A 221,409-nucleotide genomic window follows, 5' to 3' on the forward strand; every position below is an offset into this window, starting at 1 on the left:
AGCGCTTCCCACCGTTTCCGCTACATTAAAATACATACTTGCACGAACTATGAATGGGTATATGTGTTGAGTCACCGAAACGGAGACACGCCATGTCCTCGCACACCCCCGATCCCGCCCGCGACCACGCCGCCGACATCGTGCGCACCGCGCTGGGCGATCCTCGCCAGCGCCCTGTCGTCAGGTCATTCTTCGACGAAGCCACCTTCACCGTCAGCCATGTCGTGCGCGATCCGGGCTCCGACGTCTGCGCCATCATCGACAGCGTCCTGGACTACGATCCGGCGTCCGGCCGCACCGCGCACGCTTCTGCCGACGCCCTCATTGATTACGTGAAATCCGAAGGTCTCACGGTCCAGTGGCTGTTGGAGACCCACGCCCACGCCGATCACCTGTCGGCGGCACCCTATCTCCAGGAAAAGCTCGGCGGTCAGCTGGCCATCGGCCATGAGATCCTCACCGTCCAGGCGGTCTTCGGCAAGATATTCAACGAAGGGACCGACTTCCGCCGCGACGGCAGCCAGTTCGACCATCTGTTCAACGACGGCGACCGGTTCGAGATCGGCGGGCTGAAGGCCACGGTGCTGCATGTGCCCGGCCACACCCCGGCCTGTCTGGCCTATGTCATCGGCGACGCTGTCTTTCCCGGCGACACCATGTTCATGCCCGACTACGGCACGGCGCGCTGCGACTTCCCCGGCGGCGACGCCGGGACCCTGTATCGCTCGATCCATCGCCTGACCTCCCTGCCGGACGAGGCGCGGGTCTTCCTGTGCCACGACTACAAGGCGCCGCCGGGCCGGACCGAGTTCGCTTGGGAGACCACCATCGGCGCCCAGCGCACCGGCAACATCCATATCCGCGACGGCGTCAGCGAGGACGAGTTCGTGGCCATGCGCACCCAGCGCGACGCGACCCTGCCGATGCCCAAGCTGATCCTGCCGTCGGTCCAGGTGAACATGAACGGCGGCCGCCCGCCCGAGCCCGAGGACAATGGGGTGCGCTACCTCAAGGTCCCGCTGAACGCGCTGTGAGGCGAGCCCCCATGCTTGAACCCATTTCCTTCGTCTGGCCGCTGGCCGGCGGCCTGCTGGTCGGCCTGTCGGCCGGTCTCTACCTGTTGCTGAACGGGCGCGTGGCCGGGATCTCCGGCCTGACCGCTGCGGCGACCGGCCTGTCGAAAGGCGCGCCGCGTACCCTGGCCCTGCTTTTCATCGCCGGCCTGCTGGGCGGCGCGGCCCTGGCCTCGGCGCTGATCCGCAGGCCCGAGGTGCAGATTACCTCGGACATCTGGCTGCTGGTGCTCGGCGGCCTGATCGTCGGCTTCGGCACCCGCTGGGGCTCGGGCTGCACCAGCGGCCACGGCGTCTGCGGCCTGGCCCGCCTGTCGCCCCGCTCCATCGTCGCCACCGGCACCTTCATGGCCGTCGCAGCCCTGACCGTCTTCGTCACCCGCCACCTGTTGGGAAGCCTGGCATGAACCGGCTGATCGTCGCCGTCCTGTGCGGCCTGCTGTTCGGCGCCGGCATGGTGGTGTCCGACATGATCAACCCGGCCCGCGTCCTGGCCTTCCTGGATGTGACGGGCGCCTGGGACCCCTCGCTGGCCTTCGTCATGGGCGGGGCGCTGATCCCCTCCGCCATCGCCTATCTGATCCGCCGGCGCATGGAGACGCCGGTCGCGGCCGAGACCTTCCATGTGCCTGAGAGCCGCACCATCGACACCCCTCTGGTCGGCGGGGCCGTCCTGTTCGGCCTGGGGTGGGGGCTGGTCGGTCTGTGCCCCGGCCCGGCGCTGGCGGCCCTGACGACCGGCGCCTGGCAGGCCTTCGTCTTCGTCGGCGCCCTCGTGGCCGGCATGGCGCTGTTCCGCCTGACGCTCGACCGAAATGCCTGAACCAGAAAAGACCCTAGGGAGACAAAGCCATGGATATCCGCCCCCTGGACGAGGCCCTTTCCGCCTCGCCCCAGATCGCCCCGGAAGACCTGCCCGCCATCGCGGCCCAGGGTTTCCGGTCGGTGATCTCCAGCCGACCCGACTGCGAGGAGCCCGGCCAGCCCAGCGCCGAGGCTCTGCGCCAGGCCGCCGAGGCCGCCGGTCTGGCCTTCGCTCATGTTCCCGTGGTCGGCGGCGCCATCTCCGACCAGGACGTGGCGGATTTCCGCGAGGCTCTGGCTGACCTGCCCCAGCCCGTGTTCGGTTTCTGCCGCACCGGCACGCGCACGACCACCCTGTGGGCGCTCACGAACGCCGGCTCGGAGAGCCCCGATCATCTGATCGCCCGCGCCAAGAGCGCCGGCTACGACCTCGGCGCCCTGCGTCCCCGTCTTGAAGGAGCCGCGTCATGAGCGCCCAATACGCCCTCCTGGATTCCTGCGATGTCCTGATCGTCGGCGGCGGATCCGCCGGCATCGCCACGGCCGCCAGCCTCCTGCGCCGCCGCCCAGGCCTCGATGTTCGCATCGTGGAGCCGTCCGAACATCACTACTATCAGCCCGGCTGGACCATGGTCGGCGCCGGCGTCTTCACGCCCGAGCGGACCCAGCGCCGCACCGAGGACCTGATCCCCCAAGGCGCCCAGTGGGTGCGTGGCGCGGTCGCGGCCTTCGACCCCATCCATGATCGCGTCGAACTGACCGACGGCCGCTGGATCGGCTATCGGATGCTGGTCGCGGCGCCGGGGCTGAAGCTGGACTGGGCGGCCATCCCTGGCCTGGCCGAAACCCTGGGACGCAACAACGTCACCTCCAACTACGGCTACGAGACTGCGCCCTACACCTGGAAGCTGGTGCAGGCAATGCGCAGCGGCCGGGCGATCTTCACCCAGCCGCCCATGCCGATCAAATGCGCCGGCGCCCCGCAAAAGGCCATGTATCTGTCAGCCGACCACTGGCGCGACAACGGCCGCAACGACATCGAGATCGAATTCCACAACGCCGGCCCGGTGTTGTTCGGGGTCAAGGACTACGTCCCGGCGCTGATGGAATATGTCCGCAAATACCGCATCGACCTGAACTTCGGGTCGAAACTCGTCGCGGTGGACGGCCCGGCGCGGATCGCGACCTTCGCCGTGACGGGTGCGGACGGCGAAGTGCGCCAGGCGCGGCGCGAGTTCGACTTCCTGCACGTCTGCCCGCCGCAGACCGCGCCGGACTTCATTCGCGAAAGCCCGCTGGCCGCCGAAAGCGGCTGGATCGAGGTGGACGACGCCACCTTGCGCCACAAGCGGTTCGAAAACGTCTTCGGCCTGGGCGACGCCTGCTCGGCGCCCAACGCCAAGACCGCTGCGGCCGCCCGCAAACAGGCGCCCGTCGTGGCCGAGAACATCCTGTCGCTGCTGGACGGCCAGCCGATGCGGGCGGTCTATGACGGCTATGGCTCATGCCCGCTCACGGTCGAGCGCGGCAAGATCGTCCTGGCCGAGTTCGGCTATGGCGGCAAACTTCTGCCAAGCTTCCCGAAATGGATGCTCGACGGCACGAAGCCGACCCGTCTGGCTTGGCACCTGAAGGCTCAGGCCCTGCCCGAGATTTATTGGCTGGGCATGCTGAAGGGCCGCGAATGGCTGGCCAGTCCCGAGCACGTCGAGCCCGCGATCCAACCTCGTCCCGCCGTCGCCTGAGCCGGATCATGGACCTGTCCCCGCTGCAGTACGGCCTCGGCGCCGGCGCCGGCTCGCTGGTCGGCTTCACCCTCGGCCTGGTCGGCGGTGGCGGGTCCATCCTGGCCGTGCCGCTGATCGTCTATCTTGTGGGGGTCAAGGATCCGCATCTGGCGATCGGCACCAGCGCCTTCGCCGTCGCGGCCAACGCCTTCGCCAATCTGCTCAACCACGCGCGCCACGGCACGGTGAAATGGAAGATCGCCGGCCTGTTCGCCTTGGCCGGCGTCTTCGGCGCCTTTCTCGGCTCCAGCCTGGGCAAGGCGGTTGACGGTCAGAAGCTGCTGGCTCTGTTCGCCGCGCTGATGCTGGTGGTCGGGGTGCTGATGCTGAGAGGCCGCTCGGCCTCGGGGGACCCCGACGTGGTGCTAACGCCGGGCAATGCGCCGAAGCTCGTGGGAGCCGGCGCCCTGACAGGGATCATGTCCGGCTTCTTCGGCATCGGCGGCGGCTTCCTGATCGTCCCTGGCCTGATGGTCTCGACCCGCATGCCCATCTACTATGCGGTCGGCTCGTCGCTGGTCGGCGTGACGGCCTTCGGCCTGACGACGGCCTTCAACTACGCCCTGGACGGCTGGGTCGACTGGCCACTGGCGGCCGTCTTCATCGGCGGCGGGGTGTTGGGCGGTCTGGTCGGCGCACGGCTGGCCAAGGCCCTGTCAGGACAAAAAGGCCTATTGAACACAGTGTTCGCCGGGCTGATCTTCGTCGTCGCCTTCTATATGCTTTACCGCAGCGCCGGCGCGCTCGGCCTGATCGGGTGAGACCACACCATGGAACTTGACGCCCTGATCCTGGCGCGGATGCAGTTCGCCTTCACCGTCGCCTTCCATATCGTCTTCCCCGCCTTCTCCATTGGCCTCGCCAGCTATCTGGCCGTGCTGGAGGCCCTGTGGCTGAAGACGGGGCGAGACCTCTATCTGAACCTGTTCAAATACTGGCTGAAGATCTTCGCCGTGGCCTTCGGCATGGGCGTCGTTTCGGGTTTGGTCATGTCCTACCAGTTCGGCACCAACTGGTCGGTCTTCTCCGACAAGGCCGGACCGGTCATCGGCCCCTTGATGGCCTATGAGGTGCTCAGCGCCTTCTTCCTGGAGGCGGGTTTCCTGGGCGTCATGCTGTTCGGCCTGAACCGCGTCGGCAAGAAGCTGCACTTCCTGGCCACCCTGATGGTCGCGATCGGCACCTTCGCCTCGGCCTTCTGGATCCTGTCGGTCAACAGCTGGATGCAGACCCCGCAAGGCTACGCCATCAACGAGGTCGGCCAGTTCGTACCGGCCGACTGGTTCAAGATCGTCTTCAATCCCTCCTTCCCCTATCGCCTCGCCCACATGCTGCTGGCGGCCTATCTGACCACCGGCCTGGTGGTCGGCGCGGTCGGGGCCTGGCACCTGATGAAGGAGCGGACGAACAAGGGGGCGCGCAAGATGTTCGCCATGGCCATGGGCATGATCCTGGTCGCCGCCCCGGTCCAGATCTTCATCGGCGACATGCACGGGTTGAACACCCTGGAGCATCAGCCCGCCAAGGTCATGGCGATGGAAGGCCATTTCGAAAGCCACCCGGACGGGGCGCCGCTGATCCTGTTCGGCATTCCTGACCGCGAGGCGGCCACCGTCCACGGCGCGGTCGAGATCCCCAAGCTGTCGTCCCTGATCCTGAAGCACGATCCGAACGCGCCCCTGGCCGGTCTGGACACCATCGCCCGCGCCGACTGGCCGCCGGTCGAGATCGTCTTCTGGTCCTTCCGCGTCATGGTCGGCCTGGGCATGGCCATGCTGCTGCTGGGGCTCTGGGGGCTTTATGCTCGCCTGCGCAAACGCCTCTACGATGCGCCCTGGCTGCACCGCTTCGCCCTGATCATGGGGCCGATGGGCTTCGTCGCCGTGCTGGCGGGCTGGATCACCACCGAGGTCGGCCGTCAGCCCTGGACCGTCTATGGGCTGCTCCGCACCGCCGACAGCGCGGCGCCCCTGGCGGCGCCCGCCGTCGCAACCTCCCTGGCCGCCTTCGCTGTGGTCTATTTCACCGTCTTTGGCGCCGGGGTCTTCTACATCCTGCGTCTGATGAGCCATGCGCCGCACCGGGACGAGCCGGGCGTGGCGGAAACCCCGATCCGCACGGCGGGCATCACCCCCGCCCCCGCCATCGACCCGGACCGCCCCATCCCGACCGGCGAGGAGACCGATCATGAGCGTTGATCTGACCCTGGTCTGGGCCGGCCTGCTGGCCTTCGCCGTCTTCGCCTATATCGTCATGGACGGGTTCGACCTGGGCGTCGGCATCCTGTTCCCGACGCTGAAGGCCGGGGACCAGCGCGACAAGGCGATGAACTCGATCGCCCCGGTGTGGGACGGCAATGAGACCTGGCTGATCCTGGGCGGCGGCGGCCTGTTCGCCGCCTTTCCCCTCGCCTACGCCGTGTTGATGCCGGCGGTCTATACGCCGATCATCGCCATGCTGCTGGGGCTGGTTTTCCGGGGCGTCGCCTTCGAATACCGCTGGCGCACGGTACGGGCCAAGCCGGTCTGGGACATCGCCTTCTTTGGCGGCTCCCTGCTCGCCGCCTTCTCCCAGGGCGTGACCCTGGGGGCGATCCTGCAGGGGGTCGAGGTATCGGGCCGCGCCTATGGCGGCGGCTGGTGGGACTGGCTCAGCCCCTTCAGCCTGCTGACCGGCGCCGCCGTCGTCGTCGGCTACGCCCTTCTGGGGGCCACCTGGCTGAACATGAAGACGGAAGGCGCGCTCCAGACCCACGCCCGCGCGCAAGCCTGGAAACTGGGTCCGGCGACCCTGCTGATGATCGGCGCGGTCAGCCTGGCCACCCCCTTCCTCGACGGCGAATACGCCCGGCGCTGGTTCGACTGGCCCGGCGTGCTTCTGACGGCCCAGGTGCCGTTGCTCGTTCTGATCGTCGCGGCCGCCTTCTTCTGGACCATGCGTCAGAAGCGCGAAGTCTGGCCCTTCCTGCTGTCGCTGGGCCTGTTCGCCGTCACCTTCGCGGGTCTGGGCGTCAGCGTCTTCCCCTACGCCGTGCCCGACGAGATCACCCTCTGGCAGGCCGCCGCCCCGGCCTCCAGCCAGCTGTTCATGCTGGTCGGCGCCCTGATCCTGATCCCGATCATCCTGGCCTACACCGCCTATGCCTACTGGGTGTTCCGGGGCAAGGTCGGCGACGACGGTTACCACTGATGCGTCGCGACTCCAGAAACGGGCTCCGGCAGGGCCTTTGGTTCGTCGCCCTCTGGGTGCTGGGCGTGGGTGTCCTGGGCGTGATCGCCTATCTGCTGCGCGGCGTTCTCAAGCTGGCCGGCGGGTGACGCCGCAGGCGCCGAACCGCTGGCCCTGGCCGCCGCTCATCACGGGCGGCGCCGTCCTTGTCGCGCTCCTCATGGCGCGTCTATGGGCCCCGCCCGCCCTCTTCCCCGGCGCCTTCGCCGCCGGCGGCCTCTTGGTCGGGCTCGCCCTTGGTCTGGACCTGTGGGCCATGGTGGAGATGCGGCGGCGGCACGCAAACATCCTGCCGCACCGGGCGGCGACCGCTCTGGTCACGACCGGTCCGTTCGCCTGGAGCCGCAACCCGATCTATCTCGCGAACGGGCTGCTTCTGCTCGGCCTCGGGGGCCTGTTCGACAACGCCTGGTTCTTCGTGGCCGCCCCCGTCGCCGCCTTCGCCACCGACCGTCTCGCCATCCGGCGCGAGGAACGACACCTGGCGGCCCTCTTCGGCGCGGCGTGGTCCGTGTACGTGGGCCGGGTGCGCCGCTGGCTGGGCCGGCGGATGACGTCGTGATCCCCTTTCGCCCGGCCCACAGACGCCTCCCTATCCCGTCGCTTCGTCACTACCGTGAGGTTACGGGGCGCGGCATGTGAACCAAGCAGCTATGCTCCGCTCATTACTCCGCAATCATCTCGTCAGGGGGCGCCTTATGACTGCCCCTCACTCCCACTCGATTACACAAATTACCCCAAGCCGCTGATCGGCTTGGGGTTTTTTCTCGCATATCGGTCGCCGGACCGATTGAATAACCGACAAACGGGAAGTATTCTGAAAACATTCAGAAAATTCTAAGCAATAACATTTGCGTGAATTCGTCATCTTTTGCGGTCTATCGGACTTTCTGAGCACCGAGATGCAATGCAACGAGTTCGATTCGCCTTGCCACTTTGCACCATCACTCGGACGTACACTGTATCTCATGCGCATGTTCGTCGTCGAGCTTACCGGCTCGATCGTATGGCGATAGCGACAAGCGTCGTCGATGCCTGTCATGCCGCGCTCGACGACCGGAATGCAAACGCCGCACTGGCTTTGCGGCCGACGGCGTCCTGATTTTCGACGACGGCGGGACTGGCCGATCGGTCTTTCGCCACGAGGACGACAGATGGCGGATTACGCACATCCGTTGGTCCTCGGACGCGGTGCCCTGATCTCGCGATCAGGCGGCGGGAGTCGCTGACGCTCCCTTCTGGGCGAGCCAGGCGTCGATCAGGGTGATTTCGCGCTCCTGAGCCGAGATCACCGCCTGGGCCAGGTTCCGCGCTTGGGCGTCCTTGCCTTGCGCGAGCTCCACACGGGCCATCGAGACGGCTGCGACGTGGTGACCTCGCATCTGCGTCATGAAGTCGATGTCCGCGTCCCCGGTGAAGGGAGGCATCGCCTCCATCATCGTGTTCATCGATGCCTTGTAGCCTTGGGTGGCGACGGAGTCGCCGGGCGCAGGCGCAGCCATGCCGCCCTCCATTCCGCCATGGGCGTCCGCCGCTGCGGCGGCCTCAGGCGCGGCTACGGCGGGCTCTTCGGCTTGCGGGGAACAGGCCGTAGCCAAGGCGCAGGCGGCGAGGACGAGGCTGATGCGTTTCATGACGGCTCCTTGGGATCCGACGTTAGCGACCAGGAGGGCCCATTCGTTCCGCCAACTCTACCGTCCGGCCCGCGCCAAGAGCTCGATCAGCTCGCCGGCCTTGGCCTTGCGATCCTCGGGATCGTCGCCGGTCATGGCGCCCATGACGCAGTGGTCGAGGTGATCCCGTAGCACTTCGGTCTCCACGCGATGGAGCGCGGCTCGAACGGCCTGAAGTTGGGTCAGCAAGTCGACGCAATACCGGTCATCTTCAACCATGCGGGAGATTCCCCGCACCTGGCCTTCGATCCGGCTGAGCCTGTTGAGGACTTTGGGTTTCGTGTCGGTTTGCATGCGGCCTGTCCTCCTGAGCGCCCCCATATACCCCAGACGGGTATCTTGCGATATACCCCCCATGGGTATATGTGAGCCCTTCGGTCAGCCGGAGAGAGCGACATGTCCACGCATCCTCACAATCATGCCTCGGGTCACGCCTGCTGCGGGGCGAAGGCCTTGGATGGCGCGGCTACGGTCAAGGATCCCGTCTGCGGCAAGTCGGTCGATCTCACGACTACCGCTCACCGAGCCAGTCATGGCGGTCAGGACTATTTCTTCTGCTCGGCGGGGTGCCGGACCAAATTCATCGGCGATCCGATGCGTTACCTGAACCCTCGCGTGGAGGCCGAGCCGGCCGTTCCCGGCGCCATCTACACCTGCCCGATGCACCCCGAGATCCGGCAGGAAGGCCCAGGCTCCTGCCCGATCTGCGGCATGGCGCTTGAGCCGGAGACGGTCACGGCGGAAGCCCCGCCCAACCACGAGCTGATCGACTTCACCAGACGCTTTTGGGTTGGTCTGGTCCTGACCCTGCCGGTCTTCGCCCTGGAAATGGGCGGACACCTGGCCAATCTCCACATGTTCATCCCGGGCCAGATGTCGAACTGGATCCAGTTCGCTTTGGCGACCCCCGTGGTTCTCTGGTGCGGCTGGCCCTTCTTCGAGCGCGGCTGGACATCGCTGCGCACCCGGCGGCTGAATATGTTCACCCTGATCGCCATGGGGGTCGGCGTGGCATGGCTTTACAGCGTCGTGGCCGTCGTCGCGCCAACCCTGTTCCCGCCCGCCTTCCTGAAGGCCGACGGAAGCGCGCCGGTGTATTTCGAGGCGGCGGCGGTCATCACCGTGCTGGTCCTCGTCGGGCAGATTCTGGAACTGCGCGCCCGCGAACAGACGTCGGGCGCGATCCGAGCCCTGCTGGACCTCACGCCCAAGACCGCGCGCCGAATCCGGGCGGACGGCGTCGATGAAGATGTCTCGCTTGACCAGATCGCCGTCGGCGACCGCCTGCGGGTAAGGCCCGGAGAGAAGATCCCGGTCGATGGCGAACTCCTGGAGGGTCGGGTCGCTGTCGACGAATCCATGGTGACCGGCGAGTCCATGCCGGTGACCAAGGATGTCGGCGACCGCGTCGTGGCCGGCGCGCTCAACAAGACCGGATCCTTCATCATGCGCGCCGACAAGGTGGGCGCCGACACCCTGCTGTCGCAGATCGTCCAGATGGTGGCCCAGGCCCAGCGCAGTCGCGCCCCGATCCAGCGGCTGGCCGATACGGTCTCCGGATGGTTCGTTCCCACGGTGATCGCGATCGCCCTGCTCGCCGCCGTCGTCTGGGGCCTGGTCGGTCCCGAGCCCCGTTTGTCCTACGCCCTGGTCGCCGCCGTTTCGGTGCTCATCATCGCCTGTCCCTGTGCGTTGGGTCTGGCGACGCCGATCTCGATCATGGTCGGGGTGGGACGTGGCGCCCACGCCGGCGTCCTGATCAAAAACGCCGAGGCGCTCGAACGCTTCGAGAAGGTCGACACTCTCGTTCTGGACAAGACCGGCACCCTGACGGAGGGCCGTCCGTCGGTAACGGCGATCCTGCCCGCCCTCGGCTTCGTTGAAGCCGACATCTTGCGTCTTTCGGCCAGCCTCGAGCGGGGCAGCGAACATCCGTTGGCCGACGCGATTGTCCGGGCAGCCAAGGACCGGGACATCCCCCTTACCGAGGCCGTGGACTTCGACAGCCCGGTCGGTCGCGGCGTTCGCGGGACGATTGAGGGCCGCCAGGTCGCCCTGGGCAACACCCGTTTTCTCGGCGAGCTTTCGATCGACGTCTCCGCGCTGGAGCCGAAGGCGGAGGCCCTTCGCCACGACGGCGCCACCGCCATATTCGTGGCGATCGACGGAAAGGCGGCCGGGGTCATCGGCATCGCCGATCCCATCAAGGCCACCACGCCGGCTGCGATCCTCGCGCTGAAAGCGGCCGGTCTGCGGCTGGTGATGATGACCGGGGACAACCGGACGACGGCCGAAGCGGTCGCGCGTCGCCTCGGCATCGACGAAGTCCAGGCGGAGGTTCTGCCGCAGGACAAGGCGTCTGTCGTTCAACAGCTTCGTTCGCAGGGTCGGATCGTCGCCATGGCGGGGGATGGCGTCAACGATGCCCCTGCCCTCGCCGCAGCCGATGTCGGCGTCGCCATGGGGGCGGGTTCGGACGTCGCCATCGAGAGCGCCGGCGTCACGCTGCTGGGCGGTGATCTGCAAGGCATCGTGCGCGCACGGCATCTGTCCCGTGCGGTGATGGGCAACATCCGCCAGAACCTCGTTTTCGCCTTCGGCTACAACGCCCTTGGCATCCCCGTGGCGGCTGGCCTGCTTTATCCCGTCTTCGGCTGGCTTCTCTCGCCTGCCCTTGCGGCGCTCGCAATGGCGCTCTCCTCGGTCAGCGTCATCGGCAATGCGCTGAGACTGCGCGCGGTGAGGCTTTAGCCAAGATAGGCAATCAACAGTCCGCCCACCCACCCAAGGGAGGAACCGGCTGTGACGGGCCGGATTGATTCAGACGCTGACCGCAGTCTCCAAGCATTCGCAGCGGCAGGCGATGACGAACTGAAATTTCTGAAGAGGATACGGACGATGTCTCATCAACAGATGGACCACGGCGGTCAAGGCAACGCTCGTGGACTTGGCCCTTACCGAAGCCTGTACCTGGAGTTGGCGCTCGACTTCGTCATCATGTACCTGGTCATGTACACGATGATCGCCACGCTCGGTCACTTCTATCTCAACCTGAACAACGTCTACATGACCCTGATGATGGTCGCGCCGATGGCGGTCCTCATGCTCGTCTTCATGCGGTCCATGTACCCGTCGCGCAAAACAAACCTGGCCATTGGCGCGGTCGCGGCCGTGATCTTCGTCGGCAGCTTCATCGGCATGCGCACCCAGGCGTTCGTTGGCGACGACGAATTCCTGCGATCGATGATCCCGCACCATTCCGGGGCCGTGTTGATGTGCGAGCAAGCCTCCCTGACAGATCCGGAGATCATCGCTTTGTGCGACGGCATCGTGCGTGGTCAACAGGCGGAGATCGCCCAGATGCAGGCGCTCCTCGAGAAGCGTCGCCGCTGACCCCGGCGTGCGGGGGAAGGCCTCAGCCGCCGCCCGCTTCCTCTTCATGAGGGACGCGGTCGTGTGGCGCGTAGAGAAGCAGAAGGCCGGGACCGGCCAAACGTCTGGAGACTGAGTATGCGTTACTTCCACCCCGCGCCCTTCATCGCCGTCGCGGCGGTCGTGGCCTTCGCCGCCGGACCGGCGGCGGCCCACGCTCGCCTGGTCAGCGCCACCCCGGCGCCCGACTCCACCGTGGCCGCGACCCGGACGCTGACCCTGACCTTCAGCGAACGCAGCGTTCCCGCCTTTTCCGGCTTCGACGTCGTCAATGCGGCGGGGGAGAAGATCGCGATCCGCACCTCGGTGGCCGAGGACGGCAGGACCCTCACGGGCGCGCTGGCTCGCCCGCTGGCCGCCGGCGCCTACCGTGTCGACTGGCGTATCGCGTCGAGCGACGGCCACCGCATGACGGGATCCTACGCCTTCACGGTGCGCTGACGCCGTGCTGGAAGTCGCGGTCATCGCGCTTCGCTGGCTTCAATACGGCGGCGGCGTCGTCCTTCTCGGCGCGCCGCTGTTCCTTCTCTACAGCTTCAAAGACGCCGACGCGCCGAACCTGGAATGGTCGCGACCGACATTGCGCCTCGCCGCGATCATCGTCGCGCTCGGCTCGCTCGCCGCCCTGGTGGCACAGACGGCCGTCATGGCGGGGTCGCTGGGCGAAGCCGTCAAACCCGCGTCCCTGTCCTTCATGGTCACCGGCACGGCCCTGGGCATGGCGATGGTCGTGCGGGCCGCCGCCGCCTTGCTTGGGCTCGTCGCCTTGGTCGCCCTGAAACCCGGTCGCGCGCTCTGGAGCGTGACGGCCGCCTTGGGTCTGATGGTGGCCGCCAGCTTCGCGTGGACGGGTCACGGCGCGGCCACCGAGGGCCCTGGCGGGCCCCTCCATCTTGTCGCCAACATCATTCACGCGGTGGCAGCGGCCTTGTGGCTGGGCGCCCTGGCGGCGTTGACGGCCCTGCTTCTGCGCCGAGCCGGTCCGGACGACCTTGCAATCCATCGCGCCCTGCATGGCTTCGCCGGCCTTGGAACGCTCGCGGTCCTGTTGCTGGTGCTGACCGGTCTCGTGAACAGCTGGTTCCTGATCGGTCCCGAGCGCGTGGCGTCGATCGCGGGCAACCTCTACGGCCAGCTTCTGGTCGCCAAGCTCGTCCTCTTCGGTTTGATGCTTGCGCTGGCGGCGAGCAACCGGTTCCGGCTGACGCCGACACTGGGCTCTGCGCTGGAGACGGGCCAACCCTCCGTCGCCGCCATGAGCGCGCTCCGGCGCAGCCTGTTGATCGAAACGGGTCTGGGACTCGCCCTGATCGGCGTCGTGGCGGTCATGGGAACCCTGCCGCCCCCGGCGTCTCTGTAGGCTCGATTGCAATGATCAAAATGAGATCGTCGCTCCGCCGACCGTTGAAGTATGATCAGACAATGCCGTTCCTGCGTCATGACCTCGTCCGACTGACGACCGCGCTGCTCGCGGCGTTTGCCATGCTGTTCGTGTCCACCGCTTCGATCGCCTGCGAAGCTCCGGTCGATCCGGATATGGCGTCCATGTCGATGAGCGGCGACGGCGTCCCGTGCGAGCCGAAGACCGTCAGGATCTCATGCCATAAGGCGTGTCTGGCCATCTGCCAGGGCCTTGTCCCCCAGGGCGGTGAATCCACCCCCGCACGGGTCTATGCGTCTGTCCTCTATCCATCCCTTGATGCGCGGCATGCCGATTTCACCGTGGAGGCGGACGACCCGCCCCCACGACGCTGATCCTGTTGAAGATGACCGAACTCATTCAATCAAACAGAGATCAAAACCATGAAACGCACTCTCACCCTCGCAGCCCTGGTGCTGCTGGCTTCCGGTTCAGCCGCCTTCGCGGCCGCGCCGGACGCCGTGGCGCAGGCCGTATGCGCTTGCTGCGACGCTATCGCAGCCTGCGCGGAAGCCTGCACCTGCTGCTGATCGTATGATCGGGGACGCCCGCCCGCGAGGGCGGGCGTCTTCTCGATGTTCCTCACCGACGTCGCAGGGCCGGCGACCCGCTGGCGCGGGCCTGAGCGTCAGCCGGGCGCGCGCGACGACCAGTGAATGTGGTGGATGCGCCAGCCGTCGGCATGGCGTTTGAGGACCATGGTTTCGGTCGTCAGGCGGTCCACGGCACGGCCGTTGAATTGGCCCGTGGTGCGGCCTTCGCTGGCGATCCAGGCGATGTCCCCATCGGCCCATCCCGATCTGCGCGTCACCGTCGCTTCAGAGGCGGCGGCGAAGGCGGCGTCCGAGCCCAGGTGATGGGACGCATACTCGTCGCGCGATCGCTCCGCGCCACCCTCCTCGAAGATCATCACATCCGGCGCCATAATTGCCAGGGCGACGGCCGTGTCGCCGGCCTTCAGGGCGACGTGAAAGGCGTCGACGGCCGCCGCCGCGTCCGCAGCTTCCGCGGCGACCGAGCCGGCGGCCTGGGCATGCCCGTGGGCGTGGTCCTGGGCGAAGGCGGGTGTCGCCGAAAGAACGGCGAGCGACAGGACGAGGGCGAGAGAGGTGCGGGACATGGCGAACTCCGGATTGTGGGTGATCTGAACGGGCTGAGCGCGATCTGCGTCAGGCCGGCGGGTTGTGGCGGGCGAACACGCGGGTCGCGCCCGAGCGAAGCACCAGCAGGGTGTCGTAGGGCTCCTTGCGCCCCTGCGGCGTCTCCATGCCGGGCGAACCGAGCGGCATGCCCGGGACCGCGACGCCCACCGCCGCCGGTCTCTCGGTCAGCAGTCGAATGACGTCCGGGGCCGGCACATGACCCTCGACCAGATAGCCCTCGATCAGACCGGTATGACAGGAGGCGAGCGCGTCCGGCATGCCCCGGCTGCTCCGGACCGATTGAAGGCTTGGAAGGACGGTGATGGTGGTGGTGAAGCCCGCCTGGCGCATGTGCGCGATCCAAGCATCGCAGCAGGCGCAGGTGGGCGTCTTGAAGACCGTGAGGTTTCTGGACGGACGGGTCTGGGCGCAGGCGGACCCGCCCATGCCGATGAAGACGGCCGCGCCCATGAGTAGACGACGGTTCAGATTGGCGGGATTCAAAAGGGTTCTCCCTGATCGCTGTGGACGGATCGCTGCGCCTCGACAGGGTCGGCGCGCTGCGGCGCCAGCCGCGCCCGCAACCACCGTCGGCCAGGCTGCTCGACGAAGACATGGATGGCGGCCGCGGCGGCGAGCGTCAACACAAGCATGGCGGCCAGTTCGACCAGGCCCATTCGATAGTCCGCACCCCAGCCGGAGAACGCCTGCGCCGCATTGCGCCACACCATCAGGATGGGGATGTGGACGAGATAGAGGGCGAACGACGCTTCGCCGGCGAACAGAAGGACGGGGTGAGACAGGAAGGTCCGGACCGGAGCCTTGGCCAGCAGGCCGAGCGACAGGATGAAGGGACCGGCCGCCGCCACGATGACCCGGTCGTCGGCGCCGATCTGCATGAGCGTCAGCAGCAGGGTCGTGGCGACCAGGGCGCCCATGAGGGACATTCGCGGCGAAGGCGTCCAGCGCTGACCGAGATAGTAGAGGCCAATGCCGTAGAGGAATTCGGGAATGATGCGCAGGATCCCGAGGCTGTCCTCAGCCCGAGGCAACATCCGGCCGAACCAGGCGCGGTAGAAGGCGTCAAGGGCAACGAACAACAGCATGGCGAGGGCGATCAGGACCCACGGCCTGGCCCGCAGCCGGAGCGCGAGGGCGGCATAGGCGGGGAAGGCCAGATAGGCGAACCACTCCGCCGACAGCGACCAGGCCGGTCCGTTCCAGAGCGCCATGCTCTCTCGCGGGAACCACGCCTGGACGAGCAGAAGGGTGCCCGCGAAGTCGACGGGATTGAACCGGCCAGGCTCCAGCCCGACACCGAACACAGGCGCGATCAGCACCAGCCCAAGCATGGCCAGGAGGATGAACAGGTGAGCCGGATATATCCGGGCGAGGCGCGCCGCCAGGAATCGACCGTAGTTCGGGGCCCGGTCTCCCTGCAGGTAGACGTGGGTCAGGATGAAGCCCGACAGGATGAAGAAGACATCCACGCCCAGGCGCGCGCGGTTCAGCAAGCCCGCGCTCTCCGCCGGGAGCGTCCAGTAGAGCTGGAAGTGGAACAGCACGACGCCGAGGGCGAGAAAGAACCTCACGCCCGTGAGTTGATCGAGCACGTCGGGGAATGGAACCCGCGTGGGCCCTGATCTGTCGCTCACGTCTTTTCCCCGGACGACAGGGCGCGTCCCGGTCGTTCTCTGGTATCTACGCGGGCGACGGCTCGTCCCCTCGTGAGGGGACCGGAAGGCCGGCGCGTATGGCAGATGGGGCGTGACGCAGGTGCGCAATGACTGACGACATGAATGAACTGATCGCAGCGGTCGGGCCGGGCGACGCCGGCCGGCTGGTCGGCATGGAAGACGCGGTCTGGGTGCGGATCGGCGAACGCAGGGAGCGCGCCCGCATGGGTCAGGTCCGGGTCGCCGCCGTTGCGCTCGCTCTGGTGATCGGCGTCGCGAACGGAGGGCTGATGCTCATGGCTCCACGGCCGGAGCCGTCCGAGATGCGGATTTTCACCGTCTCGGCGGGCTTGTCGCCTCTCTCCGGCCTGGACGTTCGGGGATGAGAGCCTCCTGGAAGTCGATCGTCATCACGGCCATCCTGGCCGCGCTGGCCAGCGGCGCGGCGACCTGGGCGAGCGCGACCTGGGTCATGCGGGAGCGGCAGCCGCCAAGCCTGCACAGCGTCGTCCATGAGAAACTCGACCTGAGCCCTGAGCAGGATCGACGGCTCGACGTGGTCGAAGCCCGGTTCGCCGCTCTGCGGCCGGCGCTCGAAGCGGAAGTGCGCGCGGCCAATCGCGAACTGGCGGCCGCCATCGCCGCCAGTGACGGCGACACGCCCCAGGTCCAGGCCGCGGTCGATCATTTCCACGCCGCCATGGGCGATCTGCAGAAGGCGACAATCACCCATGTGTTCGAGATGCGATCCGTCCTGACCCCGGCGCAGGCCGAGGTGTTCGACGCCGCGGTCGTCGAGGCCCTGCACGACGACGCCGGCTAAGCGGCGCGCGTGTGTGCCGAGCAGAGCATCGAGGCCCGTGCGGCGACCGGAGACCGGGCCGCCTTCACCGCCTTGATGGCCGCCACAAAGGCCGATCTCTACCGGTTCGTGCGCCGCTATGTCGGCGACGAGTCCGAAGCGCATGACGTGCTTCAGGAAAGCTATGCGTCCGCCTGGCTCGCCCTGCGGCGGTATGATCCGGCGCGGCCGTTCGACGTCTGGCTTCGCTCCATCGCCCTCAACAAATGTCGAGACTGGGGCCGGCGGCGCGCGGTCCGCCGGGTTGTGCGCGGCGTCATGGGCCTGGAGGCGCCCGAGGCGGCGGCGGTGGGCGACGATGCGCCGTCACCCGAGACACGGCTGGACGATCAGCGCAGGGCCGAAGCTCTGCAACGCGCCTTGCGGGACCTTCCCGACGCCCTGAAGGGGCCGCTTCTGCTCGCCACGCTCGAGGGACGGTCTCACGCCGAGATCGCCTCGATCCTCGGTATTACGCCCAAGGCGGTCGAGACCCGCGTCGCCCGCGCCCGCAAGACCTTGACGGCGGCTTTGGCCCAAGCTTCCGGCGGAAACGCTTGACCTTGCCCTGATGGGAAGATGCACAAGCTGCAATCCCGACGTCTGCGGCATCCTGACGCGAGGGATACGCCGCCCGGCCGCGTATCTGAACGAACGGCTGAATAGCCCGACCAAGGAATTTCTCGCCTATGTCCACGCCCCGCCTCGATCGCCGAACGCTTCTCCGTGGCGCAGCCGCCGGCGGCGGGCTGCTGGGCCTGCAGGGTCTGCTCCCCGCCTGGGCGCAAACCGGATCGGCGGGACTGCGGGCGGATCTTCCGACGCTGACGGGACCGAACATCGACCTGACCGTCGGACACACGCCCTTCACCGTGGGCGGCCGCACCGGCCATGCGGTGACCATCAACGGCGTTCTGCCGGCGCCGCTGCTACGCCTTAGAGAAGGCCAGAACGTCCGGCTAGCGGTGACCAATACGCTGGACGAGGACACCTCAATCCACTGGCACGGCCTGCTCGTCCCGTTCCAGATGGATGGTGTGCCCGGCATCAGCTTCCCCGGCATCAAGGCCCGTGAGACCTTCGTCTACGAGTTCCCGATCAAGCAGTCGGGCACCTTCTGGTATCACAGTCACTCTGGCCTACAGGAGGCGATGGGTCACTACGGCCCAATCGTGATCGACCCGGCGGGCGCCGATCCGGTCGCCTACGACCGCGAGCATGTGCTGGTCCTGTCGGACTGGAGTTTCATGCATCCGCACGAAATCCTGGCCAAGCTGAAGAAGAGCCCGGGTTACTTCAACCAGCAGCGCACCACGCTGGCGGGGCTCATGGACGGCAGCGACCGCATGAGCCTGGAGGAACGGCGCATGTGGGGCCAGATGCGGATGGACCCGCGCGACATCCTCGACGTCAGCGGGTCGACCTACACCTATCTGATCAACGGCCATGGACCGCAGGAGAACTGGACCGGCCTGTTCCGGCCCGGCGAGCGGGTGCGGCTGCGCATCATCAACGCGTCGGCCATGTCCATCTTCAACGTTCGCATCCCGGGCTTGCCGATGACCGTGGTGCAGGCCGACGGCGAGAACGTGCGCCCGGTCGAGACGGACGAGTTCCAGATTTCGGTCGCCGAGACCTACGACGTCATCGTCCAGCCGACCGAGGACCGCGCCTACACCATCGTCTCCGAAGCCATCGACCGGTCCGGCATGGGCCGGGCGACCCTGGCGCCGCGCCTGGGCATGACCGCCGAGGTCCCTCCCCTGCGAGAGGTCCCGAACCTCACCATGCGCGACATGGGCATGGGCGGAATGGATCACGGCGCGATGGCCGACATGTCCGGTATGGATCATGGCGCGATGGCCGGCATGGACCACGCGGCTCCGGCCCAGAACGCGCCCGCGGCCGGCGAGATGGCCGGGATGTCCATGTCGGGCATGAACATGCGCGATCCCGAGAACGCTCCGCCCGACATGGCGGTGGGCGTCGGCGTCGATGCGATCGCCATGGACCCCGCCAACCGTCTGGGTGAGCGTCCGATCGGTCTCACTACAGTCGATCATCGCGTCCTCGTCTACACCGACCTGGTGTCGCTCCAGCCGAACAAGGACCCGCGCCCCCCGTCTCGGACGATGGAGATCCACCTGACAGGCAACATGGAGCGGTTCATGTGGGGCTTCGACGGCCGAAAGTTCAGCGAACTGGTCGAACCGATCCGCTTCGAGCGCAACGAGCGGGTGCGGGTGACCCTGGTCAACGACACCATGATGGCCCACCCGATCCATCTGCATGGTCATTTCTTTGAACTGGTGACCGGCGGACCCACCGGTCACCAGCCCCTCAAGCATACGGTCAACGTCGCGCCCGGCGGCAAGGTGACCTTCGATCTGACCGCCGACGCGCCCGGCGACTGGGCCTTCCACTGCCACATGCTGATGCACATGCACGCCGGCATGTTCAATGTTGTGACGGTGCGGCCCATGGACGGAGCCGCGTCATGAGCCGCCTCGCCGTCGCCCTCGCCCCGCTGGTGCTCGCCGTCAGCGCCTTCAGCGCCCAGGCCCAGGACACTCACACGGGCCACACTATGCCGGCGACCGCGGCGCCGACACGCCCCGCGCCAGCACCGCGGCCCACGCCACAGGCGCCGGCCCGACCGGCGCAGGATCCGCACGCCGGTCACGTCATGCCGCCCGCGCAGACGCCGCCCGCCGCGGATCCGCATGCAGGCCACCAGATGCCGGCGCAGCCCGCGCCCGTAGACCCGCACGCGGGACACCAGATGCCGGCGGCGACGCCCGGCCAGGCTGATCCGCACGCGGGCCACGACATGTCGGCCATGTCGCCCGCGCAGACCGACCCTCACGCCGGGCATGACATGTCGACCATGAGCATGGGGCCGCCCGATGTGGCGACCAGCGCCGACAATCCCGGCCGTCCTCCGGAGGACCCGCTCCCGGCCGCCGCCCTGGCCGGCCCTGCCCACGCCGCCGATCTCGTCTTCGGCGCCGAGGCCATGGCCGCCTCTCGCCGGACCCTGATTCACGAAAACGGCGACGTCCGCACCACGGCCGTCATTCTCGATCGCCTCGAAGCCGGCTTCGGCGACGACGGCGAGACCTACCTCTGGGACGTCCAGGGCTGGACGGGCGGCGACATCAATCGCTTCTGGTGGAAGTCCGAGGGCGAAGGCGACTTCGGCGGCGCGCTCGAGGAGGCTGAAGTCCAGGCGCTCTACAGCCGCGCGGTCACGCCCTTCTGGGACGTTCAGGCCGGCGTGCGTCAGGACTTCCGGCCCGACGGCGAGGACACCACGCATCTGGTCCTCGGCCTGCAGGGCCTGGCGCCCCATTGGTGGGAAGTCGACGCCGCCGCCTTCCTGTCGACCGACGGCGACCTGACCGCCCGCGTCGAGGCCGAATACGACCAGCGCATCACCCAGCGCCTGATCCTTCAGCCCCGCCTCGAAATCGACGCTTCAGCCAGCGACATTCCGGAACTGGAGATCGGTTCGGGCCTGTCCTCGATCGAGGCGGGCCTGCGACTGCGCTACGAATTCCGCAAGGAGTTCGCCCCCTATGTCGGCATCGAGTGGAGCCGCGCGTTCGGCGATACCGCCGACTACATCGAGGCCCGAGGCGGCGAGACCGACGACACCCGCTTCGTCGTCGGCCTCAAGGCCTGGTTCTAACCGAAGGAGACCACCCCATGATGATCCGCACTCTCGTTGTCACCGCCGCCCTCGCGTTCGCTGGCGCCGCCGCCGCCCAGGACCCGCATGCGGGTCACGCTATGCCGGCCCAGGCCGCTGTGCCCCAATCTGGCATCACGACCGTCCCTGCGAATGGCGCGATGACCCAGGGGTCGCCCGAGCGGTTCAGCGTCACCTTCCCCCACGCCATGGTCCTCAAGACCGTCGCCCTCTCCGCCGAGGGGCAGGCTCCGGTCGACGTCACTGTCCCCGCCGCACCGGCCGCCGCCACCGTCGGCGTGGCTCTTCCGCGCCTCGCGCCGGGCACCTACACTGCCGCCTGGACCGCCGAAGGCCCGGACGGTCACAAGATGTCCGGCTCCGTCAGCTTCATGATTCACTAGGAGAACGACGATGAAAGTTTCCAACCTGCTGGCCGCCGCCGGCGCGATCGTGACCCTGAGCGCCGGCGCGGCCCTCGCCGCCGAGGGCTGCGAGTGCTGCAAGGACATGGCCGCGGACGCCGCCATGAGCTGCTGCGACGAGATGAAGACCGAGCCCGCCCCGCCCGAGCCGACGCCGCCCGCCCCGGCGCCGTCGGATACGCCCGCGCCTCAGGGCCACGCCGACCACAACTGATCGTCGCATCGATGGTTTCCGGCGGTTTCCCGTGGGGGAGCCGCCGGACGCCTCAGTTCTGGATAAGGCGGATCAAGTTTCCGTCCGGGTCGATGAGCGCGCCGATCCGCAGTCCCGACTCCTCAAGCTTCGGCGCGTGCAGGCGGGGGTGGCCCCAGCTGGTTTCCGGCAATCCTGAAACGACGCACCCTGCGTAAAACCCGTCCAGGTCGTCCAGCCGCAGGCAGCAGCCGAAGTTGCTGGTCAGCGGATCCACGTCCGGATGCGGGAAGAACTCCAGCGTCAAACCGCCTCTTTTCAGGATCATCCAGCCTTTGTCGCGCCAGTCCTGGTCGAAGCCCAGTCGAGTGTAGAACTGGGACGTAACTTCGAAATCCCGCGACGGTAGGTTGGGCGTGGCGTGGTCGGTCACGGCGAACTCCGGGAATGCAGCAATGCCGCCGTAGCCTAGCTGCAACACCCCTTGCCATCTACCTGGATCGGCGGACACGGCACGTCGGCATAGGAGCAGAACACGCAGCAGTCGCCGGGTAGGGGCTTCAGCTTCACGCCGCAGCCGAGACAATCGTAAAACCAGATGCAGGCGTCGGTGGGCATGGTCTCCGTCGCAACATGACCGCAATCCGGGCAGGTCAGCGTCGAATCCAGAACGATGGCCCGGGTCATCGCATGGCCGCCAGTCGCGGCATGACCCACGGCTCGATGTACGGCTGCCAGGCCATGGAAAGGACGATCAGCAGACTGGCGATCACCAGCAGCCAGAAGGCGAGCCGCGAAGGGTGGCGGCAGGCCCCGTCTTTCCGACACATCCGCAGGCGACGCCAATGCAGCAGCCAGCCCGCGGCCAGGATGACGGCGGCCAGAAGCGTCAGCCAGTTCCGCGCACCCGCGATGACCGCGGCGCCGGCGAAGGATACGCCCGCCACGGACAGAGCCAGAGGCAACACGCAGCACGCGGCCCAGGCGAACACCGAGGCGACACCGCCGAGGGCGGCCGAGGCGCTGATGGCGACCTCGGGCATGCGGGGCCGGTCGTAATCGATGGCCATAGGACCTCCCGTTCGATTTCTGCTACAGGCTACAACCCGTAGCCGCTACGGGATCAAGAGCCATGTCCGCACGAAGTTTGACGATCGGGCGCCTCGCTGACAGCGCCGGGGTGAACCTGGAAACGGTGCGCTACTACGAACGTATCGGGCTGATGCCCGCGCCGGCCCGGACCGAGGGCGGCCACCGCAGCTATGAGCCGGAACACGCCCAGCGTCTGCGCTTCATCCGCCGGTCGCGCGAACTGGGCTTCGGCATCGACGCCATTCGGCGCCTGATCGCGCTGAGCGAGCCGGGCGTTCAGGCGTGCTGCGAAGTCCGCGACATGGCCCAAGACCACATCGCCAGCGTGGACGCCAAGATCGAGGATCTGCAGAGGCTACGGAAAGTGCTGAGGCAGGCTGTGGCCGACTGCAGTGAAGGCGGACGGGTTAGGTGCCCGGTGATTGATGAGCTGGGCTCGAGCTAGCGTCGAAGCTACGACCCTGTGCCGATGACAGCGGTCAGCCTCAGTGCCGTGAAGGCCTGATCGACGCGGCCGCCTCGCGGCAAGCATCTTCGCAACGCCGGCATTCTTCGGCGCAGATACGGCAATGCTCGTGCATCTCGGCGTGCTTCTCGCACTCGATGGCGCAGTCGGCGCAAGCCTCGGCGCAGGTCTCGAGCATGCGCTTGATCAAGGCCTCGTTGCTGCCGGCGCGCCGCACGGCGAGCCCGGCCGTAGCCAGACAGACATCGGCGCAGTCGAGATCGAGCCGGATGCACTGGGTCAGGTCCCTGACCATCTCCTCGGCCAGGCAGGCGTCAGCGCAGATGCGGCATACGGCGGCGCAGCCGTAGCCCGCTTCGATCGCGCGAATGAGGCTGTCGTTCACGCTGCCGCGTACGTCGGGGTGGGTGCTGATCATTGGTTGGATTTGCATCGGAGGCTCCCTCGGGTGATCGGGATCCAACCCCGGCGCCGGGACGATGTTCCGAACGGCGACGCCTCCCGACCTCGTCAAACCCGTACTTCGCCGAGCCGAGATCATGTGGAAATGCGGTGGACCGGACATCAGGGGCCGGCCGGCGACCTCAAGCTCACATGCATTCGACCACGGATCACTGAACCGCTTGCGATTTGGATCTCCGCACTTGCCCGCGAGTTCATCTACAATCGGCGGCGCAACCGAGATTGTGGGGTCGGCGGGCTCCGGAACAGAGAGGCGCTGGTCTTGAGCCAGGGACGTAATGCGTCGGCCCGGGCGCGCCGGGCCGGCCTCGTCCTCGCTGCCCTCGAGGGCCGAAGGCTCGTCTTCGCGAGCGGGCCCGCGCGAAAAGTCAGCCTGTTGGTCGCGCGCGCCGTGTTGCGCCTTATACGGCCGGGCGGAGGCCGTTGCCGCTCACATGCAGTTTTTGGCGCCTTCGGGGCCCCGCAAGCGTCGGCGGGCTAGCTCTCGACGCCACGGTTCGCCGCAGCGGACGCTTCGCCTCCGGCTTCCGCCGGCTCCTCAATCCCGTCGCCCATGACCATTCCACGGGGATCAGCGCTTGCGTGACCGGCCTCGTACGGTCGCGATACGTCAGCGAAGGCATGGTTGCGAGACCCCGGGCGCCTCAGGCGAACGGATTCGCTTGGCCGGGCCGGCCGAGCAGGGGGCTGTGTCCTGCCCGGGCGGGTGCGGGCCTTCTACCAGAGGTTCCGCTGCGATATGGGCGGACTTAGCCGGCGCTCAACGCCTGGGCGACGTCAGGTCAGGGCGCGACAACTGCGCCCGTCGCCAAACCGGCCCGCGCCCGCCATGGTGGGATTTGGACTCCCAAGGAGCGCTCACTTTGGTTCAAACTCGCCCGCGCTTGTCCCGCCGGACCCTCGTGTTCGGCCTGCCCCTGGTCGCCGTGGCCGGCCCGGCCCTCGCCGCGCCCCCGAAACGGATGATCGCCTACAAGACGCCATGGTGCGGCTGCTGCGGCGGCTGGATCGCCCACATGCGCCAGGCGGGCTGGAACGTCGAGGTCGTCGAGCGCGAGGATCTCGCCCCGATCCGGGCCCGGCATGGCATTCCGGACCGCCTCGCCTCGTGCCACACAGCGGTGGTCGGCGCCTACGCCATCGAGGGCCATGTTCCGTCGAGCGATGTCGAGCGGCTGCTCGGCGAACGCCCCGCCGCCCGCGCACTAAGCGCGCCCGGCATGCCGGCGGGCTCGCCGGGCATGGAGGCCGCCGGGCGCGAACCCTATGCGACCGTCCTGATCCTCAACGACGGTTCGACCCGCGTGTTCGGTCGCCACAACGGGGCCTGAGAAGGCGCACCGCCGGCAGTCACGACGGTTGACGACGCGGCGTCCAGCGCAGCAGGCGCATGGCGTTGGCGGTGACCAGGACCGTGGCTCCGGTGTCAGCGAGGATGGCGGGCCACAGGCCCGTCACCCCGATCACGGTGGTGACCAGGAACACCGCCTTCAAGCCCAAGGCGATGGTGATGTTCTGCCGGATATTGCCCATCACTCCGCGGGACAAGGCGATCATGTCGGGAATGTCCCTGACCCGGCCGTGCAGGACGGCGGCGTCCGCCGTCTCCAGGGCCACGTCGGTGCCGCCGCCCATGGCGATGCCGACATCCGCCTGGGCCAGGGCCGGGGCGTCGTTGATGCCGTCCCCAACCTTGGCGACCACCAGACCCTCGGCCTGAAGCGCCTTGACGATCACCAGCTTGTCCTGCGGCAGCAGCTCGGCCCGGGGCTCGAGGCCCAGCGCGGCTGCGACCGCCTCCGCCGTGCGGCGGTTGTCGCCCGTCAGCATGACGGTGCGGATGCCCCGCCCCTTGAGGTCAGCCAGCCCCTGAACCGCGTCGGGCCGCGCCTCGTCGCGCATGGCGAGGAAGCCGGCGACGCCCTCCTCGACGACAAGGACGGAAACCGTCTTGCCCTCGGCGTTCAGAGCGGCGATGGTCGCGTCCTGCGCCGGCGTGATCGGCGCGCGTCGGGCCGCGGCCAGCGGCGAGCCGAGGAAGATGCGTTCGCCGCCGACCTCGCCTTCTACGCCCTCCCCCGCAATGGCCTGGGTGGCCGACGACGGTGGCGCCGTGATCTTATCCGCCTCGGCTCGGGCGAGGATGGCGAGGGCGAGCGGATGGCTCGATCCCGTTTCCAGCGCGGCCGCCAGCGTCAGCAGGAGGGAGGCGTCCCGCGTTCCGGCGACGACGTCGGTGACGACGGGCTTGCCGGCGGTCAGGGTCCCCGTCTTGTCGAAGGCGATCGCCGTGATCTTGCCCAGCGTTTCCAGCACGGCCCCGCCCTTCATGAGCAGGCCGCGCCGGGCGCCCGCCGACAGGCCGGCGGCGATGGCGGCCGGGGTGGAGATGACGAGGGCGCAGGGGCAGCCGATCAGCAGCACGGCGAGACCCTTGTAGATCCATTCGCTCCACGTCCCGCCGAACAGCAGCGGCGGCGTGACCGCGACGAGGGCGGCGAACACGAGCACGCCCGGCGTGTAGATTTTCGAGAAGCGGTCGATGAAGCGTTCGGTCGGCGATTTCGATTCCTGCGCCTCCTCGACGAGACGCACCACCCGGGCGATGGTGTTGTCCGAGGCCGAGGCCGTCACGCGCACCCGCAGGACGCTGCCGCCGTTAATCGTGCCGGCGAACACAGGATCGCCCACGACCTTGCGCCTGGGCACGCTCTCGCCCGTCACCGGGGCCTCGTCGAGGTCTCCCGCGCCCTCGATGATCTCGCCGTCCGCCGGAACGCGGTCTCCGGGCCGGACCAGGATGATCGCGCCCACCGCCACGGTCTCGGCGGCGACCTCCGTGGTCACCCCGTCCGCCTCGACGAAGGCGGTCTTGGGCACGAGGGCGGCGAGCCCCTGGATGCTCTTGCGCGCGCGTCCGGCCGCCACCCCTTCGAGCATCTCGCCGACCAGGAACAACAGGACGACGGCGGCGGCCTCTTCCGCGGCCCCGATGAAGACGGCGCCGACGGCGGCGATGGTCATCAGCATTTCGATGGAGAAGGGCGTGCCGTGGCGCGCCGCCGAAAAGGCGCGCGACGCGATCGGAATCAGCCCCACGGCCAGGGCGGCGAGGAAGGCGTATCGTTCGAGGGAGGGGAACAGCGTGCCCAGTCCATAGGCGGACAACAGCGCCAGGCCGCAGAGCGCGGTGAGGCGGGCCTTGCCGGTCCACCACCACGGGGCGCCCCCGGCCCGGGCGGCCGCCGGAGGTGGGCCCGCCGCCGCAGCGACGGCTCCGGACGTCGGCGCGGCCGCTTCTCCGATGTAGCCGAGGTTGCGCAGTTGCTGCAGGACCGCCTCGTCGGCGAGGTCTCCGCCATGCCGGATCTTGAGCACGCCGGTCTGCACCGCCACCGAGACGTCCTCGACGCCCGGCAGCCTGCGGATCGCCGTGTCGATCTTGCGGCCGCAGCTGGCGCAATCCATCCCGGTGACCCGGTATCGGCTTTCGAGGGGTTGCGCCGTCATGTCTGTTCCTTGTGATCTCTATAGGGCAAGGCTACCTCCTCCAGCGACTGTAGGTGCAAGCTAAAAAATGAGCCCGCCGTTCCCTTGGAGTGGAGAGCGCCGTCCGACGAACCCTGGAGGCGGGCCCAGCCCCTCGATGACCTCGCCTTGTCCGCACGACCGTGAGACCGCGCCGCCAACGGCCGCACAGGTGGAACGCGCCCTGGACGCTGCCGCCGCCAGCGTCGCCGCCACCGGGGATAAGCTGACGCGCCCCCGGCGCAGGGTGCTGGAGCTCCTGCTCGTCGCGGGCGCTCCGGCCAAGGCCTATGATCTCGTGGCGACGTATCACCAGGATGCTCGCGTCGCGAAGCCGGCTACGGTCTATCGGGCGCTGCAGTTCCTCGAAACTCACGGTCTGATCCATCGTCTTTCCAGCCTCAAGGCCTATGTGGCCTGCGATCCCGAACGCCTCGGTTCGCCTGCGGTTTTTCTTCTGTGCGACTGTTGCGGCTTCTGTCGCCAGATCCCTTCGTCCGGCATGGCGTCGCTGGGCGCGGCCGCGACAGCGGCGGGCTACGAGATCGAACGGATCACGCTCGAAGGCCAGGGTCTGTGTCCGGCCTGCCGCCCGCAGCGCCCCGGCGCGGCCCGGGATCTGGCCCCCCAGACAGAGCCGGAGGCGGCCGCGGGGGTCCGGGCCCACAAGCACTGAGCCGCGCCCCTGATCAAGCCCGGGGCGGGTCGATGGCGGCCTGCCCCGGGCGCCCGGGCGCGGCGACGCCGGGGCCGCCCAATTCCACGGCCCGTTCCGTGGCGGCGGCCGACCTTCGGGTCGACCCCGGTCGTCGGGACGGACTAAGCCAGGTCTGGACCGGTCGGTCGAAGCCGTAGCGAAACACGGCGGCGGCCACGAACGCCCCGACCAAGCCGATGGCCCACAGGACCCAGCGAACGTCGGACGACCAGGCCTCCTGTCCCAAGGCGTCGAGCAAGCCGAACCAGACGATGCGGCTCACCTCATTGGTGAGGAACATCGAGAAAGACATAAGGGCCAAATGCTCGATCATCCGTGAAGGACTGCGCACCGGCACGGCGCCGGCGGCCCAGATGATCACGGTCATCAGGCCCAGCGACAGCAGGCTGAAGGCGCCGAAGGCCTGCAGCCCCACGAGCGCGAAGGCGGCGGCGAGGCCGATCGCCCTGGCCCGGTGTGGCGCGACACAGACCCGCGAACCGTAGAAGGCCGCCGCGACCCCGAGCAGGAAGAGCGGCAGGGCGCGCAGGATGCCGTAGCGCATCGGCAGGCGGTAGATCGGATCGCCGAGCCACAGCGAAGCGGCGATATCGGCGGCGACGACGAGGAGCGTCGCGCCGATCACCACTGCGACCGGCGGCCAGCGCCACAGAGCGCGGCAGATCCAGGGCAGCAGGAGATAGCAGCCGATCAGGGCCGAGAGGGTCCAGGTCGGGGCGTTCCACCCCTGCCCGCCCGGCACGCCATAGGCCTGGACCAGTAGCACCTGCGCGGGCAGTTGCGACCAGTCGAACCAGCGCGGATTGCTGGGCGCGATCCCGGCCAGGGCGGCGCCGCCGACGAGCAGCACCAGAACGAGGCTGACCGCCAGGTGGGCCGGAATGACCCGCAGCAGGCGCTGGCGCGCATAGGCGCGCAGCGAGGCCTGTCCGGACGCGAGGCGATCACCGTAGATGCGGGCCAGGACATAGCCGGAGTCGATGATGAAGAAGTCGGTGAGCAGATAGCCGCGCTCGAAGACTGGATGCAGTTGTCCGAGAGGCACAGGCGCGGCCTCGCGGAAATGGTAGAGGATGATCAGCGCCCCTACGATAAAACGCAGCGCGTCCAGCCAGCCGCCGCGCGCGATCCGGATGGGGCGAGGCGACGGCTCGGTCAGCGCGGCTTCGGGCATTCAGTCAGCCTTCCGTGGCGCAGACCCGGCGGCGGCGCTGCGGTGCTCATGTGGACGCAGGACGATCTGGTCTCGCGAAGCGTAGAGAACGGCCGTTCCCAAAACCCAAACGACGACCAAGCCTCCGACGACCATCAGTCCTGGCCTATCGCGGGGTCCAAACACAAACGAGCAGCCGATCACGCCGCCCAGAATGGCCCCGTACCCAAAATGCAGCGGCACCTTGTGTGCGCCCAGCAGCAGAAGGGCCATGCAGAAGACCAGGCCTCCTGCGAACAGGCTGACCCCGATGGCGACGAGCGTATCGAGCACGGGCCGTGGCTTCAGCGGGCGCGCCTGGAGCCGCCGCCTACCTCGTTGGCGATAGCGGCCTTCCCGCCAACGAATGCTCCGGCCGCGCACGGTGAAGCGTTTGCCGGCCATGCGTCAGGGCCTTGCGTTGGGCGCGGGCGTGTCCTCATGGCGCGCAAGAAGGATTCTCATCCGGACAATTTCGGATTCCTGGGCCGCGATGATCTCATCGGCCAGACTGCGCACGTCGCGGGCTTCGCCATGCTCGACGGCGACCTGGGCCATTGCGAGCGCACCCTCGTGGTGGGCGATCATTCCGCGCAGGAAGTCGATGTCGGCGTCGCCCGTGTAGTTGATGCTCATGGCCTGGTGCATCTTCGCGCTGGCCTCGCGATAGGCGCGAGTCGATGGGCTGTCCGTGGTCTCGCCAGCGTGGCTTGCCTCGGTGTCGCTCGGGCGAGAGTCAGCCGCCGACGGCGCCGCAGGGACCTCGCGGGTTTGCCGCGAGATCATCCCGAAGGCGAAGGCCGACAGGGCGAGAAAGACGGCGATGACGGAAATCCATCCGAAACGCTTCATGACGATGTCCTCGAGAGAGCCGGCGGGGCCACGGGGGCGGCCGGGATTGCACTGGGAAGGATGGGCGCCGTTCGGTCGTGGTAGCCGAGCAGGCGCAGAGCGTTGAACACCACCAGCAGGGTCGACCCCTCGTGGAGCGCCACGGCAGGGCCGATGCCAAGGCCGAGGATCGTCGCCGGCACAAGGAAGGCGACGATTCCGAGACTGACGTAGAGATTCTGGAGAATGATGCGCCGCGTCTGTCGGCTGAGACCGACGGTGAAGGGCAGCTGCGACAGGTCGTCCGACATCAGGGCGACGTCGGCGGTCTCAAGCGCAACATCGGAGCCAGCCGCGCCCATCGCGATACCGACGGTCGCCGTGGCCATGGCCGGGGCGTCGTTCACCCCGTCGCCGACCATGGCGATCTTGCCGTCAGCGCGAAGGCGTTTGATGGCGTCAACCTTGTCCTCGGGCATGAGGTCGCCCCAAGCCTCTGTCAGGCCGACCTGTCCGGCGATCGCCTGTGCGGCCTTCTGGTGATCGCCCGAGATCATGATCATTCGCCCGATGCCGAGGGCGCGAAGAGCGGTCAGCGTCGGCCGCGCCGCTGGGCGAGGCGTATCAAGAAGCCCAATGACACCGAGATCGCGCGTGCCGCGTCGCACCACCATCAGGGTTCGACCCTGCAGTCGCAATTGAGCGACGACAGAGGTTGTTTCGTCGCCGAGCGGCGCTACGCCATCGACGCCGAACATCTCCGGCTTCCCTATCCAGATCGTCTCGCCGTGCAGCTGGGCGGTCACGCCCTTGCCCGTCAGGCTCTTGAGGTCGATCGCGGCCGGGATGATCGTATCGCGCAAGCGTGCGCCACCGTCGCGCGCGATGGCCTCCGCCAACGGGTGGTCGCTGAGCCGTTCGACCGCCACAGCGACCGCCAGAAGATCGCCCTCCTTCGTCCCGCGCACCGTCATGACGTCGGTGATCCGCGGCCGTCCCTCGGTCAGGGTGCCGGTCTTGTCGAAGGCGATGGCGTTGAGCGAGCCGAGGTTCTCCAACGGCGCGCCGCCCTTGATCAGGACACCGGCGCGCGCCGCACGGGCGACGCCCGATAGGACGGCGCTCGGGGTGGCGATGGCGAGCGCGCAAGGACTCGCGGCGACCAGCACGGCCATGGCGCGATAGAAGCTGTCGCGGAACGGCTCATCGACGACGACCCAGGCGAACAGCAGGACAAAGGCGAGCGCCAGCACCACAGGCACGAAGATGCGTTCGAACCTGTCCGTGAAGCGCTGGGTCGGCGACTTCTGCGTCTCGGCCTCACTCACCATCCGAACCACCTTGGCCAGGGTGGTGTCGCTCGATGTGCGGGTCGTCTCAATCTCGATGGCGCCTGAGCCATTGATGGTGCCCGCGAAGACGAGAGACGGCGATCCGACCTGGGCCGGTCTCGCCCGCGCCGCCTCGGGATCCGCGACGGGCTGCTTGTCGACAGGCATGCTTTCGCCGGTCACGGGGGCCTGGTTGATGCTTGTGGTGCCGACCACGACAAAGCCATCAGCGGGCAGTCGTTCGTTTGGACGCACCACCACGGTGTCGCCGACGACCAGATCTTCGACAGGCAATTCGACGACCTGTCCGTCGCGTCGCACATGGGCTGTCCGGGGGGCAAGCTCGGCCAGGGCCTCGATCGCGCGTTTGGCGCGGCCCATGGCGTAGTGTTCGAGCGCGTGGCCGATGCTGAACAGAAACAGCAGGAGAGCGCCTTCGGCCCAGGCCCCGAGCGCCGCCGCACCTGCGGCTGCGACGAGCATCAAGGTATCGATCTCGAAGCGCTTCTGGCGGAGGTTCTCGAACGCTTCTCGCACCGTAAAAAAGCCGCCGAAGATGTAGGCGATCAGGAAGAGGGCGAGGGGAATCCAAGCGGGAAGGCCCGTTGCGAGTTTCTCGAGGGCGAATCCAAGGCCCAGAGCAAGGCCACTTGTCAGGGCGAAGATCAGCTCCGTATTGGAGCCTAGAACGCCACCGTGATCGTGCTCCTCGGACTCGGTGTGGGGATGGTCCGGCAGTGTTGTGCTGGTCATAAATAGGGTCCCGTTGCGGGTTGGGAATCGCGGCTGCTTGCGGCGACCGCCGCGATCGAGGGGGCGGGATAGCGACACGGGCGAAGGCGCGCCGGGCCAGCGGGTTCCAGCGCGATCCGCTCGCAGGTGGTCATCCCGGTTCTCCCGACCTCAGGGCACGGGCACGACGGCATTAAAGCCCCCGAGCCGCTGGAGCTGCTCAATCGCTTCGAAAAGCGGAAGCGCTAGGAGAAAGACGAAGCCGTCGCGCACCGTGCGGACGAAGAATACCGGCCGGATCATGATTTCCGCCTCGTCGCGCCATAGGGAGAGCTTGGGCAGGAACCGAGGGGTGCGCTCACGGTAAGCTTGGTAGTCGTGTCCAAAGGCGTCGGAGAGGAAGCGTTCTTCGCGGCCGACCACGATGCGAAACACCACCCAGCAGGCTAATCCGAAGACCAAACCGACGCTAAGGCTGCCGGACTGGGCGCCGATGCCAAACGCGCCGATGAAGCTGAAGACGTACAGCGGATTGCGGCTGACCGAATACGGTCCTGCGGATATGATCTCCTGTTTCTTCCGGCCACCGATGTAAAGGGAACACCAAGCCCGACCGATGATGCAAACCATGATGGCGATCAGGCCCAGATGCTCGACAGGATGTTCGAGCAAGGGCCAGGATGTGACGAGCGCCGCGCAGACGACAAGAAGCAGGCCCCCGACGAGAATGCCCGCCTTGCGCCATCGTTGAACGGATTGGATATCGACCGCTGATCGACAGGCGTCATCAGGAAGTGATGAGCCGGACGAAGCAGGGCTTGCGGGTTTGGAGACGCTCGAGACGTCGTCGGAGGGATCGAGCGGCATCATTGCGCCTCCCCCTCATCCGGACGATCCTTAGCCGCATCGCGCAGGATGTCCACGCCGCCCTTCAACGCGATGGCGGCCACGAGGACGCCGACGACGAGGTCCGGCCACGCCTGGCCGAGCCAGAGCACCAACGCCCCGGCGACGAGGATGCCTCCGTTGGAGGCGAAGTCGTTGAAGCTGAACGTCTCAGCAGCCTTCATGTTGACGTCGGCGCTGTGCTGGCGGCGGATCAACTGCAGGCAGATCAGGTTGATGATCGCCGCAACGACCGCGAGCCCCATCATGGTCGGGCCGATCGGTTCGGTCCCGATGAGGAACCGACGACCCGCGTCGAGAAGGACGCCAGCGCCGAAGATGAGGAGCATGACGCCCGAAAGGCGCGCCGCCCCCCGCTTCCACGAAACGGGCCGACCGATCGCGAGAAAGCTGATCAGATAGACAGCAGCGTCCGAGGCGTTGTCCACCGCGTTGGCCAGCAAAGCGCTGGAATCGGCGGACAGGCCGCCGATCCCAAGAGCTAATGCCAGGCCCGCGTTGAGCGCGAGAACCGTCAGCAACGTGCGTCGCTGCTGACGGTCATCCTGAGTGCGAGCAATCAATCCTCCACCCCCTCGTCCTTGCGGTGACGCACCGCCTTGGCCGCGAAGGTCGGCAGGACCAGCAAGGTCAGGGCTGTCGCGGTCAGGAGGCCGCCGATGACGACAGTCGCCAGAGGCTTCTGCACCTCGGCCCCCGCGCCGTGGGCGAGGGCCATCGGGATGAAGCCGACGATGGCGACCAAGGCTGTCGTCAACACCGCACGCAATCGGCTGGACGCCCCTTCGATCGCCGCGTCCCGGGGCGCGAGCCCCGCCTGCAATCGCTCGCGAATGGCCTGCATCAGAACAAGTCCATTCAGGGTCGCCACACCCGAGACGGCGATGAAGCCAACGGCCGCAGACACCGAGAACGGCATCCCTCGCAGGAGAAGCGCCAAGGCTCCACCGATCAGGGCCAAGGGCACGCAGGCGAAGACCAGCCCAGCCTCGGAGAACGACCCCAGGGCCATGAACAGCAGCACCCCGATCAAAACGAAGACGATCGGAATAACCAGGCCCAGGCGTTGTTCGGCGCGTTTGAGGTTCTCAAACTGACCGCCCCAGGTCAGGCGGACGCCTGGCGGGAGCTGGATCTGATCGACCTTCGCTTGCGCGTCGGTGACGAAGCCGCCCAGATCCCGGCCGCGGACGTTGGCCTGGACCACCATCCGTCGGCTGCCGTCGTTGCGGCTGATCTGGTTCGGCCCCTCGGCGCTCTGGATGCGAGCCACCGAGGACAGAGGCACGGTCACGCCCGTCGCAGAGACGATGGGCAGGGCCGCGAGCGCCGCCGGATCGTTGCGTGCATCGTCCGGTAGGCGGACGACGACGTCGAAGCGACGATCGCCCTCGAAGATCCGGCCGGCCTCCGCGCCGCCGATGGCGGCCGAGACCGCTTCGGAGACGTCGGCTGCGGACAGGCCGTAGCTGGCCGCCGCGAACCGATCGACGCTGACCGTCAGGGTGGGCAAGCCGGACGCCTGTTCGACGCGAACGTCGGCGGAGCCCGTGGTCTGGCGCAGCGCGCCGGCCACCTGATCCGCGACCCGCTGCATGGTGTCGAAGTCGTCGCCATAGACCATGACCGCGAGGTCGGTCCGCACGCCTGAGATCAGTTCGTTGAAGCGAAGTTCGATGGGTTGGCTAAACTCGAAGTTGTTGCCGATCTGCTGATTGGCCAGATCTTCGAAGCGCTCGAGAAGGGCTTCCTTCTCGAGACCGGAATCAGGCCAGTCCTTGCGGTCTTTCAGAACGATGACGCTGTCCGAAATGTTGGGCGGCATCGGGTCGACGGCCGCCTCGGCGGTGCCGGTCCTGGAGAACATGGTCTCGACTTCCGGCTGGGCGGTGATGACCCGTTCCAACGCCATCTGCATGGCGAGGGACTGTTCCAGCGACGCCGAGGGAACCCGCAGCGCCTGCATGGCGATGTCGCCTTCGTCCAGGGTGGGGATGAACTCCCTCCCCAGGGACGAGAAAGCCAGACCACCGACAACGACCGCGCCGAGCGCCGAGATCAAAACGATCTTCGGACGATCGACGGCGGCGCGGATGGCCGGCTGGATCCAACGCCGCGCGTGGCGGAGCAGGAAGGTTTCGTGTTCGTGGGCCTGGCCGTGTTCGTCGGTCTCGACCTTCTTGGGATCCCGCACCAGCAGGGCCGTCATCGCCGGCACGAAGGTGAAGGAGAAGATGAAGGCGCCGACGAGCGCCAGCATGACCGTCGCGCCCATGGGGACGAACGTCTTGCCCTCGACGCCCTCAAGCATCAGCAGGGGAGTGAAGACGAGCAGGATAATCAGCTGACCGAAGGCGGCCGGCTTGACCATCTTGCGAGCTGCGGCCACGGCGACATCAAGGCGTTCCCGACGGGTCAGGGCCCGTCCCAGATCGATCCGCCGTTGCGATAGCATCAGGAGGGTGCTTTCCACGACGATGACCGCGCCATCGACCAGAAGGCCGAAGTCCAGCGCGCCCAGGCTCATCAGGTTTCCACTGATGCCGAACCGGTTCATGCCGATGACGGCGAACAGGAAGCTGATCGGGATCATCAGCGCTGTGATGCTGGCCGCACGAATGTTGCCGAGCAGCAGGAACAGAACGACGATGACCAAAAGCGCGCCCTCGGTGAGGTTGCGCGCCACCGTCGAAATTGTCGAGTTGACCAGGGCGCTACGGTCGAGAACCGTTACCGCCTCGATCCCCGCGGGCAGCGTCTTGCGAACTTCCTCAAGACGCTCCCCGGCCGCCTGGGCCACGGTGCGGCTGTTGCCGCCCGCGATCATCAGCGCCGTACCGAGCACGGCCTCGTGGCCGTCACGGCTGGCGCCGCCCAGGCGCGGAGCCTGGCCGATCTCGACCGTGGCGACATCGGCGACCCGCACGATCAGGCCGTTCCGGTTGACGACCGGCGCCTGAGCCAGGTCCTCCACGGTTGAGGCCAGGGCGTCGGTGCGGACCGTCAGAGCTTCGCCAGCGCGCTGGATATAGCCCGCGCCGGCCTGGGTGTTGGCGCGATCAAGAGCCTGGATAAGGTCGCCCATGCCCAGGCCGTAGGCGGAAAGGCGCGCCGCGTCCGGACGGACCGCATACTCCTTCACATAGCCGCCGACGGTGTCGACGCCCGCGAGACCGGGGGCGGTCCGCATTTGCGGCGCGACGATCCAGTCCTGTACGGTACGCAGATAGGTGGCGCGCTGCTGCGGGGTCGAGAGCAGATCGCCTTCGGGCGTCAGATAGGCTCCGCCGGCCTGCCAGCCCGGCTCGCCAGGCTTGGCGAGGTTCTGACTGTTGAACGGCTTGTAGTCGATCGTCCACATCAGCACTTCACCGAGGCCCGTGGTGATCGGGGCCATGGTCGGCTCCACCCCGTCAGGCATGGCCTCCCGGGCGCCCGCGAGCCGTTCGGCGACCTGCTGGCGCGCGAAATAGATGTCGGTCTGGTCGGTAAAGATGACCGTGACCTGGCTGAAGCCGTTTCGGCTGAGGGATCGGGTCGTGGTCAGGCCGGGAATGCCGGCCATGGCGGTTTCAATCGGGTAGGTGACCTGTCGTTCGATCTGTTCAGGCGCGAGCGCCGGAGCGACCGTGGTCACCTGGACCTGGCGATTGGTGATATCCGGCACGGCGTCGATGGGAAGCCGTGTCAGCTCGAGGAGTCCGTAGGCCGCGACAAGCGCCGTGGCGAGAACCACGAACCATCGGAATTTGACCGAGAGTTCGATGATGAATTTGAACATTCGGTGCGCCCCTAGTGACCGTGCTCGGCCTCGCCCTTGGCGAGCTCGGCTTTGAGGAGGAAGGCGTTCGTGCCGGCGACCCGTTCAGCCCCGGTGAGGCCACGCAGGATTTCAGTCCGCCCCCCGGCCTGACGACCGGCGAGCACCGGACGGGCCTGGAAGCCGTTCGGGACCTGAACGAAGACGACGGTGTTGCCGTCGACGGTCTGGACGGACTCGGTCGGCACGGTGAGACCGCCCGTCGTCTCGCCCGTCACGATCGCCCCCGTGACGGCGGAACCGGCCGGCGGGAGGACAGAGCCCGTCGGCCGGGCCCGAATGACCGTGGCGCCGCTTTCGCCGCCCGCGCCTGCGGCCACGCCGGTGACGATGGCGTCGAAGTCGCCGCTGGGGCTGCTGACCCGCAGAGGCGCCCCGGCCCTTACATTGGCGGCCAAAGCAGGCGGCGCGTTGAAGACGAGCTCAACCCTGGCCGGGTTGGTGACCTCGGCGACAACGCCGCCAGGGGCGACGAAGCCGCCCGGTCCGACCTGGACGCTGGTCACGACTCCGGTGATGGGGCTGGTGACGCTGAGGCGGCCCGAAGCGTTGGGCGAGCCCGCCGCGCTGGACCGCGCGCGAGCCGCGCGGGCGCCGGCTTCGGCGCTGAGCAGTTGCGCGCGGGACGCCTCGACCTCCTGTCGGGCGACAACGCCCTGGTCCGCCAGATTGCGGTTGCGTTGATAAGCCTGGCGCGCCACTTCAGTTTCGGCGGCCGCCGCGTCTGCGTCCGCGCGGAACGTCGCCGCTTCACCGCTGACGACGCTCGCCAGGGGCTGACCGATCCGGACCGACTGGCCCGGAGCTACGAGAACCCGCTCGACCCGCCCGCCGACGGACGCCGCCACAGCGGCGCGCGCGTCGACCATGGGCTCGACCCGCCCGGAGAGCCGGGTTTCGGCGCCCCCTCCCCGACCGACGCCGACCACGATCAGGTTGGCGGCCTGGGCCTGGGCCGCGCTCAGAGCGACGAAGCCTTCCGGCGCTTCGGCCTCGCCTTCGTGGCCGGCTTCGCCCTCGGCATGGGCGCCCTCTTCTTCAGCGTGACCCGCCTCACCCTCGGCGGCGGCTGGAGCGGCGTCCGGCCCGCGCGTGAGCAGGAACAGCCCGCCTCCGCCAAGCAGAACGACGGCGGCGGCGCCGCCGATCAGCAACGTCTTGTTGGATGTGCGCTTGCGCATCATTGGGCTCCTTGGAAGGGGGCGCGGCCGTCCTGGCGCGCAAGTTCAATCTCGGCCTGGACGCGTGCAAGGCGCGCATCGACGGCCGAAGTTCGGGCAGAGATCAGGGCTGCACGGGTGACCCGCAGCTCGAGTTGGGAGATGCGCCCCGCTTCGGATCCGATCCGCGACAGACGGTAGGCCTCCTCGGCAGACGCCACCCCTGCATCGGCGGCGGAGACCCGGCTCACAGAGGCCGCGAGGCGCGCCCGCGCCGCGGCGCGATCGGCCTGGGCCTCCTGGCGGGCGCCCAGGAGCCGCGCATCCGCAGCCCGGAAGTCGGCCTGCGCCGCGTCGATGTTCCCGCGGTTGCGGTCGAACAGGGGCAGCGGCATGCTGACGCCGAAAGTCAGCGCCGTCGCGTCCTCCATCTCGTAGCGACGGACACCGACGCTGGCGTTGATGTCAGGACGCGAGCGGATCCGCTCGACGTCGATCCGGCGTTCGGCGGCCGCGCGCTGAGCCTCGGCGACGCGAACGGCCGGCGCCTCCGCCGGGGGAGCGAAGGTCGCGGCAGGTGCGAGGTCCAGCAGGCTGGTGTCGATCGTCGTGACCGGAGCCGCCAACATGGCGACTGCGGTCAGCCGCGCGAAGGCCGCGTCGCGCTCCGCGACGGCCTCATCGCGAGAGGCACGCGCCGCAGCCGCTTCGCTTTCCCCCTGGATGCCGCGCAGCAGCGGCTCACGGCCTTCCTCGACAAGAACAAGGGCGGCCCTCGCATCGGCGATGGTCAGGGTGAGGCTTTCCTCCGCGAGAGCAGCCCGCCTTTGGGCGGCTTCCGCATCGGCATAGACCTGAGCGAGCCTTCCGGCGGCGTCGATGATGGCGAGATCCCGCTGCAGCGCCGCGGTTCCGGCTTCCGCGCGGGCGACATTGACCCGCGCGGTCCGACGTCCCCACAGCTCGAGGTCCTGGCTGATCGACAAGGTGGTTTCGGCATTGGCGTAGCCCGAGAAGGGCCCCGTGCCGAAAGCGTTCTCGGCGTCGAGAGCGATCGTCGGATTAGGCCTCGCACGGGCCTGGCGGACACGTGCTTCGGCGGCGTCCGACAGGGCGCCGGCTTCAAGGGTGGCCGGGGTTTGACCCAGCTGGGCGAGCAGCTCGGCGAAGGACGGCGCGGGGTCAGCCCAAGCGGGACTGGCCAGCACGGCCGCGAATGCGGCCAACGCGCAGCCGACCGCGAAACGCGGCGGCCTGCGATATGAGGGAGGCATGATTCATCTTCCAGAAATTTGACACGAGTTCGCGCGCACGGCGGCGCAGACGTCCGGTCAGACTCTGGGAGGGCGCTTCAGGCCGTCGGGAGAGATCGACGACGGAAAATCACTCGAGGGGAAGGCGTGAACAGGCCGCGCGTGGATCTGCATCGCGATGTGGTCGGCGACATCCGCACGGGCAGTTCCGTTGTGGTGGCAGTGGCCGTGGGTGCAGACTCCGTGCCCAGCGCCAAGGTCGACCTGGTCGCCATCGCCCGCATCTTCAACGACCATGGCGTGAGCCGATGCCGTCTCCGGGACGCAGGTCGCGGCGTCAGCGATCGGGGCGACGAAAAACACGGCGGAGACCAGGGTCACCGCCAGTATCAGTCTTGCCCATGTCGCAATTGGCCACGCCATCGCTTGGTGGATACTTTCATTCGGGCGATCAAGCAATCTGTTACAGTGTTCGGGGGCTGCGACTGTTTCGAGTGACCACCAATCCGCGGTGAGGGAGAGGGAAAGTCGACATGCAAGGCCGAGAGTGGCGCATCGTCGGCCATCTCGACCTATTCAGCAACGTCGAGCGATCTTTAAGCGAGCGCACGCTGATCGCGTCCGATTCTTTCGCTGCGTCTGCAGGTGGATCGAGATTGCAGAATGCGCAATCTTCACCTGAGTAGCGCTGCCGCTATCAGGTCGGGCCATCGTGAACCGGTCAGCCAGACCGCTCCGCCGGTCGCCGCGACGCCAGGCTCTGGATAAGGTCGTTGCGCGCGCATAGCCAGAGCGAGCGGACGTTGGAGTCGCCTGCGCAGTGGCGGACCAGCAGTAAGCCGGCCAGGGCGTTGGCGAAGAAGCCCAGAGCGCCCAGTCCGGTGATGCCACGGGACGGCGCCCCGGAGGTGGCTCGCGAGATCGCGTAGCTGAGGAATAACAGCACCAACGCAACGAGGCTGGCGCCTTGGCCATTGGCCGCCCCGGACTGCACGGCGACCGAACGTCCGATCACGGCCAGGCTGATGCCGTAGGTGGCGCGTCGGCCAGGAAGTCGAGCACATTGGCGCCCAGGGGGCGCCGAGCCTTGCAGGGAGGCGCCGCTGGCTATGGCCATAAAGGCGGCGCCGTTGACGGCGATCACCGCCATCAGGATGCGCCGGTAGGCGGGGTGGCGCCGTCGAACCTGGAGGCCACGCCGCAACTGCAGCCGGGCGAGGAAGTGCACAGGACGAGAGGGGGTTCAGTCATCGGATTACCCTTTCGCGAGAAGCATGCATTTCCCATTGGCTAGACGATCATGCCGAGAATGCATGGCTTCCATGAAAGAAACGCCCGTCAGATAAAACCCGCTTGATCCTCTAGTAACTAGAGGGCCCAAAATCAGTTGAAATCCATTGGAGGCTTCATGATCACCATGCACCCGACCCGACGCGTTCCCCGCCGCCTGCAGACGATCGCCTTCGCGCTCGCGGCGGTGGTCGCCGTCGTGGATCAGGCCGCCAAGGCCGCAGCGCGCGCTCAGCTGGACGCTCCGATCGACCTCACGCCGTTTCTCGCGCTGCGTCTCGGGTTCAACCCCGGCGTCACCTTCGGCCTGTTCGCCGGCTCGGGCGACGTGGGACGATGGGCGCTGAGCGCCGTGGCCTTCGTGATCATCGGCGCCCTGCTCGCCTGGATCTGGCGCACGCGCAGCGCCCTAACGGCGACCGCCGCGGGCCTCATCGCCGGCGGAGCGATCGGCAACCTGCTCGACCGGCTGCGCTTCGGCGCGGTCACTGACTTCATCGACCTGCATTGGGGCGAGGCGCACTGGCCGACCTTCAACCTCGCCGATGCGGCCATTGTCTGCGGCGTCGCGCTGCTCCTCCTGACCGTCCGGGGCTCGGACAGCCGCGCGGCGTCCCCGACCCTGGGACGGGCGGCGCGATGAGGTTTTCCGCCGAACAGAAGGCGATCGCCGTCCGCTCGGCGCCGGCGATCGTCATCACGGTCGCAGCGTTGGCCTCGGCCTGGCTCTGGCTCCCGCCGCCGCTTCTGGGCGCGGCGCGGGACATGGCGACGGCCGATCGCCTGGCCTATGCCCTGAAGGCGGATCTCCCGGTCTTCCTCTGGCTCGCGGGGTGTTTGAGGGTGGTGGCCAGCCTCCGGTTCCGGTCCGATGCCGACCGGCCCGGCTCCGCCTACGCGGCGCCCAGCGCCAGGCTCGCGGTGCCCGCCGCCGTGCTGCAGAACTCGCTCGAACAGACGGTCCTGGCGGTCGGCGCCCACCTGGTCCTCGCCACCGTGCTGCGCGGCGAGGAGATGGTACTGCTGCCGGTGCTGGTGGCCCTCTATCTGGTCGGACGGGTGTTCTTCGCCCTGGGTTACGCGCGGGGCGCGGCGGCCCGCGCCTTCGGCATGGCGCTCACCGGCGCCTCCACGATCGCCGCCTTCGGCATCGCCCTCGCGCTGATGGGGCTGGGCCGATGACCCCTCCTCGCCCCGCCGACTTCTGCCTTTCACCCGCCGTTGCGAGCTGACGCGATGCCCCTCCCCTCTCCCGCCTCGTCCGGGTTGCGCCCCATCGGCAAGCTGGCCGCCGCCACGGGCGTCAAGGTTCCGACCATCCGCTTCTATGAAGAGATCGGCCTGCTCCCGGCGCCGCCGCGCACCGCCAGCGACCGGCGCATGTATGACGACGCGGCGGAGCGCCGCCTGTCATTCATCCGGCATGCCCGCCAGCTGGGCTTCGATCTGGATTCGATCCGCTCCTTGCTTGATCTGTCGGATCACCCCGATCGGCCCTGCGCCGAGGCCAGCACCCTGGCCGAACGTCATCTCGCCGATGTGAAACAGAAGATCGCCCGGCTCCGCGCCCTCCAGCGCGAACTCTCACGGATGACGACGGAATGCGCCGGGGGCCGGGTCTCCGCCTGCAAGGTGATCGAGGCGTTGCACGATCCGTCCGCGCCGCCTTGACCCTGTGGAAGATCGGAAGGCGCAAAGACCCCGGAGCCATTGGCCCACCGTGACGTTTTGAGGCGATTGACGGCTCCCGTCGCGGACCACCCGTCCTTCTGGAGGATTTGATGACGCATCGGCCGACCTCGCGACACAGCGACCAGACCCTGGCCCTGCTGATGGACCCTTATCGGCGCCTTTCCCACTTGTTCGGGCAGGCCGGCGCCGACGTCGTCGAGACCCGCCTGGCGTTGAAGGAGACGACCTGTCTGAGAGGCCGCGAGGCGGCGCGGATCTTCTATGACGAGACCCGCATCGTGCGGGCGGGCGCCATGCCGGCGCCGGTCCGCCGCACGCTGCTCGGCGAGGGCGGCGTTCAGGGACTGGACGGCGAGGCCCACCGCGCCCGCAAGGGCGTGTTCATCTCCCTGATGTCGCCAGCCCGTGTCGCGCGGCTGGGCGAACTGTTCGAAGCGGAGTGGCGGCGCGCGACCGTCGAATGGGCCGGCGAGGAGGACATCGTGCTCTATGACGCCCTGCAGCCGGTGCTGACGCGGGCTGTCTGCGGCTGGGCCGGCGTGCCGCTCGAGCCGCACGACGAAGCGAAGCGGGTCCGTCACCTGAGGGCGCTGTTCGACGCGGCGGGATCGCGGGGCCCCCGGCATCTGTGGTCGAGGCACGCGCGTCGCCGCGTCGACGCCTGGCTGGGCTCGATCATTGAAGACATTCGCGCCGGCCGTCTGTCGCCGGATCCGGACACGGCCGCCCACGCCTGGGCCTGGACCCGCGCCGAAGACGGCGAACCGTTGCCGATCCACACGGCGGCGGTCGAACTGGCCAATGTATTGCGGCCGACTGTCGCGACCTCGGTCTACATCGTGTTTGTGGCGCACGCGATGCAGGCTCACCCGGATGCGGCCCGTCTGGCCGTCGCCGACCCCGGACGTCGCCGCGCCTTCGTCCAGGAAGTCCGACGCTTCTATCCGTTCTTCCCGGCAGTGATCGGGCGTGTGCGCGCGCCGTTTCGCTGGCGCGACCTGGTCTTCCCGGAGGGCCGTCAGGTGGTCCTCGACCTCTATGGCTCCAATCACGATCCCGCACACTGGACTGATCCCGAGGCGTTCCGGCCGGAGCGGTTCAGCGACGGCTCCGGAGATCCGTTCGGTCTCATCCCCCAGGGCGGTGGGGATGCGGCGACCGGTCACCGTTGCCCTGGCGAAGGGATCGTCGTGGAGTTGATGGAGCGCGCCGTCGGCCTGCTCGCCGACCTGAACTACCGGCTGCCGGATCAGGATCTGGAGATCGACTTCCGCCGCCTGCCGGCCCTCCCCGGAAGCGGGTTCCGAATGGAGACGCGCGACGCGGCCCTCAATGAGGGGGGCGCCTGATGCCGGTTCCTCGGGCTGGCCGGGGCCCTTCTCTCCCATCCACTCGCAGCAAAGGCTGACGCCATGAGCCGTTCGACGACCTCCTACGACCTGGTGATCATCGGCGGCGGGCCGGGCGGATACCCGTGTGCGATCCGGGCGAGCCAACTCGGCCTGTCGGTGGCGGTCATCGACGACCGCGAACTGCTCGGGGGGACCTGCCTGAACATCGGCTGCATTCCGTCCAAGGCGCTGCTCCAGGCCACCGAGCGGCTGGAGATGGCGCGCAGTCTCGAAGCGTTCGGCGTCATGGTCGACAATGTGCGGGCCGATCTTGACGGTGTCATGCGGCACAAGGGCAAGGTGGTGACCGAGCTTGGCGAAGGGGTCGCCTACCTCCTGCGCAAGCACAAGGTCGCCCGCTTCCAGGGCCGCGGCCGGCTGCTGGCGCGCGACCGGGTGGAGGTGCGCGCCGCGGACGGCGCTTTCGAGGTGCAGGCCCGCAAGGCGGTGGTCATCGCCAGCGGATCGGAAGCGGCGACCTTGCCCGACCTGCCCATCGACGAGCGGCGGATCGTCACCTCCGCCGGCGCCCTGAGCCTGACGGCGGCGCCGCGCCATCTGGCGGTGATCGGCGGCGGCTACGTCGGACTGGAGCTGGGGTCGGTCTGGCGTCGGCTCGGCAGCGAGGTCACGGTCATCGAAGTGCTCGACCGGATCGCCTCCGGCGTCGACTCGGAGATGTCGGCGGCGCTGCACAAGGTGCTCGAGGCCCAGGGCTTCCAGTTCTGCCTTGGGCACAAGGTGGTCGGATCGCGGATGGAGGGCGACGACGTCGTCCTCGACGTCGAGCCCGTGGGCGATGGCGCGCGAGGAACCATCAAGGCCGATGTCGTGCTGGTCTCCATCGGCCGACGGCCCGCCACCGCCGGGCTCGATCTGGAAACGGTCGGCATTGCGCCCGACCGCAGGGGCTTTATTCCGGTGGACGAAGGGTTCCGGACCAGCGCCGACGGGGTCTACGCCATCGGCGACGTCATCGGCGGCGCCATGCTGGCCCACAAGGCGGAGGAGGAAGGGATCGCCCTGGCCGAACGCCTGGCGGGGGGCGCGGGCCATGTGGACTACGGAACGATTCCGGCGGTCGTCTATACCTGGCCGGAACTGGCTTCGGTCGGCCGCACGGAGGACGACCTCAAGGCGGCCGGCGTGGCCTACCGTGTGGGGCGCTTCCCCTTCTCCGCCAACGCCATGGCCAAGGCGCGTCTGGAGAAGAACGGTCTGGTCAAGGTTCTGGCCGACGCCGCGACGGACAAGATCCTCGGCGTGCACATCCTGGGCCCCGAAGCCGGCGGGTTGATCCATGAAGCGGTCGCCGCCATGCAGTTCGGCGCGGCAGCCGAGGATCTGGCGCGGACAAGCCACGCCCATCCGACCCTGCCGGAAGCCCTGCGCGAAGCCTGCCTGGCGGTAGCCGAGCGCACGATCCACCTCTGACGGCCGCGCGTTACGAGGTCTGACCCGCCGGAAGCCGCGATCGCGGCCGCCTCTGCGGGCCCGGGCGCGTCCGCGGTTTAGACGCGACAGCGGCGTCGCTTGAATGCTATTGCGAGCCGCTCACAACTAGGTCTCCCATGCGTCCTCTGCTCCGTCTGCTCACCCTGCTGTTCGCCCTAGGGCTGGCCGCCCCGGCCCTCGCCCAGGCGCCGTCCGCCTCGGAGGCCCAGGTCGCCTGGCGGCTGCTGGATTATGTGGCGGTCGACTACGCCGGCGCAGTGGCCGACGGCGAGGTCGTCAACCCGGCCGAATACGGCGAGATGATCGAGTTCAGCACCCAGATCCGGACGCGTCTGGACGCCCTGCCGGCCAACCCGGCCAAGGCCGCCCTGATGCGCGACGCCGAGGGCCTGCAGGCGGCCATCCGGGACAAGGCGGATCCGGCCGTCGTCGGCGCCCGGGCCAAGGCCCTGGCCGGCGCGGTGCTGGCGGCCTATCCGAGCCCGCTTGCGCCTTCGTTCCCGCCCGACCTGGCCCGCGGCGCCGCCCTCTACGCCGAGCAGTGCGCGGTCTGCCACGGCGTGACCGGGCGCGCCGACGGCCCCGGCGCCGAAGGGCTCGATCCGCCGGCGATCGCCTTCGCCGACGTGGAGCGCGCGCGCCAGCGCAGCGTCTTCGGGCTCTACCAGGTGATCGACCAGGGGCTGGAGGGCACGGCGATGGCCAGCTTCTCGCACCTGCCGGCCGAGGACCGCTGGGCGCTGGCCTTCTATGTCGGCCGCTTCGCCTTCACCGACGCCGAAGCCGCCGAGGGCAAGCGCCTGTGGGACGGCGATCCGGCGGTCCGCGCGGCCTTCCCCGACCTGGCAGCCCTCACCCAGACCACGCCGGCCGAGCTGGCCACCCGCCTCGGCGAACCCCGGGCGCGGGCCCTGACCGCCTATCTGCGACGTCATCCCGAGGCCGCGGCGCGCCCGGCCGGATCGACGCTGACCCTGGCGCGGACGCGCCTGGCGGAGAGCGAGGCCGCCTATCGACGGGGCGATCGCAAGGCCGCCACCGACGCGGCGCTGTCCGCCTACCTCGACGGCGTCGAGCCGATCGAGCCGGCCCTCGGCGCCCGGGACGGCGCCCTGCTGCGCCGGGTCGAGACCGCCATGACCGAGCTGCGCGTCTCGATCAGCCGGGGTGCGCCCGCCGAGGAGGTCGCCGGTCGGGTCGCGCGTGCGAACGCCCTGCTGGACACGGCCGAGCGGGCCCTCGCGCCCCAGGAGGCGGACAATGTCGCCAGCTTCCTCGGCGCCTTCACCATCCTCCTGCGCGAAGGCCTAGAGGCCCTTCTCATCGTGGTGGCGATGATCGCCTTCCTCAGGAAGGCCGAACGGCCCGAGGTGCTGCGCTACGTCCACGGCGGCTGGGTCGCCGCGCTGGTCGCCGGCGGGGCCACCTGGGCGGCCGCGACCTTCTTCATCTCCATCAGCGGCGCCAGCCGGGAACTGACCGAAGGGTTCGGTTCGCTTCTGGCCGCCGTCGTGCTCGTCTCGGTGGGCATCTGGATGCACGGCAAGTCGCACGCCGACGCCTGGCAGACCTATATCCGCGACAAGCTCTCCCACGCGCTGTCGAAACGGTCAGCCTGGTTCCTGTTCCTGCTGTCTTTCGTCGTGGTCTACCGGGAGGTGTTCGAGACCATCCTCTTCTATGCGGCGATCTGGAGCCAAGGCGGCCACCTCGGCATGCTGGCCGGCGCCCTGACGGCGGTGGTCATCCTGGCCGTAGTGGCCTGGGCCCTGCTGGCCTACAGCAAGCGCCTGCCGATCGGCCGGTTCTTCTCCCTGAGCTCGATCCTCATGGCCATCCTGTCGGTCGTCCTCGTCGGGAAGGGGGTGGCGGCGTTGCAGGAGGCAGGCTGGCTCGATGTCCACCCGCTGGCCTGGATCCCCCGGATCGAAATCCTCGGCCTCTACCCGACGGTCGAAGGCGTCGCCGTTCAGCTGCTGACGATCGCCATCCTCGTGGTCGGCTTCTCCCGGCATGCGGCGCCGAAGGGCGCGCGGCCGGCGGACATCGGCTAGGGTCGCCAGCCCTTCACCTAATCTTCCGCCCCGCCGGGCGCCGGATGGGCAGGCGCCGGCTTCCGGTTCCTGAACCGCCCCTCCGACCCCGGAGTTCGCAGCCGGGCGACGGCCTTATCGGACGATGGGTTTGCCCCCGGCGGGCGGCGCCTTGGGTTCTTTCGCAGGAAGATCGTCGCTTGCGGGATCAAGAACCTCCGGCACGTTGCGCTGCAGCTCGTCGATCCAGACCTGGCCATGAGCGTCCGAGGGCATGCGCCAGTCGCCCCGCGGCGACAGTGAACCGCCTGTTGTGACCTTGGGTCCGTTCGGCATGGCCGAGCGCTTGAACTGATTGGCGAAGAAGCGCTGCAGGAACACCTCCAGCCAGCTGCGAATGGCCCCGATGGGGTAGGCCCGCTTTTGCTCGTCCGGAAAGCGCGGCGGCCAGTGCCCGGCGGCGGCGTCCTGCCAGGCGTGCAAGGCCAGGAAGGCGATCTTGGAGGGCCGCAGCCCGAACCGGGTGAGATAGTAGATCCAGAAGTCGTGGAGCTCGTAGGGGCCGATCTTGCCTTCGGTGCTCTGCGACTCGCCCTCGGCCGTCTGCGGGATGAGCTCCGGTGAAATCGTTGTCGCCAGGATGTCGAGCAGGACGTCGGACACCGCGGGGTCGAACAGGCGGTTCGCCGCTGTCCAACGGACGAGGTGTTGAATGAGGGTTTTCGGGAGCGAGCCGTTGACGTTGTAGTGGCTCATCTGGTCGCCGACGCCGTAGGTGCACCAGCCGAGCGCGAGCTCGGACATGTTGCCGGTGCCGAGCACCATGCCGTTCCGCTGATTGGCGGCCCTGAACAGGAGGTCTGTCCGGAGCCCGGCCTGCACATTCTCGAACGTCGTGTCGTACACAGGTTCGCCCCTCGCGAACGGATGGCGCAGGTCCTGCAGCATCTGCTGGGCGAGCGGCTTGATGTCGATTTCCTCGACGGTCACGCCGAGCCCGTTCATCAAGGCGTAGGCGTTAGACTTGGTCCTCGCGCTCGTGCCGAAGCCGGGCATTGTGATCCCGAGAATGTCCGTGCGCGGACGTCCAAGCAGATCGAAGACCTTGGCCGCGACGATCAAGGCGTGCGCGGAATCCAGCCCTCCGGACACGCCGATGCAGATCTTGGCTGTTCCGGTCGCCTCAAGCCTCTTGGCCAGCCCGCTCAACTGTATGTTGAACGCCTCGTAGCAGTCCTGGTCGAGGCGGGAGGGATCGTTGGGCACAAAGGGAAAACGGTCGATGCGTCGTTGCAGGCCGAGGTTGTGAACTGGCGGATCAAGATGGAAGGTCACCCGGCGAAAGCGCCGGTCGGGCATCCCGTTGGCGATCGCGGCCTCGTTAAAGGTGCCGGTACGCATACGTTCCAGCTGCAGCCGTTCCACGTCTATGTCCGCGACGGCCATCTGGGACCCCAGGCTGAAGCGCTCGGTCTCCGCGAGCTGCGCCCCCAGCTCGTAGATACAGGCCTGTCCGTCCCAGGCCAGGTCGGTCGTCGATTCTCCATACCCGGCCGCGGAGTAGATGTAGGCCGCCCAACAGCGGCCGGACTGCAGTTCGCAAAGTCTTCGCCGCGTGTCGGCTTTTCCCACCACGATGTTGCTTGCCGACAGGTTCGTCAGAATCAGCGCGCCGGCGAGCGCGGCGAAGTCGCTGGGCGGCGCGGGCGCCCAAACATCCTCGCAAATTTCGACATGAAAGATCAGGCCATCGACGTCGTCGGCCTGGAACAGCAGATCCATTCCGAATGGAACGGTCTCGCCCCCGATCGTAATCTCGCCTTCCACATCCCGCCCGGAGGCGAACCATCGCTTTTCATAGAACTCGCGGTAGTTGGGCAGATGGCCCTTTGGCACCACGCCAAGGATCCGCCCCCGGTGGATAGCCACCGCACAATTGTACAGCCGTCCCTCACGACGGAGGGGCGCGCCGACCAGTATGACCGGGTGGAGATCGCGGCTTTCGGCCACGAGGTTCACGAGTTGCCGCTCGACCTCGTCCAGCAACGCCCGCTGCAGAAACAGGTCGTCGATGGAATAGCCCGACAGGCCGAGCTCCGGGAAAACCATCAACGCGGTCCCGGCCTCGTTCCCCTCACGGGCGAGCCTCAGGGTCTGCTCCAGATTGAACGCCGGATCCGCGATCCTGCAAACGGGACGGCACGCAGCGACCCTCGCGAAGCCTTGCTGGTAAATCGACAGGAAATCGGCTGCGTTGCGAGGCACGTCCTGCTCCTATTCCGCTTCGGGCATTACTGTTCTCGGCCGGACGGCCCGCGCCTGGTCCCCCTTGCTAAGCGCGGCAAGGGCCTGGAGGTTCGTCAGGATGAGAACGTCACCCGGAGAATAGCCTTTCGCCACTTCTGGCGAGTTACGGCCATCGCGATGCTCGGCGGCCGCCGCGGCCATGGCGTCAAGGTCCGTATTAAGGCGGGAGGAATGCGAGGCGTGTTCGCGTGGTCGAGGGGAGGTCACGCCTGGCGCGCGATGACGATCCCCGACAGATCGGAGGCGGCGTCGAGGGGAATCGGCTCATCGTCCGACATACAAAAGGCCGCCACTTTTCGAAAGCTGGCTGCACTGGCCATCCACTTCTCAAAGTGCCGCTCAGCCTCCTCCAGCGCGACCCGTGCCTTGAGGTCCGCCGGCTTCTGCAACTTGGCGCCCGGCGTGTCGTAGAGCAGCACGCCCTCGCGCACGATGTCGGCGAAGAAGTAGCGCCCGCGATCCAGTTGCTCGTTCACGTCGTCGAGCGAATGGACGATGAGGCTGACTGGAGTGCGGATGTCAGGCCCGATAGGCATGGTCCGGTTTTCGGCCTCGTGCCAGAATTCCCCGTCGGTCAGGTCTTCATGATCGACCACGATCAATAGGTCGAAATCCGAGAAGTAGCGCCCGACGGGATCGTGCACCCAGTCGCCGCGCGCATAGCTGCCGTAGAGGATGACCTTGAGAATCTTGCCGTCTTTGAGCCGCGCGGCACGGCGGGTTGAGATCGCCTCCTCGAACGCCGCGCGCACGGTCTCGACCACCTGACGGAGTTCGGCCTGTTTGCGCACCGGCAGATGATCGAGGCTTTTCTTCATGGCTGGAGTCTCCGCGATACGGGCGCACACGGCAAGGCTGAATACGCCGTCTTCGACCTGTCCGCCTCCCGAGAGAGCGTTGTCCCGTGCCCAACGGTGGTCTTCACCGCCGCACGGCGGCCCCCATGAAAAAGCCGCGCGCCCCCAAAGGGCGCGCGGCAAGTTTTCAGTGTCTCAACAACGGCTATTCCGCCGCGAACGCATATGCATCATGTTCTCGTCAAGGCTAATCTCGTGGGCGTCGTTCTCGGCGTCCACGATGACCCGAACCGGATGGGTCCGCTTGATGGCCTTGCGCTTGGCCAGCAGCCGAAGTCCCTGACGACGCCCCTCGCCGATCGTCACTAGGTAGTTTCCCGTCGGAACGCCCTCCCCGTCCCGCTCGATCTCGACCACGGGCGGCTGCAACACCCCCTTGGCCTTGATCGAGGCCGCGAAGGCCTCGATGGTCGCCGGGCTGTGGGGCGTCTTCCTCGCATTCTTCGGTGAAGCCTTGAGCCGGTTCAGCGGCACGATGAGTTCCGCGCCGTGTTGCGGCGCGGTCGCGACGGTTTCGATGGATTGAGCAGTCATGTCTCTGCCTCCTTTGGGCATGGGTTGCAGGCACGCGAACTGCGCGCCTGAAACCCTGCCCGTCGGCGAGACCGGGGTAGCAAGGGCCAGGGCGGACCGGCCGGAGGGGGATCGCCCGACCTGCACAAGCCTGACCTTGATGATGATCATGATGACGATCGCCGGCGCGGAAGGTCGGGGAGACCGGCCGGTCCGGCGGCGCAGCCGCTTCACCTTGGCCCGCGCGAGGGCGGAGCCCTTAGCGCTTCAGGGGCATCGTCGTATTTCGATGGAGCGTGGGAAGACTGCGACCCGACATTCGGCGCGCTTGCCGACCTTCCGACGTTGAGCCATTCGGACTTTATGACCGACGTCGCCCAGCCCGAACCTGCTCCTCACCCCGACCCCTTCTTCGAGAAGATCCCCGATGGACTCTGGAACGCCTGTATCGGCGTGCAGGGCAGCGAGGAGGCCTATGTCGACGGCTACATTGAGGCTGCGCGCGAACTCGTTGTGGCCGTCATCGACAAGAAGATGTTCGGCAGTCGAGACTCTCTCGCCATGCCGATCCTGTACAACTGCCGACATGCGATCGAACTGTCCCTGAAGTTCGCGATAAACCGGCTGCATGACGCCGGAATGGTCGCCGAAGGGTTCGAGCGGGAGATCACCCTTTCCGGCCTTCTCAGCGATCGCACTGGTGACGCGGTTGAAGGTCGCCCGCGACATCGGCGCATCGGCATCGTAGCGCGACGGCAGGATGTATTTCGAGTTGCCGGCGCAGGTCTTCAGGGCGACCAGGATGTCAAGCATCTGGGTGGAGAGATAGACGTTGTGAGGACGCGAGCGTTTCATGCGTGCGGCCGGGATCGACCAGACCGCATTCCCGAAATCCACCTCGGTCCATACCCCGTCCTGAAGTTCGCTCTTTCGAACCATGCTGAGCAGGATGAACTTCAAGCCGAGCCTGATGGTCGGCAGTGTCGCCACCTCACCCAAGAGCATAAGCATGATCCGGATTTCGGCGGGGGTGAGCGATCGGTCGCGCGGTCGGAAGGTCGCTATGGACGCCGGGCCCACGTCATCCGCAGGGTTGTCGATCTTCTCGCCGTGGAGGATCGCCCAGCCGTAGATCTGCTTGACGATATCCCGGACGTGGATCGCTGTCGCGGGCGCCCCGCGGTCCACGATCGCCTTGCAGTGCGCCCGCAGGTCGTCGGGGGTGATCTCGCTCAGCAGGCGGTTCTTCCACTTCGGAAGGATGTCGCGATTGAAAATCGCCCGGCGCATGTCGCGGGTGCTGTCCGCCATCGGCGCGCGGTCCATCCAACCCTGGGCGACCTGTGCGAAATCGCGAGCCTCCTTGAGGCGACGTTTGGCGCGCTGCTTTTCAACGGCGGGGGATACCCCGTCGGCGATCGCCTTCTTCACCTCGATCAGCCGCTCGCGGGCCTGCGCCAGCGTCAGCCCGGCCCGGCCATAACGGCCAAGCGTCACAGTCTCCCGACGGCCGTTGAACCGATAGTCGTAGCGGAATGAGACTGCGCCGCCCGTCGAGACGTAGACATACATGCCGTCCCTGTCGGTACTCTTGTAAGCTCTTGCTTTTGGACGCAAATTCTTCAGTGCGGTGTCGGTTAGCACGGTATAATCGCCTTCGGCTGTCGGCCCTCGAAATCGACCGCGCCATCAAGAACTTTCTCTCAAATCTTCAATGACTTGCCGAGAAATAATACCGTCAGGGCGTGGCCGGCTGTCAGGACGGTATGAGCCCGAGTCCGCCAGATCAATGCAGCGGCATACCGTCGGCCAGTCCGACAAAACGAAGAAAGACCCTCCGAATGGCTTCGAAGGGTCTCGACAGAATTCACAATGTTGTCAGCCGCTTAGTGGACGTTTCGGAAGCGATGCCGAATGCTGCCGAAAGGTCCGAACTATTCCCACTCGATGGTGCCGGGTGGCTTTGAGGTCACGTCGTAGACGACGCGGTTCACGCCCCTGACTTCGTTGACGATTCTCGTCGCGCATTTGCCCAGTACGTCCCAGGGGAACTCGAAGAAGTCCGCCGTCATGCCGTCGGTCGAAGTCACCGCACGCAGGGCGAGGACCTTCTCGTAGGTCCGCGCGTCACCCATCACGCCCACCGTCTTGACCGGCAGCAGGACGGCAAAGGCCTGCCAGATCTTGTCGTAGAGGCCAGCCTTGCGGATTTCGTCCAGATAGATGGCGTCGGCCTGTTGCAGGGTCTCGACGGCGTCCGGCGTGATCTCTCCGGGAATGCGGATGGCCAGGCCTGGCCCAGGGAAGGGATGCCGCCCCACAAAGGCGTCGGTCAGGCCCAGTTCGCGACCCAGGGCCCGCACCTCGTCCTTGAACAGTTCACGCAACGGCTCGACCAGCTTCAGCTTCATATAGTCGGGCAGGCCACCAACGTTGTGGTGACTCTTGATGACGTGCGCCTTGCCGCTGGACGACGACACGCTCTCGATCACGTCGGGATACAGCGTCCCCTGGGCCAGGAATTCGGCACCGTCGATCTTCGACGCCTCGCGGTCGAAGATCTCGATGAAGACCCGGCCGATGATCTTGCGCTTGGTCTCGGGGTCCGACTGGCCGGCCAGCGCGCCGAGAAATTCCTTCGAGGCATCAACGTGTATGAGCGGGATGTTGTAGTGCTCGCGGAAGAGCGTCGTGACCTGCGTTGCCTCGTCCTTGCGCAGCAGGCCGGTGTCCACGAAGACGCAGGTCAGCTGATCGCCGATCGCCTCGTGGATCAGCACGGCCGCAACAGACGAATCGACGCCGCCCGACAGGCCGCAGATCACCTTGGCGTCACCGACCTGTTCGCGGATCTGGGCGATCTTCTCGTCGCGATAGGCGGCCATGGTCCAGTCGCCCTTCAACCCCGCGATGCCGTGGGTGAAGTTCTTCAGCATCTGGTGGCCACGCGGGGTGTGCATGACCTCGGGGTGGAACTGTACCCCGTAGAAGCGACGGGTCTCGTCAGCGATAACGGCATAAGGCGAGCCATCTGACGTGGCGACCACGTCAAAGCCCTGCGGGATGGCGACGATCTTGTCGCCGTGGCTCATCCAGACCGTCTCGTCCTCGCCGACCGGGGCCAGATCGGCCAGCAGGGGTGACGTCTTCTGGACAGTGATCTCGGCCCGCCCGAACTCGCGGGTGTGGCCGCCCTCGACCTTGCCGCCCAATTGCTCGCACATGGTCATCTCGCCGTAGCAGATGCCCAGGACCGGCACGCCGGCTTCAAAGACGCCCTGAGGCGCGCGGGGGCTGCCCTCTTCGTGGACGCTCTCGGGACCGCCCGACAGGATGATGGCGGCGGGCTTCATGCCTGCCAGCGCCGCCTCGGCCTTCTGGAAGGGATGGATTTCGCAATAGACACTGGCCTCGCGCAGGCGCCGCGCGATCAGCTGGGTCACCTGGCTGCCGAAATCGACGATCAGGACTTTCTGGTGGTCGGTCATCAGGTCCTCTCGTAGAGCGCAATGAAGAAGCCGTCGGTGTCGGTCGAGGCGGGCGACAGGCGCAGAGCGTGGCCGTTCGCAGCCTTTGCCAGCGCGGCGCGGGCGGCGTCGGTCAGGGTGGGTGTGGCGACCAGATCGGCGACGGCCACCGGACGGAAGCCGGGGTTCGCCGTCTCGAAGGCCTCCGCCGTCGCTTCATTCTCGGCCCGCAGGACCGAACAGGTCACATAAGCCAGACGCCCGCCGCGCTTCACCAGCTGCGCCGCCTGGGTCAGGATACGCAGTTGCAGGGCATGCAGCCGCTCGACCTCATCGGCCTTCAGCCGCCAGGCCTCCTCGGGGTGACGACGCCAGGCTCCGGAGCCGGTGCAGGGCGCATCAACGAAGACCAGATCGGCCTTGCCGTTGAACTCCTCCACCCCGCCGCCATTCTGACCGATCAGGCGCAGGTCGGCGGCGACCCCGGCACGGGCCAGGCGCGGCTGGATGTTGTCGAGACGCTTCTGCACGACGTCGCAGGCGATCAGCTGGACGCCGGAGGCTGGCTTGGGCGCGGACACCGCTTCAGCATCGCCCGTCGGAGACCAGCCCGAAGGCTTGGGCGCGGGGGTCGGGCCAGACGATGCGACGGGCAAGGCCAGCATGGCCAGGGCCAGGGTCTTGCCACCGCCGCCTGCGCAATAGTCGACCACGACGCTGTCCGGCGTCAGGGATAGTCCCGCTCCGGCCAGCCAGGTCACAAGCTGGCTCCCCTCGTCCTGAATCTCGACACGACCGCCGTTGAAGGCCTCAAGCGCCTGGACGTTCGGGGCCGGTTCCGACGGCAGGCGCAGGCCCACAGCCGACCAGGGCATGGCCTCTGGCTTCAGACCGGCCGCCGTCAGTTCGGCTTTCGCCGCCTGCGCCGTCGTCCGCGCCGTATTGACCCGCAGATCGACCGGGGCCCGCGCCATCAACCCCTGCGCCTGCGTGGTCCAATCGTCGCCGAAGGTCGCCTTCAGGTCCTCGACCAAAAAGGCGGGCAGACCGGCGATGGCAGCATCGGCGTCATCACCCTCCCCGGCCTCGATCCGCGCACGTTCCTGTTTGGACAGCGGACGCGGGCCGTAGCCATCGCCGGAGTGCAGTGTCTCGATTTCTTCCAGCGACAGCTGATCGAGAAAAGCCAGCGAGCCGATCACCAGGGCGCGCCCATCCTCGCGTCCGCCCATGGCGCGAACCAGACGACCGCGCGAGCGCAGCACCAGATAGACCCGCTCGGCGATGGCGCGGCGGTCCTTGGACCCGGCATAGCGGTTGGCCGTGCCCCAGGCCTTGATGACGACATCGGCGGGCGCGCGCCCTTGTGTGATGCTGTCCAGAATGGAGGCGGCGGCGACGAGGCGGGCAGCTGGGGTCAAGACGATCCGATCAGGGTCAACAGAGGAGCCGCGATCACCATCAACAGCCCGACCAGCGAGACCATGAAGACGACCGTGCGAAGATAGGGCACGCCAAAAGCGTACAGGGGCACATAGACGACGCGGGCCCAGAAATAGAGCGCCGCGCCCCACAGGGTCAGGCCATCCTGAACCCCGATGATATGCGCGATCAGAACCGCGCCGATAAACAGCGGCAGCGTCTCGTAGAGGTTGGCCTGGGCCCGTTCCAGACGCCCTGTGACTGGCGAGACCGGCGGCATATCGCCGTCGCGGGCCCCGGCATTCCACTTGGCACCATACTGGGCCGTGCGACCGGCGGCAGGCAGGAAGATCTGCACCACCGCCAGGATCAGGGTCGCCGACAGATAGATCAGTTCGGTCGTCATGAACCTGTCCCTCAGCCCTGCCGGTAGTTCGGCGCTTCGCGGGTGATCATCACATCGTGGACGTGGCTTTCACGCAGACCCGCGCCGGTGATCCGCACGAAGCGGGCGCGTTCCTGAAGCTCGGGGATCGTCCCGGCACCGACATAGCCCATGGCGGCGCGCAGGCCGCCGACCATCTGATGCAGCACGGGTGCGATCGGCCCCTTGTAGGGCGTCTGGCCCTCAATGCCTTCGGGCACCAGCTTCTGGCTGTCCTCGACTTCCTTCTGGAAATAGCGGTCGGCCGAGCCGGCCCCCATGGCCCCGACCGAGCCCATGCCGCGGTACGACTTGTAGGATCGGCCCTGGTACAGGAAGACCTCGCCGGGGCTCTCGTCCGTGCCGGCGAACATCGAGCCCATCATGGCCACGCTGGCGCCCGCCGCGATGGCCTTGGCCAGATCGCCCGAATATTTGATGCCGCCGTCGGCGATGACAGGAGCACCGGATGCCTTGGCGGCCCGCACCGCTTCCATGATGGCCGTCAGCTGCGGGACGCCGACGCCCGCGACGATGCGGGTGGTGCAGATGCTGCCCGGGCCGATGCCGACCTTCACGGCGTCTGCCCCCGCGTCGATCAGGGCGCGGGCGGCGTCATAGGTGGCGACATTGCCGGCGATGATCTGGATGCGATTGCTCTCGCGCTTGATCCGCTCGACCACGCGGCTGACCTGGATCGAATGGCCGTGGGCGGTGTCGATGACGACGACGTCTACGCCCGCTTCCGCCAGCGCCATGGCCCGCTCATATCCCGCGTCGCCGACGGTCGAGGCGGCCCCGACAAGCAGCCGCCCCTGATCGTCCTTGGCAGCATGAGGATGAGCCTGGGCCTTCTCGATATCCTTCATCGTGATCAGGCCGGTGGCGCGATAATCCTCGTCCACCACGATGACCCGCTCGATCTTGCGATCGCGCAGCAGGGCTCGCGCCTCGTCGCGTCCGGCCCCCTCGCGCACCGTGACCAGATCGCCCGTGGTCATCAGCTCGATGGCCTTGCGATTGGGGTCCGTGTCGAAGCGCATGTCGCGGTTGGTCAGGATGCCGACAAGACGTCCCGTCCGGGGGTCGACCACCGGGAAACCCGAAATCTTCTTCTTGGCCACGATGGCGCGGATTTCGCCCAGCGTCGTCTGGGGCGTGATGGTCACGGGATTGATGACCATGCCGCTTTCATAGCGCTTCACCTCCCGCACCTGATCGGCCTGTTCCTCGACCGTCATGTTGCGGTGAAGAATGCCCAGACCGCCGGCCTGGGCCATGGCGATGGCCAGCCGGCTTTCGGTGACCGTGTCCATCGCCGACGAGGTCAGCGGGATGTTCAGACTGATGTCGCGGGTCAGCTTCGTCGAGACGTCCGCATCTGCGGGCATGATCTCTGACGGGCCGGGTTCCAGCAAAACATCGTCGAAGGTAAGCCCTTCGCGTATCTCCATGAGGAGTCTCCGTTTTGCGGGCCGCGTATAACGCCCGACAGGCAGGAACCGCAAGGCCTGCCGCGACCTATAGTGACGATAACGACAATTGGCTTGCGCCGCGTGGCCCCGCCCCCACATTCTGAGCACCTATGGTCCGCGCCATCCTCACCACCGCCCGTCGCCTTGCGCTGAAGATCGCCAGCTATGGCGTGATGCACCTGGCCGTCGCGATTCTGGTGGCGTTCGCGATCACGCGCGACTGGCGACTGGCCCTCGCGGTCGGGGTCATCGAGCCCTTCTTCCAGACCATCGCCTATTCGATCCACGACCGCGTCTGGCACCGGCTCGAGCGTCGCGGCATGCTGACCGGAGTCGAGGAGGCGTCCGAGGCCTTCACCGCCCGCCTGGGCATGATGACGCCGGAGGAGCAGACCCGCGCTCACGGCCATGGTCTCGGCTTCGGCTCTCATGCGGGTCACAGCCACGCCCTGCCCCGCTCGTTCAAGCAAATCGCGGCCAAGACAGTGACCTATGGCGTGATGCACTTTGCCGTCGCCGTCGCCGTCGCCTTCGCCTTGACCCGCAACTGGCAACTGGCCCTGGCCATCGGCACGATCGAGCCTCTGGTTCAGACCCTGTTCTTCACGGTGCATGACCGGATCTGGACGCGGATCGAGGCCAGAAAGGCGCGGCGGGCAGCGGAACTGGCCGAGGTCTGAGACCTACTTCCTGTTCATGGCCACCAGAAACACTTCGGCGCTGTCCTTCCGGCTCGACGAGGGCTTGACGTATTTGACCGTCTCGAATTCGGCCCGCAGCCGCGCCAGAACGCCCCCCGCATCGCCGCCCTGGAAGTTCTTGGACACGAAATGCCCGCCCGGCTTCAGCGTGCGGATGGCAAAGTCGGCGGCGATCTCGATCAGGGCGATGATCTTCAGGTGGTCGGTCTGGCGATGACCGACGGTGTTGTGGGCCATGTCGGACAGGACCACATCGGGCCGGCCGCCCAGCAGGTCGATCATCTGCTGATCCACCCCCGGATGGGTGAAATCGGCCTGGACCAGTTCGGCCCCGGGTATGGGCTCGATCATCAGCAGGTCGACCCCGACCACCGACTTGGCCCCCTTCTTCAGCGCCACCTGCACCCAGCCGCCCGGCGCGGCCCCCAGGTCGATGACCCGGCTGCCCGTCTTGATCAGGTGAAACCGCTCGTCGATCTCCAGCAGTTTGAAGGCCGCACGGCTGCGCCAGCCCTCGGCCCGGGCGCGCTCGGACCATTTGTCGGACAGCTGGCGCTTGATCCATTGCTGGCTGGACATCGACTTGGTGTCCGCCGTCTTCATCTTGGTGCCCATGCCCCGGCCAGAGGCCGTGCCGCCCGACGGAGGGCGGACCATGCGGCGGCGCTCTGGCGCAGGAGGGGTCTTTTCGTCGTCACTCATCCTTCCCACATAGCCGGGACGGCCTTCACGGGCTATGACCCCCGCCAGATTCAACACATGGAGCGCGCCGATGGCCGACGAAACCCTGACTTTCAAACTCGACACCGGTGACGGCGAAGACCGCAACGTGGTGATCAAGCTGCGCCCCGACCTGGCCCCCGGCCACGTTGCGCGCATCACCGAACTGGCGCGTGAAGGCTTCTATGACGGCGTGGTCTTCCACCGCGTCATCGCCGGCTTCATGGCCCAGGGCGGCGATCCGACCGGCACCGGGACCTCCGGCTCCAAGAAGCCGAACCTGAAGCAGGAGTTCTCGAAACAGCGCCACGCTCGCGGCGTCTGCTCCATGGCCCGCACCAGCGATCCGAACAGCGCCAACAGCCAGTTCTTCATCTGCCTGGACGACGCCTCCTTCCTGGACGGTCAGTACACCGTCTGGGGCGAAGTGATCGAAGGCATGGACCACGTCGATGCCCTGCCCAAGGGCGAACCGCCCCGCAATCCAGGCAAGATCGTCACCGCCACGGTGGCCTGAAGACTATGATCTCCGGTGCGGTTCGCAACGAACTGATCGCGCGCTACGGCGAGCCGCACCGGCGCTATCATACGATGACACATATCGAGGACTGTCTGGCTCAGGTTACGGCATCGACGGATTTTTCCGACGCACAACGCCGCCTGATGGAGGTCGCCATCTGGTTCCACGACGCGGTCTATGACTCGACACTTCATGACAACGAGGCCGCGAGCGCAAGGCTAGCTGTTGAGCGGCTGAGGGCTGAAGGCGCGAACCAGACTTTCATCGATGAAGTCAGCCGCCTGATTATGCTGACAGCCGGGCATTCCGTTGAGCCCGACGATGCCATCGGAGCCCGACTTGTCTCGATCGACCTGTCGATCCTCGGTGCTGAACCCGAGCGATATGACACCTACGCCGCGGCTATCCGACACGAGTACGGGCACGTGCCTGAGCCTATATACCGAGCCGGACGCGCAGCGATCCTCAGTCGATTTCTGGAAAGTGAGGCGCTGTTCGCTGACCCGATTTTTGCCAAGCGACACGAGACACTGGCACGGGCCAACCTGGCACGCGAAATCGCCAGTCTGACCGCCTGACTATTCGATCTCGACGACTTCGACCCTCGGCCCGTTCAGTACCAAGGCGATTTCGCCACGTTTCAGCTTCAGCGCATCCTCGCCGAACAGCTGACGACGCCAGCCCTTGAGCGCATCCACGTCCGCCTCGTCGTCCAGGGCGATCTTTTCCAGGTCCGCGACATTGGCCAGCAGCTTGGTCGCCACGCCGGCATTGTCGCTCTTGGCCTTCAGCAGCACCTTCAGCAGTTCGACCACCGAGGGCGGCGCGGGCTGGTTGTGGCCGGGACGCTCCAGCTTGGGCGCATGGGCCTCCGGATCGGCCAGCACCCGCTTCAGCTCGGCGCACAGTTCCAGACCCAGACGTGAGGCCCCGAACCCCTTGGGCACGGAACGCAGGCGGTTGAAGGCTTCGGGGTCCGTGGGACCTTGTGCCGCGATCTCGTCGATCGCCTCGTCCTTCAGGATGCGGCCACGCGGCTGGTCACGCTCCTGCGCGGCCCGCTCGCGCCAGACGGCGGTGGCGACGAAGGCGGCCAGGTATTTGGCACTGAACTTCTTGGGCTTCAGCCGCTTCCAGGCCTTCTCGGGCGTGGTGTCGTAGAGGTCCGGATCGGTCAGATCCTCCATCTCGGCCATGACCCAGTCCAGCCGCCCTTCCTTGACCAGCCGGTCGCGCAGCTTGGGATAGAGCGCCGCGAGGTGGGTGACGTCGCCCAGGGCATAGGTCAGCTGGGCGTCCGAGAGCGGGCGCCGGGCCCAGTCGGTGAAGCGGCTGCCCTTGTCCACGTCCTGTCGCAGCATCTGGCGGACAAGCGCCTCATAGGAGACCTGATCGCCGAACCCGGCCGCCATGCCCGCCACCTGGGTGTCGAACATCGGCTTGGGCATGGCCCCCAGCTTGACGAAGATTTCCGTGTCCTGACGCGCGGCATGGAAGACCTTCAGGATGTTCGGATCGCGCAGCAGATCGAGGAACGGCTCCAGATCGATGCCCTCGGCCAGCGGATCGATGATGCCGGCGTCGGTGCTGGATGCGGCCTGGATCAGGCACAGCTTGGGCCAATAGGTCGTTTCCCGCATGAACTCGGTATCGACCGTGATGAAGGGGGCTGTGGCCAGCTTCGCACAGAAGTCGCGCAAAGCCTCGGTGGTGGTGATTGGCGTCATTCCGATGCTATAGCCCCGCGCCATACGGTTGTGGCAAGAGCCGTGACACATTTCCGCCTCTCTGATTCAGGCCCGTGACCCATGAGCGACACCCCCGACCAGCTGAAAAACGGTCTGACCTATGCCGATGCGGGCGTGGATATCGATGCGGGCGAGCGACTGGTCGACGCGATCAAGCCCTTGGCCAAATCGACACGCAGGCCAGGCGCGGAAGCCTCCCTGGGCGGTTTCGGGGCTCTGTTCGACCTTAAGGCGGCGGGGTTCGAAGACCCGCTGATCGTCGCCACCACCGACGGCGTCGGCACCAAGCTGAAGATCGCCATCGAGACTGGCCGTCATGACGGCGTCGGCATCGACCTGGTCGCCATGTGCGTCAACGACCTGCTGGCCCAGGGGGCCGAGCCCCTGCTGTTCCTCGACTACTATGCGACGGGCCGGCTCGACATCGACGCCGCCCGCCGGGTCGTCACCGGGATCGCCGAAGGGTGCCGCCAGGCCGGATGCGCCCTCGTTGGCGGCGAGACGGCCGAAATGCCGGGCATGTATTCGGGTGGCGACTACGATCTGGCGGGCTTCTCGCTGGGCGCCGTCGAGCGCGGGCATGCCCTGCCTTATCTGGATCGTCAGGCCGCCGGCGACATCATCATCGGCCTGGCCTCGTCCGGCCCGCACTCCAACGGCTATTCCCTGATCCGCAAGGTGGTCGAGAAGTCCGGCCTGTCGTGGGGTGACGACGCCCCCTTCGCCAAGGACCGCACCCTGGCCCAGGCCCTGATGGAGCCGACCCGCATCTATGTGAAGCCGGTCCTGCCGCTGATGAAGGCGGGCCTGATCAAGGGTGCGGCACACATCACCGGCGGCGGCTTGATCGAGAACCCGCCCCGCTGTATCGCCGAGGGTCTGGAAGCGTCGTTCGATTGGGACGCCTGGCCCATGCCACAGGTCTTCCAGTGGATGGGCGAGGTCGGCGGCATCTCCGATCACGAACTGCGCCGGACCTTCAACTGCGGCGTCGGCTTCATGCTGGTCGTCGCGCCCGAGAATGCCGAGCCGGTGCTGGAGGCCCTGCTGAACGCAGGCGAAGTCGCCTTCGTCTGCGGCCAGCTTCAGGCGGTCTGACAGGCGTTGACCGCTTGTCACGTGCACGGCAGGGTCTGCCTCCGCTTTCAGTGAGATCGCCTATGCGCACCTTGACCATCGGCCTGGCCCTGGCGGCCGTTTTCGCCGCCATTCCTGCTGCGGCGCAGACAGTCGATGAACAGGCGCTGGTGAATCGCCTGGCCAGCCAGGTCAGCACAGAGCGTCTGCGGGCCGATGTGGAATCGATGGTCGGTTTCGGGACGCGGCACACCCTGTCCGAGACTGAATCGGACACGCGCGGCGTGGGCGCGGCACGACGGTGGGTCGAGCGCGAGTTTCAGACCATCGGACGGGACTGTGGCGGATGCCTTGAGGTCGTCATGCCCGGCGAGACCGTCACTGCCCTGCCGCGCATTCCTGTCCCGACCGAGGTGGTCAATGTCGTGGCGATCCAGCGCGGCACCACCGATCCCGACCGGGTCATCGTCATCACCGGCCATCTCGATTCGCGCGTCACAGACGTGATGAACGCGACCGACGATGCCCCCGGTGCCAATGACGACGCCTCGGGCGTGGCCGCCCTGATCGAGGCGGCCCGCATCCTGTCCAGGGAGCGCTTCCCCGCCACCCTCGTCTATGCCGCCCTGACGGGCGAGGAACAGGGGCTGCACGGCGCCCGCATCCTGGCCGAATACGCCAGGGCCAACGGCTGGCAGGTGATGGCCAATCTGAACAACGACATGGTCGGCAACATCGAGGGTCAGAGCGGGGTGATCGACAACACCCGCATCCGCGTCTTCGCCGAAGGCACCCGCACGCTCGAGACCCAGGCCGAGGCAGACAGCCGCCGCTACAACGGCGGCGAGGTCGATTCGCCGTCCCGGAACCTGGCGCGTTTCATCGACGGCATCGCCGACCGTCATCTGACCAATCTGGATGTCGAAATGGTCTACCGCACCGACCGCTACGGCCGCGGTGGCGATCAGGTCGCCTTCCTGCGCCTCGGCTTTCCCGCCGTGCGCATCACGGAAGGGTCCGAGAACTATGATCGCCAGCATCAGGACCTGCGCACGGAAGAGGGCGTGGTCTATGGCGACACACTGGACGGCGTTGATTTCGATTATCTGGCCCAGGCCACACGCCTGAATATCGCGACGATGGCGGTCATGGCACGCGCTCCGGCACCCCCCACCAATGTCACCATCGCCGGTGCTGTCCTGCCGGACACAACCCTGCGCTGGGCCGCCGTGCCGGGTGCCGCCAGCTATCGGGTGTGGTGGAGATCGACGACATCGCCGCAATGGACCCACAGCCGGTCGGCGGGCAGTGCGACGGAACTGACCCTGCCGGGCGTCGTCATCGACGACTTCTTCTTCGGCGTCTCGTCCGTGTCTGAGGATGGCTACGAAAGCCCGGTGGTCTTCCCCGGACCCGCCGGAGCCTTCGTCCCGGCACCGCCGCGCCCCGCCCGCTGATGCCCGACAGCCGTCCCGGCCGTATCCGCGTCGCCGTCCTGATCTCAGGCGCCGGTTCCAACATGGCCGCGCTGATCGATGCGGGTCAGAAGGCGGATGCGCCGTTCGAGGTCGTGCTGGTGGTCGCCAACCGACCCCACGCCAGAGGGCTGGCGGTTGCCCAGACCAAGGGCATAGCCGCCCACGCCGTCGATCATCAGCCTTTCGGACCGGACCGCGCGGCTCACGAGCGCGAAATCCGGACTCTTCTGGATCAGCATGCGATCCAGCTGGTCGCCCTGGCCGGCTACATGCGCGTCCTGACCCCCGGCTTCGTCCAGGCCTGGCGCGGCCGGATGATCAATATCCATCCCAGCCTGCTGCCGCTCTATCCCGGTCTGGACACCCACGCCCGCGCCATCGCAGCGGGTGACACCCAAGGCGGCTGCACCGTGCATCAGGTGAGCGAAGGCGTCGATGAAGGCGAAATCCTGGGCCAGTCCGCCGTGCCCATCCTGCCGGACGACACTGCCGACAGCCTGGCCCAGCGCGTACTGGAGGCAGAACACCGTCTCTATCCGCAGGTCCTGACTGATTTCTGTCGAACGCTGGCCTAGTCGTCCTGACGCACTAGCGCCCGACGCTCATCGACAAGGCTTAGCAGAGCCAGTCCGGCCACGACGGCGGCTGCGAACCACAGAGCCGCGACGCCCAGCTTCAGAAACATCAGTGCGCCCAGCGCCCCACCTGCCGCCAGCCCGATCCACAGCAGCAGGAAGGGCACCCAGTCCCAGCGCGCGCCTCCATGCAGGGCCGTAGCGATCCTCTGGCCCACCCGCACCAGTGTGCCGGTCATATAGGTCAGGCCGACCCGCACATCCCCGCCCTTCTGGAACACCGTATTCTCCACCCCCATGGCCAGCACCACCGGGACCATGCCCAGCAGGGGCCGACCGGACGACAATAAGGCGGCACCCATCGCCAGCAGCAGGGCCTCCAGCCCCAGAACGACGGCCTTGCGCCCCTCCCCCGCCCGGCGTGCCGCCGTCGAGCCCAGCACCACCCCGACCACAAACAGGCCGATCAGTCCCAGTGCCGTCGCAGCCAGGTGCCACTCCCCGGTCGCCACCGCCACGCCGAACCGGGTGGAGTTGCCGCTCATGAAGGAGACGAAGAAGCCGCCCAGCGTCAGGAAACCGATCGCATCGACATAGCCGGCCAGCGCCGAAAGCCCGGCGGCCAGCGCGACATCCCGATGCCGATACTCCTTCATGGGCGTGGCCTTCCGCAGTGCAGGGTCCAGTTACGACAACGGCCGGATCGTTTCCGATCCGGCCGCAGCAGGTCCAGCGCTTTCGCGTTGGATCAGCCGACGATCTGATCGTCGGTGAAGAACTGGGCGATCTCGATCTTGGCGTTCTCGGCTGAGTCCGAACCGTGGACCGAGTTTTCACCGATCGACAGGGCGAACTGCTTGCGGATGGTGCCGTCGGCCGCATCCTTGGGGTTGGTCGCGCCCATGACTTCGCGGTAGGCGGCGATGGCGTTGTCGCCTTCCAGCACCTGAACCACAACCGGCTCGGCGGTCATCTGCTCGACCAGCTCGCCGTAGAAGGGGCGCTCGGCGTGGACTTCGTAGAATTTCTTGGCCTGGGCCTCGGTCAGGTGCACGCGGCGCTGGGCGACGATGCGCAGGCCTGCGGCTTCGATCACGGCATTGACGGCGCCGGTCAGGTTGCGGCGCGTGGCATCGGGCTTGATGATCGAGAAGGTGCGTTCGGTCATGAGAAGTGACTTCTTGTTTGGGAGATTGAAGGTGGGGGCTTATAGACGCGCCCTCAGTCATTTCCAAGGCGTCCCTAACGCTCTCGGCGCGGCCCCTCGCTGCATGAGGGACGGACCCGATTCAAGCGCTCCTTATCCATGCTCCAGATCACCGACCTGACCTTCAACGCCTGGGGCCGCAAATTCCTCGAGGACGCGTCCGTCTCCCTGCCCCCCGGCTCCAAGGTCGGCCTCGTGGGCCGCAACGGCATCGGCAAGTCGACCCTGTTCAAGCTGATCCTGGGCGAACTGGCCGCGGGCGGCGACGAGATCAGCCTGCCCAAGACCGCCCGCATCGGCTCGGTGGATCAGGAACACCCCGCCACCCCCGTCAGCGTGCTGGAGACCATCCTGGAGGCCGACGTCGAGCGCCACACCCTGCTGGGCCGTCTCGAAACCGCAGAGCCGGAGGAGATGGGCGAGATCTGGACCCGGCTGATCGAGATCGACGCCGACGCCGCCCCCGCCCGTGCCGCCGAAATCCTGGTCGGCCTGGGTTTCAGCCAGGAGAACCAGCAGCGGCCGATGTCGGAATATTCAGGCGGCTGGCGCATGCGCGTCGCCCTCGCCGCCGCCCTGTTCGCCGAGCCGGACATGCTGCTGCTCGACGAACCGACCAACTACCTCGACCTGGAAGGGGCGCTGTGGCTGGAGGCGCGGCTCAAGAAATACCCGCACACCGCCCTGATCATCTCCCACGACCGCGAGATGCTGAACGAGGTCTGCACCCACATCCTGCACCTCGCGAACCGCAATCTGACGCTTTACACGGGCAACTACGACCAGTTTGAACAGGCCCGCGCCGAAAAGGCCCGTCGGCAACTCTCGGCGAAGGCCAAGCAGGACGCCGAGCGCGCCCACCTGCAATCCTTCGTCGACCGCTTCAAGGCCAAGGCCTCCAAGGCCGCCCAGGCCCAGTCCCGCATGAAGCGGCTGGCCAAGATGCAGCCGGTCGCGACCACCATCGAGGAGCGCGTCGCCCCCTTCATCCTTCCCTCGCCGCCCCGCCCCCTGGCCCCGCCGTTGATCCGGCTGGAGCGCGCCAACGTCGGGTACGAGACCGGCAAGCCGATCCTGCGCAATCTCAACCTGCGCATGGACCTGGATGACCGCATCGGCCTGCTGGGCGTGAACGGTGCCGGCAAGTCGACCTTTGCCAAGATGATCGCCGGCGCCCTCAACGTCTCCGAGGGCGAACTGCACCGCGATCGCAAGATGCGGGTCGGCTGGTTCCACCAGCACCAGATCGAGGCCATGGACCCGACCGACACGCCGCTGGAGATCGTCCGCCGGTCCATGCCGGACGCCTCCGAAAGCGCCCGTCGCTCCAAGCTGGCGCAGTGGGGGCTGGGCTATGAGAAGCAGGAAACCACCGTCGCCAGCCTGTCCGGCGGCGAGCGCGCGCGCCTGCTGCTCAATCAGGTGGCCATGGACGCGCCCCACGTCCTGATCCTCGACGAACCGACAAACCACCTGGATATCGACAGCCGCCGGGCCCTGCTCGACGCCCTCAACGAGTATTCGGGCGCGGTCATCCTGATCACCCACGATCGCTCGCTGATGGAGATGGTCGCAGACCGCCTCTGGCTGGCCGCCGACGGCACGGTGAAGCCCTATGAGGGCGACATGGACGATTATGCCAAGTTCGTCCTCGACCGCGCGAAACAGGCTGCGGTCAAGCCGACCCAGATCAAGGACGAGACGGCTGCCACAGCCGCGCCTGCCTCGAACAACAAGGGCAAGAAGAACGACAAGAAATCAGGGCCTTCACCCTCGACTCTGCGTCACGGCGTGAAGAAGGCCGAGGAGCGGATGACGCAGCTGACCGCCGAGATCGCCCGCATCGACGACGACATGGCCAATGCCTCGGTCAACAATCCAAAGGCCCTGGAAGGCCTGACCCGCGCCCGCGCCAAGACCCAAGCCGACCTCGACGCCGCCGAAGCCGCCTGGATGGCGGCGGAAGAAGCCCTGGCCGAGGTGTCCTGACGTGAAGCCCATCGACTTCAGCCGCGAGGAGACCGCCGCCATCACCGGCAAGCTGCGGGCCTATTTCCGCGATGAGCTGGAGATCGATCTGGCCACCTTGCCGGCCGAAATGCTGCTGGATTTCCTGGGACGCGAGATTGGACCCTTCTTCTACAACCGCGGCCTCTACGACGCCCAGGCCGTGGTCACCAAAAAGGCCGAAGACATCACCGAGGCCATCGCCGGTCTGGAGCGCGGCTGACACAAACCGGCGCCTCTACTTTCCCTCGGCGGAAACCGGCATACTTCCCGACTCAATGCCCATCCGTCGCCTCCCCCCCGAAACCGTCAACCGCATCGCCGCCGGCGAGGTGGTCGAACGCCCGGCCAGCGCCATCAAGGAGCTGGTCGAGAACGCGCTCGACGCGGGCGCGACACGGGTGGAGATTCAGGCTGACGGCGGGGGCCTGAGCCGCATCCTGATCGCCGACGACGGGCACGGCATGGCGGCGGATCAGCTGGCCCTGGCCATCGAGCGGCATGCGACGTCCAAGCTGGAGCCCGACGATGCGGGCGATGTCGACCTGCTGCGCATCTCCACGCTCGGTTTTCGGGGCGAGGCCCTGCCCTCCATCGGCTCGGTCGCGCGCCTGACGATCACCAGCCGCCCCAAATCCGGCGGCGACGCCCACAGCATCACGGTGGACGGCGGCGATCAGAAGCCCGTAGCCCCCGCCGCCTTCCCCGGCCCGCACGGCGCGCGGGTCGAGGTGCGCGACCTGTTCTACGCCACGCCTGCCCGGCTGAAGTTCATGAAGTCCGAGCGGTCCGAGGCCATGGCCATTTCGGAAGAGATCAAACGCCAGGCCATGGCCCATGAAGCCGTCGCCTTCACCCTCGACCTGGACGGCCGCACCACCCTGCGCCTGCCTGCCGAACATCCGGGCGATCAGGGCCGCCTGAAGCGCCTCGCCGCCCTGCTGGGCCGGGATTTCGAGGCCAATGCCCTGCTGATCGATCAGGAGAGGGACGGCGTGCGCCTGTCCGGCTATGCGGGCCTGCCGACCTACAGCCGGGGCAATGCGGCGCATCAGTATCTGTTCGTCAACGGTCGCCCCGTGCGCGACCGCTTGCTGCAGGGGGCCCTGCGCGGGGCCTATGCGGACTTCCTGGCCCGCGACAGACACCCGGCCGCCGTCCTGTTTCTCGACATCGACCCGCTCTATGTCGATGTGAACGTCCACCCAGCCAAGGCCGAGGTCAGGTTCCGCGACCCGGCCCTGGTGCGCGGTCTGATCGTCGGCGGCCTGCGCCACGCCCTCGCCGCCGCCGGCCACAGGGCATCCACCACGGTCGCCGACAATGTGCTGGCGGGGTTCCAGGCCCATGCCGGAGCTCCTGCCTACAGCCCGTCGCAACCCTCCGCCGCCGGCTGGTCCGGCTGGCAGGGCTGGGCCGCCCCCGCCACCCAGACGGCCCAGGTTCTGCCGGGCCTGAACGAGCGCTCGGCGCGGGTCGAAGGCTGGGACCAGCCTCACGGCACCTCAATAGACCCTAGCCCCTATCCCCTAGAACCTAACCCCGTCGACTTCCCGCTGGGCGCCGCCCGCGCGCAGCTGCACGGCACCTATATAGTGGCCCAGACCCGCGACGGCCTGGTCGTGGTGGACCAGCACGCGGCGCACGAGCGGCTGGTCTATGAGCGGATGAAGGTCCAGATGGCCAGGGGCTCCGTCACCCGCCAGGCCCTGCTGACGCCCGAGGTGGTCGAGCTGGACCCGTCAGAAGCCATGCGTGTGGTCGCCCGTGCCGAGGAACTGGCCGAGCTGGGCCTGATTGTAGAGGCCTTCGGCGGCGGGGCCGTCCTGGTGCGCGAAACCCCCGCCCTGCTGGGCGACACGGACGTCCAGGGCCTGATCCGCGACATCGCCGACGACCTCAGCGAACACGGCACCGCCCTGGCCCTGACCGAGCGCCTGGGCGAGGTCTGCGGCACCATGGCCTGCCACGGCAGCGTCCGCGCCGGCCGCGTGCTGAGTGCGCCGGAGATGAACGCCCTCCTCCGCGAAATGGAAGCCACCCCGCACAGCGGGCAATGCAACCACGGGCGGCCCACCTATGTGGAGCTCAAGCTAGCGGATCTGGAACGGTTGTTTGGGCGGCGGTGACCGAGGGCCTTTTGCGATAGCGCGCATTGAAACTCGGCTCTCACGCATATCTGCCCTATCTTCTTCGGATAACCGGGAGACAAGCCGACATGACCACACCACACGACGAATTCATCGATTGGTGCACCCGAGAGCGGGACGAAGCCCTCAAGAGCATCGAGTTCTGGTCGCAGCCCAACACCATGATCCAGCAGGGTGAGATCGGGAAGGCGGTGGTGGACGTCACGCCGCAGCACATCGCCGACCTCAAACGCATCGTCGAGAATATGAACAAGATCATCGACGCAGAGAAAGCGGACGCAACGCCGTAGCGTTAGATCGAAGTCATTAAAAACTTCATCGAAGTCCTTATCGAAACGACCTTCGCAACGCTTGACGAAAGTCACTCAATAAGTGAAAGTCAAAACGTGATCGAAATTACGATCACACGCGATATCGTTCCGAAGGCTCTTTCGAACCCTCGGAGCGTCCACGCGGAGCCAGTCGTTGGCGGCGGATCATCTTGCAGGAGGACCGCCGCCTTCGACCCCCACCTTAAACATCCTGTCGGCACCGGCCGTCAACCCACCCGAGCAGGTTTCGGGGCACTTTTTCGCGTCTTCTACTGGATAAAACGCCCCCGGCTCAACCGGAGTGACGGTTTTCGTCAAAGATTGTCTGAACGACTTTCAACTTCATTCTGAAAGTCAAGAATAAAGCCATGTATGACTTGTTTCAGGTGTTAGCGTAGTTCTTCATTCAATCGCTTCGTTAGTGCGGTCAAATATGCGTCTAAATGCGGCTATTGTCGTAGTTCAATGTGTAAGTGCGTTGGTAGTTCGGGTTCTAAGTGCGTCGTTGATCGTGTCAGTGATCACAGTTCGACGCTTCGTTCGTATGTCCGACGTTAGAATGGAATGTCGTCGTTCAAATCGTAGGTCTCTTTGGGACCAGTCGGCTTTGGCTTGGTCGTGAAGCCACTCTCATAGCTATCCTCGCTGTGATCCTCGATCAGCTTCTGCGGCTTGTGCTCCAGAGCCTTCTGATCGGCGTCCTCTTGGGCATGCCCGAAGATTTCGGCGATGGCACTGATGGTCTCGGGCAGCTTAATGATCGCGGCTTGCCCTTGATTGATCGCGGTGAAGATCGACGCGATCACGACCATTGTCGCCTGTAGTGTCGGCTTGCCGCCCTTCATGATTGCCAGAAGCTCGTCCAGCTTCTTGCAGACCTTCTGCTTGGTCCGCTCGTCCATGTCGGTGCTATCGGTCACCCGCTGACGAAGCTGGGACACCAGATGTTCGATCTTGGCGACCTGCGGCGGCTCGATGACGGCAGTGCCCTTGCGGTCGCGGATCGTCTGGAGCCGGAGCTTGGTGACCTCTCGGTCGATTGTCTGGAACAGGCGCCGCATCGACATATCGTCGTGGTTGCCGTTGATCTCGAACTCGATCCCGTCGAGCACGGGCACGCCGTAGTGCTCGGCGGCCGAGAACACCTTGGTCAGGTAGGAGTTCCGAGGCTCGGTGTCGTCGTCGTCGTTGTGGCTGTAGTTCTTGAGAGCTTCCCTCAGCTTCTCACGGCACAACGCCTCATAGCCCACGAACCCAGCGAGACCCGGAGGGAGGGCGTCCAGTTCAGAATCGGTGATGTGGATGTAGTCGAACATCCCAAGATATTGTGGGCGGCTATCACGTTCGGCAACTGCTGTGTTCTATGACGTTTGCACCCATGCCCTCCATCCTTTTCGTCTGCCTCGGCAACATCTGTCGCTCACCCCTCGCGGAGGCGGCGCTGCGGGAGGAGGCGCGGCGGCGCGGGGTGAATCTGGTCGTCGATTCCGCGGGCACGGGCGACTGGCATGCGGGCGAGCCGCCGGATGAGCGGGCCATAGCGGTGGCGGCACGGCACGGGGTGGATATCGGGGCCTTGCGGGCGCGGCAGGTGACGCGGGCCGACTTCACCCGCTTCGACCACATCGTGGCCCTGGACCACGAGAACCTGAAGAACCTGCGTAGGCTCGCGCCTGCAAACGCCACGGCCCGGCTCAGCCTGCTGCTGGACCACGTGCCCGGCCGAGAGGGTCAGGGCGTGACCGACCCCTGGTTCGGCGACGCCGCCGGCTTCGACGTCACCTGGGCCGAGGTCACGGCGGCGGCGCGGGGGTTGGTGGAGAGGTTTGAGGGACGAGGTTCGAGGGGTAGCTGCTGACGGGTGATCCCTCATCCTTCATCCCTCGAACCCTAACGCCTCCACCGTCCCCACGGCCCCGCCGCCCGAGACCACCGCCCCGCCCGCGATGGCATAGACGGTGTCGCCGATGGCCGCCGCCGCCAGACCGTGGCGCGGCGTCCGCATGGCAGGCCCGGCCTCCCAGCGGTCGCGCGCGGGGTCATAGATCCAGGTCTCGGCGAACACCCCGCCTCCGCCCGCAGAGCGCGGCGCGAACCACTCCCCGCCAAACGCCACCAGCCGCTCCCCCACGGCCACCATCGCCAGGCCGCCCCCGACCTGACTGTTCGACGCATAGGAGCGCGGGATGGGGGCCAGGGTGTCCCAGCGGTCGGCGACGGGGTCATACCGGTCCAGCCGCCCGGTGCCCCCGCCCGACACCGTCCGCCCGCCCGCGACCCACAGGGCCCCGTCCAGCACGGCCCCGGCGGCACTGTTTCTGGCCATCGGCGCGGGCCTTGCGGTCTCCCACCCCGGCCCGCCGGGCACCAGTACGCGATGCTGGTCGGTATCGACCTGATCGTTCCACTGGCCGTTGGCACTGCCCGCCGGGACCCGTCCGGTGACCAGGTGGAAGTTGTCGCCCAGCTGGGCACCCACGGCCTCGGCCTGAGGCGACGGCAGGGGGTGGATCGGTTCCCAGCCACTGCCGGTCAGCAGCCAGCCGTCGGTCATATTGGTCCAGTCGCCCGCCGCGCTGCGCCCATAGCCGCCCACGACATAGCCGACCCAGGGCCCGGTGAAGACCATCGGATGGTGCCGCGGCGACGGCAGACGCGCCTCCTCGGTCCAGACATCGCGCGCGGGGTTATAGCTCCCGACGCGATCCTCGATGATCAGGCTGTTGCCCGTGCCGCGACGCAGGCCCCCGGCGACCAGGATGTGCCCATCGGTGACCGCGCAATAAATCTCCTGCACCGGCCAGGGCAGAGGGCTCAGCGTCGTCCATTGCGGACCCGTCGCCGCCTGGGCTCGGGCGACGGCGGGGGTCAGGCCCAGGGCCGTAGCGGAGGCGATGAAGGCGCGGCGGTCGATCTGGGTCATGCCAGAAGGCTAGCCCTACTCTGCCCGCAGGAACAGCACCCGCGCCGCGCCATAGTCCCGCGTGTCCAGCCGCCGGTAGCCGGGCGTGTCGATCTCCGGCTCGTCCGACCCGCGTTCATAGACCACCAGCGCCCCGGGCCTCAGCCAGCCGTCTCCCACCAGCCGCGTCAGCGCCTGTTCCCCCAGTCCCTTTCCGTACGGCGGATCCAGGAAGGCCAAGTCGAAAGCGTCGCCCACCGACCCCGGCCGCGGCCCCAAGTCGATCGCGCTGCGCCGATGCACCCGGGTAGAGCCAAACAGGCCGAAGGCTTCCGCATTCTCGCGGATCACCCCGCGCGCGCCCTCATCGGTCTCCACGAACAGGCAGAACCCTGTCCCCCGGCTCATGGCCTCAAAGCCCAGGGCCCCCGAACCGGCGAACAGGTCGATGACCCGCATCCCCTCCAGCGGCTCGGCCCAGGCGGCGTGTTCCAGCACATTGAACAGGGCCTGACGCGCCCGGTCCGACGTCGGCCGCGTGGCCTGCCCCTGGGGCGCGACCAGGCTGCGCCCGCGAAACTGTCCCGATACGATTCTCATGGCCTCAGCCTCTGGACCGGAAAGCGGGCGCGATGCAACGGTGCGCGATGTCATCACCCAGATTCGCCCTGCCCGACCTGCGCCACAGCTGGGCCGCGGCGCACAACAGCCCCTATCTGATGCGGGCCGCCACAGACCATCCGTGGCTGCGGCTGGCGGCGCTGATCGCCCTGTCCATCGTCTTCATGATCGTGGGCGTGCTGGGCCTGGGGGCCGTGCTGTCGTTCAGTGGCTATCAGGTGCCCGATCTCAGCGGTGCCCTGCCCGACAGCCCGTTCCGCCTGAACGGCGAGATCACCTTCATGGCCTTTCTGGCCGCCTCGCTGATGCTGCTGGCCGTGGCCATCCTGTTCGCGGCCATGATCGTCTATCGCCGCGCCGGACCCGAGTTCCTGTGGCCGGGCCGAAGGTTCTCGCCGCGCCTTCTGCTGGCGGGCTTTGCCATCATGGCGGCGGTGTCGGTCGTGCTTCTAGGGGTTAATCTGCTGTTCGAGCCCGCGCCGATGCCTGCGCCGATCCTGAACCCGGCCTATCTGCTGGAGACCCGCCTGGCCTATGTGGGCTGGGCCGTCGTCCTGCTCCTAATCGCGGCCCTGGCCGAGGAGATCGTGTTCCGGGCGGTCCTGCTGAAGGTCACCGCCGGGCTGACGCGCAAACTCTGGCTGATCTGTGTGCTCAACGCCGTGCTGTTCTCGGCCATCCATCTGGACCCCGACCCCACCGCCTTTGTGGCCCGGGCCCTGTCCGGCTTCGTCTGGACCTGGGCGGCGCTGCGCCTGGGCGGCATCGAGTTCGCGGTCGGGGCCCATCTGGCCAACAACCTGCTGATCGCCTTGCTGATCGAGCCGATGTCATCGGCCGCCCTGCCGGGACAGGCCATCCCGCCGATCTATCTGATCTTCGAGGTGGTGACTGCGGTGGCGGTGCTGGTGGCGGTGGAATGGATGGCGCGGCGCAAGCCTCAGCAGACTAGACGCTAAGAGCGAGACCCCCTCGGCCCACCCTTGCCGCCACCGGGGCCGCTCCTGGAGCCACCACCCGAGAAACCGCCCGGCCGCGATCCACCCGGCTTGCTGAAGCCACCGCCTGCAGGACGACCGCCGGGCCGATCCCCGCCCTTTCCTGCATAGCCGCCCTTGGCGGGTGCAGGTCGTGCCCCTGTGCGCGGATGGCCACGCGGCCGGTCAATGAACTGATCCTCGCGCGGCTTGAATGCCCGCTTGGGTCGCTCGCCATCGGCAGAGGAGGTCCCATCTGGACGCGCACGCGGGGTAAAGCTCTTCTTCGGATGGTCGAACTTGGGCGCGGCCTTGGCCCACCCGGCCTTCTTCTGCGGGCGGGAGGCGCGGTCGGTGCCTTCCTCGGCAGCGGCCCCGGCGGCGCGAACGCGGCTGGGCTTGCGCGAGGGGTCGGACAGGGCCGAGCCGGAGTTGCCCTTGACGATCGGGGCCGAGGTCCGGCGCCCCGGAATGGGCGCAGGCGTCGAGACGGCGTTGCCGGTCGGCAGGTTCTCTGGACGAATATGCTGGGCCAGCAGTTCTCGGATCACGCGCGGCCCTACCTCCTCGACCGAGCCGATGGGCAGGGTGCCCAGCTGGAACGGGCCATAGGCCAGGCGGATCAGGCGGTTCACCGTCAGGCCCAGATGCTCCAGCACCTTGCGGACCTCGCGGTTCTTGCCCTCGGTGATGGAGACGCTGAGCCACAGATTGGCCGACTGCTTCTCCGCATCGCCGCCCGTGGCCTTGTCCAGCGTCGCCTCGATCGGGCCATAGCGGATGCCGTCGACGGTGACGCCGTCCTTGAGCGAATCGAGCTGAAGCTGGCTGACACGTCCCCGTGCCCGGGCCCGGTACTGACGCACCAGTTCCGTCTGCGGCAGCTCCAGCGCCCGGCTGAGTTCGCCGTCATTTGTCAGCAGCAGCAGGCCTTCGGTATTCAGATCCAGTCGCCCGACGGAGATCACGCGTGGCAGGCCGCTGGGCAGGGCGTCGAACACAGTGGGGCGACCGCCCGGATCATTGTGCGAGGTCACCAGGCCGGCGGGCTTGTGATAGCGCCAGACACGGGTCTTTTCGGCCGAGCCGATGGGCTTGCCGTCCACGGTGATGACGTCGTCGCGGGTCACCAGGGTGGCGGGCGTGTCCAGGATCTTGCCGTTGACAGCCACCTTGCCCAGACCGATCAGCCGCTCGACCTCGCGACGCGAGGCGATACCGGCGCGGGCCATGGCCTTGGCGATTCGCTCGCTGCGCTTCGGCCCTTCCGGCTCGGCACCGGGCTTGCCCTTGGCGAACGGCTTTGCACCTGCCTTCGGCGGACCGCCGAAGCCGGGTTTTCCGCCCGGCTTGGCGAAGGATTTGCGGGGGCCGTCGCGGTCGGAGTCTTGACGCGGGCGCGGCTTCTTGTCGTTGTCTTTGGAATGGCTGACCATGATGAGCGGTTCATGCACATGGCCTTGGCCTTGGCGCAAGCGGCGGCAGACGTCGGAGAGACGCCTGTTGGCTGCGTGGTCGTCGACGAAACGACCGGCGAAGTGATCGGACGGGGCCGAAACAGCCCTATCGGCGCACACGATCCGACCGCCCATGCGGAGATCGTGGCCCTGCGCGACGCGGCCCAAAAGATGCAGAATTACAGGCTCACCGGCCTGACACTGTATGTGACGCTGGAACCCTGCGCCATGTGCGCGGGTGCCATCAGCCATGCCCGCATCGGCCGTGTCGTCTGGGGTGCAGATGACGCCAAGGGCGGCGCGGTCGCCCACGGCCCCCGCTTTTTCGATCAGCCGACGTGTCATTGGAAACCCACTGTGACCGGCGGGGTGCTGGCCGATCCGGGTGCCGAGATGCTGCGCGCCTTCTTCCGCGCACGGCGCAAAGGAACGCGGATCGACCCCACACGTTAGGGCACGACGCCAAAGTGGCGCTTGGGGAAGCTGTTGATGCGAGTTGCTGCCGCCGCCGTCCTGGCCTGCGCCACCATGCTGTCTGCCTGTGGACCCCAGCCTTCCGAAGCTCCGGACGATGGCGACGCGGTACGCGAGCGTGCCCAGACCGCGCAGACGGCCCGGCGGCGAACCGGTGCCGAAATCCAGGAACGCGCCGCCACCCGCGTGATCCGCACCGTCTATCTGTGTCAGGACAGTGAACGCCTGACTGTCGACTTCGACAATCCCCGCCAAATGGCCACCGTCCGCACCTCGGGCGGCATGGCCCATGACCTGTTCAGGGAACAGACGGGCGACGGTCTGTGGTACAAGTCGTCAGGCTACGAACTGCGCGGCAAGGGCATCATGGCGACATGGTCTGCGAGTGACCGCCCTGTCACCGAATGCCGCGCGGTGGACTGAGCGAATAATTTTCACGCACCCGGTTAGACCGGCGGCCAAAATGGTCTAAGCATCCGACGCGCATGGATGGGCGGCTAGCTCAGCTGGTCAGAGCATCTCGTTTACACCGAGAGGGTCGGCGGTTCGAACCCGTCGCCGCCTACCATTCGCGCCGTCAGTCGCCGTTCCTCGCTGAGAGGTCATGAACGGTGCACCGGAGAACAGTCATGCGAACCGTCGCCTCACGCAGCGCCTTGGTCGTCATGCTTCTGGGCGGTGCCTGGATGCTTCAAGGCTGCGTCGTCGGAGCCGTGGTGGGTGCAGGTGCCGCCGTCGTCGGCGGCACAGCCAAGGCGACCGGCGCGGTCGTCGGAGCCGGTTTCGACGCCTTCACCACCTCGGACGAAGAAACCCGCGCCAAGCGGGAGCGCGAGCAGCGCGAATACGAACGCGAACAACGCCGGTGCCAGCAGCGCCAGCAGCGCGGACAGGACTGCTGATCTAGAGCGTCAGCACGCACCGCTCATGGATCGTCGGACGCGACACAGCGATCCGGCTCAGCCCCGGCCATTCCGGCTTCAGCCGCCGCACGAACCACAGGCACAGGTTCTCCAGCGTCGGCAGCTCCAGCCCGTCGTGGTCGTTCAGCAGGCCGTGATCCAGCTCTTCAGCCGCTGCCTTCAGCGCCCGGTCCAGCGCCCCCAGGTCCGCCACCCAGCCATGCGCATCCAGCGCCTCTCCCCGCACCGTCGCCTCGACCGAGAACGAATGGCCGTGCATCCGGCGATACGGGCTGCCGTCCGGTTCGTTGGGGAAGTGATGGGCCGCGTCGAAGGTGGCCGCCTTGGTGATTTCGAAAACGCTCATCTTACGCCGATGTATTTGTGGGTCTGGACGCTGAGCCGCCATTTGGGGTGGGTCAGGCAATAGTCGAGGGCGGCGGCGGTATTGGCCGCCTGATCCGGGCCGTCCATCGGCTGCAACCAGAACCGCTCGAACGCCAGATGCTCGAAACGGTGCGGCATGGCGGCGGCCTGGGGAAAGACCAGCTTCAGCTCCTGTCCCGTCGTTTGCACCACCGGCGCATCGGCTTTGGGACTGACGCAAACCCAGTCGATACCGTCGGGTGCCGCCAGCGTGCCGTTGGTCTCCACCGCGATGTCGAACCCGCGCGCATGCAGAGCCTCGATCAACGGCGGATCCAGTTGCAGCAGTGGCTCGCCGCCCGTGCACACCACCAGCTTGGGATCGTCCGCCCTGCCCCGCCACATCAAGGCGACATGGTCGGCCAGCGCCTCGGCCGTGACGAACTTGCCGCCGCCATCCCCGTCGGTTCCGACGAATTCCGTGTCGCAGAAGGTGCAGACGGCGGTGGCCCGGTCACGCTCCAGACCGTTCCACAGATTGCAGCCGGCAAAACGCAGGAAGACGGCCGGTCGCCCGGCCTGCCCGCCTTCGCCCTGAACCGTCAGGAATACTTCCTTGGCGGCATAGGTCATGCGGCCACCCACTCGGCATGGCCCGCCGCCCGCAGTTCGCACGCCGGGCACGCCCCGCAGCCATGGCCCCAGCCATGACGCTCGCCCCGCTCGCCGCGATAGCAGGTGTGACTCTCCTCGACGATCAGATCGACCAGGGCCTGCCCCCCGATCCGGTCCGCCAGGGCCCAGGTCTGTGCCTTGGTCAGCGCCATCAGCGGCGTCTCGATCGGAACCGGCTTGTCCAGCCCCAGGCTCAGCGCCGACTGCATCGCGTCGATCGTGTCCCGGCGGCAGTCGGGATAGCCCGAGAAGTCCGTCTCGCACATCCCGCCGACCAGGACGTCCAGCCCCCGTCGGTCTGCCAGCGCCGCCCCCACCGTCAGGAAAACCAGATTGCGCCCCGGCACAAAGGTCGTCGGCAGGCCGCGCTCGTCGATCTCGATTGCCCGGTCCGTGGTCATGGCCGTCTCGCCGATGGCACCGAAGCCCGTCAGGTCGATGACGTGATCCGGCCCAAGCCGCTCCGCCAGCGCGGGCAATACGCGGAACATGCCGTCACGAACCTTGATCCGTGCCGTCATCTCCACCGCATGACGTTGGCCGTAGTCGAACCCCACGGTCTCGACCCGCCCATAGCGCTCCAGCGCCCAGGCAAGACAGGTCGCGCTGTCCTGCCCGCCCGAAAACAGGACGAGGGCGGACGTTTCGGCGGTGTCGATCTGGATGGCGCTCATGACAAACCTGCGGTCGGCCGAAACTGGCCGCGCGCATGCAAAGGGGGTTCAAGGTTAGGACGTCCGTATTGCCGCCCTCCTACACCAGCCCCTGCCCTGGAGCAAAGCAGGCAAAAACGTGGCAAGCACAATCAGACTTAACCGTTCCGCAACCGATTGAGCGTAGCCGTACAGAGGCTTTCTGTGGAGTACCGGCCAGTATGCCGACGATCGAAGCCTTGACCGCGCGCATCGCGCCGGTATCGCCCGACACCCTGGGCCGCGAAATCTTCGCGCGCTTCGAGAGCGAACCCGAAACTCTCGTCCTGCCGGTCGTAGAGAATGACCGCCCCGTTGGCCTGATCGAGCGAGATGCCTTTCTGATCAAGTTCGGCGCCCCCTTCGGCCACGCTGGCTACGCTCATCGCACCGCCGCCCACGTCATGGACGCCGAGCCTGCTGTGATAGAGGCCGGTGTCGCATTCGACAGTTTTAGCGACGTCTTTCTGTCCAGCCGTAGCCGCGACCTGATGCGTGGCTTCATCGTGACGCGCAGCGGACTCTACCACGGCGTCGGGACGGCCCTGTCCTTGCTTCAGGTCGTCAATGACCGCCAGCGCCAGCAGAATGCCAATCTGAAAAACCAGATGGAAGCCCTGACCAGCGACCGCGCCCAGGTTCAGGCGGCCGGTCGCACTCGGACCCGGCTGCTGACGGCGCTGAGTGGCCAGATGCGTGGGCCCTTGACCAACCTGAACGCCGTCGGCGATCTGCTGCAACGCCAACCGCTGAACGCACAGGTGCGCGCCCATGTGGCGACCATGGTCGAGGCCTCCGGCGATCTGGAACGCGCTCTGGACAAGGCGCTGGACTTCTCTCGCGCCCATGTTGGCGAACTTTTGCTGGAGCCGGCACCAACGCCTCTGCGGGCTTTGATGGATGACGTTCAGACGCGCTGGGCCACCAAGGCGACCGAGGACAGGGTCAGCCTGATGGTCAGCTATGAAGGCGACACCGATCTGGTCGCCGATCTTGATGCGGCACGCCTGAATGCGGTGTTCGACACCCTGATCGGCAATGCCTTGGTACAGGCTCGCGATGGTTTGGTGGAAGCCAGCCTGAAAGCCTCGGCCAGAGCCGGTCGTGTGACGATGGAGGCCTGGGTACGCGACGATGGCCCGGGTATCGCTCCAGAGCGGCTCGACGCTCTGTTCGACCCTCTGCTGCACCGCGATGACATCGGGGGCTTCGACCTGGCCCTGTCGCGGCTGGTTGTGAACCAGATGGGCGGAACCCTTGCTGCGGCCAATAACCCGGGACGCGGGGCCCTCTTCACCCTGGCACTCTCCGCACCGCAGAGCGCCGCCGAGACGGCCGTGGCCGAGACGCCAGCGGTCGCAGAAACGACCTCCCAGAATGTGCCGCACATTCTGATTGTCGACGACAACGCCACCAACCGCGTTGTGGCCCAAGCCCTGTGCGAAATGTTCGGCTGTACATCGGAGACGGTCGAAGACGGCCTCGAGGCCTTGGCGACCGTGCAGGAGCGACCGTTCGACCTGGTCCTGATGGATATCAAGATGCCACGCATGGACGGGGTGCAGGCGACGCAGGCCATCCGCGCCTTGGACGGCCCCATCAGCGCCATCCCGATCGTCGCCCTGACGGCCAACGCCGATCCAGACGATGCCAAGCGTTATGTCGCCAGCGGCATGGCCTGTGTGGTCGAGAAGCCTATCAAGCCCGAGCGGCTACGCTTTGCCATCAATACGGCGCTTGAGCAGAAGCTGGCATCGGTCACGGACCTCAGCCCGGCGCGCTCTGCGGCGTGACGCTGTCGTCGATCCCCGCCTCAGCAAGGTCGAGTTCCAGATCGTCTTCGTCATAGCCTACCAGACGCAAAGCCCGTGCTTTCTGATCGTTCAGGGCTGCCCAGCGCAGCAGCCCCTCCTCTCGCCCATGCGTAATCCAGATTTCCTCAGGCTTCAGCTCGGTGAATGTGGCGATCAGCTCAGGCCAGTCGGCATGGTCCGACAGTACCAAGGGCAGTTCCACCCCCCTTTGACGCGCCCGCGCCCTGACACCCATCCAGCCTGATGCAAAGGCGAGAACCGGGTCGGCAAACCGGCGCGCCCAGCGGTCCTGCGTGGCCGACGGGGGAGCGATTACCACCTCCCCCCCCAGAGCATTGGGCTTCAGCCCTGTCGCGGGCAACAAGGCACCCAATGCCACACCCTCGGCCTCATAAAGCCGGTTGAGCCGCTCCAGTGCCCCGTGCACATAGATGGGCCGCTCCCATCCCGCCTCACGCAACAGACGGATCACCCGTTGAGCCTTGCCAAGGGCATAGGCCCCGACCAGATGCGCCCGCTCAGGAAACTGTTCCAGGCTATGCACAAGCCGTCTGATTTCTTCGGCGTCTGGCGGGTGCACGAAGACCGGCAGGCCGAAGGTCGCCTCGGATATGAAGACGTCGCAGGGCACCGGCTCGAAGGCCGCGCATGTCGGGTCGCGGCGGCGCTTATAGTCGCCAGAGACGACCATCCGCAGGCCCTTGTGCTGGACAAGCACTTGGGCCGATCCAAGCACATGACCGGCAGGATGCAGGGTGATCGAAACGCCTTGGTGCGTGACCGTCTCACCATAGATTAGCGGCTGCCTTAGGCCCGTAAAGTCAGCACCATAGCGCTCGCCCATGATGGTCAGGGTCTGGGGCGTGGCCAGGACTGTGCCGTGGCCCGATCGCGCGTGATCCGCATGGCCGTGAGTGATTACAGCGCGAGCCACAGGCGCCACAGGATCGACGTAGAAGTCTCCCGGTGGGCAGTACAGTCCCGACGGCGTCGGGTGCAGCAGGTCCTCGAAACGGATCATGGGTGGACTATGGCAGTGCGCATGAAGGGAGCAACGCGCCAAACGCGCTTGCGTCTCCCGAAAGTCCGCGCCACATCGGGCGCATGGCGTTGATCGACATTTTGCCCCAACTGGCCAGCGGTTCGGCCCACACCCATGCCTTGGGCTTTCAGTTTGAGGGCCTGGAAGGCGACACGGTTCGCCTGCGCGTGCCATGGCGCGACGATCTGGTCGGCGATCCGCAGACAGGGGTGATTGCAGGCGGCCTGGTAACGACCCTGCTGGACCACGTCGGCGGGTTGGCCGTCTGGGTGAAGTCAGGTCAGTTCGTGCCAATCGCCACCCTGGACCTGCGCGTTGACTACATGCGACCTGCGTTGACCGGGCGCGACGTTATCGCCGAAGCCCGGTGCTATCGTCTAACCCATTCCATCGCGTTCGTCCGGGCCTGGGCCTTCGAAGACGACCCCGCAGATCCCGTCGCTGCGGCCCAGAGCGCCTATGTCGTCGATTCCCGTGCTGGTCGAGGGATCGGGGCCAATCTGGGTCCTTCGAAGAGCGCGGGCGTATGAGCGACATCCTTTCGAACCTGCCCTATGCGCGCTTCCTTGGCCTCACGTCGGTCATTGACGGCGATCGCTTGATCGTCACCATGCCCTTCGATGGAAAATTGATCGGCGACCCCATCCTGCCCGCCCTGCATGGCGGCTCGACGGCGGCGCTTCTGGAGTTCGCCGCCATCGCAGAGATCGCCCGGGTCCATCCGGGTGCCAGACTGCCACGCCCCATCAATGTTTCCATCGCCTATCTGAGATCCGGCAAGCCTCTGGAGGTTCGGGCCAGCGCCCGGATCGTCAAGGCAGGTCGGCGCGTGGCTCATGTTCATGCCATGGCCTGGCAGGCCGAGCCCGACCAACCTATCGCGACCCTGACCGCGCATTTCCTGATGGATCACGACGCGGCCTAGGCCAACGACCACCCAGCCCACCCCATCAACTGACCGGCGAAGCCTGCGCATACGCTTGCCGGGTTGTGTCTGCACGCCACCGTCAAGGTAAACAAAACCTTCAAAGGCGTGGTAAACAAAACACTATTGCGTGGACGGTCTTCATGTTAAGGTCTCGCTTACCATAGTTGGTTTGGAGGGTTTAAGATGGATAAGGCTGCTGTTGTCGCCAGCATCGCTGGTGAACTGAACGAAACCGAGCGCGCAGTTGATGCGGCCCTGACCCACGCCACGGGCATGGTGCAGGCTATGATCGCCGGTCGCACGACCCTGGGCATTTCGCCTGTCGCCGCAGCCGAGTCGCAGGCCAAGATTATGGCCACCATCGCTGCCCTTGCCGCAGCCCGCGAAGCCGTCGTGGCCTGCCATGAGGAAATGACCAAGGATCACCGCCGCATGGGCTGGGGTACCTACGCTATCGGTACGCTCGACAAGCCTTCCGAGACCGAATCCCGTCCGCCGGTCCGCAACGTGCTGCGCGCTGTTTAATTCGGCGTAATGTCGGCTTCGGGTCATTCCGGAATACGACGATTGAGTGCATTATCACCCCCATGCTTCCGGGCATGGGGGTGTCTTTATGTTTGAAACGCTTGCATCGCAGATCGGAGCCGTCTTCGCGGTCTGCGTGACAGCATTCGCCTTTCTGAAAGGCGACGAGCCTGAACGCATCGGTGCAGGTGCTTACATTCTAGGGTTTTTGGCCTCCCTGCTGATGCAGGACTCAGGGCAACTCTATGGCACCAACTGGGCGCTTATGGGCATCGATACAGTAATGCTCTGCGTTTATGCTGGCTTAGCATGGAAGACCAATCGTGCATGGCCTGTATGGGTATGTGCGCTTCAGTCCATAATCGTGCTTAGTCATGTCCTGACTATCGTCGACGTGCGCCCTCCACTCGCTGCCTTCTACGCAGTGATCAATCTTGCCAGCTACGGAATCCTCGTCGCTATCAGCGTAGGCACCTTCTGGGCTTGGCAGGATCGGCGTGCGCAGGGGCTGGAGTAGGCCTGTTCCCTAGGTGATTATTCCTATATTTTTGAGAGCGGCGAATCACCCGGCGTTCCGCAGATCATCGTGCCCCTGTCCCATAACCAGCTCTGGTCTGCGATCGACGGCCTGGCCCGGCGTGAGGGTCTGAGTGTTTCGGGTCTGGCCAAACGCGCGGGCCTGGATGCCACCAGCTTCAACCCATCCAAACGGTTTGGTCCAGGCACGCCGCCACGCCCTCGCTGGCCTTCGACGGAGAGCCTAACCCGGATTCTTCAGGCCACGGGTATGTCCCTGGGCGACTTCGCGACGCTGGCCCGTGACGCGATGGAACGTCCGGCCACCGTGCCCATGCTGGGCATGGCCCAAGCGGGCCTTGACGGATTCTTCGACGATGCGGGCCTGCCAACCGGCGAAGGTTGGGATGAAACCGAACTGCCTCGTCCGACCGACACCATGTTGAGCCTGAAAGTCGCGGGCGACTCCATGGCTCCATTATACCGGACGGGCGACCGTATAGTGGTCGATCGCGCTGCCACGGACGTGCGCAAGGGCGACCGCGTTGTTGTTCGCACAGCTGGCGGTGAGACAATCGCCAAGGAAGTGGCAGGGCTGTCTTCACGCAGCGTGACGCTGGCTTCGATCAATCCGGCATACCCGCCCCGTATCCTGCCCCGCCGCGACATCGTCTGGATGGGCCGTATCGTCTGGGTCAGTCAGTAGGCATCAAAAAGGCCGCCTCCTTTCGGAGACGGCCCTTCTGTTTTCATAAGGCTATCGCGTTAGTTCGGCACGACGTAGCGGGCGTTCACCCAGCCACCGCCGGCGATCTGGACCCACTCGCCTTCCGAGCCGATCACACTGAACGGCTGACCGGCCTGCAACATGCCAGCCTGTCGATACCCAGTACCGGGACCCGAACGAATGCGCAGGTTGGAGGTCGTGCGGTATTCGCCGCCCTGCGACGAGACGCGGGCACGTTGTTGATTGCAGCCGATGTAGGAACCGGCGGCGGCACCCGCACCAGCACCGACTACAGCACCCAAGGCGCGTTCGTTGTCGGATACCTGGCTGCCGATCAAACCGCCGGCCACGGCACCGATCAGGGCACCGGCACGTTGACGGCCACCGGGGGCGTCGCAGTTGGTGATGCCGTTCGCCTGCTGGGCCATCGAGACCGAGGGGACGGCGGTGACCAGCGCGGCCAGGGCGGCGGCGGTGGCCAGTGTAGTGTTCATGATCTTCGACATGGCTCTCTCCATTCATCGAGGTTGGTCGATGGATGCAGAATGCGCCGGGCCACATGAAGGCTCCCGGAGCTTCGCCGTTATTTTCGGTTCATCTTGCAGGGCGTCTGCTTCGCCGTTGTTTTACCAGCAGGTGAGCGCTGTCGAGGTTGTGCGCGATCAGATGTTGCCGGCGCACGAACTGGAAGTCCATCACCCGGGCCCACAGGTACAGCAAGCGATCCCGGGTAACGAAGACAGTAACCGCCTCCACTTCCGGCGGCGGGCCCCAGGCCTCGGCCAGTTTCGCCAGATGATCGACCGTCGCATCGTCGGTCATCGGCTCGCATTCAACGATCCAGTCCCAGCTGCACAACTCTGGTCGCCCGGCGATCAGACTGACTGTCGCCTCGAGCACCTTGTCAGCTGCCCCCGCAGAGACCAGGTCCAATTGCAGTATCCGGGCCTGTTCGTCGATTTCGTATCGCAACGTCGCCTCCCCCGACCACGCCGCCATCCAAGCCAATCCCGGTTAATAATTCTGCCTCGGGGGTCAAGCTTGCGTCAGTTCGCCCCGTGCTCCCGCCTCGATCAGTTCGATCGTCTGCGGCAGGCCATAAATCGCGGCAAACGACCCGAAGCGCGGCCCCTGGCTTGCGCCCAGCAGCACCTCGTACAGCGCCCCGAACCAGGCTCGCAGCGGCTCGAACTCATGCGCCTTGCCCACGGCATAGACCTCGTTCTGGATCAGCTCGCCGTCCGTCGTGTCCGCGGGCAAGGACTTAAGCCGCTCCGCCAGATCCAGAAGGGCCGCCTTTTCCTTGTCGCCCGGCAAGCGGTACGACTTCGACGGCTTCACGAAGTCCTCGTAATAGTTCAGCGCCCGGTCCATCAGCTGGTCCAGCAGCGGCTCGGTTTCCGGCGTCGCCTCCGGCAAATATTTGGCAAAGTAGGCCCACAGCTGATCCTTGGTGGAGGCGTTGGCCACGCCCACCAGGTTCAGCAACAGCGCAAACGACACCGGCGACGTATGGGTCGGCGGCTCGCCCGCATGGATCGACCAGACTGCGTTGTCGATCCGCTTGGCCGGTTCCTGGGTCTTGTAGCTCTCGATAAAGGCCAGATAGTCGTCGATGGCTCGCGGAATGACGTTGAAGTGCAGGCTCTTGGCCGACTTCGGCGACTGGAACATGTACCAGCTCAGGCTCTCCGGCGTGCCGTACCGCAGCCATTCGTCCATCGTCAGGCCATTGCCCTTGGACTTGGAGATCTTCTTTCCTTCGATATCCAGGAACAGTTCATAGTTGAACCCTTCCGGCGGCGTGCCGCCCAGGGCGCGACAGATCTTGCCGCTCTCGCGCACGCTCTCGATCAGGTCCTTGCCCGACATCTCGTAGTCGACATCCAGCGCGACCCAGCGCATGGCCCAATCCGGCTTCCATTGCAGCTTCACATGGCCGCCGGTGACCGGCAGCTCGGTGCGTCCGCCGGCTGGGTCGTCAAAGACGATGGTCCCCTTCTCGACGTTCCGCTCCAGGGTCGGAACCTGCAGCACATGGCCCGTGATCGGGCTGACCGGCAGGAAGGGCGAATAGGTCGCCCGCCGCTCTTCCCCCAGGGTCGGCAGCATGATGGCCATAACCGCGTCGAACCGCTCCAGCAGGGTCAGAAGCGTCGCGTCGAAGGCGCCGGACTTGTAGGCCTCGGTCGAGCTCATGAACTCGTAGTCGAAGCCGAACCCGTCCAGAAACGCCCGCAGCCGCGCATTATTGTGGGCCCCGAAACTGTCGTGCGTGCCGAACGGATCGCGCACCCGCGTCAGCGACAGGTGCAGATCCTCGCGCAGCATCTCCGGGTTCGGCACGCCTTCCGGCACTTTCCTCAACCCGTCCATATCGTCCGAAAACGCCACCAGCCGCGTCGCCCAGTGGTCGCCGGTCAGGGCCCGAAAGGCGTTCCTCACCATGGTGGTCCGCGCCACCTCGCCGAAGGTGCCCATGTGCGGCAGGCCCGACGGCCCGTATCCGGTCTCCAGCAACACCGGCCGGCGCAGAGCCTCGAACTTGCCCAAGGCCTGGTCGGCCTTGCCCGCGTCGATCAACGCCCGGGCCTCAGCGCGTTCGGCCTCGGGCAACCGCTTCTTCAACACGTGCGACAGCAGATTGCGAGCCTGTTCGAAAGGCCACGACTTGGCTTCGCGGGCGAGGGGTTCAAGGTTCTGGAGCATGGGCGAGCGTTTGACCCGCCCAGATGCTCCGGTCAACTCACGCGGCTGCGACGTATGTCTGAGCCCACTCTTCCCGCCAGGGCCGATTGGCCTGAAGGTACAGCTTGTCGAACAACTCGGCAGCATTCAGTGGCTTGGCGACACAATCGTCCATACCCACGGCGAAATAGAGTTCCAGCTGTTCGGCAAGGGTGTTGGCGGTCAGCGCGATGATCGGTGTCGACGCTACTTGTGTGTCCAGGGCGCGGATGCGGCGTGTGGCCTCGACGCCGTCCATGACCGGCATCTGGATATCCATCAGGATCACGTCCCAGCCCCCGCGCCGGGCTGCTTCGACTCCTTGGCTTCCGTCATCTGCAGTTTCGCAGATCACGCCCTGCGCCCTCAGCAAGGTTGAGATCAGCACCCGGTTGCTTTCGTGGTCATCGACATAAAGGACAGCCATGGCCCGAGCCTCGTCCTCGTCCAGAGAGGGTTCGTCCACAGCCATAGGACGCGCCGTTGAGTCCTGAGCTGGCAACAAAGCCTGTTCGCTCATGCTGTTCAGATCAAGGGAGCGACCCAATCATTGCGTTGAGACATGTCGATCATCTGCTCGACAACTGCGTGCAGGGTCATACCCGCTGCTGCGATCCGGTCCACATGCGCCGCTTGTTCGGGAGCCAGTCTGGCCCGACCCAGAATATCGGCAAATCCCATTACGGCATTCAGTGGCGTGCGTAATTCGTGAGACATTTCGCTGAGGAACCTCTGACGTGCCTCGGCCATCGCCGCCTTTTGTTCGGCGGCGGCACGCGCAGCCTCTGCCTCGACCCGATCGGTCACATCCCGTTCGTTCAGCAAGACGCTGACCCCGCCCGTCACCGGATCAAGAATGGGGCGGCAATCGATATGGTGCCAACGCAATCCCTTCTGCGTCACCATCCGGTGCACCTCTGCAATCGTCAGCTCGCCCAGCGCCGCATTCAGAAGCCTCTTTCCGGCATCCGGGTCATGGAAACGCTCGATCAGGCCCATGCCTTCGCCGTAGGTCGAGAATGTACCCGGATTGGCAAACATCACTGCGCCGATGGCATCAAACAGGCCGACCGGGCCGGCAGAGTGACGCAGTGCCTCGACGGCGCGGCGCTCCTCGACCCCTACATCGGCCTCGGTCGCCTCAAACAGCAGCACATCACGGCCGTCATCGAGAGCCACGGTTGAGATCAACGCCTGTACCGTTAGCGGCTCTCCGTTAGGGTAGAAGGTCCAGCGTTCCTCGACGGCTTCGTTAGCAGCAGTGATGGCCTTCAACCGGTCCGTCCGGGCGCGCACGGCAGGCGACAGCTTTGAAAAATCTCGCGACAGCAATTCGTCCAGATCGGCCGCGCCCCAAAGTGCCAGCGCCGTACGGTTGGCATAGACACCGAAACAGCTGTCCGGATCAAACAGCCAGACAGCACGCCGCAAGCTATCCCAGGCGGTAAGCGGGGCACCATCGGCCAGTTTAGGAAGAGTGATGCCCATGGCATCCACCCTGCCTGTAACGCCTGAAGCAAGACTTAAAGACAGCCCTGCTCCCCCGCTTGACCCAGCCCCACCAGCATGACCAAACCGCCGCTTATGAAGACCGCCGATTTCGACTTCGACCTGCCCGAGGACCGCATCGCCCTGCGGCCCGCCGATCCTCGCGATTCCGCCCGAATGCTGGCGGTGAAGGACGGCACGCTGGACGACCGCATCATCCGCGACCTGCCTGACTTCCTGCGACCTGGCGATGCCCTGGTCTTCAATGACACCCGCGTCATCCCTGCCCGCCTGTCTGGCGTGCGCACCCGCCCCAACCCCGGGCCTGCCGGAGAGACCCTGACCGTTGCGGTCGAGGCCACGCTCCATCACCGCGATGGCCCCGACGTCTGGTCCGCCTTCATGAAACCCGGCAAGCGGATCAAGCCGGGAGACCGAATTGCTTTTCACTCGCTGGAAGCCACAGTGGCCGACAAGGGCGACGACGGCCTGATCACCCTCAAATTCGACCTGTCCGGACCTGCGCTGGACGATGCCATCCGCGACGTCGGGGTCATGCCCCTTCCCCCCTATATCGCCGCCAAAAGGCCCGAGGACGACCGCGACCGATCGGATTATCAGACCGTCTTCGCCGAACACGACGGCTCGGTTGCCGCCCCTACGGCAGGCCTGCATTTCACCCCTGCCCTGCTCGACGCCATCCGCGCCAGAGGCGTCTCGACCCATGCCGTTACCCTGCACGTCGGTGCCGGTACCTTTCTGCCCGTCAAGGCCGACGACCTGGCCGACCACAAGATGCACAGCGAGTGGGGCGAGGTGTCAGCGAGCACCGCTGCCGCGCTGAATGGTATCCACGCCAGAGGTGGCCGCATCGTCTGCGTCGGCACCACCTCCCTGCGCCTGCTGGAGTCCGCCACGACCGAAGACGGTCAGGTTCAGGCCTTCCATGGCGACACGGCTATCTTCATCACCCCCGGCTACCGCTTTCGTGCCGTCGACGTGCTGATGACCAACTTCCACCTGCCGAAATCGACCCTGTTCATGCTGGTCAGCGCCTTTGCCGGAATTGACGCCATGAAAGCGGCCTATGCCCATGCCGTCGCCACCGGCTATCGCTTCTACTCCTACGGCGATGGCTCATTGCTGTTTCGCCATCAGGCGTGACGAGACACGGCAAACGCGCTAACGCGTCCGGTCCATGCTGGACCTGCCCACGCCCCTGACCCTGTCGCTGGAGACGATCGCCTCCGCCACTCCTGCCATGCGCGATCCGTGGTGGGTGTTCGGTGGCACGGCGATGGCGCTGGCCGGGCTGGAAGGACTGCATGTGCCCGACATCGATATTCTGGCCAGTCCGCGCGATGCCCGCGTTCTGCTGGAGACGCTGGGCGGGGAAGCCGTGCCCGATCCCGGCGAAGGCGTCTTTCGCTCGCGCGTCTTCGGCCGCATTCTGACCACGCCCGTGCCGCTGGAGATCATGGCGGACATGGACATTCGAGATGGCGGCGACTGGGTGCCAGTGCGCTTCCACACACGCCTGCCTGTCACTGTGGGCGACATCACCGTCTTCATTCCCACCGTCCAGGAACAGATCGACATGGCCCGCCTGTTCGGACGCCCCAAAGACCTGCAGCGCGCCGAGGCGCTGGAAAGACTGATCAGCTAGATGCCCTTCCCATTCGAGATCGCCGGCACCGAGGGCCGCGCCCGTACAGGCGTGCTCAAGACCGCCCGGGGCGACATTCGCACCCCCGCCTTCATGCCCGTCGGCACCGCCGCCACGGTCAAGGCCATGACGGTGGATCAGGTCAAACAGACCGGGGCCGACATTCTGCTGGGCAACACCTATCATCTGATGCTGCGCCCCGGGCCGGAGCGGATGGAGCGCCTCGGCGGCCTTCACAAATTCATGGGCTGGAACAAGTCGATCCTGACCGACAGCGGCGGTTTTCAGGTCATGTCCCTGGCAGGGATTTCCAAGGTGAAGGAGGAGGCGGTCACCTTTTCCAGCCATATCGACGGCTCCAAACACGTCCTGACCCCGGAACGCTCTATCGAGATTCAGGCCGACCGCATCGGGGCCGACATCTCGATGCAGCTGGACCAGTGCGTCGCCTATCCCGCCGAGAAGGACGCGGCCCGCAAGGCCATGGAACTATCGATCCGCTGGGGCGCGCGGTCCAAGGCCCGCTTTGGCACGCGCGAGACGCAGGGCCTGTTCGGCATCCAGCAGGGCTCCACTTTCGAGGACCTGCGTCGTCAGTCGTCCGAACAACTTCAGGAGATCGGCTTCGACGGCTATGCCATCGGCGGCCTGGCCGTCGGCGAGGGCCATCAGGCGATGTGCGAGGTGCTGGACTATGCGCCCGAGATGCTGCCTGCCGATCGTCCCCGCTATCTGATGGGCGTGGGCAAGCCCATTGATCTGGTCGAGGCCGTATATCGTGGCGTCGACATGTTTGACTGTGTCCTGCCCACACGTGCCGGTCGCCACGGCCAGGCCTGGACCTGGGATGGCCCGCTGAACCTCAAGAATGCGCGCTTTGCCGAGGATCAGGATCCGCTGGACCCCGACATCGCCTGCCCGGCGTCCAGCCAGTATTCAAAGGCCTATCTGCACCACCTGATCCGCGCGGACGAAATCCTCGGCAAGGTCCTGCTCAGCTGGCACAATATCGCCTTCTATCAGGCCCTGACGGCGGCGATGCGCGAGGCCATCCTGCACGGTCGGTTTAAAGCCTTCCGACGCGACTTCCACGCTCGCCACGTCAGCAACTGATAAGGGCTAAAGCTCTGCGAGACGTTGAAACCTGCGTTCTCAGGCCCTGATATAATGTGGAAGGAAGCGTGAGGTGTTGCGCGTCACCCGCGTATCGTCCTCGCGCAGGCCGATGCCGGCGGCCTCGTCACCGACGACCCAGGAGCCGATGATGACATGGTTGTCGTCGAACCGGGCGGGCGGGCGCAGGGCCTGGCGGATGTGAATACCGTCGCCATAGCCGCCGTCCAGGACGGGATCAGCCACGCCCCTCTCGACCAGCTCGACATTGGCACCCTCGCGCGAGAACAGAGGCTTGCGGACGTAGGAGTTGCCCAGCCGTTCGTGGGCCGGGTCGCTCTCGAAATAGGCTTCCAGCAGATTGGGATGGCCGGGGTGGCGTTCCCACAGCAGGGGCAGGATGCCCTTGTTGGAGATCAGGCTCTTCCAGGCCGGTTCCAGCACCGTCACCTCCGCTGTCGGCAGAGGCCGCGCGTAGTCGTCACGCAGCATCTGCTCCCACGGATAGAGCTTGAACAGGGCACCGATCAGCCAGTTTTCGTGATCGACGAACCGGCCGTCGGCATTCAGCCCGATGTCGCCCAGGGCCACGAACTGCGGCTCCAGCCCCGCCTGTTTGGCCAGATCCTCCAGGAAAAGCACGGTCTGGCGATCCTCGACGAAGTCCGGCTCCGACGAGAAATGCATGAAACCGCCGTCCGGGAAGATCGTCCGGAACCGTGCGACCAGCTTTTCATGCAGGCTGTTGAACTGGTCGGTTTCTGCCGGCAGCACGCCGGACGCGATCTGGTCTTCCAGCCACAGCCACTGGAACACCGCCGTCTCGTAGATCGAGGTCGGGGTGTCGGCATTGTATTCGTAGAGCTTGGCCGGCCCCTTGCCATCGTAGAAGAAGTCAAACCGGCCATACAGCGACGGTTCCTGCCGTTTCCAGCTGTCGGCGACATAGTCCCGCATGGCCTCGGGGATATCCAGATCGGCCATCAGCCGCTCGGACTTGACCACCTCGTCGACCAGATCCAGGCACATGGCGTGCAGAACCTCGGTCGGTGTCTCCAGGTCCTCCTCGATCTGCTGCATCGAGAAGGCGTAGGCGGCGGTTTCGTCCCAGTACTGTTCGCCTGACACATGGTGCCAAGTGAAGCCCAGGCTGTCGGCGCGGGTCTGCCAGTCCGGGCGCGGATCGAATTTAAGGCGTTCCAAGGGGTCAGGCCTTGTCGCGGTCCACGGTCTCGCCCTGCTGGATCAGTGGCGTCACGACCTGAACTTCCTTGGGCGCGGACAGGCGGGCCAGGACGTCGTCGGCGGACGAATGGCCCGGCAGGATGCCTGCCTCCTTCAGCTTGGCGTCCAGATCGGCACCCGTGCGTTTGTCCTCGAGTTCCTGACCGGCGCGCAGCTTCTCTTCGTTGACGGCCTGGCGCTGCTTGATGCGTGCCAGGCTGTCGGCGGCCGAGCCGATCCGGGAATGAGCCCCCGCCGATTGCAGGGCCACAGACGTCTGGGCTTTCTGGACCGAGTCATTGACCTTCACGATGTCGATCTCGCGTCGCAGGGTCTCGATCTTTTGATCCGTCTGGGCGATGGCGGTGCGCAGTCGGGTCTCGGCCTCCTTCATGCCGCCGATCATCGGCTCGCGCTCGCCGATCTGCTGCTCCAGCTCGGCAATACGGACCGCAACCTCGCGTGCCAGATCCTCTTTGCCCTGCGCCAGGGCGGCGCGGACGGAGTTCTCATATTTGGCGATCTGCTCGCCGAAGCTCTTGAGCTCGTTCTCGGCCATGCGGCGGCGCGCGACCAGACCGGCCAGGTCGTCACGGGCCTTGCCCTGAGCATTGTCGGCGTCGCGGATCTCCTGGTCGAGGATCTTCAGAGCGTTGGCATCGACGACCTGCTGGCCCGCCTCATGGGCGGTGCCGCGGAACAGGGCCGAAAGTTTGGCGAGCATGGACATGGGTCGGTCTCCGGATCAGGCAGCGGCGGCGTCAGCGCCGAACGTTTCGCGCAGTTCGGTGGCGTCGATCGCGTTCTCGGCCAAGGTGCGCAGTTCGATCAATATGGTCTGAAGCGTCGTCTTGCACGACAGTTCGCCCATCAGTTCATAGACGTCCTGGCCATCCACCGTGGTGATGGCGAAGTTGGACAGCGGCACCACCCGCTGGGCCTTCAGCAGGAAGGAGTTGAACTGATCGGCGTCCTTCTGCTCGGACACCGGCCACAGGAGTACCGAACAGACGATCTGGGCTCCGCCCACCGACAGATAGATGGGCAGGTCACCGTACTCATTCATCGTGGCCAGCAGCACGGGCTCGGCTCCCTCCAGCACTCGCAGGGTCATTTCGCCCTCGCGGACCAGGTCAGAACTTTCCAGCGCAGTCTTGATGGCCGGTACGGTCCAGGACGTTTCGATCACGGCATCCATGGGATGGTTCACTCCAAAGGGAACGGTGGAAGGGTTGCGACGCGGGCGACGAACGATCTCAGGTCCGCGTGTCGACTCGGTGACGATGGCGTGGACCGCCGCCTTCACATCCTCTCGCGCGGGTTCCGGCACCCAGAACTCCAGCTTGACCATGCCCGCCTCACGCCGGGCCTTGCGCCAAGCACGTATACGATCGTTCGCCGAGGGCAAGGGTTTCGAGGATTGATTACGCATGTTTCATGTAACGCGTAACAGGAACGGTTGACATTGGCCAGCCGTCTGCGATGACTTCACGCATTCCGGGCATGGGGCCCGACCGGGGTCAAGGGCGAATGCTGCTGCCGAGACTGAAGCTGGCGCGCATATTCGACAAGGCCTTCCACGCGATGGCCGATCTGCACTGGACTATGCTCGCGGCACTGATCGGGCTTCATGCCGGATCGACATGGCTACTGTTCGATATCGCAGGCGAGACGGAACTGACGTCGCCTGTGACCTTCTTCTACTGGTACGCCACGACAGCCTACACCGTCGGCTATGGCGACCTCAGCCCTGGAACAGACCTCGGCCGATTGATCACGGCGATCTGGGTGTTTCCCGGTGCCATCGCCGCCTTCACAACCGTCGTGGCCAAGGTCCTGGGTGCCATCGGCGACATCTGGCGCCTGCGCCGCGCTGGCAAGGGAGACTATTCTCGCATGACCGACACCATCGTCCTCATCGGCTACCACCCGGCGCGGACCGCCAAGATGATCGAAGAGCTGTGTTCGGACCTCAATCCCGACCAGACCCTGGTGTTGCTGACGCGGCAGGCCGTCACCGATCTCGACAGCCGCATTCGCTACGTCCAGACCGAAAGTCTGACCTCGGTCGCCGCCCTGACGCGCGCGGGCGTGGCCCAGGCCTCGCGTGTTCTGGTGTTCACCAACTCCGATTCCGACACTTTGGCGGCGACACTGGCGGCGACGGCCCTGGTACCTGCCCAGGCCCATGTGGTCTGCTATTTCGAGAACGAAGACCATGCCCGGCTGGTGGATCAGCACTGCCCCCAGGTCGAGGTCGTGCTGTCGGCCGGACCCGAGATGGTAGCGCGCGCCTGCAAGGACCCCGGCGCGAGCCAGGTCATCAGCGCCCTGACGAGCCATCTGGACAAGGAGGCGACCCTGTTCAGCCTGCAATGGCCGGACCGGGCCGCACGTCCATTCGGCGATCTGGCCCGTGCCCTGCTGGATCGCAGCGCGACCTTGCTGGCCATCCAGCCGGCCGAGGCGACGACCCCGACCTTCAATCCCGCGCCCGATCGACCCGTTCAGCCCGGCGACCGGCTGTTCTATGTCGCGTCAAACAGGGTCGATGCGGCGGCCCTGGCGGGGTAAGAGGGGTCATGTTCAAGCGTCTGTTCGGTTCCGGCGACAAGACCCCGCCCGCGATCACCCTGGCCGAGGTGCGCAACATCACGGTGGGCCGGACCGTCTCTCTTGACCCGCTGGCCTGGGAGCGGCTGGGCGACGAGACCCATTTCACCCTGGACCGCGACGCGCTGGAGATCACGGCTCAGGGGCGTGTGGTGCTGGACGGCGGCCAGCATGTGCACCGCTTCTACACCGACGACCATGTGATGCTTCAGGCCATGAGCGACAGCCCCGATGGTCAGGGGGCCTATGACTTCACCCTGTTCATCCCGTGGACCTCGGCCTATCCGCCCGGCGCGCGCGAGCGCCGGATGTGGCGCGACCGCCTGTCGGCCCCTGTGTTCGACGGCGCGGCCGAGGAGCTGCCGGCCTATCCCCGCTTCTGGTTCGCCGAAAGCGACGCGATCCAGCAGCCGGTAGAGCTGTGGGAATCCCTGTTCGACGATCGGGCCGCGACGGTGCCCTACAGCCGCATCTTCCAGACCTGCATGCTGTATGCGCGCGACCTGTCGGGCGGGCGTGAGCTGATGATGGCACTGGAAATGGAACCGCACGACCAGGACGACATCGTCGGCGACGTCACACACGAAATCATGATCGGCATTCCACTGGAAATGGCCGAGTTCCGCGCCTGACCGCGCAACACTGACTGGGGGTAACATGTTCGACTGGTTCGCATTTCAGACGGGGGCCACCGCCTTCATCATCGCCTTTGCCGCTGCGGTGGCCTTCTTCGTGGCGTTCAAATTTATCTACCAGCTGGTCACGCCGTACCATGAGAGCAGCCTGATCCGGCAGGGTAACACCGCCGCCGCCGTGTCGCTGGGCGGGGCGCTGATCGGCTTCGTTCTGCCGCTGGCCTCCGCCCTGTCCCAGACCGTCAGCCTGATGGAGTTTGCGGCCTGGGCTGTGCTGGCTGGGGTGATCCAGATCGTGGCCTTCATCGTGGTCAGCCGACTGGTCTATCGCGGACTGGCTGCGCGGATCGAGGCGGGCGAGATGGCGGCGGGCATCTATCTGGGATCCATCTCCATCGGCGTGGGCCTGCTCAACGCCGCCTGCATGACGGCGTGAGGCCATGATGACCGACGACATCCAGACTCCAGCCCCCGCCTCCACCATGCGCCGCCTGAAGCGGTCGAAGACGCTGCATGTCTCCAGCCTGATGGCGACGGTCAGCTTTTCCATGGCTGCCTGCGGCTCGCCCCAGCGGTCAGTACCGCAGCCCGAGCCTGTGCCAGCTCTGGCCTACACCTCGGTCGCGGAGTGCCAGGCGGCCAACGACATCCCCGATGCCGAGTGCGACACCGCCTATGCCGAGGCACAGCGCGTGGCTGCCGAAACCTCGCCCCGCTATGCGACCCAGGCCGAGTGCGAGGGGGCATGGGGACCCGAGCAGTGCCGCCCGCTGAACAGCGGCGGTGGCTCATTCTTCGGTCCGTTGGCCACAGGCTTCATCATCGGCCAGTTGCTGAACGGTGGCGGCTATCGCGGCGGCGGACCGCTGTACCGTGACCGGGACGGCCAGTATTCCAACGGTTACGGCGGGGGTTACCTCAGCCGCGACTACAGGACCGGCCGGACGATCACCAATGCGCGGGACCATACACCCGAGGCCCGTCAGGCCCCGAGCCGCGTGCAGAACCGCACGACGGTGGTCTCACGCGGCGGTTTCGGGGGCGGCGGGCGGGGCTATGGCGGATAGCATCCGCTACACTGACGAGACACGGTCCCGGCCATGCCAGCCCTGGATGGTCGGTTATCGATGACTGCCCAGATCATTCCCCTGCAACCGCTGGAGCGCGGCTATCTGAATGTGTTGCGTGTGCGATCGGCGATCGGCTGGCTGACGCTTGTTGCGATCGCAGCGATTGCGGATGGCGTACTGCAATGGCGCGTTGATACGGTGTTCGGGCTTGTCACCGGTCCGGTAGTTGTCTTCGGAGCCTTGTCCACGATTTTTCTTGTTCCGGGACGCTGGCGGCGCTGGGGTTATGCCTTCACCGACCGGGAACTGCACGTGGCCCAGGGATGGCTCACCCAGATGCACACCATCGTGCCCGTGTCGCGTGTCCAGCACATCGACGTCAGCCAGGGGCCGATCGAGCGCAGCGCCGGTGTAGCAACGCTCATACTCCACACGGCCGGCACCGAAGGCAGCCGGGTCATACTGCCTGGCATAAGCCGCCAGCGCGCCGAAGAAATCCGTGATGCCATTCGCGGCCGGATCAGCGACGCGCCCTGGTAATGGAGCCCCGGCAGCCTATCGAACCCGGTATCCTGCCGCCGCGACGGCTTGATCCGCGGACCATCCTCGTTCGCGCCCTTCCCGGTTTGCCGTCGGCCATTTTCGCCGTGCCGTTCATCCTGACCGCCGTGCAAGGCGAGGGACTGGCTCTCATTTTCGCGCTCGTCGGGCTTGCGCTGGTGATGGCTGTCACGGGCTTGATCAGCTGGCTTCACTGGCGCGGCTTCACCTATGAGGTCTTGCCAGACCAGCTTGTGATTTCGCGCGGCATCCTCAATCGCACACGCCGCTCGATACCGGCCGAGCGCATCCAGGATGTGTCTATCAAACGCAGCCCGGTCGCACGGGTGCTGGGTCTGGCCGAGGTGCGCATCGAGACGGGTGGCGGCGAGGCAGACGAAGGCAGACTGGACAGCGTCAGCCTGGACGAAGCCTACCGCCTTCGCGCCCTGCTCAGGGGGCTCAAAACGCGCCAGGCTGTGGCCGAGACGGCAGTCAAAGCCGAAGCCGAAGCCGACGTCAGTAGCGGAGACAAAGAGACCCCCTTGTATCGAATGGCGCTTCCTCGCCTGCTCTATTTCGGCCTGTTCAACTTCTCGCTGGTCTGGATCGCGGCCATTTTCGGTGCGGTCCAGTATCTCGACCAGACCCAGGTCTTTGACTGGGGCCGCTGGCTGGACCTGCTGGATGTGGCCGAACGGGAGTTGCAGGCGCGGCTGAATGTGATGCTGGCGATCGGCTTCGTTGGACTGGCCGTAGTGCTCGGGATCGTCGTCGGGATTGTCCGAACCGTTCTGCGATACCATGACTTCAAGCTGGCCTTTGCCGAAGGTCGTTTTCGCTACAGCTGCGGATTGCTGACCAGGACCGAAGTCGTGGTCGCGCAACGCCAAATTCAGCTTGGCCTGATCGAGCGCGGCGCTGTCAGCGGACGTCTGGGGTGGGGCGCTTTCAAGGTGCAGACCCTGGGCAGCAGCGACCATGTGTCAGGCCGTCAGGAGCTGGCTCCCTTCGCACGACCTACCGAGATCGAACCGCTGGTCGTCCACGCCGGACTGCCTCCCTTCGATCAATCCCTGCTTCGATCGGTATCGCGCTGGCATGCCGCCGGGGCCTGCCTCGGGTCGGTGGTACTGCCGGCAGTCATCGTTCTGGTGGCCAGTCTTTACTTTCCTCTGGCCGCCGGCCTGCTGCTGGTTCTCCCGATCCCGCTGGGGGTGTCGCTGCTGCGGCCTCGCTTTCATGGCTATGCCTTGGCTGAGACCTGCCTGAACGTCAGGCGGGGTGTGCTGAAGCAACGCGACTGGACGGTGCCATACGGCAATATTCAATCCGTCACGGTAAGGCGGGGACTGCTTCAAAGGTGGCTCGGTCTCGCCACCATCAGGATCGATACCGCAGGTGGGAGGGGTATCAATGGCCCACATATTCATGACCTTAGCGACGATAAAGCAGCCGAGCTAGCGCTGAGCCTGGTCCATAGGATCGATGCGTCCGGGACAGCTGAAAACAAGATCCGTTTCGACAACACCCCTGGTCTCGGGGACATCTCCTGAGAACCGCCCGATCGTCGGGACGTGCGCGATCTCTCAGACGTGGCGAGGCAGTCAGCAAGGCACAGCCGCAGAAACAGATAAGATGGTACGTCCTCTCGGGCTCGAACCGAGGACCCTCTGATTAAAAGCCGCCCTAAAGGGGGTTTCAACAGGTTTCAGAGATGTTCAGAAACGGCTACAACCTACTGATATAAAAGAGTAAAACTTTTCACTGGGTTTCAGGTCGTTTCAGGAGATTTCGACGATTTGTGTCCCCTGTGTGCCCCCGTTTGGTGTGAACCGGTCTGGATTTCAGGGTCATTCTGAGGGATCATCGGTGCGTGCCGAAGGTCAGATTGACAGATAAATCCGTCGCCGCCGCCATCGCTCTCGCGGGAGAACGCATGGAGCTTAGTGACGACCATCCGCATGCCGCCGGGCTGATCCTGAGAGTGAACGCCACCGGGCGCAAGTCCTGGTTCGTCCGCTACCGAACGGATGATGGAGTGCAGCGCCGCTTTCACCTTGGATATTACCCTGAGGTGGGGCTGGCCTCAGCCCGCCAGCGCGCCGCCGCTGCGCGCAGCAAGGCCTTTGATGGTGGAGACCCCAGTGGCCAGCGCCGGATCGAGAAGGCCACGGCCGCAGCCCTGCCTCTCAAGACGTTCGACGACCTCACTGAAGCCTATTTCGCCGCCTGCGCCTCCGGCGAATGGCGTCCTCGCAGCAAGACAAAACGACCGGACACCCTCAAGCGCGAGCGATGGCTGCTCGAACGATATGTCACGCCGAAGATCGGCCCGCTGCGCCTGGAAGAAATCCGCAAGCCGCAGATCAAGGCCCTGATCCGCGCGCCCATGGAAAAAGGTCTGAACACGACCTCCAACCACGTCCGCGCCCAGCTCCGGCAGATGTTCAACTTCGCGATCTCCGAGGACCGCATCGAGTTCAACCCGGTCACCGGCGTGAAGGCCATGGGCCAGGAGAAGCCGCGCGAGCGCGTGCTGAAGGATTCCGAGATCCTCGCCATCTGGCGCGGCATCGACAGGCCGGAGACCCTGCGCAAGCCCGACACCGCCTACAGGGACGGCAGGGTCTATGTGACACCGCGCGTTGCGATCGCCATCAAGCTGCTTCTGGTCCTGGCCCAGCGGCGGTCCGAAGTGACCGGCATGGCCCTGTCGGAGCTGGACTTCGACCAGCGGATCTGGACCATCCCCGGCGAGCGCACCAAGAACGGTCGGACCCACAAGGTGCCCCTGACCGATCTGGCGATCCAACTCATACAGCAGGCGCTTGCGCTACAGGCCAGCGAAGGCCTTGCCCCCTCCCCCTACGTTTTCCCGTCCCAGTGGGACGTCGACGAGCCCATGGGGGCCAACGCCGTCAGCCACGACTTGCGCAACATCCGGATCGCCTTGGCCCTGGAGCGGCTCACGCCGCACGACCTCAGACGGACGGCGGCTACCAATATGGCCAGCGAGCGCCTGCGGGTGCAGCCCTTCATCATCGGCCGGGTACTGAACCACACCAGCGAGACAGGGGGGGCGGCGATGATCACACTGTCGACCTATGCCCTTTACGACTACATGGCCGAGAAGCGTGATGCCCTGACCAGATGGAGCGCACTCCTCGCCACGATGGTGGCGGTCCAGCCATCCGCTAGGGCCATCTGTCCTGAGTTAACATTGCCGCCAGACCATTGGGTGGCCGCCGTACCGATATCTGATGCGGACCACTATCTGGCGATGGCTGGTGCCGGCTAAATGGATGGACCTGCCTAGGCCTGAACTGATTGCACGCTGGAGAGGCTTGCAGACACTTTGCGGGCAAGTTCGGCCTGGCTGAAGGGTTTGTGGACGATCAGGTCGACCCCCACGTCTGTCAGAGCGTCGGCGTCGGCGTAGCCGGTCGCGAAAACGATCGGGATGGTTGGGCGGCGGGAGCGTATCTCGCGCGCCAGCTCGGCACCGTTCATGCCGGGCATGGCGAAGTCCAGGACCATGGCGTCGATGCGATTGTGCTGTCGCTCGATATCCAGGGCCGCATCGCCACTGTCAGCCTCGATCACACGATAGCCGAGGTCGCTGAGGAAGCCGACCGTGACCTGGCGCACGGCATCGTCGTCATCGACGACCAGCACCACGCGGTCTGAGCTGTCCGCCAGCTGCAGGGCCTCGACCGTATCATCATCTGCCACCGGCATGGCATCGGCTCGGGGCAAATAGACCTTGATCGTCGTTCCTATGCCCACCTCTGTTTCGATGCTGACACCGCCGCCGGACTGTTTGGCCAGGCCGAAGACCTGGCTCAGTCCCAGGCCTGAGCCCTTGCCGACTTCCTTGGTGGTGAAGAAGGGCTCAAAGGCCCGGCCGAGGACTTCAGACGTCATACCCGAGCCGGTGTCAGAGACAGCGACCATGACGTACTCCCCGGCCGGGGGTTCTTCCGGCTGCCTTGGAGCACCCAGGGCGACATTGGCCGTCGAGACCGTGAGGGAGCCGCCCACATCCATGGCGTCACGCGCATTGATCGCCAGGTTCAGGATGACCAGCTCGATCTGGGTCGGATCGATCATCGCGGGCCAGAGATCATCGGCCAGTATAGGCGGATTGATCTGGACACTGCCCCCGATAGCACTCTGCAGCATATCGCGCATGCTGCCGACAGTATCGTTCAGATCGACAGGACGGGGTTCAAGCTTCTGGCGGCGCGAGAAGGCGAGCAGTTGGGCGGTCAGCTTGGCCCCTCGCTGAGACGCCTCCCCCATCATGGCCAGGCGTTTGAGCAGGGCCGGGTCCTGCACCCGCTTCTTCATCTGCTCGACATTGCCGAGCACGACGGTGAGCAGATTGTTAAAGTCGTGAGCCACGCCGGATGTCAGCTGGCCGACGGCCTCCAGCCTTTGGGCCTGACGCAGGGCGATCTCGACGCGCTCCCGCTCCTCGTCTGGGACGCGAGTTGGCGATTGGCGGTCTCAAGCTCGGCGGTGCGTTCCGCGACCCGTTGCTCGAGCAGCGCCTCGGCCTTGCGGATGTCCTCCATCCGCTCGCGCGCCTCATACTGACGATGGCGACCGCGCAAAGCCGTCCTGACCGCACTGATCAGTGTAGTGGGATGGAAGGGCCTCTCCAGAAAGCTCACATTGCCCGGAGTTTCGGACAGGCGTTGTGCGGCCGGGTTGCGCTCCACACTCCCGCCCCGCTGGGTCAGGATCAGAAACGGAAAGTCCGACCAGGGCGGCTGGTCTTCGATCCAGCGTGACAAGGCCGACAGATCACTGTGACGCACGGCCTCCTCGACGATCAGCGCCATCTAGCGCGTGTGGCGTGGGAGGTGGGCCCTACAGGCGATCGTCCGCCAAGCGCGCGATCGAGATAGGGCGCCGTTCGGCTGGACCGGGATTTGGCGACCTTGGCCGGCGGGCCACTGGCGACGATCCGCCCGCCCTCGTCGCCGGCGCCCGGGCCGATATCGATCACCCAGTCGCTCGCCGCTGCGACCTTCATGTCATGATCGACCAGAATGACGCTGTTGCCGGCGTCGACCAGAGCATTGAGCTGGCCCAGCAGGCGTTCGACGTCGGTCGGGTGAAGGCCGGTAGTCGGCTCGTCTAGCACATAGAGAGCGCCGCCGCGCTGGGCACGCTGCAGTTCCGTCGCCAGCTTCACCCTTTGAGCTTCGCCGCCCGAGAACTCGGTCGCGGGCTGTCCGAGGCGGAGATAGTTCAGCCCGACCTCGCGCAGCACCTTGAGGGACCGGCAGACATTGGGGGCGTCGCCGAAGAAGTCCCAGGCCTGCTCGACGGTCAGCGCCAGCACCTCGGCGATGGTCTTGCCCTTGTAGGTAATCTCAAGCGTCTTGGGATTGTAGCGGGCGCCATGACAGGCGGGACACGGCGCGTAGACGCTCGGCAGGAACAGAAGTTCGACCATGACGAACCCCTCTCCCTCGCAGCGCGGACACCGGCCTTTTGCGACGTTGAAGGAGAACCGGCCGGCGTCGTAGCGACGCTTTCGGGCTTCAGGCGTCGCCGCGAACAATGCGCGGACATGGTCGAACAGGCCGGTGTAGGTGGCGAGGTTGGAGCGCGGGGTGCGGCCGATCGGCTTTTGATCGACCTCGATTAGCCGCCGGACGCCTTCGAGCCCGCCGACGATGCGGCCCTCGGTTGCTACGGTCGGTGCGTCCTCGAATGCGCCTTCGACATCCGCGTCGTCCTTTCCCGCAGGTGTGGCGCCAAGCGCTCCGGCGACCAGCTCAACCAGCGCCTGGCTGATCAGGCTGGATTTCCCTGAGCCGGAGATGCCGGTGACCGTAGTCATGACGCCGAGCGGTATTTCGCAATCGACCTGCTTGAGATTGTTGCGCGACACGCCCTCCAGCCGCAGCCAGGCGGCGGGCTCGCGCATCCGGCTCGTGACGCCGACGCCCTCGTCGAACAGGTGTCGCCGTGTCTCCGACGCGGCGACCTCCGTGAGACCTTCGATGGCACCGCTGTAGAGGATCTGGCCGCCATGCTCGCCGGCGGCGGGGCCGACGTCGACGATCCAGTCGGCGCGGCGGATCACGTCCATCTCGTGCTCGACCACGAACAGGGAGTTGCCGACCGCCTTGAGGCCGTCGAGCGCCCGGAGCAGCGCCTCGGTATCGGCGGGATGGAGGCCGGCGGACGGCTCGTCCATGACGTAGACCACCCCGAACAGGTTGGAGACGACCTGTGTGGCGAGCCGCAGGCGCTGCAGCTCGCCGGGCGACAGAGTCGGCGTGCTGCGCTCCAGCGTCAGGTAGCCGAGGCCGAGGTCCAATAGGACCGAGAGCCGGCGGCACAGATCGCCGGCGATGCGCTCGACCACCAGTGCCTTCTCCGGATGCGTCTTGCGCAGCGGCTTCAGCTTGACCGCCTTCGCCTCGGCATAGGGCGCGAAGATTTTCGAGAAGCGGGCCATCGGCAGGCGGCTCATCTCGGCGAGATCGAGGCCCTCGAACAGAACGGACAGGGACTCCTGACGCAACCTCTTGCCGTCGCAGACCGGGCAAGGCCCGCCGATCATGAAGCGCGCGGCGCGGGCCTTCATCATCGCGCTCTGGGTGGTGGCGAAGCTGTGAGTCACATGGCGCTTGGCGCTCGAGAAGGTGCCCATATAGGCGGGCTCGGACTTGCGCCTGATCGCCCGCTGGATCTCCTCATGGGTCCATCCTGGATAGACGGGGACCTGGGGCTGTTCCTCGGTGAACAGGATCCAGTCGCGCGTCTTTTTCGGCAGGTTGCGCCAGGGCTTGTCGACGTCGACGCCGAGGCTGATGAGGATGTCGCGCAGGTTCTGGCCGCCCCAGGCCAGGGGCCAGGCGGCGACGGCGCGCTCTCGGATGGTCTTCGAAGGATCGGGCACCATCGAGGCTTCGGTCACCTCGTGGATCCGGCCGAGGCCATGGCAGCGCGGACAGGCACCTTCGGGCGTATTGGGCGAGAATGATTCGGCTTCGAGATGCGGCTGTCCCTGCGGGTAGTCGCCGGCGCGCGAATAGAGCATCCGCAGAAGGTTGGAGAGGGTTGTGACGCTGCCGACCGACGATCGGGTGGTCGGCGAGCCCCTCTGCTGCTGCAGAGCCACCGCGGGCGGCAGACCCTCGATCAGATCGACCTCCGGCGTCTCCATCTGGTGGAACAGGCGACGGGCATAGGGCGAGACCGATTCCAGATAGCGGCGCTGCGCCTCGGCATAGAGGGTGGAGAAGGCGAGCGAAGACTTGCCGGATCCCGACACGCCGGTGAACACGACAAGAGCGTCCCGCGGTATATCGACGTCGACGTTCTTGAGATTGTGCTCGCGCGCACCCCTGACGCGGACGAAACCGGGGGCCGTGTTGTCTCGCATGTGCAAATCCTGACCCTCTGTAGCCCCGTCGGTGCGGTTCGGTTGCATTGGCGCGACCGAACTCCAATCCGCTGCTTGCCTCGCGGGGCGTCAGTTTCGCTTCCGACGCACTCTCGTCCTTGGAGGCTTGCCCAGCAAGAACGCGCCGATGTCGCGCAAGGCCGTCGCCCACCGGAAGTCGGCGATGCCTAGGTTACGCCAGTCCGGATCGTCAGGCCGGGCATGATGTGTCGCCATGGCAGTCTCCTTCTTCCGATGGGCGATAGGCACTGATCGGGCAGTTACGGCACGACGATCGTGATCCGGTTGTCGACACGGGACACGCCGGGCGCACGCCAGGCCGCGCGTTCAGCGTCCTGGCGTTCAGCCCAGGAGCGCACGGTTCCGCGCAGGATGACTTCGCCACCGTTCGCCTCGACCGTGATCCGCTGCGCATCGAGTGCGGCGGAGCGCTTCAATGCGTCCTCGATCCTGGACTTGACCTCGGCGGGCGAGGTGCGGGGCTTGATCTGGATGAGATTGATCACGCCCCTCAGGCCCTCGATCCGGCGCACGGCCGCTGCGGCGCGCTCGCTCTGGAACTTCCATTCGACGTCGCCCTCGAGCGTGATCAGGCCGTTACGGACGGTGACCTTGATGTGCTCCGAGGAATAGGGAAGCTCACGCTTGAGCGCCTCGGCGGCGTGACGCGCGATCTCGGGGTCGGCATGCTCCTTGAGCGAAGGCAGCTTGACCTCGATGTCGTTGGCGAGGCCGCGGACGCCCCGGACCTTCTTGGCCTCGCGTTCGGCTTCATATTTCTGGCCGTAACTGCGGACGAAGCCCGTCAGGGCGACGACGCCGTCCTTCACGGCCACGCCGATGTCGGTCGCGTCAATGTCCGGGTTCCAGCGCAGCGCCGCTTCCACGTCGCGCTTGATGTCAGTATCGGTCTGCATGGCGTTTCTCCTTTTTAAGTGGAGCGCCAAAGGTAGAGCCGGGTCCAAGCATCGACGCTGACGACCGTCAACATCGTGGGCGGATTGCAAGAAAAAGGGCTCTCCGGCCGAGACCTGAGAGCCCAGATGGGCGGCAGGCTGTCGGGAAGCTCTACTTCGCCGCGAGCAGCGTCAGCTTGTGGATTTGCGGCGGTTCCGAGAACAGGTCGCTCGCCTTTTCCATCAGAGCTGCGGCGACACTGCCGTCGAGATGGGCCTGGCGGTCGGCTTCGGTCTCGAAGGTGTCGAAAATGGCGTACTGCCCCGCACCTTCCTCAATCGCATACCAGGTCAGCGTCCCTGGCTCCTCTTGAACCAGCGGAAGCGCCGATCGCAGGAAGTCGGCGACGTCGCCTTCCCTGCCGGGCTTGGCCTTCAACGGCACGTAAAGAGCGAGCTTGGTCATCGTTGCCTCCTGCTATGAAAAATGGGCACCGGTCACAGGACCGGCAGCCTTACAACGCGCCCCGGCCTTTAGGGTCGCTGTTTCGATGGCGGCCGACAGCGACATCGCGTCGTGCGCGCCACTGTGCCTCTGCCCATTGATGAAGAAGCACGGCGTGCCGTTCACGCCGCTGCGCGCTCCGCCGATCAGGTCGGCGTCGACCCTGGCCGTGTAGACTCCCTGTTCCAGGGCGGTCTGAAGTGCGACCGGATCGAGCCCGAGCGCCCGCGCAAGCGTGACCAGCATGGCGCCGGACAGATGGTGGCCATTGACGAAGATCGCCGCGTGCATGTCCCAGAAATGCCCGTGCGCGCCAGCGAACTCCGCGGCCTCCGCGGCGGGCTTGGCCATGGGGTGCACGGTCCAGAGGGGGAAATGCCGGTAGACGTACCTGAGCCCATCTCCGAAATGACGTATCACCCGCTCGACCTCTGGCCACGCGGCTTGGCAGTGCGGGCACTGGTAATCGCCATATTCGACGAGCGTCACCGGGGCGTCGGCGGGACCGAAGACATGGTCCTGATCGTTGATGGGGACGCGCAGGTCAGACATCGGCCGTCTCCGGCTTCGGCATCCGTTCGAGCGCATCCAGAATGCCCTCGGCGCCGGGATTGACGGCGATTGGCGACAGATGGCTCCAGACAATATGCCCGGTCTCGTCGAGGACGAACAGGGCGCGCTCCGCGACGCCTTCGTTGTCGCGAAAGGCGCCGTACGAACGGGCGATGTCCCCCTTGGGGTGAAAGTCGGCGATCAGCGGAAAGTGAAGCTGGTTTGCCTTGGCATAGGCCTGATGACACCAGACGCCATCGACCGAGAGGCCTAGCAGCTCGGCGCCGTGCTTTCGGAACTCCGGGAGGACCACATTGTACAGGCTCATCTGGTCGCCGCAGACCGGGCTCCAGTCGGCCGGGTAGAAGGCCAGGACCACCGGTCGCCCCCTGAGGTCGCGCAGGGAGAGCGTCTGGTCGGCGGTGACGGCGCCGGTGAAGTCGGGCGCCAGGGTTCCGGGTTTCAGGATGTTACTCACGATGCGCCTCCACCGGGTGGGCCCGAACGGCCCTGCCATGTTTCCGACTGCTCGCACGTTCGGGGCCGGCGACGCCCTGACGACCGTCAATGTTTCGTCCCGGAAAGAGGGGCGGCGCTCTCCGGGGTTGGGGGGCGAAGAGAGCGCCGCCGGCCGCAGCTGACCAAGGTATCAGAGCGGCCATCTCATCTGTGGCAGAGGCAGCGGCAGCCCTCACCGCCCGGCGTCCGAGAGCATCGCTGCGTCGCGGATTTCGACGTCGCGCGGAGTCTTCAGCGTGATCGATCCACGGCGGCACAGAACGGTCATGGCGCGGCTGACGGTCTCGACCGCAATGCCGAGGTGATCGGCGATGTCGTAGCGCGTGATCGGCAGAACGATCGTGGTGGCGCCGCCTGGCGCCACCCTGCGCGCCAATTCCGCCAGGTAGGCCCCGACCTTTTCCCGAGCCGAGATGCGGCTCTGCACGAGGAGGTGATGCTCGAGCCGGCGAATGACCTCGCCTGCGCACTCGTGCATCACTGCGGCCACGCCGGGAAAACGGGCGACGAGACCATCGATCTCCTCGCGAGCGAACGACACGATCCGCGTGTCGTCCAACACGGCCTCGAGGAAGAAGGCCGGGTCGACGGGCGCGAAGCCCACAGGATCCCCGATGATCATCAGATCGATGATCTGCCGTTGACCGTTGGGCCGCAGCGCGAACTTGCGGACCGCTCCGGACAAAACGCAGGCGACCGCGCCCCGTGCGACGACCGAGTCGCAAGCCTGGTTTTTCCGCCACCGGGTTTCGCGCCCTGCCCCAACGACGGCGGCGCTGACATCGGATCCACCGAGCAACGTTGCCGGCCCCGGTTCGGCTCCGAGAAACCCAGCGTAGTCGCCTCTTTCTTGCATGACGCCCTCCGGTTTGCTCGCTTGGGTCAACCTGCACGGGCGGCGACGAGCGGACCATCTGTGGATTCCACTACAGGGCGCGTCCGTAACCAGGGCGGTTGACTGCATTCGTTAGGCGGCGTTGACGGGCGTCAATGCGCAGCCGAGCGTCAGTAGCCATGGTCGCCGCAGATGCGATGGAAGCGGCCCGAACTAAGGGACCGGGCTTCGCGCGCACAGAGGCCACCAGCAATGAAAACCGACCGACTGATGGCGTTCACCGACGGTGTGTTGGCGATCGCCATCACCATCATGGTCATCGATCTTCACGTGCCCAACGCCAGCCATTGGGAGGCGGTCCAGCCCGCAGTTCCGGTGCTGGCCGCCTATGCGTTGGCCTTCATCAACATCGGCATCTTCTGGACCAATCACCACCACATGGTCGCGACAGCGCGCAAGGTGAACGGACGGGCGCTGTGGGCGAACCTGTTCCTTCTGTTCTGGCTGACCCTGATGCCGTTCGTGATCCGATGGATCGGCCTTGCTGGCGTCACGTCGCAGCCCGTGGCCGCGTATGGGGCAGTCACCGTAATGGCGGCCTTTGGGTATATGTGGCTCGAGCGCGAGTTGATTCTGGCCGAAGGCACGGAGTCTCGGATTCGAGCCGCGGTTGGTTCGCGCGAGAAGGAGTGGGTCAGCTTCGCCCTCTACGGCCTCGGCATTCCGGCCGCTTTCCTTTCGCCCTGGATCGCCATCGCGCTCTACATCGCCGTGTCATGCATGTGGTTGACCCCGGACCGTCGTTTCGAACGCTGGCACAGCCTGCAGCAAGCTGAAGCTCACCTTCGACAAGGTCAGAAGATCGATTCTCACTGACGCCGACCTTGGAGCGGCAGTTCGACCCGACCGCTCGCCTCGATGACTTGTCGACAAAAACCCAAGGTTTTAAGGCCGAACTGTGTTAGGGCAGTTCCGTCGCTGCACTGGCGACTCCCGCCTGAAGGATGGGAACGTCGATGCCACAGAGCCACGATCGACAGCCCGTCGGGGCCGAACCACCGTACGATGCGGTGCTGGGGGCCATACGCCACGGCGCCCATATCTGCGCATTCTACGAGACCGATGAGGACCTCCTGGACCTCGTCACTCAGTTCTGCGCGGCCGGCGCGCGCAGGGGCGATCTCTGTCTCTGGATGATGCCCGATGGCGCGGACGCCGACGCCCTGGCAAAGGCCGGGGTCGAACTCCATTGCGCCGACGATGCCTATCAGCAGGGGGGAGCGTTCGCAGGCGGGCCCATGGTGGCGTTCTGGCACGAAAAGCTCGCCCAAGCCCTCGCCCACGATCAATGCGGCCTGTCCGCCACGGGCCACACCTGCTGGCTGCAACAGCGGGACTGGCAGGCTTTCATGGACTACGAGAATTATCTCAACGAGGTGATTGCGAACAGACCGATCTCGCTGCTTTGCACCTATCCGCTTTCGGCCTGCAAGGCGGGCGATGTCTTCGACGTCGTTCGCGCCCATGAGGTCGCGCTCGCCAAGCAGCACAATCATTGGTCGGTGATCGAGAGCCATCTGACAGACCGCAACGCCGACGCGCTGGAGGCAGCCAGCCGGGTCGCTTCTATGTCGCCGCGCGAGCGCCAGGTCCTTCTGCTCGTCGCTGATGGGATCACCACAAAAGCGATTGCGTTCGAGCTTGATCTCAGCGTCCGGACGATCGAGGTCCATCGCGAGCGCGCCATCAAGCGACTGGGCGTACGCACGATGATCGAAGCCGTCAGGCTCCTGACTCTGGGGGCTCTATCGGCCCCCTTGATGGACGTCAGGCGTCATGTGCCTCGCGGCGATCGATAACGTCGACCGCCGCCATCAGCCTAGCGCGTAAAGATCGCGCGCGCCAAACCGCTGCGGGACGATCGGCTCACCAAAAGTGCGCGAGATCAGATCTCCCGACAGGTGGGAAAAGCCCGCCGCCCAAGCCTGCATGAACTGGCTGTGCGTACCGACGTCATAGTAGGCAGCTGCCATCCCGGCGTCCCGTGCAGCCGTCGCGAAGCGCTTGAACAGATCCTCTGCTTGCCGTGCCTCGCCCGACAGGTGGACGACGCCGCAGAGGCCCGTGTCGCGCCATCGCCCGATTTCCCCCGACTCGTCACTGTGAGCCAGCAGGCCGCGACAGAATGGCTTTAGGTGGGTGACCAGTCTGCTGAGGATCAGCGCCGGCAGGCCAGGCTTGCCTCAGCCTCAGGGAGCGTCAAGTCGTCCGCAATCTCGCGACCGGAGCGCCCAGCAAGTTAATCGCATATCGGCCCGGTATCAGTCTGCTCAACGTCGGAATGCATCGGGCTCACATCTCCGAAAAGCTCGGCGTGCCGACGGCCGCAGCAATCGCGCTCGGCTGCGCGGCGGGTCTCATCTGACTGCCAGCCCTTTAACAGCGCGCGACTGGACCGACATCCGATGGCCGGGCTTCCCTAGCGGCGCGCCGAAACCGGACCTTCCCAAGGTCGCCTAAGAGTCAAAAGCCGAAGTCGATCTGATCCGGTGAAACCGGCTTCGGCCGCACGCGACGCCGCGCCGAAGCTGTCGTAAGGCTGGACACGGCTACTGTGGGGGCAGCGCCACCTGTGTTGACTGCGACGTCGGCAGGCCTCGCAGCGGGCTTCTGCGCACACTGCCGGCTGGGCTTGGTCGGAAGACACGGCGTCGGCCGTTTACCACTAGCCAGCCGGCGATGGGCCTTCCAGGCTGTGAGCTCACTCTCCCACCACCCAACCCGTTTGGCGGACACCGGCACCGGATGGGGAAAATCGCCTGTCTGCTGCATGCGCCAGGCCGTGGTCCGGCTGATGCCCGTAATGTCCCTGACGCTTCGCCAGGGCAGCAGCCGGTCCTCCCGGTCATCAATATTGCCGGCCTTACTAGCACCGGACCGCGGTCCTCCATGCGTCGGCTGTCCCAGCTCAGCCATGGCGTCGCGCCCGGGCCGCAGGTGATGCGCCTGCCCTCACCTCACTGATCTGGCTCTTTGCCCAGACTTCCAGAAGGTCGAGCGGATAGTAGGGGCGCGACCGGATATGCAGACACGGGGGTCCGCCTGTTCCCACCGGCCGTCCAGCGCTGTGATCCGCTGGGTCTCGCCCCAGTCGGAGACCTCCACCACGAACGGTTTGACCACGGCGCGTTCGGCCTGGACCCACCAGCCGGCACCGAGAAAGCCCGCGAGAACCAGGTTGGCCATAGGTCTCCACGATGTCGTTCAGGGACTGGGCGACGAACATGGTCTTTATGCCGAACCCCGACATCAGCCGCAGCGACTTCTCGAAGAAGGCGAGACGACCGAGCAACGGAAACTCGTCCATCAGCATCAGGAGATGGTGGGTCTTCTTCTGTCCGGTGGCATCCTCGGTCTCATGGGCTGTCAGAGCCTGGGCCGCCGCATAGAACAGCAGCCGGACCAGCGGACGCAGGGCCGCCGCGTCGGCCGGAGCCACCTGGACGAAAAGAGACACCGGCGCGTCGGCGCACATCAGGTCGCCCATGGCGAAGTCCGAAGCCGACAGCACGCGTTCGAGGTCTTCGCCTGCCAACCATTTCAGATACGAACGGGCCGTCCCCTGGACCGAGGTGCGGAACCGGTCGTGCATGGCCGCATAACCCTTGACGGCGGTCCGGATGAAGGGATGGACGGCCGGCTCGCCGTTTGGCCCGAGACTATGCAGCGTCTTGAGCATGACGTCGGCCGTGCCATCCAGATCGGCCAACAGATCGCGGACGGTCAGGAGCGTCTTTTGGGCGTCCCCGGCGGAGTAGAGGACGTGCAAAATGACCGCCTCGAGGATTTCGGAGGCGGCCTTGTCCCAGATGGCCTCGTCATCCCGCACACCGCCCGGGTCGGACAGTATGGCGACCAACCTCTGGATGGGAGCCAGCTCCCCGGGACCGGGCTGGATCTCGGCGAGCGGGTTCCAGCGTGCGGAGGCCGGGTCGCGGGGGCTGAAGTAGAGCGCGTGTGAAAAACCAGACCGCCACCCCGCCGTGGTTCGCCACAGCTCTCCCTTCGGATCATGCGCCATGACGCTTCCGCCCCACGACAGCAGGGTCGGCACGACGTGTCCCCGGCCCTTGCCGCTGCGGGTGCCCCCGGTGACGAGGGTCGGGCGAAGATCCGTCGTCGCAAGCACCCTGCCGTCGAGAAGCCCGAGCACCGCCCCGCCGTCGGCCAGCAAACCGGCGGCGCGCGCGTCCTTCATCCCGCCCCATCCGCGAACACGCGCCTGGGGCCCGCCCGACGCGAGGGTCGCCAATCCAAGCCCCGAGACCATGCCGATCAGGATCAGGGGCGAAGTCCTCGACATGACGCCCTGCACCTCCTCGCCGAACTTCAGTCGCCAGCCCAGGATCGCCCAGGGCGGATATTCCCGCACGCGCCGGCATCCCTCACCGCCCTTCCTCCTTCCTCCGCTCCGCCACGGCCACATCATTCCAGTCGCCGTAACCCGGTGGCGGAAGGGCAACCTCTGCGCTGACGCCCTGCGACAGCAATCGGTCCTGCAGCACGCCCGCCGCTGTTTCTCCGGCCGCTCCCCGGTCCGCTGCGATTACGACGTGCCGTACCATGGTCGGGGCGGACCACGTCGCCAGGTTGTTCGCGGACAGGAGCGCCCAGCCCGGCAGTCGGAACCGTCGCGATGCCGAAAGGGTCGTCATCACCCCTTCGCCGACGAGAAGACGATGTCCGGCTTGATGGAGCCGTACGGCGGACGCTGCCGTCAGCAGGCCCACGGTCTTGCGAGGGAGCCGAAGATCCATGGCCACCTGGCCGTTGGGGTGCAGGTAGACGATCTCGACGGCCGTCAGCTCACCACGCGCGTCACAGACACGGGCGACGAGCGCCGGTCGACGTCGCCTCGAGTCTCCGAAGATGGATACGGGCGCTCCCCGATGATGGCGCAAAGCGTCCGACGTCATCCCGCCCACGCACCCGACCCTCGAGACCAGATGCCGGAAAGATGCGCTGGCCGGCGTCAGTGGGCCGGCTTCATCCCAGAGCGCCCGCGCCGCCGACAGGCGTCGTGACCCATCGGGCCGCGGCGACGACGTCCGCGTCGCCAGCGTGCCTGATCCGGAACCGATGACCCTGCCCGAGCGGTCGATGAGGCCTAGGTCGCGAAGATGCAGGCTGATTTCGCGCCAGTCCGTCGAGCCGAAGGCGTGAATGATGAGCCTGTCGCCCGACAGCAGCAGGGAGACCGACCGGTCGTGCTCGCTGTGGCCGGGCGTGCGAACCATCGCCCGCTGCCCGGCCGCCCATATCTCGCCGCCCAGGGCGTCCACGATCGCACTCAGGTTCGCCATGGCTCAAATGAGTCCCAGCGACCTGAAGCTGGCCGTGCCCTGCCGTCCGACGATGACATGGTCATGGACCTGGATGTCGAAGACGCGGGCGGCGTCCATGACCTTTCGGGTCATCGCGATGTCGGCGGTGGAGGGGGACGGATCGCCCGACGGATGGTTGTGGACCAAAATCATCGAAGACGCGTTCAGCTCCAGCGCCCTGCGAACCACCTCGCGGGGATAAACGGGTGCATGATCGATCGTGCCTGTTGCCTGGATTTCCTCGAGCATGAGCACGTTTTTCTTGTCGAGAAACAGAACGCGGAACTGCTCCCGTGGCTGATGGGCGAGTGCGGTTCGCACATAGGCGATGAGCTGGCTCCATGATGAGATCACGGGACGCCGGGAGGCGTCCTCCCGGGCGGCGCGCAAGAACAGGACACGCAGGCGATCCAGTTGCAGGATAATCTCCCGCGAGACGCCCATCCGCCGCAGTTCGCCGGCCTCGGCATTCAGGATCGAGCCCAGGTCGCCGAATCGGTCGGCAAGCAGGGTGGCGGTCCGGTCATCGCCGGAGCCAGTACCCGCCAGGACGAGCGAGAGAAGCGCGGCGTCCGGGGCGAGCGCGACTGATGTGTCCATCGGGTGGTTCGACAGCTCGGTCTGCAATTCGGGTCGGGGTTCGGACAGCATGGCGGGTCTCCAGCGCTCCCGATCGGAGCCCCCCTTCCCGCCCTTCCTCCTCCTCCGGCAGTTGCGACGCCTGCCCTCCCCCGGCCAGACGTGTGATGGCGCCGTCGAGTCCCCGAACCGAACACAAAAGGCCGATCCGCCCCCGATCGCTGGATGAGTGGGACAATCCGGACGTGCGCATACACCCGCTCAAAGGGCGATCCGGGGCCATACCGTGCCAACGGACACGGCCGGGGAGAACTGTCCGGCCCCGGTAGAAAAGCCTAGGCGTTTCAAACACCAAGCTCCACCATATCCACGTTTGATGAATGGTTGTTCATAGTTAATTATTTGCTTGCCATACCCGCGTGCGGTGTGGGAGTGGCGTCCCAAAATGGGATGGCACTGGTCTTGAAGTGTCGTCTTCGAACCCGGCGTTTGGCGGGATGCGAGGGGATTGATGGCTTTCAAAGCGACATATCGGGGCCGGTACAGCCTGGGTGGGGTCACGTTCCTCGCCCTGCTGTCATGCGCTTCGTTCGCCGCGGCCCAGTCCCCAGAAAGCGTCGATGTGGTGGTTACCGCCGAGGTGCCCGCACGGTGCGGGTTCACAACGGCGGCAACGACCCGGGACGCGACCGGCGATCTGGAGAACGCCGGGCGTGAGACCATCCGTCTGGGTATGGACTGCAACGCTCCCTATGCCATCACCGCCCGTGCCGTGAACGGCAGGATGGTGCGGTCCGGTTCGGGCCCGGATGGCTCGGACTTCGCCTTCGAGAAAAGCTATGGCGTGACACTGTCCCTCGACACGGACACCGGTCTGGTCACCGGCAAGCGTTGCGTCTCTGAAGACCTGGTCCAGGCCTCCAGCGCATGCGCCCTGTCGAGCCCGACCGGTCTCGAGTCCGGCGACGGCATCTCGATCGAACGCGACGCCTCGCTGGTCATCGACTGGCCCGACCAGAGGGATGTTGGCCGACGTCTGGCCGAAGGCTCTTACAGCGACACCATCATCCTCGAGATTGGAGCGCGCGCCTGATGTCGCGGCTTCTGTCTCAACTCCCCCATTCGGATGTGTCTCGGCACGCCGAACCCTTCGACCCGATCATCGGGATCGAGCCACCCGTCGGCCCTGAGCTGACATCCAACCCAAGGAAACACCCATGAACCGCGCAATCTTCGCGGCCGCTTCGGCTGCCGCCCTTCTCGTCGCCGGCTCCGCCTCGGCTCAGGTCGCCCAACAGACCGTGACCATCAACGGCAACGTTGAAGCCAAGTGCGGCGTGACCGCCCAGACCTCGACCATCAACCTGGCCGGCGACCTGACCGACAGCCGCGCCCTGGTCCGCACCGCCGTGACCCAGGAAATCGCAACGGCCCTGAACGCCGCCCAGATCATCCCGTTCTGCAACGGCACGACCAACCAGGTCGAAATCAAGCGCGCCGTCCTGGCCCGCTCGGGCGCCACCGGCGGTGGCCTGCTGGGCGACTTCGCCCAATACGTCCGCTACAACCTGGACGCCTCGCTGGGCGGTACCGTGCTGGACACCACCACCGTTGACGGCGCAACGTCCAACGTGGGTCGTTTCGGCGGTCACTTCAGCGCTGGCAGCACCACCACCCACCTGAACTTCGCCCCTTCGGCCGCCAACGGCAACGCCGTTGCCGCCTCGGGTGGTTCGGACACGAGCATGGGTACCTGGAACGCCCGTACCGACCGTAGACTGGCCGCGGGTGCCTACCAGGGCTCGGTTCAGGTCGTTCTGACGCCCGGCGCCTAAGACACCGGCGTTTGGTTAAGGCCGGGTTCAAACTTGGCCGCTAGAGATTGGGCCGGTCTTCCGCGTGAAGGCCGGCCCGGTTTTTTGTGTGTATCGAGGCGACAGCATGTTCGGACTACCTCCCTTGAAGCTGCACGCGGCCGTGGCCGCCATCGTCATGGTCGTGGCAAGCGCCGTTCCGGCTTCAGCGATCAATGTGGCACCGGTCATCGTCGACCTGCTGGCGTCCGGGCGCCGCAGCTCGGCCATCGTCACCATGCAGAACACCTTCTCCACTACGGTCCCGGTGGAGCTGACCGCCAGCGTGGTCGAACTGGTCGACAATGAGTTCAGGGCCGTCGACGGCGAGGTCGAGGACCTGCTGGTCTTCCCGTCCCAGGCGGTTGTCGAGCCCGGCCAGTCCCAGGCCTTCCGCATCCAGTGGGTCGGCGACCAGGAGCCGGACCAGAGCCGCCACTTCTATGTCTCGGTCAACCAGCTGCCCATCGATCTGCCGGAGAACGAGAACGCCCTGCAGGTCCTCTACAGTTTCCGCGTCCTGGTCAATGTCGCGGCAGCCTCTGCCAGCGAGAGCCTCCAGGTCCGGTCGGCGACGATCCAGACCACGGAAGGCCGCAGTGTTCCCGTCATCGAGGTCGAGAATACCGGACAGGCTTATGGCTATGTCGGCAAGGGGCGCATGACTGTCGTCCAGACCAACGACGCCGGTCAGGAAGTCTTCCGGGAAAGCTATGAGCCGGACGTGATCCAGCGGGTCATGGGTCTGGGCCTTGTGCCTTCAGGCAAGACCCGCCGGCTGCCGATGAACATCGAGCTCCCGCAATCCACGGGCACCCTCACGGTGACCCTGGCCCCTGTCGAGGGTCGATGAGCGCGCGGTCACGCCCTCTCGCTGCCGCGATGATCGCGGCGGCCTGTGCGCTCGGGGCCACGCTGCCCGGTACCGCTGCTGCGCAGTCCGCGCCCCCGCTCAACCCGTCCGGCCGCGACATCGCCCTGGGCGGCCCGCTCAAGGACGGCGACTTCGTCCTGGGCGAGATCGACTATGTCCTCAGGGCCGACGATACCATCCTCATCGACGGCGAAGGACTGGTCCGCCTCCTGGCCCGGACCCTGTCGCCGGCGGACCTGGACCAGCTGCGCGGCGTGATTGCCGGTCGGGAGCGCGTTCCCGCAGCGGATCTCATCCCGCTGGGGCTGGGTGTCCGATATGATCCCGCCACCTTCGGCCTTATCCTCGACGTGGCGACGGCGGCCCGCCCAACCCAGGTCATCAGCGTGGCGGGTGCACCCGTCGGCGTCACCGGTCCCGTCGAACGACCGGCAGGCGTGAGCGGATACATCACCGCCTATGCGGTGGGCGACTATGTCCACCGCACGACCGGCGGCGGAGAAGGCTTTTCGACGCCGTCTGTCCTTCTGGACAGCGCCCTGCGGGTGGGCGGCTTCGTCCTCGAGAACGAAGCGACGATCGATGAACAGTTCAGCCGCGAGGGCACGCGCGTCGTCTATGACGATCTGGCCCGGACGGCCCGCTACACGGTCGGTGACCTGCAGCCCATCGCCCGCGGATTCTCGGGCGCGACGCCCCTGGCCGGGCTTTCGATCGTGCGCAGCTACGCGGACCTCGAACCGCAGAGGAACGTCCAGCCCCGGGGGCAGCGCTCCTTCACCCTGGATCGCGCCGCGACCGTGGAGACCTTCGTGAATGGTCGCTCGGTGCAGCAGACGCGCCTGGGCCCCGGCAACTACGACATCCGCGACTTTCCCTTTGCCCAGGGCGGCAATGACGTTCGCCTCGTCATCCGGGACGATACGGGCCGGGTGACCGACCTGTCCTTCTCCATCAACTTCGACCGCACCCTGCTGGCACCGGGCCTGACCGAGTTCGGCGTGTTCGCCGGGGCGCAGTCGCGGTTCGGGCCGGACGGCATCGAATATCAGGACGAGTTGGGCGCGTCCGGCTTCTATCGCCGGGGCCTGTCCGAAAGCCTCACCGCAGGCGCCAACTTCCAGGCCAGCAGCCAGGGAGCCGTCGTCGGCGGCGAGATCGCGGCGGCGACCGGGATCGGCGCCTTCGGCGCGGACCTGGCGTTTTCGTCCCTTGAGGGCATCGGCGAGGGATACGCCCTGAACGTCGGCTATGAGCGGGTGTTCGAGGGCGTGCGAGGCAACCTGTCTTCGGTGGCGGCGACCGTGCAGACCACCAGCGCCAACTTCGCCACGCCCGGCTCGCTGACCGCAAACAACCGCTTCGCCGTCGAAGTGGGCCTCAGCTGGTCGCAGTCCCTCAGCGAGACCAGCTTCATCAGCACGGATGCCTTCCACTCGGTGGGGCGTGACGCGGAACCCGACCAGAGCACCCTGCGCGCCACCTATGGCAAGCGGGTCAATCCGAGACTGCTCTGGACCGCGGAGGCCGTCTATGAAGACCGCCAGAACATCCAGGACTATGGCGTCCGGCTGGGACTGACCTACCGCTTCAGCCCCTTCTCGAGCGGCTCTGCCGAAATCGACACGCGCCGCGAGCGCGCCCGCGTCGGCTACCAGACCTCGCGAGGCCGGGGCGTCGGGGCATGGAGCGCGTCCGCCGACCTGGAATCGACCGAAGGCAACACCGGGCTCAACGCCACCGTGACGTCGGTCCGCAACCGCGCCGAGGTCGGGGCAAGCCACCAGACCTTCTTCAGCGCAGACGGCGGCGAGATTTCCGACCAGCGCACCTCGCTGCGGGTCGGTACCTCGCTGGCCTTCGCGGACGGGCGGTTCGCGGTCTCCCGGCCGATCTACGACAGCTTCGCCCTGGTCGCGCCGCACGCCTCCCTGCGTCAGGCCGAGGTCTATGTCGATCCGCAGGACCAGTTCTACAGCGCCCGCTCGGGACTCCTTGGACCGGCGGTCGTCCCGGACCTCAGTGCCTATTCCCCCCGCCTCATCCTCTATGATGCGCCCGAGTCGCCCGCCGGCTACGATCTCGGTCCGGGTGCCGCCCAGGTCCTGCCGCCCTACCGGTCCGGCTATGTCATCGAGGTCGGTTCGGACTACTTCCTTTCGGCGACCGGCCAGCTTCTGCAGCGGGACGGGACGCCGCTGGCGCTCTGGGTCGGGGAGGCCGAGGAGATCGATGGACCGGACAGGCCGGCCATCCGCCTATTCACCAACCAGACGGGACGGTTCGCCATCCAGGGGCTGCGCCCCGGACGCTGGCGCGTGTCCTCGTCCTCGCCGAACGGCCCTGTCTATATCCTCACCGTGCCCGCAGACGCCGAAGGCTTCGTGCGTGTCGGTGCCCTCAATCCGGAAACCCAGCCATGAAAACGCTCGCCGCAGGTCTCGTCGGTGCCCTGGTTCTGGTTCTGGTCCTGCCGCAGGCCGCCAGTGCGGCTGGCTGTGCCAGCTTCCAGGTGTCCGGATCGGATCTCAACCTGACCTATGATCCGTTCGGTGTGGCTCCCATCGAGCGTATATTCACCCTGCGCATCCAGCGGCAGGACCCGGCCGCCTCTGCGGTCCGCTTCATCCTGGTGGACCCGGATGCCTCGGGCGGAGTGACCCGCATCGGTCAGGGCCCCGAGGGCTATGGCATCGAGTCCGTCCGCGATCCTTCGCGTCCCCTGCTGTTTCGCGGAGCCGAGCAGCCCAATGCCACGAACGGACTGCTGACAAGCTTCAGCCAGGGTGCCGGTGGCGATATCGCGACAGAGACGCTCCGCCTGTCGGTCCCGGCCGGCCGCCAGGCACCAGCCGGGGACTTCTACGAACCCATCGAGGTCCGGTTCGCCTGCGAGACGGCGGACGGATCGGTCTCCACGCCCGACTATCAACAGGGCTCGCAGGTCGCCGTGGACCTTCGGGTCCCGGAGAAGATCTCCACCTTCATCGGCGCGCCCGGCGGGCGTCGCGGGCAGATCAGCTTCGGACAGCTGACGGCAGGCGGTGGAATGATCCAGCGCGACATCGTGGTGACCGCACAGTCGACCGTGCCCTATTCGGTCGAGCTTGAGGCCCAGCGCGGGCGGCTGCAGCGCCGGGACGAGGACGATTATGGCCTGGATTATCAGCTGAGGCTCTCGGGCCTGCCGATCGCGCCGGGCGGCGAACTGGTCTGCCAGCGCACCCCGGCTCCGGCGGGACGGTCGCATAATCTGGAAGTCCAGCTGAGCCAGGCGCAGGTCGGACGGGTGCCGGCAGGCAGCTACAGCGACACCATCACCATGAGCTTCACTCCGCGCCTGGGCCTGTCCGGCACGGACGGCTGTGCAGCCGGCTTCTAGGGCGAAGCCCTAGTAGATCACGCCCTTGGGCTGGGCCGAAAAGCTGAGGCCGGCGACGTCGAGATCCGAAGCGAGGGCAATGGAAATCGACCGCTGGCGGTAGCCTGGCAGGTCGCTGTCGAACAGCACGGTCTCGCTGGCGTCCGAGAGTGCGATCCGCTGGCCGTCTATGACAAGCCAGGCGTCGGTCAGTCCGGTGGGATGGAGCATGACCAGGCGATAGCCGTCGGCGCTGTTGCACAGCTCCGTCATGCTCCCGAGGGCGGTCTCGCCTGCGGGGAGGGTCGCCGGGGTCGCGCCGGCGAAATCGATGCGGCAGATGGTCGAGGCGCGCGCCGAGATCATGATGGTGTCGGCGGACACGGGGCCCGCCGCCAGACCAGAGATCACTGCGGCCACGGCTGCCAGGGTTCGGATGGTTCTCATAGCGACACCTTCGTCATGACCCCGGTGTAACGGCAGTCATCTCAAGGCCGGCTTAAACAGCGTGGTGAACAGCTGTGAACCATGCTGGGCCTGCGAGCCGCGGCACCGCCATCTGGCCCGGTTGGAGACGGGTCACCTGGTCACCGGCCACCTGCTGTCCGAGCCAGCCTGTCGTACAGCTTCGCAACGTCGGTCGCTCAGCAAGATAATGCGAAGCAGTTGCAATTATGGCGCTGATTGTTTAGCCGGTCCCTCATTCAGGGGATCAACGATGTCTCGAACCTATCTATTGCTGGCCACCACGATGTTCACCGTTTGCGCGGCAGGCGAAACTCACGCGCAGGACCCAGGTGCCGAGCGCCTGCCGACCGTGACCGTCGAGGACGAACGCCCGGCGGCGAGCCGCTATCGCTTCGGCGATCCCGTCGATTCCGGCACCTCGGTCATCGATGAAGCGGCCATCGCGGCAGACACACCCGGATCGGGTGACGTCAATCAACTGCTCAAGGCCCTGCCCACGGCGCAATTCTCGCTGGATGAGCGTTCGGCCACGCGCGAGGACCTTCAGGACATCCGCCCGGAACAGATCTCCATTTCTGGCGGGCGACCTTACGAAAATCTGTTCCTGATCGACGGGATCGGGGTCAATTCCCAGCTGGATACCACCGATACGACGCCGTTCGACTTCAACGAGGTCGCGGGCGCGACGCCCCAGACGATATGGCTGGACTCCGGCCTGATCGGTGCCATCTCGGTCAGGGACTCCAATGTCTCTGCCCGGTTCGGCGGCTTTACCGGCGGTGTCGTCGAGATCGAGACGCGCGATCCTTCCCGCGCCTTTGGAATGACGGCGACCTATTCGGCGACATCAACCGATCTGACGTCCTTCAAGCTGTCCGATGCCTCGTCCGATCGGCTGGCGGGAGACCTGCCGCCGGAGCCCGATTACGACAAGCAGAGATGGGGCTTGAGCCTTGATCTACCGGTTAACAACCGACTGCGCCTGCTGGCTGGTTACAATCACTCGTCGTCCGAAGTCGTCTATCAGCGCAGCGCCAACTACGGCAGCGGCCTGTTTGGTCAATCGAGCACGAGCGAAAACTATCTGCTTAAAGCCACTGCCGATCTTCCCGCCGGCGTGACGCTGGGCGCCCAGATTGCCTACAGCCCCTATGAGAGCGCGGCGTCCAATGCCAACGGGATCAACAACCTGATCGTGTCGAATGGCGGTGGCCTGGTGGGATCGGTCAGGCTTGAGGGGGACATCGGCGAGGCCGAGTGGTCGTTGAAGGCCGGTTATGCCTCGTCCCGGACCGACAGGGACTCTCCAGAGAACAACTTCAGCCGCCCGTCAGCGGCACCGAGCGTGGATTACTGCGCATCCACCAACTGCACCGAAGGTGGATTTGGCTCCATCCGTCAGAGGCAGGACAGCTTCACCCTGTCCGGTGACTATGAAGCGCCGTTGTGGAACGGAGACATGAGCTTTGGTTTTGATTTCCAGCGCGTAGAGGCGCAGAAGCGCCGGCTCCAGACGAACCGCGCCTACCAGACCTCTTCGGTCGCCACTGGCTCTCTGGGGCCGAATGTGGTGTGCGAAAGCGCCAGCGATCCAGCCTGCGTAACAGGCGAATATGCCCTGACCCGCTATCAGGAATACCGAGCCTATGACGCCCGCGCCGATGTGACCGATATCGGTCTGTGGGGCGAGTATCGCATGCTGGCAGGCGGGTTCGACGTCAGGGCCGGCCTGAGATACGGCTATGAGAGCTTCCTGGGCAACTCGACCTGGTCGCCCAGGATATCGGTCGCGCATGATCTGCCGTTCGGCATGACAGGGACGGTCGGCCTGAACCGCTACTACGGCCGCAGTTTCCTGGGCTATGCCATCCGCGAACAGTATCCCGACAACTACACCTATCAGCGCACAGCTCGTGTCTCGGGAGCCCAGCGAATCTTCTCCGAGAACTGGACGCTGTCCAGCACGTCCAGAGGCACTCGCTATTCCGACGCGGATCTGAAGACACCCTATTCCGACGAAGTGACCCTAGCGCTTTCAGGCCAGCTGTTTGGCGGCGAATGGCGGGCCAGGGGCATACTGCGAGAAGGGCGAGACGAGTTCGCGCGTTCGTCCTCGGAGCGCCTGGTCTACAATCCTGAAACGGGCGGTACTTCGACCTTCACCAGCTATACGGTTACCAACGAAGGCGAGACCTCGTATCAGGGCCTGTCCCTGGAGTATCTGAAGGACTTCGGTCGGCACACCCTGTCGCTCAGCACCAACCTGTCGAAGACGACGTCGAACGCCGAGAACTATTTCGAAACCAGCGACGACGACCTCTTCGACAGCGAGCAGGTCTTCTATCAAGGTCAGGTGGTCAGCCTGCTGGACGTCCTGCGTGAGAACCAGAGGCTGGATTTCGCCTCGCCCTTCATCGTCAACGCCAGCCTGTCCTCATCCTGGTGGGGCGGGCGACTGCAGACGACGCTGAACGGACGCTTCCGCGACGGGTTCGAGCAGATCGGGGACACGGGCGTGACCCAGCTGGTCGAGGGTGTCCGCTACGATGTCTGGGATGTCCTGGAGTACGATCCGTCCGTCACCTTCAACCTGAACGCCTCGCTGGACATCGCCCGAGCCGGTCTGGGGTCTGCCACCCTGGACCTGCGCGTGGACAATGTCTTCGACACCATCCCGAACAACAACTCGGTTTCGGTGTCTCAGCCCTATCAGCTGGGTCGCGTGATGTGGGTCGGGCTGAAAGTCCGCTACTGAGGCGTCCATGTTCAGGGATCTGATCACCATCGTGACGGCCACGGTGCTGCTGTTCGGAGCGGCGGCACTGATGATCTCGCCGGTAGAAGCGCGCGCGCCGAGCCTGCGGGATTTGTACGCCGGCACGCCGGAGACCTGGCCGCGTCCCGTCCTGGCCGAGGGGGCGGACTTTGCGGAGTTCGGCCTGCTGCCGCCCGTGGTGCATCCGTCTGACAATCCGACCTCGCCCGCCAAGGTGGCGCTGGGTAAGCGGCTGTTCAACGAGCGCAGGCTGTCGGGGTCCGGCCAGCTGACCTGTGCTAGCTGCCACTCGCCGGAGCTGGGGTTCGGCGACGGCTTGCAGACCTCCTTCGGGCACGACCGGCAACGCGGCACGCGCAACGCCCAGCCCTTGTTTGTCGTGGGCTGGATGACCCCCCTGTTCTGGGATGGTCGATCATCGACGCTGGAGGAGCAGGCGGCGGCCCCGCTGGCCCATCCCATGGAAATGGCGGGGAGCCCGGACCAGATCGAGGCTCGGCTGAACGCCGACCCGGACTATCGTCAGGCCTTCGAAGAGGTGTTCGGTCCCGGGCGCATCACCATCGCCCGCGTCCAGCAGGCGCTGGCGACCTTCGAGCGCAGCCTGAAGCCGCGTCAGACGAAGTATGATCGAGCCCTGCGCGAAGGGACTCAGCTCCTGACCGACGAGGAACTTCTGGGGCTGCACCTGTTCCGCACCAAGGCCGGGTGCGCCAGCTGTCACAGCGGCCCCTTGCTTTCCGACCGCAGGTTCCACAATCTGGGCCTGACCTTCTATGGCCGCGAGCGTCAGGACCTCGGCCGCTATGAGATCACGCGCGATCCGGCCGATGTGGGGGCGTTCCGGACGCCGTCGCTACGCAACATCCGGCGGACGGGCCCCTATATGCACAACGGCCTGCTGCCCCATCTGCAAGGCGTCGTGAACTTCTACAACGGCGGCGCGGCCCAGCCGCGGCCGCGCCCGGACCAGATCGACGATCCGCTATTCCCGAAGACGTCCCCGATGCTCAAGCCGCTCGACCTCGAGCCGGGTGAGCGAGAGGCCATCATCGCGTTTCTCGAAACGCTGTGACGCCGCCCGCATGATGTGCTCGGGTACCGCCGATCAGGGCTGTGCCGGTCTGAAGCGCAACGGCACCTCGAATCGACGTCGCGTCCAGTTGCCTGTTTCCGGGCGTGGAAACGGGTCTGCACGCTGCACGGCATCGATGGCGGCCTCGTCCAGCAGGGGGTGACCACTGCTCTGGATCAGTTCGACGCGACGCAAACGACCGCGGCGATCCAGGGTCAGGGCCACGACCGCTTCGCCTTCCAGCCGCCGATCCGAAGCTCTTGGCGGATAGCGCTTGTTGCGCTCGATCCATGCCAGCACCCGGTCCGGATAGCGGTCGGCATTCGCGGGCGCGGGCGTGCCGCGCGCTGGCGACGACGGCGACGAGGTGGCGGGGGAGATGCGACTGGACTTCGTGCTGCCCCCCGTCGTGCTGGCAGATGAACGACTGCTCAGGGCCGAGGCGGTCTGGGGTTGCGGTGCTGTCGATTGGGGCTGTGGCTCTGGTGTGTGCTGCAGGGCATCGACCGCGTCCGTCGACCTCGCCGGCCGGATAGGCTGTGCAAGGGAGCGGACTTCGGAGGGTGAGGCGGGAGCTTCAGCCTCCGGCGCTGCGGCGGGTGTTGGCGCGGCTGTTCTGGCATCGAGCAGCTCTATCGAAATGACCGGATCAGACGTTCCTGAAGGCGCAGCAAATTCCGGCGAATTTGTTACCAGCAGCCAGGCCGCCATCCCGTGCGCCATGAGCACCGGGCCCAGCGCCAGAGCCTTGTCACGACGGGAAGCGAGCGGGATCATCGAGCGCCGTAGCACCTTGGCTCATGGGGAGAGACCGGCAGCCTCTACAAAATGCAGAGTGGGTTTACCCTTTTGCGAGCGACTTGCAAGAACATCCACGTGATGTGGCTGGATCGGCGGCCGGAGAGATTCAGCGTTCACGCTGAACAGCGGTGAAACCCGGTGAACAGCGGTGAAACCCGGTGAACAGGTCTAAAACATGCTCACAGGGTGCCGGCCGGGGCTGGACGCCCTTGCCCTGGCTGGTCCGTCCAGGATCAGCGCGGCAGGGGCTCCGTGCCCCGATCCAGGACGGCCAGATAGTCGTTGTAGACAAACAGCCGGTTCCGCCTGCGCCCCGTGGCCTCTCGGACGATCCCGACCGACGCCATCAGGTCGAGCGCCTTGCCCACCGTTGGGATGGACATAAGCAAGTCCGTCGATGCGCCCTGGATGGTGGTGATGGGTCGTTTCTGAAGAAGCTCGTGGACCCGCAGGACGGATGCGGCCGACCGCCCGAAGCTGGAGATAAGCTGGCGGTCCCGCTCGAACATGGCCGTGAGGTCGCGGGCGGTCGCCGTGGCCTGTTCCGCAGTCTCTGCCACGCCCTCAAGGAAGAACTCCATCCAGGGTTCCCACCGGCCTGTCGTCCGGACTTCCTGAAGGAGGCGGTAATAGTCGTCGCGACGCGCCTTGAGATACAGGCTCAGATACAGGATCGGCTCGCGCAGCACGCCCGCCTCGCAGAGCAGCAGCGTCACGAGCAGGCGGCCCAGCCGTCCATTCCCGTCAAGAAAGGGATGGATAGTCTCGAACTGGACGTGGGCCAGTCCGGCCCTGAGCAAAGGAGGCATGGCGCGGTCGTCGAGGTGAAGGAACTTTTCGAAGGGATCGAGGCAGTCCATCAGCCTTTCCGGAGGCGGAGGCACGAACAGGGCGTTGCCGGGACGGGTGCCACCGATCCAGTTCTGTGACCGTCTGAACTCGCCCGGCTGTTTGCCGGCGCCCCGGCCCGACCGCAGGAGAATGTCGTGCATCTCGCGCAGCAGGCGCAGCGATAGTGGGAAGCCGGCGCGCATGCGGCGCATGCCGTAATCAAGGGCCGCCACGTAGTTGGAGACTTCTGTCACGTCGTCGTTCGGCACCGACGGGGTCTCATCGTTCTCGAACAGCAAAAGGTCCGAAAGCGAGGACTGGGTGCCTTCGATCTGGGATGACAGGAGCGCTTCCTTGCGGACGTACATGAGCAGGAACAGCGGCGTGGAGGGCAGCAGGCTGGTAACGCCGTCCAGCTCTCCGACCGCACCACGCGCCCGGTCGTAGACGGTCAGGAACTGACTGGTGTCGAGCGCCGGCTCCGGAGGCAGGGGGGCTGGAACATAGGCGCGGACGCGCTCGCCGCTGACCGACGTCTCCACGTAGTGGCCGGCGATCCGCTCGACAGGAGGGCTAGGGTTCGATCTTTTCATTACGGGCACGACTAATAAAACATTGTGGACTTTCGTTTAATAACGAGGTCGAGAGACTAAAGCCAGACGGTTGCGGCTCATGGCCAACTGCAGGCTTCGTGTGGAAGATGGACCGCGAAGCCGTGTTCGAACTCAGCCCAGAAGCGATAGGGAAGCAGCGTCACGTGCGCGGGGAACAGCTCGGAATTGGGCCCGGAACCGCCGTGGCGGCTGCAAACCGGGCGCCTGCAATATTTAAATCGTTAGTCGGGGTGTCGCCCATGGGAGCATCCTTCCGAAGAGAGGAAGTTCAATGATTACACCCGAACACATCACGGCGTTCGCGCTGGTCGTCACGGCCCTGTCAGGGCTGGTCTGGAACCTGAGACGGAAGGGCTAGGAAGTCTGCGTATGTTTTTCCGCACTCGTGTCGCCTCCATCACCGAGCCTTTCAGTCGGTCCCGGTCGAGCGCTGCGGGCACAGCTGACCTTTGGCTAAGGCCGGATTGAGCTCAGAGCCTCGATGAAGGAATGACCTGGGCTTGGCCGAACCGGGGAACGACAAGGCCCCCGCCGGGGGGAACGGCGGGGGCCAGAACTCTCAAGAGAGAGGTACGCTTACTGATCAGAGCGGCTTCCGGAGCGGGGCTATCCCGTCCATTGCCGACCCTGGAGAGGTAACCGTGGACATGGAGGCGGGTTCCTCGCGACAAGGCAAAAACCTCTCCGGACCTGTCGCGCGCATGACGTGTTCTTGTGAAGGAAGCGGAGCCGTTACCAGCTTCAGCGACCCTCCGCAGCCTTAGGCAGCGCTGGGCGGGGCCGTACGAATGCGAGCCGCGCGGCGGAACAGGGCCGCAGACGCCAGCCAGATCAGACCAAAGACGATGCTGAGCACGATGACCGGCTGAGGCCAGTTTTCCGAGCCCTCACCCCATCCCCGCAGGACCGCAACGACGCCGATGACGACCTGGATCACGGCAGCGATGATCATGGACAGGGACAGGCCGTCTGCACGGAACCGGCTGACCACCCCGCCGACGAATGCCGCGAGGATCACGCCGAGATAGAGGAGGTTTGCCGGATGATCCTCCGATCCGATGATGCCCACGGCACCGTTGATCCAGAGCAGGAGCACCGAAGCGAGGACCGCAAGACCGGCCCCGATCCGGTACGACCATGTGCCCGAGGCATGCACTGCCAGTTCCGCGATTACGCCCGCGCCGATCAGGACGATCCCCACGAAGAGGAAGTCGGATGTCGTCCACAGGACCTCCTCAGTGAACCGCATGGCAACGGCGGGTGTGATCAGCAGGCCCGCGACGAGCGTCCAGCCGATAAGGCGCAGGGTCGAGGTCAGCCGGTCATTGTGTTGGATAGGGAGTTTGTTCGTCATTGCCTTCGTGTCCGGGTTGGATGAGGCTTGAACGATGACCGTGCGCACGGTGAACGTCCTGAGCGCCGCGTGAGGAAGCCGTGAAAACCGTGGCCAGCATCTATAGTTTCGACCGCTTCGTGCTGGACCCGGCGGAACGCCGTCTGTCGCAAGACGGGCATATGGTGGAGCTGTCCGGACGCTATCTGGATGCGCTGGTCCTGCTGGTGGTCGAAGAGGGCCGGCTCGTGACCAAGGCCCGGTTCCTCGACGAGGTGTGGAAGGGCGTTCCCGTCACCGAGGAAGCGCTGACGCAGTGTGTAAGGTCGCTGCGCAAGGCGCTTGGCGATCAGGCAGGGCGTCCGAGATTTATCGAGACGGTCCCCGGTCATGGGTATCGCTTCATCGCGTCCGCGACGCGGCAGGCCGTCAGCCCCCCAGCGCATGCCGCAGCGTCCGGGCATCGCCAGAAGCCTGGCCGGCACGAAGCCATGGCACACTTCCTGGGAATGGGCCGGGCCGGACTGATCGGTGGCGGTCTGGCCGGACTTGTCGGGGGGCTCGCCTACGGGTTCGCAGGCGTTTCAGACGGTGGCGCGGGCGGTGCCGCGTCGGGGCTTCTTGTCCTTGCCACGCTCACCGCCGTGGTCGGCATGCTCGGGGGATCAGGTGTCGGGTTCGGGGTGGGCGCGGCAGTGTTCGCGGTGCCTCATCGCGGATGGTTACGCGTGGTCGGCGGGGCGTGCGGCGGAGTGGCCGTGGGGGGCCTGGTGCGACTTGTAGGGCTGGACGCGTTCGTGCTGCTGTTCGGATCGGCACCGAGTACAATCACAGGTGCCGGTGAAGGCCTGCTGCTGGGCGCATCGATCGGTGCAGCTGTCTGGATCAGCCAGTTCGTTGGGCGGCGCCGGCATGGAATTCTGGCCGGTGCCAGCCTCACCGGATTGGCCGGGGCGGGAGCCTCCCTGGGTGGCGGCCAGCTCATGGGGGGCAGCCTTGCCGCCCTGGCGGCACAGTTCCCTGAGGCAAGGCTGAGGCTGGATCACATCGGTGCATTGTTGGGCGAGGCCACGTTCGGGACGGTGAGCCAGGCAACCACGGCCGGGCTCGAGGGTGCCCTGTTCGGAGCGGCGATGGTGTGGGCGCTCACGACGGCCAGACCTGATTGAGGATTTGTGCGGCCAGCGCCGCCTTGTCCTAAGGCAGGAAACGGCCGTAGTGGGCGGCGACCGTGTCGGGCGTATCCTGGATCGCATAGCTGGCCTGTTCGTAGCTGCCGGTCTTCTTGAGAATGTGAGTGGCAAGCACATCCCTGACGCTGTGCGGACCATGGGGAAGAAGGCCCGGAATCGCACCCCGGCCGGTCCAGGGGTTGTAGATGCCATAGCGTTGGATGGTCAGCCTCCAGGCCTCGTAGAGCGTCTGCTGGCTGTATGCCGCGTCCCGGCTGCTGGCGTTGACGGTCTTGATGAAGAACACACCAAGGTCCGGCGCGCCGGCCAGAAGGAGTGGCCGACATCGGGCGATATAGTCGGCAATCCAGCGATACAGGTCGCCCAGATCAGGGAGTACAAGCCGGAAAGGACGCCTAGAGAAGTAGGCCGAGTTGGCGTTCTTGAATGCCGCGCAGGGGATGAACACCTCCCAGCCTGCATCACGCTCCACCGCAGTTCGCCAGCCCTGAGGCGTTCGAGTTCACGTTCGCTGGTGGGCGATTGACCCCTTGGCCGCAACAGGAGCTGGCGGAGATTCTTCTGGCGCAGGTCCAGATGGAGGCCCAGGCGAAACATCAGGAAGCTGCGAATACCTTCTGCGAACGCGCGGGGATGACGGTGCCTGCTCGGCAGGCGTCGAAGGATTTCGTCGGATACCCACCGAGCCTGAGGGCTCGAACATGCGACAGCGCATCGAAGCGGGTCGATACTCAAGCCGCCAATTCGGCGAGAACCGATGCCAGAAACGCATTGTCGTGCACGACGCCGTCCTGCGTCTCGAGGACCAGGCGGTTGTCCACCCATCTGCGGTTCTCGTTGGCCGGTACCCTCATTGTCGCTGCCTCAAGCCAGGCACTACCGAGCGTGAGCGCCGTGGCCTTCGGTCCATTGACGATCCTGGTGACGCCTGACTCCGCTGCCAATGCCGACACGCGCGTCTCGTCCAGGAGCGCGACCACCTCGTCAGGAAGCGGGCCAAAGCGGTCGGCGATTTCGTCCTCGATCGCGTCCGCCTCCGCTGCCGAGGCCACACGTGCCAGTCTCGCATAGAGATTGATGCGGATGATGGGGTCGGGGATGTAGCCTTCGGGAAAGCCTGCGGCCGGATCGACGCGCGGCGCAGGGCACGGGTCCATGACCGGCTCGCCGCGCGCTACTCTGACAGCGCGCTCGAGCAGCGACTGATAGAGCGCAGAGCCGATGAGCTTCATGTGCCCCGCCTGTTCATCGCCCAGGAGATCCCCACTCCCCCTCAGGTCGAGGTCGCGCGCGCTGATGGCAAATCCTGCGCCGAGACGATCAAAGGCCTCAAGCGTCCCGAGACGCGCGCGTGTCGCGTCCGAGATTTCAGTCGCTGGATCGGTCAGCAGATAGGCAAAGCCCTGTACGCGGCTGCGACCGACACGGCCGCGAAGCTGATGAAGCTGGGCAAGACCAAAGCGCTCTGGTTTGGAGATGATCATCGTGTTCGCGCGCGGCACGTCCAGGCCGGTCTCAATGATATTGGTCGCAAGCAAGACATCGCCCGCGCCGTCCGCGAATCCCACCATCACGTCGTCGATCTCGGCCGCTCCCATCTTTCCGTGCGCAGACCTCACGCTGAGCTCGGGAAGAAGGCGTGCGAGATCATCGGCCATCGCTGGCATGTCTTCGATCCGGGGTACGACGACGAAACTCTGACCGCCGCGTTGTTTTTCGCGCAGAAGCGCAGTGCGAACGGTACCTCCATCAAACCCGGTCAGGAAGGTGCGGACTGGCCGGCGCCGTGACGGCGGGCTCGCAATAACGCTGACGTCCTGGATGCCGATGAGCGCACTCTGTAGCGTGCGCGGGATCGGGGTCGCCGTCATCACCAGGCGGTGGGGCGCGCGTTGCTGCAGCGCCTCCTTCATCCTGGCCCCGAACCGATGCTCTTCGTCGACGATCGTGAGCGCAAGGCTGGCGAACTCAAGCGTTTCGGAGGCCAGCGTGTGAGTGCCAATCACGATGCTGATCTCGCCACGCTTCAACCCCGCCTTCACCGCCTTTGCCTCAGCCGGGGAGACCAGACGCGACAGATGGCCGATCTGAACACCCGTACCTTCAAACCGTCGTCTGAACGTCTCGAGGTGCTGCCTCGCCAGCACCGTGGTTGGAGCGGCCAGCATGACCTGCCGACCGCTGAAAGCCACCGCAGCGGCGGCACGCAGCGCGACCTCGGTCTTTCCAAAACCCACATCGCCACACACCAACCTGTCCATCGGTCTGCCGCCAGCCAGATCCGAAAGCACCGACTCAATGGCTGCTGCCTGGTCGGGCGACTCCGGGAACGGGAAGCGCGCGGCAAACTCGGCAAGGGCGGATTTCGGCGAAACCACGGGCTCGCACCTCGCTGCCGCGCGCGCGCGCGAGAGCTCCACGAGATGAGCTGCCGTCGCGTCGATTTGTGCGCTGACCTCGATGCGACGCCGCTGCCACGCGTCGGTGTTCAGACGATCAAGCGTGACCGCCGAAGGCTCCGATCCATACCGCCACAATCGCCCAAACTCTTCAACCGGAGCCAGAACTGTCGATCCCTGGTAGTATTCGAGCCTGATCACGTCACGCGGGTGACCCGCGACGTCCACTGTCTCGAGACCCTGCAAAATGCCGAGGCCATGATCCTCATGGATCACGACATCGCCAATGCGCAGCTCCGGTTCGCCAATCACGCTGCGCGTGTCGGTCGAGGCCTGGGCTACCCTCCCGCCGAGGATGTCGCTCGCCGTGACCAGGGCCAGATGAAGCGTCTCGTCCTCGAACCCTCGATCAAAATCAGCGCTCAGAGACAGAAGTGAACCACTGGGTGCGTCCAGGACACTCGCCAGGTCCGGGACGGACACGGGCGCATCGATGCCCAGCCGCTTGAGCATGCGAGCGATCGGTTGGAGTTCATGCTCGACCCTCGCGATGACCACGCGCCGCCCCTTGGCGCGGTGCGCGTCGATCAGTGCCCTCAGGCTCGCCCCGGGCCTCCGGTCCGCGGCCAGGTTCGCGATCGGTCGGGCGTCATTCAGCTCAAGCGTAACGGCTGGGCTGAGTTCGTCTTTTGCCTGTTGAACCGTGAGGTAAAGGCTCGCCGGCCCTGGCGGTGGTGTGTCATCGGTTTCGCCAAATGTCTTGCGCGACGCGTGCGCTTCGGCGACGCGGCGCAAGACCTTCAAGCACCGATCGGCCGCCGTCGGCTCAGCGATCAGCCTATCAGGCGCAATCCGCTCCAGCGCCGTCAAGAGTGGTCCGTGCAAGACGCCAAGGCGATGCTCGGCACCCATTGACCTTTCGGTCTCATCATCAAGATGCAGTTCCGAAGCTCCGGTCAGCACGACCGCGTTGAGACGGTCCAGCGTCCGCTGTGAAAGCGCATCGAAGCTCTGGATATCCCTGACGACGTCTTCGGCCACGGTGATACGAACAGGGCCGTCGGCTGCGGCAGGGAAAACGTCGATGACCTCGCCGAGAAATGCGATCTCCCCAGGTTCATCAATGCGGTCATCCTCTGCGTAGCCCGTGCACCGGGCAAAGGCGGCGAGTGCCTCTCGGTCGATGGGGCGACCGACAGCGATCTCGAAGGTGGACTCGATTGCAGACGTGGGCGGAGACCGCTGCACCATCGCTTCAGGTGAGAGAACCACAATCCGCCCCCGACCATCGGGCTTCGCCGCCAGGCGAGCGAAGACGGCAAGTCGGCGCCCTTGCACGTCACGGGACGGAGACGCGCGGTCAAACGGCAGGCAATCCCATGGCGGGAGCAGCAAGACCTCCGTTGCGACTGGATTGACGAGAGCCGTCAATGCCCTGGCGATTTCCTCGGCCCGCCTCTCGCTGGTGGTCAGTAGCGCAGTCACTTGATGGTCATCGTCAAGCGATGTCAGAAACCGTACAGCCGAAAGGGACGCAGACGGCTTGGCAGGCGGTGTGCCGAGCGGCGTGGCGGCTTCAACGGGCCCCTCCACCAAAGGCGTGTCGCCGATCGCTACCCGTGGGGCCTTGGTCACATTCCGTCTCCTGAGCGGAGTCAGAACTCAACCGCCCATCAACGGCTCCGTGCCCAGGATAACAAATTCACTCTGTTGATCGAACTCTTGCTCCAAGCCCTGGAGAGCGGGATCGACGCCGACCGCTTCCTGGGGCCCGTGCCTGCGCCGAACGTCCAGGTCGGTCCGATCCGCCGCGCGCGCTCAGTGCACTTTCCGCATATACAACAAGGGGCAGTGACCGGCCGTCGGTGAAGTATCGAGCCAGCATCCCAAACATCAGGTCGCTGATTAGAGGACGACTGGTTTGTATGGCTCCTGTCGCAGCCCGACATTGAGCGGAGCACCACGCAGATGATGCCAGACGTATGCCCGTATCAGACCCCGGCCCAACGACCCCAAACGATCTATGCTGCCACGCTTCGAGTTGGCTCTCGACACAGCCCTTGTCCTGAGTGGTTAGCCTCCGGCCTCGACGCGACTTGTGCCCCAGCCCTCGACTGCCCGCTCTGTTGGCCTAAACCGAACGCCGCTATGCAAGCCCCACCAATTGTGGTCGTGTGATCGTCCGCGCGTCAGCCTTCGATCATGTCATGGACCTTGGCGGCCAGGTCGCCCATGACGAATGGTTTTGTCAGGACCTGCATACCGGGAGCCAAGAGGCCGTTTCCGACCGCCGCGTTCTCAGCGTAGCCGGTAATGAACAGGACCTTCAGGTCTGGCCTTGATACGCGCGCAGCGTCCGCCACCTGGCGTCCGTTCATCCCGCCGGGCAGACCCACGTCAGACACCAGAAGGTCGATGCGCCGGTCGGAACGCAGGATTTCCAGCCCCGAGGGACCATCCGGTGCCTCGATGACGTTGTATCCGGCATCTCCCAGGACCTCGGCGACCAGCATCCGCACCGTCTCCTCGTCATCGATGATCAGGACAGTCTCGCCGTGCCCGCCCTCGGTCACGGCGGTGACGCCGGTATCCTCATCGCCGTCGATGTCGCCTTGGTAGCGCGGCAGATACAGGCACATCGTCGTGCCCTTGCCGACCTCGGAATAGATCCGCACCTGGCCGCCCGACTGGCGTACGAAGCCGTGGATCATGGAGAGACCGAGGCCCGTTCCCTGACCCATCGGCTTGGTTGTGAAGAAGGGGTCAAACGCCTGGGCCTGAACGTCGGGCGGCATGCCGCTGCCCGTATCGGTGACACATAGGGAGACGTACTGACCGGGCGGCAGGTCGCGCGCCTTCGCCGACCGTTCATCCAGCCACTTGTTCGAGGTCTCGATCGTCAGCCGACCGCTGTCCGGTGCCATGGCGTCCCGCGCATTGATGCAGAGGTTCAACAGGGCATTCTCAAGCTGCGACTGGTCGATCCTGGTGGCCCAAAGCCCGCCTGCGCCGACGACCTCGACTTCGACATTCGGACCGACACTGCGCCGGATCAGATCTTCCATCCCGTTGATCAGGCGGTTGGTGTCGGTGGCCTTGGGATCCAGCGTCTGACGCCGCGAGAAGGCCAGCAGGCGCTGGGTAAGCGCCGCAGCGCGCTGCGCGGAGCCCTGGGCCGCGTCGATATACCGGTCCATGCCATTGAGACGGCCTTCCCTCAGCCTCTTCGACAACAGTTCCAGCGCGCCGGAGATGCCCGCCAGCAGATTGTTGAAGTCGTGGGCGATGCCGCCGGTCAGCTGGCCCACCGCTTCCATCTTCTGGGACTGGCGTAGCGCTTCCTGGGCGACCTGCAGCTGCTGTTCGCGTGCCTTGTCCTCGGTCAGGTCCCGGCCGACAGCGATGAAGTTCACCCCACCCGGCTCGGGCGCGACGGTCCAGCCGATCGGGGTCCAGACCCTGTCCTTCGTCAGGATGCGGTTTTCGAACCGCGTCGGGAGGCCTGTGCGCTGCATCTCCGCGAGCGCCGAAGCCGTGGCCGGGAGATCCTCCGGGTCGATGATGTCGGCGTATGGGCTGGCAAGCAGTTCCGGTTCCGACCAGCCGAGTATCCGCGTCCAGGCGGGATTTACCGCCGACAACCCTCCTCCATAGTCGGCGCGCGCCAGCATGTCCTGCGACAGGAGCCACAGACGGTCGCGTTCGGCCTGGGTGCCCTCCAGCAACACTTCCAGCCGGCTGTTCAGGGTTTCCAGCTGCTCACCCTGGCGGCGAATGTCGTCGATGTCGCTGTTGGCACCGACCCAGCCCGTCAGGTTTCCGGCGTCATCATGGACCGGCTCGGCACCGACTCTGAACCAGCGCCAGGCCCCGTCACTGCGACGGATGCGAAACTCTGTACGATAGACCTGGCCGGACGCCAGCGCTTCGGCCCACACGGCCGCTGCCCCGGGCAAATCCTCTGGATGAACGATTTTCCCCCAACCATCCGGGCCGTTCAGTTCGCCCTGGGACAGGCCGGTGTAGGCATAGACCTGACTGTTGAACCAGTACAGTTCACCATCGGGACGGCTGGCCCAGACCTGATTGGGTACGGCCTCGGCGAAGGCGCGGAACTGCGCCTCGCTGTCCCGAAGGGCCCGTTCCGTTCGGTTGCGCTCGGTCAAATCCTTGAACAGGACGGCGACCTGGTTCCGGTCAGCCGGTTCAATGCGGAAGGCGGACAGTTCGAGCCAACGACCGGTGGACTTGAAGGCCTTTTCGAACCGGATCGGCTGCCCAGACTCCAGCACAGCCCGGTACAGTTCGATCCACTCGTCGGCCTCCTCAGGCGCGAGGTCGCGAATACGATGCCCCACGACCCCGGCCAGTCCAACCTGTTGGGCCGCCGCCGGGTTGGCTTCGATATGGATATAGTCGTCCAGAGGTCCCGACGGCCCGTCGACGAGTTCGATGATGCAGAAGCCCTCGTCCATGCTGTCGAAAAGGGTACGATAGCGGGCCTCGCTTGTTTCGAGATCGGCTGCGGCCCGCGCCCGTTCGCTGGCGGAGCGGACGCGTTCGGCGACCTCGCGGACAAGGGCAAGATCCTGGTCGGACCAGGTGCGTGGCGTGGCGTTATTGACAAAGAGCAGGGCCACGACCTGGCCGCGTTCGATGAGCGGCATGTTGATCAGGGCGGACGCGCGAATGTCGGCGAGCGCCGCACCGCCGTCGCTGACGCGCCGATCGTTCGCCGCATCGGCGATAATCACCGTCTCACCCCGCGTGAGATCCTCGATATAGGATCCGAAGTCGCGGAAATGGATGACGCCCGCAAGACTCGGGACACCCGGGGCATTGTAGTCCCGCGCGATCGTTACGGTCTCGGCGGCCGTGTCCATGACGCCGTATCCAACGCGGCTGACGCCAAGCGCCTCCCCGAGGATCTTCGAGGATACATGCGCAATCTCGGCGGGATCGGTCAGATCCCTGATGGCGTCGTTCAGGTCGAGCAATGCCTGCTGGCGTGCCTCCGCCCGTTTCCGCTCGGTGATGTTGGTGAAAAGGATGGCGACGCGGTGCGTCTCGGGGTCCCCGATGCGCAGCGCCTCGACGGCATACCAGCGTCCGAAGATATCAGCAGGCTGTTCAAACCGGACGGTTTCGCCTGTGAGGGCCACCTGCCCGTAGAGATCGAACCAGTGCTGCTCCAGGCCGGGTGCGATCTCGGAGACCCATTTTCCGTCGGCATCCTGAAGGCCCGTCATGTCCTCGAATGCCGGGTTCCCCTCTACGATCATATAGTCCACCGGACGCATGTCGCGATCGAACTTCATCTGCACGATGCAGAAGCCGGTAAAGGTCGAGTTGAACAGCGCGTCGTAGCGGCTCTCGGTTTCCGCGAGGACCGCGTCCGCTACGCGCCGCTCGGTGATGTCGAAGGTCACGCCCGGGAAGCGGAGCCGGCCACCGGCATCCGCGACGACCCTCCCCTCCGCCGCGACCCACCGGATTTCCCCGTCAGACTGGATCAGGCGATATTCCGACCGGAACGGCGCGCGTGTCTCCAGGGTCCGCTGAATGTCACCCCCGACACGCGCGGCATCGTCCGGATGCATGGCGCGGAAGAACTCGGACAGCGGCGCACCATTGCGAGCCATGGCCGGATCGACACCATAGATTTCGGCAAACCGTTCATCCGCGACCACGCGGTTGGCTGCCACGTCGAAATCCCAGGTCCCGACACCACGCCCGGCCGACAGCGCCAGCTTCAGACGTTCATCGGTTTCGGCCTGCAGCCGCTCGGCCTCAACGCGCGCCGTGGTCTCCACCACGGTCGCGATGACCCCTCCAGGCCGGCCGCTTTCGTCAAGCACAGGCCAGTAGTCCAGATTCATCCAGACCTGCTCGGGCCTTCCTTCACGGTGAAGGGTCAATTCCTGATCCCTGTAGGCCAGCGTCCCGCCAGCCAGGCACACCTTCATGACATTGTCATTGAAGTCGGCGATCTCCGCCCAGCCCTCGCGTACATTGGAGCCCAGCAGCTGGGGATGGCGTCCGCCGGCGAAGACGGAATAGGCGTCGTTGTAGATCATCACCCCGTGCTCGCCCCAGAGCAGGACTATCGGCACCGGTGCCGCAATGACCAGCGAGACCGTCGTGCGCAGGCTCTGCGGCCAGGCGTCAATCGGGCCCAATGGCGTAGACGCCCAGTCGTGCAGCCGCACACGGCGCGCCATGTCTCCGGCACCGCCTGGAAATACAGAGGCAAGGCTGAGGTCTGAAATTACGTCTGGCAGTGTTCGTCCCCCCCGAGCCCCGAGTTCCCCATCGGGAGCAGCCTTGTCAAACGCCGAAGGCCCTACAAGGGTTCACGCCCGGCCCGGTGGAAATTGCACAGGGACCTGCGGACCCCCAAGCCCCCGGTGACCTGTTTCGGTCCCGGTCGTCACGCCGCAAAGCATCTCGGCCCGGCGAACCGACGGGCCGACAAACGCGACGCTCAGCCCGCACTCCAGGAAGACCGCTGACTCCTGCCTTTCAAGGAACTCGCACATGTCTGTCATCGTTGGCTAGGCTTCCTTCATCCGAGCCTTGCATGTCCGACACCGCCGTCCCTGACCCCGGATTTCATCCACCCCGGGAAGCCGTTGCATTCTACGAGGACAGCCTCCGGCTGCTGAAGGAAAGCGGCATTCCCTTCCTGCTGTCGGGCACCTATGCCGTCACGGCCTACACCGGCATCCGGCGTCCAACAAAGGACCTGGACGTTTTCTGCAAGCCGGGCGACTACCCGCGGATCCTGGCCTTTTTCCAGGCCCGGGGCTACCGCACAGACGTCGAGGACGAACGCTGGATCGCCAAGGTCTGGAAAGACGAGAAGCATTTCTTCGATGTGATCTTCGCCATGTCCAACGGGACAATCGCCGTATCCGACAGCTGGTTTGGTACGGATACGATCCAGGTCTACGGCCACGACGTCACCATCACGCCGCCGACGGCACTGATCCTGTCCAAGGTCTTCATTCAGGACCGGTACCGCTACGACGGGGCTGACGTGAACCACGTCATCCTCAAACAGGCCGCGGCCATCGACTGGAAGTCGCTGCTGGATCAGATGGACCTCTACTGGGAGGTTCTGATGGCCCATCTTCTAAACTTCCGCTTCGCCTATCCCACCGAGCGGGACAATATTCCTGCCTGGCTGATGACCGAACTGGCAGAGAGGCTGGAAGCTCAGGTGACCCTTCCCGCCCCCCGCGTGCGGGTCTGTCGGGGCAGGCTGTTCAGTCCCAGGGACTATATCGCGGACATCACGGAGTGGGGTTTCGGCGATGTCGTCGGCAAGGGACTGGAGGAACGCCATGACCCCGTCGACTGAAGTCCAGACACCTCAGCCGGGCATGGAACCCGGGCCTTCTGGAAAGCTACGCGTGGCCGCCGTTGGCGACCTGCATGTCGGCGAAGGGCCGTCACCCTATCGCGACCTTTTCGAGCGTGTCGGCGACGAAGCCGATGTGCTCTGCCTCTGCGGAGACATGGTCAACTTTGGCAAGACCGCTGAAGTCGAGGCCCTGCTCAAGGACCTGAAGCTCTGCAAGATCCCGATGGTCGGCGTGATGGGCAATCATGAGCACGAATGCGGCCAGCCTGACGCCATCATGGACATGTTCTGCGAGGCGGGCGTCACCATGCTGTCCGGCGGCCGAAATCACGAGATCGGGGGCGTGGGTTTTGCCGGAGCCAAAGGATTTGTCGGTGGCTTCGGTCGCTACATGCTGAGTTCATTCGGCGAGGCCTCGATCAAGACCTTCGTGCAGGAAGCTGTCGAGGACGCCAACCAGCTCGAGACCTCGATCCGGAGCCTGCGAACGGAGCGCTCCGTGGTCCTGCTGCACTACGCTCCGGTCGCGGACACCGTGATCGGAGAACCGCCGGAAATCCATTGTTTCCTGGGGTCTTCCCGGCTCGCGGAAACCATCGACCGGTACGACAATGTCAGCCTGGTCGTCCACGGGCATGCCCATCGCGGCGCTCCGGAAGGCCGTACAAACAAAGGTGTGCCGGTCTACAATGTCGCCCTGCCCGTTCTGCGAACCCTGGGCGAACTGCCTTACCGCGTTTTTGAAGTGTGATGGCCATGTGACCCGGGGCACCCGTCGGCGAGCCATTGGCGGTTCAAGTTGATCGTGCGGGGCAGCCCCCCATCCTGTGGGATACGGCGACCATACCTGACCCACCCCCAGTCGCGGGGCGAACGCCGGCCACCCAGCGGCCGCCGGCCATAGACAGCAGGCACCACTCCCGGTTCGATTTACGTGACCGTGGAACAGCATCTGGCGGTCTGGTGTTTTCCAATGACAAGGAGACAGCCATGGCCGAGCAGAACACCGACGAAGATGACCTGGCAGGGCGCATCGACGACCTGGACCGGAAGGTTGCCGATCTTGACCGGCCCGACAGGGTCATTCCCCTACCCGACGAGACCGAGGACGACGGCGTCGGTGAGGTGTCAGGTGCCGTGCCCTGAAAGCACAGCACCCATCACTGTGTCGCCCCTCATCCTATCCCGACTGATCGACAGGCTCGGTTCGCGGCTGATCGTGAGTTGAGAGGCGGTCTTTTTCCAAGCCACGTCGTGCCATCCGATCCGCCACAATCGGCATGACCCAAAAATCATCCAGGCCCTTGATCAAGACCGCAGGCCTGAACCCGGCAAATGCCTCATCCCAATTGACCCCGTTCCGACCTTCGTCTGGAGACGCTGCGCAGAAACATATCTGACGAGGTCTGCGTCAGCTCGACATGGTTTCGGGTCGGCCTATTCGTAGTCGACACTCACCGGAATGGCGGCGGTAACATCCGTAAGGATGATGCCGTTCGAATGTCGCAACGATCCGCCGATGCGTAGCCGGTCCTGGCCTGTCGCGTCGATGCGGCGGCATCTTAGAAGCCGACGCTATCCTGACGACTAGAGCGGCCAGAACAGAAGGATCAGCGGCGGCCCGACGATCAGGACCAGCAGGCTGAGCGGAGCCCCCAACCTGGGGTAGTCCGAAAACCTATAGCCGCCCGGGCCCATGACCAGCGTGTTGCACTGGTGACCGATAGGCGTCAGGAAATCGCACGCCGCCCCGACCGCGACCGCCATCAGGAAGGGGTCCGGGTTGAAGCCCAGTTGTCGGGCCAGGGTCGCGCCGATGGGCGCGACGATCAGGACGGTGGCGGCATTGTTCAGAAACGGCGTGACCGCCATGGAGGCCAGCATGACGCCGGCGATCGCCACCATGCCCGGCAGGCCGGCAAAGATATTCCGCAACAGCCCTGCGATCAGCTCCGAGCCGCCGGTGGACTGGATGGCGTCCGATACGGGTATCAGGGCCGCGATCAGCACCAGAAGCGGCCCGTCCAGGGCAGCATAGGCCTCCCTCATCTTCAGGCCGCCGAGTGCGACGATGGCCACCGCAGCCCCGAAGAAGGCAATGGCGACCGGGACAAGTCCGGATCCGACCAGGGTCATGGCGACCGCAAGGATCACCGCCGGCATGAAGCGTTTTCGGGCGCTGCCCAGCCGCACCTCGCGTTCCGCCAGGGGCAGGAGGTCCAGCGCCTTCAGGGCCGCCGGGAGGCTCTGTTCGGCTCCCTGCAACAGGATGATGTCGCCCGGTGCCAGCCGGGCTGTCCGCAGATGCTGAGTCAGTTCGTAGCCGCTGCGGGACACGCCCAGCAGATTGATGCCGTGCTGACCGTAAAGATCGGACTGCCGGACGGACTGGCCCTGCAGGGGAGAGCTGCGGCCCACGACGGCCTCGATGACCGCGACCTCCTCCGACGCCGTCGTCATGGCAATCGGACGATCGTTGCGCACGAGCCTGAGCTGCGAGAGATCGACGAAGGCCTTGAGGGCTTCCTGCTCCCCTTCGACAAGGAGGACATCGCCGGGCTTGACCACGACATTGCCGCGCGGGGCCGGCCGCCGCTTGCCCTGGCGGATCAGCGCCATGATCCGGACCTCGCCCTCACCGAGCGCCGCCAGGGCCGAGACCGTCATCGCGACCGGCCCCCAGTCCGCGGGCGCGCTGACCTCGGTGGCATAGGCATTGGAGGCCAGGGCTGCGCTCATCCCGGCCGCGCCCTGCCGGTCCTTCGGGAGCATCCTGTACCCGAAGGCCAGAAACACCAGGGCCATGGCTGTCAGCGCCAGGCCGACCGGGGCATAGTCGAACATGGCAAAGGGCTCGCCGACGATCCCCTGGCGAACCTCCGCCACGATGATGTTGGGGGCCGTCCCCACCAGGGTGACCATACCGCCGGCCATCGCACCGAAGGCCATGGGCATCAGCAGGCGCGACGGTGCCGATCCTGTCCGGCGTGCCACCTGCAGGGCGACCGGCATCATGATCGCCAACGCCCCCACATTCTTCGTCGCCATGGACAGCAGGGTCACCGCGCCGGTCAGGACCGGCACCTGGGAGCGTTCCGTCTTCAGGAGCGGCAGGATGCGTCGCATCGCCAGCTCGATGATGCCAGACCGTGCGAAGGCGGCCGAGACGATCAGGGCGCAGGCGATGATGACGGTAACGTCGTTCCTGAACCCGTCGAAGGCGGCTTCGGCAGGTATAATGCCCACCGCCAGGCCCAGGACGAGGGCCACGACCGCCACGAGGTCATACCGGAACCGGCCCCAGATGAAGGCTCCGATGGTCAGCGTGATCAGCCCGAAGGCCAGTCCCTGTTGGAGTGTCACGCGCGGCCAGCCCCTTGAATCCGGTCAGCGTAACGTTGCCTTCGCCACTTGGATGCAGTCCGGGCCGTCGCCGATAGAACTATAGAGGGCCTGACCCGGACGGTCGTCGCTACAGACGCAGGTCTGGACGGAAGCGGTCTGTCTTGGACAACAGTCAGCTGGACCGAACAAATTCCGGATTTGCGGGGTCGGATAGTGCCGCATCCAGTTCGAACACTTCAAGACCGCCCGGTGCCTTGACGGTCGTTGGCCCTTTGAGCCGAGCCAGCAGATAGTCGACGGCTTTCACCATATCCTCTGCTTCGTATGGCTTTGGCATAGACGCGATGGCGACAGTGGCGGCTGAACGCGCGCGGCAGGTCTGGCCGCTGATGAACACCACGGGGATGGCGAGACCGTGGAGCTGTTCCGCGAGCGCGATGCCGTCGTCGCCATCCGCAAGGTGGATGTTCACCAGCGCAAGATCGGGACTGGACGCTTTCGCCACGGCGACGGCCTCGCCGTGGCGTGTCGTCAGGTCGAGCACAAGATAGCCCGCATCCGTCAGCGCGTCCCTGAGCACAAGCGCCACCAGGGCTTCATCCTCGGCGATCAACAGGGTGGCGGGGGAGGAAATATGACCAATCGTCATCAATGAGACTCCGACATCGGGTGTGAGCCGCAAGACAGTTGCGCAAAAGGTGCCACGACAACGGCTTCTGACCGCTTCCGTTGCGCGGGTTCGAACCTCCTCGCCGAGAGGCTGGAGGCAAAGCCGAAGGCGAACGGCACTTCCCGGCGATCCAGCCGTTGAGCGCTGATGCATACACTCCCGGAAGCGACACCCTGCGACGCGACGCTGATCCTTCTGGGCTCACGCTCACAGACGGCCACCGTCTGTCCCAGTGAAGTCGCTCGCGCCCTCGCAAGATCGCGCGATGGCGACGATGCAGACTGGCGCAGCTTCATGCCCGAGGTTCACGCCGCCGTCGAAGCGATGGTCAAGGACGGTCGCGTCCGTCTGAGCTGGAAGGGACAGGCCTGCCCGGTGCGAGCCGGCCCCTATCGTCTGCACAGGGGCCGGACCTTCCCGTCGGCTTTCGAAGGTTCTGAACCTATCTCTACCAGAACCGTCACGGGGCCGGCAGCGAGCCTATCGGTAACCAGAGTCAAAGCACGCGCGCCCCATTCGGAGCGGCTCGGTACGAACGCGAATTTGGGCGTGTCGCCGCGCCCGGCCCTGTCGAAGGGGAGCGCAGGATATGGAAACAGGGTGCCGTGATCGACGACAGACATAGGGACATTGACGGGATTGAGCGGCCTCCGGGATTCGAAATCGTACGGGTCATCGATCTCGGGACAGCCGGCAACGGCCCCACCGATGTCTGCGAAATCGGCTGGCAGGATGTCGTCCACCGTTCGGATGGGATCTGGGAGGTATCCGAAGCGTCGCGAGGGTCGATGTTCGTCAATCCGGGACGACCGATCTCACCCGATACCATGGCTGTCCATCACATCCTCGACGCGCGGGTCGCCGAGGCCGGCTTCTGGAAGGAGGTTGCCCCGGACATTTTACGGCCCCAGCCTCCTGTGCTGGCCCTGGCAGCGCATCGCGCTGCCTTCGAACAGCGCTTCTGCACCCCTTCTCTGAGCGGCGGTGCCGCCTGGGTCTGAACCTGGAAATGCGCGCTCCGGCTCTGGCCGGAGTTGCCGCGCTTTTCGAACCAGATGCTTCGGTACCAGCGCCGGCCGGAAGGGCTTGACCATTCGCTTGGCCTGCCCGCGCACCGTGCCCTGCCCGATGCCTATGTGACGGCCCATCATTTGCGCGACATGCTCAATACGGTGTCTCTGGAGACCCTCCTGGCGTGGAGTCGCGAGCCTGGCCTCCTGCCCCGCGTTCCGGCCGGACCGGATCGCGGTAGAGCCTAGTCGGTTCTCACCGATGCAGGTCTCGACGCTCTCATTCGGGATCGCGACCAGGACATCCGGTTCTCTGCGGGAAAGGAGCGTGAACGCCGGTCCGGCATGCCGCTCCGCCAGGACACCCCCGCTCCCCAGCCGACACTCTTCTAGGGCCCCGGTCTGCACGTCTACGGATGGACCTGTCTCCCGTCCGTGACGGCTTGACAGAAGCCTTGCCCGTTTCGGCAGGTTATCGCGGGATCTAAAACGTGCAACCCGACCCACGTCACGGACACGAAGGCTTGGCTCTTTCCAGCCCGGTGGGAACGTCACGGCGACATTAGGGGCCCTTCACAGCCTGACGCTCCAGCGGGTGTTTGCTGTCCGCCGATGCCGAGATGTGCACCGGTCCCGCATACTCCGGCGAGCAAGGTCGAACTCGACGCCCCAGCGGGCGCACCATCGCCAAGGCCCGAACACCTTAGTTGAGAGGCCCGCTGGCGGACGTGTCCGCAGCTTGAAGCCGACCGGCGGTTGCAACCTCGGTGAGCGCCTCGATGGCGGCATCCACACTCAGCAACGCGATGTCGATCAAATCATCGGCTGCCGGGTGCGTAGCGTCCGGCGCGTCATCGCATACAGGCCGGTGACACATGTGCTCAAGCAGGTGCGCCAGTTCGCCTCGCACGACCGTGAGGCGTGCACAGATATCGACCAGTTCTACATCGCGAGTTCGGCTCATAGCCGGCCAACGCGACGATGGCTCTTCGGATGCGAGTGCCCGACAGGCCACATAAGACTGCAGCTATGCGTGGCCTGCATCAGCCGCGCTCTTGATCACAGGTCTTCCGGGAGCATCGAACCACTGCCGGCCAACCAATAATGCCGACGAAAAAAGGAATGCCGGCCGCCGCAGATGTCGGGTCCACATGTGGACAGGTCCATGGGTGCCCTCTCAGGGGCTGGCCTCTTTATCGTGATGGGCTAGTCAGGAGTGCCGAGGACAGCTGTGTCGCGCTCGATCAACTGATCGACGTCATCCGCGCCCGTCCGCTCTTCGCTATCGCGCTCGGGCCGGTTGTCGGTGTCGTGTTCGGGCCAGACTGTATCGTCGTCCTGGGTGGCGGGCGGGTTGGGAGAAACCTCGGTCATGACATGCACCTTTCGGGTTGAGGACCCTTGTGCAACGGAGGTGTCACAAGACCGTTCCGACCTCACGGCCCAGACGCCCGGCATTCCGTGTCCTGTGCCGTCGGATCCGCATACCGCCCACACCGTGTCGCCTATCCAACTTGAGCAACACCTCATCGCTGAACGCGTTGCGCCAGCCTGAAACTGGAGAATGTCTCATGAACACTGCCCCCATTTCACCTGAGGCGGCACTGTTGCTCGGACAGGACACCACGACGGTGGCCCCAGGACTCAAACCCCGCCTGCTCATGGTTGGGACTATCGAGGCTGCGCCCTAGCCGAACGCCGTGGCGGCCCTGGCTGCCACGCCCATACCCTGTCCCGCGTGTTCGCAATCCGTCTTCCGCCGTCCACCAGGAGCGCCCATGCCCAGAAACCCCACACCGCACCGCATCCCACCGTGTCATCCTGCCAGAACAACGGCCGAGACTGTCACGAACATGGCAACCGGGCTGATCCAGGGCGGTCGCGGCGGTCCCGAGGACGAACTGCTGGACGACGGTCAGGAGGAGGTCTTCTCCCGGTTCGAAGTGGAACAGGGACGAATAGAGCACCATAGTGGAGAGGAGCCGGGTGCCCTCTCACAACCTCCACCCCTCCCCGCTACTTCCGAGGGTCGGTCAAGACGCCAAGGGCTCGTATGATGCCCGCAGGTCTTGTTCGCGAGGTCCCTCACAATGCCGTCCATCTGTGCGTGGACATGCAACGCATGTTCGTCGAGGAGACCGCGTGGCGAACGCCCTGGGCGGACCGCATCATGCCTCAGGTGGTGCGGCTATGCGCCCACCGCCCCGATCGCCTGTGCTTCACCCGCTTCATACCGGCCAGCCGTCCCGGTGATGGCCGGGGGACCTGGAAGGGTTACTGGGAACGCTGGCCCTCGATGACGCTGGATGGGCTGGGCCCGGAGATGGTCGAGATCGCCAGGCCCCTTCAGGTCTTCGTGCCGCCCGCCCGGCTCCTCGACAAGAGCATCTATTCGCCATGGCTCGGCACGGACCTGGACCACGCTTTGCGAGACGGAGGGGTGGATACGCTGATCGTTACCGGTGCCGAAACTGATGTCTGCGTCCTGGCGACCGTCCTGGGCGCGGTAGACCTGGGCTACCGGATCATCGTGGCCACAGACGCCGTCTGCGGTTCCGCCGACGAGAGCCACGATCACATCCTTGGCCTCTATACGAGCCGGTTCACCCAGCAGGTCGAAACGGCTTCAACCGATGACATCTGCCATGCATGGTCCTGAACCCGGCAGGACCGACTGGCGGCCGATCAGCCCGCCCGCCTGCACCGGTGCCCGCGACGGTGCCCTGCCGGCCTATGTATCCAACGGCCTGATCGGCCTGAGGGTCCGGGAGATGGCCTTTGCGCCGGGCATGGCCGTGGTCAACGGCGTCGTCGGCCTGGACCCGTCACGCCGCATCGAGGCGGCCGTGCCTGTGCCCTATCCCCTGGCTGTCGATATCCGGGTCAATGGTGTGTGGCTGTCCGACCAGCCCTGGTCGGTGTCGGATCTGGAACAGACCTATGATTTCTCGACCGCCGAGCTGACGACGCGCTGGCAGGTCCGCCTGGCCGGCATTGCCGTGGGCATTGAGGCCGTGACCCTGGCCAGCCGAACCGCTCCTTCGGTCGTGCAGCAGTCGGTCACCCTGGTGCCGGAGGTAGCCTGTGACCTCGGCGTCAGGGCGCAGGTCGCAACCGACGGAGTGCGCGGCACAGTCGTCCGGCGGAGGACCCAGACGCCGGGCGACCCCGAACCGGCCTGCGACGGCTCCCTTCTGTGGGCGACCGAGGGCGACCTGTCGAGGTGCGGGATCGCCATCGCCTGCGAGACACGTCCTCCAGCAGAGCCCCGGACTTCTTCCTGGGACCGGCACGGGCCGTTGCAGGTGACCTTCGATCTGGGCTGGATCGGTCGCAAGGGCGCGCATCTCCATCAGATGGCTGCCCTGGTTCCGTCTGTCGCTCACGACCGTCCCGATGAGGAGGCGGTCCGTCGTCTGGCCCGGGCGCGGGAAACCGGGTTCGAGGTGCTGCGCGATCGCAACCGCGAGGCCTGGCGCGACCTCTGGCGAGGACGCATCAGGATCGAAGGGGCCGAACCGCGTCATCAGGCCCTGGTCGACGCCGCCTACTTCTACCTCAATGCCTCGGTGCATGCCGCTTCTCCGGCGGCGACCTCCATCTTCGGTCTCGCGACCTGGCACGACTACCACTACTACTATGGCCATGTGATGTGGGACATCGACGCCTTCTGTGTCCCGCCTCTACTCTTCAGCCAGCCCGACGCCGCACGCGCCCTGCTGGATTTTCGCTGGCGGGGACGGTCGGCCGCCGCGGCCAATGCCCGCCTGTCGACGCGGCAGGGCCTGCAATTCCCCTGGGAGGCGGCCCCCCTGTCCGGTCAGGAGGCCACGCCGGGCGCAGGCTCGGCCGCGGCGCACGAGGATCACGGGTCCCTCCACATTGCCCGGGCCTTCGACCAGGACGCAATGGCGACGGGCGACGCACGCTTCGCCCGCGACCGCGCCTGGCCGATCCTGAGCGGGGTTGCCGACTGGGCCGTCAGCCGGGTCACCCTGACCGGGCGGGGCTATGAACTGCTGCGCGCCACCGGTCCGGCCGAGGTTCCCGACCCGCCCGACAATGACGCCTTCACCCTCATGCTGATGAGAGACGTCCTGGAGCGCGCGATCCGGGCTGGGGAGCGGCTGGGCGAGCCGGTGCCCTCGGTCTGGCACGCCGTGCGGGACGGGCTCTATCTGCCACTCCGGCAAGACGGGGCGATCGCGGCGCATGACGATTTCCGGATCACCGAGCCCAAGGGCGCGACGCCCTCTCCCCTCGCCGGCCTGTTCCCGGGCAACTACACGATCGCGTCGCCGAACCGCCAGGCCACGCTGGACCTCTACCTGGCGCACTGGAAGGCCTATGTGGGTTCGCCGATGTTTTCGGCCCTCTATCCGGTATGGGCCGCCATGGCGGGCGACCGGGCGCTGGCCTTGGACCTGTTCGAAGCGGGCTACGCGGCCTATGACGCCGGCCGCTTCCACCAATGCCTGGAATATCGGCCGGACCATCCCGACAGCGAGACTGCCGCCGGACCCTTCTTCGCCAATCTGGGCGGCATGCTGCTCGGACTTGTGCTGGGCCTGCCCGGACTGGAGGTGAAGGGCTCTCCGGAGGACTGGGCCTCGCGCCCTGTGGTCCTGCCGTCCGGCTGGGATGCCATCATTGTGGACCGGCTGTGGATCGAGGGGCAACCCTGGTCCCTGCGGGCCGAGCAGGGGGCGGAGCGGGCGCGGCTGCAGCGGGCCTAGTCCGGTTCGTTTGGTTCCGGGCCCCGAAGTGATCCTCGACCAGATTCGCCGCCCTGTTCTGCAAACCATCCTGACCGCCTGCCAGCCCCTGCGTTGGAAAGTCCGGGGTATCATGCGATCCTTCCTGGCCGTTGATGTCCGCAGGAGGTCCATAACGTGCCGACCCAGGCTCTCATCACCAAAATGGTTCACCGCGCTCCGCTGGCTGCGGACGAGCAGGCTGTGATCGAAGCCATGTTGTCAGGACCGCGCACATACGCTTCAGGAACGGAACTCGTCCGCCAGGGCGACCAGCCGGGCTTCAGCACCCTGCTGGTGACGGGTCTGTGCGGACGCGCCTCTACACTTTCGGACGGCCGCCGCCAGATCACCCAGCTGAGCGTCGCGGGCGACTTTCTCGACCTCCACAGTTTTACGCTGAGGACGCTGGATCACAGCGTCGTCGCACTCAATCAGACGACAGTGGTGACCGTGCCGCATGACAGCCTGCGCCGCCTGACCGAGACCCATCCCCATCTCGCCCGCCTCCTATGGCTGGAAACGACGGTCGATGCCGCCATTCACCGGCAGTGGATCGTGTCCTTGGGGCGCCGCTCGGGCCTGGCCCAGATGGCGCACCTGTTTTGCGAGACCCACGCCCGGCTGTTGGCCGCAGGGCAGGCGACGCTCGACAGATTTGCTCTGGCCATCACCCAGGCCGACCTGGCCGATGTGCTGGGCATGAGCGCAGTCCACGCCAACCGGCTACTCCAGCAGCTTCGCCAGGACGGTCTCATCCACTGGTCGGGACACGAGGTAACTCTCCTTGATCCGGAGAGGCTGCGGACGGTGGCGGAGTTCGATCCGACCTATCTGCGCCTGCACAGGCAGGACATCTAGCCCGAACGGCGGCTCATGCGGTCGCCGCCGCGAACGTCCAAAGTCCGATAGGCGGCTTGGTCCGGCTTGCCGGGAAACCGTCCGCGTCAGGCGGGTTGCATTCTCACCCCAATGAAGGATGCGACCCATGTTCATGCACAACAAGAAGCTTATGTATACCGTCCGGGTGGCCGAGCCGAACCCCGGCCTCGCCACGCTCATGCTTGAGCAGTTCGGCGGTCCCCAGGGTGAGCTGGCCGCCGCCATGCGCTATTTCACCCAGGCCCTTGCGGATGAGGACCCCGGGCGCAAGGACATGCTCATCGACATCGCCACAGAGGAGCTCAGCCACCTGGAGGTTATAGGATCGATCGTGTCGATGCTGAACAGGGGCATGAAGGGACGGCTGGCGGAGGCTGCCGAGGAAGAGGCGGACCTCTATATGAGCCTCAACGCCGGAGGCGAGAGCCACACCACCTCCATCCTCTATGGAGGGGCACCCGCCCTGGTGAACTCGGCCGGTGTGCCCTGGACTGCCGCCTATATCGACTCGATCGGCGATCCCACGTGCGATCTGCGATCGAACATCGCGGCCGAGTCCCGGGCCAAGATTGTCTATGAGCGGCTGATCAATGTGACGGATGATCCGGGGATCAAGGACGCCCTGTCCTTTCTGATGACGCGGGAAATCGCCCACCAGAAGTCGTTCGAGAAGGCGCTCTACGCCATCCAGCCGAACTTCCCGACCGGCAAGCTGCCCGGGGTCCCGGAGTTTACCGACAAATACTACAATCTCTCCCAGGGAGAAGGTGACGCCAGGGGACCCTGGAACAGCGGCGACCTCTGGCAACCCGTGGACGACCGGGATTCCCAGATGGCGGTCGATGGTGGCGACGGCACCGCTTCGGTCGAGCTTGGCGACCTCGAGCAGTCTGCCATCACCGCCATGGCCAGGCGGACGCAGTCGGACCCTGATATCGACGCCGTGACCGGAGCGGACCTGGGCGCAGGCCCCGGTGCAGGAAGCACCACGGCCCTTGCTGATTGAAGACCGGAGCGGCGGCAGGGCCGCCGCTCCACTCCCGCCCCGGCGCACAGGGAGCGGCTACCCATTTCAGACGGGACAGCCGCAGCTCGCGCGGGCCAGCTGGTCCAGGTCCTCTATGCAGATGCGCCCCCTGGTGCTCTTGAGGATTCCGGCGTCCTGGAGCTGTCTGAGCGAGCCGTTCACGGCCGTGCGCTGTACACCCATGAGTGTCGCAATCTCGGCCTGGGTCAGCCGGATATCCTTGCCCCGATTAGCGCGATGCAGTCGCTCCAGCCACTTGGCCAGGCGCTGGGGAATGAGATGGATCGCATTGCAGACGGCCTCCGCGTGAAGCTGATCGAGCCTGGCAAGGGCGTGGCGCATGCACAGGTCGGTGACCCTCGCGCGCCCCAGTCCGTCGACCAGCAGGGTTGCGGGTGCCTCGAAAATGCGGGTTTCGGCCAGGGCAACCGCATGAAGGCCCGGACGCATGCCCAGCGCTGATTCGAGACCGATCACGCCCCCCGCCCCGGACAGGGCCACGCAGACCCTCTGGTCAGTTACAAAGCCGCCTACCATGCCCTCCAGGACGAAGACGACCTGCTGCTCGCCCACCAGGGCTTCGCCAATATCCAGCGCACGAGGACGCCCCTCGGACAGAAGTCTTTCGCGCGTATCCTCGAACAGGGCCGCGAACACGGGATGGTCTTCGACCCTGGCCGTCGAAATCAATTCATGTCTCAGGACAGCCGTCGGGGCCGCCGTCCGTCCGAACGACAGACTACAGCCGGGCGAATCCGCCGTTTGAACGTCACCGTGAGTCATGGGCCCACCTCCACATCCCATCAACCACAGCGGGCGCGGTTCGCCATTCACATGGGTTAGTGTATCGTCGGCCTCGCTACGGTCATCCCCAGCGCTTCCGGCTGTCCCGATAGTTATCGGACGCTCAATCGTGGCCCGTCATGCCACGCGATGGATCGTCTGCCGGCGTTTCGGGGTCAGCCCGCTTCTCGGCCTTACGGCTGCGCGCCATGGCCCAGAACAGGATCACACCCAACAGTATGGGACCTCCCACAATGACCCATGCCCAGGGCAGGGACTGAAGTGTCTCGCTCATGATGAGATCGCCTCTCGTCCAGGAGACCGCGTAGCGGCGGGCTGTCCTTTCACACGCCGGCGGACAGGCCACCCTCGTGACAGGACGATCGCTACGGTGATGGCGGTAGCGGCGATGATCCAGCTGGGGTCAATCATGATGCAAACGTCCGATCTTTTATTCTTACCGGTCCAACGTCCCGCCCCGCCGTCGGCATCACCATGTCCACTACCGGACATAACGATCGTTCCCGTCGCGTTTAGCCGCCTCTTCCCGGCGCCAAGTGACCACTGGCACTGCCACGCCAAGGCCTGGGTTCGGTTGACGACATTCACTTCGTTCAGGGAAGAGCCCGCTTAGCTTGGCCGTTTGGAGCGTCGACATGGAGGCGCCTTTGAACGTCACATGCTTGATATGTTTTATCGAAGCCGAGGGGCGGGCCGTCACCCATATGCACCCCTCGAGGCCCGCAATGCCGATGAGGCGCGCGCTGAGACCCTGACCCCTCACGCGCGACCACAGTCACGCCGCGCGGGCCCAGATCTACTGGGGAAGCCAGGCGATCGACACGGTCGCCCCCGGCGAAACGGGAAGATAATGAGGACGATCACACCCGCGATCAGCGGCAGGGCGACCGACATCCGCCCTGTCGGCCTGGTCGCCCGAAGAGTTGAAGACCATTCGATCCATATCGATTGCGACCAAAATGCCCCGCTACTATTTCGACACCCTCGACGGTGAAGCCATCATTGATGATGAGGGCGAGACGGCCGCCGATCAGGCTTCCGCGCGCGACATCGCCATCCGCATCGTTTCCGAGATGACCCGGTCGGCTTCCCGCTCCCGAGCGGAGGAACCCGTCTTCGCTGTCCTGCGGGATGAGGCCAAAGCGTCAATCCGCAGGCTGACCGTAACGGCCACGCGGAGCCCCGACGCCCGCGCAGGCTGCAGGGAGCCATACGGGAAGCGCTGAAGAGGACATCTGCCCGCACAGCGCGCAACTTGCCGGCCCGCCTGCCGGGCGAAGTGACGCCGGGACTGGGCAATCACCTTTCTGCAGATCCTGATGCCCATGGCGCGAAGGTGGGGAATGCACACCGGACGGAGGTCGCGTTCGGATCCACGACGTTCCAAAAGTCGCACTTGCGACTCTCAGAGTTCCCGAGGTCTGTCATCGGAACAGCCATCCCCCGACAACATTGCCTCTCCAGCGCCAATCCCGGCCGCCCCTTCAAGGAGACCCGCCATGAACATTGCATCCGCTGTATTCGATACGCGTACGGAGGCCGATCAGGCTGTCGCAGAGCTTCGGTCCGCCGGTGTGCAGGATCGGTCCATTTCCCTCATCGCGCGGGATGAGGACGGCAATCGTGCAAAGGAAACCGACGGGGCGGGCGAAAAGGTGCGCGACGTCGTCGGCAAAGGGGCACTGGGCGCTGGGGTAGGCGCTGCCCTGGGTGTTGCAGCCCTGGCCATCCCGGGCGTGGGCCCCTTTGTCGCCGCAGGCGCGATCGCCGAGTTTGCCATCGGCGGGGCGGCCGTGACCGGCACAGCCCTGGGCGCAGCGGCGGGCGGGCTTGCAGGCCTGCTCTCAAAACACGGGGTCAGCGAGGAGGATGCCCGCTATTATGAGACTCGTGTGAACGACGGGGGAATTTTCGTTTCGGTGGACGCTGCGGCCTCGAGCATCACCCCGGATGTGGTCAGCGACATTCTTTACCGGAATGGTGGGCACAGCTCGGGCCGAAACCGCATCGCCACCTGACCGGGATACATTTCAGGATGATAGGGCCCGGCTGCGACTTTCCCGCAGCCGGGCCTTTCCTGTGACGACCGCACGAGGACGGCCAGCGTCTGCGCCAGCTCCCCGCAGATGCCGAGACCCTTCGCGCCCTTTCAGCGCGGCTGCTTGTCGAGATAGAGATAGCCGTCATCGAACTGTGCAATACGGCGAATCCTTTCGAGATCCAGGATCGCCAGCCGGTTGGCCCGAAGCTCGATCAGCCCGCCCGACCTCAGCTGCATCAATGTCCGGTTCACATGGACATTGGACAGACCCAGACATTCGGCCATCTCGGCCTGGGTAAGCGGGAGATCAAACGCGGCATCCGCAACCAGATCGACCAGGCCAAGTCGGACATGAAGCTCACAGAACAAATGGGCCATGCGCGACAGCGCATCGCGACGGCCCAGGGACATGACCCATTCACGATGGATGGAGGCGTCCAGGTTCGTGGCGAACCAGTAGAGGCGGGTCAGGTGGGGGTTCTGCTCTGTGATGTCGCGCATCGCCCCGTGGGAGACGATGGCCAGCTCGCACTCGGTCAGCGCGAGAATGTCATGTTCCAGATGTTTGAGGGTGAAGCTGTGCAGGTCAGCAAAATCACCGGGCGTATGGATTTCGCAGATCTGACGCCGCCCACCCTCCCCTCGCCTGTGGCGTGGCGCAGAATGCCGACTACATCGGATCCGGCTTTCGATCACGCTAGCCTGAGGGAGCGCTCGCAGGTGGTAGGCAGGCCCCTCTCGCCGCAAAGGACGACCGAGGGGCCCGCGCTGTGGTGTAGAGAAGCCGAAAGCCGATTTCCTCCGCGTGGACGTTTGCGGACTTAGAATTTCCGTGCGAGCCCCACCGACAGGATCCAGGGATCCAGATTGACCTGGCTTTGCAGGGCTCCGGAGTTGATCGACGCATCGGTCTTAAACCAGACCTTCTTGGCGTCCAGATTGACCGACCACGGCCCGACGACAGCGACGTCCACCCCGGCCTGAACCGCGTAACCGAATCCATCCTCCAGACCGACCTGGAAGCCGTTCTGATCCTTGCCGTCGAAGAAGAGCATATAGTTGACGCCCGCCCCCACATAGGGGCTGACACGCGCCTCCGGCATCGGACGATACTGAAGAGTCACCACCGGGGGCAGCACCCAGGTTTCGTGCACGGCGACATCGGTGGCACCACCCCGGGCGCGGATCTGATGCCGGGTGGCACCAAGGATGGCCTCCACCGAGATATGATCGGTCAGAAAGTAGGTGAAGCCCAGGGTGGGCATGACGTCGTGCTTGACATCGACCTTGAGCCCGGTGTCCGCACCCGCCGACGTCAGGATCGCGTCATCCGCGCTCGACGACACGTCCGTCATCCGCGCGGTGACGATCCAGTCACCCTTGCGAGCGACCTGCCAGTCCTGCGCGTCGGCAGGGACGGCCGTCACGGCCAGCAGGGTCAGGCCAGCGCCGAGCGCTGCACAGCGGGAGGAGGTCTTGAAGCACATCTTGAGGGTCCACGACGTGGCCCGGGTTCACGATGAAACCGGTTGGAGACGTCGGAACAGGTCTGGACGTGCCTGTGCCGGTCAGCCTTGATCCATCGCAAACTAGATCAATCGTCCATGACGAACGGCCGATGGAGCCAGGGATGTGTCGAAGGCGGCACAGATGGCTCGCACGAACGGCTTCCCCTGCTCGGTGACGGCTAGTGCACCGCTCTCGTAAGAGACGAGACCGTCCTCGATCATCGGCTGTAGACGCTGGAGGGCGCCGACGAACCGATCGGCGGCCGGGCCGTGGCGACGGTCCACGCCCGGCAGGAAGACCGCGAAATCACACATCAGCCGCTCGATGATCTCGGCCCGCCGACGGTCGTCCGCCGTGATCTCCAGCCCGCGCGCCACTGGCAATTCGCCTGCCCGAACCGCGGCTCGCCAGGCGACCTCCTGGCTCTGGTTCTGGACGTAGCCGCGGGGAGAGCGACTGATCGACGAGGCACCCAGGCCTATCAGGGTGTCCGCATCATCAACCGTGTAGCCCTGGAAGTTTCGGTGCAGTCGCCCGGCGCGCGCAGCGATGGTTAGATCGTCGTCAGGCAGGGCGAAATGGTCCAGCCCGATCGGTTCATAGCCCTGGTCGGCAAGATAGTCCGATGCCGCCTGGCTCTGGGCGAAGCGCTCGCCAGGGCCGGGCAGATCGGTCAGGTTGATCAGCCTCTGATGGGGCTTCAGCCAGGGGACATGCGCATAGCCGAACAGGGACAGGCGCTCAGGCCTGAGCGTCATCACCTGAGACAATGTCCTCAGCAGATCGTCCTGCGTCTGGAGGGGCAGGCCGTACATCAGATCCAGGTTGAGAGAGGCGACCCCTGCATCCCGCAGCCAGCCAGCCGCCCTGTCCACGATCTCGAAGGGTTCGATGCGATTGATCGCCCGCTGAACGCGTGGCGACAGATCCTGTACCCCCAGGCTGGCGCGGTTGAGGCCCTCGCATGCCGCTTGATCGACCCAGGCTTTCGTCAGACTGGCCGGATCCAGCTCGGCGGCGACCTCGGTGACCGCGCGGAGGTCGAAGGCCTCGCGCAGCCCACGGAACAGTCGGCCAAGGGTCCCCGGCGACAGCATGTTCGGTGTCCCGCCGCCAAGATGCAGCCGACGGACGGCCTGTCTTCGCCCCAGCCGGGCAGCCACTTCCCCGGCTTCGGCGACCAGCAGATCGACATAGGTGTCGATGGTGTGAGTGCGGTTCACGGCGCGGGTGTTGCAGGCGCAGTACCAGCAGAGCGTCCTGCAGAAGGGGATGTGGACATAGATCGAGACCGCGTCCTGGGCGGGCACCTCGCCCAGCCATTTCGCCCATTCCCCCGGTCCGATTTCCCGTGTGAACTGTGCGGCGGTCGGATAGCTGGTGTATCGCGGCACATTGGCGTCGTAGCGGGCGATCAGGCCTGCCGTCCTGATCTGACGGCGTGTTTCAGCGCAGCTCTGCATCGACCGGATCCGGATCGGATTCCGACAGGCCGTGGTCCCCGTCGTCAAACAGGTGAAACTCGTGCCAGACCCCGTTCAAGACACCGAAGGCGACAGCAAGGCCGAGGCCGAGTATCCAGGCGAAATACCACATGATGAAACGTCCTAGGGTTCAGTACAGATCGGGATTGGTCTTGAGGGCGACCGTCGACGTCCTGCCCCACAGGACCTTGTAGACCCAGGCCGTGTAGACCAGGACCAGAGGCAGGAAGATCGCGGTCACAATCAGCATGATGAACAGCGTCAGATGGCTGGACGAGGCATTCCAGACCGTCAGGCTGGACTGGGGATCGATCGAACTGGGCAGGATGAAGGGGAACATCGAAAGACCGGCAGTCGAGATGATGCCGACGGTGGCCAGTGACGATCCGCCAAAGGCCATCGGAGCTGATCTGCGCCATAGGCCCACAAGAGCGGCGAGCGTCCCGATGAACCCCAAGGCGGGCGCCAATAGCATCCAGGGATAGAGGCCGTAGTTGTCCAGCCAGGCTCCAGGGGCGGCGACGACCGTGGTCCGCAAGGGGTTTGAGAAGCCCTGGATGTCCAGCACGCCGGTGATCCGATAGCCAAGACCGCCATAGGCCACATAGAGCCCGCCTACGGCGAACAGGACCAGACTGAGGACAGCAGCGATCGTCCCGAACCGTCGTGCGCGGACCAGGACGGGACCCTGCTCGGCCTTGACGGACAGCCAGGCCGCCCCGTGCAGCACCAGCATGCAGACCGACAACAGGCCCGCGATCAGGCTGAAGGGCGTAAACAGCCCCAGCAGGGTCCCGTCGTAAAACGATCGCAGGTCACTATCGAGGCGGAAGGGGGCTCCCAAAAGAACGTTGCCGACCGCCACGCCGAACACCAGGGCCGGTACGAAGCCGCCGACAAACAGACCCCAGTCCCAGAAGGACCGCCAGGCCGGTGAAGCCCGCTTGGACCGGTATTTGAATGAGACCGGTCGCATGATCAGGGCGGCCAGCACCAGAAACATGGCCAGGTAAAAGCCCGAGAAACTGACAGCATAGACGAACGGCCAGGCCGCGAAGATGGCCCCTCCCCCCAGGATGAACCAGACCTGATTACCCTCCCATGTCGCCCCGACCGTATTGATCACCATGCGGCGCTCCTCGTCGGTTCTGGCGACGAAAGGCAGGAGGGCCCCCACCCCCAGGTCGAAGCCATCGGTCAGGGCAAAGGCAATCAGAAGCACGCCGAGCAGGCCCCACCAGATCAGGCGGAGGGTGGCGAAGTCGATCGGGAATTCCATGATCATATGTCCTGAAGGTTCGAGGTCAGGCGACGGCGGGCGCGATTGCAGGTGCCGCAGCGGCGGCTTCGGGAGCGGGCGCACCGAAGGTATCCTGTTCGTGGAATGGCCCCTTCTTGATCGCGAACAGCAGCAGCCGAACCTCGACGACAGCCAGGGCGCCATACAGAACGGTGAAGCCGATGATGGTCGCCCAGAGCTGGGCCACCGTGAGGGATGAGGCACCCAGGAAGGTCGGGAGCACGCCCTCTACAGCCCAGGGCTGGCGACCAAATTCGGCCAGGATCCAGCCGAGCTCGATCGCGACCCACGGCAGGGGAATGGCCAGCAGTGCGACCCAGAGGAACCAGCGGGTATCGTGCTTGCGCAGGGAGCAGAGCACGAAGGCGGTGCCGAACAGCGCGATCATGAACAGGCCGATCCCGGCCATGACCCTGAAGGTCCAGAACAGGACCGGGACATTCGGCACCGTGTCCCAGGCCGTCTGGCGGATCAGTTCGGGCGTCGCCTGACGGGGATCGGCGACATGGCGCTTGAGCAGCAATCCGTAGCCCAGATCGCGGCGGTGGGTCTCGAACACGCCGCGCGCCACGGGATCGGCCGGATTGGCCTTGATTCCCTCGAGGGCGTCATAGGCGATGATCCCCGATTCAATACGGGTTTCAGCCGTCGCGACCAGTTCGAATATGCCTTCGACCGGCTTGTCGATGGTCCGGGTGGCGATCAGGCCCATGACCCAGGGCACTTGCACACCGTAATGGGTCTCGCGGTCCTTCATGCTGGGGATGCCGATGAGGGTCAGGCCCGCCGGCGCAGGCTCGGTGTGCCACATGGCCTCGAGGGCGGCGAGCTTCATCTTCTGGTTATCCGTCAGCGCATAGCCGGACTGATCTCCCAGGACGACGACCGAAAGGGAGGCGGCGAGACCGAAGGCTGCGGCGACCGTCATCGAGCGCTTGGCGAAACCCACATGTTTGCCCCGCAGCAGATAGAAGGCCGATACGCCCAGAACGAAAACCGCAGCACAGACATATCCGGCACTGACCGTATGCACGAACTTGGCCTGGGCGACCGGATTGAACAGCACCGCCATGAAGTCGGAGACCTCCATGCGCATGGTGTCCGGGTTGAAGGTCGAACCCACCGGATTCTGCATCCAGCCATTGGCGATCAGGATCCACAATGCCGACAGATTGGTGCCCAGCGCGACCATGAAGGTCACAAAGAGGTGCCCCACGCGGCTCAACTTGTCCCAGCCGAAGAACATCAGTCCCACGAAGGTGGCTTCCAGGAAGAAGGCCATGAGACCCTCGATCGCCAGAGGCGCGCCGAAGATGTCGCCAACATAGTGGCTGTAGTAGCTCCAGTTCATGCCGAACTGGAACTCCATGGTGATCCCGGTCGCGACCCCCAGAACGAAGTTGATGCCGAACAGCGTCCCCCAGAACCGGGTGATGGTCCGCCAGATCGGACGACGCGTCATGACATAGGTCGACTCCATGATGACCAGCATGAAGGACAGGCCCAACGTCAGGGGGACGAAGAGAAAGTGGTAGAGGGCCGTCAGCGCGAATTGCAGACGGGAAAGATCGACGACCGCCGGGTCCATGGGAAAGCTCCGAATCGCCGATCCCCAAGACCGGCGAGAGCTTTCGCCTAGAGGGGCGACCCGTCCGGAGCTTTGATCTTGATCAAAGCCCTGCCGTCCCACCTTTCTTACGGACGGGTGATGCATATGGCCACTTCCCCAAGCGCGTGCGCGACCCCCCCCGCAGACCTGACGCCGTCGCAGCAGCTGACGGCCTGGTCCAGGCTCCATGGAGGCGGCTTGAGGACAGCGGCGATCCTGACCACGATGGACGCTCTGCCCGCCATCGGCTTTGCCGCCGGCCTGGCTGGTGCGATAGGTGTCATGGCGAGCCGCGACGGCAGCCTTTGGCCCTGGCTTCTGCTGGCTCTTGTCAGCCTGATCGTGAGGGCGGCTCTGGGCCAGGCCGCAATGGTGGCCGCCGTTAAGACTGCCGGATCGTTGAAAGCGGATATCCGAGGCCGGGTTCTGTCGAGGATATTCTCATCTGGGAACCGGGACCCCGCCGATATGACCGCAGCGGTGGAGGGCATCGAGGCCCTGGATGGCTATGTCTCGCGCTTCACGCCGCTGCGTCAGGCCGCAAGGATTGCACCGCTCATCATCATCGCAGCCTGTGCCTTCGCCAGCCCTGTTGCGGCAGGCATCCTCCTGTTCACCCTGCTCCCCTTTGCTGTCGGCATGGCCCTCGTCGGGATGGCCGCTGCGGGCGAAAGCCGCCGTCAGTTTCAGGCCATGGAAGCGCTGGCCCATCTGTACCTGGACCGGATCCGCGCCCTCCCCCTGCTGATATCCTTTCAGGCCGAGGCGCGTGCGACCGCAGAGGTCGCCCTATCGGCTCGAGAGCTGGCGAGCCGTACGGGCCGCGTGCTCAAGATCGCCTTCCTGTCCTCTGCCGTACTGGAGTTCTTCGCTGCCCTCTCTGTCGCGCTTGTCGCCGTCTATTGCGGTTTCAACCTGCTGCGCCTGCTGCCCTTCCCTGTCCCCGAGACCCTGACGCTATCGCGCGCCTTCTTCGTCCTGACGCTGGCCCCGGAAGTCTACGCCCCCATTCGCCGCCTGGCGGCCGCCTATCACGACCGTCAGGCTGCAGAGGCCGCCGTACCGGCTCTGGCGGGACGCGCCAGCGAAGCACGATCCGAGCGTTCCAACCTTGTCGTGGGCTCGTCGGCACCAACCGTGGACTTCAGCAACGTCCAGGTTCGTTACGGAGATAGTGCAGCGGTCCTGACGGGGTTTAACCTGCATGTTCCGGCCTGCGGTGTCGTCGCTCTGACCGGGGCCAGTGGATCGGGCAAGAGCAGTCTGCTCCATCTTTTGCTAGGCCTCGCCCCCCTCACATCGGGGGAGGTCCGGGTCGGAACCCAGCGCCTGACCAAAGCCAGCGATTTCGCAGGGGCCGTCGCGTGGGCGAGCCAGACGCCGATCGTCATCCCCGGCAGCCTTCGCGACAACATCGCTCTCGCCCATCGAGAGGCCACAACGGTGGACATCCTGCGCGCCGCCGCTGCGGCTGGCCTGTCCGGCGATCTGGACCGTAGCCTCGACGAACGCGGCGGAGGCCTTTCGGGCGGCGAGCGGCGACGCCTGGGACTGGCGCGGGCTCTGCTTTCGAACGCTCCCCTGCTGTTGCTGGATGAGCCGACCGCCAATCTGGATGCAACCACGGAGAGGGACATCATCGAGGCGCTGCGCCAGGCCATGCAAGGGCGCACCACCATCATCGCCACCCACTCCCCCGCTGTCATGACCCTTGCCGATCAGGTGGTGTGCCTGTGACCTCCCGCCTGGAACCCCTTGAGACCCTTCTAGCGGAGCAGCGGCGTCTTCAGCGGACGCGCCTTGGCACAGCGGCCTTTGCTGCGGTCGGCGTGGCGGCGGCGACGGTCTGCCTTCTGGGCTTGTCGGGTTGGTTCATCACGGGGGCGGCCCTGGCCGGTTTGGCCGGTGCCGGGGCCGCCCATAGCTTCAACGTCCTGCTACCGGGGGCGGCCATCCGCCTGCTCGCCATCCTGAGGACGGGTTCCAGATACATCGAGCGCCTGAGTGGCCACGAGGCTGCGCTCAAGGCCCTTGCGGCATTGCGACCCGCGCTCTTCGCGGGCCTCGCCGCCGGGCCGCCGGAACGCGCCTTCGCCCTGGCCAGCGGTGAGGCTTCGGCCCGCCTGGGGCAGGATGTGGATGCGATCCAGACACTCTTCGTACGGCGCAGCGGACCTTGGGGTGCCGGCGCGGGAGCCGCAGCGGCGGTCGTGCTCGTTTCCCTCTCAGGCCTTGGCCCGGCGTCGGCCCTTGTGCTGGGACTCGCGGGGTCCGTGTTGGGCGCTCTTGTGATCGGACGGACTTGTACGGATGCCGCAGGCCGCGACATCCAGAGAGCTATGGGACGCTTCAAGGACCGGCTGTCGTCCCTCGAAGCCTGCGCACCGGAACTGCGAGCCTATGGATTGGAAGACTGGGCCATCCAGCAGGTCGCGGCCTCCGCCGGCCCGCTGGACCTCGCCACCGCACGCGCTGGACGCGGCTCTGGCTGGATCGCAGCATGGCAGGTTTTCACCATGGGGGTGACCGTGGTCGCTGTGATGGCGCTGTCCCGTAGCCAGCCGGCCCCGATGGTCGCTCTCGCAGCGCTTGCGACCGTTGCGTCGATTGAGGCGGCGACCGCCCTGACCAGTCATTTTCGCTCGTCTGGAGCGGCAAACGAGGCCATGACCCGCCTTGCCGATGTCCTTTCGTCAGGCGCACGCGTCGCTGCAGAACACCACCTCTCGGGCCAGGACACGCAGCTGGGGTTCGGCCCCGCAGAACCAGATGTCGCCTGGCCCAGCCGTATCGCCATCGTCGGCCGAACCGGGTCTGGCAAGACGACTCTGGTCGAGCGCTTGATGGGGCTCAGGCCGGACCCCTCGGCCAGCCTGCACATTGGGGAGAGATCACCGAGACAGAGTACCGATGCCTCTGTGCGCCAGCTGTTCGCCTACGCCAGCCAGGACATGAGGTTCCTGAGCGGTACGGTGCGGACCAATCTGGCCGTGGCAGACCCCGGTGCCGACGACCCGGCGATGTGGTCGGTTCTGGAGGACGCCGGCCTGGCTGCCCGTATCCGCACGTCGGCGTCAGGCCTCGACATGCCGCTCGGTGACAACGGGTCTGCCCTGAGTGGGGGTGAACGCCGTCGTCTCGGCCTGGCACGCGCCTACCTTCGGTCGGCCCCGTGGCTCGTTCTCGATGAGCCGACGGAGGGTCTGGACGCGATCCAGGAAAAACAGGTCCTGCTGGCCCTGTCCGAACGCCTTTCGCGAACCGGCCAAGGCCTTCTGCTGATCAGCCATCGCCCCGCACCGATCGGGCTTTGCGACACCGTCCTCACCGTCTCGGGCATGGGACCGCAGGGAGACATCGCGCTGTCCTCGTCGGGCCGGCTCTGCCAGGCGGCCTAGCCTTCGCCTCCCGCGAGGACGGTCAGACGTGCGGGTTGAAGGATATGGACTTCAGACAGGCTCAGTAGCTGGATCACGCCCTGGGTCTTGAGCTTGGTAAGGGCGCGGCTGACCGTCTCGATCGTCAGGCCGAGATAGTCGGCGATTTCGGCCCGCGTCATCGGAAGATGCACCCGGCCTGCCGGACCAGGCCGTGCTGGATCGTGTCCTGGAAGCTCCAGCAGAAAGGTGCAGACGCGTTCCAGTGCGGTCTTTCGCCCGAGCAGAAGGATCTGATTCTGGGCAGCGGCGAGTTCGTGGTGAGCCCGGTCCAGCAGGGCGGTCTCAAGGGCCGGCGTCTCTTGAATCAGCGCACGGTACTCGCTCTTGCGAAAACGGCAGGCGGATGCCGGTTCGAGGGCTTCCGCCGAGAAATCATAGGTCTGACCGGCAGCCAGGCCCAGGAAATCGCCTGCAAACAGGAACCCTGTAATCTGACGTCGTCCGTCCGGGAGCAACTTATAGATTCTCACCGACCCCGAGGTGACATTGAACACATGCCGGGCGTCGTCGCCCTGGCGGAAGAGGACTTCTCCAGCCTCCAGCGCGATGTGATGGGCGAGCGCATCCAGCCGGCTCAGATCGGCGTCGTCTATGCTGGCGCAGACGCTCAGGGCTCTGGCGCCGCAATGGTCACACGCATTGGCACGGCGACGGTCGGAGCAGCCGCTTGGAAGGGACCTGAGTTCAAGCATGATAAGACGCAGGCTTCGGCCAATCGGGCCGCGATGTCCAGTTCGCGCATGGCGCTTTGCGTCAGATCAGGCCCGATGACGCTGGTCCAGGCAATCCATGGCCGAATTCGGGGCAACAACCATCTCGGCCCGACATCTGACCGAAAGCCCTTCAACAGCTGGCTGAGGGCTGGTTGCACCCACGCCCAGGGTGGAGATGTGATACGCGCCGACGGGTCGTGACGCGATGCAGTCGGCCTGCGCGGACAGCCAGCACTGGGCGGGGAAGGTGTCCGCCCAAGATCGCCAGGCTGACCACGGCGTGCAACCGAACAAGTCATAAAATCCGGCATCGCAGAACGGCACGGCGTGTTCTAGTCAATCCTCCTTGCGCCACCGCCGATCTCAATGGACGACCGTTGCTTTCTCATATCGACCTGTCGACCCGGATCCTTACCCTGCACCTCCCGCAGGGCCAATCGGCCCAGCGGGCACTTGAAGCCGCCATCGAGCTACTGACCGAACGGCCCGATCTATGGGATTGGGACTGGATCGTGGAGGCCGCAAGCGTCCCCGATGACGTGTGCGTCCATCATATCGACAGCCTTGCCCGTATCCAGGCCAACACAGGTCGGCGCGCGAGGACCGTGCTGGTGTCAGAGGACCGGTACCTCCATCTCTGGGCCCGGGTCATGGATTTCCAGTTCCCGAATCGCGCCCATTCGGTCGTCAGGTCGATGGTTGAGGCCCGAGCCCTGATCCATCCGACTCTTCGCCCTGCAGGCGGTCAGGTCCCGGAGGGCTGAACAGTCCCGTCGAGGCACCTCATTTCAGACGCTGCGCCGCCGTATGCAACGGCCTTGGCGCAAAACCGTCGGCTTCAGATTCCCCCAAATCGGGAAGTTTCGGGCTGCGGGGGTGATCAGCCTAAGGTCCGGTCCGTTGAGGTATAGGCCACTCTTGAGGTCGAACGGCGCAATCTTTGACCTCGATCAAAGCCATGCCTAGGCCCGGCGGGCACCTTGGCCCCTCATCCCAAGGAGCCGGCCATGCCTCACGAAGCCATTCCGATCGTCGTCGCCATCGTCGCGATTTTTCTCACCTTTATTGTCGGTGTGGGCGGTGTATCCATCTGGTCAAACTGGCCGAGCCGGACCTGACGCAGCTATGAGCCAACGGATCTGGGCATACGGCAACCAATGAGATCGATGTCTTGGTGACGCGAGCTAGTGACTTCTCCATCGTCCGCTATGCGAAAACCGACGAAGGACTTCAGGCGACGCCTCTGGCGCGCTCGGGGGTCAGTGTGGCGGCGACGCCTTCGACTACTGGATCATCGACCAGCTGGTCTCACCCGAGCTGGGCAAAGGCAGCGCCTACCGCTCCCTCCGCAAGACCCTTCCCGTCCCCCAGTATGCGGCCTTCGCGCGGTGGGACCAGCTCGCCCTACTTGGGGCTTCGCGGGCCATGCGGGACATCCAGGCCCTAGCGCGCACCGCTACCGAGCCGGAAAAGCTGGAACGCCTGATCGAGATCCTCGACGACAATCACGGCTATGCCCTCTACCAATCCGTCTCTGCGCTAAAGATCGCGCTTTCGGAGGCCGGAAGCACCACCTTCGCCTTCTCGGCGGGCTCGGTTCGCATCCAAAGGCCGGTGAGCCGAGCCCAGTTCGAGACGTGGATCGCGCCCGAACTCCAGGCGATCGAAACCGCCGTCGACGCCGCCCTCCTCCAGTTCGGGCTCGGCCCTGACCAGATCGACCGGGTCTTCCTCACCGGCGGCACCTCCCTCGTCCCCGCCGCACGGCGGATCTTTCAGTCCCGGTTCGGATCGAATCGCATCGAAACGGGGGGCGAGTTCGAACCCATCGCCTCCGGCCTGGCCCTGATCGGCCGGGAGCCCGATCTCGACGTCTGGAGCCATCGCCTGCACCCCGAAGCCTGGGCGGCGAACGACCGCCTGACATCCCCGACTTCCATCACCCCAAAGGAAAAAGACCCCGCCCTTTCGGACGGGGTCTCTGTTCTGGGAGATATCTTGAAGGCCGGCTCTAGCTGCCGGTTCCAAAACCGTCGGATCCGCCGGCTCCGGCGGCACCCTCTCCGCCTGTCGCGGGACCGGTCTCGGTCTTACCGGGCTGGGGCGCGTTCGTCCGGCCTGCGTCCGGCAGCGGGTTGGAGGTTTCCGGATTGGGCTCCTGATCGCGTTCGGGTGTCACATCGGTCATGTCGCTGCTCCTGTGTTTGACGATACAGAACCAAGGCTTGAGGTCGCAGGAGCGTTCCACGAAAACGCACTCTGCACCCGTCAGGAGATCTTCCCGTGGGTCAGCTCATCCCTGCGTCCTCCGAAGGACCAGCCCATCGCAGGCGCGTGACGCCCCAACGCTGGCAGTCCCGTCTACAGCAAGCTCCCTGTGCCCGGACGCTCCGGTTCAGAGGTCGGAAAAATCTTTAGCGCCCCGTCTGGCAACGCCCGCTGCAGCGCCTTCGCTTCACTCCACGGCGCGCGCATCCAGGTTTCGCGTTCTTCAGCCGTGGTCAGAATCACCGGCATGGCCTTGGAGTGGACGGACTTCACCGGCTCGCTGGGCTCGGTCGTCAGAAAGGCGAACAGGTCGACCGTTTCAATCCCCTTCCTGATCTTGCGCACCGACGTCCAGGCGCGCGCGTGAACACCGGCGAAGAAGGCCAACGGCTCTGGGTCTTCGCCAGCCAGCCGAAACCAGACCGGGCAGTATCTGCCCTCGGCATCGCGGCCCGGCTCGCTGAAGGCCGTGAAGGGGACCAGGCAGCGGTTGGCCGGATCCAGCCACGGCTTCCAATGCGAGGACGTGGTGTTGCGCACATTGGTGGTGCCGCCATCGGGCTCCATCTCCAGCAGGCGGGGGAAGTCGACCTCCTTGCCCTTGGCCCTCATCTTGTCGGCGCGCTTTGTCGCCGCATCGAACAGCGCCTTCTTCGACGACGGCATGCCCCAGCGCGCCATCGCCAGCTCCCGCTCCCCTTCCAGCCCATGTCGGACGATAGGAGCGGGATAGTCAGGATAGACGTCGCCGGGCGCGAGGTTGCCGACGTCGGACTGCATGGCGTTGGCCAGATCCATGATCGCCTGCGGGCCTGACCGCTGTCGGTAGAGGTTGCACATTTCACGAGCCTGTCACGGCGCTTGCGCAATGTGGAGTCGCCGGAAAGCAGACGTGCCGAATGTCCGCCAAGGGTGGGAAGCGGACATTCACGTAGTCGATGCGCTCGCTCCCCTCCGATTAAAGTATGCCACGAGAACGGGCAGCACGATCAGGGTGAGGAGGGTCGCGGTCGTCAGCCCGCCGATCACCACTGTGGCCAAGGGCTTCTGCACCTCAGCCCCGGCACCGGATGCGAAAGCCATGGGCACGAAGCCCAAGACGGCGACCAAGGCGGTGGTCATGACCGCCCTCATCCGGTCCACTGCACCTTCCAAGGCCGCGACGGCCGGGGCCGCGCCTTGCGCCAAGCGCTCCTGAATGGCCTGCATCAGCACCAGACCGTTCAGGGTCGCCACGCCGGACACGGCAATGAACCCCACCGCCGCGCTGATCGAGAATGGCATGCCTCGCAACGCCAGCGTCAGGGCTCCTCCCACCAGAGCCAGCGGCACGCCCGCGAACACCAGCGCTGCGTCCTTGGCCGACCTCAAGGCCCAGAACAGCAGCCCGCCGATGGTCAGAAACACGATCGGCACAATAAGGCCCAGCCGGGCGGAGGCCCGCTGCAGGTTCTCGAACTGACCACCCCAGTCTAGCCAGCCCCCCGCCGGAGGGGTCACCTCGTCGGCGACGCGGGACTGGGCCTCTGCGACGAAACTGCCCAAGTCACGACCGCGCACATTGGCCTGGACGATCATGCGCCGCTTGCCGTTCGAACGGCTGATCTGGTTCGGACCGTCCGCGATGTCGAACCGGGCGACCGACGATAGAGGCACAGTCATTGCTCCGGTCGAGGCATCCTCCGGCATGACCGGAAGCTGCTCCATCACCGTGGGATCGTTGCGCAGGGCATCGCCCAGCCGCACGACCACATCGAACCGCCTGTCTCCCTCCAGCACCTGTCCGGCGGATCGGCCGGCGAAGGCGATGGCCAGGGCGTCCGCGGCATCGGATGCATGAACCCCCTGGGCCGCCGCCACGGTGCGGTCCACGCTGGCCGTGATCGTGGGCTGGCCCGACACCTGCTCGACCCGCACATCGGCGGCTCCGTCGATGTCGCGCAGGACGCCCGCCACCTGTTCGGCGCTTCGGGTCATGGCCTCGAAATCGTCGCCATAGACCATGACCGCCACGTCGGAACGAACCCCCGCAATCAGTTCGTTGAACCGCATCTCGATCGGCTGGGTGAACTCGTAGTTATTGCCGAGCTGGGTCGACAGATCCTGCTCCATCCGTTCGACCAGAATCGCCTTGTCCAGGCCGGGGTCGGGCCAATCGCTGCGATCCTTCAGGATCACGAAGGTGTCGGAGATCGACGGCGGCATCGGGTCGGACGCCACCTCGGCCGTGCCGGTGCGGGTAAAGACGCGCTTCACCTCAGGCATGGCCATCAAGGTCCGCTCGACCCCGAACTGCATCGCCTGGCTCTGTTCCAGCGAGGTCGAGGGCACGCGCAGCGCCTGGACCAGCACATCGCCCTCGTCGAGCTGGGGCACGAACTCGCGCCCCAGGGTCATGAAGGTGAAGGCCCCCAGCATCAGGGCGATCCCAGCCCCCACCATCACCGCACGTGGCCGCGCCATGGCGGCTTCCAGCAGGGGCCGATAGCGGGCCTTTGCCGCACGGGTAAGGCGGGTTTCCTGATGCGCCGCCTTAGGTTCCCGCACCAGCAGCGCCGCCATCGCTGGAACGAAGGTGAAGCTGAGGACAAAGGCCGCCAGCAAGGCCAGCATGACCGTCGCCGCCATGGGGCCGAACATCTTGCCCTCGACGCCTTCGAACATCAGCAGCGGCGCATAGACCAGCAGGATGATGGCTTGGCCGAAGGCGGCGGGTCGTGCCATCTCACGGGCCGCCCCCGCCGCGACCGAAAGCCGCTCGGCGAGGGTCAGCGGCCGTCCGGCCTCGTCCCGCTTCAGGCCCAGGCACCGCAGGGTGTTCTCGACCACCACCACGGCCCCATCCACTATCAGGCCAAAATCCAGTGCTCCAAGGCTCAACAGATTGGCGCTGATGCCGAACCGGTTCATGGCCGAGGCCGCAAACAGGAAGCTGAGCGGGATCACCAAGGCCGTGATCAGCGCCGCCCGCACATTGCCCAGCGCAAAGAACAGCACCGCGACCACCAGCAGCGCCCCCAGCGCCAGATTGTGCTCGACGGTCCTGATCGTGGCCTCGACCAGTTCAGTCCGGTCCAGTGCCGGTCGGATGACCACCCCAGGCGGCAGGCTGGCGGCCAGTTCATCGATCCGCTGGCCCACCCTCTGCGCCACGGCCCGCGAATTCTCGCCCTGGAGCATCAAGGCCGTACCGACCACGGTCTCGCGTCCGTCGGCGCTGGCTGATCCCAGGCGCGGGGCGCGGCCGATCTCCACCGTCGCCACGTCGGCGACCCGGATGACCCGGCCGCCCTGGTTCAGGATCGGCGTCTGGGCCAGATCGTCCAGGCTCTTCAGCCGCGCATCAGCGCGGACGATATAGGCCTCTCCCGCCCGGTTGACGTAGCCGGCCCCCGCGATCCGGTTGGCGTGCTCCAGCGCCTCGACCAACTGCACCAGCCCGACGCCGTAAGCCGCCAGCAGCGCCGGATCGGGATGCACGGCGTATTCCTTGACGTAGCCGCCCAGCACATCGATCCCGGCCACGCCCGGCACAGTGCGAAGCTGAGGCGCGACGATCCAGTCCTGCACGGTCCGCAGATAGGTTGCCTTCTCCTCGTCGGTCGTCAGCCGCTCGCCCTCGGGCGTGACATAGACCGCACCGGGGCGCGCCGGGGTGCCTTCGAACTCCAGCGTCCAGATGAAGACTTCGCCCAACCCCGTGACCACCGGCCCCATCGAGGGTGACAGGCCCTGGGGCAGATCCGCGGTGGCGGCCTGGATCCGCTCGTTCACCAGGTTGCGCGCGAAATAGATGTCGGTAGCGTCGGTGAAGACGGCCGTGATCTGTGAAAAGCCATGGCGCGACAGGGACCGCGTCTCGACCAGGCCCGGCAGACCGGCCAGGGTGGTCTCCAGCGGAAAGGTCACCTGACGCTCGACCTCTTCAGGCCCCAGCGCTGGGGCGACGGTGGTGATCTGGACCTGCCGGTTGGTGATATCCGGCACGGCGTCGATCGGTAGCTGCAGCAGCTCGCGTGTGCCGAACAGGGCCAGCACCACGGCCAGGGCCACCACACCCCAACGGAAGCGAACGGAGATGTCGATGATGCGGTTCAACATGATCAGTGCCCATGCTCCGCATCGCCCTTGGCCAGTTCGGCCTTGAGCAGAAACGCCCCCTGACCCGCGATCCGCTCGGCCCCCGTCAAACCCGAGACGATCTCGATCCGCCCGGCGGCCGTCCGGCCCGTGACGACCGGCCGGGCCCGAAACCCGGCCCCCTCCACGACGAAGACCGAGGCCTGACCTGCCACCGTCTGGACCGCGTCGGCAGGCACCGTCAGGCCTGCGCCCGCCCCGGACGACAGGATGCGCGCGGACAGGACGGTACCCGCCGGTGGCAGGCTGCCCGTCGGCGTGGCGCGAACGATGACCACGCCCTGGGCATTGACCGGCGCTATGGCGCTGATGACGCCCGTCGCGGGCTCGGCCCCCGGCACGGCGATCTGCAGCCGGTCGCCGATGCGCAGGACCGCTGCCGCCGACGGCGGGGCGTCGAACACCAGCTCCACCCGGCGTCCGTCCGCCACCGCCGCGATCTGCGGTGCCTCTTCGTGCAGGAACTGGCCCGGGGCCGCGCTGATACGGGTGACGATGCCGGCCAGCGGACTGCGAACCACGACGCTACCATCCGTGCCGGGTGCGCCATAAGCCCCGACGCGAGCGCGCGCCGCTCGCAGTTCGGCTTCCGCCCGGCGCGCTTCGGCGGCGGTGATGTCCAGCCGCGCTTGCGCGATCCAGCCCTGTTCGAAGAGCTGCCGGTCGCGCCGCTCGGCCGCGACGGCGGTCTGGGCCGAGGCGGCGGCGGCATCGACTGTGGCGCGCGAACCGGCCCCCTCGGCACTTCTCAGCGTGGCGATGGGAGAGCCGACCGAGACGTGATCGCCGGGTCCGACATGAACCCGCACGACGCTGCCTGCCAGCGGCGCATCAATGCTGGCCTCGGCCCCCGGCGCAAAGGCGACCCGGCCTGGCAGCTTCAGCTCCGAGCCCCCGCCGCGTTCGACCCCGACCAGGGTGACGCCCGCGCGTTCAGCCGCCTGGGGGCTCAGGGCGACGACTGCACCGCCCCCCTCGTCCTCATGATTGTCCTCGGCATGCTCCGCCTCGGTCGCCGCCGTAGGGCGGTCGATGTACTGCGCCCCGGCGAAGCCGATACCCAGGGCGGCCACGACAGCGGCTACCGTCATCAGCCCGTGCTTATTGATATGCATGATCGTTCCTCGCCCGACGTCTGTCGGGGCTGCGCTCGGCCGCACGCGTTGGCGCACGACGGTTCAGGGGCAGCCGGGCTCACGCCCGGTCGAGGTCAGGGTCTCGGTGGACGCTCAGGCCCGGCCGGACGATCCATCGGCGCGCGCAGGGCATGCGCCCACGTGGAGGGTCGCTGGAATGTGACCAGCGTCTGCCGATCCATCAAATCCGCTGCCATGCCGGGATGCGGCGCGTGACAGCACCCGCCCGCGCAAGCCGGCCCACAGTCCGGGCAACCTGCACAATCGTCAGCAAGATCAGAAGACGCAACGTCGGCGGAGATTGTGAGGTCGAGGGTCGGAGAGGCGCAAACGTGGCTCGCCGCAGCAGGCACGGCGAAGGCTACCGCCATCAACAGGATGGCGAATACTGCAAACCTTCGGGTGGTGACCGAAAACCACTTCAGCATAGGGTGCGCATAGCACTCGTTTTGATCGAAAGCGATGCGGCAATCGCCCGGCCGCGCTTCTGCGGGAACACGCTCCGGGCAACGCTGCCAGTCCTGCACTGGTGCTGCGAGAGGTCTGATGCGCCCTAAGGTCCGCTATGGGTCGATTGCGGACAGCTGGCTCTAGACCCGACTATCGCCGCTATGAAAATGACACCGCACGACAAGTTTGTTGCCGGAATGGGCATCGTGGTCGCCATCATTCTCGGGATGCCTCTATGGTGTTGTGGCAATATTGAGCTGATCTGACCGGTAGTGGTGGCAGTCTCAGCCCCGCCACGGCTGGACCTGGACCGTACTCATTCAGAGCGCCCCAAGCATTCACGCCGTCGTCCTCCGGCGCGGCAGGTTTGTTAATGAGGGATGACGAGCACGCAGTCATAGTTGCCGTTACCGTCCGTGCGCGGCAGCGCTACGTAGGTTTGGCCAGACTCATCAACGAGGCGGCGTACGATGTTGTTGAAGTTGGCTTCATCCCCTGTGACGACATGAAGAAGGAAGCCGACATCGGCCTCTTCCACTGAGTAGCAAGAGCCACCAGACCTGAGCAGTTCAAGCGAGATCGTCATGGCTTGGCCGTACCATAGCCATGTGGCGCGATCCATTGTGGGGCGTTCAGGCCTGCCTTCCTTCAGGATGGCGAGCCTTCTGCGTGTTGGCGACCCGGGGCCGCAGAGGGGGACTCGTAACCCCGGGCCGCCTCACAGCACACGCTACGCTGCAATGTCAGCAGACAGGCTCGGTCGATGACGGTCAAATCACCCTGTCGTCAGGCCGGTCAGGTGACGCGAGTGGCCATGACCGTGAGAAAGCCAAGAACACCACTCTCATCGCGCAGAACTATCTTGAAGTCATTGCCTGCCCAGAGGTGAGATGCCCTAGTGGGCGTCAGTTCTGAGACGATGCGGATAGCAGCCTGACGCGCCGACTCGTTGTTGAGCAGCACCTCTCCATCGTGATCGATTACGTGTTCACCATCGAGGGTGTCGAAGAAGTACCTGGGCATGAAGCCTTAAAGCCGAAGCCCCCACGTCGTTCCTCTGCCGGTTTTCGGCACTGCACCCACTTCGCTTTACGGCACCAGAAGTCGGGCGCGGTCGGCGGCCCGGGCATTGTCCGCCCTCACCTGAGCTGCGTCCATCTCGGCCACGCTTGCCACTCCCTCAGCAGTGCGGCGACTGGTTTCGTCGGGCTTCAGCATGGAATAGGCCAACAGGGCGAGAACGAGGGCAGCAAGGCCGCTCAGGATCAGGCGGCCGGTCCATGGGTTGGGGTAGTGGACATCACGCGTTTTACTGGGCATCGAAGGCTCCTTCTGGAGCCAAACGCGCAAGTGCGACAAAAGGGGCCACAGCGATAGAGTGGTCCAACCGGACGCTCCATTCGTTCGCCGGCTACGGTGTTATTTGCGGTGTAGCTGAGACTGATCCAGACTTTATCCTTTGAAACTGGATGGTAGATCGCATCGCCGAAATCATCGACCTCCAACGCAAAGCCCGCGAAGCTAGTTCGATGGCCAGCAAGTCGCCGTTCCCGAAAGACCGAAAGCGCTTCTTCGATATGGCTGAGGATTACCAGCGCCGGGTTGAACAGCTACGCCACTAATTGGCGGAAGTACGCTCTTGGCCCGGTTTAAAATCGTTTGGCCAGCCTTCTGAGATCAGGACATCACCGTAAGCGCCTCATTCGTCAACGCCCGCTGTAGCGCCTTCGCCTCGCTCCAGGGAGCGAACATGTAGAACCCGTTCTCCGTCCAACTAATGCCTGCGCTCGTCTGCCAATTTCTTCAGATGGCGGACCTTCTCAAATCGACGAAGTTGGTTCGTGCCTGGTTTATACCCAGCAGCTTGATAAGCAGCCTCCATGCTCCGGAAACGTCGCCCGTTTGTATAGGAGCTCGGACCTCCGCTCGCGTCCACGGTTTCTCGTGAGAGTTTGCCTTGGGCGGACAAGACTGCTCGCAGGTGTTCAGTTAGATCGCTCATCGAGTACACTTTCCTAACTCTGCCGCTGCGGTTCTTGCCGCGATGTAGCCTGAGCTTATCGTGTCCCTCGGGGGCAGGCAGCCACAAGATGTCTCGGATGACTTCAATATTCCCCAACTGCCTGGTGTAGACGCCGACACCCCAACGGCCGTGCGCCGCCATGAGCTTCTGACTGACCTGACCATGTTCATCGGCGATACGCCGGAGATCTGCTGGGGCAAGCTCGCCGGAGGTGATCCGGACGGTGGTGATGTGTACGTGAAGTACCGCTGTCGCTGCGGAACGCGGAAGACCTGCTGGCCGAGTGGGGCATCGACATCTGCCATGAGACGGTGCGGCTCTGGTGGAACCGCTTCGGCCCAATGTTCGCCGCCAAAATCCGCAGGCAGCGGGTCCAGAAGATGCACGCCTTCACTTACTGGCGGTGACATCTCGACGAGGTGTACGTGAAGATCAGCGGCGAGATGCACTACCTCTGGCGCGCCGTCGATCACGAGGGTGAGGTGCCGGAATCCTTTGCCAGCAAGACCAGAGACAAGCCGCGGCGTTGAAGTTCATGAAGAAACTCATGAATCGGCATGGGCGGTTAAAGGCCCTCACGACCGACGGTCCGCGCTCCTACAGGCGGCGATGAAAGCGCTCGGCAGCGCTGACAAACAGGAGGTTGGCAGGTGGGCGAACAACAGGGTGGAGAACTCACACCTGCCCTTCGGTAGCGTCCCCTCGCCAGTCGTCACAGACGTTCGGAATGTGCCTCGCGGGTGAGGAGGGCGAGTCTGATTGTGGGCTTGAAATCAATGTCCGCAACCGACCCATAGCGGACCTCCCGCCCTGATTGTCACTCCCGGCTTTCGCCAGTGCTACGGGGCTCGGACCTACCCCTAGAAGTTGACAAATACAGACGCTACGGCCTGGCCCTTGTCTGCGTCGCTATCAACCCAGGTTAGATCTATGCGGAACCGTCCCAGCTCTCTTGCGACCCCAACTGACCAGTCGGCTTTCCCCTCCGGAGCAAATGCACCGTCCTCATAACCGACTGTACTGTTGACCGAGACGGGCCAGGACGAGGGCGCGAAGCTCAGCGACGTCCACCCATAACGGTTATCCTCGTCACCCAGCGCTGATTGAGCCGGGGCGAATGCCGCACCAAAGACCCAGGTTAGCGCCCCATGGGTGCGGCCGAATTGAAGTGGGAACTCGACATAGTTCACGTCGTCCCCATCGGGGTACCGATAGGCGGCGGCGGCAATATCGACATCGAAGCCTCCGACCTGGCCCGCCCAGCCTAGCGTCCCCGTGATTTCCACGTCGGCTCCGTCACCGTCCGACCCGACGCCGTATTCATCGATCGTGGAAACGAAAACATCGCCGTAGACGCCGGACGCGTGATCCGCCGTCAGCCCGCCCTGAAGAGCCGGCCGCCCGCCGGAGAGTGAATAGCCACGGTATCGATAGTCACTGACGACGCCGGCCGTGCCACTCAGAGACCAATCGGAGGATTGCGCCCAGGCCGGACAGGCGATGCTGACGAGACCCAGGGCTACGAGAAGGGAGGTTTTCATGATCTCTCAAGCGGCGGCTTCAGCGCGATGTTGCGATGCGGAAAGGACGTGGCTGATCGCTTCAAGCAGTTCGGCCGGGCGGATCGGCTTGGGAAGATGAAGATCGGCACCGGCGGCAAGACTTTTATCGACATCGTCCGGCATGGCATTGGCGGTCAGCGCAATGACGGGCGTTCGTGCAAGCCCCTTTGCCGCCTCGTGATCGCGCAGGAGGCGAGTGGCTGTCAGGCCATCCATCTCGGGCATCTGCACATCCATGAGGATGATGTGGAAGGCCGAAGCGGTCAGCATATCGAGGGCCTCCCGTCCGTTGTGGGCCAGGGTCAGGTCCACACCGAGCGGTTCCAGGATCATCGCCACGACCTGACGATTGATGGCGTGATCGTCCGCATAGAGCACCCGCAGCGAGCAGGCGTCTTCGTTGTGGTCCGGAGCCACCGGCTCCGGTGTCGTGACCTCCACATTACCGATCCTCGGCAGGCACAGGTGGGCAAAGAAGGTCGATCCCTTGCCCGGAACCGATCTCACCGTGACCTGCCCTCCCATCATCTCCGCCAGGGATACGCAGATCGACAGACCCAGCCCGGTACCGCCATATCGCCTGCTGACGGACACATCCGCCTGCTCGAACCTCTGGAAGAGCCGCGCAGCTGTCGCCCGGTCAAACCCGACCCCCGTGTCGCTGACCGATAGACAGAGTCTGCGGTCTCCGTGCTTGCGCGCAGTGACCTGGACGCAGCCGGTTTCCGTGAACTTGACGGCATTGCTGATCAGGTTGGACAGAACCTGGGAGACCCGCGTCCGGTCTCCGAGATACACCCCTGAGGCGTCATCCTGGATTGTCAGTCCGAGCGTAATCCCCTTGGCGGCTGCTGCCGCACCGTGAAGCTGGGCGACCGACTTCAGCAACTCGTCCAGTTCAAACGGCACCGACTCGAACTTGAGCAGGCCCGCCTCGATCTTGGCTACATCCAGAATGTCGTTGACCACATGTTCGAGCGTTCGGCCTGAGGAGACGATGGTGGCCGCCATCTCCCGTCCACGCGCATCCGTCTGGTGGTCCTGAAGGAGTTCCGTCATGGCGATAATGCCGTTCAACGGCGTCCTCAGCTCATGGCTCATATTGGCGAGAAACTGAGACTTTGCGGCATTGGCGGATTCCGCCTCTGCCAGGGTACGATCGAGAGCCTCCTCATTGTAGGCCAGGTCCTTGATGAGCCGGTAGACACGGACCCCTCCGACGATGAGAGCGAGCACAAGCAGCGCCACCATGATCGACAAGGCCGGTATGGCCCCGACCAGCAGCGACGCTCCAGGACGATCCGGCGTCCACTGGACAAAGCCAAGCCGTTCGCCTTCGTTGCTTTCTATTGGAACCGACGCCGGGGTCAGCTTTTGATCTGCCCTCAGGAGTTTGGGCTCGATCAGCATCAGATCATTTTCGAGCGAGGCTACGAATGCGCGCGCCGAGGCACCGGAAACGACAAAGGGCGGGGGCGTGCCCGGCCGATCATGCTCGGCATCCTCGGCCACAATACTGGAGACGCTGATGAAGTAGGGCTCGCCGCCCACCATCACGGTTCCCTCGCGGGTCACGACCGCGTCCAGTCCATATTTGGCGGGACCTACCTCCTGCGCGGCTGCGCGGCGACGAAGTTCGGCGACAATGGGGCCCGCCACTTCAAGCAGTTCAGCTTCGGTCTCGGGGGATTTCTCTTCACTGTCGCGGGAGGCGTAGATGGCACGCCCTGCCCCGTCGAAGACGACCGTGACCTCGTGCTGCATGTAGTCGGCATAGTAGTCGCCGTAGTTGACCTGCATCCATGCGCGGTCTCCGGCCAGAGTCTCCGTATAGGCTTCGTTCCAGACGCTTGCAGACAGCACGTCCTCGCGAAGACCCTCCAGGCGCCTCTCGACTTTGCGGGCAACCAGGTTCGTCTGGGTGCGAACGCTCTGCTGGTCAATCACGGAAGCAGAATAGGCGACCAGTCCACCGACACTGATGATAATCGCGGCCACTGCGAGCAAGGCGTACACCAGGATGCGCAGTAGCTGTGCGCGCGTTACGGCCGACTGCTCTGACATGGTACGCTCCAGCCGAACCACGTCGCATGAGACCCGTTAAAGACAGATTTAAGACTGCGACATTCTGCCATAGCCGACCACTACGACGCGTCCGTTTTCCACCCCTCAGAGACATTCGGGCAGTCCGCTTTCAGGCAGACTGCCCGACAGCCAACTCAGAGGTCTATCTGCTCTGAGATCTCCAGCGCGCCGTCCACCTCGATGCCGAGATATCTGACGGTGCTCTCCAGCTTCCCGTGGCCAAGTAAAAGTTGGCACGCTCGCAAGTTGCCGGTCTTCTTGTAAATCAACGCCACCTTCGTCCGACGAAGGCTGTGGGTGCCGTAGGTGCCAGGGTTCAGGTCGATCATTCGCACCCAGGCATCCACCAAGCGAGCATACAGCCGAGTACCGATGTGCGCTCCATCTCGGCTACGGCTAGGAAACAGCCAGTCGTCACGCCGTCGCCCTCGGCGCTCCAGCCAGTGCGCCAGCGCGTCTCTCGCAGCCTCCGTTATTTCGAACGGGACCGGTCGACCCGTTTTCTGCTGGATAATCGTCGGTCGCTGCCGAACGACGCCGCCTTGGGAGACATCACCAAGTCTGAGCTTAACGAGGTCACAGCCCCGCAGATTGGCGTCAAGTGCGATGTTGAACATCGCCAAATCTCGGATCGAATCGATCAACTTGAGATGCTGTCGTATCACCCAAATATGCTTGGGCTTGAGCGGGGCTTGGCTCCGGTCAACCAAACAGCGTTCAGGGTTTGCGAGGTAAGCGAAACAGATCGGGCTGGCTCATGGCCCCCCACGATCAACGCCCCTTCTCAGGATACGCTCCAAACAGCGCAGATGCGCCAGTAACGGACGTTGACTGCTCGCCTGAAAGCAGACGCTCAGATCGTGATTTCACATCGGCATCGGCGGGCTGATCAGGTTGATTTCCATCGCCAGCATCCACACCGCCATGGCAATCATCATCAGGTTTTCGGTCAGGGACAGAAAGCCCAGCGGCACATTGCTGTCGCCGCCGACGCAGGCGCACTTCAGTTCGCGCTTGTCGATGTAGACGGCCTTGAAGACCGAAATCGCCCCGATGCCGCCGATGATCAGAGCGACCGGCGCCGACAGCCAGGTCAGGACGCCAGCCACCATCAAGGCGCCCGCCCCGAACTCGGCGAAGGGGTAGACCTTGCCGTAGGGAACCCAGCGCTTCGCCAGGAGGTCATAGTTCAGGAACATCGACGAGAAACTCTCGACGTTCTGAAGTTTCAGCATCCCCAGCACCATCATCGACAGCGCGATGAACCACTCACCCGCCCGCACGGTCAGCGGGCTGCCATAGACGGTCAGGCTGAGCATCGCCGCCATGACCGCCGTGGTCAGGAACACGACCAGCACCGGCGTGTAGGTTGTCGCCTTAGGATCGCGGACCTTGAGGCCGAGGAAGCGACGCAGGTCGTCATGACCGCCGATGCGCTTGCCGTCGACGAAGATCTGGGGGGTCGTTTTCACACCGTGCTCGGCCTTGAAGGCGTCGGTCTGCTCGCGTGTCGTCAGCCAGTGATCCTCGACCGTGTAGCCTCGGCTTTTGAGCAGATGACGGGCCTTGAGCCCCCAGGGGCAGGTGTGGTCTGGCATCACCATGCGGTGGATGATGGCGGTCTTGGTCATTGCAGCCTCCGTGATCTTCAAATCCGAGGCCGGCACCCTAGGTTCCGTATCATGGTACGGAGTCAAGCATGAGCGTTCGAACGATTGCCGGACTGGCGCGCGAAGGTGGTGTGGGGGTCGAGACGGTCCGCTTCTATCAGCGGCGCGGCCTGATGCTGACGCCGGAGCGATGGTCGAGTGACGGCGTGGGCGCGGGCATTCGCCGCTATGGCGAGGAGGACGTGCGCCGGCTGAAGTTCATCCGCTCGGCCCAGACGGCCGGGTTCACCCTTGAGCAGATCAAGGAACTGCTGTCCCTGGATGCTGGCGAGGATAGGGCGCGGGCCCGCGTTCTGGCAGCCGAGCGTCTGGCCGCGCTGGACCGGACCATCGCCGATCTGGAAGACGCGAGAGCGGCCCTGAGGCGACTGGCGAGCGCCTGTGCAGCCAAGGACAGCGGGCCTTGTCCGATCATCGCCGCCTTCCAGGGGGAGGCGGCGTGAGGCTTACGCGCCGTTATGACGGCCAAAGACGGTGGCCTGGCCGCTGCGGTCGATCAGCAGTGTGACGTAGGGCTCGCGTCCCGCCGACTCCATGCCCGGCGATCCGGCGGGCATGCCGGGCGCCGCGAGCGCCACTTCCTGTGGCCGTTCACGCAGCAGGCGCGCGACATCGGCGGCTGGCACATGGCCCTCGATGGCGTAGGGGCCGACCACGGCGGTGTGGCATCCGGCATAGCGGTCCGGCACGCCGTGTCGAGCGCGGATCGGGGCCAGGTCCTCGCGCTCGATGACCTCGACGGTCCAGCCCGCGCCGCGCATATGGGCCACCCAGCCGTCGCAACATCCGCACCACGGGGTCTTGTACGCCGTAATGCGCCGATCCTGCGCCATCGCCGTGCCGGTCGAGACGAGAGCGACAGCGCCACTCAGCAGCAGGCGACGGTTCAATAGGCCCGTCATCAGTGAACCATGAAACGGACGGTACCCGTCATCTCATGACCGTCCCCGCCTTCTGCGGTCCAGTTCAGCACGTAGTTGCCCGGCGACAAGGTCGGCAGGTCGGCCGACACCCGCGTGGTCGCGGCGGCGGCGGCGACCGGAACGGACACGGCCGCGCCGCTCTCGGCCTGAACCGTGACGCTCTTCAGCGTCATCGCGTGCGGGAAGGTCGCGGTGAACCAGTCCGGAGAGCCGTTGGTCATCGCGCCATCCGTAGGGCTGGTGACGACGCCATGGGCGGCGTGATCGGCGGACGCTGTCTGGCTATGGCCGGGGTGCGCATCCTGGCCCTCAGTTCCGCAACAGCAGCACGCGGATGTGGCTTGGGCCAAGGTGGGGACCACCAAGGCCAGGGTCATGGCGACGGCGGGTATGATCTTGCGCATGGATAGCACTCCTAGAACCAGGCCTTGAGGCCGATGACGAAACGGGTGTGCTCGGGCTCGCCGCCCGCCGCACGCGTGAAATCGGCGGTGTCGCCGAGTTCGCGGCTCCATTCCACGCCCACATACGGCGCGAACGCCTTGGCGATTTCATAGCGCAGTCGGAGGCCCGCCTCGATGTGGGTCAGGCCCGAACCCAGTCCCAGTTCGGGAATGTCCGCAGCCGAGGCCTCCACCTCGACGCGCGGTTGCAGGATCAGGCGCTGAGTGATGCGCTGGTCGTACTCGGCCTCGACTCGTGTGGTCAGGTCGCCTTCGGTTGACAGGAAGGCCGCCGCATCAACCTCCCACCAGTAGGGGGCCAAGCCCTGGAGACCAAGCACCAGGGTCGGGTTCTCGTCGCCCTCGCCGAAGTCCTGACGCACGCCCGCCTGCACATCCCAGAAGGGCGAGATCGCGCGGCTGTAGAGGGCCTGAACCTCGCCCTCGATCTCGCCGTCGAAGTCTCCCTCGGCCTCGGACTTCCACCAGAAACGGTTGATGTCGCCGCCGGTCCAGCCCGCGATGTCCCAGGTCCAGCCCTCTTCGCCGTCGCCGAAGCCGACCTCCAGCCGGTCGACGATGACGGCGGTGGTCCGGACGTCGCCGTTCTCGCGCCTCAGGATGTCGCGGGCGCCGGTCATCTGGTCCGCGCCCCAGATGGCGTCGGCGGCATGGGCCGGGCCGGACAGGGCGGCCGGTGGCAGGGGCGGCTGGCGCGGACGGCCTTCGTCGTCTGCGCTAGTCGGCACGTCGGGCGGTGCCACGACGGACTGGCCGCCCATGTTGTGGCCTGCGTGGGGATCGACCTGGGCGGGCATCGCATGACCGGCGTGAGGATCAGCAGCCTGAGACGGCGCGCTCATGTCGTGCCCGGCGTGCGGGTCGGCGGTTGGCGTGGGCATGGCGTGACCCGCATGGGGATCGGCCGCCGCAGCCTGCACCGGAGGCCGGGCGGGCGTCGAATGCTGGCTGTGATCCTGGGCGGTCGCGGCGCTGGCGAACAGCAGCGGGGGTACCAGCGCGGCCATCATCCGGATCATGCCGCTGCTCCATCCAGAGGACGGACGGTCACGACATTGAACATCCCCGCGTGCATGTGCATCAACATGTGGCAGTGGAAGGCCCAGTCACCCGGCGCATCGGCCGTCAGGTCGAAGGTCACCTTGGACCCCGGCGCGACATTGACCGTGTGCTTCAGCGGCTGATGTCCGGCCGGACCGCCCGTCACCAGCTCGAAGAAGTGGCCGTGCAGGTGGATGGGGTGGGCCATCATGGTGTCATTGACCAGGGTCACCCGCACCCGCTCATCCCGCTCGAAGCGGATCGGCTCGACGATCTCGGAGAATTTGCGTCCGTCGAACCCCCACATGAAGCGTTCCATGTTGCCGGTCAGGTGGATTTCCAGCGCGCGGGACGGCGGCCTCTGGTCCTTGTTGGGGGCCAGAGAGACCAGATCGGTATAGACCAGCACCCGGTGCGGGACATCCTCCAGCCCCATGGGCCGCTCGCCCAGGCGGTTGGCCGGGTCTGACGAGATCATGTCGACCCCGACACCAACGGCCATGCCGGCGGGAGCGTTCTCCGGGTTGCGCATGTCATGATCCATCCCGCCGTGACCCATGGCGGCGTGATCAATCGGCGCGGAGGCGGGGGCTCCGTGTCCCATCGCCGAATGGTCTATCCCGGCCATCCCACCCATGCCCATGTCGCGCATCGTCAGGGTCGGCACCTCACGCAGGGGCGGAACCTCGGCCGTCATGCCCAGGCGCGGGGCCAGCGTCGCCCGCGCCATGCCCGAGCGATCGACGGACTCAGCCACCAGGGTGTAGGCGCGGTCCTCGGTCGGACGGACGATGACGTCATAGGTCTCGGCCACGGAAATCTGGAACTCGTCCGTCTCGACGGGGCGCACGTTCTCGCCGTCGGCGTTTACCACGGTCATCGCCAGACCGGGGATGCGGACATTGAAGATCGACATGGCCGAGGCGTTGATGACCCGCAGCCGGACCCGCTCGCCCGGCCGGAACAGGCCGGTCCAGTTCTCGGCGGGCCCATGGCCGTTGACCAGATAGGTGTAGGTCGTGCCGTTGACGTCGGCGATGTCGCGGGGGTCCATCCGCATCTGACCCCACATCTGGCGGTCGGCCAGCGACATGCCGTCCTCACCGGAGATCAGGCCCGACAGGGTCGTGCGCGACTGGTTGAAGTAGCCAGGGCTCTTCTTCAGCCGGTCCAGGATCTCATGCGGGTGCAGGAAGCTCCAGTCCGACAACACGATCACGTGCTCGCGGTCGTAGGCGACCGGATCGGCCCCCGCCGGGTCGATGATCAGCGGCCCGTAATGCCCCATCGCCTCCTGAAGGTTGGAATGGCTGTGATACCAGAAGGTGCCGGACTGGATGACCGGGAACTCGTAGTCGAAGGTCTCACCCGGCCGGATGCCGGGGAAGCTAACGCCCGGCACGCCGTCCATGTGGAAGGGCAACAGGACTCCGTGCCAGTGGATTGAGGTGTCCTCGTCCAGAGTGTTGGTGACGGAGAGCCGCGCGGTCTGACCCTCACGCAGGCGGATCAGGGGCCCCGGCAGGGTCCCGTTGACGGTGATGGCGTGCCCGGTCCGCCCGCCGACCGTGAACGGCGAATGGCCGACGCTCAGCCGAACGTTAGGCCCCTCCAGGGTAGGCAGACCGGCGCGCAGCCCCGCTGACCCGCTCTGGGCCCATGCGGGCAGAAGCCCTTGGGCGGCGAGCAGCCCCGTGCCACCCGCGAAGCCGCGCAGCAAGGCGCGGCGGTCTGTCTGGATCACTCTCATGCGTCAGTCTTGGCCCATCTGTCTGACTGGCCTTACGCCAGAACCGCGCGCGCCCCTCGCGACGGCTGGTCGCAGGGGCTCATTCCGATGGGCCGAGGCGATCCATCAGGGCCTTCCGGGCGCGGGCGATCCGCAGTTCGACCGCCTTGGATGACAGCCCCAGTATCTGGCCGATTTCGGCGTGGGACCTCCCCTCCAGAACCGCGAGGAGCAGCGGCGCACGTTGAACGTCGGGCAGTTCCCCCAAGGCCCGGTTCATCCGCTCAACCCGTCGCCGGTCGTCCATCCTGTCCTCGGCACCAGGCGTCGGATCGCCGACCGCCATGGCTTCGGGCGCATCGAGACCTATGACGCCCCGCACAAGCCGACGCACGCGACGGCGGCGGCTCCAGTCGCGGCATTTGTTCAGGGCTATGGTGCGCAGCCAAGCGCCGAACGGTCGGCCGGGATCGTATCGCCGGATCGACAGCCAGGCGGCGGCGTAGGTCTCCTGGGTCAGGTCCAGCGCCTCGTCCGGGTCGCCGACATAGCGGGTGATGAAGCGGTGTAGATCACCCTTCGTCGCCGTCATCAGGCGCGAAAACGCAGCCCGGTCTCCCTGGGCGGCCCGGCCTTCGTCGGTGTCGCCAGCCCCCACCCCCGCGTCAGTCGGCGTCGGCGCGCAGGGTCTCGACCACGGCGCGATCGAATTCTTCCGCCTGTTCGGGCGTGAGCACCGCGCGCATCTCGAACACATGACGGATCGTCGCCATCTGGAGATCGCCCATGGCGCTATGGAAATGCTCAACGGCGGCCTGCACCTCGGGCGTGTCGCCCCGGCTCTGGGCGATCGCGGCGGACAGTTCCTGGTTCGCCGCGCGCACTTCCGCCTCCAGCGGTCCGCGCCGCGTCGCGAAGGCGGCCTCGATCTCGTCCAGCCGACGGTCCTGCTCCGGGGTCAGGTCCAGTCGCTCGTGAACAATGTGATGCAGGTCAGCGGGCTGATCCTGTCGCGCCGACCAAGTCATCGCCCCCCAGGCGGCAGTCGCCCCGACGACAGCGGCCAGGACGGCGGTCACGAGCGTGGACTTCAGGCTGCTCATCCCAGGACGCTCCGCATATCCAGCGGCGTCGCCGCCGTCCTGGGGCTGAACACGGTCAGCTCGGTCCGACTCCGCTCTACTGCCGGGGAAGACACGCCTCCGGCCACTCCCCCGATGCCCGCCGCAACGCACAGGGCTGCGACCCGCAGCTTCCGTTCGCGCGCCCGCGCCTGCGTCTGCGCGACCCGGTTCCAGACGCCAGCCTCCACGCCGTCCAGACCCTCGGCGCGCGACGACGGCGTTTGTGCGATCAGGGTATCGAGGTCTGTCATGCGGATCGTCTCCATGCGTCTCGCCCCTCTACGCACCGGTCCGGTAACCCCCTCGCGAGGGGGCGGTTGGTCTTCGGCGTAAACGGAGCATAGTCCTGATCCAGCCTTTCAAGGAGCCATCGATGAAGCGCCTGATCCTCGCCGCTGTTCTCGCCGTTTCAGCGCCCGCTGCAATGGCACATGAGCCGGCTGTCGCGCCTGCGTCCGCGCAGGTCGTCGATGAGGCTGCGGCTCCGGCAATCGCGGTCGTGGACGCCTTTCATGCGGCGTTGGGTTCGGGTGAGCGCGACGCGGTTCTCCCCCTCCTCACAGAAGACGTCATGGTGCTGGAAGAAGGCGGTGCCGAGCGATCGCGTGAGGAATACGCGGGCCATCACCTGCCCGCCGACATGACTTTCGCCGCCGCGACCGAGACCGAGATCACTCGCCGCGCAGCCTTGGTGGAGGGCAACATCGCCTGGGTTCTGACCGAGGGACGCACCAGCGGCACGTTCAACGGTCAACCCGTCGAACGCCTGACCGCCGAAACCATGATCCTGCACCGCAAGGCGGGTGGATGGCGCATCCGCCACATCCACTGGTCGTCGCGCGCGCCGGCCTGAAGGTCACATCGAAGCGGGTGGCATCTGCACCCCCATCGCAGCGACCAAGCCAAGCAGGGCAAAACCCACCAGCATCTCCAGACCGATGCTGATCCGTAGTCGCCGCATCGAAGGGTCGGCATCGGCCTGCGCCTCGACGGCGCGCGATAGCGCGGGCGTCAGGGTAAAGCGGTTGTGCGCCGCCAGTCCGATCATCACGGCGAACAGCGCCAGCTTTGCGATCAGCAAAAGGCCCCAGGCGGAACTTGAAAGACGGCCGATGCCCTCCGCACCAATCAGGAAGGCTGCATTGATCAGACCGGTTATGATAAGGACGGCGACCGTGACCGTCCCGATGGAGGCGAACCCTGCCAAGGACCGCGCCGTTACGCCGGCCTCTCTCGTGGAGCGGCGGATCAGTAGCAGGCAAAAGCCGGCGAGTGCGCCGATCCAGACGCAGGCGGCAAGCGCGTGGACAACGTCGGCTGCCAGATGCAACAGGCCGAGGGAGCCCTCGCTGGCGGCACCATGGCCGCTCCATGCGAAACTGGCGACGGCCCCAGCAAAGGCGAGGATCGCGATCAACCCTCCTGACTTGCGACGCCACGCGAAGATCAGGGCGGCGACCCCCAGCATAGCCAGCCCCGCCCGCACCACATGGGCGATACCGAGGCTTGTAGACTCGTGACCGCACGGCCCCGACTGTCCTCGACCTCAACGGTCGAAAACCGCGCGGCGAACCGCTCACTGAAGGTCAAGCTGATCGTCCGGGGCGCGGTCACGGTGGCACCGTTGCCGGGAGTGGCGGACACCAGTCGGGCATGAGCCAGCACAGGCGATGCACTAAGAACTATGGCCGAGGCGATTGCAAACGGTAGAGTCCGGTTCATGACTAACTCCTCTAATGCCGTCTCTTACGCCTACCGCTTTTTCATCCCTCATAGTGGAGGAGCGCGGCGCAGTTGCAAGGTGATGAACAGACCCTGGGCTTGGTCGTTCGTCTATCTGATCAGGTCCGAGAAGCTCGGTGTAGCCGCGGGAATGATCCTGTATCGTATTCTATTTGACTAGAACCACTCCAAGACTTCGCGGTGGGTAGCGCGGCCTGACCTCTCCAGAAAACCCAGGCTTGATAGGTTGGCCGCGTATCAACGCCAATATCCATGCTCTGTCCCGAAATCCCTGCCCTATCCGCCGACGAACATTCGGACGACGAAAAGAACCTGCACGAGCAGCAGCACCACCAAGGCGGCGATCATGACCCTCTCCTTACCATCCCGTCCGCCCAAGCCTGTCCCCCGCGCCTAGTCCAGGATCACCGACGGTTGAGCGTGACGGTGATGGCGCAGTGATCGCTGAGGGCCTCGCCCCCATAGGTGTGCTCCTCGAACCCGATCTGATCCGCCGCCGCGCGCCGATCCAGCACGATGTGATCGATGAAGTCCGGATAGCGCGGATTGCAGCGGGCTCCCGTCGTGCCGGCCGCAAGGCTCAGATCCGCATCAGCGGGCTGGGCGTCATCCCAGTCGGCCCAGACGGTGTCGCCCGCCTGCGCCAGACGGCGGTTGAAATCCCCGAGCACGGCAAAGCGCACGCCCTCGCCCGCCCGGCGGTCGATCCAGTCCTCCATGACCGGCACCTGCTGCATGAGGACCGGACAGGCCTCATTGCGATCCCCGGAACTGCAGCCTGACTTCAGATGGACGGACAGCAGGCGCACCGGCTCGCCGCCCTGCGGTCGCAGCACGATATCGACACCCGAGCGCAGATCGGCACTGCCGAGCTGCAGGGCCACGAGGTCCGCCTGCCGGTCGAACGCCAGCCCCTTGCGGATGGCAAAGCCTGTCCGCTGGTCGCGGATGGTCAGGCCGTTCTCTCCCCGGCAGGACCCACCACGTCCGGAGCTCACGCGACCCTCGACCACCACCACATAGCGCGACGGATCGAAGACCCGCTCCACGGCGGCACTGGACTCCACTTCCTGGACCGCGATCACATCGGCCTCCAGAGTCTCGGCATAGGCCCGCAGCGCCGCATAGTCCGCTTCGGTACGCGGCCGACAGCCGGTGCCATTGGCCTCGGCGAGATGTTCCATGTTCCAAGCCGCCAGCCTGAGGGGTCCCTGCTCCATCGACGGCACCGACCCCGCCCCCAGACAGCCCGTCAGGGCGAGCGACAGGCCAACGGCCAGGGCGGAGAGCGACAAGGTGTTCATCCGCGTTTTAAAGCACGCAGCGAGGGCCGCAGACCAGAGACTTCCAGCCTCGGGGTCACAGAGTCTGTCGGGCCTACGCCTGCCGCCGCGTGGTCCTGAGGTCCGCCACCACGGCCTTGCGCAGTGTCTCATAGGAGGCCTCGGCTTCGGATCGATCCGCCTCGATCTTCGCCATGGCCGCATCAAGCCGGGCGACCGTGTCGGCATGGGTGGTGTCCAGCGCCGCCAGCTTCGCCTCGAGCGCCTCCAGCCTGGCCCGGACCTTCGCCCTGCCCTTGGCCTTCGGGGCTCCATCGGCAGATTTGGGCGATCGCCCGGCCCGGGAGATCTTGCCGATGTCCACCGTCAGACCGCGCTCGATCACCTGCCCCGGCGACGCCAGGGCGGCGTCATAGTCCGGCCCTTCGGTCAGGGGGCTGGCCAGACCCGAGGCGAACAGGTCCTGTCGCGAGCCCCAGGCCTCCAGCGCCCTGGGCCGCGACGTCGTCGCCACCGTGAAGGCGTGAAAGCCGTCCGACCAGGTGAAGACCTTCAGTTTCGCCGCCATGGTGGCATTCCTCGTCCGTCCGCCGTGCTACAGGGCGACCCGTTTGGCTAAACCCTTTTCCCGCAAGAAGGTTGACGGTACTTTCCGGCACAACCCTGCCGGACCTTCTGCCATGACCGATGCCGACCGAATGGAGGCCCTTCTGGACCTCGTCGACAAGACCCGTGAGGCCCAGCCGGCGCGGAGCGAGCAGCTGGTGGTCCAGGGCTATGCGGAGCGTCTGGGCAAGGGCCGCTACTGGCCGACCCGGGCCGGATGGAATTTCCTGGGCGACCTCGGCCGCCCGTTCGACACCCGCTGAAGCTCGCGACCGCTCTCCCGCCGCCGGCCCGCCAGCCTCTCAGCTGTCCTGAATCCTCCAGCATCCTTCACCCGATTTGTCGGGGATAAGGACGACGTCGCATTGACTCCGGACCGAAATGAGAACCAGAACATATCAGGAACATTGAACCCGCGGAAAGGAGGTCCCCATGAACAGTCGACCTGCCCCCGGGCTTGCCGATCTCCGCGCCCGTATCGAGCGGCTGGAGCAGACCGGTCGTCCCGACTGCGGCGTCCTGCCGTTCGGCGTCGGCCCGCTGGATGCGGCGCTGCCCCAGGGGGGGGCTGGCCCGGGGAGCCCTGCATGAGGTGGCCGGAGGGGGTGACGGTGCCGTGGACGGGGCGGTGGCGACCCTCTTTGTGGCCGGAATCGCCGCTCGCCTGCCCGGCCAGATCCTGTGGTGCGTGACCCGTCCGGATCTCTTCGCCCCGGCCCTGCAGCAGGCCGGACTGGATCCCGGGCGCGTCCTCTATGTGGAGGCCGGGGACGAGAAGAGTCTCCTGGCCTGTTTCGAGGAGGGTCTGCGGCACGGCGGCATCGGCGCCGTGGTCGGCGAGGTCGCCCGGCTGTCGATGACCGCCTCGCGGCGCCTGCAGCTCGCGGCCGAGACCTCCGGCGTCATGGCCCTGGCGGTCAGGCGTTGGCGGCGGGCCACGGATGCGGCGGATTTCGGCCAGCCCACGGCCGCCACCACCCGCTGGCGGGTTAGCCCCCAGCCCTCCTCCCCCCTGCCCGCGCCCGGCGTCGGACGCCCGCGATGGTTCGTCGAACTGATCCGCTGCCGCGCAGGCGACTGTGCCGATTTCACCCTGGAAGCCTGTGATGAGAAGGGCCGTCTCGCTCTACCTGCCCAACTGGCCGATCGACCGGCTGTATCGGCACCTCGACGCCGCCGCGCCGCCGCCTGACACCCCGGTCGTCCTGGTCGGCCGGGATCGGGGACGCCGCATCCTCACCGCCTGCAATCCGCTTGCCCGGTCCCAGGGCCTGCGCCCCGGCATGGCCGCCAGCCAGGCCCAGGCCCTCGTGCCCGGCCTGCAGGTCCATGACGCCGATGCGGCGGGCGACGCGGCTGCGCTCGACCGCCTCGCCCACTGGGCACAGCGCCACTATGCGCCGGTCTGCGCCGCCGACGGACCCGACGGCCTGGCGATCGAGGCCACCGGTGCGGCCCACCTCAAGGGTGGTGAGGCCGGTTTCCTCGCGGACCTCGAGGCCCGGCTGGCCGCGGCCGGCATCCGTGCCCGCGCGGTCATGGCCCCGACCTATGGCACCGCCCATGCCGTCGCCCGGTTTGCACCGGACCTCTCCATCGTCGCCGAAGGCGGGATCGGACGGACGATCGGCGACCTTCCCCTGGCGGCCCTGCGCCTGCCGGACGCCCTCCTGCCGGCGCTGTCGCGGCTCGGGTTCCAGACCATCCTCGATCTCGAACGCCAGCCCCGCGGCCCCCTCACCCTGAGGTTCGGGCCCGACCTCGGCCGGCGTCTCGACCAGGCCTATGGGCGCAGCTTCGAGCCCATCACCCCGGTGATCGACCAGACCCTCCCCCGGGCCGAGCGGCTGTTCGCCGACCCCATAGGCGCGCCCGAGACCCTTGCCCGCTATGTCGCCGAGCTCGTGACCGACCTCTGCCTGGCCCTTGAGCGCGACGGTCTGGGAGCCCGCCGGCTGGACCTGCACTGCCAGCGCATCGACCACCGGCTGGAGACGGTCCGGGTCGCCACGGCGCGGCCCCTTCGGGATCGTCGCCGTCTGACCCGTCTCCTCTGCGACAAGATCGAGACCATTGCGCCGGGCTTCGGGATCGAGCGGATGACACTGATTGCCTCCATCGTGGACCCGCTGGACTGGCGGGCGGCCTCCTCCCGGCTCGGGGAGGCGGAAGCGCCGGACGTCTCCGGCCTGATCGATGTCCTGGCCAACCGTATCGGCAGGGATCGTCTCTATCGGCTGGCCGCCGTCGAGAGCGATGTCCCCGAACGCTCGGTCCGCAGGACTGCGCCAATGGCCCCCGATACCGCGACCGCCCCGGGCTCCACAGCGACCTGGACCTCGGACTGGCCCCGACCCGCCCGACTGTTCCGGCCGCCCGAGCCGGTCCAGACCCTGGCGTTGCTGCCCGACAATCCGCCCACCCACTTTACCTGGCGCGGTGTGCGGCGGCGCATCCGCCGGGCGGACGGACCCGAACGGATCCACGGCGAATGGGCGCGCAGCGATGCCGAGCTCTGGGCCGTGCGCGACTATTTCCAGGTGGAGGACGAGGCGGGCGAGCGGTTCTGGCTCTTCCGGGCCGGCGATGGCGAGGATGCCCGTACCGGTCCCCAGACCTGGTTCATCCATGGCAAGTTCGGATGAGATACGCCGAGCTCCAGTGCGCCTCCCACTTCTCCTTCCTGCGCGGGGCCAGCAGCTGCGAGGAGCTGTTCGGCCAGGCGGCCGCCTGCGGGATCGAGGCCCTGGCCATCACCGACCGCAACAGCCTGGCCGGGATCGTGCGGGCCCATGAGGCGGCCCGTGCCACCGGGGTGCGCCTGATCGTCGGCTGCCAGCTTCAGCTGATCGATGGCACGAACCTTCTCGTCTATCCCACGGATCGCCCAGCCTATTCCCGCCTCTGCCGTCTGCTGTCGATCGGCAAGCGCCGCGGCGGCAAGGGCCGCTGCTGCCTCGACTGGGAGGATGTGGCCGGCCATGCCGAGGGCCAGATGGCCGTACTGGTTCCGGACCGGGCCGACGGCACCACCCGCCGGGCGCTGGAGCGGACGGCGGAGATCTTCGGGCCACGCGCCCATCTCGGCCTCACCCTGCGCCGGCGCCCGCGCGACCAGATGCGGCTCCATGACCCCAGCCGCCTGGCCGAGCAGACCGGCGTCTCCACCGTGGTCACCAATGACGTCCTCTACCACCACCCGGACCGGCGGATCCTGCAGGACGTCGTCACCTGTATCCGCGAGGGCTGCACGCTCGATACCCTGGGCTTCAGGCGGGAGCGTTCCGCCGACCGCCACCTGAAACGCGCCGCCGAAATGCACCGGCTGTTCGCAGCCTATCCGGACGCCCTGGCCCGCACGCTCGAGATCGCGGACCGCTGCCGCGTCTCCCTGGACGAACTGTCCTACCAGTATCCCGATGAAGTCAGCGTTCCAGGCCAATCGCCCCAGGACACCCTGGCGCAGCTGACCTGGGAGGGGGCGGCCAGGCGCTATCCCGACGGTCTGCCGGACAAGGTGCGCAGGAGCCTGGAGCATGAGCTGCGCCTGATCGGGGAGCTCGGCTATGCCCCCTATTTCCTGACCGTCCATTCCATCGTGCGCTTCGCCCGCAGCCAGGACATCCTCTGCCAGGGCCGGGGGTCGGCGGCCAACTCGGCCGTCTGCTATGTGCTGGGCATCACTGCCATCGATCCGGAGCGCAACGACCTGCTGTTCGAGCGCTTCGTCAGCCAGGAGCGCCGGGAGCCGCCGGACATCGACGTCGACTTCGAGCACGAGCGGCGCGAGGTGGTCATCCAGTGGATCTTCGAGACCTATGGCCGCAACCATGCCGCCCTGTGCGCCACCGTCATCCGCTACCGGTCACGCGGGGCCCTGCGTGATGTCGGCAAGGCCCTCGGCCTGTCCGAAGACCTGATCAAGACCCTCTCCTCCCAGGTCTGGAGCTATTCCAGCGAGGGCGTACAGGACAGTCATGTCGAAGAGCTAAACCTCAACCTCGAGGACAGACGCCTGCGCCTGGCGCTTGATCTTTCAAGACAATTGATCGGCTTTCCCCGCCACCTCAGCCAGCATCCGGGCGGCTTCGTCCTGACCCGTGACCGGCTGGACGACCTTGTTCCCATAGAGCCGGCGGCCATGAAGGATCGCCAGGTCATCGAATGGGACAAGGACGATATCGACGCCCTGAAATTCATGAAGGTCGATGTCCTGGCCCTGGGCATGCTCAGCTGCATGAAGCGCGGCCTGGACCTGCTGGCCGGTCACAAGGACATCACCCTCGACCTGGCCACCATCCCGGCCGAGGACCCGAAGACCTATGCCATGATCCGCAGGGCCGACACCCTGGGCACCTTCCAGATCGAGAGCCGGGCCCAGATGGCCATGCTGCCGCGCATCAGGCCCCGGACCTTCTATGACCTGGTGATCGAGGTCGCCATCGTCCGCCCCGGACCGATCCAGGGCGACATGGTCCCCCTATCTGCGTCGCCGCGAGGGCCGCGAGCCGGTCGTCTATCCCACACCCGAGCTGGAGAAGGTGCTGGGCAAGACCCTGGGGGTGCCGCTGTTCCAGGAACAGGCCATGCGGGTGGCCATCGAATGTGCCGGCTTCACAGCCTCGGAAGCCGACCAGCTGCGGCGCGCCATGGCGACCTTCAAGGTCACGGGCGGCGTCAGCCATTTCAGGGACAAGCTGATCAGCGGCATGGTCGCGCGGGGCTATGCGGCCGACTTCGCCGAGAAAACCTTCAGCCAGCTGGAGGGCTTCGGCTCCTATGGGTTCCCCGAGAGCCATGCGGCCTCCTTCGCCCTGATCGCCTATGCCTCCTCCTGGCTCAAATGCCATCACCCCGACGTCTTCTGCGCCGCCCTGCTCAATGCCCAGCCCATGGGCTTCTATGCCCCGGCCCAGATCGTACGCGATGCGCAGGACCATGGGGTCGAGGTCCGGCCGGTCTGCATCAATGCCAGCCGCTGGGACTGTACCCTGGAAGCCGACACCCGGGGCGACCGTCTCGCCGTCCGTCTCGGCTTCCGCATGGTCAGGGGGCTGGCCAATGCCGCCGCCGCCCGTCTGGTCGCGGCCCGCTCGGACCGTCCCTTTGCCTCCGTCGACGAGGCCTGGCGCAGGGCCAGGGTGCCGGTGCAGGACCTGGTGCGGCTGGCCGAGGCCGACGCCTTCCGCCCCGCCCTTGCACTGGAGCGGAGAGAGGCGCTCTGGGCGATCAGGGCCCTGCGGGATGAGCCCCTGCCCCTGTTCGCCGCGGCGGCCACCGACGACGGCCTGCCTGTGTCCGAGGTTTCCGAACCGGCCCCGAGCCTGAGGGCCATGGCTCCGGGCCGTCAGGTCGTGGAGGACTATACCCATACGGGGCTGACCCTGCGCGACCATCCCCTGACCTTCCTGCGCGATCAGCTGCAGAACCGCCACGTCATGACCTGCGCCGAGGCCACCGGCATGCGAGACCGCCGGCTGACCCGCGTCGCGGGCCTGGTGCTCGTGCGCCAGAAGCCCGGCAGCGCCAAGGGCGTGATGTTCATCACCATCGAGGACGAGACGGGCGTCGCCAATCTGGTGATCTGGCCCCGTCTCTATGAGGAACAGCGGCGGGTCGTCCTGGCGGCCAGCATGCTCATCGTCAATGGCCGGGTCCAGCGCGAGGGGGAGGTCATCCACATCGTGGCCACCCGGCTGCATGACGGCTCGGACCTCCTGGCCACCGTGGGCGAAGGCGGCGAAGCCTTTCCTTTGCCTCACGGGCGCGGCGACGAGGTCCACCATGGCAGCCTGCCCGATCCCCGGGGCGGTCCGCCCCGCAATCCGCGCGCGCGAGACATCTTCATTCCTGATCTGAAGACCACTGTCATCCAGCCCAGGACCCGGGACTTTCGCTAAGCGGAAAGAGGGGGCAGACGTCCGGGCGTCTCCATGAACAACGTGCCCGCGTTGCAGTGGCCAGAATCAGTGAGAAGACCCGCCACACAGGGCGGATTTCCGGGGAAGACCCGGTCGGCAAAGGCATCGACGGTCAACTGACGCATGAGAGGGTCTCCCGCCCTGAGCCCGTTTGGCCCTCGGGTACGTCTCCAGCCACCCCCCGGCCTGATCGCCAGACAGCCATACCGCCGCCACTCTATTGGAGGCAGCCCCGGGTCGATCTAGCTGAACGGATGCTCACGCGCCTTCATGGCCGCATCGATCATCAGCAATCCGGACTGTTCTGCCGCATCGGCCGTCATGCAGACCCCCTTGCCCCCGACAGAAGACACCACCACCGAGCCGTGGTGACCAACTGCGGTCATGGGCCGGGTCTCGATATCCGGGTCCGAAAGGGGGTCAGGGGGAAACTCACGCATGCGGACCAAAACCCCCGAGGCCAAAAGCCGTTCAAGCGCTGCAACAAAGATAGTTTGGCCCGCACGGCTGCCCTGTCGACAATCAGCCTCAACCCGTCTGCCGTATGTGTCGCCAGCACGCATTGGCAACATCACATCCTGTCCAAGCCGACGGAACGCACGAGTCTTCTCCGGGTTGGGATTGCAGGCGGGAGTTTCAGAGGAAGCAAAACATGGCTGGAGGCTGGACGCGAGATGGCGCGGTGCTCGACCAGATCGAGGACACGGTCGTCGATGGCGTGCTGTCGGCACGATCCCGGCTTCCGACCGGTCCCGGACGCCCCGACTGTGTCGAGTGCGGCGACGACATCCCCCTGGCGCGCCGACGCGCCCTTCCCGGGGCCACAACCTGTGTCCATTGCCAGGCCGGGCGCGACACGCGCGTCAGCCACTCCGCCATCAATCGCCGCGGCAGCAAGGACAGCCAGTTGCGGTGATGCGTCGCGCCCCCGCGGGCCGCCGGAACGGAACGGCAGCCCCCCGGTTCACCCTCCAAGGAGAACGACATGAGCCAGAAGACCTACGAAGTCACTCTACAGACCGACGCCGGCGACACCCGCACGGTCACCGTCCCCTCGCCGACCGGCGTGCAGGCCGGGGACGCCGCGCGCCCCCTGATGGCCGAGGGAGAAGCCATTCTCGCAATCACCGAACTGCCCGAGGGCGATACCCGTGATCTGGACGGCGGCTCGCCGAAGACCCAGGCCGAAGAGCTCGCGCCCGTCACCCCGGGCGCGGCAGCGGTAGACACCGATCCTGCGGTCAGGGGCGAAACCCATGGATGATGCCCGCCTCTGGGGTTCGGAAACCGGATTGTGGACCGCCGACCCCGAGCATTACCGCGAGATCATCGCCGATGACGCCCTGGTGATCCTGCCTGGCCATGCCAGTGTGCTGGTAGGGGCCGACGCCATCCATGCCGTCAGTGCGACGCCGCGGTGGTCGACGGTCGCGTTCAGCGATCAGCAGGTCAGCCGCCCGCACGAAGGTCTCATCGTGATCGCCTATGCCGTCGAGGCTCGTCTGGACCACGAAGTCTATCGGGCCCGGTGCTCGACCACCTATCTGCGGAATGCCCATGACGACTGGCACGTCATACAGCATCAGCAGTCCGCGGAAATACCGGCGTCCTGATCCCGATGTAGACGAACAAATGGCCTGCAGCCGCACAGGGTGAACTGATGCCTCGTCAGTTCACACCCGCAACTGTCGTTTTCTGGTGACAGCGTCGCTGCGCTACCGCCGGCGTGTGGCCCAGATCACAACGCCCAGCGCGCTGCAGACGACCAGCAGGTCCTCGCCCAGTCCGCTCCGCGTCTGGCCGATCTGTCGCATGGCCTTCTTGCGGGCTGCGAGGGTCAGGTAGGCCAGAGGCACTGCGGTCGCCACGGCGACCGCTCCGCCCATTCGCTCGCGTCCCCGGGGCGCAAGGGCGGCCCCGGCTATGCCCGCACTCATGATCCGGGCGATCAGGCCCAGGGCCACCGTCCGGTCCGGCGCGGTCTTCATCTTGTCGCCAAACAGTTCGCCGACGCCCATCATCAGGGCTCCGGCCGTGAACAGGGGCTGTTTCAGCAGGACAAGCCGTCCGGGCGTGATGCGCCCGGCCAGATGCGCCCCGGCCAGGGCGGCCATGGGGGACATCGAGCGCGCACTGGCTGCAGCACCGATCAGCAGGGAGGGAAGCAGGTCTGGATATCTCATGCCTTTCAAATACGCAGGCCCGCATCCGGTTCACCCTGCCGACCGCGCCCGTGCCTTCCCGCTGGCCCGCTGCCCGGAAACCAATGTCACGCTTGAGTGTTCGAAGTCCGGTCAGGGGTGCGGTTGCGGGACACCCGGCCGCGGGCACAGGAGATACCGATGACGGCTTACGCCTTGCACGCACGGTCAGGGCTCCGTCCACTTCATGTCCTGCTTCGAGGCTCTGCGACGGCGCGGGTCTGCACCCATCCTGCCGGTGATACCGACGTCCGGCATACCCGAGACGTCCCGTGGTATAACTCTGGCGGGCCGGAACTGACGGCCGTCCTGGCCCGGGTTCCACCCGGCCCTGCGGGCGCAGCCCGTCTGGATTGCACACGATGATCTGGCAGCCCTACTGCGGCCCGGGTGCGCTCCCGTCCGACTTCTGGACACGGTGGAACTTCGACCCAGCACTCCTGATCGGACTGGCCGCCGTCACCGCCGGTCTGATCTGGGCGACACGTCGGGATCCGCGCGGCCGTAGCCTCGCGCTTGCGGCCGTGGCCGCTCTCATTGTGGGGTTCGTCTCACCCCTCTGCGCCCTCAGCTCGGCCCTGTTCACGGCCCGTACGCTCCACCACGTCCTGCTGGTCGCCATTGCCGCCCCCCTCCTGGCCTGTGCCCTTCCGCACCTGCGCCACTGGCAGGGTGCCGCGCGGCTGATCGGGGTGTTCGGCTTCGCCATCATGTTCTGGGCCTGGCACACCCCTGCCGCCTATGCCCTCGCCCTGTCGAACGACGCCGCCTACTGGGCCATGCAGCTGGGCCTGCTGGGCACGGCCACGGTGTTCTGGATGTCGGTCCGGGTGTCCTCCGGGCCGGCGGCGGTGATCGCCCTGCTCATCACCATGGTCCAGACGGGCCTGCTGGGGGCCCTTCTGGTCTTCATGCCGACAGCCATCTATGCGCCCCACCTGTTGACCACCACGGCGTGGGGTCTGAGCCCGCTGGAGGACCAGCAGCTGGCGGGCCTCATCATGTGGGCCCCCGCCGCCGCCGTCTACCTGGTCGCCGCCCTGACCATCCTGGGGCGCTGGATCGGCCCTGACAGGCTGCGGGCGCAGTCGGCGTGATCGTCAAGCCGATCCAGCGGGTCCTCAAATGGGCGGCAGGCCATGCCGACGAGGGCCGGTATTCCCCCGTCGGTATCGTCTTCCACTGGACCATGGCGGCCCTGGTGCTGTTCCAGCTGTTCTGGGGCTGGTGGATGAACCGGCTGCGCGTCGGCGGAGACATGGTGGCGGCCTATGACCTGCACTATGCCATCGGCGTGCTGATGCTGGTGCTGGCAGTGGCGCGACTGGGCTGGCGACTGCTGGCACCCGGACCGATCAACGATGCGGACAAGCCCGGCTGGCAGAGTATCGTGGCCCATGTGACCGCCTGGATCTTCTACATCTGCCTGCTGGGACTGCCGCTCACGGGCTGGGCCATGATCTCGGCGACGGCACGGGAACAGCAGCCGGAACTGCTCTGGCTGGTCAGGTTTCCGCTCATGCCGATGCAGGAACTGACCAACAGCCAGAGATGGGCCGTAGAGGCGGTGGCGGAATGGATGCACTGGGGGCTGATCGTCACCCTGCTGCTGCTGATCCCCATGCACATCGGCGCGGCGCTGAAGCACCATTTCATCGATCGGGACGACGTGGTCCACGGGATGCTGCCGGTCCTGCCGCAACTGCCGCGGCGGCGGACGCGCTGGCAGCGTCGCTGGCTGGTGATGGAGACGTGGGTCGGGTCTCGAGCCAGAGGGCTATGGCGGAAATTTCGCGACCGCTGAGCCCGGCGACGGCCTGGGTCATGACATTGCGCGGATCGTTCCGGCGCTCCGCTCGCTTCCACCGCATCAGCTGGTCGACCGTATAGGCGGCCGGCTGGCCGGACACCGCCGGGTTGCCAGGCCCGACCCCTTCGCCCGAAGGTCCATGACAGCTCGAGCAGGCCGGGACACCCCGTGCAGCGTCACCCCGGTGCCAGACCGCGGGCTCCGCAGACAGGCTGTCGGCCACCTCCGGCGAAGGCAGTGAGGCATAGTAGAAGGCCACGTCGCGGCGGCTGTCGGCATCCAGACGCCTCGCGATCGCGCTCATGACGTCATGGTGGCGGGTATCGGCGGCATAGTCCTCCATCTGCTTCTGCAGGTATCCGGCGTCCAGGCCCGCCAGGCGGGGAACGCTCACCCCGTCGCCCTGCCCCTGGAGCCCGTGACAGCTGAAACAGGCATTGGCCGCCCCGCTCGCGCCGCCGCTCAGCGCGACCAGTTCCCCGGTCTCGGTCAGGGCAGCGTCCGTCCGGCTCGGTGGCCGCTGACAGGCCGACATCGCGGCAAGCCCCAGGGCCATTGCGAGGATCGACAGGGCGCGGCTGCGGAAACCAGACATCGTTCGGAAACCCGGGGTTACGGCACAGGTTCCGATCTGTCGGGAACCGCGACGCTTCAGGGGGATTGGTGAAATGACGGGAGGGGGCCATGAACCATGCAGACAGGCGAGCATCGGCGCACGACATCCGGCCTCCTGCTGATGGTCCCGACCCTTATGCTGCTCGCCGCCTGCGCCGACAAACGCCAGCAGCCCCGCGACATCACCGGCGCGGATGCCGGGGCGGGTCTTGCGGTCATCGAGCGGACGGGCTGTGCGGCCTGCCATCAAATACCGGGCGTGGACTGGCCCCAGGGCACCGTCGGCGGCTCCCTGGACGGGTTTGCGGACCGATCGATGATCGCGGGCCGGTTCCCCAATCAGCCCGACACCCTGGCCACCTGGGTCAGGAATGCCCCGTCCATGAGTGCGACGACCGGAATGCCCGCCCTGCCCCTGACTTCCGCCGAGGCCCGCGACGTGGCCGCCTATCTGTACACGCTGGACCATGACTGAACCGATCGACGGCCTGCAAGGCTGGCCCCCGCCCGCGCTCGATCCCGCCGGACCCTTCGCCGGTCCGGTGAACACCCTGTCCTGGGCCCTGATCGCCATGGCCGTGAGCGTGTTCCTGGTCGTCATGATCGCCCTGGGCGTGGCCCTCTTCGGTCCCCGGTCGTGGCGCAGGAAGATCGGCGGGGAGAAGGTGCTGTGGACGCTGGGCCTGGCATTCCCGGTCGTTGTCCTGTCGGTGCTGCTCGTCTGGGGTCTCGGCCTGACGGCGCAGCTCAGCGAAGAGCCGCAACCTGGCGAGATGCGCGTGCGCGTCACCGGGGAGATGTGGTGGTGGCGCGTGGCCTATCTTGACGCTGACGGAAACGAGGCCTTCCAGGATGCCAATGAGGTCCACATTCCGGTGGGCCAGCCCGTGGTGTTCGAGCTGGAGGCCGCCGACGTCATCCACTCCTTCTGGGTGCCCCGCCTCGGTGGAAAGATGGACATGATCCCCGGACGCCGGAACATTCTCAGGCTCCAGGCGGACGAACCGGGGGCCTACGGCGGTCAATGCGCTGAATACTGCGGCGGTCCCCATGCCCTGATGGGTCTGGTCGTCGTGGCCCATACGCCCGAGGCGTTCGCGGCGTGGCGGGCCCGTCAGGCCGCGCCCAGCGCGGGCCTGCTCGCAGCCACGGCCCTGCCCGGCTCTGCCGGCCGGCAGGTGTTCCAGGCGTCCGGGTGTGGAGCCTGTCATTCCATCAACGGCACCGAGGCTAACGGCCAAGCTGGCCCGGACCTCAGCCATGTCGGCTCACGCCGGACCCTCGGAGCCGGCATCCTGCCCAACAACCAGGGCACGATGGCCGGCTGGATTTCCGACAGCCAGGCGATCAAGCCCGGGAACCGCATGCCGGCCTATCCTGTCCTGACCGGCCAGCAGCTGCGCGACGTCTCCGCCTATCTCGAGAGCCTGGAATGACAAAGGCCCCTTCCGAGACCGGCTTCGACACCGACCTTTACAAGCGCTTTCCGACCCGGGGCGAGCGGCCCGAGGCGGAAAAGGAAGAGCTGGAGAAGATCTGGTGCGGTCCCCGGGGCTGGGAGTGGATCACCGTCATCAACAACAACTACGTCGGTGTCTATTACATCGGCGCAGCCATGCTGTTCTTCGTGCTGGCGGGCATACTGTCGCTGCTGATGCGGACCCAGCTGGCCCTGCCGCTGAACGGCTTCCTGGAACAGGAAACCTACAACCAGCTGTTCACCATGCACGGGACCATCATGATGTTCCTGTTCGCGGTGCCGGCGGTGGAGGCACTGGGCGTGCTGTTGCTGCCCCAGATGCTGGGCGCGCGTGACCTGCCGTTTCCAAGGCTCAGCGCCTATGCCTTCTGGGCCTATCTGATCGGTGGCCTGGCCTTCTTCTGCTCGATCTTCTTCGGCCTGGCTCCGAACGGCGGCTGGTTCATGTATCCGCCCCTGACCTCGATGACCTATTCGCCCGGCATCAATGCCGATTTCTGGCTGCTCGGCATTGGCTTCATCGAGATCTCGGCCATCGCCGGGGCCATCGAGATCATCGTCGGGGTGCTCAAGAACCGCGCGCCCGGCATGACGCTGGACAAGATGCCGATCTTCGCCTGGGGCATGCTGATCTTCGCCTGCATGATCATCATCGCCTTCCCCTCTGTGATCCTGGCCACCACCCTGATGGAGCTGGAACGGGCGTTCGGCTGGCCCTTCTTCGATGCTCTGAAGGGCGGCGATCCCATGCTGTGGCAGCATCTGTTCTGGTTCTTCGGCCACCCGGAGGTCTACATCATCTTCCTGCCTGCTGCGGCCGCCATGTCGACCATGGTCGCGGCGGTCGCGCGCACGCCCCTGGTCGGATACCGGCTGGTCGTGCTGGCCATGATCGCGACGGGCTTCATCAGCTTCGGCGTCTGGTCGCACCACATGTTCACGACCGGCATGCCGTCGATCTCGATCGGCTTCTTCGCCTCGGCCTCCATGGCCGTCAGCCTGCCGGCCGGCATCCAGGTCTTCGCCTGGATCGCGACCATCGCCGCCGGTCGCATGCAGTTCTCGACCCCCGGCCTGTTCGTGCTGGGCTCTCTGACGGTCTTCGTCATGGGCGGCCTGACCGGGGTGATGGTGGCCATGGTGCCCTTCGACTGGCAGGCGCACGACAGCTATTTCATCGTCGCCCACCTTCACTACGTTCTGATCGGCGGGATGGTGTTTCCCTTCTTCGCCGCCCTCTATTTCTGGACCCCGATGTCCTCCCGGCGGCCGCTCAGCGAGCGGCTGGGCAGATGGGTCTTCTGGCTGATGTTTGCGGGCATCCACGTCACCTTCCTGCCCATGCACCTCACCGGCCTCATGGGCATGCCGCGCCGGGTCTATACCTATCTGCCGGACCGGGGCTGGGAGATCCCCAACATGATCTCGACGGTCGGGGCCTTCCTCTTCGCAGCCGGGGTCCTGGTCTGGATCGTCGACATGATCCGAAACTTCCGCCCCTTCGGCCCCAGGGACGCCGGAAACGTCTTCGGGTCGGGCGGCCTGGAATGGCTGCCGACAGGCCTCTATTCCACCCGCAGCATTCCGATCGTGACCACCCGCTATCCCCTCTGGGACCAACCCGATCTCGCCCGCGACGTGGAAGCCGGCCGCTACTTCCTGCCTGATGCCCCGACCGGCGACCGAGAGACCCTGGTCACCAGCCCCCTGACCGCCGAACCGCAGTATCTGCAGCGGATGCCCCGGCCGTCGGGCTGGCACGTCTGGGCGGCCGTCTTCACCGCGGCCTTCTTCCTTCTGCTCGTGATCCAGGCCTACTGGGTCTCGGCCATCTGCGGCGTCCTGGCCATCTCCTGCATCTTCCAGTGGTGCTGGTTCCTGGACCAGCCCCGTGTCCAGCCCGAGGTCGACATCGGCGCCGGCATCCGGGTGCCCACCTATATGAGCGGGCCGCGCAGCCACGGCTGGTGGGCCATGGTCATCACCCTGGTGGTCGCCGGAATGATCCTGGTCATGACGGCCTTCTCCTACGTCTTCCTGTGGAGCCGCAATCCGCTGGCATGGGTCTCGCCCCCCTCCACAGGGCTGATCATCACGGCGATCCTCTACGTCCTCGCCATAGTCGGGGTCCGAGCGTCCAACGCCGCCCTGGCCCTGGACCGGCCGCGCAGTCCGGTCATCGCCACCGGCCTGATGCTGGCCTCCCTCGCCCTGATCGGCGGCGGCTGGACGATCGATCTGGCCGGATGGATGGCCACGGATCTCAGGCCCCAGGTGTCCGGCCAGGGCGCGACGGTCTTCTTCTTCCTCTCCTGGCAGGGCTTCTTCGTCTTCACCTCGGCCATCATGGGGCTTTATGCCCTTCTGCGCTGGATCAGCGGCCATGTGGAAGCCGGGCGACCCTCAACCTTCCAGCTGATCGGGCTCTTCCTGGGCTATACGGCGGCCCAGGGGCTGATCTCCATCCTGCTCACCCGGCTGTTTCCGGGAGGCTGACGATGCAGCGCTGGCTCTACATGCTGGGAGGGCTGCTCGTCTGGGCGGTCCATTTCGTCGGGGTCTATGCGATCGCCAGCATCGGGGACGTGGTCTCCGCTGCTGACGCCCCCACCTGGCGTCTGGTCGGTCTGGGGTTCAGCGCCCTCTGCGCCATGCTCGCCCTCGGAATGCTCATCCACGCGCTCCGCCGTGCCGACGACGGGACGGATACCATCGATCTGGCCAATACTCTGGCCCGGCTCGGTGCGCTGCTCGCCCTGATCTCGGTCATCTGGCAGTCGCTGCCGACCGTCGTGGGTTACTGACGCCCCCCAGCCTTGCACGGACGATCGTCCCCTTCGGACGTGCCCGGCGACACAGACCTGCCGGGACACCGTTCGCTATGCCGCCCCGCTAACATTGGGAGCGGGATCCTCATTCCTGCGTTTGCTGTCTCCGCGCGGATCCTCGGGCGGGTGCGCCTGTCCCGGCAGTATCCGGGTTCTTCCGGAGCCTGCCCTTGTCCGACATCGCCGGCTGGATCGCGCCTTTCACCACCGCCCTTGCCGCCGTCATGACGGCCTCCAACCTTGGGGCCCGTGTCACGGGCTGGGGGTTTGTCGTCTTTCTGGTGGGGTCGATCTGCTGGTGCATTGTGGCCCTGACCACCGATCAGCCCAATCTCCTCTGGGCCAATGGCTTCCTCACCCTCGTCAATGGTCTGGGCATCTGGCGCTGGCTCGGTCGCCGGGCCCGCTATGAGCGCGGCGGACAGCGCGCCAGCGCCCGCAGCGCCAGGGCCGCTTCATCGACCCTCGCTCCGCTCGGCTCCCTGATCGGTGGCACGGTCACCGGACCGGACGGCTCCCGCCTGGGTCAGATCACGGAGATCATGATGAGGTGCGACGACGCCGCACCCGCCTACCTGGTTGTGAGCGTGGGGGGCCTCGGCGGGGTCGGAGAGACCCTGCATGCGCTTGATGCGGGCGAGTTCGACCTTTGTGCAGACGGCATCCGCAGCCATGTATCCGCGACCGTGCTGGGCGCACGCACACCGATTGCCCCCGACAACTGGCCAGCGAAGGCCTGAGGTCGCCCGGCTCCCGATCTCCGCTCCTAGCGGGCCGGACGTGCACGAATAGGCGTGTAGGCGCAGCTGAACGCAGGATCGCCTGCCCCGATATCGGGTTCCAGATGAATGTGCAGGCGCGCCTCGCCCGCTGCCTCATCGAGGGCAAAGGCCTGTTCGGCTTCGTAAAGATCGTCCCGGTGGGGGGCCGTCCAGCCGCGGGCGCGTTTCAGGGCCCTCGACTTGGCTCCAGCCAGGGTGTCGGCCACCACGAAGACATTGCGATGCCGTTCGACGAAATCCTCGTCGTCATAGCCGCCCAGGTTCACATAGTAGAGCCGGGCCGGACCCTCGAACGGCTCCGGTCGAAGGCTGATGCGATAGCCGTCCGCCTGATCGATCTCGGCCCAGCCGTCGATATGCAGGCTGCCCGGCCGTCCCCACCACTGCGCCCTCAGGCTTTCATGCGTGGCCTCGATCGTCGGGGCGACAACGAAGCGTATGTCATGCACCTCGATATTGGCGTGCGGATGCTCACCCCCGATGTAGATCGCGAAGAGTTTGGGGGTCATGCGGCCTCCGGGGTGCGGCGGGGTGAGGGATCGAGGCGTCGCTGCGACGCCTGCACAAGTTCGCGACCGACCACCTGCCCCATCCTGTGGGAGCTGGTAATGCCCTGGATGAAGGGATGTCGACCCATGATGAAGGGCAGCCCGAGGCAGAAGAGCCTGTGCGCGGCGGGATGGTCCGACACCGGCCGGAAGGTGTCGTCGATCGCGATCCCGCGCACGCTGTCGCCCGAACCTTCCTCGACCTCGTCGCGGATCAGGCCTTGGGACAGCAGCGACAGAAAGGGGAACTGCAGGCCGGAGAGCGCCCGCTGTCCGGTCGCCTCGACGAAGACCGGGAAGTGCCGCCTTTCCCCGCCGGTCTGGACGATCGCTCCGGACAGCGGTGTCTCCCGATCAATGGTGTAGGTCTCGCCCAGGGCTTTCACCTGAAGACGTCCGGCCCGGTGCAGGGCAAGGAGGCGCGCGATGGAGCGATGGGGCACGGCTCCGTAGCTGTCCACGAAGACCGGCTTGAGCGACCGGTTGAACCGGTCGAACTGGGCAGCGTCCAGGTGGGGAACGATCAGGGCAAAGACCTCGTGCAACCGCAGCAGGGCATAGCGCCAGCCGATGGTAATTCCCTGGGCCATATTCCGGCGCGCTTCGGCAAGGTTTTCGGCCGCCCAGTCGAACGGATCGACATCGGCCCGGCGCGCAAAATAGGCGGTCGCGAACGTCTCCGGGGTCGACGTTTCCAGCCCGACCTCCCGGGTATACTCCGGATCGCTCAGGGCCATCTCGCGCCTGAAGAGGGCAAAGGCACGGTCCAGCCGACCTTCCACCGGGCCAGCGGCCACCTCCACCAGGGCCTCCGGGGTCATTACGACCGGGGGCTCTGGCGGCAGGGGGGAGAAGACGTCCGCCTCGGGCAGAAGCCCGCGCCGCGACATCATGGTCAGGCTCAGGCCTTCAGACCCGGGCCGCACCCGGTACTGCATCCCCCCGTCATCGCCCGAGGCGTCCGGCTCGATGAAGTCCCCGTGCGCCATCGCCAGGGCGACGGCCGCGTCTATGGCCGTCAGCGACGATCCCAGGATGCCGACCGGGACCGCCGGGATGCGGGCCAGGGTCGAGGATGGCCAGGGGGTGAGATGATAGCCGTCACGCGGCCTGATGCCGGCGGGCCACTGGTGTCCCGTGGCCAGAACGACCTGGTCGAAGACGAGATCGACCGCCGGCCGGCCGTCATCGACGATGGAGAGGCGCATCCCGGCGGGGTCGGCGCTGACATCCGCGACCCGGCAGCGCGATCTCACCGTGATACTGACGCCCTGCCCTGCCGCCTTCCCGACGAGGGCGACAAGCTGGTCCGCGAGGAACCGGCCGAGCACCACGCGCGGATAGATGCCACGGTCGTCGATGGTGTCGGCCCGCAGGCCGAAGGTCACCAGGGTCTCGGCGTCCTGCCGGCGCAGCCAGGCCGACAGGGTTTCCGTCACGGGCGGGATTTCGATACTCGCGATGTTGGCCAGCAGCACGGGATCGTTCCAGCCGGACCGGTAGGGGGAGCCCGGGCCTGCCGTAGGTTCGGATTCGAACACCGTGACGTCGATGTCGCGGCCACCAGCCTCCAAGAAGGCGGCCAAGGTATAGAGGGTCGTCGGCCCCGCACCGACAAAGGCGATCGTTGATCTCATGACGCCTCAATGCCGCTGAGCCCGAATGGTGGCATGGACGGCCGGTGATTCCGCCCGGTCAGGACAGATTTCCGGTCACGGGTCTCGCGGCATGCCGCAGAGCCGCGACCACTACCGGGGCGAGGCCCCGCGCGATGACGTCGATGCCGGCCGCATTGGGGTGAAGACGATCCGGCAGGGTGAAGGCCGGATCCAGAGCCATCCCTTCCAGCAGGAAGGGGTAGAAGGCGACCCCATGCCGCTGGGCGACCTGGCCGAACACGGCCTCGAAGGCCTGGCCCCAGGCTCCAGCCCACGGCGGGGCTCGCATGCCGCACAGCAGGACGTCGATATTTCGGGCCTTCAATCGCTCGATGATCTCGTCCAGCGTCCGGGCCGTGTCCGCAGGACGCAGCATCTGCATCAGATCATTGGCTCCGAGCGCCACCACACACAGCCGGGTCCCGGCCGGGACGTCACGGGCCAGACGGCGCAGTCCGTCCGCGGTCGTATCGCCCGAGACACCCGCGCCGAAGACCCGCACGCGCTGACCAAGGCGGCTGATCGCCACCTCGAGCCTTACCGGCAGGGCGGACGCCGCGGGCAGGCCGAAGCCGGCGCTGATGGAATCTCCGAGGAGGGTCACGACCGGCAGATCGGACATCCGTTCGGCCTCGGAAGCAGACCATCCGGCCTCAGGCACCGCCACCCGGCTCCGCCTGTTTGCGATGCATTTCGGCCAGGGCGGTCTGGGGCAGCACAGCGGCCGTGGCCGCCTGGACCTTGTTCATCATGCCGGCCACGACATCGCCGTCACCGCGCAGCATGGCCCGGTAGCCGATTTCGGCAACCTTGTCGGCCTGCATCTTGTCGGCCTTGCCGACGACCGTGTCCTGCATCCCCGCCCGCTCGAAGAACTCCGTTTCGGTCGGCCCCGGCATCAGGACGGTCACGCTGACGCCCGTGTCCTTCAGCTCATTGCGCAGGGCGAAGGACAGGCTGTCCACATAGGCCTTGGAGGCGTTGTAGACGGCCTGGAAACTGCCCGGCATCAGTCCGGCGATCGAGCCCGTCAGCAGGATGCGGCCGCTGCCGCGTGCCCGCATGTCCCGGCCGACCAGATGAAGGAGCCTGGTGGTTCCGGTGATGTTGGTGCCGATCACATGGGCGATGTCCTCAAAGGCCTGGTCCAGAAAACCTTCGCCCAGGCCATGGCCGGCATTGGCGGCCAGGGCATCGACCGGACGGCCTTCAAGCCGATCGTACAGGACCTGGACACCGTCCTCGGTCGCAAGATCCACCTCCAAGGTGTCGACCACCACCCCACTGCGGCCCAGGGTCTCCCTCGCCTCGTTCAGGGGCCTGTCCGCACAGAGCATCAGGTCGTAGCCGTCCTTAGCGAACAGACGCGCCAGCTCCAGTCCGATGCCGGAAGAGGCACCCGTCACGAGGGCGAGTGGCCGAGTGGGGGTCGACGCAAGTCCGTTATCCGACACAGCAATTCTCCTGTTAACCGCTGACTGGGCCAACCTGATCTGACGGGGCGCGGTTCCATATTGCCCCGCTGGAACCGGGGCTCGAGGCAGGGATTGGAACAGTCCGACACACGGAGCACCCATGTCCCAAGAGCCCCAGTCCACGGATGCCGACCTAGCCTCCACCGCCTTCCTCGACCACGACCGGATCGAGGGGGACCATGCGTCCCCGAGCCTGCGGGCCGTCATGATCAACCGTCCGCGGGCGGAGCTCTATGCGGCCTGGCGCGACCTCGAGCGCCTGCCGCACTTCATGGAGAATGTGAAGTCGGTCCGCGTGATCGACGACACCCGCTCGACGTGGGTGATCGCCGGACCGGCCGGCCAGGACATCGAGCTCGACAGTCTGATCACCGAGGACCTGCCCGGCGAGCGGATCGCCTGGACCTCCACCGAGGGGTCCGACATCGACCATGAGGGGTGGGTCAGCTTCAAGGACAATGCCTTCGGACGCGGTACGGAAGTGCGGCTCTTCATCAGCTACGACCCGCCCGCCGGCGTGGTCGGCAAGGCGGTGGCCAAGGTCCTTCAGCGGGAACCCAGGGTCCAGGCGCGGCGCGAGCTGCGGCGCTTCAAACAGCTGATGGAGACCGGTGAGGTCTCGACCTCCAGGGCCCCGGATGCGGCACCCCGCGGCCCCCGCCACCTCTGACATTCCCTCTCGGCCTATCGCAGAACAAGGACCCCGCCATGCGCGCACTGACCTGGCACGGCAAGCACAACGTCAAGGTGGACACCGTCCCCGATCCGCAGATCGTCAATCCCCGGGATGCGATCATCAAGGTTACCGCAACCGCCATCTGCGGGTCGGACCTTCACCTCTACGACAGCTATATCCCCGGCATGTCGAACGGGGACATCCTCGGCCATGAGTTCATGGGCATCGTCGAGGAGGTCGGCAAGGAAAACACGACCCTGAAGGTCGGCGACCGGGTGGTTGTGCCCTTCGTGATCGCCTGCGGCCAGTGCTTCTTCTGCGACCACAGGATGCCGGCCGCCTGCGACAACTCCAATCCGGCGGAGAAGGCTGACGCCTCCGAGATCGCCTATGGCTATGCCATGACGGGAGCCTTCGGCTATTCCCACCTGACCGGCGGCTATGCCGGAGGGCAGGCTGAATACGTCCGCGTCCCCTATTCGGACTATGGGCCGATCAAGATTCCGGACGGGATCGAGGACGAACGCGTCCTCTTCCTCTCCGACATCTTTCCGACCGGATGGATGGCGGCGGAGAACTGCCAGATCCAGCCGGGTGATACGGTCGCCATCTGGGGCTGCGGACCCGTGGGACTGTTCGCCATCAAGAGCGCCATTCTACAGGGCGCGGGACGGGTCATCGCCATCGACCACCATCCGCGTCGCCTCGAACTGGCCAGGGCCAACGGTGCCGAGGTCCTCAACTACCATGAGGTCAAGGTGCGCGAGGCCCTGGCCGAGATGACGGCGGGCATAGGCCCCGACAGCTGCATCGACGCCGTCGGCATGGAAAGCCATGGCTTCTCTCCCGACAATATCATCGACGCCATCAAGACCACCACCCGACTGGGGACGGACCGGACCCACGTCCTTCGAGAGACCATCATGGCCGTCCGCAAGGGCGGCACGGTGTCTGTGCCGGGCGTCTATGGCGGCATGGCGGACAAATGGCCGGTCGGGGCCTTCATGGAAAAGGGGCTGACGCTCAAGACCGGCCAGACCCACGTCCAGAACTACCTGCCCCAGCTGCTGCAGATGATCCTGGAAGGCAGGATCGACACCACGGACCTGATCAGCCATCGCCTGCCGCTCGAGCAGGCCGCCGAGGGCTACAAGAACTTCAAGGAAAACCAGAACGAATGGACGAAGGTGGTGCTGCTGCCGCACTAACGGGGACGCTGTACCGGGCGTCTGTCTCGCGCGGGTCGACCGGGGGATGGCAAGTGCTTCGTCGACGCCTCTCCGAGGTACGGCGAAGGGCCGCCAGCCCCGATTGAAGGCGGAAACTCTCGCTGTCGGCAACGGTTGAGGGAGCCACCTGGGTCAGGACGCGTTCGGGTGACATGACACAAGCGCTGCTGCAGGACCGGGCCAACCTCGCCTATGCCCGTGACCTGGGCCGGGCCTTCGGCGGGGCCCTGCTGTTCGGCCTGCCACTGCTGATGACCATGGAGATGTGGAACTACGGTCTCACGCTTGACGGGACCCGGCTGGCCATCTTCCTGCTGAGCTCCCTTCCGCTCTTGTTCGGACTGGCCCACTTCGCCGGTTTCACGCCTGCCCGCAGCCTGAGCCTGGCGGCTCTCGAGGTCTTTGCCGCCCTGGCCGTCGGCTTTGTCAGCGTCTGCATCCTGCTGGCGCTTTTCGGCGTGTTTCAGGACGCCGCCTCCCCGGGCGTTACGACAGGTCAGGTCGCCCTGCAGGTCGTCCCCGCGGCCATGGGGGCCCTTCTCGCACGCCGCCAGTTCGGCACGGATCGCACCAGCGAGGACGAAGGTGAGGCGCGCTACCCCGGCGAGCTCTTCCTGATGGTGGCCGGTGCGCTCTTCCTGGCCCTGAACATCGCGCCCACCGAGGAGGCCCGGCTGATCAGCTATATGATGGGCCCATGGCAGGCGATCGCGCTCATGGTCCTGTCCCTGGGGCTGATGCATGCGATCGTCTACATGGCCGGCTTCGCAGGCCAGGAGGAACAGGGCCATCCCGTGTCCGCCTTCATCCACTTCACCCTCGCGGGGTACGGACTGGTTCTGCTGACCTGTGCCTTCGTCCTGTGGATCTTCGGGGCGCTTGACGGCCATAGCCTCCCCGCCACGGTCGACGCCCTGATCGTCCTGGGCTTTCCCGGTGCCATTGGCGCCGCCTCTGCACGTCTGCTGATCTGATGACCCGAAAGCCTTCCAGACCCCCTGCGTCGAAACCGGGCAGCACAAGCAAGGCACCCGATCCTCCCTGGCTCGCCTGGGCCATGGGCGGTCTGGGCATCGTGCTCGTCCTCGGATGCCTGGGCGTGATCCTCTGGCGCGCCACCTCCGAAGTCGAGGACCCGGACGTACAGCTGCGGCTGATCGGGACACGCCCCTCCCAAGGTCAGTGGCTGGCCGAGATCGAGGCCAGGAACCTGGGCGGCGAGACGGCCGCGGAGGTCGAGATCGAGGGCCGTCTCGGAGACGAGACGGCTGCGGCGCTCGTCGATTACCTCCCCGCTTCCGGCCGCCGGACCGTCGTCCTCGGCTTCTCCGCAGACCCCCGTGGACGGCTGGAGATGCGGACCCGCGGCTGGATCGAACCGTGAAAGCCTGTCCGGCCCGGCTGGCGCGCCTCCTGCACGCCTGCCCCACCGGGCCATCCCGCCGTCCAACCCCAGGCTGCGACCGGCTCCCTGATGCGCCGTCACCCCTGCTGAGCCCATTGCGGAACGGTCGGTAGGGGCCGTGCGGATTGCGACCTTCAACATCAACGGGATCAACAGTCGTCTTGAACGGCTGACAGACTGGCTGACCGAGACCGGCCCTGACATCGTCTGCCTGCAGGAGCTCAAGACCCCGCAGCGTACATTCCCCGACGCGGCGCTGGCAGCGCTGGGCTATCAGTCCGTCTGGCTCGGGGAGGCGCGCTGGAACGGCGTGGCGATCCTGTCCCGGATTGGCGAGCCGATCGTCACGCGCCGATCCCTCCCCGGAGCGGGGCAGGACCAGCAGAGCCGGTACATCGAGGCGGCCGTCGCCGGCATCCTGGTTGGCTGCCTCTACCTGCCCAATGGCAATCCGCGGCCCGGGCCGAAGTTCGACTACAAGATGCGCTGGTGCGACCGGCTGGTGGCCCATGCCGGCAGGCTGGTGGAGGCGGGCGTACCGGCTGTCCTGTGCGGGGACTACAATATCGTCCCCACCGACCGGGACATCTACAATCCTGCGTCCTGGCGCGAGAACGCCCTGCTGCAGCCGGAGCCCCGGCAGTCGTTCGCCGATCTTCTCGACCAGGGCTGGTCCGATGCGCTGGCTGAGCGCTATCCGCACGATCCCCAGTGGACCTTCTGGTCGTATCTGCGGAATGCCTGGGACCGGGACTCAGGCTGGCGGATCGACCATCTGCTGCTGAGCCCGGCCCTCGCCGAGCGGCTCAACGACGCTGGCGTTGACCGCGACGTACGGGCGCACGCCGGGGCCAGCGACCACGCCCCGGTCTGGATAGATCTGACGGACTAAACCCTGACACGCGAACAAGGCCAGGGTCAGGAACCGCTTCGACAGCCATGGGCCTTGTCAGGACTGGGTCAGGCCCAGACTCACTTTCGCCGATGGACGAGCACACTGCCTGTACCCACACGAATGACGGCAGGCCCGCGCGTCGCGACGGCCAGGTCAATCCTGGGGTGACGGCCTGAACCGAAGCTCGACACAGCCCATACGCGCACCGGGTCCGCCTAATGTCCCTGCCCCTCGTAACCACATGGGTTCTGCCGCATTAAGCGAGACGCCTTCAAGAGCGCACCCCAATGCCCGATCCCTACATCCTCATGCTGTTCGTGGTCGGGGCCCTGATTGCGCTGGTGGCCTGGCTGCCCCTGGTGTTCCGGCGGGCCCCGCTGTCGCTGCCGATCGTCTGCGTTGTGCTGGGGGCCGGCCTGTTCAGCCTGCCGCAGGTGGGGTTCGATCCGCTGCCGCAGGCCTATCCGGACATCACCGAACGGCTCACCGAGTTTGTGGTGATCATCGCCCTGATGGGCGCGGGCCTGAAGATCGACCGGATCTTCAACCTGAAGCGCTGGGGCGTGACCTGGCGCCTGCTGGGTATCACCATGATGCTGTCGATCGTGGCGATCGTGGTGCTGGGCTGGACGGTTCTGGGTCTGGGGCTTGCGGGAGCGATTCTTCTCGCCGGAACCCTGGCACCGACCGACCCCGTACTGGCTTCCGATATCCAGGTCGGTGCGCCCCAGGAAGGGCGGGAGGACGAGGTGCGGTTCGGCCTGACGTCGGAGGCCGGCCTCAATGATGGCCTGGCCTTCCCGTTTGTAAACCTGGCCATTGCCCTGGCGCTCGTGGCGGCAGGCCAGAAGACCGACTGGTTTGTCGAATGGCTGACCTACAGCGTCCTCTGGGAAATAGGCGCCGGCCTGGCCGTAGGCTGGCTCATAGGCTGGGTGTTTGGCTGGCTGACCTTCACCATTCCCGCCAGCACCAAACTGGCGGCGACGCGCGACGGGTTCATAGTCCTGGCGGCCACCTTCCTCTCCTACTCCGTGACGGAGATGCTGCACTGCTACGGCTTCCTGGCGGTGTTCATCACCGCGCTCGCCTTCAGGCATGCGGATCGTGATCACCAGTTTCACGTCGAGATGCACGACTTCATCGAACAGATCGAGCGCATGGCCATGATGGTCGTCCTGGTCCTGTTCGGTGGGGCCCTGGTCAGCGGCCTGCTGGCTCCGCTGCGACCTGTCGATGTGATGGTCGCCGTCGTGATCGTACTGGTCGTGCGCCCCCTGGCCGGGATGGTCGGCTTCATCGGTCTGAGGCGCCCCCTGCGTGAAAAGCTGATCCTGGCCTTCTTCGGCATCCGCGGCGTGGGGTCCTTCTACTATCTCGCCTATGGGCTGAACGCCGCGCCCTTCGAGGGCGGCGACCGGCTCTGGGCCCTCGTCGGCCTGATCTGCCTGATGTCCATCCTGCTGCACGGCATCACGGTCACCCCGGTGATGCGCTGGTTCGACCGGAGCCAGGGCCGCAATCCCGATGCTGACGCAGACCCGACTGGCGGCGAAGACCATCCGTCCGGCCGGGGTGCCTCGTCCTGAAGCCGGCCACCTCATTCCCTCACCGGGCGACCCGAGGCTTGCCCAGACCCTGGCCGGGACGCTGCAGGATCCGTCCTGCCGATCAGGCGCGCGCAGGACCTGGCTTCCTGAGGCGAACGTGACCCATCGGGAGTCAACAAAGACGCCTCGCGTCTCAGGGATCAACTGGACAACCGTCGCGACCACGACGATGGTTGAACCGCTGGGCCGTCATGCGGCTGGGGGAACAGGCGTGCACAAGGACTACTTTCGCAGCCCTGTCTGGCGCGGCTATCTGCTGGCCGTCCTGGCCTGGGGGATAGCCTTCGGTCTGCGATACGGCCTTGCGCCCTGGTTCCCGCCCGGCTTCCCCTACCTCACCTTCTTCCCGGCCGTGGTGCTGGTCGCCTACTACGCGGGGCTGCGTCCCGCGATCCTGACGGCGCTACTCTCGGCCCTGGCCGCCTGGTGGTTCTGGATCGGTCCAATGGGTTTCGAGCTTGGCATCGCTACGGCTGTGGCCCTTGGCTTCTACGCCTTCGTGGTCGCCGTCGATGTCTTCTTCATCGTCGGCATGGACGGAGCGACCCGGCGTCTGGCCGTGGAGGTGGAGCGCAGTGAGGCCCTCGCGCAGAGCCGGGACATCCTGATGAAGGAGGTCCAGCACCGCGTCTCCAACAACATCCAGGTGGTCAGTGCCCTGCTGAGCCTCGAGGCCCGAAGCACAAGCGATCCGGGGGCCCGCAAGGCCCTGTCGGACGCCTCGGCGCGCACGGCCCTCATCGCGAGCATCCAGCGCAGTCTCGCGGAAGTGGACGGCCGTACAGCAACGTTCGAGGACCTGGCGCGATCCGTCGTCGACGACGCCATGCAGGCCGCCGCCCGGGATGACGTGACCGTGTCCATCGATGGCAATGGCACCGTGCTCTCGGCCGATGAGGGAACCCCCGTGATCCTGATCATGCTGGAGTGTGTCAACAACGCCCTGGAACACGCCTTCCCCGACAGACCCGGCCACATCGATATCCGCCTGGACGACGACGGACGCCGGCGGACCCTGGAGATCAGCGACAACGGAAAGGGGCTGTCGGGCCTTGCCAAGGGGGCACCGACGAGTCTGGGCCTGCGCATCATCGCCGCCCTGGCCCGCCAGCTCGGCGGCGACTGGACCCTGCGTGATGCAGATCCTGGTACGGCGGCGCGGTTGAGCTGGCCGCACGCCTCGATCACCCTTTCGACCTCCAGCGTCTCACCCGCCTGAACCTCGGCATCGGTGGCTGGGCACGGTCAGCGCTCTCCATCGATGTGTGGCTCTGCGGAAGACCCTGCGCCCGGGCCGCAACCGGAGCCGCTGGACGCGCGGGTCCCCCTCGATCTAGGCTGCGTCTGCCATGGCCCTCGCTAAGACCACCTCGAAACCCTGCGAGAGACACACCGCCCTGGGAGCCTCTCCTGGCGGCAGCCCGGTCGTGCCCACCGGCACGTACGGCGCTCGTCCCCGCCCTGCCCAAACTCTGATCACCCGGGGGGCGAACCCGTGACGGAGGCTGCCGTCCACAGCCTCACCGCCCGCGAACGCGCCTGCCTGACGGGCGTCGCGGCCCACAAACAGTCCAAGGAGATCGCCCGGGATCTCGGCATCGGCCCGCGTGCCGTCGACAAACATATCGAGAACGCCACCCGAAAGCTTGGAGTGACGTCCCGGCGCGAGGCGGTCCGCCTGCTGGGGATGGGACTTCGCAGTGATTACGAAGGGGAGCCGCTCCCCCTGCCCGAAACGCTTCAGGATGTGCTCGATGGGGCCTCGAGAGGAGGCCCCCGTGCCCTACGCCATCACACCCCTGCCGGAGACCTCGTGGGAGGATCTGGAAGCGATCTTCGACAGCCTGGCCGAGAGCGAGGCGCAGAAGGAGTCGGTCCATCACCTTCTCGACGTGACCCGCTCCCTGAGCCCCTATCTCTCGAGGCTCGATCTGCTGCGCGAGATTATCTGCATAGCGCTCGTGCTTCTGCCCGAGAACGATCTGCCTCCCGAGAACTGGGACTGGCTGACCCGAGGCCCCGCTCCACCGGGCTCCGACGTCTCGTCCAGGCCATGCTGATGGCCGTTGTGACGGGCATACTGATCATCGGCGGGCTCGCCAGCGCCCTGCAGATCGGTCATCTCGCCCAGACCTTCGACCGCAGCTTCAGTCGCCCCTAGGCCGACCCTCCTCCCGAAATTCCCAAACAACCAGACTCTCATCCCGCCTCAAGGCGGAGGAAGGTATTCCCATGCGCCGTCGCGAACTCGCCCAGACCCTCGCCACCTCCCTGTTCGAAACCGAGGCCGCGATAGATGCGGCCATGGAGAGGGCCGGGCTGCTGATCGCCCAGACCGCCGCGCTGCGCCGTGAACACGGAATCTCCGCCGTCCTCGGTCATGAAGGCGTCAGCGCCCTGGCCCGGATGATCGATGCCGTCGGCCAGGCCCGGGGCCATGCCATGGTGGCCCACGCAGCCTTCGCCGCCTCCGCCCCCATGATCGGCGTCCAGCCTTCCACGCTTCACGGCACCGGCGTCGGCAAGCCGGACGAAGACACCAAACCGACCGGTCTGATGCCCGCCCTGCACCTGGTCGAGGCCTCAGCCTGACCTGAACGGCTTGAACATGGTCTGCCCACCCCTACTATGGCGGACCATGTTCAGCAGCCTCATCCAGCAGATCGGCGCGGTGCTCACCGTCCTCGTCACCGTCCTGTCCCTCTGGCAAGGCGACCGCCCGGTTCGCATTCTCGCCCTGGTTTCCGTGGCCGCCTTCGTGCTGTCGCCCCTGCTCCAGAACTGGAGCGACTTCATCTCCCCGCAGTGGGGCGTGGCCGCCGTCGACGCCGCCGTCCTGGCAGCGATCACCGCTCTCGTCCTCCGATATGACCGACGCTGGCTGATCGTGATCTGGGGGATCGCGGCGCTCAGCCTCCTGGCCCACCTCGGCAAGCTGGTGGATGCCACCCTCTTCCCCCGGGGCTATATCGGCGGGCTCTACATTCTGTATTTTGCCTTCCTCGCCGCCCAGCTCGCCGGTGTCATCGAGGCTGTCTGGAAGCGTCGGATCTTTCGGCGACAGATCAGTTCAGTAGAACCCTGAAGCCGCGCAGGCTCGGCTTCAGTGAAAAAACTGCCCCCGCGGCCCGCCCCCTAGCGTGACCCTGCCGAGCGTCAGCATCGCTGGCGCTCGATGAGGAGCCTCAGACGCTCGACGGCCATCACCGGCGCATGGCCGCAGGCGTCGATAGCCGCATCGATCTCAGGGGCGAAGTCCGGGGTAACCTGGGCCGCGACCATGGCCCAGTCTCTGAAAAGCCGCCGCGTCACCGCCGAGCGAAACACGACGTCCACATCGTTGTGACGGGGGTCCTTGCCGATGCGGCCCAGAGCGCGGTCCACATCGACCGATTCACCCTCCAGGACCTGGAAGAACCGGCCTCGGCTGACGAGAAGACCTCCACTCAGCCCGTCCCGCCGGTTGAGCTGGTCAGAGACGGCGATGATATCGGCCAGAGCCGCAACGGCCAGGTCCGGCCGGGTGGCTTTACTGCGATAGGCGATGCGGATCACACGGACGCTCTGAAAAGATCGATGATATCTCGACAAATCCTCAGTTCGGCTCGCGTTCCTAAGTCGTCTTCGCAACATTGCGCGCGGTCGCTGGATCCGATCGCACTCTTGCCAATATCGGGCCGACAAGAAGGACGTCCTCCGACGACATCGACCCCGGAGGCGTCACTGTGGCTGAAAGGACCGACCGCGGGATTGGGAGAAACACAGGAACAATCCCGCGCCCCCGGATGTTGTGCCACCTCCGCAGAACCGAGGATCACCGATGACCGAGCAAGCCCTGACCAACAAGACCATAGCCGTTCTCGCCACCGACGGTTTCGAGCAGGTCGAACTTACCAGACCGGCGGAGGCCTTGACGTCGGCCGGGGCCAAGGTCGTCGTCGTGTCGCTCGAAGCCGGCGAAATCCAGGGCTTCAACCACCACGACAAGGGCGACATGACGCCCGTCGACATCAAGGTCGGCGACGCAGACGTCGAGGACTACGATGGCCTGCTGCTTCCCGGCGGTGTGATCAGCCCGGACGCCCTGCGCCTGGACGATGCCGCCGTCGCCTTCGTCAAAGCCTTCGGCGAGGCCGGCAAGCCGATCGCGGCGATCTGCCATGGTCCCTGGACGCTCATCGACGCCGGACTGGTGAAGGGTCGGCGCATGACCTCATGGCCGTCGCTGAAGGCGGATCTGACCAATGCCGGCGCCGAGTGGGTGGATGAGGCGTCCGTGACCGACGGAGGCCTGGTCACCTCCCGCAACCCCGATGACATCCCGGCCTTCTGCGAGGCCGCCATCAAGGCCTATGCCGCAGCCTGACGGCCAGGACAAAGGCCGAGCCCTATCGCCTCCCGGGCCTGGAGCGCTCCCCCCTGGTCTTCGACAGGGCGTCGACGAACCGGGTGTGGGGCTCCAGGTCGTCGGGCAGCAATGCCGCCAGCGCCTCAGCCTCGTCCAGAGCCTCCTGCACGCCTTCGGCGTGAAGGGAGCCGGACAGGGACACCAGCGCCCTGGCGCGGGCGCGCAACAGGAGCACGGCAGCCAGCGGGTAACGGCTGGACAGACGCGAAGCCCATAGGGGTATGGCATCTGCCCGCCCTCCCAGCTCGTTTCGGCGACGCGAGATCGTCCCGGCAGCCTCGCGCAGCGCGCCCCAGGCCATGAGGAAACCAAGGGCACGGTCGAGGTCGAAGGCCTGGGTCGCAAAGGCGATGGCGCGGTCGGTGGCTTCGACATCGTCGAAATCTTCGAGACGGTCCAGGATGTCGTGCAGGGACTCCGGGGTGAGCAGCCGTTCGAACCGGGCCCAGCGCGAGAGCATGGCCTCACCTTCGCGGCCCTCCGCGTCCAGCACGGCGATCTCGGCCGAATGCCAGGCCTCGTCCCGCTGGGGCGGAGGCTCCGGGGCGCGCCACCCCATCCCCTTCCGGGGCGTGCGTTCCAGAGCGGCCTGCAGGGCCTCGCGCGCCTCAGCTGCCCTGTCGGCCCTCGCCAGTCGCGTGGCCCCCTCGACCAGGATGGCCGGGTCCCGACGCATGCGATCGTCGAAACTTGCGAGCCAGGGATCGACTGCGCCCGTCCGGTCGGCGAGACGGCGGATGACCGGTGAAAGACGTGCCGAAGTCGGCACACCCCTGCGGGTCAGGCCTGCCAGCAGACCGCTCGCGATCTCGAGGTCCAGATCCCCAGCCGCCGCGCCGATCACGCCTGCCCAGACCGAAGCGCGGGTCGAGACGGCGTCGAGGAGAACGGGTACCGCAGCCTCCGGACCCAGCACCCCGGCCAGGCGCACCACATCACCGGCCCCCGCTGCAAACAATGCCGGCAATTCGCCCCGGGGATCCTTGGTCCGGTCCTGGAGGGGGTCCAGCAGGTCAACCCATGCCACCAGGCTGGCAAACCCCAGCGTCCTGTTTGCCTCGGCCAGGCGGTCCACGATCAGGACCCTCAGCCGGGACAGTTCGCGCAGCAGCTCGGGCCGCTTGCGCCAGGATATCCGCGCCCTGCTCGACGCCAGCTCGTCCATCCGCTTGCCGAGGGCTCCGGCGAGATCCTCTGCGCCCAGCTCCGCCGCAATCTCAAGCCGAAGGCTCCTCTTCAGCGCCGGATCGGCGGAAGCCGCCTCCATCAGCAAGGCGGCCAGTCGCTCGGTGCCCAGATGGACCAGATTGGCCTGGGACAGGGTCTTGCGAAGTTTCGGGGCGGCCTTTGCCATGCCGTTTGAATATCCTGTCGCTCGTGTAGCCGCACACCGACTTCGGGTCAGAGCGAACCGATCGGCCTCTCGCAGGTTGCACGATCATGGCCGATCAGACTCCTCCCTATCCCGTAACGCCCGACGGCCGCTACTTCGTCGTTCGCGGGCGGCTCTGGCGCACCAGCAACCCGGCGCTCCCGCCAGAGACCCGCGAGCGTCTCGTCAGCCGCCTCATGACAGCACGCCGCGCCGTCAGACAGGCCCTGCCGCAGGGCGGCCCGGCTCTTGCCGACGCCCGTGCCGAGGTTGACGGTGCCAAGGTGGCGCTGGGAGAACGTGGTCCGCCCTGGTGGACGGACGGCTCGCCCGATGTCAATCGACGGCTCGTCAACAAGACCGACTATGCAGCCTGGTATGCTGCGCTCGACACGCCGCCCGACCGAGGTCTCTCGGACGGCAGGGATGGGCGCAGGTGACGCCGCGTCGCACTGGCAGACCTGCCCCCGGATCCGGCCGAAGCGCTGGCTTCAAACGGCCTGGTCCTCCTCGGCTGGCAGCGGCCGGGTGGCGAAATAGCAAAACGATATCGTCAGGTCTGGACTGACGGGTCAAAACGGCTGGTCGTCGGACCGGCGCGCCGCTGCGATCTCCTCCCTGTCGGGGGTCCGCAGTATGGTGATCCGGTCTGCGCCGACCGCAATCAGGCCGCGGGCCTCGAAGGCCTTCAGCCAGCCCTCCATGGCCCAACGCCCCCACCGCCCATGAAATCGCCGCGCGTTATCGATGATATCCTCGAAATGCTGCAGCGGCGGGTCGTAGACACCATGGTGCTGGTGAAACACCCCCGCCCCGCCCATGAACAGCAGGGCCAGGTCCGCCGCATGGGCGCGAAAGCCGAAGTCCGTATCCTCCGCCCCGTAGCCGGTGAAGTCCTCGTCGAAGCCCCCCACGGCGTGGAAGGTCTCCCGCCGTATCCCGAAGGCGAGAGACCAGAACAGACCGGGCTCGGTTTCACGTCGCCAGCCCGACGGCGGGAACGCACGCAGCGGATGGGGCTCAGCCCTCGACATGAGCGTATCGAAGGTCCAGCCTCCCTGGGTCCCTCCGGCCGGGAGATAGCGCACTTCGGCACAGATCAGGGCGTCCTCGGCCTTCAAGGCTGCCTCCATCGCCTGCGGAAGGCCCGGCATGGGGATGCAGTCGACATCGAGGAACAGCAGCTGATCGCCACGGGCTTCGCGTGCCGCCAGATTGCGGGCCCGCGCCAGCGGCAGCCCGGACGTCTCCAGCCGGACCAGCCGCACGGGCAGGTCCCCTCGTTCCAGACGGACAGGGTCGTCACTCATGTCGACGACAACGATGTCGTGAAGCGGGACATCGGACTGGGCAAGGCCCTCCAGCTGGTTCAGCAGATGGTCGGTGCGGTTCTTGACCAGGGTCAGGATGCTGAGGGTCATCGGCGTCGCCACACATCCAGCCGGTAATCGGCGGTTCGCCCGGCACGCACCTCCACCACCGTATCTCCGAGTCCTGACCGAAGCCCGGTGACTGCACCATCGCCCGTCTGGGGATAGTCGGTCTCACCGGTCCAGTGGACGAGCAGCATGTCTCCGCCGGGCACCAGCTGCTGCGCGATCCAGTCGGCTGCCCGGCCGAGATCCGCATCGCTCCAGTAGTAGACGACCTCCGACAGGACCAGCAGGTCGAAATCCTTTGTCTCGGGCGTCTGCTCCGGGAAGCTGAGACAGTCGAACAGAACCTGGGGCGTGCCCTGGCAACGCTGTCGAGCGCGTTTCAGGGCAGTGGGGCTGACATCGATGGCCAGCAGGCGGTCGCACAGCGGCGCAAGCCGCCGGGTCAGCATGCCGCCTGCGCAACCGACCTCGAGGGCCTGGCGATACTGGCGGCCATCCAGGCTCTCGACCGATCGCGCATGTTTGGCGGCTTCATAGGCCCGGCTCTCCAGTCCCCAGGGGTCGGGATCGCCCCGGAACATGGCTTCGAAATAGTCAGGCGGCAGGGTTGTTTCGCGCCTCATGATGCACCGCCCCTCAGATAGAGCTGGTCACGATCGCTCATGGCCTGCCGACATGCGTCCAGCCTGAAACCCGGTCCGGCGATGTCGGTCAGCTGGCTCGCGTGGGCCGCCAGGGCCTGGGCGCGAACCGATGCGGGCATGGCCGGGGTGATCAACACCGTCCGGCAGTCTGGCGGGTCTCCCTCCCCCCAGACCAGATAGTCGAAGATGTCGATGTCCAGGACGTTGGCCACCGCCGCCGCCACCCGCGATGCGGCGGCGTGGTCGCAGTGCGGCTCGTGGTCCGCCGTAACGGCCAGGGCGGTGACCCGGCGCGCGCGGCAGATCGCAGCCAGACGCGCCACCGTATCCTCGAACCCGGCGCTGCCCGCCTCGAACGGGTGGGCATCAGGCCAGGCGAGATGATCGATAGCGACGGCCTCACCCCCACACAGCAGGCCGAGCGCCGCGGCGGCTTCATCCCGCCGCAGACGGGCCAGACGCGCGCGGGCGTCCGCATCGGCCGTCGGATGGGAGGCCGCGCCATCGGTCAGAAAGACGACACCGGCCAGTCGCCCGACCCGGCTCGCATGGTAGATGAGGGCTCCGGCCCCCAGGGTCTCGTCATCGGGATGGGGGGC

At 66.1% G+C, this 221,409-nt stretch carries 231 protein-coding genes, 1 tRNA gene and 6 pseudogenes (1 of these 238 only partly in view); 123 read left to right on the top strand and 115 right to left on the bottom strand.

Annotated elements, in window-relative coordinates:
• Window positions 1-92: 92 nt before the first annotated feature.
• Genes AC4PRM_RS08665 through AC4PRM_RS08710 form a run of 10 tightly spaced genes read left to right on the top strand, consistent with a single transcriptional unit; the run spans window position 93 to window position 7,454 of the window.
• Window positions 93-1,034 carry an MBL fold metallo-hydrolase gene (locus AC4PRM_RS08665; protein ID WP_492039551.1) on the top strand — a complete coding sequence of 314 codons (942 nt, stop codon included), beginning with the start codon at window positions 93-95 and terminating at the stop codon, window positions 1,032-1,034.
• 11 nt (window positions 1,035-1,045) lie between these two features.
• Window positions 1,046-1,480, top strand: coding sequence for a YeeE/YedE family protein (locus AC4PRM_RS08670; RefSeq protein WP_492039552.1), 435 nt, complete (start codon window positions 1,046-1,048; stop codon window positions 1,478-1,480).
• Window positions 1,477-1,896, top strand: coding sequence for a DUF6691 family protein (locus tag AC4PRM_RS08675; RefSeq protein WP_008259144.1), 420 nt, complete (start codon window positions 1,477-1,479; stop codon window positions 1,894-1,896). The genes AC4PRM_RS08670 and AC4PRM_RS08675 overlap by 4 nt, the downstream gene beginning before the upstream one ends.
• A 29-nt stretch (window positions 1,897-1,925) precedes the next feature.
• Window positions 1,926-2,348, top strand: a complete 423-nt coding sequence (locus tag AC4PRM_RS08680) for a protein tyrosine phosphatase family protein (RefSeq protein WP_492039553.1) — start codon at window positions 1,926-1,928, stop codon at window positions 2,346-2,348.
• On the top strand, window positions 2,345-3,622 hold the full coding sequence (locus tag AC4PRM_RS08685; RefSeq protein ID WP_008260866.1) for an NAD(P)/FAD-dependent oxidoreductase: 1,278 nt from the start codon (window positions 2,345-2,347) through the stop codon (window positions 3,620-3,622). The genes AC4PRM_RS08680 and AC4PRM_RS08685 overlap by 4 nt, the downstream gene beginning before the upstream one ends.
• A gap of 8 nt (window positions 3,623-3,630) precedes the next feature.
• Window positions 3,631-4,425 (top strand): sulfite exporter TauE/SafE family protein, encoded by a 795-nt coding sequence (locus AC4PRM_RS08690; protein ID WP_008264059.1) that lies wholly within the window; start codon window positions 3,631-3,633, stop codon window positions 4,423-4,425.
• 9 nt (window positions 4,426-4,434) lie between these two features.
• Window positions 4,435-5,862 (top strand): cytochrome ubiquinol oxidase subunit I, encoded by a 1,428-nt coding sequence (locus AC4PRM_RS08695; protein WP_008263196.1) that lies wholly within the window; start codon window positions 4,435-4,437, stop codon window positions 5,860-5,862.
• Window positions 5,852-6,853, top strand: coding sequence for a cytochrome d ubiquinol oxidase subunit II (gene cydB, locus AC4PRM_RS08700; RefSeq protein ID WP_492039554.1), 1,002 nt, complete (start codon window positions 5,852-5,854; stop codon window positions 6,851-6,853). Before AC4PRM_RS08695 ends, cydB (AC4PRM_RS08700) begins: the two co-directional genes overlap by 11 nt.
• A complete protein-coding gene (locus AC4PRM_RS08705; protein WP_194943540.1) occupies window positions 6,853-6,981 on the top strand; it encodes a DUF2474 domain-containing protein in 129 nt (42 codons plus the stop codon). Before cydB (AC4PRM_RS08700) ends, AC4PRM_RS08705 begins: the two co-directional genes overlap by 1 nt.
• Complete coding sequence (locus AC4PRM_RS08710; RefSeq protein WP_492039555.1) at window positions 6,978-7,454, top strand: methyltransferase family protein; 477 nt, start codon at window positions 6,978-6,980, stop codon at window positions 7,452-7,454. Before AC4PRM_RS08705 ends, AC4PRM_RS08710 begins: the two co-directional genes overlap by 4 nt.
• Before the next feature lie 646 nt (window positions 7,455-8,100).
• Here AC4PRM_RS08710 and AC4PRM_RS08715 read toward each other — a convergent pair.
• Window positions 8,101-8,526: a DUF305 domain-containing protein gene (locus AC4PRM_RS08715; RefSeq protein ID WP_008259726.1), complete on the bottom strand. Its 426-nt coding sequence runs from the start codon at window positions 8,524-8,526 to the stop codon at window positions 8,101-8,103.
• A gap of 57 nt (window positions 8,527-8,583) precedes the next feature.
• Complete coding sequence (locus tag AC4PRM_RS08720) at window positions 8,584-8,859, bottom strand: metal-sensitive transcriptional regulator (RefSeq protein ID WP_040349360.1); 276 nt, start codon at window positions 8,857-8,859, stop codon at window positions 8,584-8,586.
• A 102-nt stretch (window positions 8,860-8,961) separates the two neighbouring features.
• Between AC4PRM_RS08720 and AC4PRM_RS08725 the strand changes: the two genes are divergently transcribed.
• The 6 genes from AC4PRM_RS08725 (at window position 8,962) to AC4PRM_RS08750 (ending at window position 13,947) form a co-directional block, all read left to right on the top strand.
• Window positions 8,962-11,316, top strand: coding sequence for a heavy metal translocating P-type ATPase (locus tag AC4PRM_RS08725; RefSeq protein ID WP_040349359.1), 2,355 nt, complete (start codon window positions 8,962-8,964; stop codon window positions 11,314-11,316).
• Between the two features lie 147 nt (window positions 11,317-11,463).
• On the top strand, window positions 11,464-11,958 hold the full coding sequence (locus AC4PRM_RS08730; protein ID WP_228763639.1) for a DUF305 domain-containing protein: 495 nt from the start codon (window positions 11,464-11,466) through the stop codon (window positions 11,956-11,958).
• Window positions 11,959-12,075: 117 nt separating this feature from the next.
• On the top strand, window positions 12,076-12,438 hold the full coding sequence (gene copC / locus AC4PRM_RS08735; RefSeq protein WP_008260662.1) for a copper homeostasis periplasmic binding protein CopC: 363 nt from the start codon (window positions 12,076-12,078) through the stop codon (window positions 12,436-12,438).
• A 4-nt stretch (window positions 12,439-12,442) separates the two neighbouring features.
• Window positions 12,443-13,357, top strand: a complete 915-nt coding sequence (copD, locus tag AC4PRM_RS08740) for a copper homeostasis membrane protein CopD (RefSeq protein ID WP_008260446.1) — start codon at window positions 12,443-12,445, stop codon at window positions 13,355-13,357.
• Between the two features lie 62 nt (window positions 13,358-13,419).
• Window positions 13,420-13,752, top strand: a complete 333-nt coding sequence (locus AC4PRM_RS08745) for a hypothetical protein (RefSeq protein ID WP_040349358.1) — start codon at window positions 13,420-13,422, stop codon at window positions 13,750-13,752.
• 48 nt (window positions 13,753-13,800) lie between these two features.
• A complete protein-coding gene (locus AC4PRM_RS08750) occupies window positions 13,801-13,947 on the top strand; it encodes a hypothetical protein (protein WP_164952583.1) in 147 nt (48 codons plus the stop codon).
• A 98-nt stretch (window positions 13,948-14,045) separates the two neighbouring features.
• Here the strand turns inward: AC4PRM_RS08750 and AC4PRM_RS08755 are convergent, their stop codons facing one another.
• Genes AC4PRM_RS08755 through AC4PRM_RS08765 form a run of 3 tightly spaced genes read right to left on the bottom strand, consistent with a single transcriptional unit; the run spans window position 14,046 to window position 16,214 of the window.
• On the bottom strand, window positions 14,046-14,537 hold the full coding sequence (locus tag AC4PRM_RS08755) for a YybH family protein (protein WP_419756318.1): 492 nt from the start codon (window positions 14,535-14,537) through the stop codon (window positions 14,046-14,048).
• 49 nt (window positions 14,538-14,586) lie between these two features.
• Window positions 14,587-15,063 carry a DUF411 domain-containing protein gene (locus tag AC4PRM_RS08760; protein ID WP_409615123.1) on the bottom strand — a complete coding sequence of 159 codons (477 nt, stop codon included), beginning with the start codon at window positions 15,061-15,063 and terminating at the stop codon, window positions 14,587-14,589.
• On the bottom strand, window positions 15,060-16,214 hold the full coding sequence (locus AC4PRM_RS08765) for an acyltransferase family protein (RefSeq protein ID WP_492039556.1): 1,155 nt from the start codon (window positions 16,212-16,214) through the stop codon (window positions 15,060-15,062). Before AC4PRM_RS08765 ends, AC4PRM_RS08760 begins: the two co-directional genes overlap by 4 nt.
• Window positions 16,215-16,354: 140 nt before the next feature.
• On the opposite strand from AC4PRM_RS08765, the gene AC4PRM_RS08770 reads away from it, so the two are divergent.
• The 7 genes from AC4PRM_RS08770 to AC4PRM_RS08800 all read left to right on the top strand — a co-directional run bounded on the left by AC4PRM_RS08770 (window position 16,355) and on the right by AC4PRM_RS08800 (window position 21,406).
• On the top strand, window positions 16,355-16,621 hold the full coding sequence (locus tag AC4PRM_RS08770) for a hypothetical protein (RefSeq protein ID WP_205911595.1): 267 nt from the start codon (window positions 16,355-16,357) through the stop codon (window positions 16,619-16,621).
• Window positions 16,618-17,058, top strand: coding sequence for a Spy/CpxP family protein refolding chaperone (locus AC4PRM_RS08775; RefSeq protein ID WP_008264166.1), 441 nt, complete (start codon window positions 16,618-16,620; stop codon window positions 17,056-17,058). The genes AC4PRM_RS08770 and AC4PRM_RS08775 overlap by 4 nt, the downstream gene beginning before the upstream one ends.
• Before the next feature lie 9 nt (window positions 17,059-17,067).
• Complete coding sequence (locus tag AC4PRM_RS08780; protein ID WP_008260971.1) at window positions 17,068-17,637, top strand: RNA polymerase sigma factor; 570 nt, start codon at window positions 17,068-17,070, stop codon at window positions 17,635-17,637.
• A 128-nt stretch (window positions 17,638-17,765) separates the two neighbouring features.
• Window positions 17,766-19,577, top strand: coding sequence for a copper resistance system multicopper oxidase (locus AC4PRM_RS08785; protein ID WP_008264371.1), 1,812 nt, complete (start codon window positions 17,766-17,768; stop codon window positions 19,575-19,577).
• Window positions 19,574-20,767, top strand: a complete 1,194-nt coding sequence (locus tag AC4PRM_RS08790) for a copper resistance protein B (protein ID WP_492039557.1) — start codon at window positions 19,574-19,576, stop codon at window positions 20,765-20,767. Before AC4PRM_RS08785 ends, AC4PRM_RS08790 begins: the two co-directional genes overlap by 4 nt.
• Window positions 20,768-20,784: 17 nt before the next feature.
• Window positions 20,785-21,171, top strand: coding sequence for a copper resistance CopC family protein (locus AC4PRM_RS08795; RefSeq protein WP_278069300.1), 387 nt, complete (start codon window positions 20,785-20,787; stop codon window positions 21,169-21,171).
• Window positions 21,172-21,181: 10 nt separating this feature from the next.
• Window positions 21,182-21,406 carry an ammonium transporter family protein gene (locus AC4PRM_RS08800; protein WP_419756321.1) on the top strand — a complete coding sequence of 75 codons (225 nt, stop codon included), beginning with the start codon at window positions 21,182-21,184 and terminating at the stop codon, window positions 21,404-21,406.
• Between the two features lie 52 nt (window positions 21,407-21,458).
• Here the strand turns inward: AC4PRM_RS08800 and AC4PRM_RS08805 are convergent, their stop codons facing one another.
• The 3 genes from AC4PRM_RS08805 to AC4PRM_RS08815 are packed head-to-tail and all read right to left on the bottom strand — an operon-like array spanning window position 21,459 to window position 22,455.
• The gene (locus AC4PRM_RS08805; RefSeq protein WP_419756322.1) at window positions 21,459-21,818 is read right to left on the bottom strand and encodes a bleomycin resistance protein; all 360 of its coding nucleotides are present in this window, start codon (window positions 21,816-21,818) and stop codon (window positions 21,459-21,461) included.
• 35 nt (window positions 21,819-21,853) lie between these two features.
• A complete protein-coding gene (locus tag AC4PRM_RS08810) occupies window positions 21,854-22,072 on the bottom strand; it encodes a GDCCVxC domain-containing (seleno)protein (protein WP_083793340.1) in 219 nt (72 codons plus the stop codon).
• On the bottom strand, window positions 22,069-22,455 hold the full coding sequence (locus tag AC4PRM_RS08815) for an MFS transporter permease (protein WP_419756323.1): 387 nt from the start codon (window positions 22,453-22,455) through the stop codon (window positions 22,069-22,071). The genes AC4PRM_RS08810 and AC4PRM_RS08815 overlap by 4 nt, the downstream gene beginning before the upstream one ends.
• 62 nt (window positions 22,456-22,517) lie before the next feature.
• On the opposite strand from AC4PRM_RS08815, the gene AC4PRM_RS08820 reads away from it, so the two are divergent.
• On the top strand, window positions 22,518-22,922 hold the full coding sequence (locus AC4PRM_RS08820; RefSeq protein WP_040349355.1) for a MerR family transcriptional regulator: 405 nt from the start codon (window positions 22,518-22,520) through the stop codon (window positions 22,920-22,922).
• 40 nt (window positions 22,923-22,962) lie between these two features.
• Here AC4PRM_RS08820 and AC4PRM_RS08825 read toward each other — a convergent pair whose 3' ends face one another.
• Window positions 22,963-23,376 carry a four-helix bundle copper-binding protein gene (locus tag AC4PRM_RS08825; RefSeq protein WP_040349354.1) on the bottom strand — a complete coding sequence of 138 codons (414 nt, stop codon included), beginning with the start codon at window positions 23,374-23,376 and terminating at the stop codon, window positions 22,963-22,965.
• A gap of 931 nt (window positions 23,377-24,307) precedes the next feature.
• Here AC4PRM_RS08825 and AC4PRM_RS08830 point away from each other — a divergent pair.
• A complete protein-coding gene (locus AC4PRM_RS08830; RefSeq protein WP_134581245.1) occupies window positions 24,308-24,736 on the top strand; it encodes a DUF411 domain-containing protein in 429 nt (142 codons plus the stop codon).
• A 19-nt stretch (window positions 24,737-24,755) separates the two neighbouring features.
• Here the strand turns inward: AC4PRM_RS08830 and AC4PRM_RS08835 are convergent, their stop codons facing one another.
• Window positions 24,756-26,915, bottom strand: coding sequence for a heavy metal translocating P-type ATPase (locus AC4PRM_RS08835; RefSeq protein WP_419756324.1), 2,160 nt, complete (start codon window positions 26,913-26,915; stop codon window positions 24,756-24,758).
• Between the two features lie 190 nt (window positions 26,916-27,105).
• On the opposite strand from AC4PRM_RS08835, the gene AC4PRM_RS08840 reads away from it, so the two are divergent.
• Complete coding sequence (locus AC4PRM_RS08840; RefSeq protein WP_419756325.1) at window positions 27,106-27,609, top strand: Fur family transcriptional regulator; 504 nt, start codon at window positions 27,106-27,108, stop codon at window positions 27,607-27,609.
• A gap of 13 nt (window positions 27,610-27,622) precedes the next feature.
• Here AC4PRM_RS08840 and AC4PRM_RS08845 read toward each other — a convergent pair whose 3' ends face one another.
• The 11 genes from AC4PRM_RS08845 to AC4PRM_RS08895 all read right to left on the bottom strand — a co-directional run bounded on the left by AC4PRM_RS08845 (window position 27,623) and on the right by AC4PRM_RS08895 (window position 40,026).
• Window positions 27,623-28,825, bottom strand: coding sequence for an acyltransferase family protein (locus AC4PRM_RS08845; RefSeq protein WP_134581248.1), 1,203 nt, complete (start codon window positions 28,823-28,825; stop codon window positions 27,623-27,625).
• Complete coding sequence (locus AC4PRM_RS08850; RefSeq protein ID WP_422675200.1) at window positions 28,826-29,137, bottom strand: hypothetical protein; 312 nt, start codon at window positions 29,135-29,137, stop codon at window positions 28,826-28,828. It abuts the gene before it with no gap.
• Window positions 29,138-29,251: 114 nt separating this feature from the next.
• A complete protein-coding gene (copM, locus tag AC4PRM_RS08855) occupies window positions 29,252-29,695 on the bottom strand; it encodes a CopM family metallochaperone (RefSeq protein WP_419756327.1) in 444 nt (147 codons plus the stop codon).
• Window positions 29,692-31,758, bottom strand: a complete 2,067-nt coding sequence (locus AC4PRM_RS08860) for a heavy metal translocating P-type ATPase (RefSeq protein ID WP_419756383.1) — start codon at window positions 31,756-31,758, stop codon at window positions 29,692-29,694. Before AC4PRM_RS08860 ends, copM begins: the two co-directional genes overlap by 4 nt.
• Window positions 31,759-31,908: 150 nt before the next feature.
• On the bottom strand, window positions 31,909-32,607 hold the full coding sequence (locus tag AC4PRM_RS08865) for a methyltransferase family protein (protein WP_419756328.1): 699 nt from the start codon (window positions 32,605-32,607) through the stop codon (window positions 31,909-31,911).
• Complete coding sequence (locus AC4PRM_RS08870; RefSeq protein ID WP_419756329.1) at window positions 32,604-33,164, bottom strand: cation efflux transmembrane domain-containing protein; 561 nt, start codon at window positions 33,162-33,164, stop codon at window positions 32,604-32,606. The genes AC4PRM_RS08865 and AC4PRM_RS08870 overlap by 4 nt, the downstream gene beginning before the upstream one ends.
• 38 nt (window positions 33,165-33,202) lie before the next feature.
• The gene (locus AC4PRM_RS08875; RefSeq protein ID WP_419756330.1) at window positions 33,203-36,424 is read right to left on the bottom strand and encodes an efflux RND transporter permease subunit; all 3,222 of its coding nucleotides are present in this window, start codon (window positions 36,422-36,424) and stop codon (window positions 33,203-33,205) included.
• A gap of 11 nt (window positions 36,425-36,435) precedes the next feature.
• Window positions 36,436-37,644, bottom strand: coding sequence for an efflux RND transporter periplasmic adaptor subunit (locus tag AC4PRM_RS08880; protein ID WP_040349349.1), 1,209 nt, complete (start codon window positions 37,642-37,644; stop codon window positions 36,436-36,438).
• Window positions 37,644-38,897 carry a TolC family protein gene (locus tag AC4PRM_RS08885; RefSeq protein ID WP_040349348.1) on the bottom strand — a complete coding sequence of 418 codons (1,254 nt, stop codon included), beginning with the start codon at window positions 38,895-38,897 and terminating at the stop codon, window positions 37,644-37,646. The genes AC4PRM_RS08880 and AC4PRM_RS08885 overlap by 1 nt, the downstream gene beginning before the upstream one ends.
• A 57-nt stretch (window positions 38,898-38,954) precedes the next feature.
• A complete protein-coding gene (locus tag AC4PRM_RS08890; RefSeq protein ID WP_244999706.1) occupies window positions 38,955-39,257 on the bottom strand; it encodes a hypothetical protein in 303 nt (100 codons plus the stop codon).
• A gap of 340 nt (window positions 39,258-39,597) precedes the next feature.
• Window positions 39,598-40,026, bottom strand: coding sequence for a hypothetical protein (locus AC4PRM_RS08895; protein ID WP_419756331.1), 429 nt, complete (start codon window positions 40,024-40,026; stop codon window positions 39,598-39,600).
• A 258-nt stretch (window positions 40,027-40,284) separates the two neighbouring features.
• On the opposite strand from AC4PRM_RS08895, the gene lspA reads away from it, so the two are divergent.
• From lspA to AC4PRM_RS08925, 6 genes are all read left to right on the top strand, one after another.
• Window positions 40,285-40,809, top strand: a complete 525-nt coding sequence (lspA, locus tag AC4PRM_RS08900; protein ID WP_372692911.1) for a signal peptidase II — start codon at window positions 40,285-40,287, stop codon at window positions 40,807-40,809.
• Entirely contained in the window at window positions 40,806-41,348 is a 543-nt protein-coding gene (locus AC4PRM_RS08905; protein WP_372692910.1) for an MAPEG family protein, read from the top strand. Before lspA ends, AC4PRM_RS08905 begins: the two co-directional genes overlap by 4 nt.
• A gap of 54 nt (window positions 41,349-41,402) precedes the next feature.
• A complete protein-coding gene (locus AC4PRM_RS08910; protein WP_313003946.1) occupies window positions 41,403-41,837 on the top strand; it encodes a MerR family transcriptional regulator in 435 nt (144 codons plus the stop codon).
• A gap of 110 nt (window positions 41,838-41,947) precedes the next feature.
• Window positions 41,948-43,207, top strand: a complete 1,260-nt coding sequence (locus AC4PRM_RS08915; RefSeq protein WP_419756332.1) for a cytochrome P450 — start codon at window positions 41,948-41,950, stop codon at window positions 43,205-43,207.
• Window positions 43,208-43,270: 63 nt separating this feature from the next.
• A complete protein-coding gene (gene lpdA / locus AC4PRM_RS08920) occupies window positions 43,271-44,683 on the top strand; it encodes a dihydrolipoyl dehydrogenase (protein WP_439471261.1) in 1,413 nt (470 codons plus the stop codon).
• Window positions 44,684-44,820: 137 nt separating this feature from the next.
• Window positions 44,821-46,758 carry an FTR1 family protein gene (locus tag AC4PRM_RS08925; protein WP_372692907.1) on the top strand — a complete coding sequence of 646 codons (1,938 nt, stop codon included), beginning with the start codon at window positions 44,821-44,823 and terminating at the stop codon, window positions 46,756-46,758.
• Window positions 46,759-46,872: 114 nt separating this feature from the next.
• Here the strand turns inward: AC4PRM_RS08925 and AC4PRM_RS08930 are convergent, their stop codons facing one another.
• From AC4PRM_RS08930 to guaB, 8 genes are all read right to left on the bottom strand, one after another.
• Complete coding sequence (locus AC4PRM_RS08930) at window positions 46,873-49,002, bottom strand: NAD(+) synthase (protein WP_372692906.1); 2,130 nt, start codon at window positions 49,000-49,002, stop codon at window positions 46,873-46,875.
• Between the two features lie 245 nt (window positions 49,003-49,247).
• Entirely contained in the window at window positions 49,248-49,862 is a 615-nt protein-coding gene (locus AC4PRM_RS08935) for a nucleotidyltransferase domain-containing protein (RefSeq protein WP_492039558.1), read from the bottom strand.
• A gap of 174 nt (window positions 49,863-50,036) precedes the next feature.
• Window positions 50,037-50,435 carry a ParB/Srx family N-terminal domain-containing protein gene (locus AC4PRM_RS08940; RefSeq protein WP_492039559.1) on the bottom strand — a complete coding sequence of 133 codons (399 nt, stop codon included), beginning with the start codon at window positions 50,433-50,435 and terminating at the stop codon, window positions 50,037-50,039.
• 246 nt (window positions 50,436-50,681) lie between these two features.
• Window positions 50,682-52,058, bottom strand: a complete 1,377-nt coding sequence (locus AC4PRM_RS08945; protein ID WP_492039560.1) for a tyrosine-type recombinase/integrase — start codon at window positions 52,056-52,058, stop codon at window positions 50,682-50,684.
• Between the two features lie 290 nt (window positions 52,059-52,348).
• A complete protein-coding gene (gene guaA, locus AC4PRM_RS08950; protein WP_492039561.1) occupies window positions 52,349-53,902 on the bottom strand; it encodes a glutamine-hydrolyzing GMP synthase in 1,554 nt (517 codons plus the stop codon).
• Window positions 53,902-55,302: an RsmB/NOP family class I SAM-dependent RNA methyltransferase gene (locus AC4PRM_RS08955; RefSeq protein ID WP_492039562.1), complete on the bottom strand. Its 1,401-nt coding sequence runs from the start codon at window positions 55,300-55,302 to the stop codon at window positions 53,902-53,904. Before AC4PRM_RS08955 ends, guaA begins: the two co-directional genes overlap by 1 nt.
• A complete protein-coding gene (locus AC4PRM_RS08960) occupies window positions 55,299-55,709 on the bottom strand; it encodes an MAPEG family protein (RefSeq protein WP_492039563.1) in 411 nt (136 codons plus the stop codon). The genes AC4PRM_RS08955 and AC4PRM_RS08960 overlap by 4 nt, the downstream gene beginning before the upstream one ends.
• Window positions 55,710-55,720: 11 nt before the next feature.
• On the bottom strand, window positions 55,721-57,181 hold the full coding sequence (gene guaB / locus AC4PRM_RS08965; protein ID WP_373258602.1) for an IMP dehydrogenase: 1,461 nt from the start codon (window positions 57,179-57,181) through the stop codon (window positions 55,721-55,723).
• A gap of 131 nt (window positions 57,182-57,312) precedes the next feature.
• Here guaB and AC4PRM_RS08970 point away from each other — a divergent pair, with 131 nt between their 5' ends.
• The gene (locus tag AC4PRM_RS08970) at window positions 57,313-57,882 is read left to right on the top strand and encodes a DUF2061 domain-containing protein (RefSeq protein WP_487921977.1); all 570 of its coding nucleotides are present in this window, start codon (window positions 57,313-57,315) and stop codon (window positions 57,880-57,882) included.
• Window positions 57,883-57,885: 3 nt separating this feature from the next.
• Here the strand turns inward: AC4PRM_RS08970 and AC4PRM_RS08975 are convergent, their stop codons facing one another.
• Window positions 57,886-58,605, bottom strand: a complete 720-nt coding sequence (locus tag AC4PRM_RS08975) for an RlmE family RNA methyltransferase (RefSeq protein WP_292175764.1) — start codon at window positions 58,603-58,605, stop codon at window positions 57,886-57,888.
• 70 nt (window positions 58,606-58,675) lie between these two features.
• Between AC4PRM_RS08975 and AC4PRM_RS08980 the strand changes: the two genes are divergently transcribed.
• Window positions 58,676-59,140, top strand: coding sequence for a peptidylprolyl isomerase (locus AC4PRM_RS08980; protein ID WP_292175762.1), 465 nt, complete (start codon window positions 58,676-58,678; stop codon window positions 59,138-59,140).
• 5 nt (window positions 59,141-59,145) lie between these two features.
• Window positions 59,146-59,721 (top strand): HD domain-containing protein, encoded by a 576-nt coding sequence (locus AC4PRM_RS08985; RefSeq protein WP_492039564.1) that lies wholly within the window; start codon window positions 59,146-59,148, stop codon window positions 59,719-59,721.
• Here AC4PRM_RS08985 and rnd read toward each other — a convergent pair whose 3' ends face one another.
• Window positions 59,722-60,870: a ribonuclease D gene (rnd, locus tag AC4PRM_RS08990; RefSeq protein WP_492039565.1), complete on the bottom strand. Its 1,149-nt coding sequence runs from the start codon at window positions 60,868-60,870 to the stop codon at window positions 59,722-59,724.
• An 81-nt stretch (window positions 60,871-60,951) separates the two neighbouring features.
• Here rnd and purM point away from each other — a divergent pair, with 81 nt between their 5' ends.
• From purM to purN, 3 genes are all read left to right on the top strand, one after another.
• The gene (gene purM / locus AC4PRM_RS08995) at window positions 60,952-61,989 is read left to right on the top strand and encodes a phosphoribosylformylglycinamidine cyclo-ligase (protein ID WP_492039566.1); all 1,038 of its coding nucleotides are present in this window, start codon (window positions 60,952-60,954) and stop codon (window positions 61,987-61,989) included.
• A 62-nt stretch (window positions 61,990-62,051) separates the two neighbouring features.
• The gene (locus AC4PRM_RS09000; RefSeq protein WP_492039567.1) at window positions 62,052-63,425 is read left to right on the top strand and encodes a M20/M25/M40 family metallo-hydrolase; all 1,374 of its coding nucleotides are present in this window, start codon (window positions 62,052-62,054) and stop codon (window positions 63,423-63,425) included.
• Entirely contained in the window at window positions 63,425-64,021 is a 597-nt protein-coding gene (gene purN / locus AC4PRM_RS09005; protein WP_492039568.1) for a phosphoribosylglycinamide formyltransferase, read from the top strand. Before AC4PRM_RS09000 ends, purN begins: the two co-directional genes overlap by 1 nt.
• Here the strand turns inward: purN and AC4PRM_RS09010 are convergent.
• Both AC4PRM_RS09010 and ndk read right to left on the bottom strand, forming a co-directional pair.
• Entirely contained in the window at window positions 64,018-64,677 is a 660-nt protein-coding gene (locus AC4PRM_RS09010; protein ID WP_492039569.1) for a YoaK family protein, read from the bottom strand. The two genes, purN and AC4PRM_RS09010, sit on opposite strands and share 4 nt — an antisense overlap.
• A 92-nt stretch (window positions 64,678-64,769) precedes the next feature.
• Complete coding sequence (gene ndk / locus AC4PRM_RS09015; protein WP_373258594.1) at window positions 64,770-65,189, bottom strand: nucleoside-diphosphate kinase; 420 nt, start codon at window positions 65,187-65,189, stop codon at window positions 64,770-64,772.
• Window positions 65,190-65,327: 138 nt separating this feature from the next.
• Between ndk and AC4PRM_RS09020 the strand changes: the two genes are divergently transcribed.
• From AC4PRM_RS09020 to AC4PRM_RS09035, 4 genes are all read left to right on the top strand, one after another.
• Complete coding sequence (locus tag AC4PRM_RS09020) at window positions 65,328-67,217, top strand: ABC-F family ATP-binding cassette domain-containing protein (RefSeq protein ID WP_492039570.1); 1,890 nt, start codon at window positions 65,328-65,330, stop codon at window positions 67,215-67,217.
• Window position 67,218: 1 nt separating this feature from the next.
• Entirely contained in the window at window positions 67,219-67,458 is a 240-nt protein-coding gene (locus AC4PRM_RS09025) for a DUF2164 domain-containing protein (RefSeq protein ID WP_492039571.1), read from the top strand.
• A gap of 55 nt (window positions 67,459-67,513) precedes the next feature.
• Window positions 67,514-69,364, top strand: coding sequence for a DNA mismatch repair endonuclease MutL (gene mutL / locus AC4PRM_RS09030; protein WP_492039572.1), 1,851 nt, complete (start codon window positions 67,514-67,516; stop codon window positions 69,362-69,364).
• An 89-nt stretch (window positions 69,365-69,453) separates the two neighbouring features.
• Entirely contained in the window at window positions 69,454-69,675 is a 222-nt protein-coding gene (locus AC4PRM_RS09035) for a hypothetical protein (RefSeq protein WP_492039573.1), read from the top strand.
• A gap of 575 nt (window positions 69,676-70,250) precedes the next feature.
• Here AC4PRM_RS09035 and AC4PRM_RS09040 read toward each other — a convergent pair.
• Window positions 70,251-71,012: a hypothetical protein gene (locus tag AC4PRM_RS09040; RefSeq protein WP_492039574.1), complete on the bottom strand. Its 762-nt coding sequence runs from the start codon at window positions 71,010-71,012 to the stop codon at window positions 70,251-70,253.
• Window positions 71,013-71,074: 62 nt separating this feature from the next.
• Here AC4PRM_RS09040 and AC4PRM_RS09045 point away from each other — a divergent pair, with 62 nt between their 5' ends.
• The gene (locus AC4PRM_RS09045) at window positions 71,075-71,554 is read left to right on the top strand and encodes a low molecular weight protein-tyrosine-phosphatase (RefSeq protein WP_492039575.1); all 480 of its coding nucleotides are present in this window, start codon (window positions 71,075-71,077) and stop codon (window positions 71,552-71,554) included.
• Window positions 71,555-71,572: 18 nt separating this feature from the next.
• Here AC4PRM_RS09045 and AC4PRM_RS09050 read toward each other — a convergent pair whose 3' ends face one another.
• Window positions 71,573-72,619: a Kelch repeat-containing protein gene (locus AC4PRM_RS09050; protein ID WP_492039576.1), complete on the bottom strand. Its 1,047-nt coding sequence runs from the start codon at window positions 72,617-72,619 to the stop codon at window positions 71,573-71,575.
• A gap of 15 nt (window positions 72,620-72,634) precedes the next feature.
• Window positions 72,635-73,198: a 16S rRNA (guanine(966)-N(2))-methyltransferase RsmD gene (gene rsmD / locus AC4PRM_RS09055; protein WP_492039577.1), complete on the bottom strand. Its 564-nt coding sequence runs from the start codon at window positions 73,196-73,198 to the stop codon at window positions 72,635-72,637.
• A gap of 47 nt (window positions 73,199-73,245) precedes the next feature.
• Between rsmD and AC4PRM_RS09060 the strand changes: the two genes are divergently transcribed.
• Window positions 73,246-74,178, top strand: coding sequence for a CPBP family intramembrane glutamic endopeptidase (locus tag AC4PRM_RS09060; protein ID WP_492039578.1), 933 nt, complete (start codon window positions 73,246-73,248; stop codon window positions 74,176-74,178).
• Here the strand turns inward: AC4PRM_RS09060 and AC4PRM_RS09065 are convergent.
• Entirely contained in the window at window positions 74,175-75,632 is a 1,458-nt protein-coding gene (locus AC4PRM_RS09065) for a pseudouridine synthase (RefSeq protein WP_492039819.1), read from the bottom strand. The genes AC4PRM_RS09060 and AC4PRM_RS09065 overlap by 4 nt on opposite strands.
• A 12-nt stretch (window positions 75,633-75,644) precedes the next feature.
• Between AC4PRM_RS09065 and tadA the strand changes: the two genes are divergently transcribed.
• The 4 genes from tadA (at window position 75,645) to AC4PRM_RS09085 (ending at window position 77,029) form a co-directional block, all read left to right on the top strand.
• Window positions 75,645-76,106, top strand: coding sequence for a tRNA adenosine(34) deaminase TadA (gene tadA / locus AC4PRM_RS09070; RefSeq protein ID WP_487921961.1), 462 nt, complete (start codon window positions 75,645-75,647; stop codon window positions 76,104-76,106).
• Between the two features lie 36 nt (window positions 76,107-76,142).
• The gene (locus AC4PRM_RS09075) at window positions 76,143-76,550 is read left to right on the top strand and encodes an MliC family protein (protein WP_487921960.1); all 408 of its coding nucleotides are present in this window, start codon (window positions 76,143-76,145) and stop codon (window positions 76,548-76,550) included.
• A 68-nt stretch (window positions 76,551-76,618) separates the two neighbouring features.
• Window positions 76,619-76,695: transfer RNA gene (locus tag AC4PRM_RS09080), tRNA-Val, on the top strand.
• 61 nt (window positions 76,696-76,756) lie between these two features.
• On the top strand, window positions 76,757-77,029 hold the full coding sequence (locus AC4PRM_RS09085) for a hypothetical protein (RefSeq protein ID WP_492039579.1): 273 nt from the start codon (window positions 76,757-76,759) through the stop codon (window positions 77,027-77,029).
• Window position 77,030: 1 nt separating this feature from the next.
• Here the strand turns inward: AC4PRM_RS09085 and AC4PRM_RS09090 are convergent, their stop codons facing one another.
• From AC4PRM_RS09090 to queC, 3 genes are read right to left on the bottom strand one after another with little or no spacing between them, the layout of a single operon-like run.
• A complete protein-coding gene (locus tag AC4PRM_RS09090) occupies window positions 77,031-77,396 on the bottom strand; it encodes a 6-pyruvoyl trahydropterin synthase family protein (RefSeq protein ID WP_487921958.1) in 366 nt (121 codons plus the stop codon).
• Complete coding sequence (gene queE / locus AC4PRM_RS09095; RefSeq protein ID WP_492039580.1) at window positions 77,393-78,028, bottom strand: 7-carboxy-7-deazaguanine synthase; 636 nt, start codon at window positions 78,026-78,028, stop codon at window positions 77,393-77,395. The genes AC4PRM_RS09090 and queE overlap by 4 nt, the downstream gene beginning before the upstream one ends.
• Complete coding sequence (gene queC / locus AC4PRM_RS09100; RefSeq protein ID WP_492039581.1) at window positions 78,025-78,744, bottom strand: 7-cyano-7-deazaguanine synthase QueC; 720 nt, start codon at window positions 78,742-78,744, stop codon at window positions 78,025-78,027. Before queC ends, queE begins: the two co-directional genes overlap by 4 nt.
• Before the next feature lie 200 nt (window positions 78,745-78,944).
• Here queC and AC4PRM_RS09105 point away from each other — a divergent pair, with 200 nt between their 5' ends.
• Window positions 78,945-80,555: a response regulator gene (locus AC4PRM_RS09105; RefSeq protein WP_492039582.1), complete on the top strand. Its 1,611-nt coding sequence runs from the start codon at window positions 78,945-78,947 to the stop codon at window positions 80,553-80,555.
• Here the strand turns inward: AC4PRM_RS09105 and AC4PRM_RS09110 are convergent.
• Complete coding sequence (locus AC4PRM_RS09110; RefSeq protein WP_492039583.1) at window positions 80,530-81,597, bottom strand: ligase-associated DNA damage response exonuclease; 1,068 nt, start codon at window positions 81,595-81,597, stop codon at window positions 80,530-80,532. The genes AC4PRM_RS09105 and AC4PRM_RS09110 overlap by 26 nt on opposite strands.
• Before the next feature lie 83 nt (window positions 81,598-81,680).
• Between AC4PRM_RS09110 and AC4PRM_RS09115 the strand changes: the two genes are divergently transcribed.
• From AC4PRM_RS09115 to AC4PRM_RS09135, 5 genes are all read left to right on the top strand, one after another.
• On the top strand, window positions 81,681-82,148 hold the full coding sequence (locus AC4PRM_RS09115) for a PaaI family thioesterase (RefSeq protein ID WP_373258576.1): 468 nt from the start codon (window positions 81,681-81,683) through the stop codon (window positions 82,146-82,148).
• Complete coding sequence (locus tag AC4PRM_RS09120; RefSeq protein WP_373258575.1) at window positions 82,145-82,543, top strand: PaaI family thioesterase; 399 nt, start codon at window positions 82,145-82,147, stop codon at window positions 82,541-82,543. Before AC4PRM_RS09115 ends, AC4PRM_RS09120 begins: the two co-directional genes overlap by 4 nt.
• A gap of 186 nt (window positions 82,544-82,729) precedes the next feature.
• Window positions 82,730-83,071, top strand: a complete 342-nt coding sequence (locus tag AC4PRM_RS09125) for a hypothetical protein (RefSeq protein WP_373258574.1) — start codon at window positions 82,730-82,732, stop codon at window positions 83,069-83,071.
• 88 nt (window positions 83,072-83,159) lie between these two features.
• The gene (locus AC4PRM_RS09130; protein ID WP_373258573.1) at window positions 83,160-83,588 is read left to right on the top strand and encodes a hypothetical protein; all 429 of its coding nucleotides are present in this window, start codon (window positions 83,160-83,162) and stop codon (window positions 83,586-83,588) included.
• Window positions 83,589-83,657: 69 nt separating this feature from the next.
• Window positions 83,658-84,293: a S24 family peptidase gene (locus AC4PRM_RS09135; RefSeq protein ID WP_492039584.1), complete on the top strand. Its 636-nt coding sequence runs from the start codon at window positions 83,658-83,660 to the stop codon at window positions 84,291-84,293.
• A gap of 59 nt (window positions 84,294-84,352) precedes the next feature.
• Here AC4PRM_RS09135 and AC4PRM_RS09140 read toward each other — a convergent pair whose 3' ends face one another.
• The 5 genes from AC4PRM_RS09140 to AC4PRM_RS09160 all read right to left on the bottom strand — a co-directional run bounded on the left by AC4PRM_RS09140 (window position 84,353) and on the right by AC4PRM_RS09160 (window position 88,529).
• Window positions 84,353-84,820 carry an SH3 domain-containing protein gene (locus tag AC4PRM_RS09140; RefSeq protein WP_492039585.1) on the bottom strand — a complete coding sequence of 156 codons (468 nt, stop codon included), beginning with the start codon at window positions 84,818-84,820 and terminating at the stop codon, window positions 84,353-84,355.
• Between the two features lie 88 nt (window positions 84,821-84,908).
• Window positions 84,909-85,286 (bottom strand): hypothetical protein, encoded by a 378-nt coding sequence (locus tag AC4PRM_RS09145; RefSeq protein ID WP_492039586.1) that lies wholly within the window; start codon window positions 85,284-85,286, stop codon window positions 84,909-84,911.
• Between the two features lie 63 nt (window positions 85,287-85,349).
• Window positions 85,350-87,023, bottom strand: a complete 1,674-nt coding sequence (locus AC4PRM_RS09150; RefSeq protein ID WP_492039587.1) for a lysine--tRNA ligase — start codon at window positions 87,021-87,023, stop codon at window positions 85,350-85,352.
• A 37-nt stretch (window positions 87,024-87,060) separates the two neighbouring features.
• Window positions 87,061-87,513 (bottom strand): response regulator, encoded by a 453-nt coding sequence (locus AC4PRM_RS09155; RefSeq protein WP_492039588.1) that lies wholly within the window; start codon window positions 87,511-87,513, stop codon window positions 87,061-87,063.
• Between the two features lie 53 nt (window positions 87,514-87,566).
• On the bottom strand, window positions 87,567-88,529 hold the full coding sequence (locus tag AC4PRM_RS09160) for a histidine kinase dimerization/phospho-acceptor domain-containing protein (RefSeq protein ID WP_492039820.1): 963 nt from the start codon (window positions 88,527-88,529) through the stop codon (window positions 87,567-87,569).
• A gap of 96 nt (window positions 88,530-88,625) precedes the next feature.
• Here AC4PRM_RS09160 and queA point away from each other — a divergent pair, with 96 nt between their 5' ends.
• The 3 genes from queA to tgt are packed head-to-tail and all read left to right on the top strand — an operon-like array spanning window position 88,626 to window position 91,308.
• Window positions 88,626-89,693 carry a tRNA preQ1(34) S-adenosylmethionine ribosyltransferase-isomerase QueA gene (gene queA / locus AC4PRM_RS09165; RefSeq protein ID WP_492039821.1) on the top strand — a complete coding sequence of 356 codons (1,068 nt, stop codon included), beginning with the start codon at window positions 88,626-88,628 and terminating at the stop codon, window positions 89,691-89,693.
• 34 nt (window positions 89,694-89,727) lie between these two features.
• Window positions 89,728-90,195, top strand: a complete 468-nt coding sequence (locus AC4PRM_RS09170; RefSeq protein WP_492039589.1) for a hypothetical protein — start codon at window positions 89,728-89,730, stop codon at window positions 90,193-90,195.
• Window positions 90,196-91,308, top strand: a complete 1,113-nt coding sequence (gene tgt, locus AC4PRM_RS09175) for a tRNA guanosine(34) transglycosylase Tgt (protein ID WP_492039590.1) — start codon at window positions 90,196-90,198, stop codon at window positions 91,306-91,308.
• 39 nt (window positions 91,309-91,347) lie between these two features.
• Here the strand turns inward: tgt and AC4PRM_RS09180 are convergent, their stop codons facing one another.
• From AC4PRM_RS09180 to AC4PRM_RS09190, 3 genes are read right to left on the bottom strand one after another with little or no spacing between them, the layout of a single operon-like run.
• Window positions 91,348-92,511 (bottom strand): glutathionylspermidine synthase family protein, encoded by a 1,164-nt coding sequence (locus tag AC4PRM_RS09180; RefSeq protein WP_492039591.1) that lies wholly within the window; start codon window positions 92,509-92,511, stop codon window positions 91,348-91,350.
• A gap of 4 nt (window positions 92,512-92,515) precedes the next feature.
• On the bottom strand, window positions 92,516-93,262 hold the full coding sequence (locus AC4PRM_RS09185) for a PspA/IM30 family protein (protein WP_492039592.1): 747 nt from the start codon (window positions 93,260-93,262) through the stop codon (window positions 92,516-92,518).
• Window positions 93,263-93,277: 15 nt separating this feature from the next.
• Entirely contained in the window at window positions 93,278-93,964 is a 687-nt protein-coding gene (locus tag AC4PRM_RS09190; protein ID WP_492039593.1) for a YjfI family protein, read from the bottom strand.
• A gap of 50 nt (window positions 93,965-94,014) precedes the next feature.
• Between AC4PRM_RS09190 and AC4PRM_RS09195 the strand changes: the two genes are divergently transcribed.
• The 7 genes from AC4PRM_RS09195 (at window position 94,015) to AC4PRM_RS09225 (ending at window position 100,691) form a co-directional block, all read left to right on the top strand.
• A complete protein-coding gene (locus tag AC4PRM_RS09195; RefSeq protein WP_373258562.1) occupies window positions 94,015-95,106 on the top strand; it encodes a potassium channel family protein in 1,092 nt (363 codons plus the stop codon).
• Window positions 95,107-95,114: 8 nt separating this feature from the next.
• Window positions 95,115-95,777, top strand: a complete 663-nt coding sequence (locus tag AC4PRM_RS09200; protein ID WP_492039594.1) for a YjfK family protein — start codon at window positions 95,115-95,117, stop codon at window positions 95,775-95,777.
• 25 nt (window positions 95,778-95,802) lie between these two features.
• Window positions 95,803-96,216 (top strand): DUF350 domain-containing protein, encoded by a 414-nt coding sequence (locus AC4PRM_RS09205; protein WP_373258560.1) that lies wholly within the window; start codon window positions 95,803-95,805, stop codon window positions 96,214-96,216.
• 4 nt (window positions 96,217-96,220) lie between these two features.
• Window positions 96,221-96,847, top strand: a complete 627-nt coding sequence (locus AC4PRM_RS09210; protein WP_373258559.1) for a DUF1190 domain-containing protein — start codon at window positions 96,221-96,223, stop codon at window positions 96,845-96,847.
• A gap of 60 nt (window positions 96,848-96,907) precedes the next feature.
• Entirely contained in the window at window positions 96,908-97,390 is a 483-nt protein-coding gene (locus tag AC4PRM_RS09215) for a PH domain-containing protein (protein ID WP_373258558.1), read from the top strand.
• 107 nt (window positions 97,391-97,497) lie between these two features.
• Complete coding sequence (locus tag AC4PRM_RS09220; protein ID WP_492039595.1) at window positions 97,498-98,946, top strand: PH domain-containing protein; 1,449 nt, start codon at window positions 97,498-97,500, stop codon at window positions 98,944-98,946.
• A 335-nt stretch (window positions 98,947-99,281) separates the two neighbouring features.
• Window positions 99,282-100,691: a tyrosine-type recombinase/integrase gene (locus AC4PRM_RS09225; protein ID WP_492039596.1), complete on the top strand. Its 1,410-nt coding sequence runs from the start codon at window positions 99,282-99,284 to the stop codon at window positions 100,689-100,691.
• Window positions 100,692-100,705: 14 nt separating this feature from the next.
• Here AC4PRM_RS09225 and AC4PRM_RS09230 read toward each other — a convergent pair whose 3' ends face one another.
• The 8 genes from AC4PRM_RS09230 to AC4PRM_RS09265 form a co-directional block, all read right to left on the bottom strand.
• A complete protein-coding gene (locus AC4PRM_RS09230) occupies window positions 100,706-101,797 on the bottom strand; it encodes a response regulator (RefSeq protein WP_492039597.1) in 1,092 nt (363 codons plus the stop codon).
• Window positions 101,798-101,805: 8 nt separating this feature from the next.
• On the bottom strand, window positions 101,806-102,240 hold the full coding sequence (locus AC4PRM_RS09235) for a hypothetical protein (protein WP_492039598.1): 435 nt from the start codon (window positions 102,238-102,240) through the stop codon (window positions 101,806-101,808).
• Window positions 102,231-104,804 (bottom strand): excinuclease ABC subunit UvrA, encoded by a 2,574-nt coding sequence (locus tag AC4PRM_RS09240; protein ID WP_492039599.1) that lies wholly within the window; start codon window positions 104,802-104,804, stop codon window positions 102,231-102,233. Before AC4PRM_RS09240 ends, AC4PRM_RS09235 begins: the two co-directional genes overlap by 10 nt.
• A gap of 281 nt (window positions 104,805-105,085) precedes the next feature.
• Entirely contained in the window at window positions 105,086-105,742 is a 657-nt protein-coding gene (locus AC4PRM_RS09245; protein WP_492039600.1) for a BON domain-containing protein, read from the bottom strand.
• A 151-nt stretch (window positions 105,743-105,893) separates the two neighbouring features.
• Complete coding sequence (locus AC4PRM_RS09250; RefSeq protein WP_492039601.1) at window positions 105,894-106,187, bottom strand: putative quinol monooxygenase; 294 nt, start codon at window positions 106,185-106,187, stop codon at window positions 105,894-105,896.
• 12 nt (window positions 106,188-106,199) lie between these two features.
• Window positions 106,200-106,778, bottom strand: coding sequence for a DsbA family protein (locus tag AC4PRM_RS09255; protein ID WP_492039602.1), 579 nt, complete (start codon window positions 106,776-106,778; stop codon window positions 106,200-106,202).
• Window positions 106,771-107,295: a redoxin domain-containing protein gene (locus tag AC4PRM_RS09260; protein WP_492039603.1), complete on the bottom strand. Its 525-nt coding sequence runs from the start codon at window positions 107,293-107,295 to the stop codon at window positions 106,771-106,773. Before AC4PRM_RS09260 ends, AC4PRM_RS09255 begins: the two co-directional genes overlap by 8 nt.
• A 174-nt stretch (window positions 107,296-107,469) precedes the next feature.
• Window positions 107,470-108,153 (bottom strand): Crp/Fnr family transcriptional regulator, encoded by a 684-nt coding sequence (locus tag AC4PRM_RS09265; protein ID WP_492039604.1) that lies wholly within the window; start codon window positions 108,151-108,153, stop codon window positions 107,470-107,472.
• 231 nt (window positions 108,154-108,384) lie between these two features.
• Here AC4PRM_RS09265 and AC4PRM_RS09270 point away from each other — a divergent pair, with 231 nt between their 5' ends.
• Both AC4PRM_RS09270 and AC4PRM_RS09275 read left to right on the top strand, forming a co-directional pair.
• Window positions 108,385-109,008: a TMEM175 family protein gene (locus AC4PRM_RS09270; RefSeq protein ID WP_492039605.1), complete on the top strand. Its 624-nt coding sequence runs from the start codon at window positions 108,385-108,387 to the stop codon at window positions 109,006-109,008.
• A 194-nt stretch (window positions 109,009-109,202) separates the two neighbouring features.
• On the top strand, window positions 109,203-109,991 hold the full coding sequence (locus tag AC4PRM_RS09275) for an MEDS domain-containing protein (protein ID WP_492039606.1): 789 nt from the start codon (window positions 109,203-109,205) through the stop codon (window positions 109,989-109,991).
• 15 nt (window positions 109,992-110,006) lie between these two features.
• On the opposite strand, the gene AC4PRM_RS09280 is transcribed toward AC4PRM_RS09275, so the two are convergent.
• Window positions 110,007-110,165 carry a hypothetical protein gene (locus AC4PRM_RS09280; RefSeq protein ID WP_492039607.1) on the bottom strand — a complete coding sequence of 53 codons (159 nt, stop codon included), beginning with the start codon at window positions 110,163-110,165 and terminating at the stop codon, window positions 110,007-110,009.
• A 221-nt stretch (window positions 110,166-110,386) separates the two neighbouring features.
• On the opposite strand from AC4PRM_RS09280, the pseudogene AC4PRM_RS09285 reads away from it, so the two are divergent.
• A pseudogene (locus AC4PRM_RS09285) lies at window positions 110,387-110,557 on the top strand (LuxR C-terminal-related transcriptional regulator); the annotation flags it as partial.
• Window positions 110,558-110,655: 98 nt separating this feature from the next.
• Here the strand turns inward: AC4PRM_RS09285 and AC4PRM_RS09290 are convergent.
• The 4 genes from AC4PRM_RS09290 to AC4PRM_RS09305 are packed head-to-tail and all read right to left on the bottom strand — an operon-like array spanning window position 110,656 to window position 114,167.
• Complete coding sequence (locus AC4PRM_RS09290) at window positions 110,656-111,108, bottom strand: helix-turn-helix transcriptional regulator (protein ID WP_492039608.1); 453 nt, start codon at window positions 111,106-111,108, stop codon at window positions 110,656-110,658.
• Complete coding sequence (locus AC4PRM_RS09295; RefSeq protein ID WP_492039609.1) at window positions 111,101-112,564, bottom strand: type IV secretory system conjugative DNA transfer family protein; 1,464 nt, start codon at window positions 112,562-112,564, stop codon at window positions 111,101-111,103. The genes AC4PRM_RS09290 and AC4PRM_RS09295 overlap by 8 nt, the downstream gene beginning before the upstream one ends.
• A gap of 13 nt (window positions 112,565-112,577) precedes the next feature.
• Window positions 112,578-113,495: a toprim domain-containing protein gene (locus AC4PRM_RS09300; protein ID WP_492039610.1), complete on the bottom strand. Its 918-nt coding sequence runs from the start codon at window positions 113,493-113,495 to the stop codon at window positions 112,578-112,580.
• A gap of 3 nt (window positions 113,496-113,498) precedes the next feature.
• Entirely contained in the window at window positions 113,499-114,167 is a 669-nt protein-coding gene (locus AC4PRM_RS09305; protein ID WP_492039611.1) for a JAB domain-containing protein, read from the bottom strand.
• 439 nt (window positions 114,168-114,606) lie between these two features.
• Here AC4PRM_RS09305 and AC4PRM_RS09310 point away from each other — a divergent pair, with 439 nt between their 5' ends.
• The 5 genes from AC4PRM_RS09310 (at window position 114,607) to AC4PRM_RS09330 (ending at window position 120,204) form a co-directional block, all read left to right on the top strand.
• Window positions 114,607-115,188, top strand: a complete 582-nt coding sequence (locus AC4PRM_RS09310; protein ID WP_492039612.1) for a hypothetical protein — start codon at window positions 114,607-114,609, stop codon at window positions 115,186-115,188.
• A 124-nt stretch (window positions 115,189-115,312) separates the two neighbouring features.
• Window positions 115,313-115,930 (top strand): hypothetical protein, encoded by a 618-nt coding sequence (locus AC4PRM_RS09315; protein ID WP_492039613.1) that lies wholly within the window; start codon window positions 115,313-115,315, stop codon window positions 115,928-115,930.
• A 124-nt stretch (window positions 115,931-116,054) separates the two neighbouring features.
• A complete protein-coding gene (locus AC4PRM_RS09320) occupies window positions 116,055-116,801 on the top strand; it encodes a fimbria/pilus periplasmic chaperone (protein WP_492039614.1) in 747 nt (248 codons plus the stop codon).
• A complete protein-coding gene (locus AC4PRM_RS09325; RefSeq protein ID WP_492039615.1) occupies window positions 116,798-119,245 on the top strand; it encodes a fimbria/pilus outer membrane usher protein in 2,448 nt (815 codons plus the stop codon). The genes AC4PRM_RS09320 and AC4PRM_RS09325 overlap by 4 nt, the downstream gene beginning before the upstream one ends.
• Window positions 119,242-120,204, top strand: a complete 963-nt coding sequence (locus tag AC4PRM_RS09330; protein WP_492039616.1) for a hypothetical protein — start codon at window positions 119,242-119,244, stop codon at window positions 120,202-120,204. The genes AC4PRM_RS09325 and AC4PRM_RS09330 overlap by 4 nt, the downstream gene beginning before the upstream one ends.
• A 9-nt stretch (window positions 120,205-120,213) precedes the next feature.
• Here AC4PRM_RS09330 and AC4PRM_RS09335 read toward each other — a convergent pair whose 3' ends face one another.
• Complete coding sequence (locus tag AC4PRM_RS09335) at window positions 120,214-120,630, bottom strand: hypothetical protein (RefSeq protein WP_492039617.1); 417 nt, start codon at window positions 120,628-120,630, stop codon at window positions 120,214-120,216.
• A gap of 271 nt (window positions 120,631-120,901) precedes the next feature.
• Here AC4PRM_RS09335 and AC4PRM_RS09340 point away from each other — a divergent pair, with 271 nt between their 5' ends.
• On the top strand, window positions 120,902-123,406 hold the full coding sequence (locus AC4PRM_RS09340; RefSeq protein WP_492039618.1) for a TonB-dependent receptor plug domain-containing protein: 2,505 nt from the start codon (window positions 120,902-120,904) through the stop codon (window positions 123,404-123,406).
• Between the two features lie 7 nt (window positions 123,407-123,413).
• On the top strand, window positions 123,414-124,502 hold the full coding sequence (locus AC4PRM_RS09345) for a cytochrome-c peroxidase (RefSeq protein ID WP_492039619.1): 1,089 nt from the start codon (window positions 123,414-123,416) through the stop codon (window positions 124,500-124,502).
• Between the two features lie 33 nt (window positions 124,503-124,535).
• Here AC4PRM_RS09345 and AC4PRM_RS09350 read toward each other — a convergent pair whose 3' ends face one another.
• From AC4PRM_RS09350 to AC4PRM_RS09360, 3 genes are all read right to left on the bottom strand, one after another.
• A complete protein-coding gene (locus AC4PRM_RS09350) occupies window positions 124,536-125,279 on the bottom strand; it encodes an energy transducer TonB (RefSeq protein ID WP_492039620.1) in 744 nt (247 codons plus the stop codon).
• A gap of 257 nt (window positions 125,280-125,536) precedes the next feature.
• Window positions 125,537-126,727, bottom strand: coding sequence for a Fic family protein (locus AC4PRM_RS09355; protein WP_492039621.1), 1,191 nt, complete (start codon window positions 126,725-126,727; stop codon window positions 125,537-125,539).
• Window positions 126,728-127,508: 781 nt separating this feature from the next.
• Window positions 127,509-128,102, bottom strand: a complete 594-nt coding sequence (locus AC4PRM_RS09360) for a hypothetical protein (protein ID WP_492039622.1) — start codon at window positions 128,100-128,102, stop codon at window positions 127,509-127,511.
• Window positions 128,103-128,182: 80 nt separating this feature from the next.
• Between AC4PRM_RS09360 and AC4PRM_RS09365 the strand changes: the two genes are divergently transcribed.
• Complete coding sequence (locus tag AC4PRM_RS09365) at window positions 128,183-129,250, top strand: winged helix-turn-helix domain-containing protein (protein ID WP_492039623.1); 1,068 nt, start codon at window positions 128,183-128,185, stop codon at window positions 129,248-129,250.
• Window positions 129,251-129,278: 28 nt separating this feature from the next.
• Here AC4PRM_RS09365 and AC4PRM_RS09370 read toward each other — a convergent pair whose 3' ends face one another.
• The 3 genes from AC4PRM_RS09370 to AC4PRM_RS09380 all read right to left on the bottom strand — a co-directional run bounded on the left by AC4PRM_RS09370 (window position 129,279) and on the right by AC4PRM_RS09380 (window position 137,894).
• Window positions 129,279-129,746, bottom strand: a complete 468-nt coding sequence (locus tag AC4PRM_RS09370; RefSeq protein ID WP_492039624.1) for a hypothetical protein — start codon at window positions 129,744-129,746, stop codon at window positions 129,279-129,281.
• A gap of 259 nt (window positions 129,747-130,005) precedes the next feature.
• The gene (locus AC4PRM_RS09375; RefSeq protein WP_492039625.1) at window positions 130,006-133,308 is read right to left on the bottom strand and encodes a DEAD/DEAH box helicase; all 3,303 of its coding nucleotides are present in this window, start codon (window positions 133,306-133,308) and stop codon (window positions 130,006-130,008) included.
• Window positions 133,309-133,862: 554 nt separating this feature from the next.
• Window positions 133,863-137,894: a PAS domain S-box protein gene (locus AC4PRM_RS09380; RefSeq protein WP_492039626.1), complete on the bottom strand. Its 4,032-nt coding sequence runs from the start codon at window positions 137,892-137,894 to the stop codon at window positions 133,863-133,865.
• 359 nt (window positions 137,895-138,253) lie between these two features.
• Between AC4PRM_RS09380 and AC4PRM_RS09385 the strand changes: the two genes are divergently transcribed.
• From AC4PRM_RS09385 to AC4PRM_RS09395, 3 genes are all read left to right on the top strand, one after another.
• A complete protein-coding gene (locus AC4PRM_RS09385; RefSeq protein WP_492039627.1) occupies window positions 138,254-139,036 on the top strand; it encodes a nucleotidyltransferase family protein in 783 nt (260 codons plus the stop codon).
• On the top strand, window positions 139,020-139,790 hold the full coding sequence (locus AC4PRM_RS09390; RefSeq protein WP_492039628.1) for a metallophosphoesterase family protein: 771 nt from the start codon (window positions 139,020-139,022) through the stop codon (window positions 139,788-139,790). Before AC4PRM_RS09385 ends, AC4PRM_RS09390 begins: the two co-directional genes overlap by 17 nt.
• Before the next feature lie 239 nt (window positions 139,791-140,029).
• A complete protein-coding gene (locus AC4PRM_RS09395) occupies window positions 140,030-140,185 on the top strand; it encodes a hypothetical protein (protein WP_492039629.1) in 156 nt (51 codons plus the stop codon).
• A 441-nt stretch (window positions 140,186-140,626) separates the two neighbouring features.
• Here AC4PRM_RS09395 and AC4PRM_RS09400 read toward each other — a convergent pair whose 3' ends face one another.
• Window positions 140,627-142,402: an SLC13 family permease gene (locus AC4PRM_RS09400; RefSeq protein WP_492039630.1), complete on the bottom strand. Its 1,776-nt coding sequence runs from the start codon at window positions 142,400-142,402 to the stop codon at window positions 140,627-140,629.
• A 154-nt stretch (window positions 142,403-142,556) separates the two neighbouring features.
• On the bottom strand, window positions 142,557-143,033 hold the full coding sequence (locus AC4PRM_RS09405) for a response regulator (RefSeq protein WP_492039631.1): 477 nt from the start codon (window positions 143,031-143,033) through the stop codon (window positions 142,557-142,559).
• A 168-nt stretch (window positions 143,034-143,201) separates the two neighbouring features.
• On the opposite strand from AC4PRM_RS09405, the gene AC4PRM_RS09410 reads away from it, so the two are divergent.
• Both AC4PRM_RS09410 and AC4PRM_RS09415 read left to right on the top strand, forming a co-directional pair.
• Entirely contained in the window at window positions 143,202-143,663 is a 462-nt protein-coding gene (locus AC4PRM_RS09410) for a DUF3253 domain-containing protein (protein WP_492039632.1), read from the top strand.
• Window positions 143,660-144,055 (top strand): 3'-5' exonuclease, encoded by a 396-nt coding sequence (locus AC4PRM_RS09415; RefSeq protein WP_492039633.1) that lies wholly within the window; start codon window positions 143,660-143,662, stop codon window positions 144,053-144,055. The genes AC4PRM_RS09410 and AC4PRM_RS09415 overlap by 4 nt, the downstream gene beginning before the upstream one ends.
• Before the next feature lie 1,215 nt (window positions 144,056-145,270).
• Here AC4PRM_RS09415 and AC4PRM_RS09420 read toward each other — a convergent pair.
• A complete protein-coding gene (locus AC4PRM_RS09420; RefSeq protein ID WP_492039634.1) occupies window positions 145,271-145,438 on the bottom strand; it encodes a hypothetical protein in 168 nt (55 codons plus the stop codon).
• Window positions 145,439-146,120: 682 nt separating this feature from the next.
• Here AC4PRM_RS09420 and AC4PRM_RS09425 point away from each other — a divergent pair.
• The 4 genes from AC4PRM_RS09425 to AC4PRM_RS09440 all read left to right on the top strand — a co-directional run bounded on the left by AC4PRM_RS09425 (window position 146,121) and on the right by AC4PRM_RS09440 (window position 150,706).
• Window positions 146,121-146,723 (top strand): cysteine hydrolase family protein, encoded by a 603-nt coding sequence (locus AC4PRM_RS09425; RefSeq protein ID WP_492039822.1) that lies wholly within the window; start codon window positions 146,121-146,123, stop codon window positions 146,721-146,723.
• Window positions 146,698-148,800, top strand: coding sequence for a glycoside hydrolase family 65 protein (locus AC4PRM_RS09430; protein ID WP_492039635.1), 2,103 nt, complete (start codon window positions 146,698-146,700; stop codon window positions 148,798-148,800). The genes AC4PRM_RS09425 and AC4PRM_RS09430 overlap by 26 nt, the downstream gene beginning before the upstream one ends.
• Before the next feature lie 156 nt (window positions 148,801-148,956).
• Window positions 148,957-149,679: a Crp/Fnr family transcriptional regulator gene (locus AC4PRM_RS09435; protein WP_492039636.1), complete on the top strand. Its 723-nt coding sequence runs from the start codon at window positions 148,957-148,959 to the stop codon at window positions 149,677-149,679.
• Window positions 149,680-149,806: 127 nt separating this feature from the next.
• On the top strand, window positions 149,807-150,706 hold the full coding sequence (locus tag AC4PRM_RS09440) for a manganese catalase family protein (RefSeq protein WP_492039637.1): 900 nt from the start codon (window positions 149,807-149,809) through the stop codon (window positions 150,704-150,706).
• Window positions 150,707-150,772: 66 nt separating this feature from the next.
• On the opposite strand, the gene AC4PRM_RS09445 is transcribed toward AC4PRM_RS09440, so the two are convergent.
• Both AC4PRM_RS09445 and AC4PRM_RS09450 read right to left on the bottom strand, forming a co-directional pair.
• The gene (locus AC4PRM_RS09445) at window positions 150,773-151,510 is read right to left on the bottom strand and encodes a Crp/Fnr family transcriptional regulator (protein ID WP_492039638.1); all 738 of its coding nucleotides are present in this window, start codon (window positions 151,508-151,510) and stop codon (window positions 150,773-150,775) included.
• A gap of 124 nt (window positions 151,511-151,634) precedes the next feature.
• Complete coding sequence (locus AC4PRM_RS09450; protein ID WP_492039639.1) at window positions 151,635-151,805, bottom strand: hypothetical protein; 171 nt, start codon at window positions 151,803-151,805, stop codon at window positions 151,635-151,637.
• A gap of 685 nt (window positions 151,806-152,490) precedes the next feature.
• On the opposite strand from AC4PRM_RS09450, the gene AC4PRM_RS09455 reads away from it, so the two are divergent.
• Window positions 152,491-152,757, top strand: a complete 267-nt coding sequence (locus AC4PRM_RS09455) for a DUF6894 family protein (RefSeq protein WP_492039640.1) — start codon at window positions 152,491-152,493, stop codon at window positions 152,755-152,757.
• 273 nt (window positions 152,758-153,030) lie between these two features.
• A complete protein-coding gene (locus tag AC4PRM_RS09460) occupies window positions 153,031-153,549 on the top strand; it encodes a hypothetical protein (protein WP_492039641.1) in 519 nt (172 codons plus the stop codon).
• 131 nt (window positions 153,550-153,680) lie between these two features.
• On the opposite strand, the gene AC4PRM_RS09465 is transcribed toward AC4PRM_RS09460, so the two are convergent.
• The 6 genes from AC4PRM_RS09465 to AC4PRM_RS09490 form a co-directional block, all read right to left on the bottom strand.
• On the bottom strand, window positions 153,681-154,268 hold the full coding sequence (locus AC4PRM_RS09465) for a Crp/Fnr family transcriptional regulator (RefSeq protein WP_492039642.1): 588 nt from the start codon (window positions 154,266-154,268) through the stop codon (window positions 153,681-153,683).
• Window positions 154,269-154,393: 125 nt separating this feature from the next.
• The gene (locus AC4PRM_RS09470) at window positions 154,394-155,059 is read right to left on the bottom strand and encodes an OmpW/AlkL family protein (RefSeq protein ID WP_492039643.1); all 666 of its coding nucleotides are present in this window, start codon (window positions 155,057-155,059) and stop codon (window positions 154,394-154,396) included.
• 102 nt (window positions 155,060-155,161) lie between these two features.
• Window positions 155,162-156,544, bottom strand: a complete 1,383-nt coding sequence (gene hemN / locus AC4PRM_RS09475; RefSeq protein ID WP_492039644.1) for an oxygen-independent coproporphyrinogen III oxidase — start codon at window positions 156,542-156,544, stop codon at window positions 155,162-155,164.
• The gene (gene cydX, locus AC4PRM_RS09480; RefSeq protein ID WP_373258494.1) at window positions 156,528-156,677 is read right to left on the bottom strand and encodes a cytochrome bd-I oxidase subunit CydX; all 150 of its coding nucleotides are present in this window, start codon (window positions 156,675-156,677) and stop codon (window positions 156,528-156,530) included. The genes hemN and cydX overlap by 17 nt, the downstream gene beginning before the upstream one ends.
• Window positions 156,678-156,695: 18 nt before the next feature.
• Window positions 156,696-157,844, bottom strand: a complete 1,149-nt coding sequence (gene cydB, locus AC4PRM_RS09485; protein WP_492039645.1) for a cytochrome d ubiquinol oxidase subunit II — start codon at window positions 157,842-157,844, stop codon at window positions 156,696-156,698.
• Between the two features lie 25 nt (window positions 157,845-157,869).
• On the bottom strand, window positions 157,870-159,453 hold the full coding sequence (locus AC4PRM_RS09490; RefSeq protein WP_492039646.1) for a cytochrome ubiquinol oxidase subunit I: 1,584 nt from the start codon (window positions 159,451-159,453) through the stop codon (window positions 157,870-157,872).
• A gap of 126 nt (window positions 159,454-159,579) precedes the next feature.
• Here AC4PRM_RS09490 and cydD point away from each other — a divergent pair, with 126 nt between their 5' ends.
• Together cydD and AC4PRM_RS09500 are read left to right on the top strand one after the other, a co-directional pair.
• On the top strand, window positions 159,580-161,211 hold the full coding sequence (cydD, locus tag AC4PRM_RS09495; protein WP_492039647.1) for a thiol reductant ABC exporter subunit CydD: 1,632 nt from the start codon (window positions 159,580-159,582) through the stop codon (window positions 161,209-161,211).
• Complete coding sequence (locus AC4PRM_RS09500; protein ID WP_492039648.1) at window positions 161,208-162,872, top strand: amino acid ABC transporter ATP-binding/permease protein; 1,665 nt, start codon at window positions 161,208-161,210, stop codon at window positions 162,870-162,872. Before cydD ends, AC4PRM_RS09500 begins: the two co-directional genes overlap by 4 nt.
• On the opposite strand, the gene AC4PRM_RS09505 is transcribed toward AC4PRM_RS09500, so the two are convergent.
• Window positions 162,869-163,606, bottom strand: coding sequence for a Crp/Fnr family transcriptional regulator (locus tag AC4PRM_RS09505; protein WP_373258489.1), 738 nt, complete (start codon window positions 163,604-163,606; stop codon window positions 162,869-162,871). The two genes, AC4PRM_RS09500 and AC4PRM_RS09505, sit on opposite strands and share 4 nt — an antisense overlap.
• Before the next feature lie 398 nt (window positions 163,607-164,004).
• Between AC4PRM_RS09505 and AC4PRM_RS09510 the strand changes: the two genes are divergently transcribed.
• Window positions 164,005-164,391 (top strand): hypothetical protein, encoded by a 387-nt coding sequence (locus tag AC4PRM_RS09510; protein WP_492039649.1) that lies wholly within the window; start codon window positions 164,005-164,007, stop codon window positions 164,389-164,391.
• Window positions 164,392-164,813: 422 nt separating this feature from the next.
• Window positions 164,814-165,520 (top strand): annotated as a pseudogene (locus AC4PRM_RS09515) (Hsp70 family protein); the annotation flags it as partial.
• 468 nt (window positions 165,521-165,988) lie between these two features.
• Here AC4PRM_RS09515 and AC4PRM_RS09520 read toward each other — a convergent pair.
• The 6 genes from AC4PRM_RS09520 to AC4PRM_RS09545 form a co-directional block, all read right to left on the bottom strand.
• On the bottom strand, window positions 165,989-166,735 hold the full coding sequence (locus tag AC4PRM_RS09520) for an SOS response-associated peptidase (protein ID WP_492039650.1): 747 nt from the start codon (window positions 166,733-166,735) through the stop codon (window positions 165,989-165,991).
• An 87-nt stretch (window positions 166,736-166,822) separates the two neighbouring features.
• The gene (locus AC4PRM_RS09525) at window positions 166,823-169,996 is read right to left on the bottom strand and encodes an efflux RND transporter permease subunit (protein WP_492039651.1); all 3,174 of its coding nucleotides are present in this window, start codon (window positions 169,994-169,996) and stop codon (window positions 166,823-166,825) included.
• A 2-nt stretch (window positions 169,997-169,998) separates the two neighbouring features.
• Entirely contained in the window at window positions 169,999-171,150 is a 1,152-nt protein-coding gene (locus AC4PRM_RS09530; protein WP_492039652.1) for an efflux RND transporter periplasmic adaptor subunit, read from the bottom strand.
• A gap of 841 nt (window positions 171,151-171,991) precedes the next feature.
• Entirely contained in the window at window positions 171,992-172,243 is a 252-nt protein-coding gene (locus AC4PRM_RS09535) for a hypothetical protein (protein WP_492039653.1), read from the bottom strand.
• A gap of 173 nt (window positions 172,244-172,416) precedes the next feature.
• Window positions 172,417-172,644 (bottom strand): DUF6894 family protein, encoded by a 228-nt coding sequence (locus AC4PRM_RS09540; RefSeq protein WP_492039654.1) that lies wholly within the window; start codon window positions 172,642-172,644, stop codon window positions 172,417-172,419.
• Between the two features lie 66 nt (window positions 172,645-172,710).
• A complete protein-coding gene (locus tag AC4PRM_RS09545) occupies window positions 172,711-172,941 on the bottom strand; it encodes a hypothetical protein (RefSeq protein WP_492039655.1) in 231 nt (76 codons plus the stop codon).
• Window positions 172,942-173,090: 149 nt separating this feature from the next.
• Between AC4PRM_RS09545 and AC4PRM_RS09550 the strand changes: the two genes are divergently transcribed.
• Together AC4PRM_RS09550 and AC4PRM_RS09555 are read left to right on the top strand one after the other, a co-directional pair.
• Entirely contained in the window at window positions 173,091-173,243 is a 153-nt protein-coding gene (locus tag AC4PRM_RS09550; protein WP_492039656.1) for a hypothetical protein, read from the top strand.
• An 820-nt stretch (window positions 173,244-174,063) separates the two neighbouring features.
• Window positions 174,064-174,174: a DDE-type integrase/transposase/recombinase gene (locus AC4PRM_RS09555; RefSeq protein WP_492039657.1), complete on the top strand. Its 111-nt coding sequence runs from the start codon at window positions 174,064-174,066 to the stop codon at window positions 174,172-174,174.
• A 330-nt stretch (window positions 174,175-174,504) separates the two neighbouring features.
• On the opposite strand, the gene AC4PRM_RS09560 is transcribed toward AC4PRM_RS09555, so the two are convergent.
• From AC4PRM_RS09560 to AC4PRM_RS09575, 4 genes are all read right to left on the bottom strand, one after another.
• Complete coding sequence (locus tag AC4PRM_RS09560; RefSeq protein ID WP_492039658.1) at window positions 174,505-175,185, bottom strand: TorF family putative porin; 681 nt, start codon at window positions 175,183-175,185, stop codon at window positions 174,505-174,507.
• A gap of 6 nt (window positions 175,186-175,191) precedes the next feature.
• Window positions 175,192-177,270: a hybrid sensor histidine kinase/response regulator gene (locus tag AC4PRM_RS09565; RefSeq protein ID WP_492039659.1), complete on the bottom strand. Its 2,079-nt coding sequence runs from the start codon at window positions 177,268-177,270 to the stop codon at window positions 175,192-175,194.
• A gap of 155 nt (window positions 177,271-177,425) precedes the next feature.
• A complete protein-coding gene (locus AC4PRM_RS09570) occupies window positions 177,426-177,935 on the bottom strand; it encodes a tyrosine-type recombinase/integrase (protein WP_492039660.1) in 510 nt (169 codons plus the stop codon).
• Between the two features lie 222 nt (window positions 177,936-178,157).
• Complete coding sequence (locus tag AC4PRM_RS09575) at window positions 178,158-178,922, bottom strand: MauE/DoxX family redox-associated membrane protein (protein ID WP_492039661.1); 765 nt, start codon at window positions 178,920-178,922, stop codon at window positions 178,158-178,160.
• A 68-nt stretch (window positions 178,923-178,990) separates the two neighbouring features.
• Between AC4PRM_RS09575 and AC4PRM_RS09580 the strand changes: the two genes are divergently transcribed.
• On the top strand, window positions 178,991-179,404 hold the full coding sequence (locus AC4PRM_RS09580; RefSeq protein ID WP_492039662.1) for a MerR family transcriptional regulator: 414 nt from the start codon (window positions 178,991-178,993) through the stop codon (window positions 179,402-179,404).
• A gap of 3 nt (window positions 179,405-179,407) precedes the next feature.
• Here AC4PRM_RS09580 and AC4PRM_RS09585 read toward each other — a convergent pair whose 3' ends face one another.
• From AC4PRM_RS09585 to AC4PRM_RS09615, 7 genes are all read right to left on the bottom strand, one after another.
• The gene (locus AC4PRM_RS09585) at window positions 179,408-179,863 is read right to left on the bottom strand and encodes a DUF411 domain-containing protein (RefSeq protein ID WP_492039663.1); all 456 of its coding nucleotides are present in this window, start codon (window positions 179,861-179,863) and stop codon (window positions 179,408-179,410) included.
• On the bottom strand, window positions 179,863-180,288 hold the full coding sequence (locus tag AC4PRM_RS09590) for a copper resistance protein CopC (RefSeq protein ID WP_492039664.1): 426 nt from the start codon (window positions 180,286-180,288) through the stop codon (window positions 179,863-179,865). The genes AC4PRM_RS09585 and AC4PRM_RS09590 overlap by 1 nt, the downstream gene beginning before the upstream one ends.
• A gap of 11 nt (window positions 180,289-180,299) precedes the next feature.
• Entirely contained in the window at window positions 180,300-181,367 is a 1,068-nt protein-coding gene (locus AC4PRM_RS09595) for a copper resistance protein B (RefSeq protein WP_492039665.1), read from the bottom strand.
• The gene (locus AC4PRM_RS09600) at window positions 181,364-183,139 is read right to left on the bottom strand and encodes a copper resistance system multicopper oxidase (protein WP_492039666.1); all 1,776 of its coding nucleotides are present in this window, start codon (window positions 183,137-183,139) and stop codon (window positions 181,364-181,366) included. The genes AC4PRM_RS09595 and AC4PRM_RS09600 overlap by 4 nt, the downstream gene beginning before the upstream one ends.
• A 79-nt stretch (window positions 183,140-183,218) precedes the next feature.
• The gene (locus tag AC4PRM_RS09605; protein WP_492039667.1) at window positions 183,219-183,776 is read right to left on the bottom strand and encodes an RNA polymerase sigma factor; all 558 of its coding nucleotides are present in this window, start codon (window positions 183,774-183,776) and stop codon (window positions 183,219-183,221) included.
• A gap of 7 nt (window positions 183,777-183,783) precedes the next feature.
• On the bottom strand, window positions 183,784-184,221 hold the full coding sequence (locus tag AC4PRM_RS09610) for a Spy/CpxP family protein refolding chaperone (protein WP_492039668.1): 438 nt from the start codon (window positions 184,219-184,221) through the stop codon (window positions 183,784-183,786).
• Window positions 184,218-184,493 (bottom strand): hypothetical protein, encoded by a 276-nt coding sequence (locus AC4PRM_RS09615; protein ID WP_492039669.1) that lies wholly within the window; start codon window positions 184,491-184,493, stop codon window positions 184,218-184,220. The genes AC4PRM_RS09610 and AC4PRM_RS09615 overlap by 4 nt, the downstream gene beginning before the upstream one ends.
• 122 nt (window positions 184,494-184,615) lie before the next feature.
• On the opposite strand from AC4PRM_RS09615, the gene AC4PRM_RS09620 reads away from it, so the two are divergent.
• Complete coding sequence (locus AC4PRM_RS09620) at window positions 184,616-185,095, top strand: nuclear transport factor 2 family protein (RefSeq protein WP_492039670.1); 480 nt, start codon at window positions 184,616-184,618, stop codon at window positions 185,093-185,095.
• Window positions 185,096-185,098: 3 nt separating this feature from the next.
• Here the strand turns inward: AC4PRM_RS09620 and AC4PRM_RS09625 are convergent, their stop codons facing one another.
• The 5 genes and pseudogenes from AC4PRM_RS09625 to AC4PRM_RS09645 form a co-directional block, all read right to left on the bottom strand.
• The gene (locus AC4PRM_RS09625; protein WP_492039823.1) at window positions 185,099-185,572 is read right to left on the bottom strand and encodes a copper resistance D family protein; all 474 of its coding nucleotides are present in this window, start codon (window positions 185,570-185,572) and stop codon (window positions 185,099-185,101) included.
• Between the two features lie 15 nt (window positions 185,573-185,587).
• A pseudogene (locus AC4PRM_RS09630) lies at window positions 185,588-185,743 on the bottom strand (copper homeostasis membrane protein CopD); the annotation flags it as partial.
• Window positions 185,689-185,964: a copper resistance protein CopC gene (locus AC4PRM_RS09635; protein ID WP_492039671.1), complete on the bottom strand. Its 276-nt coding sequence runs from the start codon at window positions 185,962-185,964 to the stop codon at window positions 185,689-185,691. The pseudogene AC4PRM_RS09630 and the gene AC4PRM_RS09635, both read right to left, overlap by 55 nt.
• 425 nt (window positions 185,965-186,389) lie before the next feature.
• The gene (locus AC4PRM_RS09640; RefSeq protein ID WP_492039672.1) at window positions 186,390-187,289 is read right to left on the bottom strand and encodes an endonuclease/exonuclease/phosphatase family protein; all 900 of its coding nucleotides are present in this window, start codon (window positions 187,287-187,289) and stop codon (window positions 186,390-186,392) included.
• Window positions 187,290-187,362: 73 nt separating this feature from the next.
• Entirely contained in the window at window positions 187,363-187,836 is a 474-nt protein-coding gene (locus AC4PRM_RS09645; RefSeq protein ID WP_492039673.1) for a hypothetical protein, read from the bottom strand.
• A 112-nt stretch (window positions 187,837-187,948) separates the two neighbouring features.
• On the opposite strand from AC4PRM_RS09645, the gene AC4PRM_RS09650 reads away from it, so the two are divergent.
• The 6 genes and pseudogenes from AC4PRM_RS09650 (at window position 187,949) to AC4PRM_RS09675 (ending at window position 193,774) form a co-directional block, all read left to right on the top strand.
• Window positions 187,949-188,137: a hypothetical protein gene (locus AC4PRM_RS09650; protein ID WP_492039674.1), complete on the top strand. Its 189-nt coding sequence runs from the start codon at window positions 187,949-187,951 to the stop codon at window positions 188,135-188,137.
• A 169-nt stretch (window positions 188,138-188,306) separates the two neighbouring features.
• Window positions 188,307-188,465, top strand: a complete 159-nt coding sequence (locus AC4PRM_RS09655) for a hypothetical protein (protein WP_492039675.1) — start codon at window positions 188,307-188,309, stop codon at window positions 188,463-188,465.
• 1 nt (window position 188,466) lies between these two features.
• Complete coding sequence (locus tag AC4PRM_RS09660; protein ID WP_492039676.1) at window positions 188,467-189,066, top strand: ImuA family protein; 600 nt, start codon at window positions 188,467-188,469, stop codon at window positions 189,064-189,066.
• A complete protein-coding gene (locus AC4PRM_RS09665) occupies window positions 188,981-190,519 on the top strand; it encodes a Y-family DNA polymerase (RefSeq protein WP_492039677.1) in 1,539 nt (512 codons plus the stop codon). The genes AC4PRM_RS09660 and AC4PRM_RS09665 overlap by 86 nt, the downstream gene beginning before the upstream one ends.
• A pseudogene (locus AC4PRM_RS09670) lies at window positions 190,516-193,030 on the top strand (error-prone DNA polymerase); the annotation flags it as partial. The gene AC4PRM_RS09665 and the pseudogene AC4PRM_RS09670, both read left to right, overlap by 4 nt.
• A gap of 381 nt (window positions 193,031-193,411) precedes the next feature.
• The gene (locus tag AC4PRM_RS09675) at window positions 193,412-193,774 is read left to right on the top strand and encodes an OB-fold nucleic acid binding domain-containing protein (RefSeq protein WP_492039824.1); all 363 of its coding nucleotides are present in this window, start codon (window positions 193,412-193,414) and stop codon (window positions 193,772-193,774) included.
• 263 nt (window positions 193,775-194,037) lie between these two features.
• Here the strand turns inward: AC4PRM_RS09675 and AC4PRM_RS09680 are convergent, their stop codons facing one another.
• Complete coding sequence (locus AC4PRM_RS09680) at window positions 194,038-194,235, bottom strand: hypothetical protein (RefSeq protein ID WP_492039678.1); 198 nt, start codon at window positions 194,233-194,235, stop codon at window positions 194,038-194,040.
• A 212-nt stretch (window positions 194,236-194,447) separates the two neighbouring features.
• Here AC4PRM_RS09680 and AC4PRM_RS09685 point away from each other — a divergent pair, with 212 nt between their 5' ends.
• The 3 genes from AC4PRM_RS09685 to AC4PRM_RS09695 all read left to right on the top strand — a co-directional run bounded on the left by AC4PRM_RS09685 (window position 194,448) and on the right by AC4PRM_RS09695 (window position 195,408).
• Window positions 194,448-194,711: a DksA/TraR family C4-type zinc finger protein gene (locus AC4PRM_RS09685; protein ID WP_373258470.1), complete on the top strand. Its 264-nt coding sequence runs from the start codon at window positions 194,448-194,450 to the stop codon at window positions 194,709-194,711.
• 69 nt (window positions 194,712-194,780) lie between these two features.
• On the top strand, window positions 194,781-195,059 hold the full coding sequence (locus AC4PRM_RS09690) for a hypothetical protein (protein WP_492039679.1): 279 nt from the start codon (window positions 194,781-194,783) through the stop codon (window positions 195,057-195,059).
• Entirely contained in the window at window positions 195,052-195,408 is a 357-nt protein-coding gene (locus AC4PRM_RS09695; protein WP_492039680.1) for a DUF4440 domain-containing protein, read from the top strand. The genes AC4PRM_RS09690 and AC4PRM_RS09695 overlap by 8 nt, the downstream gene beginning before the upstream one ends.
• 102 nt (window positions 195,409-195,510) lie before the next feature.
• Here AC4PRM_RS09695 and AC4PRM_RS09700 read toward each other — a convergent pair whose 3' ends face one another.
• Window positions 195,511-195,978 carry a hypothetical protein gene (locus AC4PRM_RS09700; RefSeq protein WP_492039681.1) on the bottom strand — a complete coding sequence of 156 codons (468 nt, stop codon included), beginning with the start codon at window positions 195,976-195,978 and terminating at the stop codon, window positions 195,511-195,513.
• A gap of 380 nt (window positions 195,979-196,358) precedes the next feature.
• Here AC4PRM_RS09700 and AC4PRM_RS09705 point away from each other — a divergent pair, with 380 nt between their 5' ends.
• Together AC4PRM_RS09705 and AC4PRM_RS09710 are read left to right on the top strand one after the other, a co-directional pair.
• Window positions 196,359-197,093 carry a cytochrome c oxidase assembly protein gene (locus AC4PRM_RS09705; protein WP_492039682.1) on the top strand — a complete coding sequence of 245 codons (735 nt, stop codon included), beginning with the start codon at window positions 196,359-196,361 and terminating at the stop codon, window positions 197,091-197,093.
• On the top strand, window positions 197,090-197,800 hold the full coding sequence (locus tag AC4PRM_RS09710) for a cytochrome b (protein WP_492039683.1): 711 nt from the start codon (window positions 197,090-197,092) through the stop codon (window positions 197,798-197,800). The genes AC4PRM_RS09705 and AC4PRM_RS09710 overlap by 4 nt, the downstream gene beginning before the upstream one ends.
• Before the next feature lie 337 nt (window positions 197,801-198,137).
• Here the strand turns inward: AC4PRM_RS09710 and AC4PRM_RS09715 are convergent.
• A pseudogene (locus tag AC4PRM_RS09715) lies at window positions 198,138-198,515 on the bottom strand (c-type cytochrome); the annotation flags it as partial.
• On the opposite strand from AC4PRM_RS09715, the gene AC4PRM_RS09720 reads away from it, so the two are divergent.
• From AC4PRM_RS09720 to AC4PRM_RS09740, 5 genes are all read left to right on the top strand, one after another.
• On the top strand, window positions 198,498-198,896 hold the full coding sequence (locus AC4PRM_RS09720) for a c-type cytochrome (RefSeq protein WP_492039684.1): 399 nt from the start codon (window positions 198,498-198,500) through the stop codon (window positions 198,894-198,896). The pseudogene AC4PRM_RS09715 and the gene AC4PRM_RS09720 overlap by 18 nt on opposite strands.
• The gene (gene coxB / locus AC4PRM_RS09725) at window positions 198,889-199,857 is read left to right on the top strand and encodes a cytochrome c oxidase subunit II (protein WP_492039685.1); all 969 of its coding nucleotides are present in this window, start codon (window positions 198,889-198,891) and stop codon (window positions 199,855-199,857) included. Before AC4PRM_RS09720 ends, coxB begins: the two co-directional genes overlap by 8 nt.
• Window positions 199,854-202,397: a cbb3-type cytochrome c oxidase subunit I gene (locus tag AC4PRM_RS09730; protein WP_492039686.1), complete on the top strand. Its 2,544-nt coding sequence runs from the start codon at window positions 199,854-199,856 to the stop codon at window positions 202,395-202,397. The genes coxB and AC4PRM_RS09730 overlap by 4 nt, the downstream gene beginning before the upstream one ends.
• Before the next feature lie 2 nt (window positions 202,398-202,399).
• Window positions 202,400-202,705: a hypothetical protein gene (locus tag AC4PRM_RS09735; RefSeq protein WP_492039687.1), complete on the top strand. Its 306-nt coding sequence runs from the start codon at window positions 202,400-202,402 to the stop codon at window positions 202,703-202,705.
• A gap of 194 nt (window positions 202,706-202,899) precedes the next feature.
• Window positions 202,900-203,469 carry a hypothetical protein gene (locus AC4PRM_RS09740; protein WP_492039688.1) on the top strand — a complete coding sequence of 190 codons (570 nt, stop codon included), beginning with the start codon at window positions 202,900-202,902 and terminating at the stop codon, window positions 203,467-203,469.
• 26 nt (window positions 203,470-203,495) lie between these two features.
• Here the strand turns inward: AC4PRM_RS09740 and AC4PRM_RS09745 are convergent, their stop codons facing one another.
• From AC4PRM_RS09745 to AC4PRM_RS09760, 4 genes are read right to left on the bottom strand one after another with little or no spacing between them, the layout of a single operon-like run.
• Entirely contained in the window at window positions 203,496-204,020 is a 525-nt protein-coding gene (locus AC4PRM_RS09745) for a DUF1543 domain-containing protein (RefSeq protein ID WP_492039689.1), read from the bottom strand.
• Complete coding sequence (locus AC4PRM_RS09750; RefSeq protein ID WP_492039690.1) at window positions 204,017-205,696, bottom strand: FAD/NAD(P)-binding protein; 1,680 nt, start codon at window positions 205,694-205,696, stop codon at window positions 204,017-204,019. The genes AC4PRM_RS09745 and AC4PRM_RS09750 overlap by 4 nt, the downstream gene beginning before the upstream one ends.
• Before the next feature lie 58 nt (window positions 205,697-205,754).
• On the bottom strand, window positions 205,755-206,339 hold the full coding sequence (locus tag AC4PRM_RS09755) for an arylesterase (protein ID WP_492039691.1): 585 nt from the start codon (window positions 206,337-206,339) through the stop codon (window positions 205,755-205,757).
• A 31-nt stretch (window positions 206,340-206,370) separates the two neighbouring features.
• Complete coding sequence (locus AC4PRM_RS09760) at window positions 206,371-207,123, bottom strand: SDR family NAD(P)-dependent oxidoreductase (protein WP_492039692.1); 753 nt, start codon at window positions 207,121-207,123, stop codon at window positions 206,371-206,373.
• Window positions 207,124-207,292: 169 nt separating this feature from the next.
• Here AC4PRM_RS09760 and AC4PRM_RS09765 point away from each other — a divergent pair, with 169 nt between their 5' ends.
• The 11 genes and pseudogenes from AC4PRM_RS09765 (at window position 207,293) to AC4PRM_RS09815 (ending at window position 216,092) form a co-directional block, all read left to right on the top strand.
• Complete coding sequence (locus AC4PRM_RS09765; RefSeq protein ID WP_492039693.1) at window positions 207,293-207,862, top strand: SRPBCC family protein; 570 nt, start codon at window positions 207,293-207,295, stop codon at window positions 207,860-207,862.
• 38 nt (window positions 207,863-207,900) lie between these two features.
• Window positions 207,901-209,076 carry a zinc-dependent alcohol dehydrogenase gene (locus AC4PRM_RS09770; protein WP_492039694.1) on the top strand — a complete coding sequence of 392 codons (1,176 nt, stop codon included), beginning with the start codon at window positions 207,901-207,903 and terminating at the stop codon, window positions 209,074-209,076.
• Between the two features lie 173 nt (window positions 209,077-209,249).
• Window positions 209,250-210,071, top strand: a complete 822-nt coding sequence (locus AC4PRM_RS09775) for a TIGR02587 family membrane protein (protein ID WP_492039695.1) — start codon at window positions 209,250-209,252, stop codon at window positions 210,069-210,071.
• Complete coding sequence (locus tag AC4PRM_RS09780; protein WP_492039696.1) at window positions 210,071-210,481, top strand: hypothetical protein; 411 nt, start codon at window positions 210,071-210,073, stop codon at window positions 210,479-210,481. Before AC4PRM_RS09775 ends, AC4PRM_RS09780 begins: the two co-directional genes overlap by 1 nt.
• Window positions 210,482-210,620: 139 nt before the next feature.
• Window positions 210,621-211,394, top strand: coding sequence for an exodeoxyribonuclease III (locus AC4PRM_RS09785; RefSeq protein ID WP_492039697.1), 774 nt, complete (start codon window positions 210,621-210,623; stop codon window positions 211,392-211,394).
• Window positions 211,395-211,684: 290 nt separating this feature from the next.
• Entirely contained in the window at window positions 211,685-212,986 is a 1,302-nt protein-coding gene (locus AC4PRM_RS09790) for a cation:proton antiporter (RefSeq protein WP_492039698.1), read from the top strand.
• Window positions 212,987-213,218: 232 nt separating this feature from the next.
• Window positions 213,219-214,226, top strand: a complete 1,008-nt coding sequence (locus tag AC4PRM_RS09795) for a sensor histidine kinase (protein WP_492039699.1) — start codon at window positions 213,219-213,221, stop codon at window positions 214,224-214,226.
• 276 nt (window positions 214,227-214,502) lie between these two features.
• Window positions 214,503-214,676 (top strand): annotated as a pseudogene (locus AC4PRM_RS09800) (response regulator transcription factor); the annotation flags it as partial.
• A 109-nt stretch (window positions 214,677-214,785) separates the two neighbouring features.
• On the top strand, window positions 214,786-215,067 hold the full coding sequence (locus tag AC4PRM_RS09805) for a hypothetical protein (protein ID WP_373258445.1): 282 nt from the start codon (window positions 214,786-214,788) through the stop codon (window positions 215,065-215,067).
• 172 nt (window positions 215,068-215,239) lie between these two features.
• Entirely contained in the window at window positions 215,240-215,599 is a 360-nt protein-coding gene (locus AC4PRM_RS09810; RefSeq protein ID WP_492039700.1) for a hypothetical protein, read from the top strand.
• A gap of 46 nt (window positions 215,600-215,645) precedes the next feature.
• Window positions 215,646-216,092 carry a hypothetical protein gene (locus AC4PRM_RS09815; protein ID WP_492039701.1) on the top strand — a complete coding sequence of 149 codons (447 nt, stop codon included), beginning with the start codon at window positions 215,646-215,648 and terminating at the stop codon, window positions 216,090-216,092.
• A 71-nt stretch (window positions 216,093-216,163) separates the two neighbouring features.
• On the opposite strand, the gene AC4PRM_RS09820 is transcribed toward AC4PRM_RS09815, so the two are convergent.
• Complete coding sequence (locus tag AC4PRM_RS09820; RefSeq protein ID WP_492039702.1) at window positions 216,164-216,562, bottom strand: BLUF domain-containing protein; 399 nt, start codon at window positions 216,560-216,562, stop codon at window positions 216,164-216,166.
• A gap of 265 nt (window positions 216,563-216,827) precedes the next feature.
• Between AC4PRM_RS09820 and AC4PRM_RS09825 the strand changes: the two genes are divergently transcribed.
• Window positions 216,828-217,373 carry a type 1 glutamine amidotransferase domain-containing protein gene (locus tag AC4PRM_RS09825; protein WP_492039703.1) on the top strand — a complete coding sequence of 182 codons (546 nt, stop codon included), beginning with the start codon at window positions 216,828-216,830 and terminating at the stop codon, window positions 217,371-217,373.
• Window positions 217,374-217,395: 22 nt separating this feature from the next.
• Here AC4PRM_RS09825 and AC4PRM_RS09830 read toward each other — a convergent pair whose 3' ends face one another.
• On the bottom strand, window positions 217,396-218,769 hold the full coding sequence (locus AC4PRM_RS09830; RefSeq protein WP_492039704.1) for a DUF6880 family protein: 1,374 nt from the start codon (window positions 218,767-218,769) through the stop codon (window positions 217,396-217,398).
• Window positions 218,770-218,855: 86 nt separating this feature from the next.
• Between AC4PRM_RS09830 and AC4PRM_RS09835 the strand changes: the two genes are divergently transcribed.
• On the top strand, window positions 218,856-219,227 hold the full coding sequence (locus AC4PRM_RS09835; protein ID WP_492039705.1) for a hypothetical protein: 372 nt from the start codon (window positions 218,856-218,858) through the stop codon (window positions 219,225-219,227).
• Window positions 219,228-219,359: 132 nt separating this feature from the next.
• On the opposite strand, the gene AC4PRM_RS09840 is transcribed toward AC4PRM_RS09835, so the two are convergent.
• The 3 genes in view from AC4PRM_RS09840 to AC4PRM_RS09850 are tightly spaced (each overlapping or abutting the next) and all read right to left on the bottom strand, a layout consistent with a single transcriptional unit that may run on beyond the window.
• On the bottom strand, window positions 219,360-220,208 hold the full coding sequence (locus tag AC4PRM_RS09840; protein ID WP_492039706.1) for a glycosyltransferase family 2 protein: 849 nt from the start codon (window positions 220,206-220,208) through the stop codon (window positions 219,360-219,362).
• The gene (locus AC4PRM_RS09845; RefSeq protein ID WP_492039707.1) at window positions 220,205-220,789 is read right to left on the bottom strand and encodes an SAM-dependent methyltransferase; all 585 of its coding nucleotides are present in this window, start codon (window positions 220,787-220,789) and stop codon (window positions 220,205-220,207) included. Before AC4PRM_RS09845 ends, AC4PRM_RS09840 begins: the two co-directional genes overlap by 4 nt.
• Window positions 220,786-221,409, bottom strand: the 3' portion of a protein-coding gene (locus tag AC4PRM_RS09850; protein ID WP_492039708.1) for a PIG-L deacetylase family protein. Its footprint extends 54 nt past the window's final position; 624 of the gene's 678 nt are visible here — the last part of the coding sequence; its start codon lies off the right edge, out of view; its stop codon occupies window positions 220,786-220,788. The genes AC4PRM_RS09845 and AC4PRM_RS09850 overlap by 4 nt, the downstream gene beginning before the upstream one ends.

The sequence above is a fragment of the Brevundimonas sp. DW-iso22 genome, from assembly GCF_058725425.1.

Bases quoted from the DNA above. Each gene is read 5' to 3' on its own strand.
- AC4PRM_RS08665 (WP_492039551.1), top strand. From the start codon at position 93: ATGTCCTCGCACACCCCCGATCCCGCCCGCGACCACGCCGCCGACATC.
- AC4PRM_RS08670 (WP_492039552.1), top strand. From the start codon at position 1,046: ATGCTTGAACCCATTTCCTTCGTCTGGCCGCTGGCCGGCGGCCTGCTG.
- AC4PRM_RS08675 (WP_008259144.1), top strand. From the start codon at position 1,477: ATGAACCGGCTGATCGTCGCCGTCCTGTGCGGCCTGCTGTTCGGCGCC.
- AC4PRM_RS08680 (WP_492039553.1), top strand. From the start codon at position 1,926: ATGGATATCCGCCCCCTGGACGAGGCCCTTTCCGCCTCGCCCCAGATC.
- AC4PRM_RS08685 (WP_008260866.1), top strand. From the start codon at position 2,345: ATGAGCGCCCAATACGCCCTCCTGGATTCCTGCGATGTCCTGATCGTC.
- AC4PRM_RS08690 (WP_008264059.1), top strand. From the start codon at position 3,631: ATGGACCTGTCCCCGCTGCAGTACGGCCTCGGCGCCGGCGCCGGCTCG.
- AC4PRM_RS08695 (WP_008263196.1), top strand. From the start codon at position 4,435: ATGGAACTTGACGCCCTGATCCTGGCGCGGATGCAGTTCGCCTTCACC.
- cydB (WP_492039554.1), top strand. From the start codon at position 5,852: ATGAGCGTTGATCTGACCCTGGTCTGGGCCGGCCTGCTGGCCTTCGCC.
- AC4PRM_RS08705 (WP_194943540.1), top strand. From the start codon at position 6,853: ATGCGTCGCGACTCCAGAAACGGGCTCCGGCAGGGCCTTTGGTTCGTC.
- AC4PRM_RS08715 (WP_008259726.1), bottom strand. From the start codon at position 8,526: ATGAAACGCATCAGCCTCGTCCTCGCCGCCTGCGCCTTGGCTACGGCC.
- AC4PRM_RS08720 (WP_040349360.1), bottom strand. From the start codon at position 8,859: ATGCAAACCGACACGAAACCCAAAGTCCTCAACAGGCTCAGCCGGATC.
- AC4PRM_RS08725 (WP_040349359.1), top strand. From the start codon at position 8,962: ATGTCCACGCATCCTCACAATCATGCCTCGGGTCACGCCTGCTGCGGG.
- AC4PRM_RS08730 (WP_228763639.1), top strand. From the start codon at position 11,464: ATGTCTCATCAACAGATGGACCACGGCGGTCAAGGCAACGCTCGTGGA.
- copC (WP_008260662.1), top strand. From the start codon at position 12,076: ATGCGTTACTTCCACCCCGCGCCCTTCATCGCCGTCGCGGCGGTCGTG.
- AC4PRM_RS08745 (WP_040349358.1), top strand. From the start codon at position 13,420: ATGCCGTTCCTGCGTCATGACCTCGTCCGACTGACGACCGCGCTGCTC.
- AC4PRM_RS08750 (WP_164952583.1), top strand. From the start codon at position 13,801: ATGAAACGCACTCTCACCCTCGCAGCCCTGGTGCTGCTGGCTTCCGGT.
- AC4PRM_RS08755 (WP_419756318.1), bottom strand. From the start codon at position 14,537: ATGTCCCGCACCTCTCTCGCCCTCGTCCTGTCGCTCGCCGTTCTTTCG.
- AC4PRM_RS08770 (WP_205911595.1), top strand. From the start codon at position 16,355: ATGAATGAACTGATCGCAGCGGTCGGGCCGGGCGACGCCGGCCGGCTG.
- AC4PRM_RS08775 (WP_008264166.1), top strand. From the start codon at position 16,618: ATGAGAGCCTCCTGGAAGTCGATCGTCATCACGGCCATCCTGGCCGCG.
- AC4PRM_RS08785 (WP_008264371.1), top strand. From the start codon at position 17,766: ATGTCCACGCCCCGCCTCGATCGCCGAACGCTTCTCCGTGGCGCAGCC.
- AC4PRM_RS08790 (WP_492039557.1), top strand. From the start codon at position 19,574: ATGAGCCGCCTCGCCGTCGCCCTCGCCCCGCTGGTGCTCGCCGTCAGC.
- AC4PRM_RS08795 (WP_278069300.1), top strand. From the start codon at position 20,785: ATGATGATCCGCACTCTCGTTGTCACCGCCGCCCTCGCGTTCGCTGGC.
- AC4PRM_RS08800 (WP_419756321.1), top strand. From the start codon at position 21,182: ATGAAAGTTTCCAACCTGCTGGCCGCCGCCGGCGCGATCGTGACCCTG.
- AC4PRM_RS08810 (WP_083793340.1), bottom strand. From the start codon at position 22,072: ATGACCCGGGCCATCGTTCTGGATTCGACGCTGACCTGCCCGGATTGC.
- AC4PRM_RS08815 (WP_419756323.1), bottom strand. From the start codon at position 22,455: ATGGCCATCGATTACGACCGGCCCCGCATGCCCGAGGTCGCCATCAGC.
- AC4PRM_RS08820 (WP_040349355.1), top strand. From the start codon at position 22,518: ATGTCCGCACGAAGTTTGACGATCGGGCGCCTCGCTGACAGCGCCGGG.
- AC4PRM_RS08825 (WP_040349354.1), bottom strand. From the start codon at position 23,376: ATGCAAATCCAACCAATGATCAGCACCCACCCCGACGTACGCGGCAGC.
- AC4PRM_RS08835 (WP_419756324.1), bottom strand. From the start codon at position 26,915: ATGACGGCGCAACCCCTCGAAAGCCGATACCGGGTCACCGGGATGGAT.
- AC4PRM_RS08845 (WP_134581248.1), bottom strand. From the start codon at position 28,825: ATGCCCGAAGCCGCGCTGACCGAGCCGTCGCCTCGCCCCATCCGGATC.
- copM (WP_419756327.1), bottom strand. From the start codon at position 29,695: ATGAAGCGTTTCGGATGGATTTCCGTCATCGCCGTCTTTCTCGCCCTG.
- AC4PRM_RS08860 (WP_419756383.1), bottom strand. From the start codon at position 31,758: ATGACCAGCACAACACTGCCGGACCATCCCCACACCGAGTCCGAGGAG.
- AC4PRM_RS08865 (WP_419756328.1), bottom strand. From the start codon at position 32,607: ATGATGCCGCTCGATCCCTCCGACGACGTCTCGAGCGTCTCCAAACCC.
- AC4PRM_RS08875 (WP_419756330.1), bottom strand. From the start codon at position 36,424: ATGTTCAAATTCATCATCGAACTCTCGGTCAAATTCCGATGGTTCGTG.
- AC4PRM_RS08880 (WP_040349349.1), bottom strand. From the start codon at position 37,644: ATGCGCAAGCGCACATCCAACAAGACGTTGCTGATCGGCGGCGCCGCC.
- AC4PRM_RS08885 (WP_040349348.1), bottom strand. From the start codon at position 38,897: ATGCCTCCCTCATATCGCAGGCCGCCGCGTTTCGCGGTCGGCTGCGCG.
- AC4PRM_RS08895 (WP_419756331.1), bottom strand. From the start codon at position 40,026: ATGGCGGTGATCGCCGTCAACGGCGCCGCCTTTATGGCCATAGCCAGC.
- lspA (WP_372692911.1), top strand. From the start codon at position 40,285: ATGATCACCATGCACCCGACCCGACGCGTTCCCCGCCGCCTGCAGACG.
- AC4PRM_RS08905 (WP_372692910.1), top strand. From the start codon at position 40,806: ATGAGGTTTTCCGCCGAACAGAAGGCGATCGCCGTCCGCTCGGCGCCG.
- AC4PRM_RS08910 (WP_313003946.1), top strand. From the start codon at position 41,403: ATGCCCCTCCCCTCTCCCGCCTCGTCCGGGTTGCGCCCCATCGGCAAG.
- AC4PRM_RS08915 (WP_419756332.1), top strand. From the start codon at position 41,948: ATGACGCATCGGCCGACCTCGCGACACAGCGACCAGACCCTGGCCCTG.
- lpdA (WP_439471261.1), top strand. From the start codon at position 43,271: ATGAGCCGTTCGACGACCTCCTACGACCTGGTGATCATCGGCGGCGGG.
- AC4PRM_RS08925 (WP_372692907.1), top strand. From the start codon at position 44,821: ATGCGTCCTCTGCTCCGTCTGCTCACCCTGCTGTTCGCCCTAGGGCTG.
- AC4PRM_RS08935 (WP_492039558.1), bottom strand. From the start codon at position 49,862: ATGAAGAAAAGCCTCGATCATCTGCCGGTGCGCAAACAGGCCGAACTC.
- AC4PRM_RS08940 (WP_492039559.1), bottom strand. From the start codon at position 50,435: ATGACTGCTCAATCCATCGAAACCGTCGCGACCGCGCCGCAACACGGC.
- guaA (WP_492039561.1), bottom strand. From the start codon at position 53,902: ATGACCGACCACCAGAAAGTCCTGATCGTCGATTTCGGCAGCCAGGTG.
- AC4PRM_RS08960 (WP_492039563.1), bottom strand. From the start codon at position 55,709: ATGACGACCGAACTGATCTATCTGTCGGCGACCCTGATCCTGGCGGTG.
- guaB (WP_373258602.1), bottom strand. From the start codon at position 57,181: ATGGAGATACGCGAAGGGCTTACCTTCGACGATGTTTTGCTGGAACCC.
- AC4PRM_RS08970 (WP_487921977.1), top strand. From the start codon at position 57,313: ATGGTCCGCGCCATCCTCACCACCGCCCGTCGCCTTGCGCTGAAGATC.
- AC4PRM_RS08975 (WP_292175764.1), bottom strand. From the start codon at position 58,605: ATGAGTGACGACGAAAAGACCCCTCCTGCGCCAGAGCGCCGCCGCATG.
- AC4PRM_RS08980 (WP_292175762.1), top strand. From the start codon at position 58,676: ATGGCCGACGAAACCCTGACTTTCAAACTCGACACCGGTGACGGCGAA.
- AC4PRM_RS08985 (WP_492039564.1), top strand. From the start codon at position 59,146: ATGATCTCCGGTGCGGTTCGCAACGAACTGATCGCGCGCTACGGCGAG.
- rnd (WP_492039565.1), bottom strand. From the start codon at position 60,870: ATGACGCCAATCACCACCACCGAGGCTTTGCGCGACTTCTGTGCGAAG.
- purM (WP_492039566.1), top strand. From the start codon at position 60,952: ATGAGCGACACCCCCGACCAGCTGAAAAACGGTCTGACCTATGCCGAT.
- AC4PRM_RS09000 (WP_492039567.1), top strand. From the start codon at position 62,052: ATGCGCACCTTGACCATCGGCCTGGCCCTGGCGGCCGTTTTCGCCGCC.
- purN (WP_492039568.1), top strand. From the start codon at position 63,425: ATGCCCGACAGCCGTCCCGGCCGTATCCGCGTCGCCGTCCTGATCTCA.
- AC4PRM_RS09010 (WP_492039569.1), bottom strand. From the start codon at position 64,677: ATGAAGGAGTATCGGCATCGGGATGTCGCGCTGGCCGCCGGGCTTTCG.
- ndk (WP_373258594.1), bottom strand. From the start codon at position 65,189: ATGACCGAACGCACCTTCTCGATCATCAAGCCCGATGCCACGCGCCGC.
- AC4PRM_RS09020 (WP_492039570.1), top strand. From the start codon at position 65,328: ATGCTCCAGATCACCGACCTGACCTTCAACGCCTGGGGCCGCAAATTC.
- mutL (WP_492039572.1), top strand. From the start codon at position 67,514: ATGCCCATCCGTCGCCTCCCCCCCGAAACCGTCAACCGCATCGCCGCC.
- AC4PRM_RS09035 (WP_492039573.1), top strand. From the start codon at position 69,454: ATGACCACACCACACGACGAATTCATCGATTGGTGCACCCGAGAGCGG.
- AC4PRM_RS09040 (WP_492039574.1), bottom strand. From the start codon at position 71,012: ATGTTCGACTACATCCACATCACCGATTCTGAACTGGACGCCCTCCCT.
- AC4PRM_RS09045 (WP_492039575.1), top strand. From the start codon at position 71,075: ATGCCCTCCATCCTTTTCGTCTGCCTCGGCAACATCTGTCGCTCACCC.
- AC4PRM_RS09050 (WP_492039576.1), bottom strand. From the start codon at position 72,619: ATGACCCAGATCGACCGCCGCGCCTTCATCGCCTCCGCTACGGCCCTG.
- rsmD (WP_492039577.1), bottom strand. From the start codon at position 73,198: ATGAGAATCGTATCGGGACAGTTTCGCGGGCGCAGCCTGGTCGCGCCC.
- AC4PRM_RS09060 (WP_492039578.1), top strand. From the start codon at position 73,246: ATGTCATCACCCAGATTCGCCCTGCCCGACCTGCGCCACAGCTGGGCC.
- AC4PRM_RS09065 (WP_492039819.1), bottom strand. From the start codon at position 75,632: ATGGTCAGCCATTCCAAAGACAACGACAAGAAGCCGCGCCCGCGTCAA.
- tadA (WP_487921961.1), top strand. From the start codon at position 75,645: ATGCACATGGCCTTGGCCTTGGCGCAAGCGGCGGCAGACGTCGGAGAG.
- AC4PRM_RS09075 (WP_487921960.1), top strand. From the start codon at position 76,143: ATGCGAGTTGCTGCCGCCGCCGTCCTGGCCTGCGCCACCATGCTGTCT.
- AC4PRM_RS09085 (WP_492039579.1), top strand. From the start codon at position 76,757: ATGCGAACCGTCGCCTCACGCAGCGCCTTGGTCGTCATGCTTCTGGGC.
- AC4PRM_RS09090 (WP_487921958.1), bottom strand. From the start codon at position 77,396: ATGAGCGTTTTCGAAATCACCAAGGCGGCCACCTTCGACGCGGCCCAT.
- queE (WP_492039580.1), bottom strand. From the start codon at position 78,028: ATGACCTATGCCGCCAAGGAAGTATTCCTGACGGTTCAGGGCGAAGGC.
- queC (WP_492039581.1), bottom strand. From the start codon at position 78,744: ATGAGCGCCATCCAGATCGACACCGCCGAAACGTCCGCCCTCGTCCTG.
- AC4PRM_RS09105 (WP_492039582.1), top strand. From the start codon at position 78,945: ATGCCGACGATCGAAGCCTTGACCGCGCGCATCGCGCCGGTATCGCCC.
- AC4PRM_RS09110 (WP_492039583.1), bottom strand. From the start codon at position 81,597: ATGATCCGTTTCGAGGACCTGCTGCACCCGACGCCGTCGGGACTGTAC.
- AC4PRM_RS09115 (WP_373258576.1), top strand. From the start codon at position 81,681: ATGGCGTTGATCGACATTTTGCCCCAACTGGCCAGCGGTTCGGCCCAC.
- AC4PRM_RS09120 (WP_373258575.1), top strand. From the start codon at position 82,145: ATGAGCGACATCCTTTCGAACCTGCCCTATGCGCGCTTCCTTGGCCTC.
- AC4PRM_RS09125 (WP_373258574.1), top strand. From the start codon at position 82,730: ATGGATAAGGCTGCTGTTGTCGCCAGCATCGCTGGTGAACTGAACGAA.
- AC4PRM_RS09130 (WP_373258573.1), top strand. From the start codon at position 83,160: ATGTTTGAAACGCTTGCATCGCAGATCGGAGCCGTCTTCGCGGTCTGC.
- AC4PRM_RS09140 (WP_492039585.1), bottom strand. From the start codon at position 84,820: ATGTCGAAGATCATGAACACTACACTGGCCACCGCCGCCGCCCTGGCC.
- AC4PRM_RS09150 (WP_492039587.1), bottom strand. From the start codon at position 87,023: ATGCTCCAGAACCTTGAACCCCTCGCCCGCGAAGCCAAGTCGTGGCCT.
- AC4PRM_RS09155 (WP_492039588.1), bottom strand. From the start codon at position 87,513: ATGGCTGTGGACGAACCCTCTCTGGACGAGGACGAGGCTCGGGCCATG.
- AC4PRM_RS09160 (WP_492039820.1), bottom strand. From the start codon at position 88,529: ATGGGCATCACTCTTCCTAAACTGGCCGATGGTGCCCCGCTTACCGCC.
- queA (WP_492039821.1), top strand. From the start codon at position 88,626: ATGAAGACCGCCGATTTCGACTTCGACCTGCCCGAGGACCGCATCGCC.
- AC4PRM_RS09170 (WP_492039589.1), top strand. From the start codon at position 89,728: ATGCTGGACCTGCCCACGCCCCTGACCCTGTCGCTGGAGACGATCGCC.
- tgt (WP_492039590.1), top strand. From the start codon at position 90,196: ATGCCCTTCCCATTCGAGATCGCCGGCACCGAGGGCCGCGCCCGTACA.
- AC4PRM_RS09185 (WP_492039592.1), bottom strand. From the start codon at position 93,262: ATGTCCATGCTCGCCAAACTTTCGGCCCTGTTCCGCGGCACCGCCCAT.
- AC4PRM_RS09190 (WP_492039593.1), bottom strand. From the start codon at position 93,964: ATGCGTAATCAATCCTCGAAACCCTTGCCCTCGGCGAACGATCGTATA.
- AC4PRM_RS09195 (WP_373258562.1), top strand. From the start codon at position 94,015: ATGACTTCACGCATTCCGGGCATGGGGCCCGACCGGGGTCAAGGGCGA.
- AC4PRM_RS09200 (WP_492039594.1), top strand. From the start codon at position 95,115: ATGTTCAAGCGTCTGTTCGGTTCCGGCGACAAGACCCCGCCCGCGATC.
- AC4PRM_RS09205 (WP_373258560.1), top strand. From the start codon at position 95,803: ATGTTCGACTGGTTCGCATTTCAGACGGGGGCCACCGCCTTCATCATC.
- AC4PRM_RS09210 (WP_373258559.1), top strand. From the start codon at position 96,221: ATGATGACCGACGACATCCAGACTCCAGCCCCCGCCTCCACCATGCGC.
- AC4PRM_RS09215 (WP_373258558.1), top strand. From the start codon at position 96,908: ATGACTGCCCAGATCATTCCCCTGCAACCGCTGGAGCGCGGCTATCTG.
- AC4PRM_RS09235 (WP_492039598.1), bottom strand. From the start codon at position 102,240: ATGGCGCTGATCGTCGAGGAGGCCGTGCGTCACAGTGATCTGTCGGCC.
- AC4PRM_RS09240 (WP_492039599.1), bottom strand. From the start codon at position 104,804: ATGCGAGACAACACGGCCCCCGGTTTCGTCCGCGTCAGGGGTGCGCGC.
- AC4PRM_RS09245 (WP_492039600.1), bottom strand. From the start codon at position 105,742: ATGCAGACCGATACTGACATCAAGCGCGACGTGGAAGCGGCGCTGCGC.
- AC4PRM_RS09250 (WP_492039601.1), bottom strand. From the start codon at position 106,187: ATGACCAAGCTCGCTCTTTACGTGCCGTTGAAGGCCAAGCCCGGCAGG.
- AC4PRM_RS09255 (WP_492039602.1), bottom strand. From the start codon at position 106,778: ATGTCTGACCTGCGCGTCCCCATCAACGATCAGGACCATGTCTTCGGT.
- AC4PRM_RS09260 (WP_492039603.1), bottom strand. From the start codon at position 107,295: ATGGCAGGGCCGTTCGGGCCCACCCGGTGGAGGCGCATCGTGAGTAAC.
- AC4PRM_RS09265 (WP_492039604.1), bottom strand. From the start codon at position 108,153: ATGCAAGAAAGAGGCGACTACGCTGGGTTTCTCGGAGCCGAACCGGGG.
- AC4PRM_RS09270 (WP_492039605.1), top strand. From the start codon at position 108,385: ATGAAAACCGACCGACTGATGGCGTTCACCGACGGTGTGTTGGCGATC.
- AC4PRM_RS09280 (WP_492039607.1), bottom strand. From the start codon at position 110,165: ATGGCAGCTGCCTACTATGACGTCGGTACGCACAGCCAGTTCATGCAG.
- AC4PRM_RS09290 (WP_492039608.1), bottom strand. From the start codon at position 111,108: ATGGCTGAGCTGGGACAGCCGACGCATGGAGGACCGCGGTCCGGTGCT.
- AC4PRM_RS09300 (WP_492039610.1), bottom strand. From the start codon at position 113,495: ATGGCGAACCTGAGTGCGATCGTGGACGCCCTGGGCGGCGAGATATGG.
- AC4PRM_RS09305 (WP_492039611.1), bottom strand. From the start codon at position 114,167: ATGCTGTCCGAACCCCGACCCGAATTGCAGACCGAGCTGTCGAACCAC.
- AC4PRM_RS09310 (WP_492039612.1), top strand. From the start codon at position 114,607: ATGGCTTTCAAAGCGACATATCGGGGCCGGTACAGCCTGGGTGGGGTC.
- AC4PRM_RS09315 (WP_492039613.1), top strand. From the start codon at position 115,313: ATGAACCGCGCAATCTTCGCGGCCGCTTCGGCTGCCGCCCTTCTCGTC.
- AC4PRM_RS09325 (WP_492039615.1), top strand. From the start codon at position 116,798: ATGAGCGCGCGGTCACGCCCTCTCGCTGCCGCGATGATCGCGGCGGCC.
- AC4PRM_RS09330 (WP_492039616.1), top strand. From the start codon at position 119,242: ATGAAAACGCTCGCCGCAGGTCTCGTCGGTGCCCTGGTTCTGGTTCTG.
- AC4PRM_RS09335 (WP_492039617.1), bottom strand. From the start codon at position 120,630: ATGAGAACCATCCGAACCCTGGCAGCCGTGGCCGCAGTGATCTCTGGT.
- AC4PRM_RS09340 (WP_492039618.1), top strand. From the start codon at position 120,902: ATGTCTCGAACCTATCTATTGCTGGCCACCACGATGTTCACCGTTTGC.
- AC4PRM_RS09345 (WP_492039619.1), top strand. From the start codon at position 123,414: ATGTTCAGGGATCTGATCACCATCGTGACGGCCACGGTGCTGCTGTTC.
- AC4PRM_RS09350 (WP_492039620.1), bottom strand. From the start codon at position 125,279: ATGATCCCGCTCGCTTCCCGTCGTGACAAGGCTCTGGCGCTGGGCCCG.
- AC4PRM_RS09355 (WP_492039621.1), bottom strand. From the start codon at position 126,727: ATGAAAAGATCGAACCCTAGCCCTCCTGTCGAGCGGATCGCCGGCCAC.
- AC4PRM_RS09360 (WP_492039622.1), bottom strand. From the start codon at position 128,102: ATGACGAACAAACTCCCTATCCAACACAATGACCGGCTGACCTCGACC.
- AC4PRM_RS09380 (WP_492039626.1), bottom strand. From the start codon at position 137,894: ATGGCGCGCCGTGTGCGGCTGCACGACTGGGCGTCTACGCCATTGGGC.
- AC4PRM_RS09385 (WP_492039627.1), top strand. From the start codon at position 138,254: ATGTCCGACACCGCCGTCCCTGACCCCGGATTTCATCCACCCCGGGAA.
- AC4PRM_RS09390 (WP_492039628.1), top strand. From the start codon at position 139,020: ATGACCCCGTCGACTGAAGTCCAGACACCTCAGCCGGGCATGGAACCC.
- AC4PRM_RS09395 (WP_492039629.1), top strand. From the start codon at position 140,030: ATGGCCGAGCAGAACACCGACGAAGATGACCTGGCAGGGCGCATCGAC.
- AC4PRM_RS09405 (WP_492039631.1), bottom strand. From the start codon at position 143,033: ATGACGATTGGTCATATTTCCTCCCCCGCCACCCTGTTGATCGCCGAG.
- AC4PRM_RS09410 (WP_492039632.1), top strand. From the start codon at position 143,202: ATGCATACACTCCCGGAAGCGACACCCTGCGACGCGACGCTGATCCTT.
- AC4PRM_RS09420 (WP_492039634.1), bottom strand. From the start codon at position 145,438: ATGACCGAGGTTTCTCCCAACCCGCCCGCCACCCAGGACGACGATACA.
- AC4PRM_RS09425 (WP_492039822.1), top strand. From the start codon at position 146,121: ATGCCCGCAGGTCTTGTTCGCGAGGTCCCTCACAATGCCGTCCATCTG.
- AC4PRM_RS09430 (WP_492039635.1), top strand. From the start codon at position 146,698: ATGACATCTGCCATGCATGGTCCTGAACCCGGCAGGACCGACTGGCGG.
- AC4PRM_RS09440 (WP_492039637.1), top strand. From the start codon at position 149,807: ATGTTCATGCACAACAAGAAGCTTATGTATACCGTCCGGGTGGCCGAG.
- AC4PRM_RS09445 (WP_492039638.1), bottom strand. From the start codon at position 151,510: ATGACTCACGGTGACGTTCAAACGGCGGATTCGCCCGGCTGTAGTCTG.
- AC4PRM_RS09450 (WP_492039639.1), bottom strand. From the start codon at position 151,805: ATGAGCGAGACACTTCAGTCCCTGCCCTGGGCATGGGTCATTGTGGGA.
- AC4PRM_RS09455 (WP_492039640.1), top strand. From the start codon at position 152,491: ATGCCCCGCTACTATTTCGACACCCTCGACGGTGAAGCCATCATTGAT.
- AC4PRM_RS09460 (WP_492039641.1), top strand. From the start codon at position 153,031: ATGAACATTGCATCCGCTGTATTCGATACGCGTACGGAGGCCGATCAG.
- AC4PRM_RS09470 (WP_492039643.1), bottom strand. From the start codon at position 155,059: ATGTGCTTCAAGACCTCCTCCCGCTGTGCAGCGCTCGGCGCTGGCCTG.
- hemN (WP_492039644.1), bottom strand. From the start codon at position 156,544: ATGCAGAGCTGCGCTGAAACACGCCGTCAGATCAGGACGGCAGGCCTG.
- cydX (WP_373258494.1), bottom strand. From the start codon at position 156,677: ATGTGGTATTTCGCCTGGATACTCGGCCTCGGCCTTGCTGTCGCCTTC.
- cydB (WP_492039645.1), bottom strand. From the start codon at position 157,844: ATGGAATTCCCGATCGACTTCGCCACCCTCCGCCTGATCTGGTGGGGC.
- AC4PRM_RS09490 (WP_492039646.1), bottom strand. From the start codon at position 159,453: ATGGACCCGGCGGTCGTCGATCTTTCCCGTCTGCAATTCGCGCTGACG.
- cydD (WP_492039647.1), top strand. From the start codon at position 159,580: ATGGCCACTTCCCCAAGCGCGTGCGCGACCCCCCCCGCAGACCTGACG.
- AC4PRM_RS09505 (WP_373258489.1), bottom strand. From the start codon at position 163,606: ATGCTTGAACTCAGGTCCCTTCCAAGCGGCTGCTCCGACCGTCGCCGT.
- AC4PRM_RS09520 (WP_492039650.1), bottom strand. From the start codon at position 166,735: ATGTGCAACCTCTACCGACAGCGGTCAGGCCCGCAGGCGATCATGGAT.
- AC4PRM_RS09525 (WP_492039651.1), bottom strand. From the start codon at position 169,996: ATGTTGAACCGCATCATCGACATCTCCGTTCGCTTCCGTTGGGGTGTG.
- AC4PRM_RS09530 (WP_492039652.1), bottom strand. From the start codon at position 171,150: ATGCATATCAATAAGCACGGGCTGATGACGGTAGCCGCTGTCGTGGCC.
- AC4PRM_RS09535 (WP_492039653.1), bottom strand. From the start codon at position 172,243: ATGGATCGCGCCACATGGCTATGGTACGGCCAAGCCATGACGATCTCG.
- AC4PRM_RS09540 (WP_492039654.1), bottom strand. From the start codon at position 172,644: ATGCCCAGGTACTTCTTCGACACCCTCGATGGTGAACACGTAATCGAT.
- AC4PRM_RS09545 (WP_492039655.1), bottom strand. From the start codon at position 172,941: ATGCCCAGTAAAACGCGTGATGTCCACTACCCCAACCCATGGACCGGC.
- AC4PRM_RS09550 (WP_492039656.1), top strand. From the start codon at position 173,091: ATGGTAGATCGCATCGCCGAAATCATCGACCTCCAACGCAAAGCCCGC.
- AC4PRM_RS09560 (WP_492039658.1), bottom strand. From the start codon at position 175,185: ATGAAAACCTCCCTTCTCGTAGCCCTGGGTCTCGTCAGCATCGCCTGT.
- AC4PRM_RS09565 (WP_492039659.1), bottom strand. From the start codon at position 177,270: ATGTCAGAGCAGTCGGCCGTAACGCGCGCACAGCTACTGCGCATCCTG.
- AC4PRM_RS09575 (WP_492039661.1), bottom strand. From the start codon at position 178,922: ATGACCAAGACCGCCATCATCCACCGCATGGTGATGCCAGACCACACC.
- AC4PRM_RS09580 (WP_492039662.1), top strand. From the start codon at position 178,991: ATGAGCGTTCGAACGATTGCCGGACTGGCGCGCGAAGGTGGTGTGGGG.
- AC4PRM_RS09585 (WP_492039663.1), bottom strand. From the start codon at position 179,863: ATGACGGGCCTATTGAACCGTCGCCTGCTGCTGAGTGGCGCTGTCGCT.
- AC4PRM_RS09590 (WP_492039664.1), bottom strand. From the start codon at position 180,288: ATGCGCAAGATCATACCCGCCGTCGCCATGACCCTGGCCTTGGTGGTC.
- AC4PRM_RS09595 (WP_492039665.1), bottom strand. From the start codon at position 181,367: ATGATCCGGATGATGGCCGCGCTGGTACCCCCGCTGCTGTTCGCCAGC.
- AC4PRM_RS09600 (WP_492039666.1), bottom strand. From the start codon at position 183,139: ATGAGAGTGATCCAGACAGACCGCCGCGCCTTGCTGCGCGGCTTCGCG.
- AC4PRM_RS09610 (WP_492039668.1), bottom strand. From the start codon at position 184,221: ATGAGCAGCCTGAAGTCCACGCTCGTGACCGCCGTCCTGGCCGCTGTC.
- AC4PRM_RS09615 (WP_492039669.1), bottom strand. From the start codon at position 184,493: ATGACAGACCTCGATACCCTGATCGCACAAACGCCGTCGTCGCGCGCC.
- AC4PRM_RS09620 (WP_492039670.1), top strand. From the start codon at position 184,616: ATGAAGCGCCTGATCCTCGCCGCTGTTCTCGCCGTTTCAGCGCCCGCT.
- AC4PRM_RS09635 (WP_492039671.1), bottom strand. From the start codon at position 185,964: ATGAACCGGACTCTACCGTTTGCAATCGCCTCGGCCATAGTTCTTAGT.
- AC4PRM_RS09640 (WP_492039672.1), bottom strand. From the start codon at position 187,289: ATGAACACCTTGTCGCTCTCCGCCCTGGCCGTTGGCCTGTCGCTCGCC.
- AC4PRM_RS09645 (WP_492039673.1), bottom strand. From the start codon at position 187,836: ATGGCGGCGAAACTGAAGGTCTTCACCTGGTCGGACGGCTTTCACGCC.
- AC4PRM_RS09650 (WP_492039674.1), top strand. From the start codon at position 187,949: ATGACCGATGCCGACCGAATGGAGGCCCTTCTGGACCTCGTCGACAAG.
- AC4PRM_RS09655 (WP_492039675.1), top strand. From the start codon at position 188,307: ATGAACAGTCGACCTGCCCCCGGGCTTGCCGATCTCCGCGCCCGTATC.
- AC4PRM_RS09665 (WP_492039677.1), top strand. From the start codon at position 188,981: ATGAGAAGGGCCGTCTCGCTCTACCTGCCCAACTGGCCGATCGACCGG.
- AC4PRM_RS09675 (WP_492039824.1), top strand. From the start codon at position 193,412: ATGTTCATCACCATCGAGGACGAGACGGGCGTCGCCAATCTGGTGATC.
- AC4PRM_RS09680 (WP_492039678.1), bottom strand. From the start codon at position 194,235: ATGCGTGAGTTTCCCCCTGACCCCCTTTCGGACCCGGATATCGAGACC.
- AC4PRM_RS09685 (WP_373258470.1), top strand. From the start codon at position 194,448: ATGGCTGGAGGCTGGACGCGAGATGGCGCGGTGCTCGACCAGATCGAG.
- AC4PRM_RS09690 (WP_492039679.1), top strand. From the start codon at position 194,781: ATGAGCCAGAAGACCTACGAAGTCACTCTACAGACCGACGCCGGCGAC.
- AC4PRM_RS09695 (WP_492039680.1), top strand. From the start codon at position 195,052: ATGGATGATGCCCGCCTCTGGGGTTCGGAAACCGGATTGTGGACCGCC.
- AC4PRM_RS09700 (WP_492039681.1), bottom strand. From the start codon at position 195,978: ATGAGATATCCAGACCTGCTTCCCTCCCTGCTGATCGGTGCTGCAGCC.
- AC4PRM_RS09705 (WP_492039682.1), top strand. From the start codon at position 196,359: ATGATCTGGCAGCCCTACTGCGGCCCGGGTGCGCTCCCGTCCGACTTC.
- AC4PRM_RS09720 (WP_492039684.1), top strand. From the start codon at position 198,498: ATGCAGACAGGCGAGCATCGGCGCACGACATCCGGCCTCCTGCTGATG.
- coxB (WP_492039685.1), top strand. From the start codon at position 198,889: ATGACTGAACCGATCGACGGCCTGCAAGGCTGGCCCCCGCCCGCGCTC.
- AC4PRM_RS09730 (WP_492039686.1), top strand. From the start codon at position 199,854: ATGACAAAGGCCCCTTCCGAGACCGGCTTCGACACCGACCTTTACAAG.
- AC4PRM_RS09735 (WP_492039687.1), top strand. From the start codon at position 202,400: ATGCAGCGCTGGCTCTACATGCTGGGAGGGCTGCTCGTCTGGGCGGTC.
- AC4PRM_RS09745 (WP_492039689.1), bottom strand. From the start codon at position 204,020: ATGACCCCCAAACTCTTCGCGATCTACATCGGGGGTGAGCATCCGCAC.
- AC4PRM_RS09750 (WP_492039690.1), bottom strand. From the start codon at position 205,696: ATGAGATCAACGATCGCCTTTGTCGGTGCGGGGCCGACGACCCTCTAT.
- AC4PRM_RS09755 (WP_492039691.1), bottom strand. From the start codon at position 206,339: ATGTCCGATCTGCCGGTCGTGACCCTCCTCGGAGATTCCATCAGCGCC.
- AC4PRM_RS09765 (WP_492039693.1), top strand. From the start codon at position 207,293: ATGTCCCAAGAGCCCCAGTCCACGGATGCCGACCTAGCCTCCACCGCC.
- AC4PRM_RS09770 (WP_492039694.1), top strand. From the start codon at position 207,901: ATGCGCGCACTGACCTGGCACGGCAAGCACAACGTCAAGGTGGACACC.
- AC4PRM_RS09775 (WP_492039695.1), top strand. From the start codon at position 209,250: ATGACACAAGCGCTGCTGCAGGACCGGGCCAACCTCGCCTATGCCCGT.
- AC4PRM_RS09780 (WP_492039696.1), top strand. From the start codon at position 210,071: ATGACCCGAAAGCCTTCCAGACCCCCTGCGTCGAAACCGGGCAGCACA.
- AC4PRM_RS09790 (WP_492039698.1), top strand. From the start codon at position 211,685: ATGCCCGATCCCTACATCCTCATGCTGTTCGTGGTCGGGGCCCTGATT.
- AC4PRM_RS09810 (WP_492039700.1), top strand. From the start codon at position 215,240: ATGCGCCGTCGCGAACTCGCCCAGACCCTCGCCACCTCCCTGTTCGAA.
- AC4PRM_RS09815 (WP_492039701.1), top strand. From the start codon at position 215,646: ATGTTCAGCAGCCTCATCCAGCAGATCGGCGCGGTGCTCACCGTCCTC.
- AC4PRM_RS09825 (WP_492039703.1), top strand. From the start codon at position 216,828: ATGACCGAGCAAGCCCTGACCAACAAGACCATAGCCGTTCTCGCCACC.
- AC4PRM_RS09830 (WP_492039704.1), bottom strand. From the start codon at position 218,769: ATGGCAAAGGCCGCCCCGAAACTTCGCAAGACCCTGTCCCAGGCCAAT.
- AC4PRM_RS09835 (WP_492039705.1), top strand. From the start codon at position 218,856: ATGGCCGATCAGACTCCTCCCTATCCCGTAACGCCCGACGGCCGCTAC.
- AC4PRM_RS09840 (WP_492039706.1), bottom strand. From the start codon at position 220,208: ATGACCCTCAGCATCCTGACCCTGGTCAAGAACCGCACCGACCATCTG.
- AC4PRM_RS09845 (WP_492039707.1), bottom strand. From the start codon at position 220,789: ATGAGGCGCGAAACAACCCTGCCGCCTGACTATTTCGAAGCCATGTTC.